We start from the raw sequence: 230686 nt of genomic DNA, 5'->3' as shown, positions 1-230686 counted from the left end.
CGTTATGACCGAGTTCCATGTTTTCCATAATTTTAGAGAAGCCTAATAGGCCTGTTCCTAAAATCCACGCTGGTGGGAACCAACCTGCAAACAAACATGCTCGGCCTAAAAAGCTACTATAACGAATCGCAGCATAAACACGGCGGATATATTTAGCGTCTTTCTCACCCAAATCATCCAATACCTCTTGCTTGATCTGATCGAGCTCTTTTGCAAATGCATCAAGTTCTGCTGGAGTCAAATCTCGATTTTTAGGATTTTTAAAATATTCGACTTTCACTGGCATATTCATAAGAGTTCTCTCTTAAAGATCAATAACTAGATCGGATTTTGCTGAGTTCACACAAATTTTGAGTAATTGGCTTGGTTCAGTATTTTCACTACCGTTGAGTAAATTACGTGTTGAACCTTGTGATTTATTACAAACACATTTATTACAAATTCCCATACGGCAACCATGAGTTGGTTTAAGACCTTCATGTTCAAGGCTAACCAGAATTGACTGGCCTTTAGGAATTGCAATCACCTTATTAGACTGGGTTAATGTGACATTCACATAACCAATATCATCAGCAGAGCTTTCATTTGTTAAGCTAAATGCTTCTGTTAAAACGGCTGGAGCTTTTTCAAAAAGTTGCTCAACAGTCGCCACAAAACCAGAAGGTCCACACGCATAAATTGTGCTGTTTTCTACATCATCAACTAATGCTAAATGCTCTGCATTTAAACGCTCATCATTTGGGGTTTCTTGTGTATAGAAAACCTGATAATTAAAGTTCGGATATTGCTGTGCAACTTTTTCAAAGTATTCAACAAAAGCTGCATCTGAACGTTGTTTCACCCAATATAAAAGTTGTACCTGAACTTTATCTAACTGCTGGCTTTGTTTAATCGCAGTAATTAGGCTCAACATTGGGGTAATACCACTACCCGCAGCCAACATAATTAAATTCGGTGTTTTGATGTTTTGTTGCATATCACCATAAGGTTGACCCAGCTCAAAAACATCACCAATTTTGCTTTCAGAAATAAACCAGTTACTAACAATACCGTCTGCAACTTTTTTTACGGTTAAACGTAAGTGCTGCGCATCTATTTGCGTCAAACTATAAGTACGTTCATAGCGACGACCAGCAATTTCTACAATTACAGGATGATGCTGGCCTGCAACGCCCATTTTCACTAAGCGGTTACATTTTAGCGTCAGGCTCACCATGTCGTGAGCGACAAATTCTTTTTTTACAATTTGAACAAGGCCATGTTTTACAGACCATAAAGGATTAACTTTTTGTAGCCAGAAATTAGCCATTTCTTTATCAAAGATGGCTTGTGTCAATGAATTGAATAGAGAATTTCTCTTTTCGATTGCTTGCATAACTGAAGGCTCTGTCGCTCTTTTTTAATTATTATACACATGTATATATATTTGTATATACACCCGTACTTTTAATTACAATTTCACAAGTTCAGCTTCTAAGGCTATAATCCTGAGAGTTTACAAATATATTGAACAGCATGACCCAATCTTCACTTTCTCAGAACCTGAATGACACACCTCAACAACAAGATGTCATTGAAATTAAAACAGCTACGCGTTCTGTTGGAAGAAAAGCGACAATTACTAAAGAAGAACTTTTTCAGGCCGCTTTAAACCTCATTGGTCCGCAAAAAAGTATTGCTTCATTGAGTTTACGTGAAGTAGCTCGAGAAGCAGGAATTGCCCCAAATAGTTTCTATCGACATTTTAAAGATATTGATGAATTAGCAATTTCTCTAATTGACCGCGCAGGTATCGTTTTACGTAAAATTATCCGTCAGGCTCGCCTACGTGCTTCTTTACAAGAAAGTATTATTCGTAGTTCCGTCGATATTTTCCTTCAACAACTCGATGCCGATGAAGGTAATTTAAGTTTATTACTACGTGAAAGTTTTACAGGTTCTGCTTCTTATAAGGCTGCCGTAGACCGCCAGCTCAACTTTTTTCAGCAAGAGCTACAAGAAGATTTAATTCGTCTTGAACGGTTAAATAACAATCACCTGTATCACCCAGACCTTGTTGCAAAAGCAATTACTCAACTTGTGTTTCACATGGGCGCCAAAGTGATTGATTTGCCGATCAATCAACGTGCAGAAGTTGCTGAACAAACCATGATTATGATTCGGATGATTTTAGAAGGCGCACGTCATCTAGATGAAGCAAAAATTCGCTAAAATGATCTAATGAATGGCTTGTTGATGAACAGGCCATTTTTACATCTAACTCCTCTATTTTCCAATAAAAATATAATTCACTGATTGAAGCGAATAGCTTGCCAGAGTATAAATAATCATTCCGTTTGCTCTTTCTCCTATATTCCCAACGATCTCAGGGATCCACATGCAAAATTTGAATAATCGTCAAAGTCTGATTGCAAGCTACATTCTTATGGGCATCTTTTTGCTTTCGGTTATCCCCTTACATTTATTAGCAAGTTTTTTTGCAGGCTTTCTCATTTATGAAATTATTATTAGTTTAAGTTCGGTTGTAGAACGTTATATTGATGGCCAAAGAGCCCGTATTTTTATTAGTATTTTACTCAGTATCGTCACCATCTCACTTATTGGTTTTTTCATAACGAGTCTGATTAGTTTCGTTGTATACGATCTAAAAGGCGTCGGATTACATAGTATTAATAGCAAAGTTGATCAAACCTTACTTCATTTGCAAGCAGAGATCACAAAATATCTTCCAGGTTATATTCCTGATAGCGTGACAGATCTAAAAGACGAGATCTTTGCATTTATGAAAGATAACGTGACTACTCTAAAAAACACCAGTTCCGATATTTTGCATAACTTCGTGACTATGGTCATGGGATTAATTATTGGTATTTTGGTGGCAATACATGGTTTTCATCGCCGTACGCCTCAGCCTGTTTTTAAGTCACTGCTTATCCAGCGTATTCAAAAATTATCAATTTCATTTAAAAATGTTGTTTTTGCCCAAATAAAAATTTCAGCGATTAACACCCTGCTCTTTATTTTATTCGCCTTTATTTTGTTGCCGCTTTGGGGAGTTCACCTTCCTTTTGCCAAAACCTTAACTATTTTGACCTTTATGTTTGGTCTCATTCCAATTTTGGGGAATCTACTTTCAAACACTTTAACGTTTATTGCAGCTCTTACCATTTCCCTAGGACTAGCAGGAGCAGCATTACTTTATCTCGTTTTGGTTCATAAACTTGAATATTTTATTAATGCTAAAATTATTGGGCATAAAATCAATGCAAATGCATGGGAGATTTTATTAGCAATGCTAGTATTTGAGTCAATTTTTGGCTTAGGTGGTTTAATCGCAGCTCCAATTTTTTATGCTTATTTAAAGCTAGAATTAAAAGACGCTGGTCTTATCTAACTCAAAATCGATGTATAAAAAAAGCGCCCTCTCGGCGCTTTTTTTATTTTGGGTAAGTTACGGCTTAACCACAACTAACACTTGAATTGCTTCTGGTGTAACAGTTAAACCATCAAGTAAGCTCAAGCCTTCTTTTTGCAGCTTTTGTAAACGTTCAATTTCGTCTTGACGAATACTTGGGTTGAACTGTTTGAGATAAGTTAAACGGTCAATTTCATATTGCCATTTATTGCCATAATGCTCTTTTGCTTGTTGCTGAAGCTGCGGTAAATCAACTTTCGCAATCTCTAACGCTTGTTTATAGCGCTGCTCAATGATATCACGGCGAGCTTTAACTACTTGGCGGCAGCTATTGCCATCTAAATGGTGCAAATAAGGTTTTAAAATTGTTGGATCAATCTTTTCAGATAAATCCTGACCATTTTCACTTAACAACACGCGAATGAGCTGTTTCGGCAAGCTTGATGGCAAGTTCAAAGATTTAGGTGCAACAACATCTACTTTAAACCAGACTTCAATTAATACTGAACCCTGTTTTAAAGCATTAGATTTAAGTACAGCAACATTGGTACTACCAAATGATTGTGTACGGATCATTTCCATAACACTTTCAATGAATGGATGCTCTAAAGTTAAATATTGAGCATCTTCACGAAGCTGAGCTTGATCGCGATAGAACGTTGCGGTCATCCCTTCTTCGTCTAATGCCAAACCTTGCACTTGCATTTGGTCGGTTGGTTTAATAATCACCGTACCATTACTTTGCTCATCAAAATCAATATTGGTTGATGACATGAAACGCTTCACAAACATTGGTAGCGTAGTATTGTCGTCATAGTCTTCAAGAGCTTGAACAATTTCTTGTGCCACAATAGGACGACATGAATTATATTCAAGTAAACGATCTCGGCCAGCTTGAAGTTCAGCTTCTAAGGCTTGACGTTGAACATTCACCTCTTCAAGCAAATCTTCAAATGTTTGACCTTGGTCTGTAAGTAAGCAGTCTTTTAATTCAACAATAAAATTCTCTTGCAGCGTTTGTGCTGTTGGAGAAATATTGCTGAAAATATTCAGTGCTTCGTTATACCAACGGAACATACGCTCCTGAGCTGTTCCCACAAGGTATGGCACATGAATTTGGATACGGTTTTCTTGCCCAATACGGTCTAGACGGCCGATACGTTGCTCTAAAACATCTGGGTTAGCTGGTAGATCAAATAAAATTAGATCACTGGCGAATTGGAAATTACGGCCTTCCGAACCAATTTCCGAACACAATAGAATCTGAGCGCCATAGCTTTCTTCAGCAAAATAAGCAGCAGCTTGGTCACGTTCTAGTAAGCTCATGCCTTCATGGAACATTGCAGTACGAATACCTGCATGCAAACGCAATACATTTTCTAAAGACTCAACCACTGGTCCGCTACGCGCAATTAAAAGCACTTTTTTATGCTTAAGATCTTTGCGTAAAATTTCCATTAACCATGGCACACGCGGATCATTTTGCATCCATGAACCATCAATTTGTGCTTCTTCAGGCCACATCTGCTCACGCAGTTTGCCATCTTTTGACCAATCTTCTGGTGCTGGTAATGGTGCTGGCTGACAATCACGCCCCGGGAAGCCCTGAATGGCTTCACGTGTATTACGGAATAAAATACGTCCAGTACCGTGACGGTCTAATAATTCGTGAATTGCTCTAAAGCGTTGGTCAGGCTGGTCTTCAATACTGTGGCCTAATAAGCCTTCTAAAGCAGATAAATGCTCTGGGGTTAAAGCTTGATCCGACATCAACACTTCAGCAATTTTTGCAGTTTGCTGATATTGGGTCTCTTCATCTAAAAAGCGTTCTAAACTACTAAAACGCTGTGGATCAAGTAAACGTAAGCGAGCGAAATGGCTTTCTACGCCTAATTGTTCAGGTGTTGCAGTGAGTAATAGTACCCCTGCTGTATTTTCAGCGAGCTCTTCAATTAAATCGTAACGATCATTACCGCCTTCTTCTTCGCTCCACATCAAATGATGTGCTTCATCGACTACGAGCAAATCAAAACCAGCTTCTATGGCTTGCTCACGCAAATCATCATGGTCAACCATTAAGTCAACGCTGGCAATAATGCATTGCTCAGTCAAGAACGGGTTAAGCTCTGGATCATGTTCTTTAATAGATGCGGTACGCGTTAAATCAAACAGAGAGAATTGCAAGTTAAAACGGCGACGCATTTCAATCATCCACTGATACTGAAGAGAATCAGGGACTAAAATCAGAATACGTTCTGAACGACCAGTTTTAAGCTGTTGGTGGATAATTAAACCAGCTTCAATTGTTTTACCTAAACCAACTTCATCGGCAAGTAAAACACGAGGTGCAAAACGTTTACCAACTTCATGTGCGATATAAAGCTGATGAGGGATCAGGCCAACACGTGCACCGACCATACCACGGAGAGGACTGGTCTGCATTTGTGCTTGCATGAGCATTGCTTCAATACGCAGGTCATACCACTCTTTATAGTCAACTTGACTTGCAAGCAAACGATCTAAAGGTTTAGATAATTGAATTTGCGCACCAATACGTGTTTCATTGAGTGCTTTACGCTCTTGCTCGCCATTTTCTAAAGTACGAACAACGTTGTAACGCAAAACGCCATGACGGTCTTCAACAGACTCAACGATCCATTTCTGGCCTTCTTGATCTTGAACTTCATCATTTGTATTGAAGATGATACGAGATAGTGGAGCATTATTACGTGCATAGACACGTGTCTCATCACTTTTGGGGAATAAAATGCTGACAGATCTTTCATCTACATCAATAAGAACACCTAAACCGAGCTCAGTTTCTGTGTCTGATAGCCAACGTTGACCAATAGCATACTGCTGCAATTTTTCCACCTTTCTCTCAAGTTCGCACTACATATTGTACGATGCAAATTAGCTTATTTTTGCATCTTTTTATGTAGTCTTTAAAGCAAAATTTTGAAGCAAAAACCAATTAAATTGCTTTGCCACAAAAAATCACGCATTAAAATTTTTACATTAAAACGGTACAGGACAGTCAAAAGTTAATGTTTCTGCTGTGACAGGATGATTAAAACTTAACTGTTTGGCATGCAAACATAAACGCGGAACAAGTTGCTGCTCCGGTGTTGCATACAGCGTGTCACCTACAATTGGATGCCCAAGATATTGCATGTGTACACGGAGTTGATGAGATCGGCCCGTAATTGGTGTTAATTTGACACGAGTTACAGGCTGTCCCTGAATCTGAAAATGTTCTATGGCCTGCCAATGTGTTAAAGCAGGCTTGTTGTGAGAAGCGTCGACAATATGTAAAGGTGGTCGGCTTGGGTCATAGATGACAGGAATATCTACAGTCCCCTCACCCTCTAAATGACCTGCGACAAGCGCTTCATATATTTTTGAAGTCTGACGATCTTGAAATTGACGTGCAATCGCACTTTGACCGCGCTTCGATAAACCAAATACTAAAATACCTGAAGTATCTCGGTCTAGTCGATGAATGAGCAAAGTTTTAGGTTCAATCGCAACCAACCTTGTCAAAACGCTATCATGTAAATCACCTTTACCAGGAACACTCAAGATGTCCGAAGGTTTATGAATCACCATAAAATCATCATCACGATAGATCAGATGTTCACTTAGAAAATCACTCAAAGTTGTATTCCCAAGGTAAGATGAAAAACAAGCGGGCAATAATAAAAAGCTTACGTCCGAATTACAATGCCGTTCGGGTAAATTAACAGCAGAATTTGCAAATATTATGGATCACTTGAGGTCTATAGTCAGTTAAGGCTTCAATAACTGCATAATATGTTGCAATGTCGGTGTTTGCATTATCTCTTCAACGCTTAAGCTCGCACCATTTGCACGCCATAGATCGACTAGATAATTCACAGCAGGCTGATCTAGACCGTAATTTCTTAAATCAATTTCAGGATGGATCTCCATAGGATGTCGCCCCACCTGTTCAGCAATTGCCAATAAAATTCCTTTATCTGACAAGATATAGGAGGAAGATGCACTTAAAGACCATAAACGTATTAAGCTGTACGTATTTAAATGTTTTATATGGTCAAAACTGATCTTTTCAATCCATTGGATATGCTGCTCTAGATTAGCCGCCAAGATCGCATCATTTACAACACTGACCTGATCTGTAATCGATAAAACAAGCTGCATGACTTGTTTAAACAGAGGAGATAAATCACCTGCCATCATAACTTGAGCTTTAGTATTTGATGACAAACGCTGACCAAGCTCCAACATCGTTTGTTGAAGCTGAGATGTATCAATAAAAATAATTGGAATTTCGAGTGATTGAGCGCGCTTACTCAACAATTCCAAATGGTTCGCCAATGGTTGCTCAGCCCAATCTGGTCGTAGTTTAAGCTCATTGAGCCCAACCATGAGCAAAATACTTTGCGCTGACTCAATTGACCAATTTGAAGTACTTGCGGCTAACTGGATTTTTCGAGGTAAGGGATAAAACATTGTTCTCTATAAATATAAAAATAGCTCAAATTAAAAAGCCCGTTTAATACGGGCTTTTTTGCTTACTTCATTTCGGCGAATGTTACTTTTGCAGCCTGAATCGTAAATTCTATATCTTCATCAGAGTGTGCAGATGAAATAAAGCCTGCTTCAAATGCTGAAGGTGCCAAGTTTACGCCACGTTTTAACATACCATGGAAGAACTTTTTGAAAGCTTCAATATCACATGCCAACATAGAGTCAAAGCTTGTAATGTCTTCTTGGTCGGTAAAGTAAAGTCCGAACATTGCGCCAGCTTGCTGAGTCTTAAATGGAATACCCGCTTCATCAGCTGCAGCTTGTAAGCCTGCAAGTAACTTTTCAAGTTGAGCAGATAATTTGCTGTAAAAGTCAGGTTGGCGTAAATGTTTAAACATTTCAATACCAGCACGCATAGCAAGTGGATTACCAGATAATGTACCTGCTTGGTATACACCGCCTAAAGGTGCGATGCATTCCATGATTTCACGCTTACCACCAAATGCACCAACAGGCAGACCTGCACCAATAATTTTACCTAAAGTCGTTAAATCAGGTTTAACGTTATAAACTGATTGCGCACCGCCTAAAGCAACACGGAAGCCTGTCATCACTTCATCAATAATGAATACAGATTTATATTCATCACAAATATCACGAATGGCTTGTAAGAAACCGTCGATTGGTTTCACCATATTCATGTTACCCGCGACTGGTTCAATAATAACACCCGCAATTTCATGGCCGAACTTAGCAAAGCATTCTTTTAATGCAGCAATATCATTATACGGCAGCGTTAAAGTATGTTTAGCAAAATCAACAGGAACACCTTTCGAAGTCGGTTCACCTTCACCTAAAGTCAGTAAACCTGAACCTGCTTTTACTAAAAGTGAGTCTGAGTGGCCGTGGTAACAACCTTCAAACTTCACGATTTTGTCACGGCCAGTATAACCACGCGCTAAACGAATAGCGGTCATGGTCGCTTCTGTACCCGAGTTAGTCATACGCACCAATTCAATTGATGGCATGATTTCACAGATAATATCTGCCAGTGTTGTTTCGTGTACGGTTGGTGCACCAAAACTTAAGCCATCTTCTGCTGCTGTTTGTACAGCCTTAATAATCTCTGGATGAGCATGACCTAAAATCATTGGTCCCCAAGAACCAACATAGTCAACATAACGCTTACCATCGACATCCCATAAATAAGCACCTTTTGCTTTCTCGATGAAAACAGGTGTTCCTCCAACGCCATTAAAGGCACGTACCGGAGAGTTCACACCACCTGGAATGTGTTTGCTGGCTTGTTTAAATAACTGTTCTTGCTTTGGAGATAAACTCATGGGAATGCTCGTCTTAAATATCTAAAAAATAATTTTGAAAGCTTAAGAAAATAATTGTGCCCACGCCTGTACACGGGCAGGAATTTCAGCAGTTGATCGGCCTAATATATCACTAATGACTGCACACAGGTCAGCCCCAGCCTCAATCACAGGTTGTGAGTTTTCAACCGTTAAACCACCAATCGCACAAATTGGTAAATCATATTGGGCTGCTGCTTGCTTAATCACTTCGATCCCCACATTACCTGCTTCAGGTTTTGTAGAAGTCGCATAGACCGCACCAAATGCAATATAAGTCGCGCCATCTGTAATTGCTTTTTGTGCAAGCTCTAAAGAATTCAGACAAGTACGACCAATAATGATGCCTTCTGGTAATTGCGATTTTGCATCGGTAATTTCACCGTCACTTTGACCTAAATGCACACCTAACCCAAACTGAGCGGCCAGTTTTAGGTCATCATTAATCACAAAAGGAACTTGATATTTTTCACATAAAAGTTTGATCTGTTCAACTTCAGTAGGCTGGTCGACTTTTTCTACTTTCTTACGACGGTACTGTAAAATTGCGACCTGATGAGTTGCGAGCGCGGCATCTAGTTTTTCTAATAATAGTTGGATTGGGTCATCGTTGGTAATGAGATATAAACCGCGCATACTCTACTCTCGCTTTAAAAAACTTCGCTAGTATAACGGATTTATAGGACATCATAAGTACCGATTGATATAGGCTTACCAGTACCAATCGGTATATTAAGAATAGAAAGTAAAATTAACTTGGTATTTTATCGTGCTTGCGATCAACCAAACTCAAACGGCCACGTGCAACATCAGACAACATTCGCCAATCAGAAATAAAGCTATAGAAAGGCTGTTTAAAACTGGCAGGCTTATTTTTTTCAAACACAAAATGTCCAACCCAAGCATTTGCGTAGCCTGCTACCAAACCATAGAGTACATATTTGGCTTGCTTCTTACGGACTGCTTTTGAAAAAAAGTATAGACCAATGCTACTGCCCACCACGTGTAAGCGTCTGCTCATAATGTTACGGTGTTCAGTTAAATAAAAACGATAAAATTCCTGATAGTTTTTAATCGGCAATTCAAACTCTGGCTGAGCTTCATGGCTAAAGTTTACTGGTGCATTCACGATCATCTTCCTGATTTTTATTTGATCAAAACGTCACCTGATTGTACACCTAAATAAAAGTGTAGCGTCATATGTTTGATTGTAACTTTCTCTATCAAAACCATTATTTTTAGAGCTAAGCTATTATACTTATTCAAGATAGTCTAAATGCCTGATTCAGGGAGATATATTATGGTCGAAGTCGAACTAAAGTTTCAGTTACCTGAATCGAAGAAAAAAACTGTCCAGCAATACGTAAAAAAACACAAAGCAAAGAACATCCACTTACAGGCAAAGTATTACGACACTCCTGATCGATTACTTGCAAAAAACGGTATGGCCTTACGTTTACGTAAAGAAGATGATCAATGGGTACAAACATTTAAAGCCGCAGGTCAAAGCCATCTCCACCGTGTTGAAGAAGAAATTCATTTAGGTGTATGTGACCAAGAACCTGACTTAAACCTTGAGTTATATAAAGACAATAAAGCCGTTACAGATTTGATTACTCAAGCTTTAGGCTCTGAAGTCGAAAAGCTAAGCTTACAGTTTGAGACTGATGTACAGCGCACCTATCATGTGTTTGAAGCAGATAATACAGCGATTGAAGTTTGCTTAGATGATGGGGTGGTAAAAACAGCGGATGCAGAAAGCAAAATTTGTGAGGTCGAATTTGAACTCAAGCAGGGTGCAGTGAAAACGCTTATTCAATTTGCGCAGCAATGGATTAATCGTTATTCACTTTGGCTTGATGTAAGAAGTAAAGCCGAACGTGGCAACTTATTAGCACTAGGGCAAGCTGCCTCACCTGCTGTTCATGCTAAAACTCTGACATTAAATAAAGATATTACTGCTGAACAGGCTCTAAAAAAGATTGTCGAAAACTGTTTAGGGCAATTCTTACCAAATATGGCTGTCATTGCCGATGGAGTTGCCGAAGCTGAGCATATCCATCAGGCACGTGTAAGCTTACGTCGTTTACGTAGTGCCCTTAGGCATTTTGCAGGTTGGTCAGGCGAGCTAAATCCTCTTTGGGAAGAACAAATTGCTGAGCTTTTCCGTAAACTTGGAGACACTCGTGATGAAGATGCGATTCGTACCGAAGTGTTACCTATTATTCAACAACATGGATCACCTGAACTATTACTACCAGTTTCAGCCCAGCCCTCAAAAGAACTCTCAACAATCTTTACCTCTGCAGACACGATTAAGCTATTACTCAATTTATTAGCATTTGCTTATTCAGAAGAAGATTCTAAGTCCCAAAAAGGCAGCTTAAAAAAACATATTAAAAAGAGCTTAGATAAGTTACATCATAAAGTGATTAGTAATGCTGAACACTTCTCTGAACTTGAAGTGACTGAACAACACAAAATAAGAAAGCAAGCTAAGCAGTTACGTTATTGTGTTGAGTTTATTTCGAGTCTTTATCCAAATAAAAAAGTACAGCAATATTTAAAACAGCTACAACCTGTACAAAATACTCTAGGTCAATATAACGATTTGTTTATTGCAGAAGGTATTTTTAACAATGTGGTTGAACAAGATCCGTCTTTTTGGTTTGCTCTAGGCTGGGTCAAAGCCAAACAGCCACAATTACAAAAGCGCTCAGCAAAAGCTTTACAAACTTTTAGTCAGGCTGAAACTTTCTGGTAATTTATAAAAAGTCGCTGTAAACAAGCAGCGACTTTTTATCGGTATTTACCAAATACTTTCCATACGCCGTTATCTGCTAAGGGATCACTATAGCTATCGCTGCGTTGCTTTCTTGGCTTATCACGAGCATCGACCAGTTTAAAATGCGGCTCAACCCCTAGCACAATCCCATTGGTGTAAAACCGTGAACGTGTATATTCGCTTTGCCCATGTTGAAACACATAGGTTCTTAAATCGATGAATTCACGGTGAGCAACCAGAGCCGCGGTATCATCGCTTTGCAACCATTCTTGCATCGTAAATATCTGGTCTGTTTCAAACTGGCCGCATTTTTCAATAAGACTCGCTACACCGCGGAAAGTTTTAGATTCTTTTGCACGTGTTTTATTGATCCGAATTCGGTCTACGTGAAAAAAGAATAGCGGTAAATTTAAATGGCTTGGCAAATGAATCGCATCTGGTAATTCATCTTCCATAAATGGCTGGAAAAGTTCTTGTGCCCTTTCAATTAGACCTTGCCATTGGCGATAATAATTTTCGATTTCTTCTTGCAAGCCATAATAAATCGGCAGTCCTTCAACATGCTCTAAATATTGAGGTGGGAAAACATGCTGGCGTAATAAAGCAATATCTGTTTTTAAACTTTGAATAGCAATTGCATCTTGCATATTAGTCTCTCCTACCAATACTTAGGCTATTTACAGACTAAGTCAAAGGTTTTGTTTCCGCAAGCGTTTGCCTATAATAAGCAGCTCTATTTTTGCGGGAATAAGTCATGTCTCAAAAGATTAATGCAACAGATATTACTGAAGAAGAAGCGTTAAATGCGGTTTTCTTTGAGCGTGCGGATGAATTTATTAAACAGGCTAATGATTTTTGTCGCCCGCCAAAAGATAAAAAAGTTGATCCGGCTGAGCTACGTGGTCAAGTGAGTGCTGCAATGTTATTTGCTACTGCCCGCTTCAATACATGGGTAGCAGCAAATAACTTTAAAGATGGTAATGAAATGCGTGATGCAAAAGATCAGGTTATGTCTTACCTTCTTCAGCAGTTTCAGATGATGCTTGAAGATAACTTCGATGAATATTGTGAACAATTCGAAAATTATTTACGTTTCCGTAAAAATGAAGATTTTCACGCACATAAACATGATCATTAATATGATTTAAAGACCCAAATAAAAAGCCACAATTCAGTGGCTTTTTATTTACGAGAAGACTTTATTTTTTTAGTGCCTGACCATATTGATCAGCCATTACTTCGACCAAATGTTCAGGTTTAATATACTTCTTAATTACTCTATTAACGTCAGCAACTGTCAATTTAGTTAACTCTTGATCATGACGAATTCGGTCTTGCAATGTTTTGTTTGTTTCAAGCTGTAGATTTAACATGCCGTGAATATTACGCTCATCTTCTAATGCCGTAACGCGTTTCTTCATGATATCTGCTTTAGCAGCTTCAAGCTCTTGCTCAGTTACCCCATTTTTAACCAAGTCATTTAACACTTTGTGTATTGAGGCAGACACTTGTGCTGAGCGACCCGAAGTATAATTTGCACTAATACTCAAAGCCCCTACATTCGTGTCACGATCAAGTTGCAGCCCACTTCCAAAACCATAGACTAGCGCATTTTTCTCACGAAGCTCTTGAGCCAAACGTGATGAAATTTGAGACTCACCTAAAATATAGTTCATTAAAATGAGAGCAGATGCATCTGGATGGTTTTTACCAACTGGAATTGAAAGCACACTTTGGTAGCTACCAAATTCGCGCTGTTCAGATAAAACATGAACTTGCTGTGCTGGAAAATCAACGTGATCAATCAAGATTTTTTGATATGGCTGCTTACCGTTCCAACGACCAAATTCCTGATTCAGTAATTTCTGCATCTTTTTCGCATCAAATTCGCCTGTAATGGCAATTTGAGCATGGTTCATTGCAAAGAAACGCTCATATAACTCTTTCACTTGCTCTTGAGTTGCATTTTTCAACTGCTGTTTTGCCAGTTCAGGTTCGAAGTGATAACGCAAATCACCTGGTTGATATTCTTCAAGTAAACGTGAAAGTGTTAAACCCGCCACCACATCTGGCTCGGTATAAGGACGATCTAGGCTTGATAAGCTTTGTGATTTAATTAAATCAAATTGAGATTGTTCAAATTTTGGATTTTTCATCACATCAAGAACAAACTTGAAAAACTCATCAAATTTTTCTGATTTAGACTGAATATTAATGGTCATGCCATTGCCGTCAGCGCTTGCATAAGCCGCACCGCCTGCATCAATTGATTTATCGGCAATATCTTGCAAACTATATTTATCAGAACCACGAAGCAATAAGTATGAGGTTAGATCAACTACTGTGCCTTTATTAAATAAAGATTTTTCTGTTCCGAAGTCCATCGTAATCGTTGCATAAGTACGATCATCGCGTGTTTCAACTGGGAATAAAGCATACTTCATTCCATTTTTCAGTTTTCCACGGATAATCTTTTTCTCATTACTTTCAACATATTGCTTTGAATTTTTTAAAAACTCAGCAACTTCTTGTTGATATACCTTCGGATCTTTTAAAGGTTCGGCCTTTGCTTCGACCTGATCTAGAGTTTTAGGTGTCTCTTTTGAATTTTGCTGTTGCGCTTTTTTCTGGTCTTCAGGTGTTGGCAAAATATCGCCATCAATACGATGATCAGCCACAAGGAACTGTTTTAAAGTTTGATTCACATCATCTAGCTTAACTTTTTCTACAGAATCTAAATCTTTAAAATATTGATCCCATTGCCCGCCAGCGACGGTGTAATCACTTAAACGTGACCCCAGTGCTACCGCATCTTTCGTGATTAGATCACCTTGAGTTTTCATTAAACTTTTAACACGATTTAATTCAACTTCAGTAAAAGGCTTCCCTTTTTCAATGCCTGCTAACAAAGAACTTTCAACTTTTTTAGGGTCATTACTTGGTGAATAAATAGCACCTAGAAACACCACATTAAAATCTTGGTCTAACCAAGTACTAGCTTCTACATTTGTGGTAATACCTGTTTCCACCATATTTTGGTATAGGTGACCACTTGGTTGCATGGTATATAACAAAGGAGCTAAAGCGAGTGTCGGCTGAATTTTGGTATTTTTACCATTAATATAGATATGGAATTTAGCCAGATCACTGCCCTTTTTCACCATGAATTGACGATTTTTTATTTTTGTAGAGTCAAGCACAGGAATCTGTACAGTTTTAGGAACCGCTCTTGCCGCAATTGGACTAAAATATTGATCTATTGTTTTTAAGACATCAGTCTTATCAAATTTACCTGAAATGACCATAACAGCATTATTAGGTGCATACCAGCTACGATAGAACTGGTTCAATTCAGTCATCTTAATAGATTTAAGCTCAGGCAAATCGCCAATCGGTAAACGTCCTAAATATTGGTTACCGTAAGCTGACTTCCACATTTGATCCATCAGCACAGCAAAAGGCTGATCCATACGGACTTCACGTTCACGCTTTACAATTTCAATCTCGGAAGGAACAAACTTTTCTTGAAGAACTAATTTATCCATACGCTCAGATTCAAGATACAGTACCTGATCAAGCGCAGTTTTTTCTGGACGAACGATATTAGTATATTTTGTTGAATAATAATCAGTGCTGGCGTTTGTCATCAATGTATATTGATCTAAACGACGCTGGAATTCTTCCCCTTTAACATTTTGTGTCCCCTTAAAAGCCAAGTGCTCAAGCAAATGAGCTAAGCCACTTTTACCTTGCGGGTCATTTAATGAGCCTGTTAAATAAATGGTATTAATAAAGATTTTATTTTCTTTGTCATTCGGTGCAAGCACAATCCGAAAACCATTATCTAATTTATATTCCTCAATATTTTGCTTACTTTTTACTAGTGTAGTTTGTGCCCAAGACGCAGCACTTAAACCAAGAATACATAGGGAGAGTGTCAGTTGTTTAAACTGCATAAACATATAAATACCAATTAATTTGAATAATAAAAAATCAATAGTTGTGGGACTATAGTAGGAAATTTGAACTAATTTTCATAGTAAAGTTTTGAAAAAAAAGCCGTTTATTTAAACGGCCTTATATTTTAAGGAAAAATTTCAGCTTGCATATAAAGCTTCCCATACCCTGAAACTTCAATACGTTCCTGATTCAGGACATTGCAATACAAAACGCCTCCACGGCTAGAAGCCTGATAAGCAATAATATTATTTTTATCGAGTTTCTCTGCCCATAATGGCGCTATTGCCGTATGAATTGAACCCGTAACCGGATCTTCCTCAATGCCCGCGACAGGTGCAAAATAACGCGATACACAATCATATTGTTGATCGGCTTTTGAGGTGATTGCAACATCCATCCCTGCAGTAGTAATCGCAGTCCGTTTACCTAAGGCTTTAAGTAAGTTCATGTCAGGTTGCTCATCTAATACGTCCTGCACTGATTCATACTCAACAATGTAGGCTTGAACATTTTGATAAACCGCTTTAAAAGGCTTTGTTAATGCTTGACGTAAAATAGCTGGATAATCTTCAACTTGATGAGCTTTGCGAATTGGAAAATCCATTCTGATTTTGCCATCTTCATCTTGGTGAACCACAAAAAGGCCCAAATTTCGTACATGGAAATTAATTGTCTTTTTCTCGGTAAAATCTTTAAATAATACAAAAGCACTGGCAAGTGTTGCATGCCCACAGAAATCAACTTCAACTGTTGGAGTGAACCAACGGATTTCATAGTTTTCAGAGTCTATAATTTTTACAAAAGCAGTTTCAGACAAATTATTCTCAAGTGCTATCTTCTGCATTAAATCTACATCTAACCACTCTTTTTCAACAACGACAGCGGCCGGATTTCCACGAAATAACTGTTTTGTAAAAGCATCAACTTGATACATTTTCATGATAGTGCTCTCTTTTGTAATAGGCCTATTTTCGAAAATTATTTAAAAGAAAAACAGATACAGTTTTTTAAAATTAACATCACAGTGGCAATTTATGCCTATAAAAAAACGACTCATCCAGAGTGGATGAGCCGTTTAGTATCAATTGTTAATGATGTTGAGTTAACTCAATTTCATCTTCACTGTTTAATATTTCTTTATCAGTTTGACCCATCAATTGGCTCGTAACAACACCAGCAGTCATCGAACCATTTACGTTTAACGCAGTACGTCCCATATCAATGAGTGGCTCGATTGAAATAAGAAGTGCAACCAACGTTACAGGTAAACCCATTGCAGGAAGAACAATCAGTGCAGCAAAAGTCGCACCACCACCTACTCCGGCAACTCCAATTGAACTTAAGGTCACAATACCGACTAACGATGCAATCCACATTGGGTCTAAGGTGTTAATACCCATAGTTGGTGCAACCATCACTGCCAACATTGCAGGATACAAACCCGCACAGCCATTTTGACCAATGGTGGCACCAAAAGAAGCAGAGAAACTTGCAATTGATTCAGGCACACCCAAACGACGAGTTTGCGTCTCAATGCTCAGTGGAATACTTGCTGCACTTGAACGACTAGTAAATGCGAACGTTAAAACTGGAGCAACTTTCTTAAAGAATTTAAGAGGAGAAACACCTGTAAGCGTCAAAATAATGGCATGTACGATAAACATAATCGCCAAGCCTAAATAAGACGCCACCAAGAAACCGCCTAGATTTAAGATATCTGCGACATTTGAACTAGCCACAACTTTGGTCATAAGTGCAAATACACCATACGGCGTAAGTGTCATCACGAGACGAACGAGCTTCATTACCCATGACTGCAACGTCTGAATCGCCGTAAGAATACGTTGACCTTTTTCTGCGTCGTCCTTCATTAGGTTAAGCGCTGCTATACCTAAAAAGACGGCGAAAATAACCACGCTAATAATTGAAGTTGGGTTTGCACCAGTTAATTCAGCAAATGGGTTACTTGGAATAAAGGAGAGAATAAACTGCGGTACACTTAAATCGGTAACTTTACCTACATAATCTGTATTAATCGCAGTTAAACGTGCAGTTTCAGCAGCACCTTGCACCAAACCTTTTGCCGTTAAGCCAAACAGATTGGTAACAAATACCCCTACCAGTGCAGCAATCAGCGTTGTAAAGAGTAAAGTACCGATCGTATAAAAACTGATTTTGCCTAAAGAAGATGCTTGGTGTAATTTTGCCACCGCTCCCAAAATAGACACAAATACCAAAGGCATCACGACCATTTGTAAAAGTTTTACATAGCCGTTTCCAACGATATTAAACCAGCTAATAGATTCAGCAAGAATCGGATGGCCACCGCCATAAATCAAATGTAGTCCTAAACCAAACACCACACCTAGAACTAAGCCAGCCAGAACTTTTTTAGATAAGCTCCAGTCCGTTTTACGTGTTTGGGCGAGTAAAAATATTAACCCGACAAAAACCACAATATTGATGATTAAGGGTATATTCATTCCCAAACTCCAAATTATTGCTTGTGTCATCTTTCAAGGGGGGATATTTGACCATAGCCAGCCTATATAAACTACCCTTTTCCACAATTTTATAGCATCAAGATGATTACAAACCTCTGTGAGAATATAAAATGACTTTTTCATACATATATATCACTTTTAATTTATAAATTAAGTTGGATATTTACGTATGAAAATCAATCACAACCTAAGCAACCTTTAATTCAAATTGTTGCTCAATAAAATGAATAAACTGCTTTAAATTGGTTCCCCATGTTTCAGGAGACTGGGCAATCAAGTAGGTAGTAAAATGAGCCGATTCAGTATTAAGTTCAAAACAACTTAATGACACTTTCTCGACTACTTTGTTTAGATATGACTTTGGCAATAAAGCAAAACCAACGCCTAATTCCACACAGCTTACAATCCCGTCCAGACTGCCCATTTCCATAATTTGTGAAGGCGGAACACTGTGATCATTTAAAAATAACTCGATTGCATGACGATAAGAACAACCTTGTCGAAACGCAATAAATCGGGTCTTTGCAAGCTTGGCAACATCTGGAAAGTGAGTTTGCTGTTTCGGACAAACCAAAACCAATTGTTCTTTCCAAACAGGTAAACTATACAACTCTGGAATTAAATATTTAGAAGCAACAAAAGCACAATCGACCTCTCCTTGCTGCACAGCGCTTAACAAATATCGTGTCGGGTGAGTTTGCAGCTCAATCGGCAAATTCGGATATTGCTGCATACATTGATTGAGTAATTGAGGTAACCGTATGGCTGCTGTCGTTTCCATACTACCCAAACGAATGGTTTCGTTCGGGTCAATATCACCCTCTTGAAAGATTTTTTTCGCTTTATTATGTAGAGCAATCATTTGAACAGCGTAACTATGCAGCTGTTGTCCGGCATTCGTTAAGGTCACTGGGTTATTACGATTGAATAAAATAACCCCTAACTCTTCTTCAAGCTTTTTCACATGGCTCGTGATATTCGATTGAACCGTATACATTTTTTGTGCAGCCAAGGAAAAACTTCCACTCTCTGCAACAGTTAAAAAAAACTCTAGAGACTTAAGCAACATAGCGCTATCTCAAAATAAGATAATCATCATCATATTAAATCATTTTTAAAGATTTAAAAACTTGCTTTTAATAATAAAAAAAATTGAGCGTCCTCTCATGTCTACGTTTTATCGAATGAGCTTAATTGTCTTTTTGGCAACTTGTTTGGGAATTGGTGTTTTTAGATTTTCCTATACTGCGCTTATGCCCATCATCATCGAGCAATACCACTGGACTCACGATTTTGCCAGTTACTTAGGCAGCGCAAATTTATTGGGATATCTCATTGGCGCCTTATTGGCGCTATTGAGTATTAAAGAAAAGTACATCCCACCCATGATTGTCTTGTCGGCTATAGCTGGTAGCCTCAGCCTACTAGGCTGCTCATTCCTGGATATGCCTTTGGTGTGGTTCATTTTTTGGCGTACGATTTCAGGTATTGCTGGCGGCTTACTAATGATTTTGGCACCTAGCTTTGCAATGAAATACACTCCCAACACGCAAAGATTAAAAGTTAACTTTTTAGGATTTAGCGGAATTGGTGTGGGCGTTTTATCTGCCACCATTATTATTCCCCTACTTCAAAATATGCCTATTTATTATGTTTGGAATATTTTCGCGGGTCTTTCGCTATTAGGAAGCTTAACTCTTTATCGATTATTAAGTCCTAATACTGCCCAGATTATTAAACCACAATCGACCTCTTTACAAGCCTCACAAAAATCACGTTTAGGCCTTGTCATTATTATTGCCTATATGTGTAGTGCCTTTGCATATATTCCACACTCTTTGTTTTGGATGGATTATTTATCTGGAACTCTGCATTTTCCCTTACAGCAAAGAAATCTATTTTGGGTTCTCTATGGATTAGGAAGCTGTATTGGTGCACTTGTCGCTTATTGCTTAAGCAGACTAATCGGATATCTACAGGCCATTAAATGGTTATATACCATTTACAGCTTAGCCGTTGTTTTGCCGTTCCTTTCACATACCGCATCTTTACTGGCCTTATCTTCGCTTCTGACAGGCTTACTGACTCCCGCAACCGTATTTATTAGTTCTTATAGTCTGCTACAGATTTATGAGCACCGTTATCAAAAGCTTTGGAGCCTTGCCACCATTGGCTTTGCCAGTACTCAACTTTTGGGTGGTGTTGTCATTAGTACTTTGCATCATTTGCATTGGTCTTATGCCCATCTCTTTCTTTTGGGTGGAACCGTTCTTCTCTTTGCGGTTTGCCTTTTAATTTCCCAACGCCCTTCTTTCACCTCAACTTTCGGAGAAACCAAATCGTGAAAACTCTGCTCTTTCCTTTATTTCTAGTTACTTTCGTTCTTGTTATTCAAGCCCTAGACCAGAGTTATCAAAAGAAAACTGGTTTTATTAAATCTCCGAAACATCCCGAATTTATGCAATAAAAAAAGCCCTCAACCGAGGGCTTTTTAATAGAAGATTACTCACCCATATGTTTGATAATCGCATCACCAAATTCAGAACAACGTAATAAGGTTGCACCTGGCATTAGGCGCTCAAAATCGTAAGTTACGGTTTTAGCAGCAATCGCCCCAGAAATTCCTTTAATGATCAGATCAGCAGCCTCTGTCCACCCCATATCACGCAGCATCATTTCCGCAGAAAGAATAATAGAACCAGGGTTTACTTTATCCTGTCCCGCATATTTAGGTGCGGTACCATGAGTTGCTTCATATACTGCAATAGCACCACCAATATTTGCACCAGGTGCAATACCAATGCCACCTACTTCTGCTGCCAAAGCATCAGAAATATAATCACCGTTTAAATTTAGCGTGGCAATAACAGAGTAATCGGCTGGGCGCATGAGAATTTGTTGTAAAAACGCGTCTGCAATGACATCTTTGATAATGATATCTTTACCAGTTCTAGGGTTTTTAATTTTAACCCATGGACCTCCATCAATTAGCTCTCCACCGAAACGATCAAGAGCCAATTCATAGCCCCATTCTTTAAATGCGCCTTCGGTATACTTCATGATATTACCCTTGTGAACCAGCGTCACAGAAGGCTTATCATTTTCGATTGCAAACTGAATGGCTTTACGGACTAAACGCTGTGTTCCTTCTTTTGAAACAGGTTTAATTCCAATACCACATCCTTCAGGGAAACGGATTTTTGTGACACCCATTTCTTCTTGAAGGAACTTAATGACTTTTTTGGCTTCTTCAGAATCGGCTTTCCACTCAATACCTGCATAGATATCTTCCGAGTTCTCACGAAAGATCACCATATCAGTTAATTCGGGGTGTTGAACCGGTGAAGGAACGCCTTCAAACCAACGTACTGGTCGTACGCAAACATATAGATCTAATTCTTGGCGCAAAGCAACGTTGAGTGAACGAATGCCTCCACCTACTGGTGTGGTTAAAGGACCTTTGATGGATACAACAAACTCGCGGAGTGCTTCGAAAGTTTCTTCGGGCATATAGTTGCCATAAATTTTATTGGCTTTTTCGCCGCAATACACTTCCATCCATTCGATTGAGCGTTTGCCACCGTATGCTTTTAAAATAGCTGCGTCTACGACTGCTTTCATTGTTGGTGTAATATCCACACCAATACCATCACCCTCAATGAAAGGAATAATTGGATGATTTGGTACGTTCAGTGATAGGTCTGCATTTACTTTGATTTTGTCGCCATCGGCAGGAACCACGATCTTCTGATAACCCATTGTGTAGATTCTCCCTTTTATAATACTTAATTAACTAAAAATAATTATCGATAAACAATACTTTCAACTTTTATTAACGCATAATAGCTTAATCGAATTTAATTCTTTTTGAGATTTATGTGGGAAATAAGCAAATTTCGCACTTAAATATAGCTCAATGTTTTCTCTAGTTATTTGAAAGAAGAAGCCATTTTTTATGAAAATTGTGATTCTCAACAAGCCATATGACGTTCTCTCCCAGTTTCGTAAAGACGAAGCGCACATGACCGTCTCTGACTTTGTTGATGACCCGACTTTGCGCTTGGCAGGCCGTCTTGATATGGACTCTGAGGGTTTAGTTTTTTTAACCGATCATGGTGGTCTGAATCAGTTCATTACCAACCCTGCAAATAAAAAATACAAAACGTATTTAGTTCAAGTTGATGGCGATGTAACCGAAGAAGCGCTTGAGCAACTTCGTAAAGGTGTAGAACTGAATGATGGTATGACGCTTCCTGCAAAAGCCATTAAAGTAAGTGAACCTGAATGGTTATGGGAACGCAATCCACCCGTACGTTACCGTGCAAATATTCCAACATCTTGGATTGAGATTTCAATTTGTGAAGGCCGTAACCGCCAAGTTCGTCGTATGACTTCTGCGGTAGGTTTTCCAACTTTACGTTTAATTCGTACTAAAATTGGCTCAATTGACTTAGTTCAACTTGGCTTAAGACCGGGTGATGTAAAAGAAATTGAACCATTACTCTACCCTGACTTTAAAGATGTACCAGCTGAACAGCCTTATCGCTCGCGTTCATACGTGAAAAAGCCAGGCGGTACGGGTGGCAAACCAATGGTTCGCAAGAACAAAGATGGTTCTGCGAAAAAGTCTGGTACAAAACGTATTTGGCAAATGGATGAAAGCGAGAAACCACGTCGTAAGACCAATGGTACAACTCGCCCAAATACCAAAGCACCACGTGGTCGTGGCCGCAATGGTCGATAAGATTTAATCTTTTAAAAGCTCACATCAGTGGGCTTTTTTAATATCTTTTTTTAAGAAATAAAAAACCGGTGCATATGCACCGGCTCTTAAGCTATTTACTAACGAGTGAGTAATTAAGCCTTAACTGTTGCAAGAGCTGCATTAAATGTAGCACTTGGACGCATTACAGCATTTACTTTAGTTGGGTCAATTGCGTAGTAACCACCGATGTCCGCTGGTTTACCTTGTACTTGAGCAAGTTCAGCAACAATCTTCTCTTCATTTTCAGCTAAAGCTTTAGCAAGAGGAGCAAATTTAGCTTTCAACTCAGCATCTTCGTTCTGAGCAGCAAGTGCTTCAGCCCAGTAAAGTGACAAGTAGAAGTGGCTGCCACGGTTGTCGATTTCACCAGTACGACGTGATGGAGACTTGTCATTGTCAAGCAATTTACCAGTCGCTTCATCAAGTGTCTTCGCAAGTAACTTAGCACGAGCATTATTTTCTTTAATGCCCATCTCTTCTAAAGATACTGCAAGCGCAAGGAACTCACCAAGTGAATCCCAACGTAAGTGGTTTTCTTCAACAAGTTGTTGTACGTGTTTTGGCGCTGAACCACCTGCACCAGTTTCGTACATACCACCACCCGCCATTAGCGGAACGATAGACAACATTTTTGCAGAAGTACCAAGTTCCATAATTGGGAACAAGTCAGTTAAGTAGTCACGTAAGATGTTACCAGTCACAGAAATCGTGTCTAGGCCACGTACTACGCGCTCAAGTGTGTAACGCATTGCACGTACTTGAGACATGATTTGGATATCAAGACCAGTCGTATCATGATCTTTTAAGTACTTTTGTACTTTCTTGATCAATTCGTTTTCGTGTGGACGGTACGGGTCAAGCCAGAAGATTGCAGGCATGCCTGAGTTACGTGCACGAGTTACTGCAAGTTTAACCCAGTCACGAATCGGAGCATCTTTAACCTGACACATACGCCAGATATCGCCTTCTTCCACATTTTGAGTCAATAACACTTCACCAGTGTCAAGATCGGTAATGTTTGCAATACCAGCTTCTGAAATCTCAAAAGTCTTATCGTGAGAACCGTATTCTTCAGCTTTTTGAGCCATCAAACCAACGTTTGGTACTGTACCCATAGTCTTTGGATCGAAGTTACCATGCCACTTACAGAAGTTGATCATTTCTTGGTAAATACGGGCAAATGTTGATTCTGGCATAACAGCTTTAGCATCATACTGCTTACCATCAGCACCCCACATTTTACCACCAGCACGGATCATTGCTGGCATAGAAGCATCAACGATGATGTCGTTTGGAGAGTGGAAGTTTGTGATGCCTTTTGCCGAGTCAACCATTGCAAGTGCAGGACGGTGTTCTTGACAAGCATGTAAGTCTTCAATGATTTCTTCACGCAACGAAGTTGGAAGAGTTTCGATTTTCTCGTATAACCCAGCCATACCGTTATTTACGTTAATACCTAACTCGTCAAATAACTTACCGTGTTTTTCGAAAGCTTCTTTGTAATAGATTTTCACACAGTGACCGAAAACGATCGGGTGTGAAACTTTCATCATTGTCGCTTTTACGTGTAAAGAGAATAAAATTCCCGCTTCTTTACAATCGTCAAGTTCTTTTTCATAGAAATCACAAAGTGCTTTCTTGCTCATGAACATTGAATCAATGATTTCACCTTCTTGAAGCGCAACTTTTGGCTTAAGAACAATGCTCTTACCACTATTCGTGATAAGTTCCATTTTCACATTACGTGCGCGATCAAGTGTCATTGATTTTTCACCATGGTAGAAGTCACCTTCTTCCATATGTGAAACGTGAGTTTGTGACCACTGTTTCCACTCGCTCATTGAATGAGGGTGTTTTTTCGCATAGTTTTTAACTGCTGCTGGAGCACGGCGGTCAGAGTTACCTTCACGAAGGACAGGGTTTACTGCTGAACCAAGGCACTTACCATAACGAGCTTTGATTGATTTTTCTTCTTCAGTCGTTGGATTTTCCGGATAATCAGGAATTGCGTAACCTTTTGATTGAAGCTCTTTGATACATGCAGTTAATTGCGCAACAGACGCACTAATGTTCGGGAGTTTGATAATGTTTGTATCTGGATCTTGTGTAAGACGACCTAGCTCTGCAAGGTTGTCGGATACCTTTTGCTCTTCACTTAGGTAATCAGCGAATTCTGCGAGCACACGTGCAGCTACAGAGATGTCACTTTTAATAATCTCGATGCCAGCTGGCTTGGTAAAGGTCTCAATGATCGGCAGTAGCGAATAGGTCGCCAATAATGGCGCCTCATCAGTCAGTGTGTAAATAATAGTTGACTTTTCACCAGCCATATATAGCCCCTTCCGTTTGATTGAGTGTTGAGGACCGAGCTTGTGGCCCAGTGCCTACGAACCGATATGCTTAAATAAAACCCTGAGAGTATCGGCTCTCATTGTCTTCCAGTCAACGAAATATCCAGTGATAACGACATTTCGCAGCGAAATAATACATAATTTAAATCTATTGATAATATTCCTATACCCAACTTTAAGTAATACATCATTCATCATTACTTTTTTATGGACTGAATATGATTAAATTACATGAGATATCTTTCAGAGTTCTGACAATTATTATACTTTTCATTCAAAACAAACTCAAAGATAAAACGAATCTCATCGTTTAGTAGCACTTAAAAATAAAAAACCGATGTAGAAAACATCGGTTTTTTATAAACTATTTAACTGTTATTTAAGCTTTTAACCATTTTTCAGTTTTAGCCTGATCTTCAATAATAAGTTCAACTTCAGTTAAATCAGATGTAGCACACTCAACTTCAAAAGATAGTAACTCATCGCGACGGAAAGCAAACAAGGTATAAATACCGCCCTGCTTTGCATACTTCTCAACAAGTTTAGTGGTCGCTTTTAAACCATCAATTGCAATAATTACATCATTGGCAGAAATACCTGCTTTCGCTGCTGCGCTATCACGGCGAGCACTTTGCACGAGTACGCCTTCTGGCTTATCAACAAGTTTCAAACCAAGTGGCAAAGATTTGTCAGTTTTAACTCTATAACTTAAGCCAAACTCAGGGAACAGTTGATCAAGTGGCAATTCATCAGTGGTATTAATCAAATGATTAATTTGTTCAATCCAGCTATCACCCGTCAGTTCTTTACATAAATCAAAAATGGTTCTTTCGTTTACTTGCACACCATTTTGAGTGTTTTCATATAACCGACGCATTAAAGCATCGAGACTAGAACCACGTAGGCGTAAACCTAAATCTAGACATAACGCAACTAACGAACCTTTATTGTAGTAACTGGTGCCTGCATTATTCGAGTTTTCATCTTGACGATAAAATTTAATCCATGCGTCAAAACTTGATTCAGCAACTGTTTGAACAAAACGGCCCGGGTTTTGCAAATAACGGTCAATTTGTGCTTTGAGTAAATCAAGATAAGACTTCTGAGAAATTACGCCACTACGTAATAAAATCAGGTCATCGTAATATGAAGTAAAGCCTTCAAATATCCAAAGTAAAGAAGTATAGCCTTCTTGATGCAAATTATAGTTTGCAAAGTTTTCTGGGCGGATAAACTTGACTAACCATGAATGAAAATATTCATGACTACATAAGCCTAAAAAGCGTTGATAATCTTTAGAAGGTTCAGTTGGTTCATTCGATTTTGGCAAATCATCACGCGGTGTAATCAAGCTTGTGCTATTGCAATGCTCTAATCCGCCATAACTATTACCTGTTGCCATGGTCATAAAGGTATAGTTTTTAAATGGTGCCGAACCGAACATATTTATTTCAGCTGCACAAATCTTTTCAATATCGGCTTTTAGGCGATCAATATTGGTATTGTGCGAGCCAGAAATTACGAACTCATGTTCAATGCCGTTCGTCTCAAAACTAAAGCGTGTTTGATCAGCCAATTCAAATGGACTATCAATAAGTTGATCGTAATGATCTGCTTTTAAAGTAAATCGACCTTTAACTAAGCTTTTTGAAGCTAAGCCTGTTGCTAACTGAAAATGCTTTAATTCATCTGGCAAGAAAACTTCGACTTCACAAGCGGACTGCTCCTGCCCCTCTAAAGCCAAACATACACACGCAGGATTAATATATAGACGAGTCTGGTCTACATACGCACCACGGACAGACAAATCATATGCATATACATCATATTCAATCGTCATTAATTCATGATCTGTATTAAATAAACGCCAGCGATTCTTGCTCGTTTTTTTAATGTCCAGCAGACGTCCAGCTTCATCATAAGCTTTAACGGATTCAATATGTTTTGAGAACTCTCGAATTAGATAACTACCCGGAATCCACGTTGGTAGCCAAAGTTCCTGATTCGGGTTGGCTAAAAAACGAATTGTCACGTGAACAAGGTGCTGTTTGTAATCATCGAACTCAATTTGATAATGCAACATAAATTCTTCAATTTAAAATAAGAACGGCTTCACATTAGATTATCACTTTTTTGTATCGTCTTGCGTAGATGTATTTTTTGGCAACAATTCCCACTAGCCTTCCATGAAAAAAAGGCATAGCATGCTGTGCATCTGTGTCCCGTATTTGCCAGTGAAGTTAAGGTCATCCGTGAAATTTTTTCTATCTCTTTTTACCCTCTTTAGTATTTTTTGTACTACCGTAACCAATGCTGCATTACTCAATATTGCACCTGAAAGTGTTGAAGCTGCTGCATGGACTATTGTAGATACTCAATCGGGTCAAATCATTGCTGAGCATAATAGCCATGTTCAACGTGCACCAGCATCTTTAACCAAAATGATGGTTGCATACATTGCCCTAAAAGAGATTAAAGCTGGAAAACTGAAAAAAGAAGAAATCATTACTGCAACTCCAGTGGTTAGTGTTGTGCAGTGGGATGAATCACAAATGTATCTTAAAGCTGGTGAACAAATTTCAGTTGATCAGTTATTGGCAGGTCTAATCGTGATGTCTGCTAATGATGCAGCCGTGACTTTAGCTGAAAAAATCTCTGGTGATGTTCCGCGTTTCGTGCAACGTATGAATCAGGAAGCTCAAGCTTTGGGTATGAAAGATACTCATTTTAGTAATCCTGCCGGAATTACGATGCCTGACCATTTCACTACAGCACACGACCTTAGCTTATTAAGTCAGGCATTAATTAAACAAACCCCTGAATATTTACATTATTCAAAAATGCCAAGCTTTAGCTATAACCAACGCTTCCATCATGCGACAAACCTTGCTTTAAAATATGACCCATATGTAGATGGCCTAAAAACGGGATATACCAAAGCAGCGGGTTATAATTTGGCACTCACAGCTTCACGTCCTTCATTCTCATCTGACTTAACTCAAAGACGTTTATTAGTCATTGTTTTAGGTACGCCGAGTGCTGTAAAACGCGCTGAGATCGCAGATAAATTAATGAATCTTGCTTATACCTATACACGTGATGAAGTGATTATTCCTGAGCAGAAATTAATTGCTGAACTACCTGTTGTAAAGTCGACTTTAAAAATGTTTAAGGTTGAAACAAAGCAACCAACAATTGTAACGACATCTTTATATGCAGACCCAGCACCAATTGACTTAAATACTTTTGATAATGCAACTCAACGCGTTCAAGTACTTGATAGTAATCAACAACTCAAGGTGATTGCTCCACTTGAAACGACTCAAACACATGTAAACATTGAGCTCAATGAAAAACAATTAACTGCGCCATTAATGAAAGTCGTAAGTTTGGCAACAGTATCGATTTATCAAAATAATCAACTGATCCGTAGTCTTCAAATCGAAGATAACGTACATATTGAAGAAGCCAATATTTTCCAAAAAATCGCAATGTGGTTTTCTAGCCTCTTCTCTATTTTTTCGTCAAGTGAACATAGTGCTGCTAAACTCTACCCAGTAGATTCGCACTAAAAACATCAAATTGTGCACAGACGCACAATAATTTTTATAAATAAAAGATGGCATAATTTAGCCATCTTTTTTTATAGAAAAATAATTAGGTGAAAAAATGACCCAAAATTTACATCATATTGTAATTGTTGGTGGTGGTGCTGGCGGCTTAGAACTGGCAACACAACTCGGTGAAACTTTTGGGAAAAATCGTAAAGCAAAGATTACATTGGTTGACCAAAATCTTACCCATATTTGGAAACCATTGCTTCATGAAATTGCTGCTGGCTCTTTAAATCCACACGAAGAACAAACTAACTATTTTGCGCACTCAGAAAAACATCATTACGAATTTGTACTCGGAACATTAGTTGGGGTTAATAAAGATAAAAAATTAATTGAACTAATGCCCCCTCAAGTGTCTAAGGATCAACAGAATCATTCGCAAGAGCTAAGTTATGACACACTTATTTTAGCGCTTGGTTCAGTATCAAATGACTTTAATACCACGGGAGTGCGTGAAAACTGCCATTTCCTTGATAGCAGAAAGCAAGCCGATATTTTCCAGCAAGATTTATTACATCTTTATATTGAAGCTCAGAATCAACCTAATCAGCGAACTTTAAATATTGGAATTGTTGGTGCAGGAGCAACAGGTGTGGAACTGGCAGCTGAGTTAATTGAAACAACTAAAAACTTTTATCGATATGGTTTAAAGAAGATTCATCCAAACCAAGTCAAAATTACACTAATTGAAGCTTCTGAGCGTATTTTACCTGCTCTAAGCGATAAAACTGCTGAACACAGTGCAGGACAACTTAAAAAAATGGGTGTTGAAATTTTAACTCAACATCGTGTTGAAAAAATTGATAAGCATTGCATCTACTTTAGTAATGGTAATCAACTCAAAAGTGATATTACCGTGTGGGCCGCAGGTGTAAAAGCACCAAAAGTATTAGAAAGTTTTACCGATTTTAAACGCGATAACATTAACCGCCTAATGGTCTATGCAACCTTGCAAACCTATTCTGATCCAAATGTATTTGCGTTTGGTGACTGTGCTCATTGCCAACTTGATGCAAGACATCCTCCACTTGGCCCCCGTGCTCAAGTTGCAAGCCAACAGGCCAGCTTTTTAGTCGATGCTATGGCTGCTCGACTAAATGGCCGATCACAGCCGATGTTTACATTTAACGACAAAGGTTCTCTCGTGTCTTTAAGTCGTCATAAAGCCGTTGGAGAATTACTTGGAGATGTCAGCGTACAAGGCTATATTGCGAAAACAATGTATGTGTCTTTATATCGTTTACATCAAGCAACGATTCACGGATATACTCAGGCTGGACTACTCACAATGAAAGATTTACTTACAAGACGTGTACGTCCAAAAATTAAGCTGTATTAAGTTGAATTTTTTAAGTTCGTCCCTATTTATATAAAAACGCATCAGAAAAAGTGCCAAAGATTAAGATTTTGTAGTCTACAAAATTTATTTTTCACTTTATGATGTACGCTTCAATTGATTGAATGGATCAAAAACATGACTGCTATTGCAAATAACCACGTGGTTTCATTCCACTACAAATTAACAAACGCTGAGGGTGAAACACTTGATCAATCTCAAGGTGAACCACTTGCCTATTTGCACGGTGCAGGCAATATCATTCCTGGTTTAGAAAATGCATTAACAGGTAAAACTGTTGGTGAAAAATTCACTGTTAACGTTCCAGCTGCTGAAGGTTATGGCGAATACAACCCAGACCTAGTACAAGAAGTTCCAGCTCAAATGTTCCAAGGTGTTGAGAACATTCAACCTGGTATGCAATTCCAAGCTCAAACAGATGACGGCGTACAGATCGTTACTGTTAAAGCGGTTGAAGGCGACAACGTTGTTGTTGATGCTAACTTCCCACTTGCTGGTCAAGATTTAACTTTTGAAGTTGAAATCGTAGAAATCCGTGATGCTTCTCAAGAAGAATTAGATCACGGTCACGTACACGGTGCTGGTGGTCATCACCACTAATTCATCTTTAAAGATGATAAGAGCAAAGCTTCGGCTTTGCTTTTTTTATGTATTTATTTTTATATAATATTTTGATAATAATTCTTTAACTCACTTCACTCTAAAAGGGCCAATTTTCATGTCAAACGTAAATCAGCTAATTTGGTTTCGTCAAGATTTGAGAGTTCGAGACCATGCTGCTTTATGGCATGCCTCTCAACAAGGGCCTTGTATTGGGTTAATTATTTTATCGCCTGAACAATGGAAAATGCATCATGATGCACCTATAAAAATTAATTTCTATCTACGTCAACTTCAACAACTCAAAAAAGAACTAGAACAACTTAATATTCCCCTTATTATCCAAGTCATTCCTTACTGGAAAGATATCGCTGATTATATTGGTGAACTTAGCACTCAACTTAATATTGAAAATGTCTATTCAAATATAGAGATCGGCGTTAATGAATTAAAAAGAGATAAAACTGTACAAGATTTTTTAAATCAACAAGGCAAAGAACTTTTTTTATTTCATGACCGTACGATTTTTCCTTTACGCTCTATTCGCAACCAGTCACAGCAGCCCTATCAGGTTTTCGGTGCATTCAAAAAAGCATGTTATTCAAAATTAGATATCAGTGGGTTACCTCAATGCTATCCGATTCCAGAAAAGCAAAAAGGCTACCCCACTTCTTTTTCAAAAAGAACCAGCTTAACTTTAGAAGATATCAAAGCTTTGTTTGAGCCTTCTGTTTCTAAAGATCAAGAAGATCTATGGCCAGCTGGAGAAACGTTTGCTCTAGAGCAGCTCGACGTATTTATTAAAGATCATTTATCTGCCTATAAATTAGAACGTGACTTTCCCAATGTAAAAGGAACTAGCCAGCTTTCTCCCTATTTAAACCTTGGAATTTTATCTATCCGTCAGTGTTTACAGGCCCTTTTTAGAGCTGAACATGGTAACTTTCATTTGACGAATGAAGGCCAGCAGACTTGGTTAGATGAACTGCTTTGGCGAGAATTTTATCAACATATTTTATTCGATTTCCCGCATGTTTCTAAACACGTTCCATTTAAAAAGGGTACTCAGAAAATCAAGTGGAATCATAATCCAGAGCACCTCACCGCATGGCAAACGGGCCATACAGGTATACCAATTATTGATGCTGGAATGCGTCAACTTCTAAAAACTGGCTGGATGCATAATCGTGTACGCATGATTACAGCCATGTTTTTATGTAAAAACTTGCTCATCGATTGGCGAGTAGGTGAACAATGGTTTATGGAGCATTTAATCGATGGGGATTTAGCAGCAAATAATGGGGGTTGGCAATGGTGTGCTTCTACTGGAACTGATGCTGTACCTTACTTTAGAATTTTTAACCCTATTGCTCAATCAAAGAAATTTGATCCAAATGGAGATTATATTCGTCAATGGGTTGAAGAATTAGCTCATCTAGACAATAAAACCATTCATGAGCCCTACTCGACTAAAACGAATATTCAGTTAAATTATCCAAAACCAATTGTAGATTTAAAGGAAACTCGTCTTAAAGCAATTGAAACTTTCAAGAGTATTTAGATAAGAGTTGCGTCTTATCTGTTTATTTTTAATTAAAAAATAAGAACAATATTTGACTAAATAGTGACTTTGATCTACAAATAAACATAATAGTTACTTAAAAAGGCCATAAACAACAATAACTTCGCAATGTCTCACGTTTAGTAATAAAAGTATAAAAAAATTAACATTACAAGAAGGTAGCCATAGCTCGCATGCAACAGCAACAAAAGAACCCTGGAAGAACACTCGTCTTATGGATTATCGCAGCTCATCTATTTATGGGCATAGTGGCGTATGAGTGGTTGCCTGTAAGTTTTAGAGGAAGCTGGATTTTTATTCTCATTCTTTTAATTTCTGGAGCTTTTTTACAAGTTGGCGCATCTTTAATTGTGGGCTTAGTCGCTTTTATCGGTGTTGCAGTATATTTTCTACTCGACTTAGGAGCTCAGACACATATTGAACGTCAGCTTCTTTTACTTTTTATTATTCCCCTCATTCCTCTTTTTCTGAGTGCTGTTCGCCATAATATTGAAATTAACGTTCAAAAATACCGCGATATTCAAAGTTATGACCGTAATTATCGCCGTGATATTTTCCCGCTTAGTGCACTCAAGTATTTCCAACGTAGTTTCTTTAAGCTTCTTGATCATCATAACATACAAGACTATGAAGTCTTTGAAATTAGAATTCTCAACCGAAGCTTAATTAAAGAAATGTTAGGCGACGATGTGTGGAAAACCACTCAAAATGAGATGATCAAAATTTTGAGTCAGCATCATCCACAAGAAATCGTTTTCCAGTTTGCTGATGATGATCTTGAAACTATATACAGTATTGTAATTCGCAAGCAAAAAACGGATGAAGAGCCTGAATTTATTAAAAAGCTAAAAGAAATTATGACTTTGCGGCTTGAAGTCGAATATAAAGTTATTCAGATTCCACCTGAAGAGGAGATTACTTAATGTCTAATCTTCTTAATATTTGTGGAATTATTATTGCATCTAGTCAGTATCCGGATGCCACTTTACAGCAGTTCTATCGACAATATTATCATTGTGAGATTAAAACTGAACACACCAAAACAGAAGTTCAAAGCACAGACGATCTTTCCATGTTTTTTCCATATCAGGATACATGGTGGCCTATTTTTACAATTGACCAGATCAGCTCCGATAGCTTTCAACGACTTATTCATAAAGGGATTAAGCCCGGCATTATATTGCCAGATGAAGTTTTTAGCTTTTCTCATTATTTCTTGCTCAAAGAAGCAGTCAGTCAAGGTGCGATTCCGATTGCACTTTATAAATCAGAACAGCCACAATATTTTGCGGCTAAAGCCACATTTTCAACTGCAATTGGGTTGCGCCCAATGGCTGCTTTTGTCTCAACGGGATGGGATGAAAATTTAATTTCACAGAACGCTGGTAGTTATATTATTCAATTTAACTCTTCGCAGCTCCCGTTACCCTCTAGAGAAATTAAGCAAAAACAGCATTTATTTTATTCGGCTAAACGTTTTAACGGTCATATTTCTGGGTATGAAATTATTATTAATCCTCCTGCTGATCTACCCACAACAAATATTCGATATCCTCAACTGGGAATATCATGGAAATTTAATAAGATTAATTACATAAGTACGCCTGAAGAAGTAGAGACTAGTCTTATTGGCTATATTTTCATTGGGTTAAGTACCGTTGTAGTTCCACTCGATCTAATTCTCACGAGTACCTACCCAGACCTCCTTGGTACGTTTGGTAGCTATATTTCATGGATCTCCTTAGTAGTGGGGTTGATTTTATTGGTATTGCTCATCTCGTCTATTATTAGGAGGGTTAAATCAAATGGCTCCCATTGATATTCTCTTCTTATTTGGCTTTTTAGGGATTTGGATTCCACAAGCATTTTGGGCGTGGTTAAGTTATCAAGCTTGGAAATATTCAAAAACAGCTGAAAAAGAGCTACAAAACCTTCCTATACCAGAAAGATGGCCTGTTTTGAGTGTCTTGATCCCTGCCTATAATGAAGGGGTTGTGATTGAAGATACTTTGCATGCAATTGCTCAACAAGATTACCCAGCCGAAGCATATGAAGTTTTACTTATTAATGATGGTTCAAAGGATAACACCTTAGAAATCGCCGAAAATTTGGCAAAAATTTATCCTTGCATAAAGATTGTTAATGTTCCTAAAGGAATGGGTGGTAAAGGTAAATCTAGAACGCTTAATAATGGCCTCCCCCATGCTAGAGGCGAATTGATTGTTGTTTATGATGCAGATAGTACGCCTGAACCCGACTGTGTCCGCTTGCTAGCTCAAACCCTGCTTGCCGATAAAAAATTAGTAGCCGTTAATGGAAAAGTAAGAACACGTAATTGGCAAGATAGTATTTTGACCCGATTTATCGCAATTGAGTTCATCTTTTTCCAATGGATTTTCCAAGGCGGTCGTTGGCAACGTTTTGAATTATCTACATTGATGGGTACTAACTATGTGATTTGGCGTGATGCTTTAGAAACCTTAGGTGGTTTCGATGAAAAGTCATTGGTCGATGACACTGAAATGAGTTTTAGGATTTTTATCGGCCAAAAACGAATTAAATGGGTGCCCTATGCGATTGGTTGGCAGCAAGACCCCCCATCTCTGAGTGTATTTGTGAAACAGCGCTCACGTTGGACACAAGGTAATTTTTATGTAACTCGTAAATATTTGCCCGTAGCATTAAGAACACCTTTTCCTATAGGAATTGAAATTCTAAATAACATTATGTGCTACATACTTTTTGTACCCGCTTTATTCTGGAGTCATATCACGTTAACCCTTGGGTTGCTTGATATAGCAGGTATTTCAGTTCCGGGTCCATTTACCACGTTATGGGGACTCTCATTTTGCTTATATGTTGCACAAATGTGGTTTACCCTTTCACTCGAAAAAGTAAAACCAGAACTCTATTTTTATTCGGTTCTATCGTATGTAAGTTACTCACAAGTTTTTCTATTCATTGTATTTAAAGCCGCATATGACATGCTTAAAAATAAAATACAGGGTAATTCCCTTCAATGGTACAAAACGGAACGTAGCAAGGAGAAAAAATAAATGAAAAAGACTTTTGATCTCTACAACACAGCTCAAGTGCTCCTTGCCAGCACCAGTCTTATGCTCGCCATGTCTGCTCATGCTTACACATGGAAATTGGACGACATTAGTACTTCTACTAAATACACAGTCGAGCCTCATTTTTTCTATATTGGCAAAGGTGCCCAGTGGCAAAACATTCAATTTTCAAGTGATTATTCCACTGAAAGTGATACAACTTTACTTGTAAAATATGATGACAAACTCATTTATAACACTACGCTAAGTGGGGATGGTCAAGTCAAATTTGATATTCCAGTAAGTCAAAGTGGCTTTCATCGTTTAGATTTTATTATTCAACAGTATGCTAAACCAACTACACGGAATCAAACCAAAGAAACATTCTGTACAGAAGATATTGATCACCTAACGTATTTAAGCAATTCCCAACTCGACTTTACGCCTGTTCGTAATGAGTATCGCTTAAAAGATTTGCCAGATGCTTTATATAACCCTCAAGCGAGACGACCTACTCCATTTGTTGGCATTTTAAAATATAACCGTAAAGAGATTATAGAAGCGTCTATGCTCGCTAGATTAGCAAGTTCATGGACTTCAATAACACCCGTTGAATGGGTTGATTCAGGACAAACCAATTTAAATCCTGAAACAAACTTTATTATTGAAGTTATTCACTCACCAACACCATTAAAAGGCGGAGCATTAGTACAAATCGCGAAACCTGTAGAAAGTGTGCCGACTCTAACAATTACCTATCACACTCAACAAGATTTAACGAGCGCAGTAAATGGGCTAATTAATCCTTCTTATGTGCAACAACTTAGTACAGGAAGCGCAATTTTTCCAAATGCGATATCTAACCCAACCTGGGCTCAATTTAAAAAAATAGATACTCTCGCCGATTTAGGAATTGAAGACTTCAGATTAAATCATGCTGAAAAAAACTTATTCCTTGACTTCCCTTCAGTATGGCAACCAACAGATATCTTGCAAGGGCAAATTGCACTTCGTATTCAAAGTGGTTTATTACAAGGTTCCAATATTACAGCTTGGATTGATGGTGGGCTCGCAGGAAGTATGAAAACGGCGGATCTTGCTTCAGACCCAGTAAACCGTCAATTCAATATTTTTGCAAAAGCCATTTCTAATACGACAAATTTTAGTCTAAAGCTTGAAAACTCAGTAATTGCCAATTCCCAATGTTTACCTAACGCGCATGGTTCACTCTGGATTGATACAGCCAAGTCTACTGTAAAGCTTCCCCACAAACTTAAAAATGGTGTAGCTGCAATTTCAATGACTTTAGCAACGACGCCTACAATTGCGATTGATGATCAATCTGGTGCATTAAATATTGCTATTATCTTAGGACAAACCGCGAAAAAAATGCTTTTAACACCAGCACCAATGCCTCTCAACCTAGTCCGTTATTCACCGAGTGCGCCTCAATCCATAAATGTCCGTGTGAATAAAGATATTTATCAACAACAGGTGTTAATGCATCAGGATATTATCTATGCACCTGCTGCGCAGAATGGTTTCATTGTTAGTTATAACAATAATCGCTTTGATGTAATTACCGACTCAGAAGGTGGCGCACAAACTTTTATGCATCTTTGGGAAAAGATCCAACATAAGATTCCAAACAACGTAACAAAAATGCTGGTTTCAGAAAATGGGAATATTTATGTTTTACAAAAACTCATTGTCGGAAATCAAAAGGCTCCTTTAATCCAGCAGTCTTCTTTCTTCTTACTAGTTGTGATTATCTCTGCAATTATGATAATAATTATCTTCTTGTGGTACTGGTTAAGACGAAATAATGAGAAAACAGATACCAATTAAAATAGTTGCATTTATTATTTTAATTATATGTAGTGTCGTCGTATATGCGGGGCTTTTCAAACACCAAGGTCAAGCCCCCAATATTGAAGGCATTTTCTGGCAGCCCGACAATAATACAACTCCTCCAGAGGGAAATTGGCACTATTTAGGGGTTAATACATTTGTTCCTCAATGGTCTGTGGTTGAATCTAAATCATGGTGGAAAGAATCAAATTTTCCTCAATGGGAAAAAGCCATTAATTTAGAAAAAATTAAACAAGAACCTTGGGCTAAAAATCTCATATTAGGCTTAGCAGGCGAATATAATGAACCTAAAGCTCGGGCAAATGTCATTGAGTTAGGTGAAAAATCTGCTCAAATTATAAAAGAACAAAAAACGATACCTAAAGGTTATTATTTTCCAGTAGAGGCAGATCCAACTTGGCTACGAGTCAGTGCTTTAGGCCATGTATTGTCAGAGCTCCCCTCACCAGTCTGGGTGAGCATTTATAGTGGCGAAACTGAGCCTGCAAATTATGATTTATGGGTTAAAAGCTGGCTGCCTGACCATACGGGAGTTTTTTTCCAAGATGGTGTTGGCGTAGGAGTTCGATCACCTAAACAGGCCAAACATATTTTAGACCAGCTTGAACATAAACTTGGAAAAGACAAAGTAATTATAGTGTTAGAAGCTTTTAGATTGAAAAAGAATGGGCAATTTAGAGCCGCGTATCCTTGGGAAATTATTTCTCAGCTAAAAGCGTATGAAGGCAAAACTGTTTATATTTTTGATGGGCCACATTACATGAGCCGCTGGTGCGTTAATATTGTGAGCTTATGGTACCGTCTCACTTATGGTGGTGTTAATAAAGCCATAAGTGAGAAGAAATTCTTAACTCATAAGTATGCCAATTCATAAGATTTAGCAATTTGATCGAGAATACGTTGAGCTGCTTGCCCATCGCCAAATGGGTTTTCTACGTGCGCCATTTTCTCATAGTGCTGTTGGTCGGTGAGTAACTTTTCAGCTTCTTCAATAATTTTTTGTTGATTCGTACCCACTAAAACACCTGCTCCCACTTCAACCACCTCTGGTCGCTCGGTAGTGTCCCGCAGGATTAAAACTGGCTTATTAAATGATGGACTTTCTTCTTGTAAGCCACCCGAATCTGTCAAAATAAAAGTAGATCGGTCTATGACTGCCAATAGACTTGGGTAATCTAATGGTTTAACAAGATGGATTTGGGAATGATCTTTAAACTTATCATGCACCACATCATGTACTGCTGGGTTTAAATGGACTGGCCAAATAAAATGTAAATCAGGATGGGCTTGGGCTAAGTACTCAACCGCGTTGCAAATATTTTGAATTCCACCGCCAAAGTTCTCACGGCGATGGGCAGTAATAAGTACAACTTTGTCATCCTGCTTTAATTGAATTCCATAAGGTTCAAGCTGGTTTTTCAAATCAGATTTTTCAGCAATTAATTTACGTCCTAGATATACCGCATCAACAACGGTATTACCTGTAACTGTAATGAGGTCTGGCTGAATTTGTTCATTAAGTAAATTTCTTTTTGATTGTTCTGTCGGAGCAAAATGCCATCTGGTAATACGTGAAACTAACTGACGATTTCCCTCTTCTGGAAAAGGATGATCTAAATCATAAGAACGTAAACCAGCTTCAACATGCGCAACAGGAACTTTCATTGAAAACGCGACTAAGCCAGCTGCTAAAACAGTTGTTGTATCACCCTGAATAACAATTGCATCTCTTTTTTGTCCATCAGTGTACACATTCTCGATTTGGCTCAAACCATGAATTAAGAGCTGATTTAAACTTTGTCCAGCATTCATAATTTTAAGACGATGGTCAATTTCAACCCCAAAGAAATCTATCGCATCTCTGACCAATTCGTCATGCTGTCCAGTAAAAATCACTTCAACTTGAAAGCGAGGGTCTTGTTTTGCCAATAAAATCACAGGAGCAAGTTTGATTAATTCAGGACGGGTTCCAAATACAATAGATATAAAAATTTTCTTCATTTTAGAAATCCTTATAAAAAACGAGTTCTACTCGAGTATTGTTGTAATGATCTTTCGTATTTACTGGCACATCTTTAAAGTAATTGCCATATAGTCGTTCTACACGTAATTTTATAGGTTGATAATTAAACGGCTGCCATGAAATGCCGGGGCCATATTCAAATAAATTATTGTAATACTCATCTTTACTGTCAGCTAAGGCATGCAATTTCATATAAGCCTGTACAGTGCCCGTTTCCCCCTTATAGACATTCAAACCCGTACGTAATCGCAAGTCACCAATAACGTTATAATCTTCTCTAGAATAAGTTGCTGCGTTGCCATATAAATCAGTGAAGTAATCATTAAAGCAAAGTGAATGATTACAATTATTTTGAGAATACCACTCTTGATAACCCGTCACCCCACCGACAACACTTTCACGAAATTTATCTCTATTTCGATCAATCAGATCATAGCTTCCACCTACTTCTAAATACATGCGCACAGGTATAGAAGTCCAAGGTTGATAATTAGCGCCTACACCTAGAGTTACTGCATTTTCATCAATAATTTCAGGTCGTACACCACCTTGAGATTGAGTATCGCGGTTTAGATTTAAAAAGCCATACACCTGCGCTCGACCATTATCGAGGTTCTTACCATAGCGAGCTTTAAGTGGGAAAATTACATCGTCGTAACGTGATTCATATGAAGGCGCAAAATACACATCACGGAAATAAGTTTTGACCTCTCCTCCACTCAGATTTTTTACAGCCTGTGTCGCTTTAGTCGCAATATCAGCATCTTTAGATTGGGTAAGTTCCTTAAAAACCACCAAAGCCTCTTTGTTATTTTTTTGAGAATTCAGTAGATAAGCTTCTTGGAGTTTTAAATTATCATCTGCTGGATCTAATGCCTCTGCTTTTCTTAGACTTTGCAAAGCTGCATCTTGTTTCCCTAATCGAATTTGTAAATAAGTTAAGCTTTTCCATACTTTAATATCTTGTGGTGTCATCTCTCCAAGTTCTAATAATAACTTCTCGGCATTTTCAGGTTGAGTCTTTTCAATTTTATAAAATTGATCCCATTTATCATAAATTGGATTACCTGGTTTATATTCTTGATTAACAATCTCTTGCGCAAAACTAGTCTCAATACTTAAGAGGCCTAAAGTTGGACAGATCGAACCAACAACGATAAAGGAACGGGTTATAGATTTTATTGTTTTGCTATTCATTGGGACCTCTAGAGTAAAATAGGTAGAATGCTTGCGTAGCAATCAAATTAAAATTTAATCAATAAGTATTATAATTAAACCCATAAATGACATTGTTTATATAAGTAGATGAGTTCTTTAAATTGTTCATTTTATCTCCTTTAACATTATGTTTTAAAAAAGTTCTTATCTGTTTGTTTTTCCTATAATGACACATTTTTTAATCGTATTATTGTAAATAATCTTATAGGATAAGATAAAAATTTATAACTACAAATAGGGGAAAATATGTCCTTTTCTCAGCATCCAGAACATCATTTTATTCACCGCTCAGGTTGGTTAAGGGCGGCCGTTTTAGGGGCAAATGATGGAATTATTTCTGTTACTAGTCTAATCATGGGAATGGCTGCAAGTGGGGCCTCTGCTCATACACTTCTTATTGCATGTATTGCTGGTTTAATTTCCGGTGCAACCTCTATGGCTGCAGGAGAATATATTTCAGTAAAATCACAAGAAGATATTGAAAAAGCCGACTTAAAATTTGAAGAACAAGAACTCAAAAAGCATCCGCAGCGTGAATTGGACGAACTCACCCAAATTTATATATCCAGAGGCTTAGCACCTGACTTAGCTCTACAAGTTGCTACTGAACTTACAAATCATGATGCATTAGGGGCTCACGCGCGTGATGAAATTGGTATTCATGAAAATACCGCAGCAAATCCTATTCAAGCCGCATTAGCTTCAGCTGGCTCATTTTCATTTGGGGCATTGTTTCCTATGTTGGCTATTTTACTCAGTCCAGATATATGGATCGAAAAAACAGTCTTAATATTTGGTATTATTTCATTAGCTTTTTTAGGAGCGCTATCAAGTCATTTCGCAGGTACTTCCAAGCTTAAAGGGAGTCTACGCATTACCTTGTGGGGAATTTTAGCGATGGGTTTTTCAAGCTGGATCGGCTCTTTATTTCATATTACTCCGCTTTAAAAATCAGAACTTATCAATGTTTAAGAACTCAATATTTAAAAATTAAATGCCCAATATTATTTGCTCTTGGTTCTGCTTTCACGTTATGGTGAATAGAAAGAAATGAGGTGAATAAAATGGACCTATTACAACAACTTGAAATTAAACATCCAATTTTTCTTGCCCCTATGGCAGGTGTATCTACACCTGAACTTGCAGCAGAAGTTTCTAATCAGGGTGGTCTTGGGTCCTTAGGTCTAGGTGCAAATACGGCGCAAAGTGCACGTGAACAGATTTTAAAAACGCAAACACTTACAGAAAAATCATTTCAGGTTAATTTTTTCTGTCATCAACCCGAACAACTTAACCTTCAAACTTCTGCTCAGTGGATTGAATATTTACGCCCACAATTTGAAAAGTTCGGAGAACAGCCTCCTCAAAACTTAAACTGTATTTATCCAAGTTTTCTTGATAACGATGATTTTCTAAATGTCGTATTAGAAACCAAACCTAAAGCGGTAAGTTTTCATTTTGGAATTCCCCATCCCCATCAAATTCAGGCATTAAAAGATGCCGGAATTATTACGATGGTGTCTGCTACCAATTTAGTTGAAGCACAAGCCATTGAAGCGGCTGGTATAGATATTATTATTGCTCAAGGGATTGAAGCAGGCGGACATCGTGGAATCTTTAATAAAACCTTTGATGCAGCAATTAAAACGAGCGATTTAGTACACCTTATTGTCAAGCATTGCAAACCACCTGTGGTAGCCGCAGGCGGTATTATGAATGGAGCTCAGGCACGATATATGTTGAGCTTAGGAGCTACTGCGGTTCAACTCGGAACAGCATTTGTGCAATGCCATACATCAAATGCATCTACCGAGTATCGTAAGGCTTTATTTAATGAGCCTGTGACACAAATCAGCGCCAGTCTTTCTGGGCGTCCAGCCCGTGGCTTGCTCAACCATTGGCACACACAAATTGATTTACCTAATCGCCCTGCTCAACCCGAATATCCATATGCATACGATTTAGCGAAGCAATTAAATGCCATTGCAAGCAAGAATAAAGACTATGGCTTCGGTGCTTTTTGGGCGGGTAGTAATGTCTCTCAAATACGAGAGCTAGATGCTGCTGATCTGGTTAACCAGTTAGTTGTAGAAATGCTAGAAGATGAGTAAATCTTAAAAAGCCAGTAATCATATACTGGCTTTTTATTTAATGGGTTTCTAGTAAGTTAACCTGCTCAACTTGAACATCACTCATCAAATTGCCTTCAGCCAATAGCTGATTAAAATAATTTTCGACTACTATTGCCTGTTCAGCAGTACTTTCAACTTTATACATATTTTGGCGGAATTCATTACTCGAACGTAATCCTTTGGTGTACCAAGCAATGTGTTTACGGGCAATACGGCAGCCAGAGTATTCACCATAAAATTGATAAAGTTCTGATAAATGTCCTAGTAACACCTGCTTCACCTCTTCAATATTAGGTGCAGCCAAATGTTCACCAGTTTTTAAATAATGAGCAATTTCACGAAAAATCCATGGTCGACCTTGAGCAGCTCGACCAATCATAATTGCATCTGCCCCAGTATAGTCGAGTACATATTTTGCTTTTTCAGGACTATCAATATCACCGTTCGCAATAAGTGGAATATTGATTAATTCTTTGACATGTTTGATCAAATCATAACGTGCTGTATTTAAATACATGTCTTCGCGAGTACGGCCATGTAAAGCCAGCGCAGCAATCCCCGCTTCTTCTGCCCTTTTTGCGACTCTTAAAATATTTTCCTGACCATTTAAAAAGCCCAAACGGGTTTTCAAAGTCACGGGAACATCAACAGCAGCGACCACTGCATCAAGAATTCGAGCCACTAAGTCTTCATCTTGTAATAACGCTGAACCAGCGAGCTTATTACATACTTTTTTGGCAGGACATCCCATATTAATATCAACAATTTGTGCGCCATTTGCTACTTGATAACGTGCAGCCTCTGCCAATTGCTCAGGATCAGAACCTGCAATTTGAGCAGAGATTGGAGCGAGTTCACCATCAAAGTTCGCACGGTAGAGGCTCTTTTTGCTCATCCGCAAAGTTTTATCAGCAGTCATCATTTCACTGACTGCATGGCCTGCGCCAAAATACTTGCAGAGTGTTCTAAATGGACGGTCAGTTACTCCGGCCATAGGAGCAACAATTAAATTATTTGACAGTTGATAGGGACCAATATACATATATATTCATACAATTGATGATCAACATAGTATACTTCATCCGCTTAATCGGCTCATCTTTTTATGCAGGTGCTTTCCTCGCCATGAACAAACCGTTGTCTTCCCGTTTTTTATTAAAATCATTCGGCATGGCTGCCGTATGCATGAGTTTAGCTGCTTGTGGTGATAAAGCTTGGTGGTCAAACAATGATGAGCCTGAACTAGAAAGCCAACAGATTAAACGTCTAATTCCATCACGTGTGCATGACCGTGAATCATGGGCTAAAGATATTGATGACATTATGAAAGACTTGGATATTCCTAAAACCAAGAAAAATGTCTGTAGTATTGTGGCTGTAGTGGATCAGGAATCCAACTTTGTTGCCAACCCTCAGGTGCCTGGGTTAGGACAAAAGGCAGTTGAAGAAGTTAGTACACGTTTAAATGAAAAATTTGAAGATAAGCTTGGCAAAACCGTTGGTGGAACAATTGCTGGTTATTTTGAAGAAGTTCTAAGAACTCAGCCCTCTCCTGATAATAACTATATGAGTCAAATGCGTAAGGTTAAAACCGAGAAAGAACTCGACTTACTTTACCGAGAAATTTTTGACTTCATGGCTAAACACTATCATGTGAGTGCCTTAACTGGTGCAGCCAAATTGGTTGGTCAAGATATTGGCGAGAAAATGAACCCTATTACGACTTTAGGTTCAATGCAAGTTCATATTAATTATGCGAAAGCCAATAAGCGTTCGAGTATGAGTACTGCTGCGCTTCGCGATGACCTATATACTGAATACGGTGGTTTATATTACGGCATACATCGTTTAATGGTTTATCCGGCAGACTACGATAAAGCCATTTATCGTTTTGCGGATTATAACTCTGGTATGTACTCTAGCCGTAATGCAGCTTTTCAAAAAATGCTAAAAGAACTTACCGATAAAGATATAAGTCTTGATGGCGATCTACTTCTTTATACAAAAGATGGTGATCCACGCGCAGCTCAAAGCGAGTCAGAAAAAGAACTGATCACGGTATTTGCAAAAAATAATGTATTGGTTACCCCACGACAAATCCGTGATGATCTTAAATTAGAAAAAGAGAAAAAGTTTGAAAGTACTCAAACTTATATTGCGCTGACTAAACTTTATAAATCAAAAACTGGCAAAGAACCACTCTATGCAATTATGCCTCAAGTGGTAATTTCTGGGCCTAAATTAAGTCGTGATTATAATACCAATTGGTATGCAACCCGCGTAAACGGACGATATGAAACATGTATGCAACGAGCGAAACGAATAAGACTATAAAAAGTCTCGCCCTGTTCGATTTTGATGGAACCTTGTGTAGTAAAGATAGTTTTACAGGGTTCATCTTTTATGCTTTATCTAAGCGTCACATTGTTAAGCAAGGCTTGAAAATTCTGCCATGGATTCAAGCCTACTATCTTAACTTTTATCCTGCCCATGCTATGCGTGCTAAGTTATTCCGTAGCATGTTTAAAAATACGCCTGCAATTGAATTACAAAAATTAGGTGAAGAATACGCACAAGAGTTAGTCTCTGCGCTTTCGCCTGAAATTTTTACTCAGTTACAACATCATCAATTGCGTGGTGATCAAGTCGTATTAGTTTCAGCTTCAATTGATGTCTATCTTGCTCCACTTTGCAAGTTACTAGATATCGAGTTGATTTGTACCGAAACTCAAATTAAAAACGGCAGGATGACGGGTTACTATTCCACTCCAGACTGTAGTAGTGAACAAAAGAAGTTAAGAATACATCAGCAATATACACTACAGCATTACCACCAGATTTATGCGTATGGTAATAGCTCGGAAGACTTAGACATGCTCAGTCTCGCCACACATCCATATATGGTAGGTGAAGACCGTGTTTTACCTCGTTTAACACCAGAAAAAAAGCTCGCTTAAAGCGAGCTTTTTTATTTGAGTAAAACTTAATAAATTGCCATATGATCACGGTGAATCATTTCAAGTGAACGAGCTTCACCAAGCACTTGATAAACCTTATCTGAGGCTAAGCCTTTAATAATTTCGGCTGATCGTGAGCTAAAGTTCACTCGACCTACCGCAATACGTTTACCTTGTTTATCGACACATTCAACCACATCACCACGATCAAAATGTCCTTCAACATTTTTAACTCCAACAGGGAGCAAACTGCGATGCTTCAATTTAATCGCTTCAACAGCACCATCATCAATCACAAGACGACCTGCTGTTTGTAAATGAGCAGCGAGCCACTGTTGATGAGCAGTCATGCGGTCTTTATCTGTAGTAAACAAAGTGCCTAGCATCTCACCTGCCATCGCACGTGATAAGACATTATCACTTTCGCCACTCGCGATGAGGGTTGGGCAGCCCGATTTAGCAGCTAAACGTGCAGCACGAACTTTAGTGACCATCCCACCTCTGCCAAGCACACCACCACCGCCGGCCATATCGAATAAATCATCATCCATAGCACGAACAGTAGAGAGTAATTTAGCATCAGGATTATGACGCGGATCTGAGTCAAACATACCTTGCTGATCGGTTAAAATGATCAGCAATTCTGCATGAACCTGACCTGCCACCATAGCAGCTAAGGTATCATTATCACCAAAACGGATCTCATCGGTAGACACCGTGTCATTTTCATTAATGACAGGAATCACACGCCAATCAATCAAGTTTTGCAGAGCATCACACGAGTTCAGATAACGACGGCGATCTGCCAAATCATCATGAGTCAATAAAACCTGAGCAGTACGAATACCGTGGTTTTCAAGCACACTAGACCAAGTATGAATTAAGCCCATCTGCCCAATTGCAGCACAGGCTTGTAGACTGGGTAGATCGGTGGGTCGACTCGCAAGCTTCATACGAACCATACCTTCTGCTACAGCTCCTGATGACACTAAAATAATCTCGTGCCCGGCATTGTGCAGATCTGCAATCTGTTTCGCCCAATGCGAAATAGCATCTAGATCTAAACCTTGCCCATTAGCTGTAAGTAAAGATGATCCGATTTTAACAACGATTCGTTTACACTCACTGAGCTGACGTTGCCCATCGACCACTTCTATCATGTTTCCCTCGGTTTTCTAGTCACGAACGTAGATGACTTCTACATCATTGTCGTCTTCATCATCGTCAAAATCATCATCATCGTCCATCATGCTTTCGAGACGTTGTGCTCGACGCATTGCACGATATGCTTCTTTTGCCGCAATGGTTTGTTCACGTGTTTCAACTTCTAGTTGTTCACGGAAAGCTCTTACTTCTGCTGCGTATTCAGGATCTTCAACTTCACGTTCACGTTGTTGTTCAATCTGATCCATCAAGTAATACACAACTTCTTTTGTACCTTCGCTTAATAAGCCCGATGTCTTAAAGACAGGTCCTGTCCACTCTAGTTCATCTAGAATGTGCTGACACCACTCTTCGCGGCTTTCTTCAGCAATCTGATCAAGTTTGTTGAGTACTAAAACAACTGGTAATTTAGCCAAAGTTGGTGAGAACTTAGCCAACTCATTCATAATCGCTTTTGCATTATGTGCAGGATCTGAACCATCAATTGGTTGTACATCAATAATGTGTAAAAGAATACGAGTACGTGCCAAATGTTTAAGGAAACGAATTCCTAAACCTGCACCTTCTGCTGCACCCTCGATTAACCCTGGAATATCGGCCATTACAAATGAACGATGGCGGTCAGCATCGACTACACCCAAGTTTGGAACCATGGTTGTAAATGGATAATCTGCCACTTTTGGTTTTGCAGCGCTTACAGCACGAATGAAAGTAGATTTACCGGCATTTGGCATACCTAGCAAACCAACATCTGCCAATACTTTTAATTCAAGACGAATTTCGCGGAACTCACCTTTTGTACCAGTCGTACATTTACGCGGTGCTCGGTTAGTTGATGATTTAAAGTGAGTGTTACCTAAACCACCTTCACCACCACCAGCAACTAGAATTCTTTGGCCGTCTTCAACCAAATCGCCAATAATATCGCCTGAATCTGTATCAACAATTGTTGTACCAACGGGTACTTTTAAAACCACATCTTCACCACCACGTCCAGTACAGTTAGCACCTGCACCGTTTTTTCCACGCTCAGCACGGAATTTACGTGTGTAACGGTAATCGACTAGCGTACTTGTATCGTCATCAGCTTGAATATGGATACTTCCACCACGTCCGCCATCACCACCATCTGGGCCACCAAATGGTACAAATTTTTCACGGCGAAAACTGGCTACGCCATTGCCACCGTCGCCAGCCTCTACGGTAATGACTGCTTCATCAACAAAGCGCATCTGCCAATCCTCTAAAAACTCTAAAACCGCCTATTCTGCCATATTTTCATAAAATTCTCGAATAGAAAATGGAACAATTCCATTTATAACGATCTGTTTTATCTTTAATCCAGCAGATGCTTTTAGTTTTGCAAATAGGTTCCTTATAAAAAATAAAATTTAGCCAATTTATTTAATTATCAAGGATGCACATTACGCAGAGGTAAGGTCATTTGCATATCAAGATTTGCTTTTGTTTTTGGCACAGAATTATACATGATGGCATTAAATGAAGAGACATTCCCCATTTCCATAGGATCATTTACGTTTAGACTTGGTTTAAACTGATGTTTCACCGATAAATTTACAGGTTCATCGAATTCAAAATAAACTGGACCATCAAAAACAATTTTAACGGGAACGGTATAACTACGTTTTAAATTAAAAGGCACATCTAATTTAATAGGGATATCTAATTTAAGGGGAAATTTTGGTAAAAACTTACTTTGATAAACCAAGTCTGTGGTGGTTTCTAAAGGCATAACCTGATCAATTTTTAGAGTCGTTGAATAATCGACACTTACCGTAATAGGTGTTTCTACAGCAAAATTTAAATCTGCCAAATATTTCCCTTTTAAGGGTAAAGTTAATTGGCGGTCTATATCTAAGGTTGTATCAAGTTTACCAATAGACTGAACCTGCAAAGTATTACCAACTTGAATTTTTGTTTCTAAAGAGTCAGGTAAACTAATATCGGCATTATGAGCAGAAACGACTAAATTTGCCTGAATGTTGAGATACACCCAAAACATAATAGCGGCAAGTATCATCATTAAAAAGAAACTGATTAACATACTCTTGAGTGAACGGAACATTAGCATCCACCCTATTGATCAGCTGTCTTTTGTGAAGTTTCTGAACCTAATACTCGATTTAATCGCATAGTGGACAGAGGAATCTTTAACTCACCATTTGCAATCTTAACAGGCAAAGTATTTTTCACATCAACCGAAGCATTTAATGCAGTTTTAACAGGTACATTTAAATTACCCTCAATTGGGATATTCGTATCTAATCTTGCTTTTAGAGGAATATGTAAATTTTCTTTTAATACCGTGCGTACTGGCGCATCAAATTTTAAATGAACTTTTTGCTCAAGCGGGACATTAATATCAATTGGCACATCAAGTTTTAATGGAATTGTTCCTTTCAATGGCAACGTAATATCACGTCCTAAAACTCGCACCTGAACCTTAGTATCAATTGGTAGATTTTGCTCAACTTTTAATGTTTCTTTGACAGGAATAGTAGTGCTAATCGGCACCATATTATCGAAATAAACACGCGGAGTTAATGTTTGTGTTAAAGGAATATTCAGTTTCTCATCAATTGGAATACTGGCATTTACGCGCCCCTTTACATCCACATTTAAAGCATCTTGTACTTTAACCTTAACCTGTAGAGGCTCTTGTAAATCAATAGCAACTGCCTGATTTTTCAGTGGAATATAAATATTAAAGTGCTTAAATACCCATATTGCAATGAGTACACCACATAAATTGGCAATAATGATGAATACAAAAACGACCAACAAACGTTTAAACTGCGACAATTCCTATCCCTTACTATTTTCTTTTTTTCCTTAATTTGTATTCTCATTTATTTACAAAAAATAGTCAGCATATATTTTGTACGGTTGTAAAAAAACCCAGTCTAAACTGGGTCTTTTTGTGAAAATATTTTATAGATCGTTAAATGATCTTAAGCATTCAATTCTGCTGGAATTTTTTTGTAGCTTACGCCGCACATTTGTTCAGCGATACGTAATACCTGACAGCTATAACCAACTTCGTTATCGTACCAAACGTAAGCAGTTAAACGGTTACCAGAAGTAATCGTTGCTTGAGCATCGTATACACCTGCTGTACGAGAACCGATAAAGTCACTCGATACAACTTCAGTCGAGTTGGTATAACCAATTTGACCTTGAAGGTTAGAGTTAATCGAAATTTGACGAATGTATTCGTTCACTTCTTCACGATCAACTTCTTTATCAAGTGTTAAGTTCAAGATTGCAAGAGATACGTTTGGTGTAGGAACACGTACAGAGTTACCAGTTAATTTACCTTTCAATGCAGGTAATGCTTTAGCAACTGCTTTAGCTGCGCCAGTCTCTGTAATTACCATGTTCAAAGTAGCAGCACGGCCACGACGATCTGCTTTATGGTAGTTATCGATTAAGTTCTGGTCATTTGTAAATGAGTGAACAGTTTCAACATGACCGTTAAGAACTTTATATTTGTCATCCAATACTTTAAGAATTGGAGTGATTGCATTTGTTGTACAACTTGCAGCAGAGATGATTTTGTCTTCATCTAAGATATCTGTGTTGTTTACACCAAATACAACGTTTTTCATTTCGCCTTTACTTGGTGCAGTCAATACAACACGTGCAACGCCTGGGCATTTCAAGTGTTGGCTTAGACCTTCAGCATCACGCCATTTACCAGTGTTGTCGATTAAAAGTGCGTTTTCAATACCGTATTCAGTATAGTCAACTTCACTTGGGCTAGACGCATAAATCACTTTAATGAAGTTACCGTTAGCAATGATTGCTTCGTTTTCTTCATCAACAGAAATTGTACCAGCGAAAGTACCGTGAATAGAGTCACGACGAAGTAAAGAAGCACGTTTTGCCAAGTCACCATCAGAAGACTTACGTACAACGATTGCTTTAAGGCTCAAACCACGACCTAAACCTGATTGGCTAATGATTAAACGAGCCAAGATACGACCAATACGACCAAAACCGTAAAGAACTACATCTTTAGGTTGTTCAGAAGTTGCGCTACCTTTGATTGACTCAACTGATTGAGCAACAAAAGCATCAACATCACCGCCTTTTTCTTTGTATTCGACAGCAAGTTTACCGATATCAACTTCTGCAGAACCAATATTTTCAACTTTTGCTAAAGCTTCTAAAATTGGGAATGTGTTTACAACAGAAAGTTCAACGTCTACAACACGTGTACGACGGTGAGTTTTCAAAATTTGGATAACAGAACGGTTAATTAAAGAGCGACCGTAAACAGATACGACAATATTTTTTTCACGGTATAATTGACCGATTAATGCAATCATACGTTCCGCGATTTCTTCACGGTTTTTCCAACGGCCTTGGTGTTCAGCGTGCAGGGCGATGATAGTGTCTTTGCTCACAGATACGTCCTCTAATTAATTATATCTAGGCGTGATTTTTAAAACCCCGTAATTGTAATGGAATTATTGGCAAGAATGAATCAAAAGCTGACGTTAGTGACTAGATTTTCCTAAAATTCATCATAAATTCATAAAATACCTATAATTATTTTTTATTATCTTATTGTTTAAAGCAGCTAAATTTTTGCTTTTTCTTACTTTTTAGGTTCTGGCGACCTAATTGAACTCATCATTTTTTAATCTTTTTTGATATTTCGTGATATTAAGTTGCAGATTTTGGGCTTTTTGCCGTTGTTGATAAAGATGAATTGCCCCTTCTAAAACGAGTACAAAAACAGCACACCAAATCGGAATATAAGTGAACCATTCTTCTTGGCCAATGCTCTCCCCTAAAACTAAAGAAGCTAAAGCAAGTAATACAGGTTCCAAATATCCTAAGAGTCCAAACACAACTAAAGGTAGAAAGCGACTTGCCAGAATATAACTTCCCAGACCAATAGCACTTAAAATTCCAAGCCCAATAATGATCAAAGAAAGACTTGGTTGGTCTATAAATTTACTGTATGGCAGCAAACCTGTATGAGTTAAATAAATTGCAATGGGCATAATAATGACTAAATCCCACCAAAAGCCCCCTAAATTATCTGTTTTAATTTTTTTACGTAATAAAAAGTAGGCAGAATATCCAACTGCTACCAATGCAGTTTCCCACGCAATACTTCCTAAACGCCATATCTCATGGCTAACGCCAATAACTGCAAGAATAATTGCTACCCATTGAAATTTTGATATTTTTTCGCCATACAACACACTTCCAGCTAAGACAAGAACCAGCGGCAACAGGAAATATCCCAAAGAGACTTGTAACCCACGCCCATGCATCGGCCCCCACAAAAAAAGCCAAAGTTGTACTGAGGTTAAAATAGAGGTTGTGATTAATAATAATAGTAAAGAAGGCTTAGCCAAAATACGTTGGTAGATATTCTTGATATAGGCTAAATCACCACTCCACCACATAAATAAAGTAAGGAACGGTAGTGTTGCAATAATCCGCCATCCAAAAGTTTGTTCACTATCGAGTTGGCTTAATAATTGAGTATAAAAATAAAGTACACCAAAAGTGAATGATGCCATGACAGACAAGATCACGCCCTTAAACATCATCAACCTCTTAGACTTTAGTAAAAATAACTCACTACAATACTTGATTTATCCACTATAAAAAAGAAAAAACCATGTAAAAACATGGTTTTTTCTTAAACAGACATAAAACACTATTCTTTATGTTCTGTACGAATAACATCTCGAATATCAAAACCTAATGTTTTTGCATAATTTAAATATTCATCTACCACTTCTTGCTCTGGATGAGGGTTTCTTGATAGCACCCAAAGGTATTTACGTGAAGGTTCCCCAACCAAAACAGTCTGATAGTCTTCATCTAGCTTTAAAATCCAGTAATCCCCACGAATTACCGGAATCCATCTTACAGCTTCTGGTAAAAAACTTACCTTCAATTTGGTGTTATATGGCGGGTTAACCACAAAGGCCTCCCCGATAGATTGCTGTAATTGTTTTCTATTATCATAGCAGCGATTATCTACTACTACATTTCCATTTTCGTTTAAGGTGTAGGTCGCAGATACGTTATAAGCACATTTTTTTTGAAAAAATGCAGGCTTACGCGCGACTTCATACCAAACACCTAAATATCGGTCTAGTTCAACTTTATAGACAGTTTGCAAAGGTTTCGGCTGGGCATAGACATAGGTTCCAACAGCCAAACCAGCCAAAACGACACCGCCCAACGCAATTTTAGCCAAACGCCAACTGGCTTGCGGAACATTATTTCGAAATGCCATTGTTGCCCTCAACGATTAGTTGTGAATACAAAAGAACTCAAATATCTACAGTAGCTTGTTTTTTAAACACATTATGTAGCGTTATGTATTCGTTTATTGCAACATTTGCGCTTTTAGTCGAATGATTTCATCACGTATCCGAGCTGCCTGTTCAAACTGCAAATCTTTCGAAGCTTTTAACATCTCTTTTTCAAGCTTAGTAATATGCTTACTAAACAATTTTGGATCAGAGAGAATATGTCTTTCGTCAGCACTTAAAGCTTGTGCTTGTTCAAGCACCTTCTCATCAATTTCGTCGTCTGAAAGCACTTCGCCTGAATCAATTTCTTTGATGACCTGACGAACAGCACTACGTGGCGTAATACCATGCAACTCGTTGAACTCGATTTGTTTAGCTCTACGGCGTTCAGTCTCATCTATTGCTTTTTGCATAGAATCAGTAATTCGGTCAGCATATAAAATTGCTTTACCTTTCACGTTACGCGCGGCACGACCAATTGTCTGAATGAGTGAACGTTCTGAACGTAAAAAACCTTCTTTATCTGCATCTAAAATAGCAACTAAAGAAACTTCTGGCATGTCGAGACCTTCACGCAACAAGTTAATACCGACTAAAACGTCGAATACACCTGTACGTAACTCATGAATAATTTTGACACGTTCAACCGTATCAATATCAGAGTGTAAATAAGCGACTTTAACCCCATATTCTTTTAAATAAGAAGTCAGATCTTCCGCCATACGCTTTGTTAAAGTGGTCACCAACACACGTTCATTTAGGTTCTTACGAATATTAATTTCAGAAAGAACATCATCAACCTGAGTTAATACAGGACGAACTTCAATTTCAGGATCAATTAGCCCTGTTGGACGTACCACCTGTTCAACCACTTGGTCAGACTTTTCTAACTCATATTTAGCTGGTGTCGCACTGACAAAAATGGTCGTCGGCACAATGCGTTCCCACTCTTCAAATTTCATTGGTCGATTATCAAGTGCACTTGGTAAACGGAACCCGTAATTCACTAAATTTTCTTTACGTGATCGGTCGCCTTTATACATCGCTCCAATTTGCGGAACTGTAACGTGTGACTCATCAATTATCAGCAATGCATCTTCTGGTACATAATCAAATAAAGTTGGAGGCGCTTCACCAGCTGGACGACCAGACAAATGTCTTGAATAGTTTTCAATACCATTGGTATAGCCCAACTGTTGCATCATCTCTAAATCATAACGGGTACGCTGCTCAATACGCTGGGCTTCCAGCAATTTGTCATGTTCACGGAAGAATTTAAGTTGATCTTGTAATTCATCTTTAATTGTATCAATTGCACGAGTCAGATGATCTTTCGGGGTTACATAGTGGCTTTTTGGATAAATCGTAACACGTGGAACTTTACGAACCATTTTACCCGTTAACGGATCAAACCAACGGATCGAATCGACCTCGTCATCAAATAGTTCAATACGAATCGCATGTTGATCAGATTCGGCAGGGAAAATATCAATAATTTCGCCGCGAATTCGATATGTACCACGTAAGAACTCAAGTTCATTACGAGTATATTGCATTTCAACTAAACGGCGGATAATTTCATCACGACTTACGCGATCGCCTTCAACCACATGCAGTAACATTTGCATATAAGCATTCGGGTCACCCAAACCATAAATTGCAGAAACCGATGCCACAATAATTGCATCACGACGCTCTAATAAAGCGCGTGTTGCCGATAGTCGCATCTGATCAATGTGATCGTTAATGGCAGCATCTTTTTCAATAAAAGTATCTGAGGATGGAACGTAAGCCTCGGGTTGATAATAATCATAGTAACTTACGAAATACTCAACCGCATTATTAGGGAAGAACGCTTTAAACTCTCCATAAAGCTGGGCAGCCAAAGTTTTGTTATGAGCCATCACAATTGTAGGTCGCTGTGTTTGAGCAATCACATTCGCCATGGTATAGGTTTTACCCGAGCCAGTTACACCCAGCAATAACTGATTACGAAAACCATGCTCGATACCATTTACCAGCTTTTCAATGGCCTGTGGCTGATCACCTGCTGGCTGATAATGAGTGACCAAATCAAAAGGTTGATTTTCGTTCAAAGTTATCTCTCTTTATGAAAAATTGAATTTAACGTCTCCCATTTTAATGGGGATTTTTATCTTAATTTAAAGTCTAAATTGAGCTGGAAATTCAATGTAAAAGATTAAGCATCTTAACACTTGACCAATACCCTAATCGGTTGCAACATGAAGCTATCCATTAAACAAAAAGTATAACCATGACCTATCAATATCATGATGAAAGTATTGTAACCGAACTTCCCGAAGATACAGTTTTTGTATTTGGAAGTAATCTTGCTGGACAACACGGTAGTGGTGCAGCGCGTGTTGCAAGTCAGCACTTCGGAGCAGTTGAAGGTGTAGGTCGTGGCTGGGCAGGTCAAAGCTTTGCAATTCCAACTTTAAATGAACACATTCAACAAATGCCACTTTCACAAATTCAGCATTATGTTGAAGACTTTAAGATATACACAAAAAATCATCCTAAAATGAAATATTTCGTTACTGCATTAGGTTGTGGCATTGCGGGTTATAAAGTTTCCGAAATCGCTCCTCTTTTTAAAGGGATTTATCATAACGTTATCTTTCCGGAATCTTTTAAACCCTATGTAGAAGATAATGCAGTATCTCAATTTCCGACTTTAACTCAAAAGATGGTACAAAGTTTCATTAATGATGAAGTTATTTTTTACTTTAATCATGGCAGTGAATCATTTGAAGAAGCTTTAGATAAAACTGATTTATCAGATGCTGAAAAAGCCATAGCTCTTATTGTCTTAAATGAAGAGTTGTACCCACGAGATCGTTATGGACGAGGCCGTGATCATGAGCTTAGTGATATTTTAGGGAAGTTAAACGGTAAAATTTTCAATCTTCATGGAAATTCTGAGGGTGCCATGATTTTTGTAAGTGCAGTTGTTGCACTGATGGAACTTTACGATTTTGATGAGCAAGATTTTATTAAGTTATGGCGTGGTGAAAAAAACATTGATCACCCTATTAATCGTTAATTTTTCTTATGAATTTATGAGTTAAGCAGATAATCTCTGCTTTCTCATTATTTTATTTTTAATTACATTTAATCCTTTTATTTTTAATTATTCTAATATATTTAAACTCTTTATCCTCCCAAATCTTAATTTTTCTCATTATACTTTAAGGCAAACTGAATACTTAAAGAAACATATGGAAACTTTAGATTCTTCGATTTTTGACCTTAGCCCAATTCCAATGTGGATTGAGGATTTCAGTGAAGTTAAACAACAATTTGATTTATGGAGAAAGCAAGGAATTGAAAATCTCCATGAATTTTTAAATCAAAATAAACACTTAGTTATCGAATGCGCTCATAAAATTAAAATTATTCGTGTTAACCAAAAAACTTTAGAACTTTTTGAAGCAACAACATACGAAGAACTATATTCAAATTTGAATCTTATTTTTAAAAAGGAAATGTTCGAATCACATATTTATGAACTTGAAGCGTTATGGAATGGCAAAACCCATTTTTCAAGCACCACTGTGAATTACACTTTATCAGGCAAACGTATTGATGTTCAGCTAAGAGGTTCCATTTTACCTGGTTCTGAATCTACCTTTGAGCGGGTATTAATTACTACAGAAGATATTACCCCTTATCAAAATGCACTCCGTCAGGAAGAAAAAAATCGTCGACTGGCTGAATCTATGTTTATCTACTCGCCTACTTCGCTGTGGGTCGAGGATTTTAGCCGTATAAAAAATAGAATTGATCAACTTAGGCTATTGGGAATTGAAGATTTTAGAACTTTTCTAGATGTTCATCCTGAGTTTGTCCGCCAGTGTGTAGAGGATATTTTAATTTTAGATGTTAATCAGGCTACGATAGATTTATTTAAAGCTCCTGATAAGTCGACACTTTTAAGAAATACACACAAGATTTTTGCTGAAGAAATGGTTGAAACCTTTCGAGAACAACTCATCGAGTTATGGCAAGGTAATATCCATCATAAACGTGAAGCCGTTAACTACGCTTTAGATGGCCAAATAAGAAATGTCTTGCTTCAATTTACCGTTTTTCCGGGATATGAAGAGACTTGGGGATTAGTGCAAGTTGCGCTGACAGATATTACTGCCCGGAAAAAAGCGGAAAACTATCTCGAATATTTAGGGCAACACGATGTTCTTACTAAACTATATAACCGTGCTTTTTTTACAGAGGAACTTAATCGCTTAAACCGAAGTATTATTCGACCAGTTTCTTCAATTTTTTTAGATATGAATGGATTAAAAGAAACAAATGACCAGTTTGGGCATGATATTGGAGATGGTTTATTACGCCGTGTTGGAAATATTTTAAGTCAGGCTATTTCAAATACAGCATATACTGCATCCAGAATCGGTGGTGATGAATTCGTGATCTTAATGCCGGGCGCAGATGAAGCGAACGTTCAAATTATGCTTCAAACGATTCAGGAGCTTTTTAATATCGACAATCAATACTATTCAAGCCATCCAGTAAGTATTGCAATTGGACATGCAACCACTCAAATAAATGAACAAATTGAGGACATGTTAAAACGAGCAGACCATCACATGTACCAAAAGAAAAAAAGTTATTATCAAGAAATTTTATTCAATCAATAAAAAACAGGCATATTGCCTGTTTTTCAAAATTAGCGTTTTCCCATAGAACGACGCGTACCACGTGGAGGCATCCATGTTCTATCCGCGTATTGCTCTGGTTTTGGACGCACTTGGTTGTGTACCGCATCATCTGCTTGATTGCTTTCATTCGGCATTGGGAATGGCAATTTCACCAAAGCCTTTTTCTGTTTTGGCTGTTGCTCAGTCATAATTCATTCTCGAAATTTCGATTGCGACCTATTATAAATGATTTTTATCATTTCTTTTCAAAAAAGCTTCAATTGAGTAAAACAGCAACAAGAACCTTCTTAAATTAAACTTTTTTACATCTAAAAATACCCGTATCCGCAAATTGCTTAATTTTTGCGATAAGATAGTATGCTTTTTATTTTTTAATCCCATAAGAGGAATATTGCCGTGGACGTACGTCTTTCTGATCGTGTCAATGCTATCAAACCGTCCCCTACACTTGCTGTAACAAATAAAGCTGCTGAACTTAAAGCTGCTGGCAAGAACGTGATTGGTTTAGGTGCTGGCGAGCCAGATTTTGATACCCCTCAACACATCAAAGATGCTGCAATTGAAGCGATTAATAATGGTTTCACCAAATATACGGCTGTAGATGGTACTCCTGGGTTAAAAAAAGCAATTATTGCTAAGTTCAAGCGTGATAATAATCTTGATTATCAAGCGAACCAGATTTTGGTTTCTTGTGGTGGTAAGCAAAGCTTCTTTAACTTGGCACTTGCTCTATTAAACAAAGGCGATGAAGTTATCATTCCAGCACCTTTCTGGGTAAGCTATCCAGATATGGTCATTATTGCTGAAGGTACTCCAGTCATTGTGAAATGTGGCGAAGACCAACGCTTCAAAATCACTCCTGAACAATTAGAAGCTGCTATTACACCTAACACTCGTTTAGTTGTATTAAACAGCCCATCTAACCCAACAGGCATGATTTATAGCAAAGCTGAATTAGAAGCTTTAGCTGAAGTTTTACGTCGTCATCCACAAGTATTTGTTGCATCTGACGATATGTATGAACCGATTCGTTGGGAAGATGAGTTCTACAACATCGCAACTGTTGCTCCTGATTTATATGACCGCACGATTGTTTTAAACGGTGTTTCTAAAGCATACGCAATGACAGGTTGGCGTATTGGCTATGCAGGCGGTCCAGCAAAAATCATTGGTGCAATGAAAAAGATCCAATCACAGTCAACTTCTAACCCGACTTCTATTTCTCAAGTTGCTGCTGAAGCTGCATTGAATGGTCCACAAGACGTTTTACAACCTATGATTGAAGCGTTTAAACGCCGTCATGACTTAGTTGTAAATGGCTTAAATGATATTAAAGGTATCTCTTGCTTACCTGCTGATGGCGCTTTCTATGCCTATGCAAACATTCGTCCTCTTATTCGTGCAAAAGGCTTAAAATCTTGCACAGAGTTCTCTGAATGGTTACTAGAAGAAACTGGCGTAGCAGTTGTTCCTGGTGATGCATTTGGTTTAGGCGGTTTTATGCGTATTTCATATGCAACAGCTGACGAAGTACTCGTTGATGCGTTAGCACGTATCAAAAAAGCTGCTGACTCAATTGAAGGTGTAGACGCTGCTATTGCTTCAATTGAAGCTGAAAAAGCTGCGAAATAATCTGCATTTTGCATAAAAAGGGTTCTCTTGAGAGAACCCTTTTTTAATTCACTTATGCATTTTTGGCTTTTTGAGGTCTTATATAAATGACTAATAAAATTCCAAATAAAACCATAAAACTTGATAAAATCACTCGCCCTGTCACAGTCTCATTTACAAATAGGCTTCCACCTATAATCGCCAAACATGGCACACTTAGCTGTACTGTACTCGCTGTCACCCGATCAATATGCTTCAAAATTGCATACCAGAGTACATAAGCCCCGCTTGAAGTGACACCGCCCGACAAAATCGCTAAGACCCATCCTTGCATGTCAATGTAGCGATCTTGGGCAAGTAATACATTCGCCAACAAAACCATTGGCACAGCTAGCGTAAAATTTGCCAACGTACTACCAATCGGTTGTGTCATATTGCGACCAGCAATGCTGTATCCAGCCCATGCTAAACCAGATATCACCATAATTAGAGCATATCCCCAATCAGACGCATGAGTATCGGGTAATAACAAAACACTGATTCCAGCTAAAGCAATACATAGACCTATACCACGGTACATGCCAATCTGCTCACCCTGCCAATAGCCATAAAGCACCATAGTCAGCTGTACAACCCCAAACAATAAAAGAGCACCAATCCCAGCGTCGATTTGAAGATAAGCATACGAAAATGCCAAAATATAAACCGCTAGAAAAAATGCGTTTTTTAAACTCCATTGGACTTTGGTTTGAGACGATTTTGAATATAAAAACAGTCCTAATAAAACAACTGCACCACTTGCTACTCGTATTAGACTAAAAGTCATTGGGTCAATATGTCGGCCAACCAAAGCCAAACGACACAATACAGAATTTGCTGCAAAAGCCGCCATTATGAGTGCAATTTTAAAAAGCATTGTCCTTATGCTCCTGTTATTTCTTATAGTGTAAAAGAAGTCTTTCTTATCTATCTAATTCATTATGCAACTCATTTAATTCAATTTTTATAATAAAGGAATTTTATATTAAATGAACAAAATTTTAAAATTCAACTTATCAGTTCAATCTTTAACTATAGAATTGACTTATCGATGACTTAATAATAGGCTAATATCAAGTTCTATTTTGGAACTTAAAAAATTAAAGGACCCAAAAAATGAAAAATCCGATGGAAATGACTGGCCTTGAATTTTTACAAGCAATGATAGAAGGCCATATTCCACCTGCCAGCATTAGTAAAACAATACCTATGCAACCTACTGAAATTTCAGAAGGATCTGTTACCTTTAAAGCCCAAGCAGATCATAACCATTTAAATCCACTCGGTGGCGTACATGGTGGTTTTGCTGCCACCGTTCTAGATTCAGTGACTGGCTGTGCAGTACATACGATGTTACCTGCGGGTGTAGGTTACGGCACAATCGACCTTAACGTAAAAATGTGCCGCCCTATTCCCCAAAATCAGGCTTTAATTGCAACAGGCAAAGTTATTAATTTAAGTAAAAATTTAGGTATTTCTGAAGGAAAGATTATTGATGAGGAAGGTAAACTGTATGCCTATGCAACAGCAACCTGCATGATTATTCGTCCATAATCATTAAAGGCAGCCTTAAACCGCTGCCTTTTTTATTAAGTCATCTGAATTATCTGGACGTTCACAAGTTTGTGCAATCACATACGGCGCCCAAATATTTTTAAGTTGAAGTTCTATAATTTCTTGATGCTCTACAGACCAAGCTAAAACTTTATTTTTACCCAACAATAACTCCCCTTCTAATTGAAAAATATATAAAGATTCAGAAGAGTTTAGTAGTTTCGAGCTTTTTAAAATCTTAAGTGAATTATGCACATTCCATTTAGCGCTAAACCAAAGCTGCAATAAATCGCCTAAATATAAATCCTGCTTTTTGAAAGGATAAGCATTAATCCATGCACCTTCTACAAGTGTGTAATAAGATTCTGATTGATTTAAGATATTGAGATAATTGTGTTGATAGAAATCAAAATTAGAAAAAATAGAAGCGATCGTAAGCGTTTTCATACTTATCTCCGATTTAGCCATTTTAGTGCTGGCAAGTTGGTTTAAATCCACACTGTTTGGATTTCTCCAAACGCTTGTTCTTTTTTGAATCTAGCAATTGATTTTTTAAAGTGCAAGTAATTTCTTAACTCATCACTCAACTGATCAAATAAAAAGCATACGACACAAAAATGAAGTAAACATGACAATTTAGACTTGACCCTTCTCAAAATCTCCTTATAATCGCATGCAGATTCTCCCATAGCTCAGTCGGTAGAGCGACGGACTGTTAATCCGCAGGTCCCTGGTTCGAGCCCAGGTGGGAGAGCCAAATACTAAAAAGCCCGCAGCATTAAAGCGGGCTTTTTTTTGCCATAAATTTATCAATAACTATAAAAAATCCTCTATCAGCAGATAGAGGATTTAATTTTTTCTTAGAGTCTTTATTAGGTTTAACGCTCTAACCTAACTCGAAAGAATATATTTTCTTCTTAAATTATTATTCCACTTCAACCACTTTTAAAGGATTAAAAGATTGAGTGGTCGGCATCATTTCAATACGATTAATATTAATGTGTGGAGGTTGTGAAGCAATCCAAGCTACTGTATTTGCAATATCTTCAGGCAAAAGTGGATTCTTTTTATCATATAGACTGTTTACTTTATCCTCATCACCTTTAAAACGCACAAGAGAAAATTCAGTACCTCCACACAACCCTGGTTCAATGTTAGTTACGCGTACACCAGTACCAGCCAAATCAGCACGAAGATTTAGACTAAATTGCTCCACAAATGCTTTGGTTGCCCCATACACGTTACCCCCCGGATATGGATATGTACCTGCAATTGAGCCCATATTAATAATCAAACCTGATTTTTTCTTTACCATACTTGGCAAAATTAATCGGGTAATCGTAACAAGCCCCTTAACATTGGTATCAATCATCGTGTACCAATCATCTAATTCTGCTTTATCTGCGGGTTCCAATCCTAATGCCAATCCAGCATTATTCACCAATAAATCAATTTGATTGATTTGAAATTCAGCTGGTAAATCAACCAATGCCTTATTTATATTTTCTGCCGTATCCGTCATGTCAAATACTAATGGGTAGAATTTTTCACCAAGTTCTTGTTTTAGTTCTTCTAGTTTTTCTGCTCGTCTTCCGCAACCAATAACGTTATATCCTAACTCAATCAGCTTTTTTGAAATACTATAACCAAAACCTGCCGATGCACCTGTAACTAATGCTAACATTCTTATATCCTTAGAAATGATCAACTATTTCAGTTGAACTCATGATGAACATATCAGCCTTTATATTTACACAATATTTATTATTAGCCTAAAAAAATAAAAGTTTTTTTAAAAATTTTAAGAGAAATTAAAATCTAGAAAAAATATATTTATTAAATAATTATATGCATTAAAAAACTAAAAGCAGAACATGCTTACTGCCGAAGAGATAATGTGCACCTAATAAAAAAGTTTACCGTGAAAGGTAAACTTTTTTATTTGAGAAATCCAAGACTAAGCAGGAATACCACTATGAAAACGGAAAGTATCATCTGGTGTTAAAATCAGATTCTTTTCAACTTCACGGATATGATTTATTCGCTGTTGAATATCCTCTTTAGGATCTTTCATTTTTGCAGTTTTTGCCACATCAAGCGCAAGTGCGAGATAGTCTTCAAAATGACGAGACTCTGACTTAAGCAAGTATCGATAATAACGTCCTAACTCATCATCTACACGCGGTGCAAGTGCATAAAAACGCTCACATGAACGAGCCTCTACGAATGCACCAATCACCAGCACATCAATTAAAGCTTCAGGCTCATACGTACGAATCTCTTTACGCAACCCACCTGCATAACGCCCAGCACTTAAACCAGTCCACTCTTGACCGCGCTTAGCCATAAGCTCAAGTACTTGTTCATAGTGAAGCATTTCTTCTCGTACAAGTTGAGCAAGTTTTACTTGTAAGTCAGGAAAGAAGCTATAGCGGAACATTAAGTTCATTGCTGTACTAGCAGCTTTCTTTTCACAATTAGCATGATCTTGCATCAAGATATCTAAATTATTGATTGCCTCATCCAACCATGCATTTGGTGTTTGACATCCTAAAAAGGCCACCACAGGTTGCATTAATTCATCGTAATTGATACTCGACATAACCAACTATCCTGCTGCCTGAATCGCTGTTTTCATATCTTTAACAGCTTGAACCAGACCTACAAAAACACTTTCAGCAATAATTGAATGACCAATGTTTAATTCATGAATTTGTGGAATAGCTGCAATTGGCGCAATATTTTTAAGGTTAAGGCCATGACCTGCATTTACAACCAAACCTTTTGAAGCTGCATACTCAACACCTTTGATAATGCGCTCTAACTCGGCTTGTTGATCTTGCTCCGTTTCCGCATCCGCATATGCACCCGTGTGCAACTCAATCGTAGGTGCGCCACATGCAACTGCTGCATCAATTTGAGCTAAATCAGCATCAATAAATAATGATACGTCACAACCAATAGCCGCTAAAGTTTGAGTTGCTGCTTTAACTTTTTCAAAGTTACCTACTACATCTAAACCGCCTTCAGTTGTTACTTCTTGGCGTCTTTCTGGCACAAAACACACGTGCTGCGGCTGAATTTCTTTCGCAAACTCGACCATTTCATCAGTAACAGCCAACTCTAGGTTCATACGCGTTTTTAATAATGGACGCATGCGACGTACATCATCATCTTGAATATGGCGACGGTCTTCACGCAAATGCAAAGTAATCCCCTCTGCACCAGCTTGTTCACAAATAAGAGCAGCTTCTACAGGGTCTGGATAAGTAGTACCGCGCGCCTGTCTCAAAGTAGCAACATGGTCTATGTTTACACCAAGCAATGCAGCCATAAATAAATCCTAATTACGATTGAGTTTGAGTATTTTGAATCCACAATTGTCGACTTTTTAGGGGACGATCTCCTAAAAGCGATGTAATCATTTGACGGTATAGTTTACCTAATAATTGCAATTGTTCGTGAGAAAAATCCTGGCCTTGCTCATAATCCAACATAGATAAAATTGCTTTACCTGACAATGAAGAACGACTTGCCTGAACAACGGGCGCAAAACCTTCAGTCACCTGAAATTGATAAAACTGGTGAGCCTGTATTGGCTGTTGTTGAGTATCAATTGAAAAATCAATCGCGTAACCCAGCTCAGGAAGCAAAACATGTTCGAACTGGCGCAAAATCTGTCTCAGAAAAAGATCAGGATTTTCGTGGGAAGATAATTGCTGTAATTGAAGCAAAGTTAATTGATATTGCTCAAAAGATTGCGGCATTGCCTCTTCTAATGGGCAAAGTCTAAGAACAATTTCATTTAGATAAAAACCAGCAAAAAAAGCATCACCAAAAAAGAAAACAGGCTGATTTAATATTTCCAGCTTAGTAAAATTTTTGAGTTCACTTTTACCTGTGGCTTGCAGTCGAATAGGTTGATATTGAGGGGGCGGAGTCTGTCTTAAAATACCATCAACTCGCCCATATTCCTGAGTAAAAAGATGCACAATATGACTTTTTTCACGGTACTTACGGTGATGAATCATATATCCATGGAGGACTTCATTGCGCATCATAAAAAGAATCTATTCCTCAGATTCTTTTTCTTTTTTATCATCCTCATCATCACCGTCAGGAATAACAGCACCTACAACAGCTGCCGTACCTTTAACTACACCTTTGGTAGTTTTATAGGCGATACCTACTGGTACGGTTACAAGCTTATATACACAACCTTGTAACATCAATATACATCCAACTATAGCGATTAATGATGTAATTGTTTTCATACCAGCATCCTTATCCTTTAGATATCACTGTATCCTAAGCTTTTTAGAGCACGCTCATCATCAGACCAGCCACCCTTCACTTTTACCCAAAGTGTGAGCATAATTTTTTGCTCAAACATTTTTTCCATGTCTTTACGAGCATCCATACCAATCGTTTTAAGCTTGGCACCTTTTTCACCAATCACAATGGCTTTTTGACCAGCGCGGTCTACAAAAATCGTTGCATCGATATAGGTACAAGCCGGCTTTAAACGACCAGTTTTTTCATTAACAGTTGCTTCTTCTGTTTTGAAAGATTCAATTTGTACTGTTAAATCATAAGGAAGCTCTTCACCCAACTGACGCATGATTTTTTCGCGAATAATTTCACTTGCCAAGAAGCGTTCAGAGCGGTCAGTAATCTGATCAAATGAATACAATGGTGGTTGGTAAGGAAGGTATTTCTCAATCGTTTCACTCAAGTGTTCTAAGTTTGCACCACGCAAAGCAGAAACAGGAACAATCTCAGCAAAATTCATAAGTTTGGCACGTTCTTGAATCAGAGGAAGAATCTCTCTTTTATCTTCAAAAGTGTCAGCCTTATTAATGACTAAAATAACCGGCATTTCAGCGTTCTTGAGTTTTTCAAGCACTAAATCGTCGTTTTGAGTCCACTTATAAGCATCAATAACGAATAAAACTAAGTTAACGTCACGTAATGCAGAATGAGCAGCACGGTTCATCATTTTATTAATAGCACGCACTTCTTTTTTATGCATACCTGGGGTATCTACATATACCGCCTGCATTTTTTCACGTGAATCAATACCAATAATTTTATGACGTGTTGTTTGAGGTTTACGCGAAGTAATAGAGAGCTTTTGACCCAATAAATGGTTCATGAGGGTAGATTTACCCACATTTGGACGTCCCACAATCGCCACAAATCCGCTCTTAAAATCCGAAGGGATTGTTACGCCTTTGGAACTAAAAAATTGATCAATCAGATTATTAGGATCTTGGTTTTCATTTGAATCTGGATTGATTTGATCAGAATGCATCGACATGCAGGTTATTGCTCCAATAACTTTAAAATTTCCGCCGCTGCTGCCTGCTCGGCAAAACGACGACTTGAACCCTCACCATAAATCTTCGGTAAACCATCTACCACGCATTCCACTTTAAAGTGCTGATGAGGTGCATCACCCTGAATATCTACAACCTCGTAAACAGGGAGAGGTTTTTTACGTGCTTGTAGATACTCTTGTAAACGTGATTTCGGATCTTTGAGTTGATCCGTAGGTTCTATATGGTCTAAATAGGGTATGTACCATTTTAGCACAATATCTTTAAGTAAGTTGAGATCACCACTATCAAGATAGATTGCACCAATAATCGCTTCTACCGTATCTGCTAATATTGACTCGCGATGATGACCGCCAGACTTCAATTCGCCTGTACTTAATATTAAACACCGACTAAGTTGCAAATCTGTTGCAATCTTACCTAAAGCTTCCTGACGAACTAAAGTCGCTCGCATACGCGTGAGACGACCTTCGTTTTCATTTGGATAGGCATGATATAGATAATTAGCGATTATCATGCCTAATAATGAATCACCGAGAAACTCTAAGCGCTCGTAATTGTATTTGTGACTCACCGAACGATGAGTCAATGCTAACTGTAACAATTCAAGCTGCTTAAATTGATATCCGATTCGACTCAGTAAGCGAGGATCACTTAGTTTGAACTGATGTTTTATCAAAACTCTTCTCAAATGTTAAAACTAAATCAATATTGAATAAGAAAGGTTTTCTTACTTCATATTTCTTTTTGACCGTTAGACCTGACTGATTAAACACTTGAGCGATCTCTTTAAAGTGGAGATCACGAATATTGTTCATTTCGAGTCGCTGATCCATTTGTGTTACAAACTTTTGTGGTGTGATCTCAGAAGAGCTTTCTTGTAAAAGCTCTTCTATCTGATTATTAATCAGCCGATCATCCCAATATGCTGGCCAAACTGCAAGTACAGCTTTTACTGCAACTGCAAATATAACCACCCCAAATAAAATTGCTAAATACGAAGTACCCTGTTGTGCCTTACGCATTTCTTTTTTTCCTAATGGTTGTTTTTAATCTATTTTTCCATTTCGGCTAAAGTTAGGAAGGTGTAAACCCGGTTCTTTATGCATCCACACGTAGAATGCTCGTCCTGTTAAGTTTTCTTCAGGAACGAATCCCCAGAAACGACTGTCTGCACTTTGATCGCGGTTATCCCCCATTGCAAAGTAATGTCCTTTTGGTACAGTCACTTCCCAATATAAACCGTCTTGGTTCGCATATTTACCATTTTCAACATAGTTGATAAACGGTGCTTGGCGCGCCACATTTACGCCTTCAAGCTCACGCATCGTAAAGGTATGCTCACCAATCGTCTCTTTATGATAAATAGACGTTGGCGTATCCATCACATCTTTTTCACGACTGAACTGTGTTAATACTTTCGGTACTTTTTTCCCGTTAATAATCAATTGCCCATGGTCATAAACAATATGATCACCAGGTAAACCGATTACACGTTTAATATAGCTAATAGTCGGTTGAGGTGGATAACGGAATACAATTACATCACCACGCTTCGGCTCACCTACATCAATAATTTTTTTATTAACGATAGGTAAACGTACACCATAATCAAATTTATTCACCAGAATAAAATCACCAGTTTCTAAAGTTGGTACCATAGAGTCCGATGGAATATTAAATGGTTCATAAAGAAATGAACGAAGCACAAGTACTACAGCTAAAACTGGCCAAAAGTCATAGGCCCATGTAATGACAAAATTTTCGTTCCCGCGTCCTTTATTTGCACGCTGTTTTAATACAAGTTTATCTAACAACCACACTGCAAATAGAATCAGCGTAACTGGAACAAGAATTAAATTAAAATCAAAATCCACATGACCTCACTCGCAGCCTTGCTGCTTGTATTACAGTGGGGAAAAGAAATTGTTCACTTCCCCCACCCTCATTTCTTATCTTTCTACTTTCAATACAGCCAAGAACGCTTCTTGTGGAATTTCAACACTTCCCACTTGTTTCATACGTTTCTTACCTTCTTTTTGTTTAGAAAGTAGTTTTTTCTTACGCGAAACGTCACCACCATAACATTTTGCCAAAACGTTTTTACGCATCGCTTTTACGGTAGAACGGGCAATAATTTGTGCACCGATTGCTGCCTGAATAGCAACATCGAACATTTGGCGAGGAATTAAATCTTTCATTTTCTCAACCAATGCAATACCACGATGACGTGCATCATTACGGTGACAAATCATAGCCAAGGCATCAACCTTTTCGCTATTAATTAACACATCAACCTTAACTAAAGCTGAACTTTCAAAACGTACAAAGTTATAGTCTAAAGATGCAAAGCCACGAGAGCATGACTTTAATCTATCAAAGAAATCCATAACGACTTCAGCCATCGGGATTTCAAAAGTAATAGAAACTTGGTTACCCAAGAATTTCATATCTTTTTGTACACCACGACGTTCGATACAGAGCGTCATTACGTTCCCTAAGTATTCTTGAGGAACAAGGATATGACATTCAGCAATTGGTTCACGCAAATCTTCTACAGTCGATCCATCCGGCATTTTTGATGGACTATCGATGTAAATCGTTTCGCCTTTCTTGGTTAATGCTTCATAAATTACGGTAGGTGCAGAACTGATGAGATCAAGATCGTATTCACGCTCTAAACGCTCTTGTACAATTTCCATGTGCAGCATACCTAAGAAGCCACAACGGAAACCAAAGCCTAAAGCATCTGAACTTTCTGGTTCAAAGAATAAAGCCGAGTCATTGATCTGTAATTTTTGCAATGCTTCACGGAACGGTTCAAAGTCACTCGCGTCAATCGGGAAAAGACCAGCATATACTTGCGGTTTAACCTTTTTGAAACCTGGTAAAGTTGCAACATCTGGTGTAGAAGCAAGAGTAATCGTGTCACCTACTGGTGCACCAAAAATATCTTTAATACCCGCAATAACAAAACCTACTTCACCAGCTTCAAGAATATCTGTTTCAGTATGCTTAGGATTAAACACGCCTACAGAAGTGACCGGATGAGTTTGTCCTGTCGATTTAACCAACATTTTGTCGCCCTTGCGGATACGACCTTGTTTAATACGAACAAGAGAAACTACGCCTAAGTAGTTATCAAACCATGAGTCGATAATTAATGCCTGTAATGGTGCTTCACGATCACCTTCTGGCGCCGGAATAACATCGACTAAACGCTCGAGTACACCTTCAACACCTAAACCAGTTTTTGCTGAACAGGTTGGTGCATCTGTCGCTTCAATCCCGATAATTTCTTCAATTTCATGAATTACACGTTCAGGTTCAGCCTGTGGTAAATCAATTTTATTTAGAATAGGAAGAACTTCTAGACCTTGTTCAATTGCTGTATAACAGTTTGCAACTGATTGAGCTTCAACGCCTTGTGCAGCATCTACAACCAGTAGCGCACCTTCACATGCAGCTAATGAACGAGAAACTTCATAGGAGAAGTCAACGTGCCCTGGCGTATCAATAAAGTTAAGTTGGTATTCCTGACCATTTGGATGGGTGTAATACAGCGTGACAGAAGCGGCTTTAATGGTAATCCCACGTTCACGCTCAAGCTCCATTGAGTCTAAGACTTGAGCTTGCATTTCACGATCTTGTAGACCGCCACACATCTGAATAAAACGGTCAGCCAATGTAGACTTACCATGGTCAATGTGGGCAATAATCGAGAAATTTCGTATATTTTTGATATCGACGGATTTTTTAGCTTGCGCCATGGGTTACCTTGAGAAAATATAGAGTGCTATGTAGCTTGTTTTAATACACAGCCAAAGCGGTTAAATAAATTGCGTGAGATTATAACAGATGCATATTTTAAAGTATCCAAAATAATCATGAGCTTTGTACTTATGTTTTAAAAAAGGACAGTCAAAGTAAGCGTATTACGTCCAACTATTGAGCATATGAAACGGTAAAATCATAAGGATTTATGCTTGAATCAAGCGGCGTATATGCATGAGTAAAAGTTGGCGACATTCGTTTTGGACGTCCTGTAGCAATTTCAATACATGCCCATTTGGTATTTCCAACAAATAATACGGCCTGATCTGATGGACGAAAAAACACATACTGGCGGAATGAATAAAGTGCATTAATGTCATCTAACCATGTACGTAACACAATTTGTTCGCCTTCAAATGCAGCTTTACGATATTGCACATGATGCTCAACCGCGACCATGGCGTGTTTTAACTCAAGATACTTAGTTACTCCTACTCCCAAAGTTTCAACATGGGCAGCCGCTACATCCTGCATCCACTGAACATACATTACGTTATTTACATGTCCCAACGCATCAATGTGATGTGGCTGCACCTGAATATGTAAATCAAAAATACTACTCACAAATGAACACTCTTATTTATTAACCTTAAAACTGAAATAAGTGTAGGTAGATATCGCTAAACGCTCAAGATAAATAACAAAAACCACCCATTTTCAGGGTGGCTTATTGATTGGGTTAAGGATTATTGAATACGTAAACCAAGCATTGCGCGCTGTCCCTGACGAATAATAGCAACACGTGCTACGGTATTTTTCGGTAAGTTAGAAACAACTTTTGCAAAATCCTGACTATTTAAAATTTGATTATTATTGACTTGAGTAATCACATCGCCCGGAATGATATTCGACAATGATGCTAAACCACCACGGCGAACATCTTGTACATAAATACCACCTTTTACGCTCAACGCATTTTTTTCCGGTTCAGCTAGATCACGAATACTCATGCCTAAAACTGGCCCTTTAGATGCAGCACCTTGTGCACCAGTAGCAGGTGTTTCATCTGGTGCAGTCGTTAAAGTCGCTGAAATATTGCGTGTTTTATCATCACGTAACACTTCAAACTGAACAGTTTGATTTGGCTGTACTTTGTTTAATGCATACAGTAAATCACTCGTACGAAGTACAGGCGCACCATTTAATTTTAAAATCACGTCGCCCGCTCTTAGCCCTGCTTTTTGTGCAGGTGAGTTCGGAGAAATTTGAGTAATTAAAGCACCTTCAGGTTTTGGTAATTTGTAGGCATCAGCAAGGTTTCGATCAATATCTTGCATCATCACACCAAGGTAAGAGCGTGTTACTTTACCTTTTGTTTTGAGCTGGTCTGCAACATCCATAGCTACGTCAATCGGAATAGAGAAAGACAAGCCCATATAGCCGCCAGTACCACTAAATATTCGAGAGTTTACCCCGACCACTTCACCATTTTGATTAAATAATGGACCACCTGAGTTACCCGGGTTTAAAGCCACATCTGTTTGAATAAATGGCACCGAAGTTTCACCGCTCATGTTTCGTGATTTTGCACTGACAATACCTGCCGAAGCGGAGTAGTCAAAACCAAACGGTGAACCAATTGCTAAAACTGGCTCTCCGACACGTAAACGGTCAACATTTCCTACTCGTAAAGCTGGATAGTTAGTTCCATTGACCTTTAACAATGCAACATCTGTGCGCTCATCACTACCGACCACGGTTGCATCAATTTCACGTCGATCATTTAGAGTGATGCTGATACGAGAGGCATTTTCAATCACATGGTGGTTAGTAAGTAAGTAACCATCTTTACTAATAAAGAATGCACTACCATATGCTGTCTTTTCTTGTGGACCTTGTTGCTGTGGAATGATGACCTGATTGCCAAAGAAACGTTTTAAAATTTCAGGAACTTGCTGCTGCAACAGTTCATCCTGAGTCATTTTTTTTACGACATTTACACTCACGACTGCTGGACTAACTTGTTCAACAAGATTTGAAAAATCAACAGCAGCATTTGCTTGAACAGCAGCAACTGTAAATACCGCTGCATACATTCCTTGTTGTAAATAGCGAGATTTCATTCGGTGCTCACCCACAATTGGTCTACGAGAATAAGAATAAAACTGTTGTATCACAACGCTTTGAGGTTGTGCGTAACAATATGTTTATTTGTAATACGTCATCACAAGGATTATTTTACGCATTGCAACTTTTTAAGCCAATTGCAATTTTTCTCTGAGTTAGAGCGCTTAAGCTCTTGCCTTTTTAGGTAAAAAGGGGTGTCATTAGCGGACGTTTTAAATTGATGCGAATGGACATGCCTAATTTACAGACAATTCACCACTTTGACGTGATTATTGTGGGCAGCGGCGGCGCTGGTTTAAGTCTGGCTTTATCGTTACCAAATCATTTTAATATTGCAGTTTTAGCAAAAGCTGCTCTAACCGAAGCAAGTACCTTTTATGCTCAAGGTGGCGTTGCTGCTGTTCTCGATGAGACTGACTCTATTCAACAGCATATTAATGACACTATGATTGCAGGCGCTCATTTATGTGAAATGGACGCGGTACAACATACCGTAGAAGGCGGTCGCCCTTCTGTTGATTTTCTTTTAAAACAAGGCGTGCAATTTACCTTAGATGAAGATGAACAGCTTCATTTGACTCGTGAGGGTGGCCATTCGCAGCGTCGCATTATCCATTCTGCTGATGCAACAGGTAAAGCCATTTCAACCACTTTGGTTGAGCGTGCCAAAGAACGTAAAAATATTACTATTTTTGAAAATTATATTGCGATTGATTTAATCACCTCGCATAAATTAGGCCATACCGACCAAGCGAATCGTGCTATTGGTTTATATGCATTAGATGAAAATACTGAAAAGGTTCATACCTTCCTTGCCCCATTCACCGCGCTGGCTTGCGGCGGTGCGATGAAGGCTTATCTGTATACATCTAATCCAGATATTGCCACAGGTGACGGTATTGCAATGGCTTATCGTGCAGGTTGCCGTGTAGCGAATATGGAATTTAATCAGTTCCATCCAACTTGCCTGTACCATCCACAAGCCCGCTCTTTCTTAATTACTGAAGCTATGCGTGGTGAAGGCGCTTATTTGCGCCTACCTGATGGCGAACGTTTTATGCTGCGTTTTGATGATCGTGCAGAACTGGCTCCTCGCGATATTGTGGCTCGTACCATTGACCATGAAATCAAGCGTCTCGGTATTCGTCACGTGTGGTTAGACATTACCCATAAATCACCTGAGTTTATTAAAGAGCACTTCCCTACACTTTATGCAAGATTGCTTGAGTTAGGTATCGACATTACGAAAGACATGATTCCAGTGGTACCAGCAGCTCACTATACATGTGGTGGTGTTGTGGTTGACTCAAATAGCCAGACGGATATTGAAGGTCTCTATGCGATTGGTGAAACGTCATATACGGGCTTACATGGTGCAAACCGTATGGCAAGTAACTCATTACTTGAGTGCTTCGTTTATGGCATGAGTGCAGCAAAAGATATCGAAAATAAATTTGATGAAAACTTCAAATTACCTGAAGTACCAACTTGGGATGACTCACAAGTAACCAACCCTGATGAAGATGTTGTGATTTTACAAAACTGGGATGAGTTACGTTCGACCATGTGGAACTACGTTGGCATTGTAAGAACCACAAAACGTTTAGAACGTGCTTTACACCGTATTGAAATGTTAAAGCGTGAAATCACTGAGTATTATCAAGACTACCGTGTTAGCAAAAACCTAATTGAGCTGCGTAACCTTGTTTTAGTATCGGAAATGATTGTTCGCTGTGCCATGCAACGTAAAGAATCACGTGGTTTACATTACACGCTTGATTATCCGGAAACTTCGAACGAGATTCGTAAAACCGTTTTAACTCCTCCAAATTTTGCAGTAGAACAGCCATTGGTTAATACTGACATTTAAGTTGTTCTACTACAAAAAAGCACAGCTCTGACTGTGCTTTTTATTTGGTTTGATATTTATGTTCTAGGTGGGATTGAATAAGTCGCAGTCACATGCGCCACAGGTTCATCCAGACCGACCGAATAAATCCAGACCTCTCCGACAACCAAGCTCTTTCCGACTTTCATGAGTTTACATTCACTACGTAAGTCTTGATCACCTGCAGGTTTTCTTAAAAAATTAATATTAAAGTTGGTCGTCACAGCTAAACCAACAATACCGATCTCACCTAATATCGCAATATATAAAGCAAAATCAGCCAAAGTCATCATGGTTGGGCCAGATATGGTGCCACCAGGACGTTGATGCCTTTGATCGACATGATAGTAAACAACTGCAGCTTTGGGAGTGACTGATTCAATTGTGCAATGTTCAAGACTTGGTGGAAATTCCTTTTCAAGAAATGCCACGATTTCTTCTTTTGAACTTTTCATCCTTGTTATTCTTCAATCTATAAATCATATGTAAGATAGCATAAGAAAATAACAGATATTTTCTATGACGATTTAAATCAGAATTAACATCATTTTTCACCACTCCCATATTTTTATAAGAGTGGTTCATCCAATTGCTTACCGTAAATATTGCAAAGCCTGCTTAAACACCTGATCAGGACTTTGGGTTGCATCTATTCGCTTAATCCGTTCCGGTTCAGCTTTCCATAAGGTTTCATAACCTTCACGGACCTTAGTAAAGAAGCTTAACTTTTCTTGTTCAAAACGGTCTAAAGCTCCGCGTTCACGTGCACGGTTCATACCAAGTTCAATCGGTGCATCTAACCAGAAAGTCACCTCCGGCATGCGTGAAACGAAGTTCTGATTTAAAAGCTGTAATTTATCTTGGCTTAAACCGCGACCAGAACATTGATAAGCAAAACTCGCATCGGTAAAGCGATCACTTAATACAATTTTGTTAGCTTCTAAAGCAGGCAAAATAACCTGTTGTAAGTGTTGAGCACGTGCTGCATAAATGAGTAATAACTCAGTATCATGACTCATATTTTCATCATGATTCACAGCCAAAAGCATCGAACGAATTTGTTCAGCTAACGGTGTACCCCCGGGCTCTCGAGTTAAAACAACTTGTTTGCCTTGCTCTTCAAAATGCTGATGAATTTTTCGAATGAGTGTAGTTTTACCTACCCCTTCCGTGCCTTCAAAGCTGATAAACATCTCTTTTCCTTATTTCTTCGATCTCAACACGGATAAATAATCCTGCACAGCTTGATTATGTGCTTGCAAGCTTGCCGTAAATTTATGTCCACCATTACCAGTCGCAACAAAATAGATGTTATTTGAATCATCTGGATGTAATGCTGCTTCAATTGCCTTTTGGCTTGGTAAAGCAATTGGAGTTGGCGGTAAACCATTAATGGTATAAGTATTATATGGTGTTGGAGTACGGAGGTCTTCTCGGGTAATGTTGCCTTTATAGTTATTACCCATTCCGTAAATAACAGTTGGATCCGTTTGTAAACGCATACCGAGTTTTAAACGGCGGACAAAAACTCCAGAAACTTGTGTAAGTTCACTGTCTAAACTCGTTTCTTTCTCAACAATAGAAGCCATAATTAATGCTTCATATTTATCTTTATAAGGTAAATTCGGCGCGCGATTTGCCCAAGCTGTATCTAGAGCTTTTATTTGACGATGATATAAATCGGTAAGAATTTTCTTGTCAGTCTCGCCTTTGGCAAAGAAATAAGTATTCGGCGCGAATAAGCCTTCTGGATGATCGTAAGGAATCCCAAGCGCTTTCATAAGCTGATCATTAGGTAAATCCAATATTGTATTTTTTACATTTTTATCATTTTTGAGTGCAGTAATAAGCTGCTTAAAAGTTGTACCTTCAATCACCAAAACACGATTCATCTGAGCATTATCAGCGTCAGATAACATCTCTAACACTTGTCTTACGCTCATCCCTTGTTCAATTTCATACACACCAGCTTTCATGCTGTCATGAATCATAAACTTTTGATAAAGCTTCAATATGATAGGAAAGCTAACTTTATCTTCTTTTGCCAAACGATCAATAAAACCAGAATAAGTTTCCCCAGATGTAATAGATAACATCTGTTTTTTGCCTTCGATAGGATAAGCCTTAAACAAACTTGACCATAAAATGGCAAACGTAAAGATTAAAACAATAAAAAGGCCAATTAGAACCAATCGCTTAGAAAATTTTGGAGCTTGTTTTTTGTTATTTTTCTTGGCGTTTTTTGCTTTCGCATTCACAGGTGGCTTCGGCATATTAATGAATCTGATTTAAGTTAAGGATATGAAATAAATCTATGCATGCCTGTGTATCTAGCGTTTTCTCGCCTAAATGAGTAACCACTCGCATAGGGTTTAAAGCATTACAAAAGAATAGACTTTGTATTTCAGATACTTCATCTAATTCAATCACACGTACTTCACAGGCAATACCATGGTGCTGCATACGCGCCAGAATTTCTGCCCGCATTACACCGTGGACGCCATTATAGCGAAGTTCAGGAGTAATCCATCTATCATTTAAACGAATAAAACAATTACTACTGACCCCTTCAACAATATAACCTTGTACATCAGTAACTAATGCTTCAGCCCACCCGAGTTGATCTGCTTCTTTTTTTAGCAATACTTGTTCAAGGCGGTTTAAAGATTTAAGCCCCACTAAGCTCGGCATGGTTAAACCTAGGGCCTGATTTAAAACACCACACTGGATAAAATCAGGCATACACGGCTCTAAAGCTTTTGGATAAAACCAGATATAAATATCAGCTTCATGTTTCGGCAAAGTATAACCGCGATCGCCTTCCCCACGACTAATCACAATTTTTAAAGTGCCGTTGAGTACGAGGTTTTGCTTTTGGAGTTGCTGTACACTCAGTTCAATTAATTCAAAATTTACAGTTAAAGACAGTTTTTGACATGCAAGTTTTAGACGTTGCCAGTGTCTTTCTTTAAGCTCAATTTGATTTTGAAAAACACGAATTGTGGTAAAGCACCCATCTCCATAATGAAAGGCTCGATCCAATAAAGGAATAGTCTCAACGGGTTGCCCATTTTTAAAACACCACATGTTTGTTCCATCCTTTACTAAAAGCCGCACAACAATACAACACCTTTCATTTAAATAATAAATGATTGATTTTAAAAAATTATACCGATTTCGTATCTGCTTTTGAAACTTGTTATATATCAAGATTTAAGAATAGTTTATCTCTTTTTATTATTTCTATTTTTTTCATATTAAATTCGTTTTTTATTATTTTTTTAGAATAAAGACTAGCGCTATTCTGCGTTCATGTTTTGAACATTTCATATTTTTTGAGGACTTATCTCATGCGTTTTTCTCAATTAAAAGTCGGGGTTATCGCTGCACTTCTTTCTGTTTCGTCATTTGCAGCCCAAGAATTTTTAAACGTTTCTTACGATCCTACTCGTGAGCTATATACAGATTTCAACAAACAGTTCGGTACTTACTGGAAACAACGTACTGGTCAAGATATTGAGTTTAAGCAATCACACGGCGGCTCTGGTAAGCAGGCTCGTGCGGTTATCGATGGCTTAAATGCAGATGTAGTGACATTAGCACTTGCCGCAGATATTGATGAAATTGCTGAAAAAGCAAAATTACTTCCAGCTAACTGGCAGAAAAAACTGCCACAAAACTCAACGCCATATACATCAACCATTGTATTTTTGGTGCGTAAAGGTAACCCAAAGCAAATTAAAGACTGGGCTGATTTAATCAAACCAGGTGTAGAAATCATTACACCAAACCCGAAAACCTCTGGTGGTGCTCGTTGGAACTATCTCGCAGCTTGGGCTTGGGCAAAACATCAACCAGGCGGCAATGATGCAAAAGCACAAGAATACGTTCGCCAAATTTATAAACATACTAAAGTTTTAGATTCTGGTGCTCGCGGTGCGACGACTACTTTCGCTGAGCGTGGCATTGGTGATGTATTACTGGCTTGGGAAAATGAAGCTCATTTAGCTATTCGTGAACAGCCGGGCAAATTTGAAATTATTACTCCGTCTCTTTCGATCTTAGCTGAGCCTCCAGTTGCAATTGTGGAGAAGAATGCAGCTAAAAAAGGCAACTTAACTATTGCTAAAGGTTATCTCAACTATTTGTACTCACCTGCTGGTCAAGAAATTGCAGCACGTAACTTCTACCGTCCGCGTAACGCAGCTGTTCTTAAAAAATACAGCAATGTATTTAAGCCATTGAAGCTTGTAACAATCGACAAAGAGTTTGGTGGTTGGACAAAAGTACAAAAACAACACTTCGATAATGGTGGTGTTTTCGATCAAATCGTGAAAATCAATAGTGCAGAGAAGTAATTCTTTGCACTAAAGGTAAGGAGAACAGACATGATTCACACTGTAATTGTTCCGGGTGTAGGTGGCAGTGAACATCAGCATTGGCAATCTTGGTTGCAGCGTCAACTCGTGTCTAGTTCTCGTGTTGAGCAAAAAAACTGGGATAGACCTGTATTAAGCGAATGGGTTGAGCAATTCGTTAAAACAGTTCAAGCAGCTCAAGCTCCTGTTCAAATTGTTGCACATAGTTTTGGATGCTTAACGAGTGTAGCTGCTTTAGCTGAGCATCCCGAATTAAGAAGCCAAGTTAAGAAACTAATTTTAGTCGCTCCAGCGAATCCGGCACGCTTTGGGGAAGCAGGGTTTGCTCGCCATAGCTTGACCGACTACAAAGATTATTTTCATCAATTAAAAATTGATGTGCCTGCAACGCTACTCATTAGTGAAAATGATCCATGGCTCGGCTTTTTTGATGCGTTACAACTTGCAAAATCATGGAAGTTAAATCCCGTTAATCTTGGTGAAGTGGGCCATATTAACGTTGCCTCAGGTTTTGGGCCATTTCCGGATTTGCTGAACTATTTGATCCCAGAAGATTCGATGTGTAGTCACTCATCTATCGACCCGGTAAAAACACATTTCTCTTTGAAATTTGCTTAATACCAATCTTTATACCTCACTGTTTATCTTTATTTATTCGCTTACTGGTTTCAGCAGGCTTTTCTCTTTGAGGAAATATCATGTCGCAGCGATCCCGAGTGCTGCCTGGGTTTGGTCTATCTTTGGGCTTCACCCTCGCCTATGTGTCTTTTATTGTGCTTATTCCATTAGCCGCAGTCTTTATCAAATCATTTGGAATCGGATGGGACGGATTATGGGAAATTTTAACGTCTGAGCGTATTTTGAAATCGCTTCAACTCAGCTTTAGTTCAGCTTTAATCGCAGCATTTATTAATGTTGTGTTTGGTCTGCTTTTGGCTTGGTGTCTTGTTCGCTATAACTTTCCCGGAAAACGTCTAGTTGATGCATTGGTCGATTTACCTTTTGCTCTTCCGACCGCAGTTGCAGGTATTGCACTGACTTCACTCTATGCACCTACTGGTTGGTTAGGTCAATATCTGGAACCACTTGGTATACAGGTTGCCTATACACCTATCGGGATTACGTTAGCATTGGTCTTTATTGGTATTCCTTTTATTGTTCGGACCGTTCAACCAGTACTCAGCGATATTGAAACCGAACTTGAGGAAGCAGCTTCAGCACTTGGTGCAAATCGTTGGCAGACCATTACTAAAATTATTTTACCCATCTTACTACCTGCTCTATTTACAGGCTTTGCTTTAGCGTTTGCTCGCGGCGTGGGTGAGTATGGTTCTGTTATTTTTATTGCAGGTAACCAGCCATTTAAAACAGAAATTGCACCGCTGATGATCATTTCTCGTCTTGAAGAATATGATTATGCAGGTGCAACGACCATTGCAGCGGTCATGTTAGTTCTCTCTTTTATCATTCTATTTGTCATTAACTTACTTCAAGCATGGGCAAACCGTCGTACAGGGAGAAACATCACATGAATTTACATACCGACAGCAACGCACTTGCTTTGAAGTTACAGTCTCGTGATGCGACACGTGAGCCAACTTGGGTACGTTATACCCTTATTACAATTGCACTGATTTTTTTCCTCAGTTGCCTCATGCTGCCACTCATTTTGGTTTTCGTAGAAGCATTTAAACAGGGACTTGAAGTCTATGTTCAGGCTTTGATTGATCCAGATACCTTATCAGCAGTGAAATTAACATTACTCACCGCAGCAATTGCAGTTCCAATTAATGTGATATTTGGTGTTGCTGCAGCTTGGGCTGTCTCTAAGTTCCAGTTTAAAGGTAAGGCAATTTTAACAACTATCATTGATATGCCTTTTTCGGTTTCACCTGTTATTGCAGGTTTAATGATTGTTCTAATTTTTGGTGCGCAAGGTTGGTTCGGCGGCTGGTTAATGGACCATGACATTAAGATCTTGTATGCAGTACCTGGAATTGTTTTAGCCACCATTTTTATTACAGTCCCTTTTGTAGCACGTGAGTTAATTCCACTGATGGAAGCGCAAGGAACAGAGGAAGAAGAAGCAGCGATTGTACTCGGTGCTTCAGGCTGGCAAACCTTTTGGAAAGTGACATTACCTAACATTAAATGGGGTTTGATTTACGGCGTGATTCTGTGTAATGCCCGTGCAATGGGTGAGTTTGGTGCAGTATCGGTAGTTTCCGGCCATATCCGTGGTGAAACCAATACCCTGCCACTTCATGTCGAAATTTTATATAACGAGTACACCTTTAGCGCAGCGTTTGCCGTGTCCTCACTGCTTGCCTTCTTAGCTCTTTTAACACTGATTTTAAAAACTTGGTTAGAGCTACATCAAGATAAACCAGAACCGCATTCAACTGATTCGTAAGGAATGAAATCATGAGTATTCAAGTTAAAAATATTGAAAAACACTTTGGTGCATTCCATGCGCTTAAAAATATTTCCCTAGACTTTCCAGAGGGTGAACTGGTTGCGCTACTCGGACCATCTGGTTGTGGTAAGACGACTCTGCTTCGTATCATTGCAGGTCTAGAGTCAGCCGATGGCGGTCAGGTTTTACTTGAAGGTGAAGATGCGACTAATGTACATGTGCGTGAGCGACAGGTCGGCTTTGTATTTCAGCACTATGCTTTATTCCGTCACATGACTGTATTTGACAATATTGCCTTTGGTTTACGCGTTCGCCCTCGTGCAACCCGTCCTTCAGAAGCTGAAATTAAAAAACGTGTCACTCGTTTACTTGATCTAGTTCAACTAGGCTTTTTAGCAGACCGCTACCCTGCTCAGCTTTCTGGCGGACAACGTCAGCGTATTGCTTTAGCCCGTGCTTTGGCAGTAGAACCTCGCGTGTTATTACTCGATGAACCATTTGGCGCTCTAGATGCCAAAGTACGCAAAGAATTACGTCGCTGGTTACGCAACTTACATGATGAATTGCATATCACTTCAATTTTCGTGACTCACGATCAAGAAGAAGCACTTGAGGTTGCAGACCAGATTATTGTCATGAATAAAGGTAATGTTGAGCAAATCGGTTCACCTCGTGAAGTTTATGAAAAACCTGCAACGCCATTTGTGTTTGATTTCTTGGGTCAGGCAAATCGATTTGAAGGTGAACATACGGAAGGTATTATCCGTATCGGTAATGACCGTATTCAATTACCAACAGCAGTTGAGGCACCTCAAGGAAAAGTGATTGCTTTTGCCCGTCCAGATGAGTTACATATTCACTCGCAACCGCAAGCAAATACCATTGAAGCGACTTTTGTACGTGAAATCTGGATTGCTGGAAAAGTAGTGGCCGAATTACAAGACCGTAATGGACGTTTAATTGAAATTGCTCTGAGCAGTGAAGCTGCAAAATTACATGCATTTAAACCTAACCAAACTGTTTGGGTGAGCGCATCTCAATTGCACTTATTTGCAGACCAAGTTGCTTAAGAAATATATTTGGTGAGGAAATATCTTGCGGATCTTTAGACGCTCCTCACCTCTTTTGAGGAAAAGTGTAAATGAACTTTCAACAATTAAGAATTATCCGAGAAACAGTACGCCAAAACTTTAACTTGACGGAAGCATCGGCTGCACTCTACACATCTCAATCGGGTGTAAGTAAACACATCAAAGATTTAGAAGATGAATTAGGTGTTCAACTTTTCGTTCGTAAAGGTAAACGCCTTTTAGGTTTAACTGAACCAGGACAGTCACTTCTTAGCATTGTTGAACGCATGTTAGTGGATGCTGAAAATATTAAACGACTTGCTGAAGATTTTAATAAGGTTGATGAAGGAACACTAACGATCGCAACTACGCATACTCAAGCGCGTTATGTATTGCCTCCAATCGTTAATCAATTTAAGAAATTATTTCCAAAAGTTCATTTGATTTTACAACAAGCTAGCCCTGTCGAAATTTCAGAAATGCTTTTACAAGGCGAAGCGGATATTGGAATTGCAACTGAGTCTTTAACGACTGAAGAAAATCTGGCTAGCATTCCTTACTATCAATGGCAGCACAGTATTATTACCCCGCAAAATCATCCTTTAGTGCAGGCGGATAAGATCACTCTAGAACTTTTAGCAGAATATCCACTCATTACTTATCATGGTGGTTTTACAGGTCGATCTAAAATTGATAAAGCGTTTGAAGAGGCTCATCTAGATGCAGATATCGTAATGTCAGCTCTTGATGCCGATGTTATCAAAACCTATGTGGAACTTGGCATGGGTGTCGGGATTGTCAATGACGTGGCTTATGATACAGAACGTGATTATCGTTTAAAGCAAACCAAAACTGATATTTTTGGTGTTAATACGACATGGATTGCGGTTCGCAAAGGCCATCTATTACGCGGTTATGGTTACGAATTTATTTCTTTATGCTCACCTGATGCGGATATTAAAGCGCTTAAGAAAATTGCTTACCCAGACGAATAAAAATTAAAAATAAATAAAAGAGCTTTTTAGCTCTTTTATTTATTTTATTAAGTACAAAAAAACGAGCCGTAGCTCGTTTTTTCTTTGTGATCTTACCAGTAGAAGTTCACACCAACTTTACCAACTGGTAACCATTGGTATTTATCATCGTTGGCAATTTTACGAGCTTCCGCATTTACTGCTTCTTCAAGTGATTGATCACCAGTTGTAACTGCTGAACCTGTCGAAGCAAGTTTAACTGTTGGATTACCAGTGTAGTAAGCACCTACCTCACCAAATACTCCCCAGTTTTTATTGATTTTAGGTGCAAAACCAAAACCTAAGTATGGAGCGATGTCATTTTTGTAAGACATTTGGCCATTAATTTTCACACCGTCTGCACCCGCAATAAAATCTTGGTTATTTACACGGAATGAACGAGTTGCATCAACGTTACGAGTTAAATCATAATCGTTATCAAGATATGCTGCACCAGCTGCTACATATAAGCCTTGAGCCCAACGGTTAGTACTTGCACCCCATGGACGAATCTCAGCATTTAAATAGATATTGTTGTTTTCCATATCAAGGTCATAAGTTGAACCGTTTACTTTTACGTCATCAGACCAAGAAATGTCACCACCATTATAACCCAAAGCCAAACCTACATATGGGTTTGCTTGCCATAATAAAGCACCACCGTAACCAGTTGTACCTACCTCAGCACGTGCCCCCACAGGAATTAATTGGTTTTTGTCAAATGCGTAGCTGTCATGAACAACGGCTTCATCTGCCATAGCAGCGCCAGCAGCGAATAAAGCTGTTGTAGTGACTAATACACGTAATGCTTTCATAGTTTTCTCCTCAAAAAGGCTCTGTTTTTAATTTATTCATCTTGTGACTGAAATCATAATAATGACAGCTTAGATTCTTTTTTATACAAAAAATGCTAGATTTCTGTTATTTTTTGATACAAATTGAGTTAAATTTTTATTTTCAAATCATTTTTGTGTAAAACACACTTGATTATCTAATAAGCTTATTTCGATTTACCTCATTTATATCATCAATTAAACGTAACACGTTTTTTGAAAGATTCTTGTCACAAATTAGTGTAAAATCTTTAAAATTTTTTATGGAAGGAAGATCATGTCTCAGCTTTCTACGATCATTGAGCAAGCATTTGAAGACCGCGCAAATTTTACTGCAGCAGATTGTTCAAGCGAAATTCGCCAAGCTGTTGAAGAAGCAATTGCTGGTTTAGATAACGGTACACTTCGAGTTGCTGAAAAAATCAATGGTGAATGGGTTGTTCATCAATGGTTAAAAAAAGCTGTTTTATTATCATTTAAACTGAATGACAATAAACCAATCGAGTCATGTGATCTTCGTTTCTATGACAAAGTTGAAACTAAATTCTCTGGTTGGACTGAAGAGCAATTTAAAGCTGCAGGTGTTCGTGTTGTTCCTCCTGCTGTAGCACGTCGTGGTAGCTTCCAAGCTAAAAACGTGGTGTTAATGCCATCTTATGTCAACATTGGCGCTTATGTAGATGAAGGCACAATGGTTGATACATGGGCAACTGTAGGTTCATGTGCTCAAATCGGTAAAAATGTTCACTTATCTGGTGGTGTAGGTATTGGTGGTGTTTTAGAACCATTACAAGCTAACCCAACCATTATTGAAGACAACTGCTTTATCGGTGCGCGTTCAGAAATCGTTGAAGGCGTTATCGTTGAAGAAGGCTCAGTCATTTCAATGGGCGTTTTCATTGGTCAATCAACTAAAATTTATGACCGTGAAACAGGCGAAATCCATTATGGTCGTGTACCAGCAGGTTCAGTTGTAGTTTCAGGCAGCTTGCCATCTAAATGTGGTACTTACAGCTTATATGCTGCAATTATCGTGAAAAAAGTTGATGCGCAAACACGTTCAAAAACAAGCTTGAACGATTTGTTACGCGCTGACTAATTTGTTATAACTCTCTTGCGGAGCTTTAATCGCTCCTCATCTCTACGATCAAACTGATCGTAGAGATTTTATTTTTTATATAGTGTGGTATTTCTAGAATGGCTTCCTTACGTTCCTCTGCAATTCCTGTCTCAGACCCTGCGTCCGGTTTACGCATTACCGAGATTTTTTACTCGTTGCAGGGTGAAGCAAATGCCTCTGGCCTACCGACTGTATTTATTCGTCTAACAGGCTGTCCATTACGTTGTAGCTATTGCGATACCACCTATTCCTTTGAAGGTGGCGAACGTTTTTCACTTGAACATATCATTGAAACAGCTACACAATTTCAAACACCTTATATTTGTGTAACAGGTGGTGAACCTCTTGCTCAGCCAAACTGTTTGATTTTATTACAACGTTTATGTGAGGCAGGTTTTGACGTTTCTCTAGAAACCAGTGGCGCTCTTGATGTATCAAGAGTAGATCCCCGTGTTTCAAAAGTCCTCGATTTAAAGACTCCAACTTCTGGTGAAGAACATCGCAATCTCATCAGTAATCTTGACCATTTAACACCACGTGACCAAATCAAATTTGTGATTTGTAATCGTGAAGACTATGAATGGTCAAAGCAACAAGTTGAAAAATATCAACTGCAAACCAAAGTCAGTACCGTTTGGTTCTCCCCTGCCTTTGCGGTTGAAAAAGGTGCTGTAGGCCTGCCACGTCTAGCACGTGATCTGGCACAGTGGATACTTGATGATAAATTACCTGTTCGTTTCCAGCTTCAGTTACATAAACTGCTTTGGAACGATGAATCAGGTCGTTAATCACTCAATAAAGTAAATCATTCCGAATATGGAGAAAAATATGCGCTCTCGTGCCATTGTTTTACTTTCAGGCGGCTTAGACTCAACCACTTGCCTAGCTTGGGCACAAGCGCGCTATGAATGTATTGCTATTAGTTTTATGTATGGTCAACGCTCAACCACTGAACTTGATGCTGCAAAAGCATTAGCTCAGCGTTCAGGTGTTGAACATCGTGTAATTAATATTGATCTAGCAAATTTAGGTGGATCAGCACTTACAGATCACAACATTGCAGTACCAGAACAGTTACAAGAAGGTATTCCTGTAACTTATGTACCAGCGCGTAACACTATTTTCCTCTCGTATGCTCTAGCAGCAGCTGAAGTATTTAATGCTGAAGCTATTGTTATTGGTATCAATGCTGTTGATTATTCAGGATATCCTGATTGTCGCCCTGAATTTATTGATGCTTTTGCGAATATGGCCCGTTTAGCAACTAAAGCTGGCGTAGAAGGAAAACCACTTAAATTTGAAACACCCCTGTTACATTTATCCAAAGCGAATATCATACGTTTAGGGATTGAACATGGCGTAGACTATAGTCAAACGGTATCTTGCTATCAAGCAGATGCTCAAGGACGTGCGTGTGGTAAATGTGACAGTTGCCGTTTGCGTAAAGAAGGCTTTATCGATGCTGGTGTTACTGATCCAACACGCTATATACCGTAATAAGTAGGTAAAATTTATGAAGTTGTTAAAATCAAATCTTATTCTTTCATCTTTATTCTCAGCAGCTGCACTTATGGCTGGTTCAGTTCAAGCAGCTGAAAACCCAGTTCAAGCGGCATATAAAAGCACTAACGTTAAAGGTGCATTAGTTAACGTTTGTAAAGAACAAACTGCTAAAGGCGGTAAGTTAAGTTCATCTGAAGTTAGCAAATTCTGTAGCTGCCAAGTTGAAGCACAAGGTAAAGTGACTGAAGCACAAAAATGGGAAATCCAAAGCGCAATCAATGCGAAGAAAAGCCCAAGTTCTCTAGGATTTGTACAACAACAAAACCGTGATCTTAAAGCATGTTTTGGTCCTCAGTTAACAACTAAGCTTGAAAAGTTAACTGAAGATGCAATGAAGGCAGCTCAACAACAAGCTCCTAAAAAATAAGATTTTAATGTTCTAAATTAAGCCTGCATTTATGCAGGCTTTTTTATAGCTCTGTTAAAATAACAGCACTTTTGACCAATTCATTTGATGTAAGCCATGCAAGAACAATGGAAAACTAATGCTAACCATAAAAGGTCTATTGTCTCGTTTAGTGGAGGCAAAGATAGTTCTCTAGCACTCTACCATGCAATGCAGACAGGCGAAGTGATTGGATTGATCGTAATGCTAGAAGAACAAGGCCAACGTTCTCGCTCACATGCCATGCCTCTTGATATTATTCAAGCGCAAGCTAAAGCAATCGGCTTGTCCGTGTTTATGGCTTCATCAAGTTGGAATGACTATGAAGTAAAGTTTATTGAATTACTCAATCAAGCAAAGCAACAAGGAGCTGAGGTACTGGTTACAGGTGACCTTGATATGCCTGAACACGGCTGTTGGCATGATCGAGTAACGCAACAAGTAGGTCTTCAATTAGGAATGCCTCTTTGGCTACGTCCGCACCGTGAAGTTGTTGAAGAATTTATTCAACTTGGATTCCAGAGTGTAGTGGTGACCGTAAACCTTAAACTCGGGATGAATATAGAAGATTTAGGTAAAACCTTAACTTTAGAATACATCCAAGAGCTTGAGAACCGTGGCATTGATCCATGTGGTGAGGGCGGTGAATTTCATACGACTGTGATTGATGGACCAATCTTTAACAAAGCAATCCCTGTAAGAAAACTCAATATTGTTTATCATGAGGAATACGCTTTTTTACCACTTGAATTAGATCAAATTTAACTTTTAAAGGATAAGAAATGTCTGAGAATATTCAACTGCCAAATCAGGTGTTCCCTACTACACACGGCGAAGTGAACTTGACCGAAGTCGAAAATGAATGGCTAATCATTTACTTCTATCCTAAAGATTCAACACCAGGGTGTACAACACAAGCAGTGGGTTTTTCTTGTTTGAAAGATCAGTTTGATGCTTTAGGTGCCCGTATTTTCGGTATTTCACGTGACTCGGTAAAAGCCCATCAAAATTTTACAGAGAAGCAGGCACTTACTATTGATCTGATCAGTGATAAAGAAGAAATTCTTTGTAATCACTTTGATGTGATTAAAGAAAAGAATATGTATGGAAAGAAAGTCATGGGTATTGAACGTTCTACTTTTATTTTCCATAACAAAACTTTAGTTAAAAGCTATCGCAAAGTTAAAGCAGCTGGGCATGCAGAGCAAGTTCTAGAAGACTTAAAAGCTCTACAAACAGCTTAATAAATTCAACCAACAAAAAGCGAGTTTATACTCGCTTTTTTTAGTGCAAAGCATTACCCAATAATTTGAGTTTAACGTATCATAAAAATATTAGAATAATTAGTTTAAGGCATTGATATGAGTTCACTCAAAAATTGCTCTTTACTGCCAGCCATTCTCTTTATTGGTGCATGTAGTACAAATTCATTAGCTATACCAACTGACACCAGCACATCACTTGCTCAAATTCAGAAAACTTCAAAAGAAATAAGCTGCCAAGATTTACAAAATCCAGCCTATCAACAAGCTGTACTTAAAAAAATTAACCAAATCCGTCAGCAATCACGCCAATGTGGACAACAACATTTCTCTGCAACCAGACCACTAAGTTGGAGTAATAATTTATATAAAGGTGCACTTTCTCATAGTGAAGATATGGCAACACACAACTTTCTCGGACATGTTGGCTCCACAGGGCTAGATTTAAAATCACGTTTGAAAATTTATAATACACTCGGTAAAGCCAATGGTGAAAATGTCGCGAGTGGACAGAAAACATTAGATGAAGTGATGTCTAGATGGCTATCAAGTCCCTTACATTGTAGTAACCTAATGAACCCTAAATTTACAACCTATGCAATTGCTTGTGCTTCTGATCAATCTGTAAAACAAAAGAGCTATTGGACTCAACAATTTGGTACACGTTAAAAGGAAAAAAGATGCAATCAGGTTCGATCACCCTATTTTAAGAATTTTTGATGTCGAGTTAGCTCAATCATTTTATCTTGAGTTCTTAGGTTTTCAGCTTGATTGGCAACACCAATTTGAAGACAACTTTCCGTTATATTTACAAATTTCTAAAGATGATTGCGTTATTCATTTATCCGAGCATTTTGGAGATGCGAGTCCTCATAGCGCGATCCGTATTTATTGGGAACATATTTATGAGTTGCACAGTGAACTAAGCAAAAAAGATTATAAATGTTCTAAGCCTCAGGTTGAAAAAACAGATTGGGAGACACTTGAACTCAGCATCACTGATCCTTTTTCAAACCGAATTATCTTTTGGGCAGATGCTTAATTTATATGCACTTACTCAAAATCATCTAAATTAGAGCGATCATCTTCTTCAAAGCGTTGTTGCAACTGTTGATAAGTGCGTGTTTTTTTAAATTCATCCAAAAATTGAATAGTTCCTATAGGGAAAAATTCGGTCTGGATTTCACCACGATAATAAGCTTCACGCATTGGTGTTGCCGAGATAGAGTCTTTTAAACTATCAAGTTCAACCATAATCCACTCAGGAAATAGTCGTAAATAATATGAAGACTCATCCTTAAAGTGTCCAATCAAACCAACTTTTGAGTTCGGTTCAATTACGCCATTCACTAAAGATTTGACTTGTTTTACCCATTTTTCGTCATTATAAACATCTACTACATGTACAAAACGAATGCGTTTTTGCTCTTCTAACGAGAAATTTGACAAGATCATTTGCTCACGCTCTACTGCTAAGAACGGATTTTTAATATTACGTTCCATTTGAGCAGAACCTAATGCCAAAACGACATAGTGGCTTTGTTGTAAGGCAATTTCAATTGTCTGCATATGAGCTAAATGAAATGGTTGAAAACGCCCTATAAAAACGAGATAGTCAAATTTATACATAATTAGATTTTCACTTTTTATGAACTCACCAGTTAACCGCATTACAAAAAATATGCGCCATAATGAGAACCTAAAAATTAACAACGTGGTTTAAAGCAAGGATAGTACGATGACACTTAGCTGTATTCAACAACCTCATCAACATTTACACGCAAATTTAGAAGGTGGCGTACTCACCTTAGCCATAAATCGCCCAGAAGCAAAAAATGCACTGTATGGCGAACTTTACTTATGGATTGCCAAAGCACTTGATGAAGCTGACCAAGACAAAGATGTACGAGTAATCATTCTACGTGGTGTAGAGCAAGACTTTACCGCTGGTAATGACATGAAAGATTTTATGGGTTTTGTACAAAATCCTAATCTAGGTCCAGCAGGTCGAGTTCCTCCGTTTGTACTCCTTAAATCTGCTGCTAGATTATCAAAGCCGCTTATTATTGCAGTAAAAGGTGTGGCAATTGGTATTGGTGTTACGATTTTATTACACGCAGATTTAGTTTTTGCTGACAACACTGCCCTTTTCCAAATTCCATTTGTAAGTCTTGGCCTTTCTCCAGAAGGCGGTGCAAGCCAACTATTGGTTAAACAAGCGGGTTATCACAAAGCAGCTGAACTTCTATTTACTGCGAAAAAATTTAATGCAGAAACCGCAGTACAAACAAGCTTAGTTAATGAAGTTGTTGAAGATGCTTATGCATCTGCTCAGGCAACCGCTCAACATTTAGCAGCTTTGCCACTTGCCTCATTAAAACAAACCAAAGCATTGATGAAACATGATTTAGATCAAATTATTGAATGTATTGATCATGAAGCTGAAATCTTTATGCAACGCGTTCAATCTCCAGAAATGCTAGAAGCTGTACAAGCATTTATGCAGAAACGTAAACCAGATTTCTCGCGGTTTAATTAAAAATCAATTTCTATGATTTGAATAAACTCAAAGGCAGGCTCTTCATAAGGATGGCTTGCCTTTAATGCTTTTGCTACAGCCTTTGCATTTTCTTCAATTACAATTGTTTCAACTCGCCACTCATCAACTTGCTCAAGTTCACCCAGCTCTCCGATATAAGGATCTGCACCTTTGACTGGTTTAAATTGCCCTATTCCTTTCACTTGCCATGCGCAGTGTTCGTAATTACCGATACCCCCCGCACCAGCAGAAAAAATAGCTTGTTTAGTCGACTCAAGATGTGAATCAGGCACGTAATAAATCAGCTTTAACATAAGTAGAATGACTCAAAACTAGTAAACTTGCTTTAAATCATACCGTTAAAAAAGCTTCTAAATCAAAGTCAGCTCATCATTACCAAATAATTTGCTCCAATAAAGAGGATTTGAATGGCAAGCGCCAAGCCAAACAAGCGCCAGCCCTTATCTTTGGTATACATTGTTCTTATGTGATACTTATTTTTCATCATTTTGATCTCCGATTTTTATCGTTGTTACAGAGAAAGCAAAAATTGATCCAATTTTGAACTAAGCATAAAGTGTTAAATAGCCGAATGTCTATAGGCTTATAATTTTTCTAAAATGCTTAAAAGAGCTACACTCATTTTTATGTAGCTCTTATTCTGAACAAAATTTTAAATTTCAGTGTGCTAGCTGCGTCTTTATAATTTTAAGCATTCGATTTCTTTAAATATCTGTTCTCATATATTGTCATCATAAATGCTAAACCACATAAAATGACGAAGCCGCCAGTCATTGGTATTAATGTACCGTCATATAATTGCCCAATAATAGATGCAAGAATAAGTGACAAAACAGAGGACGCTGCACCAATAATGGCCGATGCCATACCAGCAACATGTCCCATCGGTTCCATTGCAATTGCGTTTAAATTTCCAAATAAAGTTCCAAATAATAAAAATAAAATGCAGGCATAAAGCATAAACATCCAGAATGAAACAGCCACACCCAAAAGTTGAATTCCTAAGAAAACTAAAGAAATTAAGCACAAACCTAGAAAGCCATAAATACAGATTGGACGCATACCAAACTTCATAACAATTTTAGAATTTGTAAATGAAGCGATTCCCATCACACCAGCAAGCACAGCAAAATATGCACTAAACTCTTGCCCTGTTTTACCAAACTGCTGCATAAAAATTTGCTGAGAAGTACCCAAATAACCAATGAATCCACCAAAACAGAAACCTGCACATAGCAAATAGCTCATGGTGGTTTTGTTACTTACGACTTCTTTAAAGCCTTCCTGAAATGCTTGTAGGCGCATAGGTAAACGATTTTCGGGAAGTAACGTCTCTTCCAAACGTAAAGCAACCCATGCCCCCACAACTGTGGCATAGGCCATATATAAAACAAAGATCTCACGCCAACCAAAGAAATGGATAATGAGCTGTCCCAAACTTGGTGCAATTGCTGGGGCAACCATAAACACCATCATAATTAAAGACATGATGCGGGCCATTTGAGCCCCACTGTATTTATCTCTAACAATTGAAATAGAAGCCACGTAAGGACCTGATACGCCAACCCCTTGAATGAAACGTCCAACTAAAAACCATTCAAAACTTTGTGTGGTAAAGCACAATAAACTTCCCAGAAAGTAAATAACAATTCCTGTGAATAAAATGCGTTTACGGCCAATTGCATCGGATAGAGGGCCAGCAATCAATTGGCCAATCGTCATACCAGAAAAAATACCAATAATGACCCACTGTGTCTGATTATTATTTTTTAAGTCAAAAACTCGTCCGATTTCGCCCAAAGCAGGTAGGACTGCATCTATTGAAAAAGAAACAATAGACATGAGCAATGCCATTAGTAATGCAAATTCATGGAAATGGATTTTTGATTTCATTTTTCTTCTCTGCTATTTATTAATATCGTACTGCATACAAATAAGCCACCTTACGGTGGCTTATTTCAACTTTTATATTACCCGATAAACTTACGTGCATTACGGAACATACGTAACCATGCACCATCTTCAGTCCATTCTTCTGGACTCCAAGAGTGTTGAATTGCACGGAAAGTACGCTCTGGGTGTGGCATCATGATCGTTGCACGACCATCTTTAGATGTTACACCAGTAATCGCTTCTGGCGAACCATTCGGATTCAATGGATAATGTTGAGTCGGGTTACCATGGCTGTCAACATAACGCAAAGCAACTTGGTTAGCTGCATTCAAGCCTGCAATATCAGCTTCACTCGCAACTGCACGACCTTCACCGTGTGCTACAGCAATCGGTAAAATCGAACCTTCCATTCCATTAAGCAATACAGAAACAGATTTTTCAACACGAACGTTTACGCTACGTGCTTCAAAGACTTCTGACATATTGCGGTGGAAACGTGGCCAGTGTTCAGCACCTGGAATAAGTGGCGCTAATTGTGACAACATTTGGCAACCATTACAGATACCTAAGCTAAACGTGTCTTCACGATGGAAGAACTGTTCAAACTGATCACGTAATTTCGCATTGAACAATACAGATTTTGCCCAGCCTCCGCCAGCACCCATTACGTCACCGTAAGAGAAACCGCCACAAGTCACTAAACCTTCAAAATCACTTAGGCTAACGCGACCAGCAAGTAAATCACTCATGTGCACGTCAACGGTATTGAAACCAACCTTATCAAAGGCTGCTGCCATCTCAATATGACCGTTTACACCTTGCTCACGCAAGATCGCCATATTAGGACGACGTGTGTTAATGAACGGTGCTTCAATAGGTTCATTCAAGTCAAATGTTGGTTTAGCAATTAAGCCTTGATGTGATTTATCTGCAATTAAAGCAAATTCTTGGTCAGCAGTTTCTACGTTATCACGTAAACGTTGGATCTGATGAGATACCTCAGACCAAGCTTGTTGCAATTCTGCACGCTCTAAAGTCAAACCGTTTACAGATAATTGATCGGTGTTGTTTACACAACCAACTACAGCAATTGCATCTTTCAAGCTAGATGCAGCAACTTCTGCTTGTAAAGCGTCCCAATCAGTTGCCTTAATTTGAAGAACTGCACCAATTTCTTCAGCAAATAAACTTGCTGGAGTTTGGTCTTCTAATGCAACACCTAAACGTGCAGCGAACATCATTTCAGCAACAGTTGCGAGTAAACCACCATCACCGATGTCATGGTAAGCTTGAATCAAGCCACGGTTGTTCCAATCTTGAATTAAAGCAAAGAACGCTTTGAAATCATCAAAACTATCAACGTCTGGAGTGATTGAACCGATTGCTTTATATACTTGCGCAAGAATCGAACCACCTAAACGGAACTGGCCTTTAGATAAATCAATACGTACAAGTACTGAATCTTCTAAATTCTTAAGTTCAGGTGTTAAAGTTTTACGAACATCTGTTACTGGAGCAAATGCAGTAATTACACCTGTCATTGGAGATGTTACAGCTTTGTCTTCACCGTTTTCGTTCCAAGTAGTACGCATTGAAAGCGAGTCTTTACCTACAGGAATCGCAATTCCTAAAGCAGGACACATTTCCATACCAATCGCTTTCACACCTTCAAACAATGCTTGGTCTTCACCTTTTTGACCAGCAGCAGCCATCCAGTTTGCAGAAAGTTTGATATCGCTAATCTGTTCAATGTTTGCACATGCAATATTAGTAATTGCTTCAGCAACTGCCAAACGAGCAGATGCTGCTGGATTTAACAATGCTACTGGCGGACGTTCACCCATCGCCATTGCTTCACCAGTGAAGCCTTGTAAGCTTGTCGTCGTTACTGCTGCATCCGCAACAGGAATCTGCCAACGACCAACCATTTGATCACGTGCAACCATACCTGTAATTGAGCGGTCACCAATGGTGATCAAGAATGATTTAGAAGCAACTGTAGGATTTTTCAATACACGGAAAATCGCATCTTTCAAATCAACTTTTGAAGCGTCAAACTCGTTACCTTTACGCTCAATTGTTTCATAAGAACGTTGCATACGCGGTGTACCACCAAGCATTACTTGCATTGGGATATCAACTGCATTGTTCTGGAACAATGGATCTTCAACAGTTAAATGACGAGCTTCAGTTGCTTCACCTAACACGGCAAATGGACAACGTTCACGAGCACAGATTGATTCGAACTGTTCTAAAGACTCTGGACGAATTGCAAGAACATAACGCTCTTGTGCTTCGTTTGACCAGATTTCCATTGGGCTCATGCCCGGTTCTAATGAAGGAATCTTACGAAGGTTAAGAACTGCACCTAACTCATGGTCATTCACAAGTTCAGGCATAGCATTTGATAGACCACCCGCACCAACGTCGTGTACAGAAACGATTGGGTTGAAGTCTTCTAAGCGCCAGCACGTATCAATTACTTCTTGACAACGGCGCTCCATTTCTGGGTTTTCACGTTGTACAGATGCGAAATCAAGGCTTTCACCCATTGTACCGCTGTCTACAGAAGATGCTGCACCGCCGCCAAGACCGATTAACATTGCAGGGCCACCCAATACAATGAGCAAGTCACCTGGTTGAATCGCATCTTTTTCTACATGGTCAGGACGAATGTTACCGTAACCACCAGCGATCATGATTGGCTTATGGAAGCCCTTCACTTCACCATTTACATTTTGTTCGAAAGTACGGAAATAACCATTTAATGCAGGACGACCGAATTCGTTGTTAAATGCCGCGCCACCTAATGGACCTTCAATCATGATTTGTAATGGCGATGCCATACGTGAAGGTTTACCGTAGTTTTCTTCCCAAGGTTGTTCAAAACCAGGAATATTTAAGTTAGAAACTGTAAAGCCTGTTAAACCAGCTTTTGGTTTACCACCACGACCAGTTGCACCTTCATCACGGATTTCACCGCCTGAACCAGTTGCAGCACCAGCAAATGGAGAAATTGCTGTTGGGTGGTTATGAGTTTCAACCTTCATTAAAATATGAGCTGCTTGGCTCTTATATTTATAAACAAAGTGACCATTTTCATCCGCTTTTGGATAAAAACGCATCGTGTCATAACCCACAATTACAGAAGCATTATCTTTGTATGCAGATAAAACGTCAGTTGGTGATTCTTTGTAAGTGTTTTTAATCATCTGGAACAATGATAATGGTTGTTTTTCACCATCAATTGTCCATTCAGAACCAAAGATTTTATGACGACAGTGTTCAGAGTTCGCCTGTGCAAACATCATCAATTCGATATCATTTGGATTACGACCAAGCTTACCGAATGCTTCTGTTAAATAATCAATTTCTTGTTCAGAAAGCGCAAAACCGAACTCATTGTTCGCTTTAACCAAAGCTTCTTTGCCTTGGCCCAAGATATCAATTGAATTTAATGGTTTTGGAGCTGTTTCTGAGAATAATGCTTTTGCATCTTCAATTTGAGCAAAAACTGTTTCTGTCATACGGTCATGAAGTACTTGTTTAACTTCATTTGTAATTTCAGTAACGCCTTTTAACGTGAATAAAAGACCACGTTCTAAACGGTGTACTGGTGTATTACAGTTTTTGAAAATATCAGTTGCTTTAGAAGACCAAGGTGAAATAGTACCCACACGTGGTGTAACTAAAATCTGAATCTCATCACTTGCAGATTGACGAAGTTCAAAAGACTCACCGTCATTCAATAATTGCAAAGCAGATTGATGTTGCTGCTCGTTGAGCGCTTGATCAAACAAATAGACCCATTGGCTGTCAAAAGATTGAACAGAACTAATTGACGATAAACGTGTTAATAGTTGAGCTTTCTTAAAAGAAGAATGTGCTGCTGCACCGGCCACGATAAACATGTTGATTTTGGCTCCACGGGCAGGTCTTGTGAACCTTACCGCAATGTGACTTTAGAGAGAGCGCATATTCTACTGCTTCTTGCTAAAATCAGCTAGATGTAGAATCAGTATTCTGTAACCTAATTCTGCAAGAAGTGATTTGTTTTTTGTTCAAAATCATTTTTTTAGTCATTCTTGCTAAAAATAAATTGTTGCATGTTTATTCAATAACATAATAAAACCCGAACTAAGACAAACTATGTCGCACCAAGCTAGTGCTTTTAAGTTTTTTTTGGCATGATCAGCTTTTATAGTTTTGAATAATGATAAATGGAACAAATGCGTTGGTTAGAGCTGCTTTCCGCAGTTCGTTTAGGTAGCAAAAAAAGTAGTACAGAACTGGCTCGTAGCCCATTCCATAAAGATTATGACCGCATTATATTTTCTCAAAGTTTTCGTCAGTTAAACCGTAAGACGCAAGTTCACCCTTTAGCACAGCATGATGGCATTCATACCCGCTTAACACACTCCCTTGAAGTTTCCTGCATTGGTCGCTCAATGGGTATGCTTGCCGCAGAAAAAATAAAAGATGAATTACCCGTTTGGATTTCACCTGCCGATGTCGGAGCAATTATTCAAGCAGCTTGTCTGGCCCACGATATAGGTAATCCTCCTTTCGGGCATGCGGGTGAATACGCAATTCGCGAATGGTTCGATGATGCCTCGCATGATGATTTTTTGAAAAAACTAAGCCCCGAAGAAGAAGCTGATGTTCGTCAGTTTGAAGGTAATGCTCAAGGATTACGTTTATTAAGTCGCATTGACTATCATCCAAATGATGGCGGTATGCGCTTAACTTATGCAACTTTAGGTGCTTATCTAAAATATCCATGGCTTTCAAAAACAATTGCTTCGCAGGGTGACCGCCCTTCCCATCAAAGAGCAAAGTTTGGTTGTTATCAGTCTGAAAAAGAAATTTTAAAACAGATTGCGGAACAGCTCGGGCTGATTCAACTCGGGGAATATCATTATTGCCGTCATCCACTCACCTACCTGTTAGAAGCTGCTGATGACATTTGCTATGCCCTCATTGATTTAGAAGATGGCATTGTCTTAAATATGCTGAGTTACCAAGAAGTTGAACCGATATTCTTAAATCTTATTGCCGACTATGGTCAACCTGAAGAGTTGTCTCATCCAAACAGTACGTGGCAACAAAAGATCTCAGCATTACGTGGTCGAGTGATGAAACGTCTTGTTGATGAAGTCACTACGGCTTTTGCCAAGAATCATTATGAAATCATTACAGGTCAGCTTAAAGGCAACCTTTTGCAATATTGTTCACCCGATATTGCAAAAGGTATCGAAACTGCCAAGAATCTGGCACGTGACAAAATTTTTGAGCACCCACAAAAATCTGGTTTAGAAATTATTGCACATCAAAGCTTACAAACGATTCTGGATGCATTTGTACCACTCACAACACCACATAAGTCTTTAAGCTTTAAAGAACAACGTTTAATGTCTATCCTTAATCTATATGGTGCTAGCTTTAGCAATAATCACTACAGCAATATCATGCAAGTCCTCGATATTATCAGTAAGTTCTCAGATCATCAGGCTTATAGCTTGGCGCAAGAGTTGCAAGGTAATAAAATTGGCTTGTTTTAAATTGGCTTAATATAGAAAGAAATAAAACCAGTGTCGTTTTCAATTAATGTTAAAACGACCAGATTTACAGTTATGAATAAGTGAAACTAATCTATGATCGGATGTTTAATTGGCGAAGTGTTTGCCCTAGAAGCCCCTACTGTCTTACTGAATGTAAATGGTGTGGGTTATGAAATTGATACGCCACTTTCAACATTTTGCCAATTACAAAAAGGCCAGAAAGTTACGTTATGGACGCATTTAGTTGTTCGTGAAGATGCTCAACAACTCTACGGTTTTAGCGATGCTCAAGAGAAAACAATTTTCCGCACCTTATTAAAAGTAAATGGTGTCGGCCCGAAAATGGCATTGGGTATTTTATCGACACTAAGCGTTGAGTTATTGGTTCACACCATTGAACATGATGATATAAATACGCTGGTCAAAGTTCCAGGGGTTGGCAAAAAAACAGCTGAACGTTTAATGATTGAACTCCGTGACCGTTTCAAAACATTGGCTCAAGGCACTTCAACTGTGGCGACCATGCCTCAAATTCAATTTGCTGCAAACTCTCCTGTCGCAGAAGCAGAAGCTGCGTTGCAATCTTTAGGTTATAAGCCACTTGAAGCACAAAAAGCTGTTGCAGCGGTTAAAGCCGATTACACAGAATCAGCCGATATTATTCGCGCTGCTCTCAAATCCATGATGAAGTAAAACACTTATGCAAGACCGTCTAATCAGTGGAACAGAAAAACCTGAAGATCATTTTGATCGGGCTATTCGACCAACTTCTCTTGCCGACTATATTGGGCAACCAGTCGTACGCGAGCAAATGGAAATTTTCATTGGCGCTGCTCGTGGTCGTGGTGAAGCTCTCGACCACACACTGATTTTTGGTCCGCCCGGCTTAGGTAAAACCACACTAGCTAATATTATTGCACGGGAAATGGGTGGCAACCTCAAATCGACTTCGGGGCCTGTCTTGGAACGTGCAGGTGATTTAGCAGCAATGCTGACTAACCTTGAAGAAGGCGATGTTTTATTTATTGATGAAATTCATCGTCTTTCACCGGTGATTGAAGAAATTCTGTATCCAGCGATGGAAGATTACCAACTCGACATCATGATTGGTGAAGGCCCTGCTGCTCGTTCAATTAAACTCGATTTACCCCCTTTTACACTCGTCGCTGCGACCACACGTGCGGGCTTACTGACCTCACCATTACGTGACCGCTTCGGTATTGTGCAACGTCTTGAGTTTTACTCTGTAGAAGACTTGACTCACATTGTGTCACGCTCTGCAAACTTAATGGATGTACCCATTACAGTTGAAGGCGCAGAAGAAGTAGCACGCCGATCACGCGGAACACCTCGTATCGCCAACCGTTTATTACGACGTGTTCGTGACTATGCCCAAGTGAAAGGCACAGGCGAAGTGACCCATGAAATGGCACAGCGTGCGCTTGATATGCTCAATGTTGATAAAGCTGGCCTAGATACCCTAGACCGACGTTATTTGAGCATGCTACTCGAGCGTTTTGATGGTGGCCCTGCTGGAGTTGAAGCGCTTGCAGCAGCGATGGCTGAAGACAGCGGTACGCTTGAAGACGTGATTGAACCTTATTTAATTCAACAAGGTTATGTCATGCGTACTGCACGAGGTCGGATTGCAACCAACCAATCTTATTTACAGTTTGGAATGACACCGCCTGAGCCTAAAAACTAATCAAAGGAAGAGAATTTTCTCTTCCTTTTTTAATTTAATCTCTCTATCCAATTAAAATAATAATTGTCTTATCAATAAATTAGCCACTCTATACCTTTTAAGTCTTTCTTTATACCTTATTGATTTTTTAATATTTCTAAAAACTACATTATAAGAAATCTAGATAGCAAATCTTATGAACAATAATATTTTTAGGATAAGGACATGTACAAAAAAGCCGCTTTGATTTTTCCACTCGCTCTAATAAGCCAGCTGAGCCTAGCAGATTGGGTAAAAGATGCTGCACAACAAAATGAAAATCAGGTTATTCAATTAAGACAACATATTCACGAGCATCCTGAACTCGGCAACATGGAATTTAAAACATCAGCACTGGTTCAAAAAGAATTGAAGTCTTATGGCATTCAAGTCAAAACAGGTTATGCAAAAACAGGGGTTATTGGCATTTTAAAAGGTAATAAACCCGGTCCTATTATCGCGCTTAGAGCAGATATGGATGCGCTACCTATGGAAGAAAAAAGCGGAGTTCCCTTTTCTAGTAAACAAAAAGCAATTTATCAAGGTAAAGAAAGTTATGTGATGCATGCCTGTGGACATGATGCACACACAGCAATGCTATTAGGTGCAGCAAAAATACTAGCTGCCAATAAAGATAAAATATCGGGTACCGTTGTCTTTGTTTTTCAACCCGCTGAAGAAGGTGGAGCAGATATAGACAACTTTAAGCAGGGTGATCAAATCGGCTCAAGAAAAATGATCACAGACGGTGCATTTAAAGATTATAAACCCGAAGCTATTTTTGGAATACATGTCATATCTGGTATGCAAAGTGGGCACCTTTATTATAAAGATGGTGCCATTTTAAATAGCGCAGATCATTTGCGTATTCAGGTTAACGGTAAGCAGGTTCACGGCTCGACCCCATGGTTAGGTAGAGATCCAATTTATGCATCTGCACAAATGATTAATAATTTACAGAGTCTTATTAGCCGAAGAACCGACCTCACCCAAGGCATGGGCGTAGTCACTATCGGTAATATTCAAGGTGGTACGGCAGGAAATGTAATTCCGGAACAAGTCAATATGATTGGGACTATTCGCTCTAACAACGAACAGATACGAGCAAATATCTTAAAAAGTTTACCAACCCTGATAGAGCATAACGCTCAAGCTAATGACGTCACCGCCAAAGTTGAAATTGCTCCTTACGCTCCAGTGACCATGAATGATAAAGCGCTTACTCAGTTTATTCAGCCAACCCTAGCCAAAGTTGTTGGCGATTCAAAACTCCATGTTTTAGATCATAATGCAAGCGCAAGTGAAGATTTTGCCTATTATGGCAAGTTAATGCCGTCATTCTTTGTTTTCTTGGGTGCAACACCAGAAAATCAGGACTTAACTCAGGCGGCACCAAATCATAGCCCTTATTTTATTGTAGATAACAAGGCTTTAAAAACTGGGACCGAGCTACATGTAAGATTCGTATTAGATTATCCGAATATATCAAAACAAGTTCAAACTTCATGGAAGCCCTCTTAACTTAAAAAGCTTGCTAGCCATAAGATATAGCGTTTTTAGATTAGAAATACAGCAACCGCAATTGAAAGGTTGTGCCATAGGACTTAGTATGCAATCTGCTAAACTGCCCCGTATTTAAAAGCAGATGTATGGCTGTTGAATAGAGCTGATGTTTTATTCAAAGCCATATTTTAAATATAAAGCTCTATAGTGAACTAAAACGGAATACTCTCATGGCGAATCATTTTGAATTCAACATTCGTGTTTATATTGAAGATACGGACGCAGGTGGTATTGTTTACCATGCCAACCATATTCGCTATATGGAACGTACCCGTACTGAATGGCTCCGTGCTTCTGGCGTTGATCATTACTGGCATCAAAAAGACTACAACTTTGTCGTACACAAAATTGACGTAAAATACATGCGTCCTATTTTAATGGATGATTTAATTACTGTTACAGCACGTGTAGTTTCATGTAAAGCTGCGTCATTTGTGTTGCAACAAAATATTTATCGTGGTGAAATCTTGCTTGCTTCTGGCGAGGTTGAGTTGGCATGTTTAAGTAAAGAACTTGTAGCTCGTCGTCTTCCAGAAGAAATACGTGATCTTATTCGTAAAGAATTGGAACAAGACTAAAAAAACAACCGGCATATGTAACCTATGGCAACAAACATTGAATCAACCCTGCATATTTCTGACCTTATTTTACAAGCAAGTCCAGTCGTTCAGTTGGTCATGCTAATTTTATTGTTAGCATCGATCTTTAGTTGGTATCTGATTGCCAAGTTACATATGAGTTATAAAAAAGCACATCAAGACGATGAACATTTCCAAAAAATGTTCTGGTCTGGTGCTGAACTCAATACGCTTTATAACAATGCCCAACTCAACTCAAAGCGCTCTGGGCTTGAAGATATTTTTTATCAAGGGTTGAGCGAATTTTTTAAACTCAAAAAGCGTCAGGCTCCTGTTTCACAAACAATTGAAGGCACTGAACGGATTTTGCGCGTAGGTTTGAGTCGTGATCAGAGCCATTTAGAATATGGTTTAGGGACTTTAGCAAGTATCGGTTCTGTAGCACCGTACATCGGTCTATTCGGTACTGTTTGGGGTATTATGAATGCCTTTATCGGTTTGGCTGCGGTCGATCAGGTAACTCTAGCAACTGTTGCACCAGGTATTGCCGAAGCACTTATTGCAACTGCAATTGGTTTGTTTGCCGCAATTCCTGCTGTATTAGCTTTTAACCATTTCACTGCTAAAAGTGAAAGTGTTTATTCTGATCGCGCTTTATTTGCTGAAGAGATGATTGCTTTATTGCAACGTCAATCTGTGGGTTCATCACAGGAAGATGCATAATGGCAATTCAGCGTTCAGGGCGCTTTGAGCGCATAAAAAAACCATTAAAAAGTGATATGAACGTCGTACCTTATATTGACGTTATGCTCGTGCTTTTGGTTATTTTTATGGTAACTGCCCCTATGATTACCAGTGGTATCAAGGTCGATTTACCTCAAGCAAATAACCATCCAATCGAATCAAAAGATATGCCAGCCATGGTAACAATTGGCAAAGATGGCAATATTTATCTTCAGTATGAAGATTACAAAGATAATGAACCATTATCTCGTGAAAAACTTGAAGAAGTTTTAAGCGATGCTCAAAAACAAGCTGAACAAGAAAACAAACAACTCACAGTTTTAGTCAATGGTGATAAGTCTCGTCCTTATGGAGAAGTCGTATCATTGATGGCGAGTTTACAAGAAGCAGGTTTAACTCAAGTTGGCCTTCTGACAGAGCCTTTAAAATAAGCTATGAACAAAAATCAAAAGCCGCCCTTTAAACAAAATGCGATTGCATTGAGCTTTACACTCGGAGTTCATGCAATTGCCATTGTTGGCTTGCTTTTTTTAGGCTTGAGTAAACCACCTGAACAGCCAAAAAAGCTAACAACTATTTTAGTTAAGCCAGAAGATTTGCCTCCTCCTTTAGCAAAAGAAGTTGAACAAGAGACTACAGCTACCAATGAAGCAAAAGAGGTATTAGCCCCTATTGTGGATGAAACGCTTCCTCAAAATCTTCCGACTACGCCTCCTCCTCCAACAGCTCAACAACTTGCCGCCCAACAGCAAAAGGCTGAACAGGCACAACAAGCTAAGTTAGCTGAGCAAAAACGTAAAGCTGAAGAAGCTGCAAAAGCTAAACAAGCAGCAGCGGAACAGCAACGTAAAGAGGAAATACAAAAACAGCAGGCTGAAGCTAAAGCAAAATCAGAAGCTGAACAAAAGCGTAAGGCCGAACAAACGGCGAAAGCTCAAGCAGATGCCAAAGCTAAACAAGAGCAAAATGAAGCTCGTAAAGCTGCTGAAGACGCTAAACGTAAAGTTGAGGCTGATGCAAAATTAAAACGTGAAGCTCAAAAGGCCGAAAACGCTAAGCTTCAAGCACAACAAGAAGCTAAGCGAAAAGCTGAGGCCGATGCGAAAGCCAAGCAGCAAAAAGCTGCCGATGACGCTAAACGAAAAGCTGAAGCTGCTGCTAAAGCTAAACAGCAAAAAGCTAATGACGATGCTAAACGTAAAGCTGAAGCAGATGCTAAAGCTAAGCAACAAAAAGCCAATGACGAGGCTAAACGTAAAGCTGAGGCCGATGCGAAAGCCAAACAGCAAAAGGCTGCTGACGATGCTAAACGTAAAGCTGAGGCCGATGCGAAAGCCAAACAGCAAAAGGCTGCTGACGATGCTAAACGCAAAGCTGATGCTAAAGCCAAGCAAAAAGCTGCTGACGATGCTAAGCGTAAAGCTGAAGCAGAGGCCGAAGCCAAAGCTGCATCTGCTCAAAAAGCACAAGAAGAAGCAGCTCAAAAGAAAGCTGAAGCTAAAAAAGTTGCTTCTTCAGCTAGACGCGATTTTGAACAAAAAATTCGACGCTCTTGGGACGTTCCAACTGGCAGTAGTGGTAAAACAGTTGGTGTTCGCTTCACTCTCTCCGATTCGGGAAGCGTTAACTCTATTGTGATCACGCGTTCAAGTGGTGATGATGCCTTAGACGCAAGTATTAAAGCTGCAATTCAAGCCGCAGCGCCCTATCCTATGCCATCAGATCCAGATGCAAGACGTGAAGCAAGAAGTGTTAGCTCTACATTTAGAGCGCAATAATTTTGAAAGAGTTACATGCTTTAAATAGTTTAAGGCATGTAACTATGCTACAAAATCAACAGTCACAAAAATACCTGCTATGACTTTAAACTTATGAATACGAGCCGCAAACACCTGCTATCTTTAGCACTGATCACTGCCTTAAGCCCTATTGCTTCTACCACTGCTTTTGCCCAGTTATATCTGGAAATTGCCAAAGCACCAGATCAGGCACCCAAAATTGCTATTGTCCCGTTTACCAACGACAATGGGCTCTATCCTATTGTTGAAACAGACTTAAACCGTTCTGGACGCTTTACAAGCTCATCTAAAAACTTACCTGCCAATGCTGCAATTAATCAGATTCAAGCTTCTGACTGGCAAGCCGTGGGTATTCCATATGTAGTTACGGGTCAAATTAAACAAACAGCGACAGGTTTTGAAGTTCACTACCAACTTTATGATGTACAAAAGCAACAATACATTTTAAATGAACTTTTAAATGTACCAGCTGCTCGCATACGTCAGGCTGGTCATATGGTAAGTGATGCTATTTATCAAGCGCTTACTGGTATTCCAGGTGACTTTAGCGGCCGTATTGCATATGTACTAAGAAACCCTGCAACCCCTGCCGAGCGTTATACCCTACAAATTGCAGATACGGATGGTGAACAACCAAAGACCGTTTTATCATCTCGTGATCCAATTCTTTCTCCGGCATGGACACCGGATGCTAAAAAAATTGCTTATGTTTCTTTTGAAACTAAACGTCCAGCAATTTATTTACAGGATTTATCAACTGGAACACGTGAAGTTCTTACTAGTTTCAGAGGCCTAAACGGCGCACCAAGTTTCTCACCAGATGGCCAATCAATGCTGTTTACAGCATCTATGAATGGCAACCCTGAAATTTATCAAATGGATTTATCAACTCGCCAAGTCAAACGCATGACAAATGACTCGGCAATTGATACCGAAGCACGTTACACACCAGATGGAAAATCCTTTATTTTCACTTCTGACCGTGGTGGCTCTGCCCAAATTTATCGTTATACCTTTGCTGATGGCTCAGTAAAGCGTTTAACATTTAAAGGGTCATTTAATGCACGTGGAACTCTGAGTGCAGATGGCAAAAAGATTGCACTTGTTCATCGCCCAAGTGGCAGCAGTTATAAAGTTGCAATTCAAGACATTAATACTGGCATCACCAATATTCTTACCCCAACTAGTTTAGATGAATCACCAAGTTTCTCACCAAATGGGCAAATGGTGGTCTACGCAACTCGTGAAGGCAACCGTGGCTTGTTGTCTATTATGTCTACTGATGGACGTTTCCGTATGAATTTACCAAGCGAACAAGGTGAAGTACGTGAACCAGCCTGGGCACCAAAATAACTTTTAATTCCATTGACGGAGATGATCATGAAATCAATCAAATACTTAGCTCTACCCTTTCTTAGCGTAGCACTCGTAATGACAGGCTGTGCTAGCCGTAAACCTGCAGCGACTACCACTACTGGTACAAATCCAAGCACGGTAAACACTTCTGGCTTAAGTGAAGATGCTGCATTAAATGCTCAAAATTTGGCTGGTGCTTCATCTAAAGGTGTAACTGAAGCAAATAAAGCGGCTTTGGCTAAACGCGTTGTTCACTTTGATTATGACAGCAGCGATTTATCTACTGAAGACTACCAAACACTTCAAGCTCATGCTCAGTTCCTTATCGCAAATGCAAATTCAAAAGTTGCATTAACAGGGCATACAGATGAACGTGGTACACGTGAATACAACATGGCTTTAGGTGAGCGTCGTGCTAAAGCTGTACAAAGCTATTTAATTACCAATGGTGTAAACCCACAGCAACTTGAAGCTGTAAGTTATGGTAAAGAAGCTCCTGTTAATGCGGGACATGATGAATCAGCGTGGAAAGAAAATCGCCGCGTTGAGATTAATTACGAAGCAGTCCCTCCTTTATTAAAATAAGGGATATGCGTAAAAAAACGCTCATAATAATATGAGCGTTTTTTTATTACTTAAGAAGATTTCTTGTCTTCTTCATGATGTTGCATGGACTCAATCAAATCATGCTTATTAAAATCTTTATATTCAGGTTTTGCCTCATAATCTTTCCAAGCTTCCTGAACATTTTCTTTCGAAATTTCATCTAGATTGATTGGTTCACCTGCCGTGGGGGTCGCATCAAACTTCTTTGTTGTCATTTCGATTCTCCTAAAAATATACAATCCTTTGTAATGCAATCAACATACCATTTTAATTGGGGCTTGTAAGCATAAATCCAACACAAATAAAGTAAGATAATTTTTATTTTGTGACATTCTCATCTAGAATATGCCACGTATTTATCTGACTCATTTTGATGCTTGAAGCACAGGAGCGTTTTTTTATGTCCAACCTCACTTTGTCCCAATTTTTACAACAACAAAAAGGGAATCTAACACCTGAGTTGGCTCAAGTCATCGATACTATTGCCACGACCTGTAAAATAATCGACCAAGCCTTACAAAAAGGTGCTCTGGCTGGTATTTTAGGTAGTGCTGGCAATGAAAATGTTCAGGGTGAAACACAGAAAAAACTGGATGTGATTTCAAATGACTACTTAATTGATGCTTTAAAAGTACACCCGCACGTAGGCGGTCTCGCTTCTGAAGAGCTTGATGAATTCACACCTGCACAAGAAAATGGTAAATACCTCGTTTTATTTGATCCATTAGATGGCTCAAGCAATATCGATATCAATATGTGTGTAGGTACGATTTTCTCTATTTTGCCTGCAAAAAATGCAGTAACACAAGCAAACGATTTCATGCAAGCTGGCACACAGCAAGTTGCTGCTGGTTATGTACTTTATGGCCCATCAACTATGATGGCTTTAACTGTAGGAAATGGCGTAGCATTCTTTACTTTAGATCCAGAAACTCAAACATTCTTGCTGACGAATGAGAACGTACAGGTTGCAGCAGATACTCAAGAATTCGCTATTAATGCATCTAACCAACGTCATTGGGAACAACCCGTAAAACAATATATTGATGAATTACTCGCGGGCAAGACATCTGTTCGTGAAAAAGATTTCAATATGCGCTGGGTAGCATGTATGGTGGGTGATATTCACCGTATTTTATGTCGTAGTGGTATTTTCCTTTACCCATACGACTTAAAAGATCCGAAAAAAGCTGGTCGTTTACGTTTAATGTATGAAGCGAACCCAATGAGTATGCTCATTGAACAAGCAGGCGGTGCATCAACTACTGGCCGTGTACGCATTCTAGAGATTGAACCTACAGAACTTCACCAACGTGTACCTGTGATTATCGGTTCTAAAAATGAAGTTGAACGCGTAACAAGCTACCACTAATAATTTTAATTACTTAGGGCATCATAGTATGATGGTGCCCTTTTGTTGGATATTTTCTTATGGCGGTTATTTTTTTAGAATCAAAAGACAATGCAAAAATTAAACATTTGCGTGGATTAATCGAACTCAGTAACGCCCGAAAAAAGCACCAACAAACCGTTCTTGAAGGCACCCATCTTTGTTTGGCTTGGTTACAACAGCAAAAGAAGATTTTTTCTTTATTTACGACAGAACAGGCCTTAGAACACGAAGATTTAAAGAAAATAACAGAGCTACATCAAGGCCATATCTTTGTTATTAGTGAAGTTTTATATAGAGATTTGAGCACATTAGGTACAAGCTTACCTTGCTTAGCGATTATTGATCTACCTAAAACTGCATCAACTATCGACTACAATGTAGACACCTTAATTCTAGAAAATATTCAAGATCCGGGTAATGTAGGTACTTTGCTACGTTCAGCAGCAGCAGCAAATATTAAACAAATCATTTGCACACAAGGCTCTGCATCACTTTGGTCACCGCGAGTTTTAAGAGCAGGTATGGGCGCTCATTTTAGCTTACATTGTTTTGAAAACTTCCAGCTGACAGATATCCTTCCAAAATTCCAAATCCCGGTTTTTGTTACTAGCTCTCATCGCTCAACCAGTCTTTACTCAAAAGACCTTTCTAAACCGTGTGTGTGGATTTTAGGAAATGAAGGTCAAGGTGCAAGCGATTACGCGTTAGATCACGCACAATCAGTGACTATTCCTCAACCGGGTGGACAAGAGTCATTAAACGTGGCAATTGCAGGATCTATTTGTTTTTTTGAGATGGTTCGCCAACGCCAATAAAACGTTAATTTATTTTACATCGCACATATTTGTGAAAAAAATCAATTACACTAGTAAAAAATAACCGATTGTTGTCAACCTCCCACCTCTTTTCAACGTTATATAAGAGATATATTGAAGATAAGGTGGGCATGTCCAATGACAGGATTTTCCATCTCCATGGATTTAGCACCGAAAAAGTCTCGATCGGAAACATCTAGTGTTCATGTCAGCACGGCTGAGCAACGCCTGAAAGTTTTCATGCAAGATGTCACTGGTCGTGCTTTGGTGATGATGGAGAGTGCTACCCAAGGTCAACAAGGTATTGCAATGGATTTGGTTCAAGAAGCATTTATTGCTTTACACAAATCTTACGCCGATAAAAGTACTGAAGAATGGTATCCCCTCTTTTACACTATTTTGAATAACAAACTTCAGGATTGGCGCCGCAAAGAGTCTCGTAGAGCAAACCCATTTTCATTCTTCAAAAAAGTTAGTCTGGATAATGACGACGACGAAGTTATCGATGTAGTTGATGAAAAAGCCATTAATCCTGCAGATTTTCTCGATCAAGCGGTAACCATAGAGGAAATTCGGGAAGCGATTGAAAAACTACCTGTTCGTCAACAACAGGCATTTATGTTACGTGCGTGGGAAGGGTTTGACACCCATACAACAGCTCAGATCATGAACTGTACCGAAGGTAGTGTGAAAACCCATTATCACCGAGCAATTCAGGGACTTAGAGAATACTTGGCACATTTAAATCCCTTGGGAGGTTCTGATGAATCATGATGATTTCACTAAAAAGGTGACCTCCAAACTTGATAGTTTGGCAGATCACCATAAAAATAAAACAGTGGTCATGAATCATGTGCTTGACCATATTCAACAAAAACCAGCCTCTTATTATAGTGTCTGGAAAATGACTGGTTTCGCACTTGCCGCAGCAATTACAGGTTTTGTGATTCTGCCTAACTCAGTCGAAATTGTGGATAAGCCACAAAATCAAGTGATCGTAAATCCTAAATTATCTCCACAAATGGTGGAAGATTTAGAGATGTTAATGGTGTTGGGTGAGGATAAAGTACAACATGGCAGCTAAAAAATTAGCGCTTATCCTGTGTTCATTAAGTTTCTTGCAGACAAGTTTTGCAGGTTTTGAACGCTTTTGGATTTTTTCTAAAGATGCCAATGCACAAGTCGATGACACATGGGATGCCCTTTCCGAAGAAGAGCAACGTGCAGTCATTAAACGTTACCAGAGTTTAAAAGAGCTACCAGCGAATCAAAGTACCAACTTACAGCAACGTATGGACTGGTTTACTCAACTTCCTGAAGCTGAAAAACAAAAAATGCGTGAAGCATGGCAAAAAATGAGTACGCAAGAGCGAAAAGACTTACGTGAGCGGATGCTTAAAGCGAATGGTGAAGAAAGAACAGCAATTCGTGAAGAATACATGAATAAGTATTTGGAACACTAACTTGTTATTTAGCTATCAAAGATAAGATACTAATCGCTCAATTATTTTGATTTCATTACTTATCAAAAGCCTCCGATTGGAGGCTTTTTTATATTCTTTAAGTTTATTTACGGTAGCGTCTATAAACTGCTAAACTCAGTAAAGATGCTAAAGACAAAATTCCGAAGCTACCACCACCTCCGCTACGTGTATCATCTATAGTAGTAGCAGTACTTACCAAATTAATAGTACCCTCATTTGATTTTTCACCATCAGCATCATATACGTAGTAAGTTAATCTATCGTTAAAAGTATTAAAAACATTTTTTGCTTGGATATAAACGTTACCACCATAGCATGTATTCTTACTATCATTTCCAGGGCATGGACCTTCACGATCTGCTTTCACTACTGTGAAAATACCATCTTCTGATACTTTGCTTGGTAAATAAATAGGTAAGTCTGCAAATTGAGGTTTAGTAGGCTTTGTAATAAGTGTATTAGTAGGCCCATCTCCATCATCATTCGCATATTTAAGTAAATTTAAAGGAATTATTTCATTCGCCAAATACTTAAATGTTATTGTGCCGTTCCCTGAAACAGGGGCTATATTAATGAGTGAAGCTTTAATTATACCTGTTGCAGTAATACTTCTATTTGCTTTTAGAGTGAGTGTATATTGACAAAACTCGAAATCATCTCCGGAAGGAGCATCATCTGTACGATATAAAAGAATTTGCTGAAGAGATGAATTCCACTCACATTTTAAGCTTTTAATATTATCTTCTTTCGCTGTCTCAGGTGTTTGGCCCTTGCCGATAACTTTAACATCAATATCATAATCATCAGGTTTAAACGGAACAAATACATGATTACTATTTTCATAAGGAATGATATTAATCTCTCTAGGATTACCATTTTTAAACGTAGAATAATAGTTTTTAAGATTTATATAAATTCCTCTGTACTTTAAATTAGCTTTAGTCTGATTAACTAAGTTTTCAAAATTTGCTAAATTCATCTTTAAAGCAGGTTCTTGAAGTGAAAAAGCAGGGTTAGCTAAATTTGCTTTTGTTTGGTCCACACCAGATTGATAAGTATTTAATAAATCAGTAAGTGAACTATTAATATAACCCGTGTCAACTGCTGTAGTTTTTACTGCTAATCTAGCTTGCTCAACAGAACCAATATCACATTTATTATCAGAATTAAGAACCGTTTGTTCACCAGTACTTGTACTAGTAAGTCTTTCTAATCCTCTTTGATCTAATGAAAGACAGCCTCCTTCATTTTTTAAATCTACGTCAACTAAATCATCAGATTGCTGATTATTTTTTGGATAATAAATGGGTAAGAAATCTGTAGTTTCATCACTAGGTTCTTTGGACGGCTCTAATAACTGGCTTAATATTTTTGAGGACACATCTATATTAGTATGACCAGCTGGTAAAGTTTCAGTTGGCATGTCACATTTTTCATTACTACCACTTAACTTTAACGCATTAAATTTTAATAAAATTCTAGCATCTTTTTGATCAGTAGCAGAACCTAATAAATAGCGACATGCAAAAGAACCTGAATTAAAAGCCAGTACATTAAAACTTAAATCTTTTTTTCCTAACTTGTCATATAAAAAAATGGTATGAGCAGAGTTCTCCACAATTGTATTATTTATTAATGACAGGCTACTTGTCGAACTGAGGTTTGTTGTTTGATTTTGAGTTGGAACTGCATCGCCAGAAAATTTAAGAACGGTACCATTAGTAGGGCTAGCAATATTTTGAGTAACTGTGTTATTACCAAATTTGATTGTTGGTGTACCACAAAACTCAAAGGTACTTAAAGAAGCAGTAGATCCATTTTTAATGATAGTATTTGAGTCAAATGAAATAGTACGTATTGCATATGAACCATTAAACATACAGCTCATTGCAACCACACTTCCTCTACTAGCGTTTGTTCCATTACCTTGAATCAATGAGTGAAATATTGATAAGCCAGCAACTCCCCCCCCTAAATAAATTGCACCGCCCTGAGCTGCTTGTGAGTTTAAAATCTGTGTATTTTGTAAAGTTACATCTGCACCAGCGTAAATTGCTCCTCCCACATCAGAAGCTTTACCATTCTCTAAAATAATATTATTTAATGCCAAAGGCTGTTTACTAACAGCTGTATTAAAAATACGAGATTTTCCTCCAGCATTTATACGAGTTTGTATAGCTGTGGGTGCTGGATAACTACCACTTAATAAACCTTTCTTGCTCCAATCAACTGGCTCAGGCCCTTGAATAGTCAGATTATTTTTAGGTACCAACTCTTCATCTAAATTATAAGTCCCCTTTTCAAGCTGAATCACATATTTCGTATTAATTGCAGGTAAGATACAACCATGATATGAGGTACTTCTTTCAGCGGCAATAATAGCTTCTTTTAATGAACACAAATTATTATCTAGGTCTTCATCTACAAATGTATTAACTTTAATAATTGTATCGTTTTCTGCTGCCATTAAAGGAATCGCAGCACTAATAGTAATTATGCCTAATGCTTTTTGATATTTTTTCATAGTCGTCATCCTTGATTATGACTTGAAACGGCGTAATGCAATTAATCCTAATAAACCCAACAAAATCCCACCTCCCACACTACCTCCACCACCTGCACTGACAGATTTATCTTCAATACCTGATAAAGGAGCTTGGGAAATTGTCGTTGGAATAGAAATATATTGAAAATCTACGCCTTCGTTAAAACGAGTTACACTCGTCACAACCTGAATACTAAAAATATCTGAACCATGCCAATTTCCATTTGGCGTGTAAATCACATTACCATTCTGATCCAGAGTTAAAGTACCTTTTGAAACTGGGGTATCTTTATTTTGCACAATTTTCAAGCACCCGGGTTGCCACTCTTTTCCATCTGGACGCTCACCAAACAAACGCTTACACGTAGCTGGAGTCACTAAATCGGCTTCACTGAGAGAACCCAAAATACTGAATTTTGCAACTTGACCATATCTAATATCCTGACCAACAGGTGCAATTTCACTATTTAAGATGTATTCAATTGCACCTAGATCACACAGCTCATCATAACCAGTACGTCTTTTTCCTCTTTGATCTAATCTCTCACAACTTGCTAAACCAATTGAGGAAGCATCACTGTATAAGCGGCCTTTATTAATAATAAGGGAATCTGCTAAAGTAGTGTAGCTCTCAAGCAATCGAGGCTTAAAAAAACCTAAGAAACTATCTTTAGGCGTGCTAAACGGACAAAACAATCCATCTTTTGATGTCACATCACATATTCCTTCATCAGTATTACCTGCTATTAATCTTTCATTATTAGGGTAAAGAATATTAGGAAGTTTTGATGAGGCATTTCGATTACATTCTGCTGTCACCAAATTACTTTGTATAATTGTTTTATCAGTTGCACTAGCTTGACAATTGACTACATTACCAACTAAAACACTATTTGAAATAGACGCATTACCTTGCGGAGCATCAAGAAATAGGCCTTTATCATTTTTTATCATGGTGATGTTATTAACAAACATACCATCGTAAATATTGGCAATAAAACCGACTTTATTGTGAAAAATCGTACTATTACTTAATCCAATAGCTCGACGACTTAAATATTGCCCAGTACTTTCGTCATTAAATTTATTTGCACTGAAGAAAAGTGATGCGCTTGCTAAACTAGCCTCATTATCGCGTATTACTGATTGAGTAATGAAATACAAAGGCTGTTCACTATAAATCACCCCACCCTGATTTGCTTTATTATTTTGAATAAGACTATTTATAATACGAACTGATCCAGCAGTTTGTTCTGTTTGAGTCAATAATCCCTGATTATAAATAGCTCCGCCTTCATTAGCATATCCATCAGTTAATCGAGAGTTTTGAATAGTTAAGCTTTCGTGATTTAGAATTAAACCGCCGATAGTAACATTTGATTTCGCCCCAGCACCCTGTAAGTTAAGATCATTGAAATAAACGGAAAATGATGGCTTTTCTATACTACCATCATCTATGTGAAATAGCCTGTCAGTGCTTGCTATTTTAATAGTAGCGTTATGGGAGCCTGGTTGATCAGTGTCTTCAAAAGGGGAATCATTTTCAGTTATTGAGATAGTAAGAGGCGCTGCAATCGTTATACTTGTATTTAATAAATATTCTTTATCACGTTGCAAAATAATATTTGATGAAGCGTCTTTATTACCACAACCATTGTAACCATTTGCATATTTTTCAACATCAGCAGCATTGGAAGAGGCTCGATAATTTAGAAATTTTACAGCCTCGCGTAATGAACAGACCGTGTTATCGACGTCTTCATCAGTTGTAGTTGTGACTTGAATATCGGCAGAATAAGCGTGTCCAGCAGCAGCCAATAAAGCAAAAGCAATGCTCCGTTTGAGCATACCCATCTCCTTACATCTTTTTTCATTTTTCTTTGTCAATATTGCAAAATTTCCGCTTTTGCAATCGCATCCTTTGTGCGTACTTTGTCACAGGAAGTAGAATTTCTCAAGACATTTTGGTCGGTCTGTAGAGTCATTTTTGAGCTAGATTACAAAAAGCTTCGTAGATCTAGAAAAGTTTTTTAAATACAAAAAAGTGGCGTATTAAAAAATTAAAAGAGAATTTAGAAGATATAAATATAACTATTCTGAAATGAAAAAATTTATGTAAGGAAAGCCATTTTTTTAATTGTATGAGTTTAATTTAAGCAAAACAGCAAACTTAAGTTAGAAAGTCTACTGTTGATATTCATCAATCAAAGCGTAAATTTGTCTTAAAGTCGCATTAGAAAGTTTTGTTTTTTCGCCTTTGAGCAGTTTTTCTAACTGAGCAACAGTTTGCAGTAAAAGAGATGCTTGATGAGGACCATGTAATAATAAGTAGTCAACAATTTGTTGATCAAAGTGGATACCACGTCTAGCCATTACAGATGTCACCAAGGCATAGCGGTCTGCATATAAACTTCCACTTGGCACTTTTACACTAACGGCTTGTGTAAGCCGTGATTGTAGATCTGGTAATTCCAGCTTTAATTCAATCGGTGCTACACGCGAAGAAAATACCAGTTGTCCTTCATGATTATTCATTAAATGAAAAACAGCTTTTTGCCAGTGAGGCACACCACTAATCGATTCAATATCATCCAAAGCAACAAGATCATAATGTTCTAAAGACGTAATTGCCTCAATAGGTGCATCAAGCAGTTCAAGCAAAGATACTTTAATAGCAGATTTGCCTATTTCTAAATAAGAATCACAAATTGCAGAAAGTAAATGACTCTTCCCCGTCCCCGCTCCACCGTAAATATAGAACCTACTCACCAGACCAGCATGTAGTTGACGCACGGCATCGACTACATGCCCCCAACCCGGTCCCGAAAAATCACTGATTCGGGCATCAAGTTGAGGTTCTATATCCAGTTGGAGTTGACGCATATATTGAATTAACCTTGAAATTATTTCTGGTTAGGAGATTTTAGTTCATCTGTATCTTGCTGTGTTTTAACTTCAAGATCAAGCTTAGTACTTTCAGTTTGTACATGAATTTGCTCAATATCGCCATGTTGGATCACTAATGTAGATGGTGGAGCATAAAGTGAGCTTCTTTCGTAATTCTCTCTTAAATGCTTCAACAACACTACAATAACCGCAGCAACAGGCAATGCAATTAACATTCCCAAGAAGCCTGCAAGCTGTGCACCTGCCAATACTGCAAAAACAACTGCTACAGGAGATAAGCCAATTTTATCACCTAGTAGGAATGGCTGTAGGATATAGCCTTCTACCGCTTGACCAATCATAAAGACGATACCAACCAGTAATAGATGCATCCAATCCAAGCCAAACTGGAACAGGCTGGCAATAACAGCGGCAATAATACCTACGGCAAATCCTAAATAAGGAATAATACTAGCAAGCCCTGCCACCATACCAATAATAAGGCCAACTTCCAAACCGATGAGTTGTAAACCAACTGCATATACTACGCCAAGCAATAGCATGACCAGAAACTGACCTTTAACAAATGCCCCTAAAACGCTATGACATTCACCAACGATCTGTAAAGTAGTTGCTTCATATGGACGCGGAATGAGACGGCGTAAGTTTTGTAACATACGTTCCCAATCAAGCAAGAAATAGAAAGCAATAATTGGTATTAAAACAACCGTTCCACCAATCTGAATAAAATTCAAACCAGATTGAGCCAGTTTTAATAACACTGCCTGGATGCTGTCTGCGCTATAGTTTGTTTGGACATATTCCATGACAGCTTTAGACAACTGCTCTGTGTCAATTTCCATTTGCTGGACATTAAATGTGGAAGACACCCAAGGTAAAAAGGTAGCGTTAATCCAGTGAATACCTGCTGGAATACTATCTCGGGCATAAACTAATTGTTTCCAAATCAGTGGAACTAAATACCAGAGTGCAATAGTTAAGGTTACACCTATTCCAACAAATACCACGCTAATCGCTAACCAGCGAGGCAATTTCATTTTTACCAGCACATCAACAAGTGGACTGAATAAATAAGCCAGGAAAAAAGCACCGATAAAAGGAATGACTACAGGCTTGAGTAAGTACAACACCCATACCAGCAATACAATACCTGCGAGTAAAAAAATACGGCGCAGTATACGATCTTGCATAAAATCTAGCCTTTTTTGATTTAATCGTTATAAATGAAAAAATATTTTTATTAAAGATAGCATTTTCGAGCATAAATAACATAAGAGTTTCGTATATTCAGGTTATAATCTGCCGCCAATGCGGAGACTTCATTTATGAGCAACTCAACTTCTACCCCAAATACCGGTTTAAGCTACAAAGATGCGGGTGTCGACATTGAAGCGGGCGACGCACTGGTCGATCGTATCAAGTCAGTCGCTAAACGTACAAGTCGTCCTGAAGTAATGGGCGGGCTTGGTGGCTTTGGTGCACTATGCAAAATTCCTAAAGGTTATGAAGAGCCTGTTTTAGTTTCTGGAACCGATGGTGTAGGAACTAAATTACGTTTGGCCCTTAATCTCAATCGTCATGACACAATCGGCCAAGACCTTGTGGCTATGTGTGTAAATGATCTTTTAGTTTGTGGTGCAGAACCATTATTCTTCCTTGATTATTACGCGACTGGTCACTTAAATGTTGACGTTGCTGCAAATGTTGTTACTGGTATTGGTAAAGGTTGTGAGCTTGCAGGTTGCGCACTTGTAGGTGGTGAAACCGCAGAAATGCCAGGCATGTACGAAGGCGAAGATTACGACCTTGCTGGTTTTGCCGTTGGTGTTGTTGAGCAAAGCAAAATTATTGATGGCTCTAAAGTAAAGTCTGGTGACGTACTTATCGGTGTTGCATCAAGCGGTGCTCACTCGAATGGTTACTCATTACTACGTAAAATTTTAGACGTTAAAAACGTTGATTTAACTCAAACAATTGATGGTCGTCCTCTTGCTGATGTAGCAATGGAACCAACTCGTATTTATGTAAAACCGGTTCTTGAACTCTGCAAACAAGTTGATGTTCATGCTATGGCACACATTACTGGTGGTGGTTTACCAGGTAACTTACCTCGTGTATTACCAAATGGTGCACAAGCAGTTATTGATGAATCTTCTTGGGAATGGCCTGAATTGTTCCAACTTCTACAACGCGAAGGCAATGTAGAACGCTTTGAAATGTACCGTACGTTTAACTGTGGCGTAGGTATGGTTATTGCTGTTGATGCAAATGATGCTGAAAAAACAATTGAAGTACTTAATGCTCAAGGTGAAAAAGCTTGGAAAATTGGACATATCCAAGAAAATTCTGAGTCAGTGGAAGGTGCAGACGAAAAAATTCGTGTGATCTTTGCATGATAAAAATTGCTGTTCTAGTCTCTGGGAATGGCAGTAATTTACAGGCCTTGATAGATGCAAATCTATCAGGGCAAATTGTAGGTGTACTGTCTAATAAAGCAGATGCTTATGCTCTAGAGCGTGCTCAAAAAGCCAATATTGCTACCGCTGTTATCTCCCATAAAGACTTTCCAACGCGCGAAGTTTTTGATGAGGCAATGCATCAGCAACTCTTAGCTTGGGAAGTAGATGTAGTTATTTTAGCTGGCTTCATGCGTATCTTAACACCAACCTTTGTCAACAAATGGCAAGGGAAAATGCTGAATATACATCCCTCGCTTCTTCCAGCTTACAAAGGTGTGAATACTCATCAACGTGTTTTAAACACAGGTGATCGTTTGCATGGTTGTACCGTACACTTTGTAACTGCTGAACTGGATTCTGGTCAATCTATTGCCCAATCAGCTATATCAGTTAAAGAACATGATACTGCCGCTTCATTAGCAGATCGAGTGCACACACTTGAGCACTTTATCTACCCACAAGTTGCAGAGTGGCTGTGTAACGGTCAACTTACATGGAAAGATGGGCAAGCCTATTTCCGTAATCAAGTTCTAAAAGACCCTATTCGTTTTGCAAGTTGGTAAAGTATTTTACTAACAAACAAAAATAAAAAAGGACATGCTGGCATGTCCTTTTTTTATAAGCTTTAAAAAATTAATTTAATTAATGATGAATCAGTTTCTTTATAGAGTTTACTGTATCAATAGGATGCTCTAGAGGGAACATATGGCCTCCTTCAACCACAGTAAATGGGATTCCCATTTTTCGCTTTGCCATTTGAGGAAAGCCTCTTTTTAAGAAATCACTTCCTTTACCCACAACTAAATGCACAGGCATCTTAGGTTTTGGCATAGGCAGCCACCACCAAGAAGGATTTTTACGGAAAATTGCAACTTCATCTTCACGAGAAATCGTTAAAGTTACTCCACCGCGAATCGAATCTTCTTTCAAAGCATAATCAATATAAGCCTGAAAACAATCTTCATCAAAATCTTTATAAAATCCTTTAGGACGAAGTAACTCAGCCGCCTGCTCTCTGGATTCCCAATGTTCACGGCGACGTGCAGATAAGCCCGCCGGTGTCATCGCATCAACCAATTTAGGGCGAAATAACTTTGCCATATGAAAAGCAAACGAATATCGCCCTAAAATAAGAGGCGGATCTAACATAATGACTTGAGAAAACAGTTCAGGACGTCGAAAAGATGCCATCAATGTTAAAACCGAACCAAGAGAATGGCCTAATCCGATGACTTTACGTCCTTTCGCCTGACGCACAATACTATCAATAACTTGATCAACCAAAGCAGGCCAATGGTTAGTCACAGGATAACGTTTGTCAGGACCAATGAGTGGAACATAAATTACGTCATACTCATCTTTTAATTGATCAAACAATTTTTGATACACCATAGATGGCACACCATTAGCATGCGCAAAGTGTATAACCGGTTTTACTGACATACCGTTATCCTAAAAATACAGATTTATTGTAATTTTGCGCTTTGACTAGTCTGCACCTCTTGAGCAATAGATTCACTTACTCCTTGCCCGATTTGTGCCCCCATACGGCCCAAAATGGATTGTAGTGGGTTACGCTCAATTGTGTAGTCAACTTTATTATCAAGGTTTAGTTCACGCATCAAGCTCGTAATATTACCTGAACGGTCAGCAACACCTAATTGAATTGCTTGTTCACCCGTCCAGAATAAGCCAGAAAAAATAGCTGGATCATTCGATTTTAAACGCTTACCACGGCCTTCTTTCACTGCGGTAATAAAGTGAGTATGAACATTATCAAGAACAGATTGAATATGTTGCTTTTGAGCAGGATCAATCGGTTTTGTCATACTTAAAATGTCTTTATTCGTTCCGGCAGTTAAAGTGCGGTCTTCAATACCAAGCTTCTGAGCTAAACCAGTAATACCATAGTTAGGCATGATCACACCAATTGAGCCCACTAGACTTGATGGGTTGACAATAATCTCATCCGCAGCAGAAGCGATATAGTACGCACCCGATGCCCCCATATCACCAATAACGGCATAAACTTTCTTATCAGGGTGCTGTTTTTTCAAATAACGAATTTCCTGCCAGATTTCATCAGACTGAACTGGAGAACCGCCAGGTGAGTTAATGTTAAGTGCAACAGCCTTACTATTTGAGGCTTCAAAAGCACGTTTAAGCGCTTTATTCGTATCTTCACTATTTACCGCTTGATTACTCGAAGCATCAATCGTTCCAATAATATCCACCACTGCCAAATGAGCACTACTACTACTTACAGCAGAGCCTTCTTTGCTGGTTGAACAGCCTTTGCCCATGAGTACAATAATGAATAGTAAATAAATAAAAGTTAATGTTTTAAAGAAGATACCCCAACGACGACTACGGCGTTGCTCTTCTACTGAAGCGAGTACAGCCTTCTCAAGAATTTGCCATTCTGGTCCATTTTGTTTAGGGATTATAGGTTCATTTTGTGGTTTTGGTGGCCAATCGGACATAAAATTCCAATCCAAATCAATCTAAAATGATGTCATTATATACGTTGATTTGATAAAAACTGTCTAAATTATATGATTTCATTTATAATATTTTTATCTTTTTTTACTTGTTGCCTCCTTTTTACCGCGATAGATGACCAAACTAGATGTAAAAAGCATGAACTATTACTTACTCAAAACTTTTAGCCGTCAACCCATTCAATTTGGACGTTTTATTGCCCGTATGTTGGCAGGGTTAGTCAATACTTTAAAAATTACTAGAACATCAAAAAGTATAGAACTTAACTTACAAATTGCACTCCCACACTTAACACCACAGCAACGAATAGATATTACACAACAAGCTATTCGTAATGAGTTAACCTCATACTTCGAGTTTTTAAGTATTTGGGGCTCATCAAATAGTAAGAATATTTCAAGAATTCACCATATTGAGGGTGAACATTACTTTCATGAAGCACTGGCAGCAAAAAAAGGTGTGGTTTTGATTGTTCCACATTTTGGTACATGGGAAATCATGAATGCGTGGTGTGCTCAGTTCACTTCCATGACTATTTTATACAAGCCTGTAAAAAATGAAGATGCGGACCGTTTTGTTCGAGAAGCACGTAGTCGTGAACAAGCCAACTTGGTACCTACCGATGAGACTGGTGTTCGACAAATTTTTAAAGCACTCAAACAAGGCGAAACCACTGTAATTTTACCTGACCATACACCTAATGTTGGTGGGGATATGATCAATTATTTTGGTGTACCACTTGCCTCAAGTAATTTAAGTGCCAAGCTCATCCAAAAAACAAAAGCCAAAGCATTATTTCTTTATGCGATTCGTAATGAACACGACGGTTTTACGATGCATATTGAACCTATGGATGAGAAGATTTACGAAGGTAGTGCCGATGACGGAACCTTTGTTATTCATCAAGCCATTGAACAACTGATCCAGCACTACCCAGAACACTATCACTGGAGTTATAAACGTTTTAAAGCAAATCCAGCTTTAGATAATATTTACAATATTGATCCAAATGAAGCACTTCAAATTGTAGATAGACTTAAAGCAGAAGCTTCACAAATTCCGGTGAAGCCAAGTACGCTCGAAACGACGAGTGTATAAAACCATCTGATGATTGCGAGATACAAAGCTTAATGTTCCTTGTTCAACTGTGCTTTTAAACGGAAGATTAAGTGCTTGTACTCTCGCTAAAACCTCTTTGCTTGGATGACCATAACGATTATTAAAGCCAGCAGAAGCAACAACAAGCTTGGGGTTTAACGTCGCTAAGAAGTCGTAAGCTGAACTATGTTTACTTCCATGATGACCTAATACCAGAACATCTACCTTGAAATCAGGATATTCTTTCATGAGTTGATATTCTGCTTCCCACCCTGCATCACCCATAATTAAATAATTTTGATAGCCATTTATCTGTTTTAAATGAATATAAACCACACAAGAATATTGATTTTGATTTGAAGAAACTAAGTTTAAATCTTTTTCTTTAGGCCAAAGGATTTCAATATCTAATTGTGGATATTGCCATTTTTGACCTTGATGACAATAGGTAAATGGTTCTTTAATTTGCTCTGTCCATCGTTCATTTGATATGACTTGTTTAATAGGAAAAGCCTGAGCGATTGAAGGAAATGCTCCGCTATGATCTTGATCAAGATGAGACAGTACGACGTGATCCAGTTGTTTAATTCCCTTTTGACGTAAATATGGAATCACCACATTTTGACCAATACTAAAAGCTTTCTCATCATAAGACCCACCCGTATCGATGAGCCATGTCTGCTGCGGGTGCTGCAAGAAAATAGCTTGCCCCTGTCCTACGTCTATAATATTTAATTGAACTTGCTGGGACGACTTATCTGGAATGATCAAGGGTAAACAGCATATTAGCCCCCAAGATTTTGGTAAAACCCCACGCGGTAAAAATAAGATAATAATAACGAAGCTAAGGCAAACTAAAGCAAGTGGTGTCAGGCTAAAACCTTGTAATGGTAGAGATAACTTTTCTAAAAGATTAAAACATGACAGTACTATACTAATCAGGACGTCATTAATTTGAAAAAGTAAATTTCCGAATGATTTAAAAATAAGCCATACACAAGCTGCAAAAATATTTAAAGGAACAATCACTCCTCCGAGTAAAGGAACTGCAATAATATTTGTAAAAGGAGCAACCCATGAAATCTGTTGAAAGAAAATCAGCATTAAGGGACATAAGGCAATAAATATTTTGCCTTGAGATTCAATTAAAATTTTACTGAAAAGAATGATTCTAGATAACAGACTAGTTGAAACAACATTTGGAGCCTGCTCTATAGTTTGATAAATCCGTAATAAAATAAAGCAAGAACCATAAGACAGCCAAAAACCTGCGGATAAAACACTGAAGGGATCGAAAAGTAAAAGTAGACTTGCACTATAAACCAAGAGTGAAAATGGTTTAACAGGCACTTTAATCAATACCAAAGAAGCAAATAAAAATACTGAGAGTAAAGTTCTTAAGGCAGGAATTTCAAAACCAACAAATGCCGTATAAATCAAAACACCAAAACATAATGGAATCATGGTCCAAATTTGTTTAGGTTGACGCAAATAAAGCTGCGGATAATAACGTCTTATTAATTGATGTAATACCCAAGACAACATGATGGCAAAAATAAGTACATGAGGCCCTGAAATGGCTAACAGATGAGAGATTCCTAATTCCTTAAATTGATTTTTAAGCTCATCATTTAAGAGACTTTCATCCCCTGTTAATAAAGCTAATAACAGTCCTTTATTTTGCAAAGTAGATTGTTTTAACATTAATCTAAACGTTAGGCGCAACTTTTCTACATTTAATTTTTGTCTGTTAAAGAATTTCTGTTGCTCTTTTAAATGATGTTGATAACCCAACTGATAAATTTCATCAGAGCTTAAAGGCTCAATATGCTGAACACTAAAACCAGACATTATATTTCGTTGAATGAACCACTGTTCTTGGTCAAAAACACCAGCCACTGCATAACTATGAGCAGGTTTGGTTTTGCCAGAAATTCGATAATAATGACCTAATTGTAATTTTGGCTCATCTACGGCTGAGATTACTTTTTGATTTTTTAAATATAATAGCCAATTAACGGGGTGTAAGGACTGTCCTAGTACCTGAACGGGTTGTTGTGTCTTATCTTCTTTTTCTTCACTTATACGGTCGACATACACAACAATATCTAAAGATTTAGGCTGCATTTGTCGCAGTTCTAATCTTTGATTTAAGGCATGCTGAGCATATTGATGTCCTATAGTAAAGAGACTAATAGCACAGACTAGACAGTAAATGGTTTTTAATATGGGGCGATTTAAGAAAATATTTCTCTTAAAAATATAAAAAATAAAGCCGATAACAAGCAAGACTTTACCTAACCACCCATATTGCATTATTAAAGGGATATCTATCCCCATAAATGCAATACCCCCAATCCACCCCATTAATATAAGTTTTAACATTCAAATGTCATATCATTATCTTTTTAGGGGCAAAATTAAAGCCCAACTAAGTGGGCTTTAACAATGTGAATTAATGACAATTTTTTAAGAACCACTCACCCAGAGTCCATCTTGCATATGCAAAATAGAATCAGCAGCCTGAGCTAAATGTTCATCATGGGTCACAATTAACATTGCCATGTTGAGTTCTTTCTTCAGATCGGTCAGTAATTCAAAAATACCTAGAGCTGTTTTACGGTCTAAATTACCTGTAGGTTCATCAGCCAGAACAACCGCAGGTTTAGTGACTAAAGCACGCGCTAAAGCCACACGTTGGCGCTCACCACCCGAAAGCTCACCAGGCTTATGATCCATACGATGAGATAATCCAACTCGATCAAGTAAATATTCAGCTTGCGCTTTTACCGATTTAAATTGGCTATCTGCACGAAGCATTAAAGGCATCGCGACATTTTCAAGCGCAGAAAACTCAGGTAATAAATGATGAAATTGATAAACAAAACCTAGGTATTGGTTACGCTGAAAACCACGTTCAGCTTCACCTAAATTATCAAAACGTTGACCATTTAAAAATACTTGCCCTTGAGTTGGCTGCTCTAAACCACCTAGCACATGAAGCAAAGTACTTTTACCTGAACCACTCGCACCGACAATAGAAACAAACTGCCCTGCTTCAACTTGTAAAGAAAGACCTTTAATGACTTCAACTTTAGATTTTCCGTCATCAAAATGTTTATATATTTCTTTCGCTTCTAAAACAATTTTACTCATAGCGCAGTGCCTCAGCAGGTTGAACTTTGGCAGCACGAAGTGCCGGATAAATAGTCGCCAAGAAGCTTAAAAGTAAAGAAACAATCACGATAATCGTCACATCTTGCCATCTTAAATAAGAAGGAAGGTAATGTACAAAGTAAGCATCAAATAGATTTAAACCCAACACATTGTTAAACCATGAAATGATATCACTAATGGTTAAAGCTAAAATTATACCTAAAACCGTACCTGCAACTGTACCAATCACCCCAATCACGGTACCTTGAACCATAAATATTTTAGTGATCATCGATGGCGAAGCGCCTAATGTACGCAAAATTGCGATATCAGATTTTTTATCAGTCACCACCATGACCAATGATGAAACAATATTAAATGCTGCAACCACAATAATAAGGACAAGCAATAAACCGACTAGAGTTTTTTCCATTTGAATGGCATTAAATAAATTACCATGCGTATAGGTCCAGTTCGTCGCGTAGAAATTGCTTGGTAAACTTTTTACTAAGTCGTCAGCAACTTGCGGCGCTGCAAAAATATCATCTAGTTTTAAACGGACACCTTGGGCACCATCTGGTAAGCGTAATAAGGTTGAAGCATCGTATAGGGCGATATAACCCACCATAGAGTCGACTTCAGCGCCTACACTAAAAATGCCAACCACTTTAAAACGCTTGAAACGAGGTACAACACCTGCTGGAGATGGCGTTGCTTCTGGTAAAACCAATGTCACACTATCATTTAGACGTAAGCCCAATGAATCAGCCATATCTTTACCAAGTACAATACCAAATTCACCTTTTTTAAGTGAATCTAAACTCCCGGCAACAATATGATTTTGAATAATAGAGACATTCTTTTCATATTTTGGGTCAATACCTGTCACCATAATACCAGCGACTTGTCCTTGCGCAGTTAACATACCTTGCAATTGCGTAAAAGGTGCAACCCCTGTTACATGTGGATGATGTTCAACTCGCTTCACGAGTTCAGGCCAATCCGTGAGGATTTGTGTAGATGAAACTGTTGCTTGCGGCACCATTCCTAACACACGGTTTTTCAATTCGCGATCGAAACCGTTCATGACAGAAAGTACTGTAATCAGCACAGCGACACCTAGTGTCAAACCGACCATCGAAACCAATGCAATAAAAGAAATAAAATGATTACTGCGTCTTGCGCGAGTATATCTCAACCCTATATACAGTGAGATTGGTTTAAACATACCTTCTAAATCCAAGGTCATTGATGGAAAATATAAGATGTTGATGTCAAATTGCACCCACATCTACTATTTGGCCATACCGTTAGATGCTGTATTAAGGTTTAAAAATCAGTAAGTTCTGACTTATCCTTAATAATCCTAATATTATATTGCTGCGCTATTTTCTACTAGTTGAGTTGGGAGATCAATTTGATCGTGCATTTCGCTACGAATTAGAACAATTTAATGAATAAGCTCAACAAATTACCCAAATCTTCTCCTATTTAGACTTCATATGTTGAGCAAAGTTCCGGTTTGCCTGAATGTCTTTATAGAAATATAAAAAGAGTCCAGACAAGATAATGAAAGCGCCTACAAAAACCATAATTGAAAGTTGTTCATGGTTTAAAGCAGCTCCAATGATCATCGCTAACATAGGGGTAATAACTGTCGTTAAAGATAAAGTCGTTGCCTGAATATTTTGTATAAGTTTGAAATAACAGAACATGGCAACGAGTGAAGCCATAAGTACCGTATAAATTAAGGCAAATAAAGATTTGGCTTCTGGCAAATGTGTCGGTGCATATTGCCAAATAAATGGAATAAAACAACTAGCAAAAATAGAAGACACTAAAATAGAGCCTGTTGCCTGAGCCATCGGCTGGATCTGTGCATTAACTTTTTTGACCCAGAAAATTGAAAATGAATAAACAAATACACTGATCAGCATAAGAACAATACCAAACGGATGCACATGCTGATTTGCACCGCTCAAACAAATAATAGCTAACCCACTGACCGCAATTGCCATACCCAACCATTGCAGCTTATAAAGTTGTTGGCCAAAAGCAAACCGACCAATAAGCCCCGCCATAATCGGTGCTAAGCCAAACATAAGCGCAATCATGCCTGAACTTAAATATTGGGTCGCGGCATAAGTGAAAATTTGAGAACCAATTAAGCTAAAAGATCCGGCAATGTAGCTATGAACTGCTTGTCGATGCGTTGGAAAAGGTGTTCTCAAAATTACTAATATGATGACAGCCAAAGGCAATGCAATAAAAAAGCGTAATAACAATGCCCACATCAGATGTAGATCAGACACACTCCAGACAATTGCCAACGGAGTTGTTGCCCAGATAAACACTAACAAGGCATAAGTTAGAGCCAAATTGGTTTGCGATGGCATGCGATGCTCACTTAGCTGTTTTACGTTTTTGCTTTAAAATCGTTTGATCTAATGAACTTGAAAATTCACGTTTATCACGCTCGGAAATAGGAGGCGGTCCACCAGTTTGCACACCTGCACCACGGAGCGTATCCATGAAATCACGTAGATGTAAACGCGCCTTAACATTCGCCGTTGTATAAACTTCACCACGGGGATGAATAGCAACTCCACCTTTCTCGATCACCTGAGCTGCTAGTGGAATATCCTGCGTAATGACAATGTCATTTTCAACCATACGATCAACTATTTCTTTATCTGCCTGATCGGCACCACTTAAAACCTGTATTGATTTAATTCGTACTGAAGGGGTGATACCAACATTCTGATTAGCAACAAAAATGACTTCTAATTGATAACGATCTGATGCACGTAAAATCACTTCACGTAAAATTTTCGGTAAGGCGTCTGCGTCTACCCATAGCTTAAATGGCAGCACGTTATTCTCTATTTCCACTAAAAATATTAGTCTAACAGATGCTTTTCGAAGGTGAGTAAAAATAACGATTAAACTGATTTTTAATTTCAACATTTAAATTTTTTATAAATTAAACTTACTTTTAACTTATAAATAGAAACGCCGCTTCTCTTTAAATGACTAAATACGCGCTTTTACAAGAGAATTTACATATGGTGACTTGAAAAATAGCAAACACCCTCGATTTAATATAACAAGTAATGTGAACCCAACAGCATCGTGCTTATGAAAAATCAAAACAGTCCAGAAGTTATTAAAGTAAATGACCAAAATTTTGGTAGTCATGGAGAACATTGGAATCTATTGACGTCCCATCCCGAAACAGATGTACCAAAATGGTTAGGACTAGCACTTGATGCACCTGTAATGCCAATGGGTTTGTGTGAACATGAAGAAGACATGGACCAATCTTTTTGGCTCATTCAAGGTCCACAAGACCAAAAAGTTACCATCAATCAAATTATTGCTGTTGAAAACCAAAAACCTCGTGCGCTTAAAACAGCCTTCCCAAGTTTTGAAAGTCCGTACCAATATAATGCAAAAATTGAACGCATCATTACTTGTGACTCTGCAACACAAGCCGTGTTAAGTTTAAGACTAAATAAAAATACAACCGTTTATGCATTTGATAATTTATTTAGTGTTAACTACTGTCAATATGACAAAAATCAAAACTATCAAGTCCAATTTAATGCATGGGCTTATGAATTAGAACCTGTTCCAGCAGGCGAAAAAATTATTGTTGATGACCCAGCTTCGATTAAACATCACCGTGCATTAAATGCAATTTTAACTGAACATAATGGTATCGCTCCTGAAAACTTACAGGAACTCATTAATGAATGGCAACCAAAAACTCCAGAAGATCAAGAACCTGTAACCGTTGATTTTTCTAAAATGGTCGCCTATTTATATGGTGAAAATCTTGGTCAAGAAGACGAAGCATGGTTCCAAGGTAATATTGTTGGTAAAACTTCTATGACATTTATGGGGGCAGAATATACCCTTTATGATGTCACTTTGGTTTTAGAAGATGATCTTCCTGCCATATTAGTGCGCATTGCGACCAGAAACGATTTGTATAAAAACTTTAATATTGGCGAATATATTCGCGGTAATATCTGGATTCAGGCGACTATTTGTGCTAAAAAGGGTGAAACTAATTGAATTTCACTAATATTTTAATAATTAGGTTATTGAATGAAGATTATACCCGAACAAACTACCAGCCTCATTCAATCCAGTAGCCTGCGCGTAAAGGTCGATACTGGTGCGTTTTGCTTTTTTGTCTTGGGTATGTTCTTAGCTGCCATATTCATGCACCAGTTTGGTTTAGTGCCTTTTTAATTTATAACTTATTCAATAAATAAAGCCCTCAAATGAGGGCTTTATTTATTTGATTTGCTTAACCATTACGCTTTGCAAAATCATCCATAAAGTTGATTAAAGCCTGTACGCCTTCTAATGGTACGGCATTATAAATACTTGCACGCATACCGCCGACAGAACGGTGGCCAGCTAAATTCAACAAGTGATTAGCTTCCGCTTCTTTTAAGAATTGCTTTTCTAAAGCTTCATCTGCCAAGGTAAACGGTACATTCATAATTGAACGGTTTGGAATTGCGATCGGGTTATTGTAGAAATCGCTTGAGTCGATATAACCATATAACAACTGAGCTTTTTCAAGGTTCACTTTATGAATAGCCTCTACCCCACCCTGCTCTAGCAACCATTCAAATACCAAACCAGACAAGTACCAAGCGTAAGTCGATGGTGTGTTTACCATAGAACCATTTTTGGCTTGGTCGCCATATTTTAAAATACTTGGAATTTCTGGTTTAGCCTGATCAAGTAAGTCATCACGAATAATGACAATTGTTAAACCAGCAGGACCAATATTTTTCTGTGCGCCAGCATAGATTAAACCAAACTTGGTCACATCTAATGGAGCAGATAAAATACTTGATGAATAGTCACAAACAAGTGGCGCTTTTACATCAGGAATTCCTGCGAACTGTAAGCCGCCAATCGTTTCATTATCCGCATAATGTACGTATGCTGCATTGTCAGATAAATTCCATTCGCTTTGTTCAGAAATTGCGAACTTGCCATCTACTTTAATGCCAGCTTCTACAACATTAATATCGCCATAACGTTTTGCTTCTTTTAACGCTTTTTCAGACCAGATGCCGGTGTGAATATAATCGGCTTTACTGTTCTTACCTAAAAGGTTTAAAGGAATAGCAGAAAATTGTAATGACGCACCGCCTTGTAAAAACAGTACTTTATAGTTTTCTGGAATATTCATTAACTTGCGTAAATCTGCTTCAGCTTTTTCAGCCACAGCAACATAGTCAGCACTACGGTGACTCATTTCCATGATGGATAGACCTTTACCTTGCCAATCCAACAATTCTTGTTGAGCTTTTTCTAAAACGGCAGTAGGTAATGCAGCAGGACCAGCACAGAAATTGTACGCGCGCATGATTTTTCCCTTGTATAAAGTCAAACACAATAAAAATGGCATTTAACCACAGATTGCTTAAGCTTGCAGCAGCTTCTCAAGTAAATATTTCAATGCTGGACTGTATTTAGCTTTATTTTTTCAATTATTGTTGTCGTTATTTCTTTAGTTTTAATAATCAGCTTCCCCATTTAAAAAAATTTTTAAGCAAAAAGATCAACTTGACTTGTGATTATAATTTCACATACCTTGATAGCTATTACAAAAATATTGGCTTAGTAAATTCAATAATTAAAGGAGCTAAAAACCACCATGTTTTTATACAAATGTATAATAAACAAGATGATAATTGAATTTAATAACAAGAAATTTAAACTATAAGGGATGCCAAAAATTGTTATTTAAAATGCCAACACATCGATATAGACATTCTATTTTTCCCTTTTCATTTAAACCAAAACATCTTGCTTTGGCTTTAGGCTTTTTTTTCACTAATCATTTATATGCCGGAAGCTTAAGTTATGCTGAAGCAGAACAACAAGCTTTGAAAAGTTCATATAGTACTCAAGCCAACCAAGCATTACAGCAAGCATCTCAATTAGAAGCTGAAGCAGTAAAGGGCCTCGGTTTACCTAGAGTTGATTTGAATGTCAGAGCCTACGCTTTTCATAGTGAAACAGACGTACCTCTTGGCTCTTTTAAACAAAAACTTGAGAATGATTTGAGCCAAGGACTCAACGATAAACTTTCACAGTGGAACAATGTCATTCCATCAGATGTGCTGGGACAAGTTCAAGAAGGCGCAAACCAAACCATACATGATGGTATAAATCGCTTTCCCGATTATGCGAATCTGACCATAGAAGATCAGGTCGTACGCCCTTCCATTTCAGTCGTAATGCCACTCTATACAGGAGGCTTAACCAGCAGCGCAAAAAAAATAGCTAATATACAAGCACAGCGCTCTGAGCTTTCAAGCCAACAACAACAAGATATACAGCGATTTGAAGTGGTACAAAGTTACTTTAATGTGCAATTACAGCAGCAACTGGTCGCAAGTAGCTTATTTAACTTTAATGCAATGCAAAAACATTACAGCAATGCCCTAAAGCTGGAACAACAAGGATTTATTAGTAAAGGGCAACGCATGCAGTTTGAAGTCGCGCGTAATAATGCGGAACGTACTTTACAAAATACTCAAGCCAACTTAAACGCTAGCCGCTTTAGCCTTAATAATCTTTTACATCAACAAAATAATGTCGATTTAAGTACACCATTATTTGTAAATAATACCCCAAGCCAGTCTCTAGAATCGCTTTTAACCAGTTATTCACAAAAATCTAGCCTTGTACAAAAAATGCAGATGGATACTCAACTGGCTAACGTCAATATTCAAGCTCAACAAGCAGCAAAAAAACCAAGTCTATTTGCATTTGGTGAATATGCGCTTGATGAAAATGAAAACTGGATTGTCGGTGTAATGGCAAAATACAACCTATTCTCTGGGGTAGATAAAAATAAGAATATTCATGCCGCTGAATTAAAGCGTTACGCTTCTGAACTCATGACTGAACGAACTAAACAAGAGATCGAAGCTCTTTTGAATAAATCATATAACGAGCTCAACTCTGCTCAGCAAAGTCATCAGCTTTTACAAAGAAACGTAAATGCCGCTCAAGAGAACCTACGTATTCAAGAACTTTCTTTCCGCGAAGGAATGGGTACAGCAACCCAAGTGATTGATGCGCAAAATGCATTAAGTGCGTTAAAAACTGAAATGGCTTTAAATGCTTATAAATATGTCATATCACTTGCAACTTTACTGCAAAGTCATGGCTCAATTGACCAGTTTAAAGCTTACGTTAATCAACCACATACCGACTATATTCGTTAAGGGGAGTATAAAATGAATCAAGACTCAGCTCATTCAGAACAAGATGCTCCAGTTGCGGATACAGCAGAAACCAACCAAGTTCATAAAGATGATCAAGTTAGTGACCATCAAGAATCAAACACAAATAAAAATGACGCCAATCCACCTAAAAATTCCAAAATTAAACTGATTATTGGCCTGATCATCATTGCCTTATTAGGTTTAATTATTTTTGGTTTGTGGAAAAGCTATCAACCGAAACCTATTGAACTACAAGGCCGTGTTGAAGCTGAAACTATTCACGTAAGTACAAAAGTCCCAAGTCGTATTGAAGAAATTTATGTACAAGAAGGCCAGAAAATTTCCAAAGGCCAGCCACTTGTTCGTTTGGTTAGCCCTGAAATAGAAGCTAAAAAGCAACAAGCTTTAGCTACTTTACAATCGGCTTTAGCATTTCAATCTACGGTCGATCGCGGTTCGCAACAAGAAAATATTGATACTCTTTATGCCAACTGGCAAAGCACCAAAGCACAAGCAAACCTTGCAAAAACCACTTACCAACGTGGGGAAAATTTATATAGACAAGGGGTAATTTCGCGTCAAAGACGAGATGAAATGCTCGCAGCACAGACCTCTGCTCAAGAGCTAAGTGAAGCCTCTTATCAACAATATGCTCGTGCAAAACGTGGAAGCACTAGCCAGCAAAAATCTACAGCAGATGCACAGGTTGAAATTGCAAAAGCTGCGGTAGCTGAAGCAAAAGCTTTAGAGGAAGAGACACGCTTACTCTCTCCAATTTCAGGTACCGTTTCAAAAACTTATGGTAAACCTTCTGAATTAGTCGCTATGGGTGTCCCTGTTGTCAGCATTTTAGAAGATGATGATTTATGGGTGAGTTTAAACGTCGGTGAAAATCAATATGCCTCTGTTTATAAAAATAAAACCCTTGAAGGATTCATTCCCGCTCTTAATCAGAACGTGAATTTTAAAATTAAGAATATTGATGCGGAAGGTGAATTTGCCACTATAAAAACGACTCGCCAAACTGGGGGCTATGATATACGTAGCTTTAAATTACATCTGGTACCTGAACGTCCTGTCAAAGATTTAAAGGTTGGCATGAGCGTTCTATTTAAAATTAAAGAAGAAAAATAAAGCATGTTTGCCAGTATATTACGGGAACTAAACTATCTAAAAAGCAATAAATGGGATTTGTGTATGGTGACACTTATCCCTGCTTTTATCATTTTCATGTTTAGCAGCATGTTTTACGCAGGTAAAGCTGAACACTTACCAATTGCCATTATTGATCAGGATCAAAGTGAACTCAGCCATAATATTGAAAAGTATCTTTCGTTGAATCATACAGTAGACATTAAAACTATTACGGCAAGCTCTGCTGAGGCTGAACAACTACTCAATGAAACCAAAATATGGGGCTATGTTTTCATTCCAGACGGCGCTGAAAAACGCTTTGTGAAAGCACAAGATGCTCAAATCAGCATTGCATTTAACCAGTCTTTTTTTAGTGTCGGAAATACGATTTCTTCAGCAATGCTGATCAGTACCCTCAATGCTTTAGCAGACTATGCTGGTCAAAGTTATCTTGTAAATAGTATTCCCTATTTAGATGTTCCTACAGCTCATGTCAAAATCTCAACGCTTTATAATCCAAGCATGAGCTATGAGTTTTATTTAGAACCCTTCATGGTTCCTGCTGTATTGCACTTATTGCTGTGTTGCTGTGTTGCCTTTGCTATTGGACAAGAACTTAAACGTGGCACATTAACAGCATGGGTAAACCGAGAAAGTTTTATTCAAGGCTTATTGGCCAAAAATCTGCTTTATAGCCTTATATTTTGTGCATGGACATGGGTATGGATGTTTTGGCTAGTCGAAATCCGGGGCTGGTTCGTAGCAGGTTCTCTTAGTTTATTGCTATGCGCACAGTTTCTACTTTATTTTGCCTACGCTTTGATTAGCAGCACCGTCATTCTTGCAACCAAAAATTTAAGTAAAACTTTTGGCTTTATCGCGGTATATGGTGGGTCTTCTTTAAGTTTCGCAGGCGTTACGCTACCTTTAAATAATGCCCCTATTTTTACCAAATTTTGGTCACTCATTATTCCTTATACCCCTTATGCCAAGCTTCAAACCGAACAATGGGTGATCGGCAGTCCAGTTTTCATTTCAATGATTCCTTTTTTAATACTCATTGGTTATTGCCTGATTTACTTCTTTTTAAGTTGTCTATTGCTTAAAAAATTAGTTCGAGGGGCAACAGAATGAAAGAGTTCTTTAAGGCTTATGGGCAAACATTTAAAGACATTGTAAGTAATAGCTCAGTTTTCACAACGCTAATTTTATCGGTCATTCTTTATAGTTTTTTTTACCCTACCGCCTATAAAGCTGAGCGGGCAGAATCTATTCCTATTGTCATTGTTGATGAAGAACAAAGTCTCTTAACTTCTCAATTAATCGGTCAAAGTGCAAATAGTCCCCATGTTCATATCGTTACAGTTACCAGCAATTTTTTACAAGCAGAACAAATGGTTCGTGAACAAAAAGCAGATGGTATTTTGCTTTTACCCAATAACTTAACACAGAGCCTACGCCGCGGAGAAACAGGCGGAATTGGCTTATATTTAAGTACTACCAACTTTTTAAAAACTAAAGAAATTGGTTTAGGCTTAGCTACATCCATCGAAGCCACATTAAAAGAATATATTGAAAAATTCGGACAACGCACGCATTTCCAGCCAGCGCTTTCTATTCATCAAGTGCCTTTATTTAACCCCCTTTCAGGCTATGGAAGTTATATTTTTCCGGCTGTTGCCTCTTTAATTATCCATCAAACTATTGTCTTAGGTTTAGCGATGCTGATTGCAAGCTACCGTGAGCAACACCAAAAAATTACAGCTGTTCGTTTTGCTGGAATTTTTGCAAGTATATTTACTATTGGTTGTTTGGGCTGTTTTTATCTTTTTGGTTTTACCTTGTGGTTTAATGACTACCCCCACGGTGGAAACTTCACTGGTTTACTAGTTGCTGTTCCTATTTTTATTAGTTGTGTGATTGGACTAGGCATGTTGATCGGTTCACTTTTAGATATGCCAGAACGTGCTGGACATATTATTGTATTTAGCTCAGTACCTTTATTCTTACTAACTGGAGCCGCTTGGCCTCATCAAGCCATGCCTGAATGGTTACAATGGTTTGCATGGTGTTTACCCTCAACACATGCGGTACAAATGTTTGTGCAACTTAATCAGATGGGTGTTTCATTAGCCACGGTTGTACCAAAGCTGATTTTTCTTGGGACCCTTGGATTAATATTGGTGAGTTTATCTTATTATCGGCTTGTTAAAAAATCTTCTTTATAAAATAAAAAAGGAAGCTTATGCTCCCTTTTTTATTAAAGTTTTACTTAGTCTTCAGAAGCATCTTCATTATTTGATACAGCTTCTTCGTTATCAGTCTCGGTAGTATCTACTTCGCCTTCGAGAAACTCTTCTTCATCTTCAACAGCTTCAATAGACACAACGCCCACTAGAGTTTCTTCTTCGCTTAAACGAATCAGACGTACACCTTGTGCATTACGACCAGTCATTGCAACCTCTGCTGCACGGGTACGAACTAACGTACCGCCATCAGAAATAAGTAACAATTCTTTGGTTTCGTCAATAGACACTGCACCAACAAGCTCACCGTTACGTTCGCTCGTCTTAATCGCAATTACACCTTTACCGCCACGTTTCTTGGTCGGGAAGTCATTTACTGGAGTACGCTTACCATAACCATTGGCACTTGCACACAGTACTTCACCTGTTTCAGGTACAACTACAAGCGATACGATACGGCTTACTAAATTTGAATCTGCTGAATCGTCATTGTCATCTGATTCATCATTTTCAACATCTGCATCTTCTTCACTTAAAGTACTGCTTGCAAAGCTCACGCGCATACCACGAACACCTTTCGCAGTACGGCCCATTGCACGTACGTCAGTCTCAGCAAAACGGATTGCCTTACCTTCGTTCGAGAACAACATGATTTGCTGATTACCATCAGTAATCGCAACACCAATTAAGGTATCTTCTTCATTGAGCTCAATTGCGCGTAAACCATTTGAACGGATATTAGCGAATTGCTCTAAATCAACACGTTTAACCGTACCTGACGCTGTCGCCATAAATACGTAATGGTTTTCTGGGAACTCAGTTAACGGCAAGATAGCTGTTACTGTTTCATTCGCATCTAAAGGTAACAAGTTCACAATCGGACGGCCTTTTGCACCACGTGATGCTTGAGGCACTTCAAACACACGAAGACGATATACTTTACCTACGTTGGTAAAGCACAGCACAGTCGCATGGTTTGAAGCTACAATGAGATGTTGAATAAAGTCATCATCTTTCATTGAAGTTGCCGACTTACCACGACCACCACGGCGCTGAGCCTGATAATCTGAAAGTGGTTGAGTTTTTGCATAACCTGTTTGTGAAACCGTTAATACAACTTGCTCTTCAGGAATTAAATCTTCACGGCTAAAATCAATACGTGATTCAATAATTTCAGTGCGACGTCCATCACCATACTGTTGTAGTACCAGTGCCAACTCTTCGCGAATTACAGCCATCAATAAATTGAAATCATTCAAAATCGCAGTAAGTTCAGCGATTTGACCTAAAATTTCAGTATATTCTGCATGTAATTTGTCTTGTTCAAGACCTGTTAAACGGTGTAAACGTAATTCTAAAATTGCGCCTACTTGTGTTGGTGATAAACGGTAAATCGATTCAGTTAAACCAAACGGACGATTTGGATCTTCACCTTCGATTTCATCTGGACGAACAGAAATTGCGCCAGCTTTTTCAAGTAATGAAACGACACCACCACCTGCCCACTCACCTGCAAGTAAACGCTCACGCGCTTCAGCAGGGTTAGCAGAAGTTTTAATCGTCTCGATAATTTCATCGATATTGGCTAAAGCAACGGTTAAGCCTTCTAAGATATGACCACGTTCACGTGCTTTACGCAGTTCGAACATGGTACGGCGTGTCACAACTTCTTGGCGGTGACGGATAAATGCCGCAATAATATCTTTCAGATTCATCAATTTTGGTTGTCCGTTATCAAGACAAACCATATTGATGCTGAATGAATTCTCAAGTTGGGTATTTAAGAATAAGTTATTTACAACGACTTCAGCGTTTTCACCGCGCTTTAAGTCAATTGCAATACGCATACCTTCTTTGTCAGACTCATCACGAAGTTCTGAAATACCTTCAAGTTTTTTCTCTTTCACTAACTCAGCAATACGTTCAATAACTCTTGCTTTGTTTACTTGATATGGAATTTCAGTAAAGACGATCGTTGTACGGCCTGTCTTTTCGTCTTCTTCGAAATGGTACTTACCACGAATGTGTAAGCGGCCTTTACCTGTACGGTAGGCATCAACAATACCTGATTTACCGTAAATAATACCGCCTGTAGGAAAGTCAGGACCCGTAATGTATTCCATCAATCCTTCAATCGAGATATTCGGATTGTCAGCATAGGCTAAGCACGCATTCACAACTTCTGTCATGTTATGCGGTGCCATGTTGGTTGCCATACCTACGGCAATACCAGCAGCGCCATTAATTAACAAGTTAGGAACACGTGTCGGAAGTACTTCTGGAATACGCTCAGATCCGTCGTAGTTATCTTCCCAGTCAACCGTGTCTTTTTCTAGATCTGCAAGAAGCTCGTGTGCAAGCTTGGTCATACGGACTTCGGTATAACGCATCGCAGCTGCGCTATCACCATCAATCGAACCGAAGTTACCCTGACCATCTACCAATAAATAACGTAAGCTAAAGTCCTGAGCCATACGTACAATGGTTTCATAAACAGCTGAGTCACCATGAGGGTGATATTTACCGATTACGTCCCCAACAACACGCGCAGATTTCTTGTAGGCTTTGTTATAGTCATTGCCCAATTCGTGCATGGCATAAAGCACACGACGGTGAACAGGTTTCAGACCGTCTCTCACATCCGGCAATGCACGAGATACGATTACACTCATCGCGTAATCTAAATATGAATGCTTGAGTTCGTCCTCAATGGCAATCGGTCGGATTTCCGATACGCTCATGCATACTCCTTCTTACAGATAGAAATTTCCATCTGCTTATATGTCTTGATCTTGCAAAAAATTTAGTTCCGGAAACTGAACTAAAATCGAAAAAAATATAGCTGTATACTATAGCATAAAAGCACTTTGTAATGTGCGGAATCTACACTGCTAATCTGGTGATATTTGTATAATTTAATTGCATATTATTCTTATCATATCGCTATAACGAGCATGTTCTATTCTTAATAAAACTATGTGATTTTTATTCTATAAAAATCAAACCTCAAATGAAATAAAAGTCTCAGTTATACATTTCAGGACACTATCCATAATAAAAAAACCCCTAGTAAAAACTAAGGGTTTTTTAGCTTTAATCAGTAAAGATTAAAGTTTAGATACCAATTCTGGTACTACAGTGTTCAAATCACCAACTAACCAGTAGTCAGCAACACTGTTGATTGGCGCTTCTTCGTCTTTGTTGATTGCAACAATAACTTTAGAATCTTTCATACCAGCTAAATGCTGGATCGCACCAGAAATACCTACAGCAACATAAAGCTCAGGCGCAACGATTTTACCAGTTTGACCAACTTGGAAATCGTTAGGTACAAAGCCCGCATCAACTGCTGCACGTGAAGCACCTTGTGCTGCACCAAGCTTGTCAGCTAATGGATCAAGTACTTTATGGTAGTTCTCACCAGAACCTACACCACGACCACCAGAAACTACGATGCGAGCCGCAGTTAATTCTGGACGATCAAGCTTAACGATTTCTTCAGATACGAAGTGAGAAATACCCGCATCTTTTACTTCGCCAACTGTTTCAACAGCAGCTGAACCGCCTTCCGCAGCTACTGGATCAAATGCTGTACCACGAACAGTACCCACAATGATTGCTTCGTCAGATTGAACAGTTGCAATCGCGTTACCAGCGTAGATAGGACGCTTGAATGTGTTCGCAGATTCAACAGAAATGATATCTGTGATCATGCTTACATCAAGAAGAGCAGCAACACGTGGAAGAATGTTCTTACCAGTCGTTGTAGAAGCAGCTAAAACATATTTGTAACCTTTAGCCAAGTCAGCAACTAAGCCAGCTACGTTTTCAGCTAATTGGTTTGCATAAGCAGCGTTGTCAGCAAGTAAAACTTTGCTTACACCAGCAACTTTAGCAGCAGCATCAGCAACTGCTTGAGCACCAGAACCAGCAACTAATACAGTAATATCACCACCGATTTTTTGTGCTGCAGCAACAACGTTTAAAGTAGCACCGTTAAGTACTTGGTTGTTGTGGTCAGCGATAACTAAAATACTCATGATTTTATCCTTCCGTATTAGATCACTTTCGCTTCATTTTTCAATTTTTCAACAAGCTCATCTACAGATTTCACTTGTACGCCAGCTTTACGTTCTGCTGGAGCTTCAACTTTAACAGTTTTAAGCTTAGTACCAGCTGTAACGCCATAATCCGCAGGAGATTTTGTATCAAGTGGCTTCTTACGAGCTTTCATGATGTTAGGCAATGCTGCATAACGTGGCTCGTTCAAACGCAAGTCAGTCGTGATGATTGCAGGAAGTGTAAGTTCAACAGTTTGTAAACCACCGTCAACTTCACGAGTCACTTGTACTTTACCGCCATCAACTTTCACTTCAGAAGCGAATGTACCTTGACCAGCACCTAATAATGCACCAAGCATTTGACCTACTTGGTTAGAGTCATCATCAATTGCCTGTTTACCAAGAAGGATAAGTTCTGGTTTTTCAGCTTCAACAACACCTTTTAAAATTTTAGCAACTTCTAAAGCGCCAATTTCATCAGTAGTTTCAACCAAAATACCACGGTCTGCGCCTAGAGCCATTGCAGAACGGATTTGTTCTTGAGCTTCTTTAGGACCAACAGAAACAACAACGATTTCTGATACTGTTCCTTTTTCTTTTAAGCGAACCGCTTCTTCCACTGCGATTTCACAAAATGGGTTAATTGACATTTTTACGTTGGTAAGGTCAACCCCACTATTGTCCGGCTTAACACGAACTTTAACGTTGGCATCAACCACGCGTTTTACAGCAACAAGAGCCTTCATGTAATCCTCGGCTGTTCTAGCAAAAGTAAATGTTGAGAAAAGTATATTAACTCTTCAATTAAAATTTTTTAGGTACCCTATCTTGCAATGTGTTTGGCATTTCGGTCAAGTCACAATTTCCGCTACTGCTATAAAAAAGATGAAATGCTCAGTTCATAAAAAATTTTTAAACTGCTATTAGGATCTATTTTATTCTTTTTACACTCTATTTTATATATTGATTTTTATTATCTTTTTATCTTATTTAGCATATTAGCTAGAAACATAAGATTACTTTTTAAAGCCTTCAATTCAAGGTTTTTTAGACCCAGTCGTCCACAAAATACTCAAAGATCAAAATTGTCAATTGGGTAGTTTCCCTTATTTCTCTTAAACAAATTTGTAAAAAAATACAAATGATCTCTACATTCACCTAAAACATCTCAATTTAATTATCTTTGATTGAGTCTATTTTTTAACTTTTAGCTTTTAGCTTTTATGTGCCCTTGGATGGGCTTGATCATACACTTGAGCCAAATGATCGAAATCAATATGGGTATAAATTTGTGTTGTAGATAAATTACTATGGCCTAGCATTTCTTGTACTGAACGCAAGTCACCGCTACTCGATAGCATATGGCTAGCAAAACAATGTCTGAGTAAATGTGGGTGTAAATCAACATTTACACCTGCTCTTTGTGCCTGAAGCTTCACTCGTTTTTCAATTTGCCTTGGAGTGAGCGCCCCTCCTCGTAAGGAAATAAAGACAGAATCATTTTGATCAAAATGTCCTTTCCAAATTGTATAAACTTTCAACCAGTTCAATAGGCTTTCTTTTGCTTTTTTCCCAAATGGTACTATACGTGTTTTATTTCCTTTACCTGTAATACGAACAAGTTGGCGATTAAAATCTACATCCTTAACTGTTAAACCCTGCAATTCAGCTAAACGTAAACCACTTGAGTAAAGTAACTCGAGCATCGCTTTATCTCTTAACCACAATTGCTGATCAATTGGTTTTTCCGGCATAGGTTGATCTAAAATTTGATTAACCGTTTCTATGTCGATCATGCCGGGCAAAGGTCTAGGTTGGCGTTTTAACTTAAAATCGTCGGTAGGATTAATTTCTAGATATTTACCTTGTTCAGCCCACTTCATAAATTGACGAATTGAGGTGAGATGACGTTGCATGCTACTTGAACTTAACTGGTCCTGTTCGACACGCTGCGCTAAATACTCTCTTAAATCTGAAGCTTCAATATTTCTCAAATCTAGTTGTTTGTGCTCGCAGAACTCAAGAAAGCTTTTAACATCTCGTTCATAAGCAGTAATCGTGTGCTCAGATTGATTCTGTATTTTTCTTTCTTTTAACCACATTGAGAGCAGTTGTAATGCAAAATCCAAATTGCTCTCCATTTATTTGTTCATTTTTTTGAGTGTACCAAAAACTATGTGATCATGAAAATTTGATATCGCACAACCTAATGCTGATCTAATTTATATATTACAATTTAAACCAAGTATTCATTGGACCATGCCGCCATGACCACCATACTCATTCCTTATTTAATTGCGATTACCTTACTTACACTGACCCCGGGTCTGGATACGACTTTAATTATTCGTACAGCAACACTTGAAGGTAAATCGAAAGCGTTTCAAGCAGCGGTCGGCATTAGCCTTGGCTGTATTGTATGGGGAATTATGGTTGCCTGTGGTCTAGGTGCTTTGCTCATGGCATCTGATCTCGCTTTTAATATTCTAAAATGGATGGGAGCAGCTTATCTAGCATGGTTAGGTTTAAATATGATTTTAAAACCACGTAGCCAACTTGCAGATATTCAAGAGAATAGTTCAAATACCTCTCCTTCACAAAATTGGTTTATTAAAGGCTTTTTGGGTAATTTACTTAATCCCAAAGTTGGTATTTTTTATATTTCATTTCTTCCACAGTTTATTCCACCACAAGCATCAGCAGTTACTTGGGTGATGGGACTGGTAATGATTCATGTGGTGATTGGAATGTTATGGTCAACTTTATTAATTTTGGCTATGCAACCACTGTCACGTTATCTTAAGCAACCTAAATTTGTGAAATATATGGACCGAATTACTGGCAGTATTTTTGTGTTGTTTGCTTTGAAATTAGCTTTGAGTAAAAGATAAAATTAAAAAAAGCGTGCTAACACATAGCACGCTTTTTAAAAGACTTACATCATCTTTTTTAAATAATCTTTAATTTGTGCGGCCACTTCATAGGCATGTTTTTCTGCCAACTGATGATCTCCACCTTTAACAATATGCAGCCTTGAATTTTTAAATATCTGATTTAAGTATGTTCCCACTTCAACTGGGCTTACTGGATCTTGGTCGCCCCAGATTAATAAGATTTCGACATTTATATCTGTCAGAAATTCTTCATAGTTGGCATTCGTCGTAATAAACCAATCAGGATATTTTAAAAATGCTTGGCGGTATGCTTCACGCCAGTCTTGAACATTAAATCGTTTAAGGTTGATTCCACCTGAAGTTGCGATCAAGACCACCCCTTTCACCAAATGAGGTTTTTTTAGCGCTGCGGCAACGGCAAAAATCCCACCCATTGATTGAGCAAGAATTACAGACTCATCATAAATTTGATCAAGAACATAGTTGGTTAATTCTTCAAAATTTTTAACCCGAGGAGATTCTGGTATATCTCCAAAACCGGGGTAACCAATAATTTTTGTCTGGTAATGCTGAGGTAATTTTCCAATTAAGGGATGCCAAAATGTCGTACTGCCTGATGCACCGGGTAAGAAAATTAAATTCATATCATGCTTCTTCTAATTGGGTTAATAATGGTTTTAGTATTTCTTTCCCTCTTAACTGCTGTAACCATATTTGTGGTATCCCTTCATATCCAAACACGATTCCTGCCAATCCTCCTGCAACACAAGCGGTTGTATCAGTATCTTGTCCTAAAGCAATAGCTGTTTTAATGACATCTTCATAATTATCTTGTTGCAGAGCGAAACGAGCTGAATGTAAACAATCCACTACGTAACCGCTGCCCGATATTTTTTTCTCATGTGTTGAATCAATAATATGATTGAGTTCTTGTTGTTCATTAACACTATTTTCATAAAGTTGCATCAATATGGAAATACTAGATTTCCAAGCATCATTAACTGTTTGTCCTTTCAATAAATACTTTGCCCATAAGCAATATAAAGCACAGCAAATTTTTGATCGAAGATGAGCATGGGTCAAATGAGACTGCTGATAGGCTAACTCAACTAATTGCTGATCAGATCCCCTATACCATAATGCCAAAGGTAATGTGCGCATCAACGCTCCATTACCATTCGAATGTTCATCTGTATTAGCCATCTCTTCTACAGACACCCCAGCTTCATAACGTTGTAACGCCTGAGCAGTTTGCACTCCAATATCAAACACTTGATAATCAACCGCCATATAACCATAACGGTACCAATTGCGAAGACGGTTAGCAAAATCGATGCTATCGAGTTTTTGACAATGTAATAGTGATGCCAATAAGCATAGAGCCTGAGCTCCATCATCTGACCATGTTCCAATTGGAATATCTGGATAAGTTCGCCTAAAATCTTTAGGTGGAATCATATCAATATGTGAGTAAAGTGGAAGCTGCAAAGCTGAATGAAATTCATATGGTACACCGACTGCATCACCAATCAGCAGACCATAAATTGCTCCTCTAATTTTATTTAGCATTTTTCTCTCAATATTTATTCTTGTAAAAATAAAGGGGAAAGACCTTATTTTAAGATCTTTCCCCTGAGACAAATCTTACTTAGCCTTGGAAATAACGTAAATCCAAACGCCCATCATATACATGAGTTGTTGGACCAGTCATCCAGACCACATCGCCTTCTTGCCATTCAATTTGTAGCTTACCGCCAGCAAGTTCAACTTCTACAGAGTTCGCAAGTAGACCACGGCGCATGCCACTTACCGCAGCAGCACAAGCTCCTGTACCACACGCAAGTGTTTCACCCACACCACGTTCAAATACACGTAAGCGAACATGCTTGTCATCAATCACTTGCATGAAACCAGCATTAACGCGTTCAGGGAAACGTTTATGTGATTCAACTTGCGGGCCAATACCTGCTACATCAGCAGTAAGCACATCTGGAACAATAGTGACCGCGTGTGGGTTACCCATGTTCACAACATCAATACTAATGTTTTGGTCATTTGCCAACTCAAGGGTATATAAAGCTTCAGGTTCATCAGCCACAAATGGAATTTCATTTGGCAGAAACTTTGGGTAACCCATATTTACGCGCACCCAACCATTTTGCCCAAGCTCTGGCTTTACAATACCCGCTTTGGTTTGTACGGTAATGTTGGTTTTATTGGTTAAATGACGTTCGTGGACAAAACGGGCAAAACAACGCACACCATTACCACATTGCTCAACCTCAGAACCATCTGCATTGAAAATACGGTATTTAAAATCAGCTTCGGGTACATCTGGTGGTTCAACAATTAAAAGCTGATCAAACCCCACACCAAAGTGTCGGTCTGCCAAACGTTGAATTGTTGCTGTATCTAAATAAGCTCTTTGGCTAATTAAATCAACTACCATGAAATCATTGCCTAAACCATGCATTTTGGTAAATTCTAATAACATCTCATTTACTCCTCAGGCAATAAACGTTCTTTTTCCCAAAGCGACTCAACCGTTTCACGTTCACGAATTAAATAGCTTTTTTCACCTGATACCATGACTTCTGCTGCACGGCCACGTGTGTTGTAATTTGAGCTCATGACAAAACCATAAGCCCCGGCACCAAGTACAGTCAACAAGTCATTTTCTTGTAATGCAAGTGAGCGGTCTTTACCAATGAAATCACCTGTCTCACAAATTGCACCAACCAAATCCCAAGTTTTTTCTTCGGTATCTGTACGTGGTACAACAGGTTGAATATCCATCCAAGCTTCATATAAAGCAGGACGAATTAAATCATTCATTGCTGCATCAATAATCGCGAAGTTACGATGCGTCGTTGGTTTAAGCAAATCAACTTTGGTTAAAAGTACACCTGCATTTGCACTGATGCTACGACCCGGCTCCATATAAACTTTCAAGCCTAATTTTTCTAAAGCCGGCTTCATAGAGTTTGCATATTCTTCAACAGTTGGCGGTGTTTCATCTTTATAACAAACCCCTAAACCACCACCGATATCGATATGTTTCAGATTAATGCCTAGTTTTTTCAACTCATCAATCATCACAATGACACGGTCTAAAGCATCAACAAATGGTTTAGTTTCAGTGAGCTGTGAACCAATGTGGCAATCAATACCTACGATTTCAAGGTTAGGTAAAGATGCAGCATATTGATAAGTTTCATAAACTGCATCACTTGGAATACCAAATTTATTTTCTTTTAATCCTGTTGAAATATAAGGATGCGTTTTTGCATCGACATCAGGATTTACACGTAAAGAAATAGGCGCTTTTTTGCCTAGGCGAGCTGCTACTTTTTGAATACGGTCCAACTCTGCATAAGACTCGACATTAAAACAGGCAATACCTACATTTAATGACGTTTCAATATCAGCTTCAGTTTTACCTAAACCTGAAAAAACAATTTTAGAAGCATCGCCACCTGCTTTTAAAACACGTGCTAGCTCACCACCAGACACAATGTCAAAACCCGCACCAAGTTTTGCCAAGACATTAAGAACAGCTATATTTGAGTTAGATTTCACCGCAAAACAAATTTGATGATCAATAAAGTCAAAGGCACGATCCATATCTAAATAATGTTTTTCAAAAGCTGCTTTTGAATAAACATATAACGGTGTGCCAAATTGCTGCGCAAGCTGCTCTAGAGAACATTGCTCTGCATGCAATACTCCATTAATGCGGGTGAAACTCATGAAGGTGTCCTTATTTCAAAGCTTAAGGTGATGTAGTTTGTGGTTGAGCGGCTGATGATTCGACTGACTGTTCAGCCTGTTCATCTTGTTGCACAACTTGTTTCTGTTCTTTATTACGATAGAGCAAGTATTTTGCACGTTTGTCATAATTTGGATCAGAAGGTAGCTGCAATGCTCCTGACTGACCGCAAGCGCTAAGCAAAATACTGCTGCTCAATAAACTGATGAGGCAAATGACACGACGCATCTGAGCACCTGATTTAAACAATTCGATGCAGTATACCGTGATCAGGCAAGCGGCTAAAGAGTAAACTTGAATAGAAAAACAATATGCATAAAAAACGCCAGCTTTTCAGCCAGCGTTTCATCATAACCAAATAAATTTAATTATTTTTTATGACGTGGTTTATAGAAGAAGAAATAACCAATGATCAAGATAACAAACCAAATTGGGCTGACTTTAAGCGCTTTAAAAGTATCTGGCTCTAAAGACAATACGTAAATCATACCAATAAAGAAAATAATCGTGATCCAACATGTAAATAAGCCACCAGGCAATTTAAATGTTGATTTGGCATGCAGTTCAGGACGCGTGGTGTAATAACGGATGTAACTCCAAATAATAAGCAACCACACGCAGATGAAGAGAATCGTTGAAAGTGTTGTTGCAAGCGTAAATGCTTCAACTGTATTTGGTACAAAATACTGTAATGCTGCACCTAACAATAAACACGCAGCAGAGAAATACAATGCATTTGCCGGTACCGCACGTCTGTTCAGCTTACCAAAAGCTTTTGGACCCTGATCTTCACGAGATAAACCAAATAACATACGGCTTGTTGAGAAGACACCACTGTTCATTGATGACATCACTGATGATAACACCACCAAGTTCATCAGGATGGCTGCTGCTGCCACACCTGCTTGACTAAACAAGTTCACAAATGGACTGATGGCTGGATCAATTTTATTCCAAGGTGTTACAGACATCACAATCAATAATGCCAATACGTAGAAAATAATGATACGGATTGGAATTGAGTTAATTGCTTTTGGTAAGTTACGTGCAGGGTCTTTCGTTTCCGCAGCGGTTGTTCCCACAAGTTCTACACCAACAAAAGCAAAGATTGCAATCTGGAAGCCTGCCAAGAAACCATGTACACCTGTTGGGAAGAAGCCACCGTTAGCCCAGAGATGAGTAAATGATGCAACTTCACCTGTACTTGAGGTAAAGCCTGTAAAGATCATCCATAGACCCACAGCGATTAAAATAATAATCGCAAGAATCTTAATGAGCGCAAACCAGAACTCTAACTCACCAAACAAGCGAACTGTTAACAGGTTTAAACCCATAATAAATACAATCGCGGCAACACTGATCATCGCCCCTTCGACAGGCGAGAAAGGTAGACCATTATTGAAGAATTGTAAGTAGTAGATAATTGCAGAGAGGTCAGCGATACCAATCGTGATCCAACATAACCAGTATGTCCACCCTACAAAATAACCTGCCCATGGACCGATTAAATCTGTTGTGAAGTCAATAAATGATTTATAGGCAAGGTTTGAAAGAAGTAATTCGCCAAGCGCACGCATGACAAAAAACACCATCACACCAATAATCAAATAAATGAATAAGATCGACGGACCAGCAAGGCTAATTGTTTTGCCTGATCCCATAAATAATCCGGTACCAATTGCACCACCAATCGCGATCAGCTGTAAATGCCGATTTGAGAGGCTTCGATGGAGCTCACCTTGTTCATGAGGCTCGCTCAGATTTTGATTCGACATTTTATAAATACACTCCAGTAATTTTTTTAGTCCGTTAGCTAAATTCAAATCAAAAAGACGATATCGCACCATTTGCAGGTATCTTTTAAATGTATATTTTTTGACAACTTTTCAGCTAACCAATTTTGTCTGTATTGCTGATGATTCCAAGCTACATACAATTAAATCCGATAATACGCACAAGCCCCTAGCAATACAACGCACTTTTTGGAACATCCAGTTTCTCATTTAATGATCAATCTCATATAAAAAAAGGTGGTCAATATGACCACCTTTTTAGCTATTTGGCTGTTAAACTCTAGCTTCCTGTTTTCTTAACTTGCACATTCAATTCTTGTTTTTTCTTCAAGCGCTCTTCCCAGAATGTCGCATTTTTAATTCCTAATTTAATAGGGTCAAATGTGTACTCTTTTACTCCCGCTTTTTGTTGTTCTTCGTAATCTTTTAACACCTTAATCGTTGGTTTATAAATAAAGTACGTTACAACAATACCAATAATATTAATCCATGCCATTAAGCCGACACCAATATCACCTATACCCCAGATATAGCCTGTGGCACTCAGTAGACCATAACCTACAGCAAGAATGATTGAACATTTCACAATGAACAATAATGACGGTGATTTTGTAATGTAGCTCAAATAAGCAAGGTTTGTTTCTGCAATATAGTAATAAGCTACGATAGTGGTGAAAGCAAAGAAGAATACGGCTAAAGCAACAAAGATCTGACCAAAATTACCAAAAATAGTGCTCACCGCCATTTGTGTAAATGCAGGAGAACCAATTTCAGTCGAGGCAGGAACATTTTGAACAATGAATTGACCTGCTTCTAAAGCCCCCTGAACATTATATTGGCTTGTCATTAAAATCATAAATGCAGTAGCAGAACAAACAATTATACTATCAAAGTGAATTGAAAAAGATTGTACTAAACCTTGTTGAGCTGGATGTTGAACTTCAGCTGCCGCTGCTGCGTGTGGTCCTGTTCCTTGGCCTGCCTCATTGGCATAAACACCACGTTTGACCCCCCAACCGATTGCAGCACCAAGACCTGCCATTGGAGTAAATGCATCTGTAAAAATCAGGCTTAATACTTTTGGAAGATCTGAGATGTTAACCACAACAATGATAACAGCCATGAGGAAATAACCAATTGCCATGAAAGGTACAACCAGTTCAGCAAACTGAGCAATTCGTTTAATCCCACCGAAGATGAGGATAGCCAGCAAACCAATCACGACGACCAAAGCAACGAGTTTATAGACACCAACATCACCAAAAACAATTGCGCCTTCACCTGTAATCTGTGTAAATGCCTTACCTACTGCATTGGCTTGAATACCCGGTAAAAACAAACCACAAGCGACAATTGCTGCAATAGCAAATACAATTCCTAACCAACGCTGACCTAAACCTCTATCAAAATAAAATGCTGGGCCACCGCGATATTGTCCCTGATACTCAACTTTATAAAGCTGACCAAGTGTCGATTCTACATAAGCTGTACCAGCACCAAAGAATGCAACCATCCACATCCAAAAAACTGCACCGGGTCCACCAAAGCCAATTGCTGCTGCAACACCCGCAATGTTACCTACACCAATACGACCTGCTAAAGATACTGATAATGCCTGAAAAGATGAAACGCCCTGCTCTGAAGAAGTACCTTTTATTAAAAGTCTAGCCATTTCTTTAATTTGGCGGACCTGAACAAATCTTGTCAAAATAGAAAAGAATAAACCAACGCCTAAACATAAATAGATAAGCGCCTTACTCCATATAATACTATTTACCCAATCAACAATTTCTGCTGCACTCATAGATATCAACCTTTTGTATTTCTAAAAATACAATACTCATATTATTTTGTTCGTTTTCACTTCAGCAATATCCATGCCATATCTATAATAAACAGCTAGATACATACTCCAGTAAAAACACCTTCCTTGGGGAATAGATTAGATTTTTTATAACCATTGAAAACAAACTTTATCTGACTTGTAAAAATCCAATATCGTGTTATTTTTGATGTCTTTCCCTTATTAGTTCCTTAGAAGATCCCTTCAAATTTCCTCATTATCTTTTATGAAAATTTTAGGAAACAAGAATGAAGAACTTCCTAAGAACTATATTTATATAATATCGAGCAAAATTTCAATTTTTTATGAGTAAAGTCAAAACTGTTTACCGTTGCGAGCAATGTGGTGCCGATCATCTTAAATGGGCTGGTCAATGCTCAGAGTGTGGTGAATGGAATTCTCTGACTGAAGTTAAACTTGAGCCAACCACTGCTCACCGTGCGCGTCCTAAAATTGGGGGCTATGCGGGTCAAGTTGCTAACATTACAACGCTAAATAAAGTTTCAGTTTCGCATGAAACCCGTTTACCTACAGGTATTAGCGAATTTGACCGAGTGCTTGGCGGCGGTTTGGTGACCGGTTCTGTGGTGCTGATTGGTGGTGACCCTGGTATTGGTAAATCAACCATTCTTTTGCAAACTGCAACGCACATGGCAAGCGCAAAAAGCTCTGCACTTTATATTACGGGTGAAGAGTCTTTATCTCAGGTGGCGCTTCGTGCGCAACGTCTTGACCTGCCAACTGACCAATTAAAAGTCATGGCAGAAACCTGTGTAGAACGCATTTGTGAAGTTTTAGAACAAGAAAAACCTGTAGTCGCTATTCTAGATTCGATTCAAACCCTTTATACAGAAACCCTCCAATCTGCTCCGGGTGGTGTTTCACAAATTCGTGAATCTGCTGCTTTATTAACCCGTTATGCAAAAAATAGTGGCACAGCGCTATTCATTGTTGGTCATGTGACCAAAGAAGGTGCACTGGCAGGTCCGCGTGTTTTAGAGCATATGGTGGACTGCGTACTTTACTTTGAAGGTCAATCGGATTCTCGCTATCGCATGATTCGTGCTGTTAAAAACCGTTTTGGTGCAGTGAATGAGCTTGGCGTATTTGGCATGACTGATAAAGGCTTACGTGAAGTGGCCAATCCTTCCGCTATTTTCCTAAGTCGTTATGATGAAGCGATTCCCGGTTCAATTGTGATGATTAGCCGTGAAGGAACTCGCCCTCTTTTGGTCGAAGTACAAGCTTTAGTTGATGATGCTCAAGGACAACCTCGACGTGTTGCACTTGGTCTTGAACAAAACCGTTTAAATATGCTGCTTGCTGTAATGCATCGTCATGGCGGCGTGCAAACCACTGGACAAGATGTATACGTCAACATTGTAGGTGGCTTAAAAATTACTGAAACAGGTTCTGATTTGGCTGTTTTACTTGCATGTGCTTCAAGTTTACGTACCAAAGCCTTGCCCCAACAGCTTGCAGTTTTTGGTGAAGTTGGTCTTTCTGGTGAAATTCGCCCTGTTCCTAACGGTCAGGAACGCTTAAAAGAAGCAGCAAAACATGGCTTTAAATATGTCATTTTACCAAGAGGAAACGCCCCACAAAAGGCAATTCCGGGCGTACAAGTTATTGCTGTTGCGCGCTTGCATGAAGCATTGACAGAAGCTATGCAACTCAGTGATGAATTGACATAAAAAAACATACTTTTATAGTTGAAATTTAGAGTAAAAGCCTGCATAAATACTATTACAAATTAACTTTAAACAGGAATTTCCTATGGAAGTACACCAGCGTGGCTTGATTACCGGTATTTTAATGGCTGCTTTAGCAATTTCTCCTCTTGCTGAAGCTAAACGTGCAGGTGGTGGTAAAAGCCACGGTATGGCACGTTCGACTACTTCAAGCCAGTCTTATCAACAACCTCGTCAAGTGACTCCAGTTCAACAAACCACTACCGCGCCTCAGAAATCTGGTCCAGGCGTTGGTTCAATGGTTGCAGCTGGTGTGGCTGGTGCTGCCGTAGGTGCTGTTGCAGCAAATGCTTTAGCTGATGACAAACCGACATCAACTGAACAGCAAGCCACTCAGGCTCAAGCTCAAGAAGAGAAAAAAGGTGGAATCCCAGGTTGGATTTGGGTATTGCTTGCCGCAGCTCTTGCTTTCTTTGTATTCCGTAAATTGGGATCAAAAAAAAAATTAGCAGGTAACAACCCTTACGCACCAAATAGTAACGGTCAAAACCCATTTGGCCGTTCTGCTGCACCACAAGCAGCTCCACGTAATGCCGGCGATAATACAAATATCTTTGGTCAATCTGTGGGTGGCGGTGCATCAACACAAGCGCCTTTTGGCGGTGTAACAACGAGCAATGGCAATCAACTTCCAGATGGTAGTGAACCTGCTGCGTTCTTACGTATTGCACGTCAACGTTTTAATCACATCCAATCGATGAATACTGCAAGTAACATTGAAGAAATTCGCCGTTACTTAACACCAGAACTTTATAGTTCAATGTATAACGACATCATGGAAAACCAAGATCAAGACGTTGCTGAATTTAGTAACTTGAATGCGATGGTTGTAGACAGTGCGACTGAAAATGGTCAATACGTAGTAAGCGTACGTTTCACTGGCACAGTAAGTGAAGATCTAAACAGCTTGCCACAACCGTTTACCGAAATCTGGCACTTTGTTAAGCCTGCTGGCTCTCAGCAAGACTGGGTTGTTGCAGGTATTCAACAAGCTTAAGCTAAATAAATCCTAAATAAAAAAGCCACAATATTGTGGCTTTTTTATTTGTCAGCGTTTAAGCAATTTCCGCTGGAAAGGTAACTACTTTTTCGATTTTGACCTGATCCATTGCAACCATGAGTAAACGGTCTACACCTAAAGCAATTCCTGAGCATTCCGGCATATGAGGCAATGCTGCTAACAAATGCTCATCTAAAGGCATAACATGAAGCCCTTGCTTAGCCCGCTCTGCATTATCTGCTTCAAAGCGTGAACGTAACACGTCTGCATCAAGCAATTCATCGTAGGCATTGGCTAGCTCTAAGCCTTCAATATAAACCTCGAAACGCGCCGCGACCTCTTCCCCATCTTCATCTACTTTCACTTTTGCCAAAGAGGCCATTTCTGGTGGAAAGTCAGTTAAAAAAACTGGAGCATCAAAACCTAAACTTGGTTCAACAAAATGAGAAAATAACAAATCCATGTAAGCTAGGCGATCATCGCCCAAGTCGAGATTTAACCCCACACGATTTGCGGTATCTTTGAGTTGCTTCAAAGTCGCTTGCAACGGGTTGATATCAAGTCGATCTTGAAAGGCATGTTTATAACTTAAAATAAACGGACGAACTTCACCAAAACGATGCTGCAAACAGGTTTGCAATAAATCGGCTGTTTCATGCATTAACGCTTTTAAGTCTAGACCGGGGCGATACCATTCAAGCATGGTAAATTCACTGTTGTGTTTACGCCCGTGTTCATCATCACGGAACACCTTACAAATCTGGTAAATCGGCCCACTACCGCTCGCCAATAAACGCTTCATGGCAAACTCTGGTGAAGTCTGTAAATATTGAGTTTGCAATTTGCCGTTAATATGACGCAAAGCCTGAACCGAAGCTAAATGTACATCGGTGACACCTGCCTGTGAAACGATTGGTGTCTCGACTTCCATAACACCACGTTCAGCAAAAAACTGACGAATTTGGGTGTAGAGCTTGGCACGTGCTTTTAAGGCATCAATTGAACAAGTAGGTTGATAACTTAAACTCATGCCTGTGGTCCCCCATGTGCTGCCCATTCACGGCGCAGCGGATAATTCTTACGTAATAAATCAAATGCTTTTTGCTCTACTTTGCCGTCTTTAACACAGGCACGGATGTTGGCATCATCTTGAGCAATATCATAAATTTGAGATAGTTTTTGCTTTAACACCACTTTTAAATCATGTCCTGAAAAATAGTCTTCGCATGCAGGTAGTTGAGTTTCAAACCGCTTATTAATGTCGTATCCAAATTTTTGGCAAAACGCTTCATAAATCATTTGTGTACCGCGGGCTTTTCCTTCAAGGCTATAACCAGCAATATGCGGTGTTGCTAAAGCCAACATGTCTATGAGTTCTTCTGATATGACTGGTTCATGCTCAAATACATCAAGCACCACTTTACGCTGGGTACGTTGAATGTCTTCCATTAAAGCGGCTTCTTTCACGACTGGACCACGTGCACTATTAATTAAAATTGTGTCAGGTTGAAGCGCTGCGAAAGCTTTTTCATCAAACAAATGATATGTAGGATGTTCACCGTTTTTGGTCAGCGGCACATGAATTGAAATTGCGTTGGCTTGTTGCAACAAAGTTTCTAAGCTTACATTTTCAATTGTGTCTAGTTTCACATATGGGTCAAAGCCAATTACATTCCAACCAAGTAACTGAGCCATATAGACCAAACGCTTACCGACGTTGCCAAGGCCAACAATACCTAGGGTAAATTTTTCTTGTTGTTCTAAAAGGTTTGCATCTAAATGAACTAAAGCAGTAATGACATATTCAGCAACCGCTTGGGCATTACAACCAGCCGCATTTGCCCATGTAATTCCTTGTTTTTCTAACGCCGCAATATCTAAATGATCGGTCCCGATTGTGGCACTGCCCACATATTTTAATACTGTGTTTTCAATTAAACTTGCGTTAACTGCAGTAACCGAACGAACCAATAAAGCTTCAGCATCTTTTACATCTGCATGGGTTAAAGTACGCCCTGCTTTGTGTTGAATATCGCCAAATTCTGAAAAAAAGTAATCGGTAAATGCCAAGTTTTCATCTGCGACGATTTTCATTGTCTGCAACTCATAGCTTATAAAAACGTTATTATCCTTTGAGTTGTAGCAAAGCACAATGTTAATGCCTTTAAATTCACGATTCTAAACTTTGACGGTTTGCAAATTACAAGCCAACACCAAAGTAGAAATAGGCCATCAAGGCCAGTGTGATCCAAACTAGAATAATCAACACAGCAACCAAATAATTTTGAGGCCGACGCTCCTGTTGATCTAGCCATTCTTCAGCTTGTTGTTCCGCATCTAAAATGACTTGTTGAGGTGTAAAACGAACAGCTAACCAAATGAGCATCGGTAGAATGATGGCCTCATCTAAAAGGCCTAAAATAGGAATAAAATCTGGAATTAAATCGATTGGACTAAAGGCATAAGCCACAGCCACCACAGCAATAACTTTTGGGAACCATGGCATTTGAGGATGCTTTGATGCAAACCAAAGCATAATAATCTGTTTTTTTAGACGTTTTGCCCATTCTTTTAGTGATTGTAACCAAGACATTTGGACAGACTCTGAACCTTTAGAGTTTTATAATAATCCATAAAACCTATCCTTAGCTTAAAAGCCAAAGAAATGTTAGATGAGCTTCATTTTAGGTCCATCATCTTGAACAATATATTTTAAATTTCTGTATATAAAACAAATCTGTCTCCCCTACAAAAACTTGCCAAAGTCAGGCCAGATTGCTTGGCTAATTGAATGGCCATGCTGGTAGGTGCTGAAATTGACGCCAATAGGCTGATGTTCAGCTGAGCACATTTTCGTATAAGTTCATAACTTGCCCGACTGGTCATCACCACAAAACCTAAACTGGTGTCGTAGTTTTCTTGCGCTAAATAACCGAGTAATTTGTCTAGGGCATTATGGCGGCCAACATCTTCAAATAAAGCGACGATGTGCCCATCAACCACCCATGCTGCCGCATGTGCGCCACCCGTTAAAGCGGTAATTTCTTGTTGGGCTTTTAAATGGGAAATAGCACTCGGAATTTGCTCAAGCCATATTTTTGATGCATGCGTTGTAATTTTAGGAACGTCTAACTGAAACTGCTCTAAACTCTCAATTCCACACAAACCACACCCTGTACGACCGACCATCATACGGCGATGTTCCTTTAAGGCAGCAAATGCTCTCGATGAAATAGTCATTTCTACCGTAATGCCCAGTTCATTTTGATGTACATCAAGTGCATATAGCTCTTTTAAGCTGGTTAAAATGCCTTCTGAGAGACTAAAACCTTTGGCAAATAATTCGACATCTGTTGGTGTCGCCATCATCACCGCATGCGAAATGTCGTTATACACCAAGGCAATTGGGTACTCTTGCACAATATGATCTAAAACATTTTCAGAGTCGTTTTTGTTAAACCGCTGTACTGGTAATGTTTCAACCCCATAGGAATGTGGTGTCAAAATTATTTCCTTTATTTCAAAACGGCGCTTGTTTAGAGCGCCATTTGTTTGGATGACATTTTTTAATATTGCCTTTGATTAAAGGTTGCTTACTTTCTTATCAGCGTCTTCAGGCGCAACTGCTGTTGCCAAGTTAAAATGCTCTGGCGCATTTCCGGGATGCAAAATCACAGGAACACTTTTTGAAGCAGGAATCTTGGCATATTTATCATGACTGCTTAACGCCACCAAAGGATTAGTTTCCGGATAGTAAGCGGCCAAGCTGCCTCGCGGAATGTTGTACGGCACAATACGGAAACTATGCACGATACGTTTTACACCGTCCGAGAAAACACTTTCGATATCAACCCATTGGTTTGCTTCAAAACCAGCTTCATCAATATCAGCTTGGTTCATAAATAACACACGGCGTTGCCCAAAGACCCCACGATAGCGGTCATCTAGACCATATAGAGTAGTGTTGTATTGATCATGAGAACGCGTGGTCATTAAGGTATAAACTTTACTGTCGGTATATGCGGCAGCGTACTGATTTTCCTTATCGGCATACACCTCACTCAGCGGTGTAATCATAAACTGCGCTTTACCACTTTTTGTATTCCAGATGTGCTGATTGGCTGGATGCTCTAGATGAAAACCGCCCGGTTTATAGACGCGTAAATTAAAGTCATGGAACTCATCAAAGACATCGGCAATAGAGTCACGGATACGGTCATAACTTTCGATATACCACTTCCACTTAATTTGGCTGTCTGGAAGCACTGCTTCGGCCATTCGGGCGACGATATCTGGTTCAGACAAAATATTGTCAGAAATTGGAGCGTTACGCCCTGCTGACAAATGAATATTACTCATTGAATCTTCAACTGAAATTGCTTGTGGGCCATGAAGCTGCTCATCAATTTCGGTACGCCCTAAACATGGCAAAATAAGTGCATCTTTACCACACACCAAATGGCTACGATTTAACTTAGTGGCTACATGAACGGTTAAATTACATTTTCTAAGCGCTTCTTGAGTATATGGTGTATCAGGCGTTGCAACCGCAAAGTTTCCGCCCAAACCAATAAAGACTTTGACCTCGCCTTCAGCCATGGCTTTAATGGTTTCAACAACACCATGCCCATTTTTTCTCGGTGATTTAATACCGAACACACGGTCAATGTTGTCGAGTAATTTAGGGCTAGGCAGTTCATTAATACCCATGGTTCGGTCGCCTTGCACGTTACTGTGTCCACGAACTGGACATAGCCCTGCACCAGGTCTACCAATTTGACCACGCGCCAACAATAAATTTGCCAGCATATGTACGTTAGCTGTGCCGTGGCGGTGTTGCGTGATACCCATACCCCAACAGAAAATGGAGCGCTCTGAATCTAAAAAGAGCTTGGCAAGTTTTTCTAAATGGTCAGGCGATAACCCTGAGTGTTTATAAATATCTGCCCATTCAGTTCTTTCAACCTCAGCAATCATCTCATCAAAACCAACGGTATTCACCGCGATAAAGTTTCGGTCAAAAACACTTGGTTTACCTGAGGCAAGTGTTTTTTTATCCCACTCATTTAAGTGCTTTAACATCCCTAACATGAGTGCATAGTCACCGCCAATTTTCGGCTGGAAATAATAACGACTAATTGGCGTACTGCCGTTGGTCATCATTTCAAGCGGTGCTTGTGGGTCTTGGAAACGCTCAAGACCTCGCTCTTTAATTGGGTTAATCGCAATAATGTTGCCGCCGCGTTTAGACACTTCACGTAAAGTACCTAACATACGTGGATGGTTGGTGCCGGGGTTATGACCAAAACTAAAAATAGCATCAGCTACGTCAAAGTCTTCTAGGGTGACTGTGCCTTTTCCTAAACCAATCGAGTCAAGTAAGCCAACACTTGTGGTTTCATGACACATGTTCGAGCAGTCTGGAAAGTTATTTGTACCAAAGCTTCTCACAAACAATTGATATAAAAATGCTGCTTCGTTACTGGCACGGCCAGAGGTATAAAATGCCGCTTGGTCTGGGTTGTCTAGCGCGTGTAAATGTTGAGCAATGAGTTTAAATGCATCGTCCCATGAAATAGGCACATATTTATCGGTTGCAGCATCATAGCGAACAGGGTCGGTTAAACGGCCCAAGTCTTCTAGAAAAAAGTCACTTTGCTCTGACAGCCAACTGACGGTATGTCCTGCGAAATATTCAGGAGTCACTGTTTTACTGGTTGCTTCAAAGGCAACTGCTTTTGCACCATTTTCACAGAAGTTAAATGCATGAGCATCTTTCTTTTCTGGCCATGCACAACCGGGACAGTCAAAACCTGTAGGTTGGTTAATGTTGAGTAAGGTAATTGAACCTTTACCTAAAATATCTTGTCGCTTTAAGTTTCGAGCAACACTTAGCAGTGCGCCCCACCCGCCAGCAGGATGAGTATATGGCTCAATTCGCGCAAAACCGTTATTTTCCTGTATGTGCTTTTGTTCTTCTGAATTATCCACTTTGTCATCCTCTTGATTCTTCTTAGGCATTCAACAGATCTAATAGAACCACAATTTAATTATGCTTATATTAAGAATCACTGCTGTCTAGCTTGGGGGTAGAGTCCGCTTGGTATGTTATTCACCATATTTTAAAAAGCTGGCTCAACTGTTCTTATAATATGTGCCATATTTTTTACAATTACAATCATTCAAGCCAACCACGCTATTTATAGAAAAATATATAAAACAATAAGTTAAAAAGATAGAAACTCCGCCTTTTACAGATCAAAACATTATTAGTTTTCATTCTTAACAGAAGAGAAACTCTTTGAAATTGATGCTTACATGTCTTTATGTATGGTTTTTTTGGATTAAGCAGTATAAAACAATTAAAAATCTATCCACATTAGAGCACTTATGAAGGTTGTGATCGCTCCTGACTCATTTAAAGACAGCTTAACTGCTTTAAACGTAGCTCAGGCCATTGCCAAAGGATGGCAAGAAATTTTTCCTCATGCGGAAACTGTTTTATGTCCAATGGCAGATGGCGGTGAAGGAACCATTGAAGCTGTTTTAGAAGTCTGCGATGGTCAATGGCGTGAAAAAACGGTGGTTGGGCCATTAGGTCAGCCTGTTCAAGCAAAATGGGGCTGGTTAGAAAAACAAAAAATCGCCATCATTGAAATGGCTCAAGCCAGCGGCATACAGTTAGTTCCACCCTCAGAACGTGATGCCTGCCACAGCACAACGTTTGGAACAGGCCAACTCATTTTGGATGCTTTAGACGCAGGTACAAAAGACATTATTTTAACTGTGGGCGGTAGTGCGACTAATGATGGCGGCACAGGATTACTGAGTGCTTTGGGTGCTGTTTTGCTCGATGCCAACCAAAAGGTTTTACCCGCAGGTGGCCTCGCTCTAGGCAACCTATCAAAAATTGATTTAACACATTTCGACTCTCGTATTCAGCACACGCGGTTTTTACTAGCTGCCGATGTGACCAATCCACTTTGCGGTCCAAACGGCGCATCTCATATTTTTGGCCCACAAAAAGGGGCTTCCCCTACTCAAGTAAAGTTACTTGATCAAGCGCTTGCCCATTTTGCCGATGTCTCGGCACAACTTTTAGGTTTCGACAAACGAGATGAAGCGGGTTCTGGTGCTGCTGGTGGTTTGGGCTTTGCAGCCAAAAGTTATTTAAATGCAGATTTTAAAGCTGGAGTTAAAGTCGTAGGTGAACTGAATCAACTTGAACATAAAATTGCTCATGCAGATTGGGTTATTACAGGTGAAGGTAAATTTGACCAGCAAACCTTAAGCGGTAAAACCGTTTTTGGGGTAAGCCAAATTGCAAAAGCTCATGGCATCCCTGTCATTGTGATTGCAGGAACTTTAGGCCAAGGCTATCAAGCACTTTATGAGCACGGCGTTACGGCTGCATTTTCACTAGCAAATGGCCCCATCACATTAGAACAAGCCTGTGAACATGCAGCAGAACTCATTTATGAGCGCACAGTGGATATTGGGAGGTTAATTCAGCTTAGCCAAACCAGTTTGAGAGATAAAAAAGTTTAATCGGCTAACTTTAAAAGACTCTCTTTACAACTTTCCAATATTTCATCGCTAAGCAAGGATTGGTCTGGGCATGCGCGAGACAAGGCAATTGCCCCTACGGATTGAGCAAGAATATTAATAGCTTGCTTTCTCAACTCTGGCGCTTCCAAAGAAACTTGTTTTGCACGTTCATTCATAATGAACTGAATAAGTTGCTCAATGCCCTCTTCAAACTCGACTTTTACTTCGTCCGGCTGTCTTGCAGCATCACAAGATAGCGCTGTTAAGGTACATCCCAAATCTCGATTGTCTCGATGGGTACGGGACACATAAAGCTGAATAAATTGAGCTAAATTTAAACCTTCTATTCTTTTTAAAACCTGCTCAAGCCCATGTTTAACAGTAATTGAGACAAGGTCTGTTTTCGAACTGAAATGTTTATAAAACCCACCATGAGTAAAGCCTGCGCTAGACATTAATTCAGCAATGCCGACACCGTCGTAGCCTTTGTTACGAAACAGTTGAGTCGCCTTTTCAACAATTTTTTCTCGGTTTTCTTTTACCTGAGTTTTACTGACTTTCATGTTGGCCTACCCACTTTTACTCACTCTACTCGTCACAATTATACATTGATTATGATTGACATCAAAAATTATATATTTTAGATTATGATCATCATCTAAAAAATTAAAGCGTGGAGACATCACATGTCAGCTCAATCAAAAGTACTTATTACAGGAGCTTCGTCAGGAATTGGTTCTGTCTATGCAGACCGATTTGCTCAACGTGGCCATAACTTAATCTTGGTGGCACGAGACACAAACCGCCTAGATAAAATCTCAAAAGATCTTCAAGAAAAATACGGCGTACAAGTCGAGTTCATTCAAGCCGATCTATCAAACGATCAAGACATCAGTAAAATTGAAGATGTACTCAAAAATGATGCTGATATTGAAATTTTGGTAAATAACGCTGGCATTGCACTAAACGGAACCTTTTTAACTCAAGATATTAAAGATATTGAAAAACTCATTACTTTAAATATGACTGCAGTTGTTCGTTTGTCTCATGCAATTTCGCAAACACTTATACATAAAGGTAAAGGTGCCATTATTAATTTAGGCTCTGTGCTTGGATTAGCCCCTGAATTAGGTTCTACCATTTATGGTGCAAGTAAATCTTTCATCCAATTTTTTAGCCAAGGCTTATATTTAGAATTAAAAGATCATGGCGTGCATGTTCAAGCCGTATTGCCTTCTGCTACTAAAACCGAAATTTGGGAACGTTCTGGCATCGACTTAAGCCAAGTCCCACCATTAATGGATGTCAATGATTTGGTCGATGCGGCTCTGATTGGTTTTGACCGTAAAGAAACGATTACAATTCCTGTGCTGAAAGACGAAAATCAATGGAATAATTTTGAAAAATCACGTATCACATTACTACCAAACTTTTCTTCGGCTGATCTAGCCCAACGTTATAAAAACTAACGAGTACCGCTACCCAACTCTTAAGTAGGAAAATCTTATGAATGTTATTGATGCCATCCGTAACCGCCGCGCAGTTAAACGCTTCGACCCTGCTTTTCAACTTTCTGAAGATAACAAAAAGCAGTTATTACAAGAAGTTTTAGCCAATGCGCCAAGCGCTTTTAACTTACAACATTGGCGTCCAGTCATCATTGAAGATACTGAGTTAAGACAAAAAATTCGCACCATTGCTTGGGATCAACCACAAGTTACAGAGTCATCATTACTGATTGTGTTGTGTGCAAAAGTAAATACATGGGAAGTTGATGCTAAGCGTGTATGGGATGGGGCTTCTCCGGAAGTTCAAAATATTATGGTTGGCGCAATTGACCAATATTACCGTGACCGTCCACAAACCCAACGTGACGAAGTTATGCGTAGTGCTGGTATTTTTGCTCAAACTTTAATGTTACTTGCTCAAGAGCATGATTTAGACAGTTGCCCTATGGATGGTTTTGACTTTGACGCAATGGCAAAGCTCATTAACTTACCTGAAGATCATGTGGTGTGTTTAATGATTGCTGTTGGTAAGTCGGCTTCCGAGCCTTACCCACGCGTGGGCAAACTTCCTTACGACGATGTAATTATTCAAAATACATTCTAAGTTTTTAGTCAGATTTTAGGCTTTCATCCCATTTGTTCATTTTTTTATAAATAGATGGAAGCCTTTAATTTGGCAAACGTTTTAAAGCGGACTTTGAATCCTATTTAAACTGCTTCAAAAAACAGTCTAATATCATCTCTCTATCCCCTACTTGACACGAGCTTAAAAGCTGAATAATGGTTCCCTCAATCATATATAAAAATAATTTGGCGTCCTGAAAGGAAACATCTTTTTTTAGTTTTATTAACTGACTATAGATTTCATTAAGCAACCATGTTCTATATCTCATTGCGGTGATATAGGCTTTTGGATAGGTCAGTTTGATCTCAAAAATTGCTTTAAATAATAGATAGTAAAGTCCCTCCAAATCGGTGTGTAAAACATAAAGTTTCTTAAGTTTATCCATCACACTTGTTTGACTGGTGTACTCAACCATTGAAACTACTTTTTCTTTTAAACGTTCTTTTTGCACGATCATGCAGATTTCAATAAATCGCTCTTTAGAGTGAAAGTAATGATAAAAAGTCGCTTTTGGAATTTGAGACTCTTTCACAATTCTGTCGACTCCAACCGTATGAAATCCGTGGTTGTGAAACAGATCAATTGATTTATTTACGACTTGGATGGCACGTGGGGAGATCACTAAATGTGGCATAGTTTTACCATTATAAAATTATTGTTGTAGATAAATGAGATACTTTTTTGGGAGAAAAAAAGGCATAGCAAAGCCGTTAAGACTGTGTTTTGCACATCTCAAGTTTTATTGTTGATTAAGTTTTTGGTCGCGACGAATTAAAGCCTGAAAGCGCTAATCGCTATCAAGCTGCTTATAGATTTAAGTCGTGTCGATATAGACTTTGGCAAAGGCTGCCAAGAAATTAAGAATGTGCAAAGCCAACTCCTTTTTATTGGGAGTTCTGCCAGACATTTATAGAATTATGGTGGCAGAACGAAAGGGGGTTAGCAGACTGGCTCAAGACCCAGCACACCCGAAGGTGTCCCCCTTCCGTCCTACCGCTACAAAAAGGGAGACGAACGGGTCTACATCAAAAAATGAATTTTTTCAATGTTCTTGAGCACGGTCTGCTAAAACCGGCTGGCAATGTGGCCAGCAGGCAAAGAATAGTGCTCCGCCCTTTTGCAGTCAAGCACACAAAATGACATTTGTTTTAATTTAGATCATTAAAAAGTAAGGATAAATAATGCGTGAGTTATTGTTTAAGTGAGGTTTATAAAGGGAAAATAAAACAGCCTTAAGAGGCTGTTTTATTTGAGCTAGAAAGACTTCGTATAAGCTCCATTAGGTTAATTTTAAATAGTTTTCATAACTCGTTGTCTCTAAAACGTGTAATTTACTTATTTCTAGTTTTTTCATAATATCTGGGATCAAAGATCTATTAGCTAAAAAGAGCTGATCAGTCCTATCAAATCCACCTTGTAGCCTTATTCTTCCATTTTGAACATACATATCCATTAATCGATGTTCTCTTAGACTTTGTATAACAGTGGTTTTATATTCATCAAAATCTATTTTTTTATTATCTTTAAAAGAATACTCATCAAAAAGTTGATAGTAAAAGTTTAAGAATTTTTCTTCGCCATTTAAATATTCATCCAAGCTATTATTTTTCAATGAGATGTCGTAGCAAATGATATTCGATTGATCAGCTTCTACTTCTGAAAGCCAATGATCAAAAATAGAAATAGAAATGACCGTGTCCCACATAAATTTACTCAAATTACTAGAATTTTATAAGGATACATTAAGAGCTTTTCATCGTATAAAATATTTAATTCAACACTAAATAATTTATAAACCTCTCTTTGCTGCAACCACAACACCAACTGTTTTTTTAAACTTAGAACTTTCTTTATTAATTACTCCAACAATGCATAAGACTGCCGACTTAATCTCTGAAGAGGTCGAATAGAGCTTTTCAGTAAGGTCGAAACCAAGGTTTTTTGGGCTTAGTTCCCGTATATGCTGGACTAACTTTAATTGGCCCTTGACCTTTTTCACATTCTTGAACACCCCACTCACTCGGACGAAAACGTGCATTAGCTCCATCGGGTTCAGGTTTACCAAATTCTTTTGCAATATCATAATGAATGGATGGAATTTCAAACAGTACGATGTCCCCACGAGAACAAGCGATGGTGGGACGCTTCGTATCGTAAACCCATTTACCATAACCATTTTCTTCATTAGGATCAAAGCGCATAACTGGACCCACATGCTGATCCCATGCCAATTCCATTCGAGGAGGTTCCATCGCAGTTACCCACATTCCAGCGACTTGTACAGGATGAGGAAAACGTACAGCTTGTAATCCCCGTAAACTCAAGGGTAATTGAGGCTCACCATTATCAAAAGCATCATAACGACTGATTAAGCTCCCTTTGGGAATCAACAGTTCACCATATTGGGCATCTTGAGATAAAACGAAATGACTGCGACTTTCTTTATAATGCTCTTTAAGCGCAAAATCATACCCTACCGATGCAATCATATAAAATAAATAACCAGCCCACAGATCACATATCAATGCCAACAGCGTAATGAATAATATTTTTCGAGAAAAAAACCTAACAGGCTTTTGCGCCTTCTTTCGCCAAAAGAATATTAATTTCACCAACAAGCCTAGTGTTAGTACAACACCAATTAATGGAACAAAAAACAACAGAAAAATTGCGAAAAAAGAGAATGGCTGTACCGGTATCATAATTTTTAAATCTTTAACTTCATATTTTTCAAAGGTGGGCCGCCAAGAAAATTGTATATACGTGTATTAAAACAAGCCTTATAATTCACAGACACTATTTTATAGCCTTAGCATTTTCACACACTAAATTAAGCATAGCTAAATCATTATCACCCGTGGCTTTCATTACTTCACTCTTTTTATCGCTCTTATACTTAAGTTCACCATTATTTTTATCACCAATCATAAAGTCTAAAATCTTTATCGTCTTATGTGAACAGTCAAAAGCCATGTGGTATTGTGCAATATTATCTTTATCAAAATCACCTGTATAAAACTTTGTTTCGGGTACGCCAACTAGTTTTCTGGTAGCAGTAATTTTAAATTTACTTTTACTTGGTAAATAAAATTCGATTGAATCTAGTTCAAAAGCATAAGCGATATCTTCTTGTTGATAATAAACTTCTTCTGCTTGAATACTATTTGAAAAAGCTGCACAGGTAGCAAAAATTAAGCTAAAAATTGTTTTATTCATTTACTAAAACTCATACATAATTTTTTGTTGCCTGATTTTATATAATTATATTATTTGTTCATACCTGAATTAAAAAAATTTCTTTAAAATAAAAATACTTATTGAAAATTTACTATGTATATCTCAAAAAAGGTTATATAGAGATTTCCTATAGAAAAATATACTCCTATTTCTATGCCTTAGATTTTTTATCCAGCTATCAGTTATATATTCCACTACTGATACAAGATAAAATATACCGATATCTAGGAGAGTGTTTTCGCCTACACACTATAAACAATAAAATTTAATGAGAAGTTATGGATAATTTGAAGCATATAATTATCGCCTTTGTTGTGACTATTATTACGACAATATTAATCCCCTTTATTTTCAAGGTTTAACCCTCTAAAACTTACTTTAGCTTGTTTCTTGTCTTCCACTTTAGGTTTTGGATTAGCAGCTACCTATGACCGTAAATCTAATAATCGAGGAATAGATGGTGATTGGGGAGCACATGGCTTATGGAAAGAGATATTTAATTTAGAACTAGTAACTATCAGCGTAGGTATGGAAGTTTTAATTACTCTTATACTTATGTTAGCAATTTATTTTTCTAGTGAATAATATTCTTAAACTAATAAATAAAAAAGCCAAGCCCCATCACTGTGGCTTAGCTTTTAAACATAATTTTAAATTAAAAAAATTACTTATTTGACATCTTCAAATTCAGAAACAGGTTTGTTCACTTCAACTTTTGTTCCACCGAATTTTTCGCTTACAAACTTTTGAACTTTAGGTAAGTGGTAAAGTTCACCAAGTTTGGTATAGATCGGATCATTCTTCTTCGCTTCAGCCACACCTAACAAATTCACATAAAGCTTTGTAGACTGGTCAATAGGTTCACGGAAGATAGAATCTTTCATTACATTTAAGCCACCCTCAAGTGCCAATGTATTACCCAATACAATTGCATCTACATCGTCTTTAACACGGACTGCTGTAGTCATTTGAATTGGTTTTAATTGCAAATTTTTAGGGTTCTCAGCAATATCATTAGTCGTCCCTTTTACAGGATCAAAGTTCGGCTTAAGTTTAATCAGATTTGCAGATTGCAATAAAGTTAATGCACGTGCTTCATTAGCAGTATCGTTTGGAATCGCGATGGTCGCACCTTGTGGGAACTCTTCAACAGATTTAACTTTATTTGCATAAATACCCATTGGCTCTAGATAGGTTGTCGCAACAGCAGCAACTTTGGCCTTATTTGAAGCATTATAAGCTGCCAAATAGTTAAAGGACTGGAACGCATTTACATCTTGTTCACCATTTGCGACTGATGTATTAAGCACAACATAGTCAGTCAGATTGGTCACTTCGAGTTTAATACCAGCTTCTTTAGTTTCAGGAAGCGTCGCAACATATTTCCACACGTCAGTATCCGAACCTGTTGAAACCAGTTTAATTGTTCGAACTGACTCAGTTTTGTTCTCAGCTGTATTTTCAGTTTGCGCAGGTTGTTTACTACATGCAGACAGTGTGAGAACAGATGCGCCGAACAGGACACTAAATAATTTTTTCATAAATACATCCTAAAATAGGAAATGCTTACTCTACAAAAGAAAGACATTCCCAACCATTGGGTCAAAATGCAATATTTGGCTGGAAATAATTTCCAGATATATAAGGGTTTAGAAACCTGAATTCAGCCTTATTTCTTCCTTGATCTTGCTCGCTGAACAATAGAATCACGTTTTGAATCAGTCTCTAAATATTGGCTCATCATATATCAATAAATGAATATTCTACAAATAACTTGTTCAATTCTGATATATAGAAGCTTAATTGGTAAGATATTGAAAATAAAAAATATATTATATAAATATAGTAATTTTGATTAAAATATATACTTGTTTGATTTATATGAAATTTTCAGGATTTATTAGCAGTATTTAAGCTAAATCTTACTGTAATGTAGACACTAGGTATAAAAAAAAGCCCTTGTCATTAACAAGGGCTTTTTAAGAATCTGGCGGAAGCGGTGAGATTCGAACTCACGGAGGACTCACACCCTCGTCGGTTTTCAAGACCGGTGCATTAAACCGCTCTGCCACGCTTCCAACGAGCGCTATAATATAAATAAAAATTGAAGTTGGCAAATCTTTTATTTAATTTTTAATTCAACCGCTCAAAATAAACACAAATCTATTTAAATTTCTGGGTTTTCCGTCTTTTCATAGCGAATTGTATTGATATACCACAGCTTTTTTCCAGATGGCGTGTGTACTTCAATCTCATCATCAACTTCTTTGCCGAGCAATGCGAGAGCCATAGGTGACTCAATCGAGATATGTTGAGGGTGATGATCATAAATTTCATCAATTCCAACAATACGTAAAGTTTTTTGCTCACCTTCTTCGTTTTCAATCTCAACCCAAGCGCCAAAGTAAACTTTGCCGTCTTGCTCAGGAGAGTAATCAACAATTTTTAATTCTTCTAAGCGTTTTCCTAAATAACGTACACGTCGATCAATTTTTCTAAGGAGCTGCTTATTATATTGATAATCCGCATTTTCACTGCGGTCACCTAAGCTTGCAGCCCAGTTTACTTTTTTAGTGATTTCCGGTCGTTCTTCATGCCAAAGTTGTTTTAATTCAGCAACTAATTTGTCATGCCCTGACCGAGTGATTAAGTTAGATTTCATGATAAAAAACCACTGTTCAACAACATATCGCTTACAAGATGTAGCATTTTATACCCTATTTTCTCACATCAGAAGTGTATAAATTTTCTTCCTTAAGAAATTCATGTGTTTATGATGATATATCGAAGTTTTAATTGTACAAAATTTGACATTACTTTTTTTCAATATTATGATGCGCGCAGTTTAAATGTTGAGCGTTTTTTAACCCATTCGAAAACTATGTAGATTTTCTACACAGTTTGTTTTTTTCATTTCATGTCATTTTGAATGACGTCATGACTGCCCACCCCTTATTGAATTTATCAACTTTTAGAAGTTATGGCAGCTTTTTGTCTGACTTTTAGGGCATAAATTATCTGTAGCGGAGACAACATGCACAGTAATTCAAGTTCTGGGTCGAGGCTTTGCCTTAACTCTTTATTTTCTTCTCTCCCGTTAAAAGCTCTTGCACTCAGTACTATATTTCTCCCATTTCATAGTCTTAATGCAGGAAAAACCCTACAGTACAATACTGTAGTTAACACAAATACTTTAACTGTTGTTGCGGTAGAAAGCCCGACAACCGTTTTCAAAGAAGATCAGTTTTTACACGGTTTTGGTTACGACTTAGCACGTAACTATGCACAGAACCTAAATGTAAAGCTGGACTTTAAAATCGTGGCAGACAATGCCACTGCACTTAGATGGGTTCAGCAAGGTAAAGCAAACTTTGCGATGACTACAGCAGGTTTAAGCACAATCGAAAACAAAGGTTTAATGTCGTTTTCTGCAACTTGTGGTGACACAGCGAATTTGCAAAAAAATGGCTTAAATCCTGAGTTGAGTTGGGTATTTAAACAGGCTGATGACCCACTCACACAGACCGCCAGCGGCTTTGTATGCCAGAGTAAGCAAAATGGTGTGACGCAACAACTTGCCTCTTTTTATAACCGCAATGTGGTGAAACCAGAAGCATGGTCAACCATTCAACGTGACTTAAGCACACGTTTACCGATTTACAAAGCGAGCTTTAAGCAAAGCGCAGCGAAGTATGATCTAGATTGGCATTTACTTGCCGCAATTGGTTATCAAGAGTCATATTTAAAGCCAGAATCTGTTTCTCCCACAGGTGTTCGCGGCTTAATGATGTTAACCAATAGCACTGCTCGAGCAATGGGTGTAAGCAATCGTAGCGATCCTGCTCAGAGTATTCAGGGCGGGGCGAAGTATTACGATTTGATGCTTACCGAATTTGATAATATTCCGTTCCCTGATCGGAACTGGTATGCACTTGTGGCTTATAACATGGGACCGGGTGCGGTAAGTCAGATTCAAAAGCGCTTGCAGTCTCAAGGGAAAGATCCGAACAAATGGGTCAATCTCTATGACTATTTGCAAAGTAATAAAACGCGTAATGGTCGATATAAGCAAGCGGTTCAATATGTCACTCGTATCCGTGCTTATCTTGAACATATCAAAACGGCGCAAACACGAATCAATATCTAATTTTTATTTTTAAAAGTTGATAAATTCATTGTTTGTACAAATAAAAAGCTTACCTCTTTGGGTAAGCTTTTTATATGAATTCTTTTAGATTTAAGCTGTATGCTCTAATACTTTCTTAAACAAATCTTTTTGTTCTTGGCTTGGCTTAGCTGTTTGTAAAGCCATTAATTGAGACATGTCGCCTTGAACTTTAATTTTACCAGTCATGAATGCCTGCATAGCAGCAGCCATATCAAACTCTAAGAATACTTTACGTAAAGTTTCAGCATCCATATTTAAAGTTGTTTTGGCATTTGAAGACAAACCTTTTTGGATTTTACCCCCATCTAAAGCTAATTCGGTATTTCCAGAAGCATCTGTAACTACTAAATTAATTGCCAAGTTCGCAAGAGCGGGCGGCAAATTAAGATCACCTGCTTCAGCAGTTAATTTTTCGACAGTCGCAAACCAATCTTCAGTTAAAAATGCAGGCATGATTCTTCCTCAAATTTATTTGTTCAATTTCTCTGGTTGTCTATCCAGACAACATCATGTGAAGCAATTCTGCTTGTGGCTTGTTATAGCATGTAATTTAAATTTTGGGCTATGACTTTTTGTACGGAACATTCATTTTTTAGTATTTTGATACATTAAAGGCACTTGTTTATAAAGTGCCTTTAACATTCTTTATGCTAGCGTTTATTCAGCAGCGAAGCTTAAGTTCACTACATCTAAACGGTTCTTAAGTTCTTCTGGATCTTTAATATCCAACTCGCGCTGAGAATCTAGGGCTTCGAAATCAAACAATTCGCGGTCAGCTAACTGAGACGGAGATACGTTTTGTAATGCTCCGAAAATGCTGTGTAAGCGCTTCGGATATTGTTTATCCCATTCACGTAGCATTTCATTAAGCATGGCACGCTGTAGGTTTTCCTGCGAACCACAAAGGTTACATGGAATGATTGGGAACTGACGAATCTCGGCATATTTAATAATGTCTTTTTCTTCAACATATGCCAAAGGACGAATCAAAATGTTCTTTTTATCTGACGATAAAAGCTTTGGAGGCATCGCCTTTAAGCTACCGCCATGGAACAAATTCAAGAAGAATGTTGCAATGATATCATCACGGTGATGACCTAAAGCAACTTTAGTGGCACCAATCTCTTGTGCAAAGCCATATAAAGAACCACGGCGTAAACGTGAACATACTGCACAGTAGGTTTTACCTTCCGGCGTTAAGCGTTTAGTAATGGTATAGGTGTCTTTTTCTAAAATGTAATATGGAATGTTGTTCTCTTCCATATAACGAGGCAAAACATCTTCAGGAAAGCCTGGTTGTTTTTGGTCAAGGTTAACCGCAACCACCTCAAAATTGATTGGTGCAATACGCTTAAACTGCAACAAAATATCGAGCAAGGTATAACTGTCTTTACCACCAGACACACACACCATGACCTTATCGCCATCTTCAATCATATTGAAGTCACGAATAGCATGCCCAACTTGACGGCGAAGCTTCTTGAGCAAACGGTAATAGGCCGAGCTTGTTGGAAGTTCAGGCTTAAAATTAAATCCCTGATTGGACTCAACTGGCGCGTACATAGACGAGATATACCCATAAATAAAAATACCGCGCAATTTTATATGATTCAGAAGAGAATCGCATCAAAAGAATAGTTTCAATTCTTGAAGTCGTCACATTGCTCGTGCATGATGCAAAACACATGCTCTATTTTGACTGAAGCGTTCAAAATTTGTGCAAAATGCTTACTTTTTGGACTTTTCCACAGTTTTCCACAAAACCTGTGGATAAAATTGTGGATTTCTTCCTACTTGACAAACTGTTTTGGCCTTCTGTTAAGGGTTTTATTTAAATTGATCATTTTTTAACCAATGTTTTTTATTATTAATAATCAACATGTTAACCATGTCAATAGAATCATTTTAAAAAAATTTTTTAATTTTTTTTGATGAGCATTCGAACAAATCAGCTTGATTTTTTGAAAGAGTCGAAATAAAAAAAATTACACAAATCTTCTTTAAGTAATATTTTTTGATAAACTCTTTTGCAAGTTTTGAGTACCTAAAAATTGTGAATAACATAAAATGAAAAATTCGGTTCAATTTCTTGTTTCTTGTTTGCTGGGGATGACCTCTTTTACGGTCGGCATAACTTCGAGTTCAGCAGGTCAAATGTATATTTACCAAGATAAAAACGGTAGTACATTACTCACCAACCGAAAAAGCTATGACCACTCTCTTAAAAAAGTAAAAGTGACCTATTACCCTGATAGTAATATTCATAGTTATACAAACTGGGGAGCATCAGAAGCTTCTGTTCTGCCAAGCTACAATAAGAATAAAAATGCTTTCGACCACATTATTAGACAAGCTGCACAACAACATGGTGTCTCGGAAGGTTTAATTAAAGCCGTTATGCACACCGAGTCAGGATTTAACGTAAGAGCTCGTTCGCCAGTAGGTGCTCAAGGCTTAATGCAGCTCATGCCTGCGACTGCCCGTCGTTTTAATGTCTCTAACGCCTATGACCCGCAACAAAATATTTTTGCAGGCGCTAAATATTTAAGCTGGTTGCTCAAGCGTTTTAATGGTAATACGCAAATGGCGCTTGCGGCTTACAATGCCGGTGAAGGTAATGTCGACAAATATGGCGGTATTCCCCCTTTCCGTGAAACACAAGATTATGTGCGCCGTGTAACAAGTCGATACCAAAACCTATATGCATCAGGTTCAGGTTTTTCATCTTTTACCAATGCTTCAGTACAAACTGTTTCACATCCGTCTAATTTGGCAGAAAACACAACAGCTCAAATCACGACTCAATCACCTAAATATTCATCTTCTCGTCAAATCGTGACTTTACCTGACGGTACCTATACCGACGCACCAACAGGCACTTATGTCACCAATAATGCCACCGCAATTGCCCATATACGAATTGAATAAACAGTAAAGAAGAACGGCGGCTCGCAGTTCTATTTAGGTAAGTTTAGATGTTTTAAATTGTAATGATCTATTACCTGATCTTTACCATTTTGACGAACTTAGCCAATTATTCTTTAAATTTAGGCACATTCTGCTAAATGAAAGAATGTATCAATTCCTTATTTTTTTCTTGAATTTTTCCCCCAAGCCCCGCATATTAGCTTCATGATTTCGAATTTGTAAATCAGATAACATTTTATTTATAAGAGGATTTTCTCAATGATGCGGATTGGTTTGTTTTTGCTTACCAACCTCGCGGTACTGGTTGTAGCTGGCATTATTTTGTCACTCTTCGGTGTCGGTAGTTACCATGGCGCGGGTGGCTTGAATCTAGGCAACCTTTTAGTGATCTGTTTTGTGTTTGGTATGGTGGGATCTTTAATCTCGTTATTCATGTCAAAATGGATGGCTAAGAAAACGACCGGTACAGAACTGATCGACCCGAATGCTCCTCGTAACCAAGCTGAAAGCTGGTTATTGCAAACAGTCGCTGAACTTTCTCAACGTGCTGGTATCAACATGCCAGAGGTTGGTATTTTTCCATCATATCAATCCAATGCCTTTGCAACAGGCTGGAACAAAAATGATGCCTTAGTTGCCGTTTCATCTGGTCTACTTGAACGTATGAACAAAGATGAGCTACGTGCAGTGCTTGCGCACGAGATTGGTCACGTTGCGAATGGTGACATGGTTACCCTAGCGCTCATCCAAGGTGTTGTGAACGCCTTTGTTATGTTCTTTGCTCGTGTCGTTGGTGACTTTATCGACCGTAATGTCTTTGGTCGTCAAGACGATGAAGCCCCTGGTATGGGTTACTTCATTATTACCATGGTATTGGATATCGTCTTTGGTATTCTCGCTTCTGCCATTGTGATGTGGTTCTCTCGTTATCGTGAATACCGTGCTGATGAAGCAGGTGCACGTTTAGCAGGTAAACAAGCAATGATTTCTGCATTATTACGTCTCCAAGCTGAGACGGAAATGCCAGATCAAATGCCAAAAGAAATGAAAGCCTTCGCAATTGCGGAAGGTAAAGAACAAGGTTTCAGCTTAGCTGCTTTGTTCCAAACCCACCCAACAATTGAACAGCGTGTGGCAGCTTTACATCAATTAGATTGCCCATAAAACGTTTAATGTAAAAATAAAGCCTCCAAATGGAGGCTTTATTTTTTATTACATGGTTTGATAGAAACTCCAAAGATAGCTTGCGCCCCACCAAACAGCTAATCCAATTAAAAGCAGTACAAGCGCACCTACTAAATCGGGAATATGCAACCATAACCAACTGACAATAGGATTTCGCCAGAAAGCTGAGTTCTGCTGCTTCTTTTCGAGTTTTTCATGTAAGTACGGATGAACGACATGAATATCACTCTGAATCGCATATTCTTCGCGTATATGCGTATGAACCACATCTAATGCTTTTCGACTCGGTCTTATAAAAATATCGAAAATAGTCCCTGCAACTGGAACAAAGCCTACTACAGCATCTACAACAGCGAGTTTGATGACTGGCGTTAGCTTATGTTGAGGCACACCAATTTGTTTGGCTTTATAGATGGCATAACACGTCAATGCAAAACCAGCGACATCACCGGCAATCGGAATAGTACTCAGTGCAGCATCGGCACCAATACCTTGCTTTGTAAAAGGTATGCGAACTGCACTGTCCATCATGGTTGCAAACTTGCCCAGATCTCGTTCTAGTGCGATGACCTGTTGCTCTGTTAATTTTTTTTCTTGAGGCATTTAAATCAAATATATGAAGAGTAGTTAATCTTAATATACTTGATTTAATACCTCTTTTTAAATTGTTTACTTTTAACTAGTAGTTTTCGATCTAAACAATGAACGCAATAACACGTACATGACTGGAATAAAGAAAAGAACCAGTACTGTACCAAACATAACACCGCCTAAAATACTAATACCAATTTCTTGACGGCTTACAGCTCCAGCGCCTTGTGCAAACACAAGAGGAATCACACCAGCACCAAAAGCCAAAGATGTCATTAAAATCGGTCTTAAACGTAAGCTCGCCCCTTCTAAAGCTGCTTGAATGGCATTCTTACCTTTTTCTTGCGCCAAGGCAGCAAACTCAACAATTAAAATTGCGTTTTTACAAGACAATCCAATTGTAGTTAACAGTGCAATTTGGAAATACACATCATTTGGGAGACCAAAAATATAAGAGAAAATGACACTTCCTCCCACACCAAGCGGAATAGAGGTCATCACCGCAGCGGGAATGCTTAGACTCTCATAAAGTGCAGCTAAACATAAGAAAATAAAGCCTGCCGAGATTAAATATAACCAAACGGCCTGATTTGTCGACTTCTGCTCTTCAAAAGATAGACCGGTCCACGCCAAACCAACATCCTTTTGCTGATTTACAAGTTGTTCAACATCTTTCATTGCCTGACCTGAACTGCTGCCACTTGCAACATCTGCTTGTAACTGCAAGGCACTATAACCCATATAGCGTTTTACGATTTCAGGAGCACCACCCCAACTGAAATTAGCAAATGAGCTAAAAGGTACCATTTCATTTTGGTTATTACGTACAGACCAATTATATAAATCTTCCGGTTTTGATCTGAACTGGGCATCACCTTGGATCATAACGCGCTTGATACGACCACGGTCAATAAAGTCATTTACATAGGTTCCACCCCACGCACTCGACAAAGTGTTGTTAATCGCAGGAAGCTCTAATCCATTTGCTAATGCTTGTTTCTGGTCAATTTTGATATTGAGGTTTGCTTTACTGTTAGTAGATTGCTTATCAAAGTTTTCAAAACTTGAATAGCTTTTACTCTGCGTTTGCAACTGGCGGAAGGTGTTATCTAGAAAATCTTGCCCTTGCCCATTCAAATCTTGAATCCATAAATCCAGACCATCGGTTTGGCCCAAACCATTGACTGAAGCAGGTAATGTCACATTAATTTGTGCATTATTGAATTGACTGAAATATTTCATCGCACGCTTTTGTATAGCGTCAGCCGAATTTTCTTTACCTGTACGCACATCCCAAGGTTTTAAGGCAATAAATCCTTGAGCCAAGTTCTGGCCTGTACCAGAATAATTTCGGCCATAGCGAATCAAAACCAGATCCACATTCTTATCTTCTTGAGTTAAGAAATATTGACGGACTTGTTCTCCAATTTTTTGACTTTGCGAGATTGGAGCGCTATCAACAAGTTTAATTTGAACACTTAAAATGCCTTGGTCTTCTTTAGGAATAAATCCACTTTTCAAACCACTATAGAACAGTGCAAAAACAGCAATCAAAGCCACAAAAATCACGATAACCGATTTACTGTAACGGATGCTTGTTTGAACAATCTTGATATATTGATTTTTAAGTTGATCAATTTTTTTGTTAAACCAAACTGCCCAGCGCATAGGCTCTGGATTCGGTTTTAAAATTAAGGCACATAAAGCGGGTGTTAAGACTAATGCTACCACGAGTGATAACCCCATAGCGGCAACTAAAGTAATGGAAAACTGACGGTAAATCACGCCAATTGAACCACCTAAAAACGACATTGGAATAAAAACAGCAGTTAAAACCAATGTAATTCCGACTAAGGCACTACTAATTTCTCCCATCGACTCAATGGCTGCTTCTTTCGGCGTTAAATGCTGTTCATGCATGAGCCGTTCAACATTCTCAACGACCACAATCGCATCATCTACTAGCAAACCAATGGCGAGCACCAATGCAAACAGCGTCAAGGTGTTAATACTGAAACCGAGCACATATAAAACAGCAAAAGTTCCTAAAATAACAACAGGAACGGTAATACTCGGAATGAGTGTAGCGCGCCAGCTTTGCAAGAACAGGAACATCACCAAAATAACTAAAATAATGGCTTCAATAAGCGTCTTTACAACTTCTTTAATAGACTCTTGAACAAACGGCGTATTATCTCGTGGATAAACAATTTTATAACCAGCAGGTAGCTTAGTTGTAAGCTGATCTAGAGTTTGATGGATGAGTTTAGAGGTCTGAATCGCATTCGCACCCGAAGATAACGAAATACCTAAACCAGCAGCCGGATAACCATTAATAGTGTTAAAAGACTGATAATTTTCTGCACCTAACTCGACTCTAGCAATATCTTTTAAGTAGACATAGCTCGCTGTTTGATTTGCTTTCACTACAATATTTTTAAAATCTTCGACTGTTTTTAGTCGAGATCCTGCGGTGACTTTCGTATTTAAATATTGTCCATCAATGACGGGTAAATCACCGATTGCACCTGCGGCAACTTGTGTATTTTGAGCAGTGATTGCATTTGCTACATCACTTGGCATTAAATTATATTGTTTTAATTTCTCTGGATTTAGCCAGATTCGCATAGCATATTGCGAACCGAAAACATCAGACTCACCCACCCCTTCAATACGGTTCAGGTCATCTACCACATGCGTAGTTAGATAGTCCGATAGCTCAATATTGCCCGATTTACCAGTTGAGTCATATAAGCCTACCACCATAAAAGTATCGCCGAGTGACTTACTCACGGTCACCCCTTGGCGTTGTACTTCATCGGGTAAACGTCTTATGACACCACTAATACTATTTTGTACTTGGACCTGTGCTGTATCTGGATTTGTTCCATTATCAAAACTAATGGTAATTCGGCTACGTCCTGATGAATCACTGGTAGAGCTGAAATAAAGTAAATTATCAATACCTTGTATTTGTTGTTCTAAAATCTGAGTAACACTTTGCTCAACCGTTTGTGCATCCGCACCACTATAACTTGCCGAGACTGTAATTTTAGGAGGGGCAATATCAGGATAGCGCTCTACGGGTAAATTCAGCACCGAGAAAATACCAAATGCCATAACAATAATTGCGAGTACACTGGCAAAAATGGGACGCTGAATAAAAAATTTAGATAGCATGGCTGCTCAGAATTAGGTCGTCAATTAACAGATGGCAATACCAAATTTGCCCTCTTGATCATCAACGAGCGATATAAAAAAGACAAGTAGAATTAACACAATAAATGCAATTAGAACAAAAACAAAGCAAGAACTGGCATTTCCTACAAACCCATAAACAAGGTTTTAACAAGTGTCACTGAAAATTCATGAATTCTTCATGATCACGTCAAGTTCAATCATCAGACTAAATACGTTTCGACTAAAACAATATGAGTAGAATTATGTTTAAAAGAGCACTTTTATGCTTAAGTTTAATTAGCTTGGTTGGTTGTAATGATGACGATAAAACTGAAAACTCACCAACCACACCAGAATATCAACTTCCTAAAATTTTAGTGGTAGGACACCGCGGCGCGAGCGCTTTACGTCCTGAACACACATTAGCTTCATATCAAAAAGCGATTGATGATGGCGCAGATTTCATTGAACCTGATCTAGTCTCTACAAAAGATGGCGTATTGGTTACTCGCCATGAAAATGAGATTGGTGGAACAACCAATGTAAGCACTTTAAGTCAGTTTGCAGATCGTAAAACAACAAAAAATATTGATGGTAAAGACTTAACAGGCTGGTTTACAGAAGACTTCACGTTAAGTGAATTACAGCAGCTTAAAGCGCGTGAACGCATTCCAGAGTTCCGTCCAGCAAACACAGCCTATAATGACCTCTACCCTGTCCCGACTCTAGAGCAAGTGATTGAACTGGCTGAAGCAAATTATAAGAAAACGGGAAAAATTATTGGTTTATATATTGAAACCAAACATCCGACTTACTTTAAAAATCAGAAACTGGCAATGGAAGATACCCTTCTTAAAACCTTAGCCAAATACGAATATACACGTGATATTGCACCTGTCTATTTACAGTCTTTTGAAGTGAGTAATCTAAAATATTTAAAAGATCAGCTCGACCTTCATAAAACGATTAAACATGCACAAATCATTCAATTATATGACGCTAAAACCTCTCAACCAGCCGACTTCGTTGAATCTGGCGAAACTAAAACTTATGCCGATTTAGCCACAGCACAAGGTTTAAAAGACGTGGCTAAATATGCAAACGGTGTAGGACCAAGTAAAGGCTATATTCTGAACTTTAATGACGATGGCTCAGTTCAAACGACTTCGTTTATTTCTGATGCGCATAAAGCTGGCTTAAAAGTACATCCTTATACTTTCCGCCCAGAAAATAATTATTTACCAACACCTTTAAAATGTAGTCAAGATAAACCAGCGGAGCGCTGTCCATCTGGTGCTTTAAAAGAGTTTGAAGCCTATTTTAAAGCTGGTGTTGATGGAGTCTTTACAGATGACCCGGCACTTGGCCGTGAAGCCGTTATTAATTATGAAAAACCCGCAAAATAAATAAAGTTTTTAATAAAAAAACAGGGCAATAAATGCCCTGTTTTTTTATTTCTCTACAACATTATCAAAATAGAGCGGGATCCACTGATATTGCTCGGCATTTACTTTATAAACATGACCAATGCCTGGAAATGGTAAATGTGGTGCGGCAACCCATTGTTGCTTATTTGAAATTTCAGCAAACATTTTTAGACGGGTATTAATTGCCTGCTCAGAATTCACATCAAAATCTACCCCAGTTTTTGGAGCATCAAATTGCAATGAATGTGAGTGGACAATGTCTCCAACAAAAATGATTTGCTGATCATTACTTTTTAAGCGGAAGCTATGGTGGCCTGGTGTATGACCACGCGTATCGATCACTTCAAAACCTTGAATAACATCACCGTCTTTAAATGTCTTGAATGCTTTTTTTGCTTGGTATGGAGCAAGAGCAGTTTTTACGTTTTTAACAGTGCCCAAATAATTTTCTTTTTTGTCTGCAGGTATTGTTTTTTCAGAAGCTGGATTTAACCAGTAATCAGCTTCACGCTCATGTGCATATACAGTTGCATTAGGAAATACAGCTTTTCCATTTTGAGCAATACCACACACATGGTCTGGGTGTAGATGAGTAAGTAAAACAGTTTTTACATCAGCAAGCTTATAACCTGCTAATTCAATATTTTTTGCAATCGAGCCAAGTTGCGGGCCAAAACAACTTGCTGCCCCACTGTCTACAAGCGTTAAACTTTTTCCATCATCAACTAAAAATGCATTTACCGAGGTTTGAATCCCTTTCTCATTAACAGCAGCATATTTGGTTAAGATTTTAGTTTTCTGGGCCTGATTTAAATTTTTGAATAAATCAGGATTTAAATAAATCGTACCATCAAGTAAAGAGGTTACGCGGTAGTTTCCAAATTGATGGTGATAATATCCTGGTACTTGCGGGGTTGCTGTTGGCTCAGCATAACTTGCATGGATGCTTCCAATTGCAAGGCCCAACGCTACACATAATTTTTTCATCTTTTCTTCTCTATTGAGTTATAAAGTCGAAATCTTTAAAAAAGATTTAATAATTTTTTAAGACCCAAATTATATAATGCATGAAAAGTGTCAGAAATATAAGTATATGAATAGCTATTCTCCCTATAAGGGTAAAAGCGGTCTTAAGCGCATATTAAATGCAACGGGCTACTCTATTTCAGGATTTAAAGCAGCTTATAAAAATGAGGCAGCTTTTCGCCAAATTGTTTTGATTAATATTATTTTGATTCCGGTTAGTTTTTTTCTTGATGTGAGCCGTAGTGAACATGTATTACTGATTATTGTATGTCTTTTTGCAATGATCGTTGAGCTATTCAACTCGGCTATTGAGGCAGTGGTTGATCGAGTTTCTCTTGAAAAACATCAGCTTTCTAAAAATGCAAAAGATATGGGAAGTGCTGCCCAATTTGTTGCACTCTCTATCATTGCTATTACTTGGTTAATTATTTTATTAGGCTAAAAAAAACCATGCCTACAAGTAAATAAGCATGGTTGTAACAAAAGAGGAACTTCTAGCTGCTGTTCCTGTTTTTAATATAAATAATGGAACTTAATTATTTCTTAAAATTACGTGAAAAATAAAAAAATCCCTGCATAAGCAGGGATTTTTTGGTTAAAGCGTTGATGCGTTATTACATCATGCCGCCCATACCACCCATACCGCCCATATCTGGAACAGCTGGTTTATCTTCAGGAATGTCAGTAATCATACATTCTGTAGTTAACATTAAGCCAGCAACAGAAGCTGCATGCTCAAGTGCAGAGCGAGTTACTTTAGCTGGGTCAAGGATACCCATTTCTAACATATCGCCATATTCACCAGTTGCAGCGTTGTAACCAAAGTTACCTTCACCACCTTTAACTGCATTGATCACTACAGATGGCTCATCACCAGCGTTTGCAACGATTTGACGAAGTGGAGCTTCGATCGCACGACGTAAAATGTTGATACCTGCTGTTTGGTCTTCATTAGCGCCTTTTAAGCCATCTAATGCATTAACCGCACGTACTAGAGCAACACCACCACCAGCAACAACACCTTCTTCAACTGCTGCACGAGTTGCATGAAGCGCGTCATCTACACGGTCTTTCTTCTCTTTCATTTCAACTTCAGTTGCTGCACCGATTTTAATTACAGCAACACCGCCTGCTAATTTAGCAACGCGTTCTTGTAATTTTTCACGGTCATATTCTGAAGTAGATTCTTCAATTTGAGCACGGATTTGTTGAACACGCTCAGCAATACCAGCAGCATCACCAGCACCATCAACAATAACAGTGTTTTCTTTAGAAACAGTGATTTTGTGCGCAGTACCTAAATCTTGAAGAGTTGCTTGCTCTAAAGACATACCAACTTCTTCAGAAATAACAGTTGCACCAGTCAAGATTGCGATGTCTTGAAGCATTGCTTTACGACGGTCACCGAAACCAGGAGCTTTAACAGCACATACTTTGATAATACCGCGCATGTTGTTTACAACAAGTGTAGCAAGCGCTTCACCTTCAACATCTTCAGCGATGATAAGAAGTGGTTTACCAGTTTTTGCAACTGCTTCTAAAACAGAAATCAATTCACGGATGTTGCTGATTTTCTTGTCTACAAGAAGAATGAACGGGTTTTCAAGTTCAGCAGTTAAAGTATCTTGTTTGTTTGCGAAGTATGGAGAGATATAACCACGGTCAAACTGCATACCTTCTACAACGTCTAACGCGTCTTCGAAGCCAGAACCTTCTTCTACAGTAATTACGCCTTCTTTACCTACTTTTTCCATCGCTTGAGCGATAAGTTTACCAACAGTAGTATCAGAGTTAGCAGAGATGGAACCTACTTGTTCGATCGCTTTAAAATCATCAGCAGGTTTTGCATTTGAACGGATATTTTCAACTACAGTTTTTACTGCGATATCGATACCACGTTTTAAATCCATTGGGTTCATGCCTGCAGTTACAGATTTGATCCCTTCATTTAAAATTGCTTGAGCAAGTACAGTTGCAGTTGTCGTACCGTCACCAGCGATATCGTTAGTTTTGCTAGAAACTTCACGAACAAGTTGAGCACCCATGTTTTCAAACTTGTCTTTTAATGAAATTTCTTTAGCAACAGTTACACCGTCTTTAGTGATGTGCGGAGCACCGAAAGAACGGTCAATCACTACGTTACGACCTTTAGGGCCTAAAGTTACTTTAACCGCATCTGCAAGTACGTTTACGCCTGCAATCATTTTTGAACGAGCTGAATCACCAAATTTTACGTCTTTAGCTGACATATTAAACTCCGAATCTTTTTAAATACTGAATCTGATAATGAATTGAGTTATGGATTGATTAGCCTTCCAACACAGCTAAAATGTCTGACTCTTTCATGATTAAGAGTTCTTCACCACTTACTTTCACTGTTGTACCTGCATAAGTACCAAACAATACTTTGTCACCAACTTTAACATCCAAAGCACGTACGCCATTCTCAGTGATTTGACCATTACCTACTGCAATTACTTCACCTTGAGATGGTTTTTCAGCAGCAGAACCTGGAAGTAAAATACCGCCAGCAGTTTTGGTTTCTTCTTCTACACGACGAATTACAACGCGATCATGTAATGGACGAATGTTGCTCATAATTAACTCCATCAGACTAAGTCTTTTTGATTAATCGTTATTGCTTTAATCCAGAGCAATAACAAAATATTTAGATGTCACTTTTGTGGGGATGAAAAAAAAGGCTTCAAGGGGAAAATGAAAAAAAACTTATCTTTTTTGGTCATTTTTTAACAGGTTGTGAAGAGTTTTTCTTAAATTTAAAGCACAAAATAAAAGAGGCTATTTTCATAGCCTCTTTTATAAAGATAAATTTCAATGTTAAACAAAGAGTTGCTGATTATTTAACAATTCATCTAATGTTGTATTTACTTGATTTAAAGTTATCAATGACACACTACTAAACATTGCACCTTCACCATCTCGGTCAAGACTAATAGTCGTGTTTCCAGCATCTTGCTCTACAGTAATAAATTTCGCTAATGTGCTAACATCTTTAGAATAGTCAATTAATAGTTCACTTAAATCAATTTTGTCAGCTTGCAGATCAGTTCTTACATCACCTAGGGTAAAATCTAACACCGTGTCATGTCCATTTCCGCCAGTTGCATCTTGGCTATTTAGCAATTGGAACAGAATAGTATCTGTACCTTCATTGGTGATATAGGTATCGTTACCTTCACGCCCATTCAAAACGTTATTACCAGAGTTACCTGTTAAAAGATTATCTAAAGTATTACCTGTTGCATTTAGATGAGCAGAACCAACCAGCTCCAAATCTTCAACATAACGCCCGCTTTCTAGACCTGTCGACCAATCAGAATATCCAACCAGACTATAACTCACAGAGCTAACTATTTTATCGTGTCCACCAAAATCCGTATCTTTAAGTTCAGACCCAACTATTTGTGTTTCTGAATAACCACTTTGAATCCACACGTTTTCGTAATGGCTCGTATCTACCCAAGTCTCTTCATTATGACCATCAAACACATATTGTTGCTCATAATAACCCTGTTCAATCCATTGAGATTCATAGTGCCCATCTTGAACGAGTTGTTGTTCAAGATGCCCAACCTCTACAGTATTAGGACCCGATAGTTCATATCCTGCCTGCCACTGATTTAAATTATAATCATAGTAGGTATTCACATATTGATTATACGAACCATCATCTGAATAGTAATTTATGCCATTTGAGTCCATGTAAACATCTATTACGCCATCAACGACCCATGTATCTTGGTAATAGCTTGTATCAATCCAAATATCTTGGGAATAGCTTGTGTCAATCCAAACATTCTCAAAATGGCTTGTATCTACCCATATGTTATCAGTATAACCAGAAGCTACCCATTGCTCCTCATAATGACTTGTATCTATCCAGACATCTTGAAATACATTAACAGTAGCAACGCCATACTCTTGAACAAAATCACTTATATGATCAACTACATACGTATTATCCGTAGCATCACCTTTAAACTGATCAACAGTGATTGTAGTTAAATCATTAATTGCTTTACTGATAGTTTCACTACGATTTCCAGCACGATCAATAACGGTAAGGTCAAATGACGTTGCAGTCCCATACACATAAGTAGAGAAAGTTCCATCTGCCATGACCGTAGTACTCGTTACAGAAGGTTCTTGATCAGCAAAATAATAAGTGACTTCAACAGTAGCATTACTTTCGGCATGCCCTACCAGCCAATTACCCCATTCATTTATGGCAAGCTGGGTGACCACTTTCGGTGCTGTTGTATCATTTATAGCAACAACCGTTGTACCTATACTCACATTTTGATTGGCATCAACTATTTTTACCGTCAATGTTTCGCCATGCCAATATTGTGACCATAATTGAGTTAAGAAACTACCTTCACTTCCGACAGTAGTCTGACCAACTAAATTATTATTAGCATCAAAAATATTAACTGTTGAATATGCTTCCGCTTGTCCTGAAAGTACATTTCCATCTGCTAAAACAAGCTGAGTTGCTGCATTTGGCGCGACGATGTCTATGGGTGCGGTAATTTCGGTGTAAGCGCTTTGATAGCCATTTTGCTCCACAACAATGCGTAAAGTTTGCCCATTCGCCTGAGGTGAGTATAACTGGATATTAAAATGCCCTGTTTCATCTACAGAACCACCACCAATATAATTACTATACACATCATAAATACGCACCTCACTATTGAGCGAAGCAGTTCCCTCAATAAAAAAACCATTTTCAGATACCACAATATGCTCTGCTGATGGCGGTGCATTAGTATCTGCATTAAAAGTAATATTAAATGGCTTACTTATATTTTTGGCTAAATCTATCGCAGTGATGAATAACTGCTCTCCACGTAATATAGGTGGATAAATACTAGCGTTAAAATATCCAGTCTCATCCGTTTGAAATTCTGCTCGTAAATCTCCATCCGCATCCATTACCTGAATGATTGCTTTTGAATCAGTTTGTCCGGTAATACCATAACCGTCATTACTAATCACCACATCATTAATTACTGGAGCAATATTGTCTAAAGGCGCAATAATTTCAGAGATTAGGCTGTATTGATTCGTATTCTGGTCATAAACTCGAACTTGTAATGTCTGTCCCTGTAGATAGTAATCAATTAACTGAATAGCAAAACTACCATCTTCATTCACAACATTATTCCACCCTCCATTAATGATCTGACTATCAGTAGATGTAACAACAATCGACATTCCTGCTGTTGCCTTTCCTGTTAGAATATGACCATCTACATCCAGTTTTAGCTCTGTTGCAGTAATTGGTGAGTTGGTAAATACTGGTACTAATTCATGAGCAACTTCGCTTCGGTTGCCAGCAATATCTTTGACAACAATACTCAAGTTTTGTGTCTGGTATTGACTCAGATTAATCCATTGATTAAATGTGCCATCGTACCAAACATAAGTTGTTGCGATAACTGCACCATATTGATCAATAATTTCAATCGTTGCATTTGGCTCAGCCTCACCAAAAAGCAATCCGTCTGAGGTTAATGTAATATTTGAAGCAGCTGATGGTGCAACATCATCAATTAAAGCATTATGTTTAACCTCAATACTTCGGTTACTTGCTTGATCAATTACAACAAATATAAGCTCTTCTCCATGTAAATAGACTTGATTAAAATAACCTGACACGTTACCAGTACTATCTACATAACCATAGCCTACAACCTCACCCGTAGCATTTTTGACTTCAATCCGAGTATTTACTTCTGCTTGCGCAGTAAAGTTTTGACCGTTTGAGTCGAGCACAATATTTTCAATCGGATTTGGCGAGATATCATCAATCAAAGCATTCTGCTTGACCTCTGTACTGCGGTTACCTGCTCGGTCAACTACAACAAAAGTAAGCTCTTCTCCATGTAAATAGACTTGATTAAAAGAACCTGACACATTACCAATACTATCTACATAACCAGAACCTACGACCTCACCCGCAGTATTTTTAACTTCGATTCGGCTATCGGCTTCTGCTTGCGCTGTAAAGTTTTGACCATTTTCATTTAAGACGATGTTTTCAATCGGATTTGGTGCAATATCATCAGTTAAAGCATTTTGCTTAAATTCAATACTTTGATTACCTGCTTTATCTATAACGATAAAAGTGAGTTCCTCACCTTTTAAATAAACCTGATTGAAGTGACCTGACACATTACCAGTACTATCGACATAACCATAGCCAACAAACTCACCCGCAGCATTTTTGACACTAATAAAACTATTTGCTTCTGCTTGTGCTGTAAAATTTTGCCCATTTTCATTAAAGATGATGTTTTCAATCGGCTTTGGTGCAATGGTATCCATCAAAGCATTTAACTTCATTTCATCACTACGGTTACCTACTCGGTCTATAACAACGAACGTTAATTCTTCTCCATGTAAATACACTTGATAGAAGTAACCCGTCACATTACCAGTGCTATCGGTAGAACCCCAACCTATCTGACTACCAAATGAGTCAAAAATTTCAATCTGACTATTTGCTTCTGCTTGTGCCGTAAAACTTTGGCCATTCGCATCAAGTACAATATTTTTAATCGGATTTGGCACAATATCATCAAATGGAGCCTTAACTGAAACAGCTTCACTCACATTTCCAGCTCGGTCTTTAACAATGACTGTAAACTCTTCACCATGTAAATTGTAAGTACCGAAAGAAAAAGTGAATGTACCATCAGCATTTACGCTATGACTCCACGTATTCATCTGCTGACCATTTTGATCAAAAATCTGGATGAAGGTATTTGGTTCAGCTACACCAGAAAGGGATGAACCATCTTCACTAAAGACCAGATTACTTGCAGCTACAGGAGCAATATCATCAAGCGGTGCTTTTACAGTAGCCCCGTCACTCAAATTACCAGCCTGATCAACTACAACTACTTTAAATACTTCTCCATGCATGTAGTTACTATTTAAATAGAGGTTAAATGTTCCATCCCAATTAACATTATTATTCCAAAGATTTAATAATTGACCATTCTGATCAAATATTTGAATCGTAGAATTGGGCTCAGCCATACCAGTTAGATATGAACCATCTTCGCTAAATACTAAATTAGTCGCATTTTCTGGTGCCGTATTATCAAGAAAGGCTGTTTGTTTTACTTCAACGCTACGATTACCAGCTTGATCAATCACAACAAAAGCGAGCTCCTCACCTTTTAAATAAACTTGATTCAAGTAACCCGAGACATTACCAGCACCATCCACATAACCAAAACCTACAACCTCACCTGCAGCATTTTTAACTTCAACTTTGCTATTTGCTTCTGCTTGCGCTGTAAAGTTTTGACCATTTTCATTAAAGATAATGTTTTCAATCACATTCGGAGCAATATCATCAATCAAGGCATTCTGCTTGACCTCTGTACCGCGGTTCCCCGCTTTGTCAACTACAACAAAAGTGAGTTCCTCTCCATGTAAATAGACTTGATATAAGTAACCTGAAACATTCCCCATGCTATCGGTTGAACCAGATCCTATGACCTCACCAGCAGCATTTTTGACTTCAATTTGAGTGTTTGCTTCTGCCTGAGCTGTAAAGTTCTGTCCGTTCGCATCAAGTACAATATTTTCAATTGAATTTGGTGCAATATCATCAGTTAAAGCGTTTTGCTTGATCTCTGCACTACGGTTACCCGCTCGGTCAACGACAACAAAAGTGAGTTCTTCTCCATGTAAATAGACTTGATTAAAATAACCTGACACGTTACCAGCGCCATCCACATAACCTGAACCAACAATCTCACCAACAGCATTTTTAACTTCAATTTGAGTATTTGCTTCTGCTTGCGCTGTAAAGTTTTGACCATTGATATCTAATATAATATTTTCAATCGGATTTGGCGCAGTATCATCAATCAAGGCATTCTGCTTGACCTCTGTACTGCGGTTACCCGCTCGGTCAACGACAACAAAAGTAAGCTCTTCGCCATGTAAATGCACTTGATACAAATATCCTGAAACATTACCTGCGCTATCTGCTGATCCATAACCTACGACGTCACCGTTATTATTTTTGATTTCAATTTGGCTATTTGCTTCTGCCTGAGCTGTAAAGTTCTGACCATTGAGATCTAATACAATATTTTCAATCGGTTTTGGTGCGACATCATCATTCAAAGCACTCTGCGTGACCTCTGCACTACGGTTACCTGCTCGATCGATTACGACAAAAGTAAGTTCCTCACCGTGTAAGTAAACTTGTTGAAAATAACCAGATACATTACCTGAGCTATCGGTGTAACCAAAACCAATCTTATTTCCATCCTGATCGAATACATCAATAGAGCTTCCAGCTTCTGCCTGAGCTGTAAAACTTTGGCCATCTTCGTTGAAGATGATATTTTCAATCGGATTTGGTGCAATGGTATCAATTAAAGCATTTTGCTTAAATTCGATACTGCGGTTACCTGCTCGATCTATAACAACAAAAGTGAGTTCCTCACCGTGTAAATAAGTTTGATTGAAAGAACCAGAAGCATTACCAGCACTATCTGTAGAGCCCCAACCCGTCTGATTACCTAATGAATCAAAAACTTCGATCTGACTATTTGCTTCTGCTTGCGCTGTAAAGTTTTGACCGTTTGCATCAAGTAAAATATTTTTAATTGGATCTGGTGCAATATCATCAAGTGGAGCATTTATTGAAACAGCTTCACTCACATTTCCGGCTTGGTCTTTAACTGTGACCGTGAATGCTTCTCCATGTAAATTGTTGCTACCTAAGTAAATAGTAAATGTACCGTCAGAGTTAATGGTGTTATTCCATATATTCACTAGCTGACCATTATGATCAAAAACCTGAATCGTAGTATTCAGTTCTGCTACACCCGTAAGATATGAACCATCTTCTGAGAAAACCAAATTGCTGGCTGGTGTAGGAGCAACCGTATCAGCGGTAATTACAGTATCGGTGCTTACTTGCCCACGAGCATCCTTAATTGATAAGAAAAACTGCTCACCATCAACAAGAGGGCGGTCAAGCTGGAGTTTAAAATAACTTGATCCACTCCAACCGTTATCTTCACCGACTTTAATTTCAGCTACGACTTCACCTTTGGCATCTTTAACAATAAGAGTACTATTATTTTCAGCTTGTCCACTTATCACTCCATCCGAAGTAAAGCTATCTACATGAGGGGCAAAAGCATAATTAGGCGCCTGTATCTGCGCTGCTAAACTTACATTTCCATTCACATCGGTAGCCGTGACATAAACCGTCTCAGCATTAGTTAAAAACATACCTAGTTCTATCGAAAAACTTCCACTCTCATCGGTCCAGTTATTCCAGAACCATTTATTAAGAATGTTTCCTTGCCCATCTTTAACTAAAATTTCAGAGAAAGGTTCTGCATGGCCATAAACTAAATCACCAGCATCATTGAAATTTAAATCTGTTGGAACAGGTGGAGGAGTCAGATCTACAATGATATTCTGCTCAGGACTCATCAACCCTTTATTATCAATAATTTGAACGGAAATTTGCTCTCCATCAATTAAAGGTCGGTTTACACTCAAGCTAAAATGACTAAATTCATTCCAACTATTGTCATCACCTAATGTAACCTTTCCTAATTCATTACCGTCAGCATCACACACGATTACTGTACTATTATCTTCAGCAAACCCAGAAATTAAGCCTTCTTGTGTAATACGTTCAACATGTGGAATATAAGCAAAGTTTGGAACCTCGATTAGGGTTTCACTCGTATTTTGATTTTTATCTACTACTTGTACAGTAACCGTTTCACCTTCTTTTAAAAATTGGAACACTTGTAAACTTGCAAAGCCTTGCTCATCGGTAAAACCTGTAGCAATTAAATTGCCCTCTCCAGAAAATGCACGAATAAAACTGTTCGGCTCATTAACATGTACTGATAAAATTTCACCACTGATATCAAATTGTGGAGTTTCTAAAAATACTGCGGGCGTATAGTCTGCGGTAATATATTGTGGATGGCCTGAAATATTATCTTTATCTGTAGAGATAATAATTTGAGTACCTTCCTCTAAAGGTTGGTTGAGGGTCAAAGTAAATGGTCTGACCTCACCTAATGCCATTACATTAAAAGGCGTAATACCAGAGCCCTCAAATGCAATAGAGTTAAACTCTTGTAAAATATTTCCATTCTGATCTTTTACAATAAAATGACTACCTTCAGTCGCATAACCAGTGATCACACCTTCTGGACTAATTCTTGTAATACTAATAGCAGGAACTTCAGTTACTAGGCCAATTGACGAATTTTCGCTGCTGTAGCCATTATAAGTGGCGACAGCATAAACTTCTTGATTAGTACTAATAGAAAGGTCTTGTAAAGTAAATTTACCTTCGTCATTAGTTGTGGTACTTGCAAGCCAATCACCACTTTTATTGTAAATATCAACTTTACTTCCTTTATATGCGCTACCTGAAATGATAGCTCCATCTATATTATTGAAAGTTAGTGAATCTAGAGTTGGCGAATTCGGAGTATGATCTACATTATAATTTTGGGTCTGTTTAATAATGGCTGTATTGCCAGCTTGATCAGTAAGACTAATATCAATTGATATATTGGTTTGCGATTCTTCTGACCACAGAAACTCTGCTGGAATTTCGCTAACCCATTCTTGGGTAACTTCATCAAAATGAAAGTTATAAACAACATTGTTTAATGTCGTATTTACTGATGTCAGTGAGCTATTTAAATCTGTTGGTAGATTATCTACGTCCAGTCTTATAGAAATAACTTGATCTTTTTCAGCTAGGCTTATTGTATTGTCTTTAGTAATCGTCTTTACAGTTACTGTAGTTGATTCAATATTTAAAGAATTATCTATAATTAATTTTTCCACACCAGTTTCTGATGTGTTTCCTGCAAGATCTGTCACTATAGCTTTATAGAGGTAACTTCCATCAGCTAAATTTTTTTGATCAGCTGTTGTCTCCTGCCAAGTTTTTCCTTCATCGGTAGAGACTTCATAGTGGTCTAATAAAGCAGCTTGCTCTCCGATTACAATCGGTTGAGCTAGCTTCAAAGTAAAATTATTATCTTGCGTAATTTGATCGGTTGCTGAAACACCTGTATCAGTCAAATCAGATAAAGTTAGTTCACCTGCTTGTGGTGCGGTAGTATCTACAACGACTTTTTGTATAGCGGTTTCTGATGTATTGCCTGCAATATCTGTAACTATAGCTTTATATTGGTAAACACCGTCGGTTAAATCTTTTTGAGCTACTGTTGTTTCCTGCCATGTCTTTCCTTCATCTTTCGATATCCAGTAAGTAATTTGGCTATTTACTTCTTGTCCGTTAATCTTTAAATCAAAAGTTTTATCTTGTGTAATTTGATCAGTTGCCGAAACACCTGTATCACTTAAATCAGATAAACTCAGTTCACCTGCTTGCGGCGCTGTGGTATCCACAACGACTTTTTGCATAGCGGTTTCTGATGCATTTCCCGCTCGGTCCGTTACTACAGCTTTGTAGAGATAAACACCATCGGTTAAATCTTTTTGAGCTACTGTTGTTTCCTGCCAAGTCTTTCCTTCATCTTTAGATATCCAGTAAGTGATTTGGCTATTTACTTCTTGTCCGCTAATCTTTAAATCAAAAGTTTTATCTTGCGTAATTTGATCAGTTGCTGAAATGCCCGTATCTGTCAAAGCAGCTAAAGTCAGTTCACCTGCTTGCGGCGCTGTTGTATCCACAACGACTTTTTGCACACTGGTTTCAGATATGTTGCCTGCAACGTCGGTTACTACAGCTTTAAATTGATAAATACCATCAGCCAAATCTTTTTGAGTAACAGTTGTTTCCTGCCAAGTTTTACCATCATCGATAGAAACTAAATACGTTACTTGGCTGCCACTTTCTTGTCCTTCAAGCTTTAAATTGAAGTTTTTATCTTGCGTAATCTGATCGGTTGCCGAAATACCCGTATCAGCCAAAGCAGATAAAGTCAGTTCGCCTGCTTGCGGTGCTGTTGTATCGACAACAACTTTTTGTATAGCAGTTTCCGATGCATTTCCCGCTCGGTCCGTTACTACAGCTTTGTAGAGATAAACACCATCGGTTAAATCTTTTTGAGCGACCGTTGTCTCTTGCCAAGTTTTTCCTTCATCGGTAGAGACCAAATATGTTACTCGGCTTCCACTTTCCTGTCCTTCAAGCTTTAAATTAAAGTTTTTATCTTGAGTAATCTGGTCGGTTGTCGCCCCCCCAGAATCTAAAAAATTATTGAAATTCAAAGTACCTGGCTCAGGAGGCGTCGTATCTTTAGAATCGTTCCGAGACAATAAAGCAATTGTTCCGGCTCCTGCTAAAGCGCTGACTGCCCACGACCAGAGGGGTACAGAAGATGAACTATCAATAAGCTTTGGCGTATCTTTTAATTCTAAATAATTAACAGTGGTCTGTCCGCTAGCATCTTCTCCCAGATTAGCAGCCCAATAATTCTGCCCTTCATTTAAAAGAATTTGCGGGTTTTCGCTAATAAAATAGTTTTCTAAAACAATTTCAGTTCCATCTTTTAGATGAACAATTGCACTGTTTCCTTCTCTTGTTATTGAAGAAATTTTTTCTGGATTTATATCGATTTTTGCGACTTCTTTAGGATTTACTACAATATTTTTTGTCTGGCCTACATTAATATCAACTGTATTATTTTTTGAAGCATTATTTGCCATTAATGATACTTGTACCATTTTTCCACCATGAAATTTTAAATATTATTAAGTTATTCTAAAATATTAAGATAAATAGATACTCATTTTAATTAAATATTATTAACTATCATAAAACACTAAACCCTTATTGTAGCTACTTTAAATCGCGGCTTTTTATATAGTTAAAAATTTTTTATGTATCCATTAATATTATTTTTAAAATGATAAAACATTTAGAATGTTTTCCTATTCCCCATATATAGAATTTAAAGCTTAGGCATTGTAATGGATAAAATTTTATCAATCTACTCTTAAGTTAAATGTCTTATAGAATTTTTATAAATTAAATTAATTGAAAAATCTTTAAATCGTAATTAAACCAATAATGATTAATTTTTCCTTCATTTGAAATGACATTAAAACTATTCGGAACATGATAATGCAAACGGCTAGAAGTCGCTGTTCCTGCATGAATATCATAAATAGGATGATCTATCTTTAACTGATAAATTTGCGTTAAATCATATACAGCGGTTTTATGTAAATGCCCATGTAACATTCCAAATAGTCCCGTTGTACTCCATTTTTCGAGTGCCATTTTTCCTAATACAGGACAATCTTTAATACCATGTGCATCATCAGGTGGAGTATAAAAAGGTTGATGGAAAACAACTAATTTGATTTTATCCGCTGGCGCTTGCTGTAATCGCTCATATGTAGTTTGAATTTGCTCAATCGAAATATGTCCACGAGTATGATAACGACGACGAATACTATTCACCCCAACAATATAAAAATGTTCAGTTTCTAAAGTTGGTTCAAGCTGACCAAAAAAATATTGGTAGCGAGTAAATGGTGAGAAAAAACGGTTCCAGACATGGTACAACGGAATATCGTGATTACCAGGCACAACAAGATAAGGAATATTAAGGCTATCTAAAAACTGACGGCATTTATAAAACTGTTGATATCGGGCACGTTGAGTAATATCACCACTCACCACAATGACTTCAGGCCTATGTTGAGTGCAAAAAAGTCGGATTGCATCTAAACATGCCTCAACTTCTGTTCCAAAATGCAGATCAGACAGATGTAACAACATTTGGCACCATAATATTTAAAGCATTCTTTTCTACAGAGAAATTTAAAGGTGCTTTCATCTCTAATATTTCACCATCTAAAGCTACTGTAAGTTTTGATCTTTTTGCACAATCTACGACCACATGATCTGCACAAAAACTATAAACATCTTGTGTCTCTTCTACTTTACCTTGAATCCACTGCCACAACATGTTTAATAAACTAAGCCTATCACTTTTCGTAATGACTACTCCAGCGACCCGACCTTGTGCTGCACATTCGGCAATTCTTAATTTCATATCACACAACTGCAACTGGTTATTACCAAAGAAAATTAGAGGGGTTTTGACTGGATATTTCTTCCCATCAACTGTGACGGAAAGTTTCATGGATTTATTTTCTCTTAATAAAACATCCAGAGCTGAGGTATAGGCATGTAAAGGTAAGCGTCCTAAATATTTATTATAAAGCTCACGTTTCTTTATAAATAATGGATAAAGTCCTAGACTCGCATTATTTAAATAAACATGGTCATTAATTGTCGCAATATGTACAGAGCGTGGTGTACCTGTAGCGATAACTTCAGCAGCTTCTAACAAATCTAAGGGAATATCTAAAACTTTAGCGACATAATTAAAAGTTCCCAAAGGTAAAATTCCCATAGGGATATGAGTATGTCTAAGCTTTGACGCTACTGCATTTAAGGTTCCATCCCCGCCCGCTGCAACAACAACACCTAAGTTTGCATTTTGGCTATGCCGATGAATCACTTGACTCATTAAATTATCAAAGGAAACATCTTCTGCTAATTCAAAAACTTGTATCTCGAAACCAAATTCGGTGAATACAGTCATTAGTTGTTCATACATATCTTCATGTTTTGACGCATGAAAACCGGATTTTTGGTTATAGACGATAGAAAGAGGTTTTAAAGTCCGCATTTTTATTATCTTAGAGGGATTCATCACAAATATTGTATATAAAAACGCCTAATAAAAGTCTCTTTATGTAAATTTCGAATGAACATCATCTGTATAATCAATAATAATTCTCAAGAAAAAAAATAAGAATCAAGCTATTGATTTTTAAAGAAATAAATAATATAAATAACACACATACAACATAAAAATATTGAGAATAAGATATTGCAAAAAACTACAAGTTAATGATTTAAATAAGAAAAATTCAAAAAAGTAAAATATCTATTTCTTAGTCTTTAGTCTTATTTTTTTTATGATTTTGTGCTTTAATACAGCCACTTTTTTATTTGATCTTTCATTGTACCTCTCAATGAATGACTTGTACGTTGTACATATTTTGAATAGGCCTCACCATGACCACAGTGAACGCACCAGAATTCGTTCGTCATCCTAAGCTTATCGCATGGGTTGAAGAAATTGCAAACTTAACCAAACCAGCAAAAATCGAATGGTGTGACGGAAGCGAAGAAGAGTATCAACGTCTAATCGACTTGATGATCGCTAACGGCACCATGCAGAAATTAAACCAAGAAAAACATCCTGGTTCTTATCTTGCAAATTCTGACCCATCTGACGTTGCACGTGTTGAAGACCGTACTTACATCTGCTCTCAAAATAAAGAAGATGCTGGTGCGACAAACAACTGGGAAAACCCAGCTGTTATGCGTGAAAAATTAAATGGTTTATTTGAAGGCTCAATGGAAGGCCGTACAATGTACGTTGTTCCTTTCTCAATGGGTCCTTTAGGTAGCCATATTGCTCATATCGGTATTGAGTTAACTGACTCTCCTTACGTTGCTGTTAGCATGCGTAAAATGGCACGTATGGGTAAAGCAGTTTATGACGTATTAGGTACAGACGGCGAGTTTGTTCCTTGTGTACATACAGTAGGTGCTCCACTTGCTGAAGGTCAACAAGATGTTGCTTGGCCATGTAACCCTGAAAAATATATCGTTCATTACCCAGAAACTCGTGAAATCTGGTCTTTCGGTTCTGGTTACGGCGGTAACGCATTACTTGGCAAAAAATGTTTAGCTCTTCGTATCGCTTCTGTCATGGGACGCGAACAAGGTTGGTTAGCTGAACACATGCTTATTCTTGGTGTGACTAACCCTCAAGGTGAAAAACACTACATCGCTGCAGCATTCCCGTCTGCATGTGGTAAAACAAACTTTGCAATGTTAATTCCACCAGCAGGTTATGAAGGTTGGAAAATCGAAACTGTAGGTGACGATATTGCTTGGATCAAACCAGGTGAAGATGGTCGTTTATATGCGATTAACCCTGAAGCTGGTTTCTTCGGTGTAGCTCCTGGTACAAACACCAAGACTAACCCGAACTGTATGGCAACTCTTCATAAAGATGTTATCTATACAAACGTAGCGGTAACTGAAGATGGTCAAGTATGGTGGGAAGGTCTTTCTAAAGAAGTTCCAACAAACTTAACTAACTGGAAAGGTCAACCTCACGTAAATGGTGAAAAAGCAGCGCATCCAAATGCTCGCTTCACTGTTGCAGCTGGTCAATGCCCTTCTATCGATGCTGACTGGGAAAATCCAGCAGGCGTTCCAATTTCTGCATTTATCTTCGGCGGTCGCCGCGCAGATACAGTTCCTTTAGTTTCTGAAGCTTTCGACTGGGTTGACGGTGTATATAAAGCGGCAACTATGGGTTCTGAAACTACTGCTGCTGCTGTTGGTCAACAAGGTATCGTTCGTCGTGACCCATTCGCGATGCTTCCATTTGCTGGCTATAACATGGCTGACTACTTTGATCACTGGTTAAGCCTTGGTCAACAAGTAAGCACAAAAGCTGAAGCAGCTGGTAATAAATTACCAAAAATCTTCAATGTAAACTGGTTCCGTCGTGATGCTGAAGGCAACTTCGTATGGCCTGGTTTCGGTCAAAACATGCGTGTTCTTGAGTGGATCATTGATCGTTGTGAAGGTCGTGCAAACGCTGTTGAAACACCAATTGGTCTTGTTCCAACATATGACGACTTGAACTGGGAAGGTACTGAATTCTCTAAAGAAGAATTTGACCTAATCACAGCTCAAGATAAAGATCAGTGGATTACTGAAATTGAAAGCCACACTGATTTATTTAATAAACTCGGTGATCGCTTACCGAAAGCATTAAAAGAACGTCAAGCGGCTTTACTTGAAGCTGTAAAAACTGGCTTCTAATTGCTATATATAAAAAAGGTCGCTATATGCGACCTTTTTTATTATGCAGCATCATCTTTTTGTCGACGCTCAGATAAATAAGCTTCTAATACTTTTACTTGTTTTTCATCAAATGCCAGACCTAGTTTTGTTCTACGCCACAATATATCCTCAGCAGTAGTTGCCCATTCATATTCACATAAGTATTTGACTTCGCATTCAAATAAATCATGTCCAAAATTCTGGCCTAATTGCTCTATTGCATTTCTCTCTTGGAGCATATTCCAGACTCTTGTGCCGTATGCATGCGCCCAACGGTTAGCAAGTGATTCAGACACTCCACTTACACGTGAATAAATCTGATGCGTTAAATCATCTAATGTTGTCCAGTTTTCAGCGCCAGGTAATGGCTCATCTGCAGTCCACTCCTCTGCCATATTACTAAAAAACGGGGATAGATCTTCTAAAGCAGCCTCTGCCAGTTTCCGATAAGTCGTGATCTTGCCGCCAAATATAGATAACAAAGGTGCTTTTTTATGTTCAGCCTGTAATGCCAAGGTATAGTCACGTGTAATCGCTGAAGGATTATCAGATTCATCATCACATAAAGCACGTACACCCGAGTACTGGCTTACAATATCAGCTCGAGTTAACTGCTTTTTAAAATGTGAATTGGTCACTGTTAAGAGGTAATCAATTTCTACCTCTGTGATCTCTACCTTTTGTGGATCACCTATATATTCCTGATCTGTCGTACCAATCAGTGTATATTTTTCTAAATATGGAATTGCAAACACGATGCGTCGATCTTCGTTTTGCATAATGAAGGCTTTATGGCAGTCATATAATTTTGGCACAACAATATGACTTCCTTGGATCAATCGGATTTGATAAGGCGATTCTAAATTTAGGTTTTCTCTAATAATTTCTTCAACCCAAGGACCAGCTGCATTCACCAAAGCTCTTGCACGTACCTGATAAAACTCTGCTCCGCTTTGTAACTCCAGATGCCACAGCTCTTGTTCCCTATAAGCTTTAATACAACGCGTACGTGTTACGACTTTGGCACCTTTCTCTTTGGCCTGTAATGCATTTAACACTACAAGACGTGCATCATCTACAGTACAGTCAGAATATTCAAAGCCACGTGTGATAGCTGGTTTTAAAGGACTATCTTCTTTGAAGTAAATAAGATTTGATCCTAATAGTTTTTCTCGTTTTCCCAAATGATCATAAAAAAACAAGCCCGCCCGAATTAACCATGCAGGGCGTAAATGTGGTCGATGAGGCATAATAAAGCGCATGGGTTTAATAATATGTGGAGCTTTAGCCAACAACACTTCACGCTCTGCTAAGGCTTCTCTAACCAATCTAAATTCTTTATGCTCTAAATAGCGTAGACCACCATGAATTAATTTACTGCTAGCAGATGAGGTGTGACTAGCTAAATCATCTTTTTCACATAAAAATACCGATAGTCCACGGCCTGCAGCATCATTAGCAATACCAACACCATTAATACCGCCACCGATCACGGCAATGTCATATATTTTTAAATAATCATTAGGGTGTATTTTCATTTCTCATTTTCTTTTTATTGTTGATCTTATAAAAATTAAAACATCAAATGGAAGAAACAACAATCAAAAAAGTAGAATAATCAATTTTAAATAACCAAGTATTTAACCCTTAATTGATCATCCTACTATCGAATTCAACCAGTTAAAGAACGAATTAATCCTCAGCCCAACTTTGACTACGCTTAACTGCCTTGAGCCAACCTTTATAAATAATTTCTGATTGTTCAGAAGACATTTTTGGCTCAAATACCTTTTCTATGGCGGATTTATTTCTTAACTCATGTAGATCTTGCCAGAAACCCGTCGCCAGTCCAGCAAGAAAAGCTGCCCCCAAAGCTGTGGTTTCTTTCATTATTGGACGTTCTACTGGTGTCGCTAAAATATCGGCTTGAAATTGCATCAAGAAATTATTTTCCGTCACTCCCCCATCAACACGGAGTGTACGGAGCTTTTCTTCTGCATCTTGCTGCATTGCATCCAAAACATCTCGGGTTTGAAAAGCAATAGACTCTAAAGTTGCACGAATAATATGTTCAATACTGGCTCCACGTGTGAGACCAAAAATTGCTCCTCGCGCAGTTGGATCCCAATACGGTGCGCCCAACCCTGTAAAAGCAGGTACAACATATACACCGTTACTGTCTTTCACACGTGTTGCATAAAGCTCAGAGTCTTTAGCATTCTTAATGACCTTTAATTCATCGCGTAACCACTGAACGCAAGAACCACCATTGAACACGGCACCCTCTAAGGCATAGTTCACCTCACCACTCGCACCACATGCAATAGTAGTTAGTAATCCATGTTCTGAACGTACAATCTTCTTACCTGTGTTCATTAATAGAAAACAGCCTGTGCCATAGGTATTTTTTGCCTGACCAGATTCAACACACATTTGACCAAACAGTGCGGCTTGTTGATCACCTGCGATTCCTGCGATGGGGATACCAACTTCTTGCCCACTAATGGTATGTGTATATCCATAAACCTCAGATGAGCTACGCACTTCGGGTAACATTGCTCGAGGAATATCTAAAGCTTGTAAAAGTTTTTCATCCCATTCAAGCTTTTCAATATCAAAAAGCATGGTTCGCGAAGCATTGGTAAAATCAGTGACATGGACTGCGCCATTGGTTAGTTTCCAGATTAACCAAGTGTCCACCGTACCGAACAATAATTCACCTCGCTCAGCACGTTCACGACTTCCTTCAACATGGTCTAATATCCATTTAATTTTTGTGGCCGAAAAATACGGATCAATCACCAAACCCGTTGTTTTACTTATGTATTCTTGCAATCCTGCTTTATGTAGTTGATTGCATATCTCAGTCGTTTGTCGACTTTGCCAAACAATCGCATTGTAAATCGGCTTGCCCGTTTTTTTATCCCAAACAACTGTGGTTTCCCGCTGATTGGTAATCCCAATTGCTGCAACTTGTTCACTCTTAATGCCTGCTTGAGCTAATGCTTCTACCCAAACAGCACTTTGCGTAGCCCAAATTTCCATAGGGTCATGCTCAACCCAGCCAGGCTGAGGATAAATCTGAGTAAATTCTTTTTGAGCAATACTTACAACGTTAGCATCATGGTCTAAAACAATTGCTCTTGAGCTTGTTGTTCCCTGATCAAAAGCAACAATATATTTTTTCGGGCAATTTGACATCTGAATGTCCCTTTCATTATTCACACACATCTAGTCCACAATGCCAAGACATCATGCCTAACTATATTTACTTAAAATTTTCTTTGGAATATATCATTATTTTTAAGGGGTATAGGTTTTCTTCGCCCAAACTCTACTCATTCTTTATCAATTTTTACTACTTGGAAAAAAATAATATGCCAAAGATCCCAACAATATTATAAACGTGAGCTGATCGGCTAATTTGAAATCACATAAATATTCAACTTATTCCTTTGCTTAAATAATAAACATTGTTTTACAGACATAAAAAAAATAAAGTGAAATACTCCTCTAGAAAATATGTAAAAACGGAATAAATCTTCTCTCTTTTAGCATTCAACCCAAGCGAAACATGGAGCGACTCATGGTTGATCAACCTTCTACCGCAACAACTCCACATTCTAATTTAGATACAAAAACTCGTCTAAAATCAATTTTGGGCGGTTCTGCCGGTAACCTTGTCGAATGGTACGACTGGTATGTATATGCAGCATTCACGCTCTATTTTGCTCATGCTTTTTTTCCAAAAGGTAGCCAGACGGCTCAACTCCTTCAAGCGGCCGCAATTTTTGCTGTAGGCTTTTTAATGCGCCCGATCGGTGCATGGATTATGGGAATCTATTCCGACCGTAAAGGACGCAAGGCGGGTCTTACGCTTTCAGTCACTTTAATGTGTATAGGTTCGCTGCTTATTGCCGTGACGCCAAGTTATGAAAGTATTGGTGTATTTGCCCCTCTTCTTTTAGTTGTCGCCCGTTTAATTCAAGGCTTAAGTGTAGGCGGTGAATATGGTGCTAGTGCTACCTATTTAAGTGAAATGGCTGAAAGAAATCGACGTGGTTTTTTCTCTAGCTTCCAATATGTAACATTGATTGCTGGTCAGCTCACAGCCCTATGTGTTCTATTAATATTACAAATGGTATTAACTGAAGAACAACTACATGATTGGGGATGGCGTATCCCATTCTTTATAGGTGCTTTACTCGCGATTGTAGTTTTCCGCATTCGACGTGGCCTATTAGAAACTCAATCTTTTAAAAATGCTCAGGCAGAAACAGACCAACCAAAATCAGGCATGTTTGCTTTATTTAAACATTATCCGAAAGAAGCGTTCACAGTATTGTTTTTAACCGCTGGCGGGACTTTAGCTTTTTATACTTACACGACTTATCTGCAAAAATATTTGGTCAACACATCTGGATTCACCAAACCTGAAGCCACTCAAATTACAACTTTAGCGCTATTTATTTTTATGTGTCTACAGCCTGTAGCGGGTGCTTTATCGGATCGCATTGGTCGAAAACCCCTTATGATTTTCTTCGGAATAACAGGTGTTTTATTCACATACGTTCTATTCGATGCACTCGCAAATACACATAACTACTGGACAGCTTTCTGGTTATGTTTTGGGGGTCTCGTAATGGTGACTGGTTACACTTCAATTAATGCCGTAGTTAAAGCTGAGCTCTTCCCTGCACACATTCGCGCTTTAGGAGTTGCATTACCTTACGCGATTGCCAATACGTTATTTGGCGGAACAGCAGAGTTCTTTGCTTTAAGTTTTAAAGAAGCTGGGCATGAATCTTGGTACTTTATTTATGTAAGTATCATGATCTTCATTTCTCTCATTATTTATATTTTTATGAAAGATACCAAGCATCATTCAAAAATCAAAGAACATTAATACTTTACTAATAAGGGCTAATATCGTTCGCCGATGTTAGCTCAAATCATGAGATTAAGCCCCAACAACCTTTGTATTTTATGAGATACTAGCTATAAGAAAATAAGGACGATACTGATGAATAGAAGTATTTTATGCTTGGCATTAAGTAGTATGTTTGTTTTAACTGCTTGTCAGACTACCCCTCGACAATATAATGGTTCAACTGGATACCAGATTGAAAACCAAACAAAAACTTCGGCGACTTTAGCTTACACTTTAGCGGGTCGTAATAACCAGCAACTCGATGAACGTAAATTACAACGCGCTTGTCAGAATGTGCTAGGTGCTCAGAAAGTTTATAAATTATCAATTTTGAGTATCAATGAAATTCCTAATCCAGCGAAAGATGAGCATTATGGAATTCAACTCGGCGAAACTCGTGCTTCTTTTGGCTTATCAAATACACCTAGCTTAAATAATGGTGAAGACTATGCGACTCGCCAAGCGCTTGAAGCACGTCCAAGCACACTAAAAGTTGTTCGTTATACTTGTTCATAAAATAAAAAAAAGACGCTGTTCTTTTACAGCGTCTTATAAAAACTTACATTTCTAAACTCTTTAGCTTCATCTAGATCTGGCCATGTAGAAGCACTTCTTTCTTCAATTTTTTCATATTTGGGATGACTAAAGTTTTTAACACGGCTATCAGCCACCCAGACTTCTGGCGCAAACTTTAAAAATTCATCTAAGAAAAAGCGGTTACATTGATCGTATAAAACATCAGCTGCCAATAAAATATCAACATGCTCAGCCTTATATAAATCATCTAAATATTCTAGCTCAACATTATTAAGTAAAGCGTTTTCACGGCAAGCAGCAAGACTAACTTGATCAATATCACAACAAATTACTCTTTTAGCACCAGCCATTTTAGCTGCAATTGCGACTACACCAGAACCAGCTCCGAAATCCAAAACAACTTTATCTTTAACATGTTGCGGCTCTGCAAGTAACCACTGTGCCATTGCTAAACCAGATGCCCAACAAAAAATCCAATACGGCGTATCATTCCAAATACGGCGAATAACTTCATCATCCAATCGATCAGTTGGAAAAACTGGTGGAATCAACCATAAAGAAATAGGCGTTTCAGGCAACTGTTGTACCATCAACTCACAATTGGGAATAACTTCATTTAGTGCTTGCAGTAAATGTTCAGGGGCTTTAGACAGTTGAAAGGTGCAGCTCATAAATAAGCTCAACAATTTATAATTACTATTTGATCATCTACATCGCGAGCAAGACTAAAACAGCGGCTTATAACATGATAGCGTTTAGTTACTAAAAAATACGTTAGTTCAATTCCAATGTATTAATTACAGCAACCGTTTTGGTCTTGCGTAGCTTCGCTACTCATCCCGAAAGAAAAGTAACATACGAGCTCCTAACATTTGCGTTAAACGGTAGGACGCCGTCGTGAATAAATTAAATTAACCTAAAGCTTTTTCAGCAGCTTCTACAGTTTGACGGATCAAAGTTGTAATGGTCATTGGACCAACACCACCTGGTACTGGTGTGTAAGCAGAAGCAATTTCTTCAATACCTTGTAGTTGAATATCGCCTACGCCACCGCCATCACGAGGATGGAAACCAGCATCTACAACTACTGCACCTTGTTTAATCCAATCTTTTTGGATAAGTTCAGCTTTACCAACTGCACCCACAATAATGTCAGCCTGCTTCACAAGCTCAGGTAAGTTTTGTGTGCGTGAATGGCAAATCGTTACTGTTGCATTCGCTTGCAAAAGCATCATTGCCATTGGTTTACCTAAAATTGCAGAACGACCAACTACAACCGCATGTTTACCAGCAATTTCGATATTATTTTCTTTTAAAATGGTCATGATGCCCGCAGGAGTTGCTGAACCATATGCAGCTTCACCCATAGCCATACGGCCAAAACCAAGACAGGTTACACCATCAACATCTTTAGCTAATGAGATTGCATCAAAACATGTGCGCTCATCAATTTGCTCTGGAACTGGATGTTGTAAAAGAATGCCATGTACATCTGGGTTAGCATTAAGTTTTTCAATTTCAGCTAATAATTGTTCTGTTGTCGTTTCTTGTGGCAATTCAATTTTTAAAGAGTCCATGCCTACTCGACGGCAAGCATTTCCTTTCATGCGTACATAAGTTGCAGATGCGCCATCATCCCCAACTAAAATAGTCGCCAAAATTGGGGTACGACCTGTTTTAGCTTTTAAAGCTTCAACACGTACTGACAAATTTTCTTCAATTTGCTTTGCTAATGCGCGACCGTCTAAAACCAATGCCACAGCACATCTCCAAGGTAGACATGAATTTAATGTGCCAATAATACATGATTATTTGGACAAATTTATTCTAGATGTTGCTTTTATGTTCATCTTATCTCAAAACAGTATTGTTTTTTTTGTAAAGGTTGCTAATATGTGCATCACCAAATGTAGGCGGGGTGGCAGAGTGGTCATGCAGCGGACTGCAACTCCGTGGACGCCGGTTCGATTCCGACCTCCGCCTCCAAATTTGGTAAAGCCCGGGTGGTGAAATAGGTAGACACAGGGGATTTAAAATCCCCCGCCCACAAAGCGTGCCGGTTCGAGTCCGGCCCCGGGCACCATTTTCTAGTACAGAAATTGGTGTCATAAAGAATCCAGCGAAAGCTGGTTTTTTTATGTCTAAAAAAAGGATGCTTATTAGCATCCTTTCTCGCCCCATATATTTAAGCAGTTTTTTGCTTGTCTTTTTCAGGTGTTAAACTCGCATCCAACACCAATTGATAGCTTCGACTAGAATCTACTTTATATTCTGGATTTTTAATTGAATCTACAAAAATCCAATCCGACTGCGCCTGCTTATCATCAAGTGTAACCATCAAATAACCACGCTGATTTAAATTACAATATGCCAATTCATCGATAAGCGTAGTAAAGGCAAATTCAAACTGTTGTAGCTGAGCTAGTGGAATACTTAAATATTTTTCAAGACCCGGGGAAGAAACCGAACTTGTCGCCAGTTCAACACCAACATATTCGCCCTTTTGGCTATATAAGTAAGATGTCCACGCATTATGAGTATCACCCGCCAAAACAATAATTTTCTTATTAAACTCTGCCAATTTGCCATACAAAAACTCTCGCTCAGCATAGTAACCATCCCAAGCATCGAGGTTATAGGGAACTAAAGTTGTGACTCGCGCTTTTTCTTGAACGGTTAAAGTTGGATCACCTTGCTCTAATCGTAATTTTAATGTGACTAATTCTGTAATTTGCGCATTCATTTTAGCTAACGTATCCGGCGAAGTTCCACCTGAAGTAATTTGCCCCAACGATGCCAACAACTCAGCTGGAATCCACATTTTACTCATTAAGACTTGCTGACCAATCACATTCCATTTTGCTGTAGATTGCTTTAATTTATCGACCAGCCAATCCCTTTGCGTATATCCCATTAAAGTACGCTTTGGATCTGTTAAATCAGCCTGAAACTTTTGAGCATCTAAACCTGAAGCTGTAATGTAATCTTTATATTCAAGCTGTTTATCTCGCGCAATAATACGTGTATCTAACATGGTTAATTGAACCAGCGAACCGAAGTTAAACTGACGATAAATATTTAAATGATCGGTACTAGAAACTGGGCGAATCGGCATCCATTCAAAATAAGCTTGTAGAGCAGCTAATTTACGCTCCAAGAAAGGACCCTCATTACTTTGATGATTCTCTGCACCTTCGCGCCAAGTATCATTCGCTAACTCATGGTCATCCCAAACTACAATAAAAGGATGACGCTGATGAACCGCCTGCAAGTCTTTATCTTGACGATAAAGCGCATAACGTTTGCGATAATCATCTAATTTAATAATTTCTTTATTATTATCGGACGGTAAAGTACGACCCAGCTTTGCGGCATCTTCTGTCGCATAGCCATCAGCCCCATATTCATAAATATAATCGCCCAAATGAATGACTACATCCACATTCTGTTTTGCCATTTCACGATAAACGTAAAAATAACCCGCAGGATAATTAGAACAAGAACATACTGCGAAGCTGACCTTATTGGTAGTTACAGGTAATGTTTTTGTTTGCCCTACTGGCGAGACTTTGCTACCAAATCGAAAGCGATAATAATAAGTCATACCCGCTTGTAGACCTGTTGCATCCACCTTCACGGTAAAATCGTCAGTTTTAGTCGTTTGAACCGTACCAGTCTTTAAATTCTGCTTGAACTGATCATCCGCAGCAATTTCCCAAGTAACTCTAAGACGCGCATTAAGGTCTACTGGTGTTAACCGCGTCCATAAAATTACTTTATCTTGCAATGGGTCGCCGCTCGCAACTCCATGTAAAAAATCTGCTTGTGTTTCTAAACCCTCCTCATCGGAACCATCATTACACCCCGTAAAAGCTACAGGCAAAGATAGCGCCCCAAAACCGAACAGACTTTTTTGAATTAATTCTCGGCGTGAAATTTTCTCTGACATAAAATTACCTAAGTTTTAAGCAATGAGTGTCTTAAATTTAGGTAGATAAGATGAACAACTGATCTCAGTTTAATGAACAAATCATGACACAAATTGGTTAATTTATATAAATACCAACAAGAACTGATTGAAAATAAAGCAAACTCTCTGATTTTCTCTTGCCAATCGCGCACTTGTCCTCTATTATTGCGCACATGCCCGGGTGGTGAAATAGGTAGACACAGGGGATTTAAAATCCCCCGCCCACAAAGCGTGCCGGTTCGAGTCCGGCCCCGGGCACCATTTTCAAATATTGAATTTGGTGCTACAAAGAATCCAGCGTATGCTGGTTTTTTTATGCCTAATCAAAATGAATTTTATGATAAGAATATTATTACTCGTTTGCACTACCCTTTTTATAACAAAGGTTTACGCCACTGATCTTTTCTCTGGCACCCTTTCTTTCAAAGACAACCATTGGTATTTTTCACGTTGCTCTATCACCAAAGATGATTATTTAGTTAAAGCACCCGAACAGATAATAGATAAATTTAAAACGCTGGAACAAAAACGAGAAACTTATTGGGTCAGTTTGTTAGCGGACGTAGATTATCAAGAGATATGGTGTTTTAATTTTAAAAGTTAAAGAAATAGACGAAATACATTTAAAGGCATCTTGCCACTTATTAGATGTATTTGAAGATATTGAAAATCGAGAGTAATCACCACTCTCGATTCATCACCAGCTCTTCCATTTCAAGGTCTAAATATCCAGCTTCCTGTGCTACCATCATCATTGCTTCAGCAATATAGTCAGCAGCACTATCATCTAACGAAGAATCTAGATCTTCGAACTGAGGTTTCATTTCATTGATTTCAATTACAGTTTGATGAGCATATCGATAAATATCCTGCTCAGCTAAAGCAGGCTTCTGAACTTTTTTAGCAAATTGTTCAATGAGCTGCTTGAGTTCAGCGACCAAAATATCTGGATAATATTCATCATCAAACATCGGGAGAAGTAAGTCTTCGAACATACAAAAGTTTACACAACAGCAAAAACTTGCCGCTTATAACATATTTTCAAAAGAATAACGATATTTTTCCCTGACTCAATCATCTAGCTCATTAAATTAATGAGCTATGACCTGATTTTATAGAGCCTACTTTGCTAAGCTTGTATCATCGCCTTCCAAACTAGAATTGCATCAGTCATTGCTTTCACGTCATGTGCTCTGACAATGGATGCTCCTTGCTGAATACTAAGTAAATGCCCCGCAACGCTTCCTACCGCACGCTGATCTGCAGTTACACCTTTTAATGCTTCACCAATAAAACGTTTACGAGAAAGGCCAGATAAAATTGGATAACCCATTTCACCGAGCTTCCAAAATTCTTTGAGTAGTCTTAAATTTTGCTGCGCATTTTTTGCAAAACCAAACCCAGGATCAATAATAATATTATGTTTTTTCACACCTGCATTTAAAGCTTCTTTCACGCGCTGCTGAAGCTCTGCTATAACATCTAAGGTTACATCTGTATATTGGTCCAACTGATTCATTGTAGTAGGCTCACCACGCATATGCATGATCACTACAGGTATATCCAGATCTGCTGCCGTTTTTAGAGCATTGGGACGAGTAAGCGCACGTACATCATTCCAAATATGTGCTCCTGCTTCTTTCGCTGCACGAATAACATCAGGCTGACTCGTATCAATTGATAGAACAATATTATGTTTAGCTAAAGCTTCAACTACGGGCACAACTCTTCGTATTTCTTCTTCTATGCTTACTTCAGATGCCCCTGGACGGGTAGACTCTCCACCAATATCAATAATGGTAGCACCTTGCTCTATCATGGCTAGCGCATGAGCAATCGCTTGATCTATTTGATTATGCTTTCCACCATCACTAAAAGAATCTGGTGTGACATTTAATATACCCATAACGTGAGGCTGTGATAGATCTAACTGAAGCTGTCCACACTGTAAAATTTGTTGAGGCAAAGGCATTAGTTGCATAAAAAGCTCCAGTTTAAAATCAGGCTGTATTTTAGCAATTATCATCTATGTATGGTGTTGATTTGTTTTCAGCTTTTAACAAAATCAAACCCATAAAAAAAGCCACATGACTGTGGCTTTTTTATTAACTAATTAGTTCATTGCTGGCAATGGTGGCGGTGTAGATGGACCATCTTTTGGTGGTTCAAATGCAGCCACTGGGTTTTCAGCAACATATACTTTAGGCGGTTGTGGCTCACGACCTTCCATAATGTCACGGATTTGATCACGATCAATTGTTTCCCATTCCATCAAAGCTTTTACCATCGCGTGTGCAATATCTTTATTACTTTCCAAGATATTACGGGCAACTTTGTATTGCTCATCAAGAATACGACGTACTTCTTCATCAACTAACTGTTGAGTTGCTTCAGAAATCGTACGACTTCCTACATTACCAAAGAAACCATTTTGGTTTTCATCTTCGTAAACCATTACACCCATTTTGTCAGACATACCGTACTTCGTAACCATTGCACGTGCCATTTTAGTAGCTCGCTCAAAGTCATTTGAAGCACCAGTAGATTGCTGTTGGATAAATACTTCTTCAGCAATACGACCACCAAACAAAATTGCAATTTCGTTTAGCATCTTGTCTTTATAGTGGCTAATTTGGTCTTGTTCAGGTAACTGCCAAGTTACACCTAAAGCCCAACCACGCGGCATAATCGTTACTTTATGAACAGGATCTGTACCCGGTAAAATCTCGGCAACAATCGCATGACCCGCTTCATGATAAGCAGTTGCACGACGCTCTTCTTCACGTAGAACCATCGATTTACGCTCTGGTCCCATGTAGATTTTGTCTTTTGCATCTTCAAAGTCATGCATGTCGACAGTGTTCTTATTACGACGTGCAGCAAATAATGCAGCTTCGTTAACAAGGTTTGCCAACTGTGCACCAGAGAAACCTGGAGTACCACGAGATAGAACTTTAACATCCACACCCGTAACTGAAGGTAATTTTTTCAAATGTACATTCAGAATCTGCTCACGACCACGAATGTCAGGTAAACCTACCATTACTTGACGGTCAAAACGACCTGGACGCAATAATGCTTTATCCAAGACATCAACACGGTTCGTCGCAGCAATTACGATCACACCTTCATTACCTTCAAAACCATCCATCTCTACAAGCATTTGGTTTAAGGTTTGTTCACGCTCATCATGACCACCACCTGTACCTGAACCACGATGACGTCCTACTGCATCAATCTCGTCAATAAAGATAATACACGGCGCATGACGTTTAGCTTGCTCGAACATATCACGGACACGGGACGCACCCACACCCACGAACATTTCGACAAAGTCAGAACCTGAAATGCTGAAGAAAGGAACTTTAGCTTCACCAGCAATTGCTTTGGCTAATAACGTTTTACCAGTACCCGGAGGACCAACCATAAGTACGCCACGAGGAATAGTCGCGCCCAAACGTTTGAATTTTGCAGGGTCTTTTAAGAAATCTACAATTTCAACAACTTCTTGTTTTGCTTCATCACAACCAGCGACGTCAGAAAAATTGACTTTGATTTGATCTTCAGAAAGCATTTTTGCTTTCGACTTACCAAAACTCATCGGTCCATTTTTTCCGCCTGCACCACCACCCATGTTACGCATAAAGAACATGAATAACAGAATGATTAACAGTACAGGGAAACTAGCAATGAGAAGTTGCATCAAAATGCCTTGACGTTGAGGAGCAGTTCCCTCTACAACAACATTTTGCTTATTTAAGCTCGGCATAAGCTCAGTGTCTTCAACTTGTGGACGAACAGTTTCAAACTGTGATCCGTTAGTTTTTTCACCATTAATATTTAAACCGTCAATTGTGACTTGCTTAATTTGGCCAGCATTCACCGCTGCAACGAAATCTGAATATTTCATCGCAGTAGGCTTATTGCGGTCACTGATATTACTGAAAATTAAAATCAGAACACCAAGTATTATTAGCCACAATACGGCATTCTTGAAGTAATCGCTCAAAGCTTTATTCCCATATCGATCTAATTTGATCATGCCCAATCTTGGCTGATCGTCATAAAAACAGCAACTGTATTGCTTGCGGATAACCTAAAAGTACAAAATGCACAATTTTTAGGAGCTTGGCAAGTAAACTTTATTGCAATGCTTTCTTACGCCCTTGTCCAACCAAAAAAACTTCTTTAGAGCGCGCCCGAGAAGCTGCTGGTTTTGCTGTCTTTAACACATCAAAACTATCAACCACTTGTTTACGAAACTCATCAAATCCTGCGCCTTGGAACACTTTAACCACAAACTGTCCATTAGGACCAAGAACCTTTTGAGCAAAATCTAAAGCCAGTTCACATAAGTAAATCTGTCTAGGTTGATCAACAGCCCTATTACCTGATGTATTGGGGGCCATATCAGAAATTACAATGTCTACTTGTCGCCCATTTAAAATATTTAACAATTTTTCAAATACAGCTTCTTCTCTAAAGTCGCCTTGTAAGAAAGTGACATCAGGCAAAGCATCCATAGGCAAAATATCGGAAGCAATCACTAAACCTTTGCTACCCACAAGTTTTCCAGCAATTTGAGACCAGCTACCAGGAGCTGCACCCAAATCGACTACCGTCATGCCTGGCTTGATCAACTTATATTTTTCTTGGATTTCAAGAAGTTTATATGCTGCTCGCGCACGATACCCTTCCTTTTGTGCTTTTTTTACAAAAGGATCGTCTAGATGTTCCCTCATCCACGCACGACTACTTTTCGACAATTTCTGGTTTGTAATGCGTGTTGCCATAACTCACTAAATATCAAAAAAACTTCTGATCGTTCATTGTACGTGAAAATTACTCTCATTACAGTACGGATGTAGCGTAATCTCACCAAGTTTTACAGTTTTTTTCCAATAATGTTGATCGATTATTTATACAGTTTTTCGTACATCTGAATTTAAGTTTTTTGCTATACTAAGTCGTTTTTAAAATCAGGTATTTTTAATGGCCGCTTTATCTATCCATGAACGTAAACGTTTACGTCAAATTGGTCATGTGCTTAATCCGGTTGTCATGATTGGTGGACAAGGCTTAACAGATGCTGTTATCGAAGAAACTCTTCGTGCTTTAAACGACCACGAACTTATCAAAGTTAAAGTTGCTGGTGAAGACCGTGAAGCACGTACTGCTGTAATTGATGCAATTGTAGAAGCGACTGGCGCAGAAGCTGTGCAAAAGATTGGTAAAATTGTTTTACTTTACAAAAAAGCAGCTAAACAAAACCAGCATTTGTCTAATCTTGTTCGCCACGCTCATTTAGCAAACTAAGTTGATTTGACAAACTATGGCAAGTTACGAACTTTCAGCTTTTGATCGTTTTCATGCTGTTTCTGTTGTTGGCGCAATTGAACAGCAAGCACCGCACACCTTAAATGTCGGTTTTTGGATTCGTGATCCAAATCAACTCATTGTCTGGCCCCAAGAAGTCGCGGCTCATCCTCGTCAGGATTTTTTGTGGGAAGAAACTTGTTTCGAAATTTTTGTTGGCGTGCATGATGAAGATTATTATCGGGAAATTAACCTTTCCCCTTCTCAAGCATGGCAGTCTTATCAGTTTGAAGAATATCGCTACCCAGAAAGTATGCCTCCCCTTGCTGCTTACGATATCGAACTGAACCATCTCAAGCGTACTCATTATGGCTTAAATGTTAGTCTTGATTTGGGACAATTTATGCAAAAGCATCGCTTGAAATGGGCAAACCTCTATTTAGGTTTAACTGCAGTTTTAAAAACCAAAGAAGGTATGCAGTACTATGCAATGCAGCATAGTGGAAAAAGTGCAGATTTCCATAATAAGCGTGACTGGTTACATCAGTTTTAAAAGTAAAAAAGCGAGAAATTAATTCTCGCTTTTTTATAGCTGGGTAAAAGCTAAGATCATTAGTTATCTCGTGCTTTATTCCAAGCTTCAACTGCATTATTTTTAGTACGCTTAATACTTTCACTTAAAGAATCTTTGTGCTTCAAAGAAATCTGGCTAATATCACCTTTAAGTTCTTTACTGACTTTAGTCAAATCTTCGATAAGCGCGTTAATTTCTGCTTTCAAAGCATTTTTAAGTTCAGATAGTCCTTCTTGTGAAGTGCTAAACTGAGCTTTAATCACATCAAGACGTTGTAAAATATCTTGTTTAATTTGAATAAATTGATTTTGAATATTCTTGTTTAACTCATGAGTTTCAGCTTCAATTTTTTCTTGAGTTTCACTTAAAACCTCTTTGACCTGCTCTTGAGTTTCAGTGATAGCTTCTTTCACCTGAGTTTTCGCTTCTGTAGCAACTTCTTTAATCTGCTCAGTTTTCTCTGCAACACTTTCTTTTACTTGCGCAGTTTTAGCAGTGACTGTTCTTTTTGCTTTAGTTGTAGTAGCAGCTACGGTTTCTTTCACTTCATTCACCTCAGCTTTTACTGAATCAACTACAGCTTGAGCTTTCTCGCTCACATCTTTTGAAACTTGATCATTACTCATGCTATTTCCTCATATTGTTTATTTTTTAACTAGCAATACAATAAATCCAGTTCTAAAAATTCAGCCAGCAAATTGTTAGACAATTTATTAAAAGTAAATGATTCGGATGAGCACATAATTTTTTTGTAAAAATCAAGCAATGAATTATGTTTTTTAGCAGAAAATAAATAGACTTTTTAAGGTTCCATGCGTATAATGCGCTGTTAAGTTACAAGCGAGCAGACCGATAGGGAGGGGCATGTTTTATCACAACATCGCCTATCTTTTTTGGGTCTACTCGCTTTTTTACAGCCGAAATTCAGGAGCTTTGGTTTGAGCACCCCCGCCATTTTAGCCCTCGCAGATGGAACGATCTTTAAAGGAACGTCAATCGGCGCAACGGGAAGTACGACTGGAGAAGTCGTTTTTAACACAGCCATGACAGGCTATCAAGAAATTTTGACTGACCCAAGTTATGCACAACAAATTGTGACATTAACTTACCCACATATTGGAAACACTGGCTGCAACGCGGAAGACGTTGAATCTGGTCGTATCCATAAAGTATGGGCGAATGGTTTAATTATTCGTGACCTTCCACTACTACACAGCAACTTCCGTGCTGAACAGTCATTGAGTGAATATCTGCAAGCGCACAATGTTGTTGCAATCGCGGATATTGATACACGTAAATTAACACGTATTTTGCGTGACAAAGGTGCACAAAATGGTTGCATCCTTGCTGGCGAAAATATTACTGAAGAAGAAGCTATAGCCAAAGCTCGTGCTTTTGGTGGCTTAAACGGTTTAGACCTTGCAAAAGAATGTTGCGATCCAACTGGTTTTGAATGGTCTGAAGGTTCATGGACTCTAGGCCAAGGCTTCTCTCAACCTGAATTAAAATATCATGTAGTTGCATACGATTACGGTGTCAAAACCAACATCTTGCGTATGCTTGCAGACCGCGGTTGCAAGTTAACCGTTGTACCTGCAGAAACTCCGGCTGAAAAAGTATTGGCACTTAATCCGGATGGCGTATTCCTTTCAAATGGCCCTGGCGATCCAGCTGCTTGTGATTATGCAATCGAAGCTGTAAAAACTATTGTTGAAACCACAACATTACCTGTATTTGGTATCTGCTTAGGCCACCAAATCTTGGCACTCGCTTCTGGTGCAAAAACTGTAAAAATGAACCATGGTCACCACGGTGCTAACCACCCTGTACAAAATCTTGAAGATGGTACAGTGATGATTACTTCACAAAACCATGGTTTCGCTGTAGATGCTGAAACTTTACCGGCTAACTTAAAAGCAACGCATAAATCATTGTTCGATGGCACCTTACAAGGGATTCACCGTACAGACAAACCAGCTTTCAGCTTCCAAGGTCACCCTGAAGCAAGCCCAGGTCCACATGATTGTGCCCCATTGTTCGATCATTTCATCGAACTTATCGAAGCATCTAAACAGTAATTAAGGAGCGAATAATGCCTAAACGTACGGATATTAAAAGCATCTTAATTATTGGTGCTGGCCCGATTGTGATTGGTCAGGCATGTGAGTTTGACTACTCAGGTGCTCAAGCGTGTAAAGCGCTTCGTGAAGAAGGCTACCGTGTTATTTTGGTTAACTCTAACCCAGCAACCATTATGACAGACCCTTCAATGGCTGATGCAACTTATATTGAACCAATTACTTGGCAAACAGTTGCACAGATTATTGAAAAAGAACGTCCAGATGCAGTATTACCAACTATGGGTGGCCAGACTGCGTTGAACTGTGCACTTGCACTTGATGAGCACGGCGTTCTTGAAAAATATAATGTTGAATTAATTGGTGCAACTAAAGACGCAATTGAGAAAGCCGAAGATCGTAAACTCTTCGATATCGCTATGCGTAAAATTGGCTTGGAATGTCCAAAAGCTGCCATTGCTGAAACAATGGAAGAAGCTTTAGAAATTCAGTCACGCTTTGGTTTCCCGGTAATTATCCGTCCATCATTCACAATGGGTGGTTCGGGTGGTGGTATCGCATATAACCGCGAAGAATTCCTTGAGATTTGTGAACGTGGTTTTGACCTCTCTCCTACTCACCAGTTATTGATTGATGAATCTTTAATTGGTTGGAAAGAATACGAAATGGAAGTTGTTCGTGACAAAAACGACAACTGTATTATCGTATGTGCGATCGAAAACTTTGACCCAATGGGCGTACACACTGGTGACTCAATCACTGTAGCACCAGCTCAGACATTAACTGACAAAGAATACCAATTGATGCGTAACGCTTCGGTTGCGGTTCTTCGTGAAATTGGTGTTGAGACAGGCGGTTCTAACGTTCAGTTCGGTATTAACCCGAAAGACGGCCGTATGGTTGTTATCGAGATGAACCCTCGTGTATCTCGTTCATCTGCGCTTGCTTCTAAGGCAACAGGTTTCCCGATTGCTAAAATCGCAGCAAAACTTGCTGTTGGTTATACCCTTGATGAATTGAAAAATGACATCACTGGTGGCGTAACTCCTGCAAGCTTCGAACCATCAATTGACTATGTTGTAACGAAGATTCCTCGTTTTAACTTCGAGAAATTCCCGCAAGCTGAACCAGTTCTTACTACTCAGATGAAATCTGTTGGTGAAGTGATGGCTATTGGCCGTAACTTCCAAGAATCTGTACAAAAAGCATTACGTGGTCTTGAAGTTGGTGTAAGCGGTTTTGATGAAAAAATCGAAGCTGGTGCAACAAATGCAAAAGAAATTATTCTAAAAGAACTTAAAGTTCCAGGTCCTGAGCGTATCTGGTACGTAGCTGACGCTTTCCGTCATGGTTTCTCTTTAGATGAAGTTTTTGAAGCGACTAAGATTGACCGCTGGTTCCTTATCCAAATTCAAGATATCGTTAAAACTGAAGCTCAAGTGAAAACTTTAGGTTTTGGTGACTTAAACGCTGACAACATCCGTTCGTTCAAGCGTAAAGGTTTATCTGACCTTCGTATTGCTCACCTTATGGGCATTTCACAAAAGCAATTCCGTAAGCAACGTTGGAACTTGGGTGTTTATCCAGTTTACAAACGCGTTGATACATGTGCAGCAGAGTTTGAATCTGGTACTGCATACATGTATTCAACTTACGATGAAGAATGTGAAGCAAATCCATCAAACCGTGACAAGATCATGGTGATTGGTGGTGGTCCAAACCGTATTGGTCAAGGTATCGAATTTGACTACTGCTGTGTACACGCTGCATTAGCTATGCGTGAAGACGGTTACGAAACAATCATGGTGAACTGTAACCCTGAAACTGTTTCTACCGACTATGACACATCTGACCGTCTATACTTCGAACCTGTAACACTTGAAGATGTACTTGAAATCGTACGTACAGAGAAGCCTAAAGGCGTAATCGTACAGTATGGTGGCCAAACTCCGCTTAAATTGGCACGTGCTTTAGAAGAAGCAGGTACTCCAATTATCGGTACATCACCAGATGCGATTGACCGTGCTGAAGACCGTGAACGTTTCCAACAAATGATCCAACGTTTACAGCTTCGTCAACCAAACAACAGCATTGTAAAATCTGCTGAAGAAGGTATCTCTGAAGCTGCAAAAGTAGGTTATCCGCTTGTTGTTCGCCCATCTTATGTATTAGGTGGTCGTGCAATGGAAATCGTATATAACGAAGAAGAACTTAAACGTTACCTTCGTGAAGCAGTTCAGGCATCTAATGAAGCCCCTGTTCTTCTTGACCGTTTCCTAGATGACGCAACTGAAGTTGATGTTGACTGTGTATCTGACGGTAAAGACGTTGTGATCGGCGGTATTATGCAGCATATTGAACAAGCTGGTATTCACTCAGGTGACTCTGCATGTTCGATTCCTCCTTATTCTTTATCTAAAGAAATTCAGGATGAAATGCGTCGTCAAACGATTGCGATGGCAAAAGAACTTGGCGTTGTTGGCTTGATGAACGTTCAGTTCGCTGTAAAAGGTGACGATATTTACGTTCTAGAAGTTAACCCACGTGCTTCACGTACAGTTCCATTCGTATCTAAGTGTATTGGTGATTCTTTAGCGAAAGTTGCTGCGCGTTGTATGGCAGGTCAATCTCTTGAGTCTCAAGGATTTACTAAAGAAATCATTCCAACTCACTTTGCTGTGAAGGAAGCCGTTTTCCCATTCGCTAAATTCCAAGGCGTAGACCCTATGCTTGGACCTGAGATGAAATCTACAGGTGAAGTGATGGGCGTAGGTAAAACATTTGGTGAAGCATTCTATAAAGCTGTTTTAGGCTCAAATGAACGCTTACCTGGTTTACCAACTGAAGGCGAAGTAAAACATGCTTTCTTATCAGTACGTGAATCTGACAAGAAATATATCGCTGATATCGCTAAGAAATTAGTTGAATATGGCTTCAAGCTTGTTGCAACAGGTGGTACTTACCAAGTGCTTAAAGAAGCAGGTTTAGAATGCGAATCTGTAAATAAAGTTACTGAAGGTCGTCCACATATTGTTGACCGCTTGAAAAATGGTGAAATACACCTTATTGTCAATACCACTGAAGGTAAACAGGCTCAATATGACTCTGCAATGATTCGTCGTGCTGCCCTACAAGGCAAAGTGTATTACACAACGACTATCAATGGCGCAGAAGCTGTTTGCCAAGCCTTTGCTGTGAAATTGCCAATGGATGTATACCGCTTGCAAGATTTAACTGTAGGTTAATTTTTTTACCGATAAGTCCCGTCACCTTATCGGTGGCGGGATTTTTTCATTTTTTTAACTGTGTTTTCTCAACTTAAGAGGGACCGAAATGCAACGTTATCCAATGACCCCTGAAGGTAAAATCGCCTTAGAGAAAGAATTACAACATCTGAAATCTGTTGAACGTCCACGTATTACTCAAGCAATTGCTGAGGCACGTGAACATGGGGACTTAAAAGAAAATGCAGAATACCATGCTGCTCGTGAACAGCAAGGTTTCTGTGAAGGACGCATCCAAGATATCGAAGGAAAATTGGGTGCTTCACAAGTCATCGATGTTAAGGACTTAGAACAAAACGGTCGTGTTGTATTCGGTGTTACGGTAACGATTGAAAACCTTGATACTGAAGAACGCAAGACTTATAAAATTGTTGGTGATGATGAGGCAGATTTTAAAATCAATAAAATCTCAGTGAACTCACCAATCGCACGTGGCCTTTTGAGCAAGAGTGAAGGTGATGAAGTAAAAATCGTTACTCCTCAAGGTGAAGTGGAATATGAAATCGTAAGTGTAGAATATCTTTAATTTTAAATAGATATGCTTTGTCTATAAGACCCCTCAATTGAGGGGTTTTTTATATTTCATACAATTACTAAAAATAATTTAATATAGTTTTTTTAAAAAACCTGATGCAAAGATTTGAAAAGCATTTAATGCTTCAGGGAGTACCTGTTCAGGATATTCACTAGACGCTACCCATAATGCGGCATTCATGGCGGCGCCATTTAAAAGCACTGCCGCCGCTTCTGGGTCTACAATTTTAATTCGATCCGTTGCTAATAGTTGTTCAACGCACCTACGGGTAGACTGCAAGCATCTGTTTTGACTAGGCCAATGCGCTGGATCACCTAGCACTGCAGGTCCGTCACGCAACACAATACGCTGAAACTCAGGATTCAAAGCATTTTGAATATAGGTCTGCGCTTCAAGTAACAATCCTTCCCAAAGATCATCAGGCTGCTCTAAATGCTGCTGGGCATATTCTGCCATTTGTGAATCAATTTGATCGACCACTGCAGCAAATAAACCACGCTTATCACCAAAATGATGGTAAAGCGCCCCACGAGTCAACCCTGCTTCTGCCGTGAGTTTATCCATTGAAGTATCTGCATAACCATATTCAGCAAATGCACGACGTGCTACTTCAATCAGTTTCTTACGGGTTTCCGCCATCTTTTGTTCACGAACAGACATGTCTTTTACCAGCTAATCATCACAAAAAATTTTAATTGACATACGGCTCGTATGTCAATTATGTTTACATACGAAGCGTATGTGAAATCTGAGCGACATTTACTGATTGGTATTTAAATACTGATGGAGAACAAAACTGATGAGAACTGCAATATTTCCTAAAGACCGCCATGCCTTATATGAACAGCATGGTTATTCAGCCGCAATTCAATCGAAAGATTTACTCTTTGTTTCAGGGCAGGTTGGTAGCCTTGAAGATGGCTCACCTGTACCTGATTTTGAAAAACAGGTAATACAAGCTTTTAAAAACTTAGCAGAGACACTGAAAGCAGCTGGTTGCACTTTCGATGATATTATTGATGTCACCACCTTTCATACTGATCCTGAACGGCAGTTTGAAAGCATTATGAAAGTTAAAAATCAAATCTTTACACAAAATCCTTATCCCAACTGGACCGCTGTGGGTGTAACTTGGTTAGCTGGTTTTGATTTTGAGATTAAAGTTATTGCACGTATTCCTCATAATAATTAATTCAAATTAGCACGTACTTTAGATTCATTGGCTGAGCTAAGATTATTGGTTCAGCTTGAATCGCAATTCGGTATAATGGTGTATTCCCTTTTTTATATCTCCCTTATGGCTGAAAAGTTAATTAACTCCCCTGTTCGTCATTGGTGCGAATTTGAGTTTATTTCCAAAACTGTGAAAAATCCAAATATCCATGTTAAAGGAAATTATTCTTATTATTCAGCTTATTGGGATCAAGGCTTTGAACGTTGTGTAGTACGTTATTTACATGACAAAGCTTCAACGCCAGAGAAACCGATTGACCAACTTTATATTGGCAATTTTGTTTGTTTTGGCGCTGAGTGTGTGATCATGATGGGTGGCAATCAACTTCATAGGCCAGATTGGATTTCGACTTTCCCTTTTGATACCCGAAGTTTTTTAGCGGCTGGTGACACTATAATTGCAGATGGTTGCTGGATTGGAAGCCGTGCAATGATTATGCAAGGTGTAAAACTTGGTGAAGGCGCAGTAGTCGCAACCGGAGCTGTAGTCACTAAAGAGGTGCCCCCCTATGCAATTGTAGGTGGAGTACCTGCGAAAATTATTAAATATCGCTTTCCTCAAGAACAAATCGACAAACTACTTGCTTTAAAACTTTATGATTTAGATGAGAAGCAAATTTTGAAAATACGTGAATATCTTCAAACTGATGATATATCTAGTCTATATGAATATATGGAAATTCAAGAATTATAGCCCTTCTTTAATATATGATTTCCAATCTTCCTCAAAACGATTTGAGTGATCAATGTTATAAATAGCTAAATCTTTAAGGAAATTTCTTAAAGTATATTCTCTTGAAGAACTATCACTACTACGTCTAGCTTGATCATATGCTTGCATTAATTTATCAATAATAGTTCCCTTTACTTGATAATCATATTCGAGAATAATTCTATACCACTCCGCATCTGAAATATTTTCCATACCATGCATACCTGCACTCAAATGATGCTTGCTTAGAAATTCTCGCTTATTTTTACATAGATAAGAAATTAATTTGTTAATAACTTTCTCTATATAAATTTGATGATTTGCAAATGGCTCTCCCCCCATGATATAGCTTAGTAAAATCAAATTTTTATTAGGATTATCAGTTCGTAACAATGCAAATTGATTAATTTTTCTTATAAATGCACGCGCATTGAGTTTTTTTTCAAGCTGTAAGGCCAAAGTAAAAAAATATAGTTCATTCACTTCATCTAAACTTGTTAATTCTCCGACTCTAAACAATTGTTCTTTAATTATATTTTCATAATGATAATCTGCAATATTAGATGGAAACTGAATTGTAAAATCTACAAACTTTTCTAAATAGTCACCTTGTATTTCCGAATCATATCCATAAAAAGTTTTTATTGATTGAAGTAATTGCGTTTTATTCATTACTAGAACAAAAACAATTTTTGGAGTATCAAAAAAATGCTTAATTCGTTCAATCAAACGGATAGCAAAATCAGGACGGCAGCGATCTAATTCATCTATTATAAAAACTAATGGCTTGTCCAACTTACTAACTGTCTCAGTTAAATATTTTTTGAAATCATTTAGTGTTTTCTTTTCAGCCTCATGCCTTGCAATTTTTTCTTGAATGCTTTCCTTAATACGATCACTTGCTTCCTCAGTTAGACTTTCTACTTCATCTTTTGCATTTTCGTAACCTTGCTGTAAAAGTCCACCTAAAAAACCAGCTCCAATTAAATGTAAGCCCATAGTAAGTGCTACTTTAGGCAAAGATGGTAATAGAGCTGTTCCAATAGATGCCGACAATTCGATTAGATTTTCCACATTTTTCTTAGTTTTTTTGTCTTTACTTAAGATATTTGTAATTTCTGAAGTTATTAATAAAAAAGGGTCATCTAAGTAATCATTAGCAAAAGCATCTAAATAAATTACATTATGGTCAGTATGCTCAAGGTGCTTTTGCCAATGTTTAACAAACCATGTTTTTCCCTCTCCCCAACGTGCATCTAAAGTAAGAACAGCTCCACACTGTAACCGATCAACATAGTTAGTTAATCTTTCTCCCAAATATTTTCGCCCCCAAAGGTCTCCCTCCCAAGCATTCTCAATATTATCTAAGTTTGTATTATTCCAATTAAGTTGGTGTAATTCGCTCATTGTATTAATTAGATAAAAGTAAAATTTATTACTCCAATATAGCATTTAGAATGATTGAACTAAAAACAAATAATTTAGATTGTTCTACTAGGTTTTTTTAAGTATTTAATGGGTTTAATATAGGGAAATAGCTATTATTTAAAGAAAGATTTAAGTCTAACTGAAATAAAATGATAAGGAAAATACTCATGTTATATCAACATATTCTAGTACCAATTGACGGTTCTGAAACTTCTATGGTCGCCATGAAAGAGGCCATTAAGCTGGGAAAAGCGTTAAATAGTAAAATTACAGTTGTACAAGTGATGGCACTTGACCCATTTATTGCTGATGTCTACGTAAAAACTGGCCAAACTAATGAGTTGATTGAACGTACAAGAACTTATTTGCTCGACATTTTAGAAAAAGCAAAACAAGAATTTGCCAACGAAGGCATTACTGTTGAAGCCAAACTGTTAGAAGGGTTTGTTGTACATGAGGAAATCATTCAAGCTGCTCAAGACTTAAATGCAGATCTGATTGTCATGGGTTCTCATGGCCGCACGGGAGTCCGAAAACTCGTGTTGGGAAGTGTTGCACAAAAAGTTTTAGGGGAAAGCCATATTCCCGTGTTAATTGTTCGCTAAAGTGAGACGCCTGTCTGGCTAAAGTGAGCAAGATAGGCTTCTATTTCTTAAAAGGCATAACCTCTTCACGCGATTGCTCAACCGTTATTGTTTTTTTACTTTTGAAAGCTTCCCAAGAATAATTTTTATAATTTAATTGCCATAAATAATATGGTTGTCCCACATCTTTAAATTGAATGTTTAGTATCATCCATGCCTCATCATGACAATGGGGCGATTTTTTATAATCTTGTTCTGAAAAACATGCTCGAATCATTTCTCGTGAAGAAAAAGCAATATCTTTTAGTGCAACTTGATACTCCCCATGAGGTTTGAGCTTAATGAAGTCAGCATTTTCTTCAAAACGCCCTCCTCCTGAGTAACCCGTAAACCATCTATTAACTACTGCGATTACAAACTCATTTTTATTTAAGGGATATAAAGCTGGAAAGATTTGTAATCCATCTGGTCCCAAATCATCGGTATGAGGCTCTTTATTATGATGTTGATAATCTTTAAAGTCCCATTGATCAACTACTTTATATTGATTATTTTGCTTCTTAACCTGAACAATTTGTGGACTTTCATCTATTAGGTAATAAATCGAATCTTGCATATTTTTTCCCTTCCACAGGATAGCTTCACCACTGCATTTCTGTCTCAGTTGCTTGCATATCAAATCTATGTCTTGCTGAGAAGCCTTTATATTTGCAAAAGGTTGAGTTGAAATATCCTTTTCAGCATAACTCACCTGCGCCATCAAACTTAAAAGTAATACTGCTCCACTACACCATTTATTATTCTTTTGCATGTGTATTTACTCTCTAACATAAATATTAAGGCTGCCAAGCAAACTGCTTTAAGTCAACTTTACCATTTAACAAATAAACACCTTCAGCTTCCAGTTTTAATTGCTGAATGTTTTCACCTTTTTCATTAAACTTACTTAGGCTAATTTTGCCTTGAGAATTAATTACACGATACCAAGGAACTTGATGATCAGCTTCAAGATGTTTCAAAACATAGCCGACTAATCTTGCATGTTTTGGTAATCCTGCCATACGAGCCACTTGTCCATAGGTTGCAACTTTTCCATAAGGAATCAAAGCAATGACTTCTAAAATTTGCCGATGTAGTTCATACTGAGTTGTCAAAATGGACTCCATAAAAATTGACATCATTCATATCATATAAAAAATTTTGAACAAAACTAAATGCAATCCAAGGTGGGCTTGAGGGAAATCTGCATGAAAAAAACATTACTGGTGATTACTGGCACTTTACTATGCGTTTCTTGTACTACACGCCCTCCTCTTCCTTTAGGAGAAACACCTAAAGTCTCTACAGATGGCCGCCCTATTATTCCAGTCACTTTTGTTTTTACAACCAACTCTCCAGAAGCTACAAAGTTTGATAATTATCAACAGATGCGTAAGGAAATTAAAATATTAAATAAATACTATGTAGATGATAAAAATAATAAAATTTTTAAATTTAAGTTACATCGTTATATTCCTTATGAAGAATTTTCAAAATTACATTGTGATTTAAAACAACAGATTAATCAGCCCTACCCAATTACGATTGAAACCATTCCTGCCAGTGTAAATACGTGTTTTCCGAAACGAACTGCAAGTAAAGAAGTGATTGTTTTTATTTATGATGCCTATTCAACAAAATGGAAATTTGAAGATGTAACGAGTAGAGCCTTTCGTAATAATGGCAAACCCTTTATTTTATTAGACTGGAATCGCCTCAATTATAATATTCAGGCTGGTAGCGTGCATGAAATGGGACATGTGTTTGGTCTAAAACATGTTTGTGCGCCAAAAGCTACAAAACGTACTCCAACCAACATCATGGCAAGCGCCGAATGTAAATTAGGCAGTGGTGGCTTAAGAAATTTAGGATTTACGCCGGTACAACTTCAAACGATTTTATCAACGTACAAACAATATCCCTAAAATTTAATTTCAATATAAGTCCCTAAGTTATCTTGGGTAGCGATGTAATTTTCAGGGGTCAGTAAAGATGTCATGTAGGTACTAGCTTTTAAGAAATCTTCAGCATCGACTGGATACGGCTGCCAAAATGTTTTCAAATTATTGGTGTAAATTGGATAAAGGTGAAGTAAGTCTTTTGATAAATCTAACCTTGCTATACAGCCAAATGGTAAAGCATTGTGTTTTGCATATTCGCCATTGCTATTAAACACAGCATTGCCAATACCAAATACGACTGGCTTTTGGTTGATGATCTGGACAGGTTGAATAGTATGGGCACCATGGCCAATGATCAGGTCAGCGCCAGCTTGGATTAGAATCGTAGCAAGCTTACTCTGTTCTTTCGTAATTGGCTTAAAGTCGACACCCCAATGGCAAATAACAATAATTTTATGTTCAGGATGAATCAGCCTATAGCGACCTATTTGTTCAAGCAAAACACCATTTAAACACGCGACCCCACTCTTATGACCTAAAGCATAAAAATCATAATCGAGATAGGCAGTGTCTCTGTGCCAGTATCCGTTAAAAATAGCATAACGCTTATTTTCAAAAGAGAGCTCAAAGTAGTTATGAGCATCTTTTTGGTTTACACCTGCCCCGATATAAGAAATGTTAGCCTGATCCAACTGTTGTAATGTATAGGTCAGTCCACGATCCCCATAGTCTTTTAGATGGTTGTTTGCCAACACCACATGATTAAGGTGAATATTTTTGAATGCTGCTAATGTTTGTTCAACATCAGCTTTAAGAATAAATGGCTTTTTATGACCTAAAGGAGATTGGTTTTCTAAAGAAAATACCGCTTCAAAGTTAGTAATATTTAAGTCATGTTCACCTAAAAAAGCTTTTATTTTCTCAAAAGAATAGTCATATCCATATTGTTGTAGAGCATCTTTTTGACCCTTTGACTTGCGCTTTTCTGTATAGATCTCCCCAAAATAAGTATCTCCCAAAATGTTGATAATGCCACTTGGGGCTGAGCAAACTCTAGGTTGTACCTTCTGTGCTTGAAAACAATGATAATAAGGAATCAAGTGCTCAGCACGATGAATATCATCTAAAAATGAAAAGAAACCAATCGTTTGGTTTTCTTCAAAGAACGTGAGATAAATTTTTCTAAAAGAATTTGTAAGATATAAGACCTCTACTACATTCTGTGCCATTAATGGTGTCTGAGGGAGATAAGACTTACCTTTAAAATTCAGCTCTTTTATAAAGAATTGTTTTCTGATTTCAGCTGGATAGCTATAAATTTTTCTGAGCAATAAAAATAAATGCTTTAGCTGATTTCGTAAACCTTCTTTTTTTAATGTTAAGTGATAGACATCAGCCCTTTCGGACAAAATTAAATGTGCTTTTTCACTTTTACCGAAGAGCATATTACTTAAAGCTTCTTTTACATCTACTGCTTGAGTAAAAATTAAGAACTGCAATAACTCGGTAAAAGTGTAATTTTCAGATGCTTTTAAACCTAAATTTTGCTGTCCAATTTGCTTACTCATATTTTGTGGCACAACATAGACATCTTGAGCTTGTACTTTTTTTTGCTGAAATTGCTCTAGTGCATAGTCGATTAGCAATAACGTGGAGATATCATCGTCAAATTCAAATTGCCATACAGCTTCATCAAAATTTGTAGTGTCGATATGTGCTAATAACTTGATTTCAACGGGTTGATACTTCATAGCTCATCACCTTTGTAATCTTTAACGTAAGCGATGTAACCCGATAAGTTATGCTCTTGGTCATCAATCCTTACTCGAAAACGATCATGGCGAATATAAAATGCATGTAAAATTTTATCTGGTCGTGCCATATACATCGCCATTTCCGGATAAAAAAAGCCTGTCGTTTGAAAATCAGCTCTAAATTCAATTAATTTTTGAAGCTCAGGCATATACGCCTGCTCAAAAAGTGCTGTACGTCCCTGCTCTTTTAAGCGGCTTACCATTTTATAAGCAGCCATTAACATTTCTAGTAAAGTCGCATAAGTCGTTTTTCGATTACGAATAAAAATAAAATGTTTTAAATAATTATTTAAACCAAAAATAAAATATTTATCTTCAGGGCATATTTTAGTGAGCTCATTGGTACAATAACTTAACCAATGGTCATGATATTTTTCATATCTCTTTTCAATAAAACATTCAAACATTAATTTAACAGTTTCTAATAATCTAGAATCTTGGTTAATTTGATATAACCTTAATAAAGCTAGAGCAGCTTCACCATCATAATAAATAATTCTGAATTTTTCTTTTAAATCATAATCTGGATAATTTAATACATGAGTTGTTGAGCCATTTGAATCGACTAATTTTAAAATACCATTTGCAAGTTTCTCTGCATATTTTTGATAATCAGTTTTTTGGGTAATTTCTTGATATTTAGTGAACATTAAAATAGCAGCCGCATTGGCACCTAATTTGATTTCAAACTCCCCTTCTTTACCATCAATCATAAAGCTGATTTCAGAGTCTTTTTCTTTATAAAAGTTGGTCAGCGCATATTGGATGGCAGCATGTATCTTGGGCCAATATTCTGGTTTGCTCTGCACTTCAAATGTTTCCAGCAACGCATACACAGAGGTACAGTGGCGTACCGTATTGTAGTTACGAATATCTCGATCATAGGCAGAAAAATAGCCATAGATAAATTTGCCATTTTCTTGAATTTGATCATGCAAAAATGCCGAATTTTTTTCAATTAACGACTGAAAATGCTGTTTCTTATTGCTCGAAATCGCCCTAATACCATTCGCATCATAACCGCTCGCTAAATTAATGAATTGCCCATTTTCATAAAATGCTGCGTAGGTATCAAAAGTCCAAATGTCTTGTAGCTCTTGTAGTTTAATCTGTGGTTTAGTCGCGTTATATTTTTGCTTAATTGCATAATTTAGGTTTGTTTCATCAAAAAAGTTGGGTTTGTCATAGCTCAAACCTCGTATAATTGCCTTTCCATAAATCTCTTGCTCAAGAAAAACCACTGAACAGTGTTCATCAAACCCAATACCTTTACGGTAGTGGTTATTGTGAAATTGCTGATGGACCTGCTGCTCTACTACTTGCCAAGCTTGCTTCGTTAAATTATATGCAATATCAATTTTTATATAATCAGTAAGTATTTCCTGTGCAAACTGGTCATTAACGAAAGCTAATAATTGTATTTTTGCTTGTGAAAAGCTTGTTTTTTCACTATGCCATACGTTACATCTTTGGTCTTTAGGCCCATAAGATATAAATAAAATTGTTTCATCCTGAAAAGCGGAAGCATGTGGAGCGATATGTTCTAACCAAAGGTTCAGCTGTCTTTGGAAGTTTAAAAATGCTGTCACTCGAAATCAGTCCCTATCCGTTATTTGTTGTTCTATAAAGTTTTCAATCCATCATAGCATGAACATATAAAAAGCTAAGTTAACGTATTGTTTAAACATAAAAAAAGAGCCCTAAGGCTCTTTTTTTATTTGGTTAATTATCTATTAATAGATAATTTGACCATTAGCAAGTAACTCTGCCTCACTAGTAGTAACACCTTGTAAAACCAACAGATTCGTAAAGTTATTAGCCGGAATAAATCCTGTTAAACCATCACGGTCAATCTGAATAGTTGTATTACCACCACTTACAGTGACATTTAGATATTGTCCAATATTGGCGTCTGTTTGATCTCCATCGAGTAATGCTCTGATATCAATTAAATCAGCTTGCTGATCTGTAGCAACATTACCCACATGGAAGTTAGCCCAAGTATCTACACCATTACCGCCAGTAGTTGCACCATTACTAGCTGTTGCTGCACTTCCATTCAACACATGGTAGATCAAAGTATCTGAACCAAAACCAATCGTGCCAGTATCTGTATTGAACGTATCATTCGCTGCTGTGCTAATTACATGAGTATTGTAATCAGAAGTAGTCAGGTTAACCGTCAATGATGATAAAGACTCGGAACCATTCGCTGCCACTAACTTGTAGTTAATGGTATCGGTTGGGTTCGTTAATGTTAACGACGAAGTATTGGCACGATAATCATAGTCACCATTCGAATTGATCACAAATGTACCATTCGCAGTAGTGATAGATTGACCAGTAGCCTCAACATACACACCAGGACTTGTTTCAACATAGAGTTTGACACCATCAGCAGTAAAGGTACCACTGTCTGCAACCCCACCTATTGTGTCACCATCTATAATGTTGCCATGGATCCAATCAGATGAGTAATTGTTCAAGTGCGTTGTAGTAGTCGTTACTTGTGTATCCAACGTTGTTGTACCAAGTGTAATCGCTGTCAACGTATACTCAATACGGTATGTACCAGCTCCTAAGTGCAGAACAGCATCTTGGAAAGCCACTGTTCCGAGACTAATACCACCCACACTGGCAAGCGCTGCCGCCGAACCAGTATAAGTTGTATCAACCCATACTCCACCAACAAATTGTTGAACAACATAACTCACTGTTGGTAATGCACTTAATAATGGTTGATTAGCATAAGTTGCTGCTACCTGTACATCTACCAGATCTCCTGCCGCAACAGTGAAGCTATTAGAAACTACAGAAGTCGAACCAATCAAGTTGATTGTTATGTTCGGACTTGGAACATCTACAGGTGTATCAGTTGAGTTACTAAAATCAACTGTTGCAACAGCTTGGTCTGCATTGGCAACGATTTGAGTCGTACCATCCGTTCCAGGACTAGCAGTATTCCAAGTAATGCTGACATCAGGTGATCCAATCTGTATGTGCAATACCGCTGTACTAGTACCACCTGATACAGGATCAGTAATGGTGTAAGTGAAGCTGTCTACTTTACCAATGTTTGCAGCATTGGCAATTGGTGTATAGCTATATGAACCATTTGCAGAGATAGTAAGTGTTCCATAAGCTCCTGTTACTGGGGTTGAAGAACCAATAGGTGTTAATATCGCGCCTACTTGCTCACCAATCACTGTAGATACCACTGTAGTTCCAGTGATTGTATCTTGGACATATGAAGGACCATATATAGTCGAATCATCATCCGTAAGCACATTACCGCTCACTGTTGCTGCACTATATGTAGGTACTACTGTGTGATTATAATCATCGCGAACCACACTCATTGTGCCTAACAATCCTGCACCCACACCGGTATAGACCATAAACGCTCTATAAGAACCACTTGCCAAGTCTGTGATAGTCGCACCGAATCCATTACCACCAAGTATTCCGACGTTAATTAGCCCAGTACTAGCATCACCTGCAACATTCTGCCAAGAACCATCTGGTGCTTGTTTTTGTAAAACAATTTTATAGTCGTTAAGCAAAGACAAACTTAATAAAGCGCTATAGCTAATCGTTGCATCTGAAGTATGTCCAGCTGCAATACTGAAGCTGACACTCGGAGTACCAAGAAGCGATACGTTGAGATTTTCAGTTACACCTATCAATGCTAGATAGGTTGCAGAACCAGCATTAATACCCGTTGTAGTTAATGGAACAATATCAATTGCCACACTATCTACATTGTCATGTGCAGTAATTGTTGGCACAAGAACAAGGCCAGCAAGATTAGCGCCTGTACCCAAATTACCTGCAAGGTCAGTATAGGTGTTATCCGCAACACTGATGCTTGGTGCTGTCGCAGTACCATCTTGTGTGAAGGTCGCTGTCCAGGTCAATCCGCCATCTGCTGTGCTCAAGCCTGCTAACGTACCGCCTGCCAAAGTCACATCCGATGCATCAAAGCCAGTCACTGCTTCACTGAACGTGAAGGTTACTGTCGTGCTTTCACCTAAAGATAAGTTGAGGTCAGTGGCACTGATCGCAAGGGTCGGTGGGGTAATGTCAGCCACTAAACCAGCCAATGCTGCACCAGTACCCAAGTTACCTGCAAGGTCAGTATAGGTGTTATCCGCAACACTGATGCTTGGTGCTGTCGCAGTGCCATCTTGTGTGAAGGTCGCTGTCCAGGTCAATCCGCCATCTGCTGTGCTCAAGCCTG

201 protein-coding genes, 5 tRNA genes and 4 pseudogenes (1 of these 210 cut by a window edge) are annotated in these 230686 nt (G+C 38.4%); 92 read left to right on the top strand and 118 right to left on the bottom strand.

Annotated features, from left to right (window positions below; translation table 11 throughout):
- Together JGE69_RS06345 and JGE69_RS06340 are read right to left on the bottom strand one after the other, a co-directional pair.
- On the bottom strand, positions 1 to 292 hold the 5' end (the start) of the coding sequence (locus JGE69_RS06345; RefSeq protein ID WP_002118415.1) for a fatty acid desaturase family protein. It extends 803 nt beyond the left edge of the window; only the first 292 of its 1095 coding nucleotides appear in the window; the start codon lies at positions 290 to 292; its stop codon lies off the left edge, out of view.
- Positions 293 to 304: 12 nt separating this feature from the next.
- A complete protein-coding gene (locus JGE69_RS06340) occupies positions 305 to 1375 on the bottom strand; it encodes a ferredoxin reductase (RefSeq protein ID WP_017480609.1) in 1071 nt (356 codons plus the stop codon).
- Between the two features lie 140 nt (positions 1376 to 1515).
- Here JGE69_RS06340 and fabR point away from each other — a divergent pair, with 140 nt between their 5' ends.
- Together fabR and JGE69_RS06330 are read left to right on the top strand one after the other, a co-directional pair.
- Positions 1516 to 2211 (top strand): HTH-type transcriptional repressor FabR, encoded by a 696-nt coding sequence (gene fabR / locus JGE69_RS06335; RefSeq protein WP_002118668.1) that lies wholly within the window; start codon positions 1516 to 1518, stop codon positions 2209 to 2211.
- 166 nt (positions 2212 to 2377) lie between these two features.
- Complete coding sequence (locus JGE69_RS06330) at positions 2378 to 3394, top strand: AI-2E family transporter (RefSeq protein ID WP_005067939.1); 1017 nt, start codon at positions 2378 to 2380, stop codon at positions 3392 to 3394.
- 57 nt (positions 3395 to 3451) lie between these two features.
- Here the strand turns inward: JGE69_RS06330 and rapA are convergent, their stop codons facing one another.
- From rapA to JGE69_RS06300, 6 genes are all read right to left on the bottom strand, one after another.
- Complete coding sequence (rapA, locus tag JGE69_RS06325; RefSeq protein ID WP_068565431.1) at positions 3452 to 6289, bottom strand: RNA polymerase-associated protein RapA; 2838 nt, start codon at positions 6287 to 6289, stop codon at positions 3452 to 3454.
- Positions 6290 to 6433: 144 nt separating this feature from the next.
- On the bottom strand, positions 6434 to 7072 hold the full coding sequence (locus JGE69_RS06320; protein ID WP_005307342.1) for an RluA family pseudouridine synthase: 639 nt from the start codon (positions 7070 to 7072) through the stop codon (positions 6434 to 6436).
- A 132-nt stretch (positions 7073 to 7204) separates the two neighbouring features.
- Positions 7205 to 7909 carry an acyl carrier protein gene (locus JGE69_RS06315; protein WP_199113076.1) on the bottom strand — a complete coding sequence of 235 codons (705 nt, stop codon included), beginning with the start codon at positions 7907 to 7909 and terminating at the stop codon, positions 7205 to 7207.
- A 62-nt stretch (positions 7910 to 7971) separates the two neighbouring features.
- The gene (gene hemL / locus JGE69_RS06310; protein ID WP_199113077.1) at positions 7972 to 9270 is read right to left on the bottom strand and encodes a glutamate-1-semialdehyde 2,1-aminomutase; all 1299 of its coding nucleotides are present in this window, start codon (positions 9268 to 9270) and stop codon (positions 7972 to 7974) included.
- A gap of 42 nt (positions 9271 to 9312) precedes the next feature.
- Positions 9313 to 9924 (bottom strand): thiamine phosphate synthase, encoded by a 612-nt coding sequence (gene thiE, locus JGE69_RS06305; protein WP_057070282.1) that lies wholly within the window; start codon positions 9922 to 9924, stop codon positions 9313 to 9315.
- 115 nt (positions 9925 to 10039) lie between these two features.
- Complete coding sequence (locus JGE69_RS06300; protein ID WP_081038678.1) at positions 10040 to 10423, bottom strand: DUF962 domain-containing protein; 384 nt, start codon at positions 10421 to 10423, stop codon at positions 10040 to 10042.
- A 165-nt stretch (positions 10424 to 10588) separates the two neighbouring features.
- Between JGE69_RS06300 and JGE69_RS18035 the strand changes: the two genes are divergently transcribed.
- Positions 10589 to 12052: a CYTH and CHAD domain-containing protein gene (locus JGE69_RS18035; RefSeq protein ID WP_199113078.1), complete on the top strand. Its 1464-nt coding sequence runs from the start codon at positions 10589 to 10591 to the stop codon at positions 12050 to 12052.
- A gap of 35 nt (positions 12053 to 12087) precedes the next feature.
- Here the strand turns inward: JGE69_RS18035 and JGE69_RS06290 are convergent, their stop codons facing one another.
- Positions 12088 to 12720: a hypothetical protein gene (locus JGE69_RS06290; protein ID WP_199113079.1), complete on the bottom strand. Its 633-nt coding sequence runs from the start codon at positions 12718 to 12720 to the stop codon at positions 12088 to 12090.
- Between the two features lie 107 nt (positions 12721 to 12827).
- Here JGE69_RS06290 and JGE69_RS06285 point away from each other — a divergent pair, with 107 nt between their 5' ends.
- Positions 12828 to 13211: a DUF3144 domain-containing protein gene (locus JGE69_RS06285; protein WP_002118682.1), complete on the top strand. Its 384-nt coding sequence runs from the start codon at positions 12828 to 12830 to the stop codon at positions 13209 to 13211.
- Positions 13212 to 13272: 61 nt separating this feature from the next.
- Here the strand turns inward: JGE69_RS06285 and JGE69_RS06280 are convergent, their stop codons facing one another.
- From JGE69_RS06280 to JGE69_RS06265, 4 genes are all read right to left on the bottom strand, one after another.
- On the bottom strand, positions 13273 to 16035 hold the full coding sequence (locus JGE69_RS06280; RefSeq protein WP_199113081.1) for a M16 family metallopeptidase: 2763 nt from the start codon (positions 16033 to 16035) through the stop codon (positions 13273 to 13275).
- 122 nt (positions 16036 to 16157) lie between these two features.
- A complete protein-coding gene (locus JGE69_RS06275) occupies positions 16158 to 16973 on the bottom strand; it encodes a PhzF family phenazine biosynthesis protein (protein WP_057070287.1) in 816 nt (271 codons plus the stop codon).
- Positions 16974 to 17121: 148 nt separating this feature from the next.
- Positions 17122 to 18516, bottom strand: coding sequence for an L-cystine transporter (locus JGE69_RS06270; protein ID WP_057070288.1), 1395 nt, complete (start codon positions 18514 to 18516; stop codon positions 17122 to 17124).
- Positions 18517 to 18724: 208 nt separating this feature from the next.
- Positions 18725 to 19606: a LysR family transcriptional regulator gene (locus tag JGE69_RS06265; RefSeq protein WP_199113083.1), complete on the bottom strand. Its 882-nt coding sequence runs from the start codon at positions 19604 to 19606 to the stop codon at positions 18725 to 18727.
- 97 nt (positions 19607 to 19703) lie between these two features.
- On the opposite strand from JGE69_RS06265, the gene JGE69_RS06260 reads away from it, so the two are divergent.
- Positions 19704 to 20882, top strand: a complete 1179-nt coding sequence (locus tag JGE69_RS06260) for a YbfB/YjiJ family MFS transporter (protein ID WP_199113085.1) — start codon at positions 19704 to 19706, stop codon at positions 20880 to 20882.
- Positions 20879 to 21004 carry a hypothetical protein gene (locus JGE69_RS06255; RefSeq protein WP_199113087.1) on the top strand — a complete coding sequence of 42 codons (126 nt, stop codon included), beginning with the start codon at positions 20879 to 20881 and terminating at the stop codon, positions 21002 to 21004. Before JGE69_RS06260 ends, JGE69_RS06255 begins: the two co-directional genes overlap by 4 nt.
- Positions 21005 to 21039: 35 nt before the next feature.
- On the opposite strand, the gene icd is transcribed toward JGE69_RS06255, so the two are convergent.
- Positions 21040 to 22296 (bottom strand): NADP-dependent isocitrate dehydrogenase, encoded by a 1257-nt coding sequence (gene icd / locus JGE69_RS06250; protein ID WP_005067916.1) that lies wholly within the window; start codon positions 22294 to 22296, stop codon positions 21040 to 21042.
- A gap of 196 nt (positions 22297 to 22492) precedes the next feature.
- On the opposite strand from icd, the gene JGE69_RS06245 reads away from it, so the two are divergent.
- Positions 22493 to 23281 carry an rRNA large subunit pseudouridine synthase E gene (locus tag JGE69_RS06245; protein ID WP_005067912.1) on the top strand — a complete coding sequence of 263 codons (789 nt, stop codon included), beginning with the start codon at positions 22493 to 22495 and terminating at the stop codon, positions 23279 to 23281.
- 113 nt (positions 23282 to 23394) lie between these two features.
- Here the strand turns inward: JGE69_RS06245 and JGE69_RS06240 are convergent, their stop codons facing one another.
- Together JGE69_RS06240 and JGE69_RS06235 are read right to left on the bottom strand one after the other, a co-directional pair.
- A complete protein-coding gene (locus JGE69_RS06240; RefSeq protein ID WP_199113089.1) occupies positions 23395 to 25632 on the bottom strand; it encodes an NADP-dependent isocitrate dehydrogenase in 2238 nt (745 codons plus the stop codon).
- A 400-nt stretch (positions 25633 to 26032) separates the two neighbouring features.
- Entirely contained in the window at positions 26033 to 27736 is a 1704-nt protein-coding gene (locus JGE69_RS06235; RefSeq protein ID WP_199113091.1) for a M61 family metallopeptidase, read from the bottom strand.
- A gap of 169 nt (positions 27737 to 27905) precedes the next feature.
- Between JGE69_RS06235 and JGE69_RS06230 the strand changes: the two genes are divergently transcribed.
- The 9 genes from JGE69_RS06230 (at position 27906) to JGE69_RS06190 (ending at position 38608) form a co-directional block, all read left to right on the top strand.
- On the top strand, positions 27906 to 29225 hold the full coding sequence (locus JGE69_RS06230) for a D-alanyl-D-alanine carboxypeptidase PBP6B (RefSeq protein WP_068528297.1): 1320 nt from the start codon (positions 27906 to 27908) through the stop codon (positions 29223 to 29225).
- A gap of 97 nt (positions 29226 to 29322) precedes the next feature.
- The gene (locus tag JGE69_RS06225) at positions 29323 to 30609 is read left to right on the top strand and encodes an NAD(P)/FAD-dependent oxidoreductase (protein ID WP_199113093.1); all 1287 of its coding nucleotides are present in this window, start codon (positions 29323 to 29325) and stop codon (positions 30607 to 30609) included.
- Positions 30610 to 30744: 135 nt separating this feature from the next.
- The gene (locus tag JGE69_RS06220) at positions 30745 to 31227 is read left to right on the top strand and encodes an FKBP-type peptidyl-prolyl cis-trans isomerase (protein ID WP_002118581.1); all 483 of its coding nucleotides are present in this window, start codon (positions 30745 to 30747) and stop codon (positions 31225 to 31227) included.
- 118 nt (positions 31228 to 31345) lie between these two features.
- Positions 31346 to 32788: a cryptochrome/photolyase family protein gene (locus JGE69_RS06215; RefSeq protein ID WP_199113095.1), complete on the top strand. Its 1443-nt coding sequence runs from the start codon at positions 31346 to 31348 to the stop codon at positions 32786 to 32788.
- A 194-nt stretch (positions 32789 to 32982) separates the two neighbouring features.
- Positions 32983 to 33732 carry a hypothetical protein gene (locus JGE69_RS06210; protein WP_119685133.1) on the top strand — a complete coding sequence of 250 codons (750 nt, stop codon included), beginning with the start codon at positions 32983 to 32985 and terminating at the stop codon, positions 33730 to 33732.
- The gene (locus tag JGE69_RS06205; RefSeq protein WP_199113097.1) at positions 33732 to 34628 is read left to right on the top strand and encodes a hypothetical protein; all 897 of its coding nucleotides are present in this window, start codon (positions 33732 to 33734) and stop codon (positions 34626 to 34628) included. Before JGE69_RS06210 ends, JGE69_RS06205 begins: the two co-directional genes overlap by 1 nt.
- Entirely contained in the window at positions 34615 to 35865 is a 1251-nt protein-coding gene (locus JGE69_RS06200; RefSeq protein WP_005067892.1) for a glycosyltransferase family 2 protein, read from the top strand. Before JGE69_RS06205 ends, JGE69_RS06200 begins: the two co-directional genes overlap by 14 nt.
- Complete coding sequence (locus tag JGE69_RS06195; protein WP_199113099.1) at positions 35866 to 37710, top strand: hypothetical protein; 1845 nt, start codon at positions 35866 to 35868, stop codon at positions 37708 to 37710. It begins immediately after the preceding gene.
- Positions 37688 to 38608: a hypothetical protein gene (locus JGE69_RS06190; RefSeq protein WP_199113101.1), complete on the top strand. Its 921-nt coding sequence runs from the start codon at positions 37688 to 37690 to the stop codon at positions 38606 to 38608. Before JGE69_RS06195 ends, JGE69_RS06190 begins: the two co-directional genes overlap by 23 nt.
- Here JGE69_RS06190 and wecB read toward each other — a convergent pair.
- Positions 38587 to 39735, bottom strand: a complete 1149-nt coding sequence (wecB, locus tag JGE69_RS06185; protein WP_068930148.1) for a non-hydrolyzing UDP-N-acetylglucosamine 2-epimerase — start codon at positions 39733 to 39735, stop codon at positions 38587 to 38589. The genes JGE69_RS06190 and wecB overlap by 22 nt on opposite strands.
- 1 nt (position 39736) lies before the next feature.
- Positions 39737 to 40954 carry a tetratricopeptide repeat protein gene (locus tag JGE69_RS06180; RefSeq protein ID WP_199113103.1) on the bottom strand — a complete coding sequence of 406 codons (1218 nt, stop codon included), beginning with the start codon at positions 40952 to 40954 and terminating at the stop codon, positions 39737 to 39739.
- 267 nt (positions 40955 to 41221) lie between these two features.
- On the opposite strand from JGE69_RS06180, the gene JGE69_RS06175 reads away from it, so the two are divergent.
- Together JGE69_RS06175 and JGE69_RS06170 are read left to right on the top strand one after the other, a co-directional pair.
- A complete protein-coding gene (locus JGE69_RS06175) occupies positions 41222 to 41923 on the top strand; it encodes a VIT family protein (RefSeq protein WP_199113105.1) in 702 nt (233 codons plus the stop codon).
- Between the two features lie 116 nt (positions 41924 to 42039).
- Positions 42040 to 43086, top strand: coding sequence for an NAD(P)H-dependent flavin oxidoreductase (locus tag JGE69_RS06170; protein ID WP_199113107.1), 1047 nt, complete (start codon positions 42040 to 42042; stop codon positions 43084 to 43086).
- Positions 43087 to 43123: 37 nt separating this feature from the next.
- Here the strand turns inward: JGE69_RS06170 and dusB are convergent, their stop codons facing one another.
- Positions 43124 to 44149, bottom strand: a complete 1026-nt coding sequence (dusB, locus tag JGE69_RS06165) for a tRNA dihydrouridine synthase DusB (protein WP_005067871.1) — start codon at positions 44147 to 44149, stop codon at positions 43124 to 43126.
- 83 nt (positions 44150 to 44232) lie between these two features.
- Between dusB and JGE69_RS06160 the strand changes: the two genes are divergently transcribed.
- Positions 44233 to 45441: a DUF1615 domain-containing protein gene (locus JGE69_RS06160; protein ID WP_045126687.1), complete on the top strand. Its 1209-nt coding sequence runs from the start codon at positions 44233 to 44235 to the stop codon at positions 45439 to 45441.
- Positions 45408 to 46064: an HAD-IB family hydrolase gene (locus JGE69_RS06155; protein WP_017386255.1), complete on the top strand. Its 657-nt coding sequence runs from the start codon at positions 45408 to 45410 to the stop codon at positions 46062 to 46064. The genes JGE69_RS06160 and JGE69_RS06155 overlap by 34 nt, the downstream gene beginning before the upstream one ends.
- A gap of 26 nt (positions 46065 to 46090) precedes the next feature.
- Here the strand turns inward: JGE69_RS06155 and proB are convergent, their stop codons facing one another.
- From proB to uvrB, 8 genes are all read right to left on the bottom strand, one after another.
- Positions 46091 to 47224, bottom strand: a complete 1134-nt coding sequence (proB, locus tag JGE69_RS06150; RefSeq protein ID WP_002118789.1) for a glutamate 5-kinase — start codon at positions 47222 to 47224, stop codon at positions 46091 to 46093.
- A gap of 15 nt (positions 47225 to 47239) precedes the next feature.
- Complete coding sequence (gene cgtA, locus JGE69_RS06145) at positions 47240 to 48460, bottom strand: Obg family GTPase CgtA (RefSeq protein ID WP_199113109.1); 1221 nt, start codon at positions 48458 to 48460, stop codon at positions 47240 to 47242.
- A gap of 179 nt (positions 48461 to 48639) precedes the next feature.
- Positions 48640 to 49314 carry a hypothetical protein gene (locus tag JGE69_RS06140; RefSeq protein WP_005073191.1) on the bottom strand — a complete coding sequence of 225 codons (675 nt, stop codon included), beginning with the start codon at positions 49312 to 49314 and terminating at the stop codon, positions 48640 to 48642.
- An 11-nt stretch (positions 49315 to 49325) separates the two neighbouring features.
- Positions 49326 to 50051, bottom strand: coding sequence for a hypothetical protein (locus tag JGE69_RS06135; protein WP_017399267.1), 726 nt, complete (start codon positions 50049 to 50051; stop codon positions 49326 to 49328).
- A 149-nt stretch (positions 50052 to 50200) separates the two neighbouring features.
- Positions 50201 to 51658, bottom strand: a complete 1458-nt coding sequence (locus JGE69_RS06130) for a glyceraldehyde-3-phosphate dehydrogenase (protein ID WP_002118702.1) — start codon at positions 51656 to 51658, stop codon at positions 50201 to 50203.
- 216 nt (positions 51659 to 51874) lie between these two features.
- Positions 51875 to 52822, bottom strand: a complete 948-nt coding sequence (gene rarD / locus JGE69_RS06125) for an EamA family transporter RarD (protein WP_075383496.1) — start codon at positions 52820 to 52822, stop codon at positions 51875 to 51877.
- A gap of 110 nt (positions 52823 to 52932) precedes the next feature.
- The gene (locus JGE69_RS06120; protein WP_032055225.1) at positions 52933 to 53520 is read right to left on the bottom strand and encodes a lipocalin family protein; all 588 of its coding nucleotides are present in this window, start codon (positions 53518 to 53520) and stop codon (positions 52933 to 52935) included.
- Between the two features lie 93 nt (positions 53521 to 53613).
- Entirely contained in the window at positions 53614 to 55635 is a 2022-nt protein-coding gene (gene uvrB, locus JGE69_RS06115; RefSeq protein WP_002118463.1) for an excinuclease ABC subunit UvrB, read from the bottom strand.
- Positions 55636 to 55814: 179 nt separating this feature from the next.
- On the opposite strand from uvrB, the gene JGE69_RS06110 reads away from it, so the two are divergent.
- Both JGE69_RS06110 and JGE69_RS06105 read left to right on the top strand, forming a co-directional pair.
- Positions 55815 to 56606 carry a hypothetical protein gene (locus JGE69_RS06110; RefSeq protein WP_017480583.1) on the top strand — a complete coding sequence of 264 codons (792 nt, stop codon included), beginning with the start codon at positions 55815 to 55817 and terminating at the stop codon, positions 56604 to 56606.
- Between the two features lie 175 nt (positions 56607 to 56781).
- Positions 56782 to 58221 carry a sensor domain-containing diguanylate cyclase gene (locus JGE69_RS06105; RefSeq protein ID WP_199113111.1) on the top strand — a complete coding sequence of 480 codons (1440 nt, stop codon included), beginning with the start codon at positions 56782 to 56784 and terminating at the stop codon, positions 58219 to 58221.
- Positions 58222 to 58250: 29 nt separating this feature from the next.
- Here the strand turns inward: JGE69_RS06105 and JGE69_RS06100 are convergent, their stop codons facing one another.
- A complete protein-coding gene (locus JGE69_RS06100) occupies positions 58251 to 58430 on the bottom strand; it encodes a hypothetical protein (protein WP_002118942.1) in 180 nt (59 codons plus the stop codon).
- Positions 58431 to 58638: 208 nt separating this feature from the next.
- Here JGE69_RS06100 and JGE69_RS06095 point away from each other — a divergent pair, with 208 nt between their 5' ends.
- A complete protein-coding gene (locus JGE69_RS06095; protein ID WP_199113113.1) occupies positions 58639 to 59874 on the top strand; it encodes a pyridoxal phosphate-dependent aminotransferase in 1236 nt (411 codons plus the stop codon).
- A 52-nt stretch (positions 59875 to 59926) separates the two neighbouring features.
- Here the strand turns inward: JGE69_RS06095 and JGE69_RS06090 are convergent, their stop codons facing one another.
- A complete protein-coding gene (locus JGE69_RS06090) occupies positions 59927 to 60769 on the bottom strand; it encodes a DMT family transporter (RefSeq protein ID WP_199113115.1) in 843 nt (280 codons plus the stop codon).
- A 239-nt stretch (positions 60770 to 61008) separates the two neighbouring features.
- On the opposite strand from JGE69_RS06090, the gene JGE69_RS06085 reads away from it, so the two are divergent.
- Complete coding sequence (locus tag JGE69_RS06085; protein ID WP_002119022.1) at positions 61009 to 61446, top strand: PaaI family thioesterase; 438 nt, start codon at positions 61009 to 61011, stop codon at positions 61444 to 61446.
- A 15-nt stretch (positions 61447 to 61461) separates the two neighbouring features.
- On the opposite strand, the gene JGE69_RS06080 is transcribed toward JGE69_RS06085, so the two are convergent.
- Both JGE69_RS06080 and JGE69_RS06075 read right to left on the bottom strand, forming a co-directional pair.
- Positions 61462 to 61893, bottom strand: a complete 432-nt coding sequence (locus JGE69_RS06080) for a hypothetical protein (protein ID WP_017386246.1) — start codon at positions 61891 to 61893, stop codon at positions 61462 to 61464.
- Between the two features lie 41 nt (positions 61894 to 61934).
- Positions 61935 to 62081 (bottom strand): hypothetical protein, encoded by a 147-nt coding sequence (locus tag JGE69_RS06075; protein WP_079381033.1) that lies wholly within the window; start codon positions 62079 to 62081, stop codon positions 61935 to 61937.
- Between the two features lie 46 nt (positions 62082 to 62127).
- Here JGE69_RS06075 and JGE69_RS06070 point away from each other — a divergent pair.
- Positions 62128 to 62203, top strand: a tRNA-Asn gene (locus JGE69_RS06070).
- Between the two features lie 168 nt (positions 62204 to 62371).
- Here the strand turns inward: JGE69_RS06070 and JGE69_RS06065 are convergent.
- The 12 genes from JGE69_RS06065 to JGE69_RS06010 all read right to left on the bottom strand — a co-directional run bounded on the left by JGE69_RS06065 (position 62372) and on the right by JGE69_RS06010 (position 72682).
- Positions 62372 to 63130 carry an SDR family oxidoreductase gene (locus JGE69_RS06065; RefSeq protein ID WP_069035776.1) on the bottom strand — a complete coding sequence of 253 codons (759 nt, stop codon included), beginning with the start codon at positions 63128 to 63130 and terminating at the stop codon, positions 62372 to 62374.
- Between the two features lie 273 nt (positions 63131 to 63403).
- Positions 63404 to 64048 carry a tRNA-(ms[2]io[6]A)-hydroxylase gene (locus JGE69_RS06060; protein ID WP_002118428.1) on the bottom strand — a complete coding sequence of 215 codons (645 nt, stop codon included), beginning with the start codon at positions 64046 to 64048 and terminating at the stop codon, positions 63404 to 63406.
- Between the two features lie 6 nt (positions 64049 to 64054).
- Complete coding sequence (pdxJ, locus tag JGE69_RS06055) at positions 64055 to 64780, bottom strand: pyridoxine 5'-phosphate synthase (protein WP_017386244.1); 726 nt, start codon at positions 64778 to 64780, stop codon at positions 64055 to 64057.
- 13 nt (positions 64781 to 64793) lie between these two features.
- Positions 64794 to 65507: a DNA repair protein RecO gene (gene recO, locus JGE69_RS06050; RefSeq protein WP_016146115.1), complete on the bottom strand. Its 714-nt coding sequence runs from the start codon at positions 65505 to 65507 to the stop codon at positions 64794 to 64796.
- Positions 65508 to 65516: 9 nt separating this feature from the next.
- On the bottom strand, positions 65517 to 65720 hold the full coding sequence (locus JGE69_RS06045; RefSeq protein WP_032035932.1) for an NF038104 family lipoprotein: 204 nt from the start codon (positions 65718 to 65720) through the stop codon (positions 65517 to 65519).
- Between the two features lie 17 nt (positions 65721 to 65737).
- Entirely contained in the window at positions 65738 to 66760 is a 1023-nt protein-coding gene (era, locus tag JGE69_RS06040) for a GTPase Era (RefSeq protein ID WP_079381034.1), read from the bottom strand.
- A gap of 11 nt (positions 66761 to 66771) precedes the next feature.
- Complete coding sequence (gene rnc, locus JGE69_RS06035) at positions 66772 to 67464, bottom strand: ribonuclease III (protein WP_005067830.1); 693 nt, start codon at positions 67462 to 67464, stop codon at positions 66772 to 66774.
- Positions 67436 to 67810: a DUF4845 domain-containing protein gene (locus tag JGE69_RS06030; RefSeq protein ID WP_032055219.1), complete on the bottom strand. Its 375-nt coding sequence runs from the start codon at positions 67808 to 67810 to the stop codon at positions 67436 to 67438. The genes rnc and JGE69_RS06030 overlap by 29 nt, the downstream gene beginning before the upstream one ends.
- Positions 67811 to 67834: 24 nt before the next feature.
- Positions 67835 to 68662 (bottom strand): signal peptidase I, encoded by an 828-nt coding sequence (gene lepB / locus JGE69_RS06025; RefSeq protein WP_002118456.1) that lies wholly within the window; start codon positions 68660 to 68662, stop codon positions 67835 to 67837.
- Positions 68663 to 68737: 75 nt separating this feature from the next.
- Positions 68738 to 70555, bottom strand: a complete 1818-nt coding sequence (lepA, locus tag JGE69_RS06020; RefSeq protein ID WP_002118606.1) for a translation elongation factor 4 — start codon at positions 70553 to 70555, stop codon at positions 68738 to 68740.
- 175 nt (positions 70556 to 70730) lie between these two features.
- Positions 70731 to 71183, bottom strand: coding sequence for an acyl-CoA thioesterase (locus JGE69_RS06015; RefSeq protein ID WP_060464842.1), 453 nt, complete (start codon positions 71181 to 71183; stop codon positions 70731 to 70733).
- A gap of 122 nt (positions 71184 to 71305) precedes the next feature.
- Positions 71306 to 72682, bottom strand: a complete 1377-nt coding sequence (locus tag JGE69_RS06010; RefSeq protein ID WP_005067820.1) for a Do family serine endopeptidase — start codon at positions 72680 to 72682, stop codon at positions 71306 to 71308.
- A 230-nt stretch (positions 72683 to 72912) separates the two neighbouring features.
- Between JGE69_RS06010 and nadB the strand changes: the two genes are divergently transcribed.
- Entirely contained in the window at positions 72913 to 74556 is a 1644-nt protein-coding gene (nadB, locus tag JGE69_RS06005; RefSeq protein ID WP_031945281.1) for an L-aspartate oxidase, read from the top strand.
- A gap of 56 nt (positions 74557 to 74612) precedes the next feature.
- On the opposite strand, the gene JGE69_RS06000 is transcribed toward nadB, so the two are convergent.
- The 4 genes from JGE69_RS06000 to pabC form a co-directional block, all read right to left on the bottom strand.
- The gene (locus JGE69_RS06000; RefSeq protein ID WP_199113117.1) at positions 74613 to 75029 is read right to left on the bottom strand and encodes a PaaI family thioesterase; all 417 of its coding nucleotides are present in this window, start codon (positions 75027 to 75029) and stop codon (positions 74613 to 74615) included.
- Between the two features lie 138 nt (positions 75030 to 75167).
- Entirely contained in the window at positions 75168 to 75767 is a 600-nt protein-coding gene (gene tmk, locus JGE69_RS05995) for a dTMP kinase (RefSeq protein ID WP_182917855.1), read from the bottom strand.
- Between the two features lie 9 nt (positions 75768 to 75776).
- Complete coding sequence (mltG, locus tag JGE69_RS05990; RefSeq protein WP_199113119.1) at positions 75777 to 76847, bottom strand: endolytic transglycosylase MltG; 1071 nt, start codon at positions 76845 to 76847, stop codon at positions 75777 to 75779.
- A 1-nt stretch (position 76848) separates the two neighbouring features.
- Positions 76849 to 77661, bottom strand: a complete 813-nt coding sequence (pabC, locus tag JGE69_RS05985) for an aminodeoxychorismate lyase (RefSeq protein ID WP_032035945.1) — start codon at positions 77659 to 77661, stop codon at positions 76849 to 76851.
- Between the two features lie 263 nt (positions 77662 to 77924).
- On the opposite strand from pabC, the gene JGE69_RS05980 reads away from it, so the two are divergent.
- From JGE69_RS05980 to JGE69_RS05955, 6 genes are all read left to right on the top strand, one after another.
- Positions 77925 to 78932, top strand: a complete 1008-nt coding sequence (locus tag JGE69_RS05980) for a sulfate ABC transporter substrate-binding protein (RefSeq protein WP_014207376.1) — start codon at positions 77925 to 77927, stop codon at positions 78930 to 78932.
- 30 nt (positions 78933 to 78962) lie between these two features.
- Positions 78963 to 79571, top strand: coding sequence for an RBBP9/YdeN family alpha/beta hydrolase (locus JGE69_RS05975; protein ID WP_005073133.1), 609 nt, complete (start codon positions 78963 to 78965; stop codon positions 79569 to 79571).
- Between the two features lie 80 nt (positions 79572 to 79651).
- Complete coding sequence (gene cysT / locus JGE69_RS05970) at positions 79652 to 80485, top strand: sulfate ABC transporter permease subunit CysT (protein WP_005073131.1); 834 nt, start codon at positions 79652 to 79654, stop codon at positions 80483 to 80485.
- Positions 80482 to 81366 (top strand): sulfate ABC transporter permease subunit CysW, encoded by an 885-nt coding sequence (cysW, locus tag JGE69_RS05965; protein WP_002118746.1) that lies wholly within the window; start codon positions 80482 to 80484, stop codon positions 81364 to 81366. The genes cysT and cysW overlap by 4 nt, the downstream gene beginning before the upstream one ends.
- Positions 81367 to 81377: 11 nt before the next feature.
- A complete protein-coding gene (locus JGE69_RS05960) occupies positions 81378 to 82439 on the top strand; it encodes a sulfate/molybdate ABC transporter ATP-binding protein (RefSeq protein WP_002118816.1) in 1062 nt (353 codons plus the stop codon).
- Between the two features lie 71 nt (positions 82440 to 82510).
- Positions 82511 to 83434, top strand: a complete 924-nt coding sequence (locus JGE69_RS05955; protein ID WP_002118601.1) for a CysB family HTH-type transcriptional regulator — start codon at positions 82511 to 82513, stop codon at positions 83432 to 83434.
- Positions 83435 to 83526: 92 nt separating this feature from the next.
- On the opposite strand, the gene carO is transcribed toward JGE69_RS05955, so the two are convergent.
- The gene (gene carO / locus JGE69_RS05950) at positions 83527 to 84267 is read right to left on the bottom strand and encodes an ornithine uptake porin CarO type 3 (RefSeq protein ID WP_057070314.1); all 741 of its coding nucleotides are present in this window, start codon (positions 84265 to 84267) and stop codon (positions 83527 to 83529) included.
- 295 nt (positions 84268 to 84562) lie between these two features.
- On the opposite strand from carO, the gene dapD reads away from it, so the two are divergent.
- The 8 genes and pseudogenes from dapD (at position 84563) to JGE69_RS05910 (ending at position 89657) form a co-directional block, all read left to right on the top strand.
- Complete coding sequence (gene dapD / locus JGE69_RS05945) at positions 84563 to 85384, top strand: 2,3,4,5-tetrahydropyridine-2,6-dicarboxylate N-succinyltransferase (RefSeq protein ID WP_002118664.1); 822 nt, start codon at positions 84563 to 84565, stop codon at positions 85382 to 85384.
- 98 nt (positions 85385 to 85482) lie between these two features.
- Entirely contained in the window at positions 85483 to 86193 is a 711-nt protein-coding gene (queE, locus tag JGE69_RS05940) for a 7-carboxy-7-deazaguanine synthase QueE (protein WP_002118723.1), read from the top strand.
- A 40-nt stretch (positions 86194 to 86233) separates the two neighbouring features.
- Positions 86234 to 86902: a 7-cyano-7-deazaguanine synthase QueC gene (queC, locus tag JGE69_RS05935; protein WP_002118843.1), complete on the top strand. Its 669-nt coding sequence runs from the start codon at positions 86234 to 86236 to the stop codon at positions 86900 to 86902.
- Positions 86903 to 86918: 16 nt separating this feature from the next.
- Positions 86919 to 87335 carry a hypothetical protein gene (locus tag JGE69_RS05930; protein WP_002118993.1) on the top strand — a complete coding sequence of 139 codons (417 nt, stop codon included), beginning with the start codon at positions 86919 to 86921 and terminating at the stop codon, positions 87333 to 87335.
- A gap of 96 nt (positions 87336 to 87431) precedes the next feature.
- Positions 87432 to 88118 (top strand): diphthine--ammonia ligase, encoded by a 687-nt coding sequence (locus JGE69_RS05925; protein ID WP_199113121.1) that lies wholly within the window; start codon positions 87432 to 87434, stop codon positions 88116 to 88118.
- Between the two features lie 17 nt (positions 88119 to 88135).
- Positions 88136 to 88597 (top strand): peroxiredoxin, encoded by a 462-nt coding sequence (locus JGE69_RS05920; protein WP_002118936.1) that lies wholly within the window; start codon positions 88136 to 88138, stop codon positions 88595 to 88597.
- 117 nt (positions 88598 to 88714) lie between these two features.
- On the top strand, positions 88715 to 89284 hold the full coding sequence (locus JGE69_RS05915) for a CAP domain-containing protein (protein ID WP_199113123.1): 570 nt from the start codon (positions 88715 to 88717) through the stop codon (positions 89282 to 89284).
- 11 nt (positions 89285 to 89295) lie between these two features.
- A pseudogene (locus JGE69_RS05910) lies at positions 89296 to 89657 on the top strand (glyoxalase superfamily protein).
- A gap of 11 nt (positions 89658 to 89668) precedes the next feature.
- Here the strand turns inward: JGE69_RS05910 and JGE69_RS05905 are convergent.
- On the bottom strand, positions 89669 to 90244 hold the full coding sequence (locus JGE69_RS05905) for a nicotinate-nicotinamide nucleotide adenylyltransferase (RefSeq protein ID WP_199113124.1): 576 nt from the start codon (positions 90242 to 90244) through the stop codon (positions 89669 to 89671).
- 109 nt (positions 90245 to 90353) lie between these two features.
- On the opposite strand from JGE69_RS05905, the gene JGE69_RS05900 reads away from it, so the two are divergent.
- On the top strand, positions 90354 to 91154 hold the full coding sequence (locus tag JGE69_RS05900) for an enoyl-CoA hydratase-related protein (protein ID WP_199113125.1): 801 nt from the start codon (positions 90354 to 90356) through the stop codon (positions 91152 to 91154).
- On the opposite strand, the gene JGE69_RS05895 is transcribed toward JGE69_RS05900, so the two are convergent.
- From JGE69_RS05895 to purL, 4 genes are all read right to left on the bottom strand, one after another.
- On the bottom strand, positions 91151 to 91468 hold the full coding sequence (locus JGE69_RS05895; RefSeq protein ID WP_005067788.1) for a hypothetical protein: 318 nt from the start codon (positions 91466 to 91468) through the stop codon (positions 91151 to 91153). The genes JGE69_RS05900 and JGE69_RS05895 overlap by 4 nt on opposite strands.
- A 68-nt stretch (positions 91469 to 91536) precedes the next feature.
- Positions 91537 to 91662, bottom strand: a complete 126-nt coding sequence (locus JGE69_RS18125; RefSeq protein ID WP_002118600.1) for a KGW motif small protein — start codon at positions 91660 to 91662, stop codon at positions 91537 to 91539.
- 200 nt (positions 91663 to 91862) lie between these two features.
- Positions 91863 to 93068, bottom strand: a complete 1206-nt coding sequence (locus tag JGE69_RS05890) for a multidrug effflux MFS transporter (protein WP_032004424.1) — start codon at positions 93066 to 93068, stop codon at positions 91863 to 91865.
- A gap of 77 nt (positions 93069 to 93145) precedes the next feature.
- Complete coding sequence (purL, locus tag JGE69_RS05885) at positions 93146 to 96979, bottom strand: phosphoribosylformylglycinamidine synthase (RefSeq protein ID WP_199113126.1); 3834 nt, start codon at positions 96977 to 96979, stop codon at positions 93146 to 93148.
- A gap of 309 nt (positions 96980 to 97288) precedes the next feature.
- Here purL and JGE69_RS05880 point away from each other — a divergent pair, with 309 nt between their 5' ends.
- From JGE69_RS05880 to pal, 10 genes are all read left to right on the top strand, one after another.
- Positions 97289 to 98629, top strand: coding sequence for a deoxyguanosinetriphosphate triphosphohydrolase (locus JGE69_RS05880; RefSeq protein ID WP_031949070.1), 1341 nt, complete (start codon positions 97289 to 97291; stop codon positions 98627 to 98629).
- A gap of 93 nt (positions 98630 to 98722) precedes the next feature.
- Positions 98723 to 99322: a Holliday junction branch migration protein RuvA gene (gene ruvA, locus JGE69_RS05875; RefSeq protein WP_002118762.1), complete on the top strand. Its 600-nt coding sequence runs from the start codon at positions 98723 to 98725 to the stop codon at positions 99320 to 99322.
- 7 nt (positions 99323 to 99329) lie between these two features.
- Entirely contained in the window at positions 99330 to 100334 is a 1005-nt protein-coding gene (gene ruvB / locus JGE69_RS05870; protein WP_002052424.1) for a Holliday junction branch migration DNA helicase RuvB, read from the top strand.
- A 204-nt stretch (positions 100335 to 100538) separates the two neighbouring features.
- Complete coding sequence (locus tag JGE69_RS05865; protein WP_199113127.1) at positions 100539 to 101873, top strand: M20 family metallopeptidase; 1335 nt, start codon at positions 100539 to 100541, stop codon at positions 101871 to 101873.
- 212 nt (positions 101874 to 102085) lie between these two features.
- Positions 102086 to 102493, top strand: a complete 408-nt coding sequence (ybgC, locus tag JGE69_RS05860) for a tol-pal system-associated acyl-CoA thioesterase (RefSeq protein WP_004699892.1) — start codon at positions 102086 to 102088, stop codon at positions 102491 to 102493.
- 24 nt (positions 102494 to 102517) lie between these two features.
- Entirely contained in the window at positions 102518 to 103216 is a 699-nt protein-coding gene (tolQ, locus tag JGE69_RS05855) for a protein TolQ (protein ID WP_016140259.1), read from the top strand.
- Positions 103216 to 103668 carry a protein TolR gene (gene tolR / locus JGE69_RS05850; protein WP_005067772.1) on the top strand — a complete coding sequence of 151 codons (453 nt, stop codon included), beginning with the start codon at positions 103216 to 103218 and terminating at the stop codon, positions 103666 to 103668. Before tolQ ends, tolR begins: the two co-directional genes overlap by 1 nt.
- 3 nt (positions 103669 to 103671) lie before the next feature.
- Positions 103672 to 105015 (top strand): cell envelope integrity protein TolA, encoded by a 1344-nt coding sequence (gene tolA / locus JGE69_RS05845; protein ID WP_199113128.1) that lies wholly within the window; start codon positions 103672 to 103674, stop codon positions 105013 to 105015.
- A 93-nt stretch (positions 105016 to 105108) separates the two neighbouring features.
- On the top strand, positions 105109 to 106389 hold the full coding sequence (gene tolB, locus JGE69_RS05840) for a Tol-Pal system beta propeller repeat protein TolB (RefSeq protein ID WP_199113130.1): 1281 nt from the start codon (positions 105109 to 105111) through the stop codon (positions 106387 to 106389).
- A gap of 27 nt (positions 106390 to 106416) precedes the next feature.
- On the top strand, positions 106417 to 106977 hold the full coding sequence (gene pal, locus JGE69_RS05835) for a peptidoglycan-associated lipoprotein Pal (protein ID WP_002118513.1): 561 nt from the start codon (positions 106417 to 106419) through the stop codon (positions 106975 to 106977).
- 50 nt (positions 106978 to 107027) lie between these two features.
- Here the strand turns inward: pal and JGE69_RS05830 are convergent, their stop codons facing one another.
- The gene (locus tag JGE69_RS05830; RefSeq protein WP_017399239.1) at positions 107028 to 107213 is read right to left on the bottom strand and encodes an NF038105 family protein; all 186 of its coding nucleotides are present in this window, start codon (positions 107211 to 107213) and stop codon (positions 107028 to 107030) included.
- Positions 107214 to 107398: 185 nt separating this feature from the next.
- Here JGE69_RS05830 and JGE69_RS05825 point away from each other — a divergent pair, with 185 nt between their 5' ends.
- The 5 genes from JGE69_RS05825 (at position 107399) to JGE69_RS05805 (ending at position 110669) form a co-directional block, all read left to right on the top strand.
- Entirely contained in the window at positions 107399 to 108370 is a 972-nt protein-coding gene (locus tag JGE69_RS05825) for a class 1 fructose-bisphosphatase (RefSeq protein WP_199113131.1), read from the top strand.
- Between the two features lie 59 nt (positions 108371 to 108429).
- A complete protein-coding gene (locus JGE69_RS05820) occupies positions 108430 to 109206 on the top strand; it encodes a TrmH family RNA methyltransferase (protein ID WP_002118372.1) in 777 nt (258 codons plus the stop codon).
- 159 nt (positions 109207 to 109365) lie between these two features.
- Positions 109366 to 109980 carry an RNA polymerase sigma factor gene (locus JGE69_RS05815; protein ID WP_032035980.1) on the top strand — a complete coding sequence of 205 codons (615 nt, stop codon included), beginning with the start codon at positions 109366 to 109368 and terminating at the stop codon, positions 109978 to 109980.
- A complete protein-coding gene (locus JGE69_RS05810) occupies positions 109970 to 110290 on the top strand; it encodes a hypothetical protein (protein ID WP_002118556.1) in 321 nt (106 codons plus the stop codon). Before JGE69_RS05815 ends, JGE69_RS05810 begins: the two co-directional genes overlap by 11 nt.
- Positions 110280 to 110669 carry a DUF3106 domain-containing protein gene (locus JGE69_RS05805; protein ID WP_002118619.1) on the top strand — a complete coding sequence of 130 codons (390 nt, stop codon included), beginning with the start codon at positions 110280 to 110282 and terminating at the stop codon, positions 110667 to 110669. Before JGE69_RS05810 ends, JGE69_RS05805 begins: the two co-directional genes overlap by 11 nt.
- Before the next feature lie 103 nt (positions 110670 to 110772).
- On the opposite strand, the gene JGE69_RS05800 is transcribed toward JGE69_RS05805, so the two are convergent.
- From JGE69_RS05800 to cxpE, 4 genes are all read right to left on the bottom strand, one after another.
- The gene (locus JGE69_RS05800; RefSeq protein ID WP_199113132.1) at positions 110773 to 113214 is read right to left on the bottom strand and encodes a CSLREA domain-containing protein; all 2442 of its coding nucleotides are present in this window, start codon (positions 113212 to 113214) and stop codon (positions 110773 to 110775) included.
- A gap of 15 nt (positions 113215 to 113229) precedes the next feature.
- Entirely contained in the window at positions 113230 to 115083 is a 1854-nt protein-coding gene (gene rbtA, locus JGE69_RS05795; protein ID WP_199113133.1) for a rhombotarget A, read from the bottom strand.
- Positions 115084 to 115419: 336 nt separating this feature from the next.
- Positions 115420 to 116118 carry a DnaA regulatory inactivator Hda gene (gene hda / locus JGE69_RS05790; protein ID WP_002118656.1) on the bottom strand — a complete coding sequence of 233 codons (699 nt, stop codon included), beginning with the start codon at positions 116116 to 116118 and terminating at the stop codon, positions 115420 to 115422.
- A 20-nt stretch (positions 116119 to 116138) separates the two neighbouring features.
- Positions 116139 to 117332, bottom strand: a complete 1194-nt coding sequence (gene cxpE / locus JGE69_RS05785; RefSeq protein WP_002118385.1) for a chloramphenicol efflux transporter CxpE — start codon at positions 117330 to 117332, stop codon at positions 116139 to 116141.
- A gap of 135 nt (positions 117333 to 117467) precedes the next feature.
- Here cxpE and purM point away from each other — a divergent pair, with 135 nt between their 5' ends.
- Both purM and purN read left to right on the top strand, forming a co-directional pair.
- On the top strand, positions 117468 to 118538 hold the full coding sequence (purM, locus tag JGE69_RS05780; RefSeq protein WP_032035990.1) for a phosphoribosylformylglycinamidine cyclo-ligase: 1071 nt from the start codon (positions 117468 to 117470) through the stop codon (positions 118536 to 118538).
- Positions 118535 to 119164, top strand: a complete 630-nt coding sequence (gene purN / locus JGE69_RS05775; RefSeq protein ID WP_016140245.1) for a phosphoribosylglycinamide formyltransferase — start codon at positions 118535 to 118537, stop codon at positions 119162 to 119164. The genes purM and purN overlap by 4 nt, the downstream gene beginning before the upstream one ends.
- A gap of 79 nt (positions 119165 to 119243) precedes the next feature.
- Here purN and JGE69_RS05770 read toward each other — a convergent pair whose 3' ends face one another.
- Positions 119244 to 120044: an alpha/beta fold hydrolase gene (locus tag JGE69_RS05770; protein WP_017385815.1), complete on the bottom strand. Its 801-nt coding sequence runs from the start codon at positions 120042 to 120044 to the stop codon at positions 119244 to 119246.
- Between the two features lie 23 nt (positions 120045 to 120067).
- The gene (sppA, locus tag JGE69_RS05765; protein ID WP_005067744.1) at positions 120068 to 121084 is read right to left on the bottom strand and encodes a signal peptide peptidase SppA; all 1017 of its coding nucleotides are present in this window, start codon (positions 121082 to 121084) and stop codon (positions 120068 to 120070) included.
- Positions 121085 to 121217: 133 nt separating this feature from the next.
- On the opposite strand from sppA, the gene JGE69_RS05760 reads away from it, so the two are divergent.
- Complete coding sequence (locus tag JGE69_RS05760; RefSeq protein WP_080759612.1) at positions 121218 to 122201, top strand: lysophospholipid acyltransferase family protein; 984 nt, start codon at positions 121218 to 121220, stop codon at positions 122199 to 122201.
- Here the strand turns inward: JGE69_RS05760 and JGE69_RS05755 are convergent.
- The 3 genes from JGE69_RS05755 to JGE69_RS05745 form a co-directional block, all read right to left on the bottom strand.
- Positions 122154 to 124586: a DNA internalization-related competence protein ComEC/Rec2 gene (locus JGE69_RS05755; RefSeq protein ID WP_199113134.1), complete on the bottom strand. Its 2433-nt coding sequence runs from the start codon at positions 124584 to 124586 to the stop codon at positions 122154 to 122156. The genes JGE69_RS05760 and JGE69_RS05755 overlap by 48 nt on opposite strands.
- A gap of 84 nt (positions 124587 to 124670) precedes the next feature.
- Positions 124671 to 125357 carry a lipoprotein-releasing ABC transporter ATP-binding protein LolD gene (lolD, locus tag JGE69_RS05750; protein ID WP_002118798.1) on the bottom strand — a complete coding sequence of 229 codons (687 nt, stop codon included), beginning with the start codon at positions 125355 to 125357 and terminating at the stop codon, positions 124671 to 124673.
- Positions 125350 to 126585 carry a lipoprotein-releasing ABC transporter permease subunit gene (locus JGE69_RS05745; protein ID WP_161282540.1) on the bottom strand — a complete coding sequence of 412 codons (1236 nt, stop codon included), beginning with the start codon at positions 126583 to 126585 and terminating at the stop codon, positions 125350 to 125352. Before JGE69_RS05745 ends, lolD begins: the two co-directional genes overlap by 8 nt.
- Before the next feature lie 128 nt (positions 126586 to 126713).
- Here JGE69_RS05745 and JGE69_RS18185 point away from each other — a divergent pair.
- Positions 126714 to 126815, top strand: a pseudogene (locus JGE69_RS18185) (PilZ domain-containing protein); the annotation flags it as partial.
- A 29-nt stretch (positions 126816 to 126844) separates the two neighbouring features.
- Here JGE69_RS18185 and JGE69_RS05740 read toward each other — a convergent pair.
- Both JGE69_RS05740 and JGE69_RS05735 read right to left on the bottom strand, forming a co-directional pair.
- Positions 126845 to 127753 (bottom strand): DMT family transporter, encoded by a 909-nt coding sequence (locus JGE69_RS05740; RefSeq protein ID WP_199113135.1) that lies wholly within the window; start codon positions 127751 to 127753, stop codon positions 126845 to 126847.
- A gap of 7 nt (positions 127754 to 127760) precedes the next feature.
- Positions 127761 to 128249, bottom strand: coding sequence for a YaiI/YqxD family protein (locus tag JGE69_RS05735; RefSeq protein ID WP_078210287.1), 489 nt, complete (start codon positions 128247 to 128249; stop codon positions 127761 to 127763).
- Between the two features lie 246 nt (positions 128250 to 128495).
- On the opposite strand from JGE69_RS05735, the gene JGE69_RS05730 reads away from it, so the two are divergent.
- Complete coding sequence (locus JGE69_RS05730) at positions 128496 to 129437, top strand: hypothetical protein (protein WP_199113136.1); 942 nt, start codon at positions 128496 to 128498, stop codon at positions 129435 to 129437.
- Positions 129438 to 129675: 238 nt separating this feature from the next.
- Here the strand turns inward: JGE69_RS05730 and serC are convergent, their stop codons facing one another.
- Entirely contained in the window at positions 129676 to 130755 is a 1080-nt protein-coding gene (gene serC, locus JGE69_RS05725; protein WP_017385810.1) for a 3-phosphoserine/phosphohydroxythreonine transaminase, read from the bottom strand.
- A 385-nt stretch (positions 130756 to 131140) separates the two neighbouring features.
- On the opposite strand from serC, the gene JGE69_RS05720 reads away from it, so the two are divergent.
- From JGE69_RS05720 to JGE69_RS05705, 4 genes are read left to right on the top strand one after another with little or no spacing between them, the layout of a single operon-like run.
- Positions 131141 to 132628, top strand: coding sequence for a TolC family protein (locus JGE69_RS05720; RefSeq protein ID WP_104079181.1), 1488 nt, complete (start codon positions 131141 to 131143; stop codon positions 132626 to 132628).
- 12 nt (positions 132629 to 132640) lie between these two features.
- Positions 132641 to 133762 carry an HlyD family secretion protein gene (locus JGE69_RS05715; RefSeq protein WP_199113137.1) on the top strand — a complete coding sequence of 374 codons (1122 nt, stop codon included), beginning with the start codon at positions 132641 to 132643 and terminating at the stop codon, positions 133760 to 133762.
- A 3-nt stretch (positions 133763 to 133765) separates the two neighbouring features.
- Positions 133766 to 134896, top strand: coding sequence for an ABC transporter permease (locus tag JGE69_RS05710; RefSeq protein ID WP_199113139.1), 1131 nt, complete (start codon positions 133766 to 133768; stop codon positions 134894 to 134896).
- A complete protein-coding gene (locus JGE69_RS05705) occupies positions 134893 to 135990 on the top strand; it encodes an ABC transporter permease (RefSeq protein ID WP_199113141.1) in 1098 nt (365 codons plus the stop codon). The genes JGE69_RS05710 and JGE69_RS05705 overlap by 4 nt, the downstream gene beginning before the upstream one ends.
- A gap of 44 nt (positions 135991 to 136034) precedes the next feature.
- On the opposite strand, the gene gyrA is transcribed toward JGE69_RS05705, so the two are convergent.
- The 4 genes from gyrA to xerA form a co-directional block, all read right to left on the bottom strand.
- The gene (gyrA, locus tag JGE69_RS05700; protein WP_069140866.1) at positions 136035 to 138749 is read right to left on the bottom strand and encodes a DNA gyrase subunit A; all 2715 of its coding nucleotides are present in this window, start codon (positions 138747 to 138749) and stop codon (positions 136035 to 136037) included.
- A gap of 366 nt (positions 138750 to 139115) precedes the next feature.
- Positions 139116 to 140048, bottom strand: coding sequence for an electron transfer flavoprotein subunit alpha/FixB family protein (locus JGE69_RS05695; protein WP_002118921.1), 933 nt, complete (start codon positions 140046 to 140048; stop codon positions 139116 to 139118).
- Between the two features lie 17 nt (positions 140049 to 140065).
- Entirely contained in the window at positions 140066 to 140815 is a 750-nt protein-coding gene (locus JGE69_RS05690) for an electron transfer flavoprotein subunit beta/FixA family protein (RefSeq protein WP_002118903.1), read from the bottom strand.
- Positions 140816 to 141283: 468 nt separating this feature from the next.
- Complete coding sequence (xerA, locus tag JGE69_RS05685; RefSeq protein ID WP_199113258.1) at positions 141284 to 142171, bottom strand: site-specific tyrosine recombinase/integron integrase; 888 nt, start codon at positions 142169 to 142171, stop codon at positions 141284 to 141286.
- A 165-nt stretch (positions 142172 to 142336) separates the two neighbouring features.
- Here xerA and JGE69_RS05680 point away from each other — a divergent pair, with 165 nt between their 5' ends.
- Positions 142337 to 142960 (top strand): LysE family translocator, encoded by a 624-nt coding sequence (locus JGE69_RS05680; RefSeq protein WP_039759701.1) that lies wholly within the window; start codon positions 142337 to 142339, stop codon positions 142958 to 142960.
- A 44-nt stretch (positions 142961 to 143004) separates the two neighbouring features.
- On the opposite strand, the gene JGE69_RS05675 is transcribed toward JGE69_RS05680, so the two are convergent.
- From JGE69_RS05675 to JGE69_RS05645, 7 genes are all read right to left on the bottom strand, one after another.
- Complete coding sequence (locus JGE69_RS05675; RefSeq protein ID WP_199113143.1) at positions 143005 to 143607, bottom strand: alpha/beta fold hydrolase; 603 nt, start codon at positions 143605 to 143607, stop codon at positions 143005 to 143007.
- 1 nt (position 143608) lies between these two features.
- Positions 143609 to 144532 carry an ADP-ribosylglycohydrolase family protein gene (locus JGE69_RS05670; protein ID WP_199113145.1) on the bottom strand — a complete coding sequence of 308 codons (924 nt, stop codon included), beginning with the start codon at positions 144530 to 144532 and terminating at the stop codon, positions 143609 to 143611.
- A 79-nt stretch (positions 144533 to 144611) separates the two neighbouring features.
- Positions 144612 to 145457, bottom strand: coding sequence for a diaminopimelate epimerase (dapF, locus tag JGE69_RS05665; protein WP_000923480.1), 846 nt, complete (start codon positions 145455 to 145457; stop codon positions 144612 to 144614).
- A 5-nt stretch (positions 145458 to 145462) separates the two neighbouring features.
- Positions 145463 to 146713, bottom strand: coding sequence for a diaminopimelate decarboxylase (gene lysA, locus JGE69_RS05660; RefSeq protein WP_031987390.1), 1251 nt, complete (start codon positions 146711 to 146713; stop codon positions 145463 to 145465).
- 22 nt (positions 146714 to 146735) lie between these two features.
- On the bottom strand, positions 146736 to 146960 hold the full coding sequence (gene lptM / locus JGE69_RS05655; RefSeq protein ID WP_001255198.1) for an LPS translocon maturation chaperone LptM: 225 nt from the start codon (positions 146958 to 146960) through the stop codon (positions 146736 to 146738).
- A gap of 140 nt (positions 146961 to 147100) precedes the next feature.
- Positions 147101 to 148507 (bottom strand): amino acid permease, encoded by a 1407-nt coding sequence (locus JGE69_RS05650; protein WP_014207418.1) that lies wholly within the window; start codon positions 148505 to 148507, stop codon positions 147101 to 147103.
- A gap of 298 nt (positions 148508 to 148805) precedes the next feature.
- Positions 148806 to 150329: an alanine/glycine:cation symporter family protein gene (locus JGE69_RS05645; RefSeq protein ID WP_199113147.1), complete on the bottom strand. Its 1524-nt coding sequence runs from the start codon at positions 150327 to 150329 to the stop codon at positions 148806 to 148808.
- 344 nt (positions 150330 to 150673) lie between these two features.
- On the opposite strand from JGE69_RS05645, the gene radA reads away from it, so the two are divergent.
- Both radA and JGE69_RS05635 read left to right on the top strand, forming a co-directional pair.
- On the top strand, positions 150674 to 152062 hold the full coding sequence (radA, locus tag JGE69_RS05640) for a DNA repair protein RadA (RefSeq protein ID WP_005073053.1): 1389 nt from the start codon (positions 150674 to 150676) through the stop codon (positions 152060 to 152062).
- 82 nt (positions 152063 to 152144) lie between these two features.
- Positions 152145 to 153116: a Tim44 domain-containing protein gene (locus tag JGE69_RS05635; protein ID WP_199113149.1), complete on the top strand. Its 972-nt coding sequence runs from the start codon at positions 152145 to 152147 to the stop codon at positions 153114 to 153116.
- 58 nt (positions 153117 to 153174) lie between these two features.
- Here JGE69_RS05635 and epmA read toward each other — a convergent pair whose 3' ends face one another.
- The 5 genes from epmA to JGE69_RS05610 all read right to left on the bottom strand — a co-directional run bounded on the left by epmA (position 153175) and on the right by JGE69_RS05610 (position 159110).
- Positions 153175 to 154149, bottom strand: coding sequence for an EF-P lysine aminoacylase EpmA (epmA, locus tag JGE69_RS05630; RefSeq protein WP_039759715.1), 975 nt, complete (start codon positions 154147 to 154149; stop codon positions 153175 to 153177).
- Positions 154146 to 155213, bottom strand: a complete 1068-nt coding sequence (locus JGE69_RS05625) for a 4-phosphoerythronate dehydrogenase (RefSeq protein ID WP_199113151.1) — start codon at positions 155211 to 155213, stop codon at positions 154146 to 154148. The genes epmA and JGE69_RS05625 overlap by 4 nt, the downstream gene beginning before the upstream one ends.
- Before the next feature lie 106 nt (positions 155214 to 155319).
- Positions 155320 to 155712, bottom strand: coding sequence for a YkvA family protein (locus JGE69_RS05620; RefSeq protein ID WP_199113153.1), 393 nt, complete (start codon positions 155710 to 155712; stop codon positions 155320 to 155322).
- A gap of 119 nt (positions 155713 to 155831) precedes the next feature.
- The gene (gene fdhD / locus JGE69_RS05615) at positions 155832 to 156623 is read right to left on the bottom strand and encodes a formate dehydrogenase accessory sulfurtransferase FdhD (RefSeq protein ID WP_033847932.1); all 792 of its coding nucleotides are present in this window, start codon (positions 156621 to 156623) and stop codon (positions 155832 to 155834) included.
- A 78-nt stretch (positions 156624 to 156701) separates the two neighbouring features.
- Complete coding sequence (locus tag JGE69_RS05610) at positions 156702 to 159110, bottom strand: FdhF/YdeP family oxidoreductase (protein WP_199113155.1); 2409 nt, start codon at positions 159108 to 159110, stop codon at positions 156702 to 156704.
- Between the two features lie 399 nt (positions 159111 to 159509).
- On the opposite strand from JGE69_RS05610, the gene JGE69_RS05605 reads away from it, so the two are divergent.
- Positions 159510 to 160667, top strand: coding sequence for a glycerate kinase (locus JGE69_RS05605; protein ID WP_199113157.1), 1158 nt, complete (start codon positions 159510 to 159512; stop codon positions 160665 to 160667).
- Here the strand turns inward: JGE69_RS05605 and JGE69_RS05600 are convergent.
- Entirely contained in the window at positions 160664 to 161230 is a 567-nt protein-coding gene (locus tag JGE69_RS05600) for a TetR/AcrR family transcriptional regulator (protein ID WP_199113159.1), read from the bottom strand. The genes JGE69_RS05605 and JGE69_RS05600 overlap by 4 nt on opposite strands.
- 123 nt (positions 161231 to 161353) lie before the next feature.
- On the opposite strand from JGE69_RS05600, the gene JGE69_RS05595 reads away from it, so the two are divergent.
- Together JGE69_RS05595 and JGE69_RS05590 are read left to right on the top strand one after the other, a co-directional pair.
- The gene (locus JGE69_RS05595) at positions 161354 to 162136 is read left to right on the top strand and encodes an SDR family NAD(P)-dependent oxidoreductase (RefSeq protein ID WP_199113161.1); all 783 of its coding nucleotides are present in this window, start codon (positions 161354 to 161356) and stop codon (positions 162134 to 162136) included.
- 37 nt (positions 162137 to 162173) lie between these two features.
- A complete protein-coding gene (locus JGE69_RS05590; protein WP_199113163.1) occupies positions 162174 to 162779 on the top strand; it encodes a nitroreductase family protein in 606 nt (201 codons plus the stop codon).
- 100 nt (positions 162780 to 162879) lie between these two features.
- Here JGE69_RS05590 and JGE69_RS05585 read toward each other — a convergent pair whose 3' ends face one another.
- From JGE69_RS05585 to JGE69_RS05570, 4 genes are all read right to left on the bottom strand, one after another.
- The gene (locus JGE69_RS05585) at positions 162880 to 163434 is read right to left on the bottom strand and encodes a TetR/AcrR family transcriptional regulator (RefSeq protein WP_199113165.1); all 555 of its coding nucleotides are present in this window, start codon (positions 163432 to 163434) and stop codon (positions 162880 to 162882) included.
- Positions 163435 to 164079: 645 nt separating this feature from the next.
- The gene (locus JGE69_RS05580) at positions 164080 to 164505 is read right to left on the bottom strand and encodes a hypothetical protein (protein WP_060464887.1); all 426 of its coding nucleotides are present in this window, start codon (positions 164503 to 164505) and stop codon (positions 164080 to 164082) included.
- A 211-nt stretch (positions 164506 to 164716) separates the two neighbouring features.
- Positions 164717 to 165460 carry a hypothetical protein gene (locus JGE69_RS05575; RefSeq protein ID WP_199113260.1) on the bottom strand — a complete coding sequence of 248 codons (744 nt, stop codon included), beginning with the start codon at positions 165458 to 165460 and terminating at the stop codon, positions 164717 to 164719.
- Between the two features lie 136 nt (positions 165461 to 165596).
- Positions 165597 to 166016 carry a hypothetical protein gene (locus JGE69_RS05570; RefSeq protein WP_069123910.1) on the bottom strand — a complete coding sequence of 140 codons (420 nt, stop codon included), beginning with the start codon at positions 166014 to 166016 and terminating at the stop codon, positions 165597 to 165599.
- Between the two features lie 411 nt (positions 166017 to 166427).
- On the opposite strand from JGE69_RS05570, the gene JGE69_RS18030 reads away from it, so the two are divergent.
- On the top strand, positions 166428 to 166622 hold the full coding sequence (locus tag JGE69_RS18030; protein ID WP_081325781.1) for a hypothetical protein: 195 nt from the start codon (positions 166428 to 166430) through the stop codon (positions 166620 to 166622).
- Between the two features lie 83 nt (positions 166623 to 166705).
- Here JGE69_RS18030 and JGE69_RS05560 read toward each other — a convergent pair whose 3' ends face one another.
- The 3 genes from JGE69_RS05560 to greB form a co-directional block, all read right to left on the bottom strand.
- On the bottom strand, positions 166706 to 167578 hold the full coding sequence (locus JGE69_RS05560; protein ID WP_060464890.1) for a MetQ/NlpA family ABC transporter substrate-binding protein: 873 nt from the start codon (positions 167576 to 167578) through the stop codon (positions 166706 to 166708).
- Between the two features lie 447 nt (positions 167579 to 168025).
- Positions 168026 to 168115, bottom strand: a tRNA-Ser gene (locus tag JGE69_RS05555).
- A gap of 89 nt (positions 168116 to 168204) precedes the next feature.
- Positions 168205 to 168699, bottom strand: a complete 495-nt coding sequence (gene greB, locus JGE69_RS05550) for a transcription elongation factor GreB (protein WP_199113167.1) — start codon at positions 168697 to 168699, stop codon at positions 168205 to 168207.
- Positions 168700 to 169071: 372 nt separating this feature from the next.
- Here greB and JGE69_RS05545 point away from each other — a divergent pair, with 372 nt between their 5' ends.
- A complete protein-coding gene (locus JGE69_RS05545) occupies positions 169072 to 170184 on the top strand; it encodes a transglycosylase SLT domain-containing protein (RefSeq protein WP_039759744.1) in 1113 nt (370 codons plus the stop codon).
- Between the two features lie 90 nt (positions 170185 to 170274).
- Here the strand turns inward: JGE69_RS05545 and JGE69_RS05540 are convergent, their stop codons facing one another.
- Entirely contained in the window at positions 170275 to 170658 is a 384-nt protein-coding gene (locus JGE69_RS05540) for an SCP2 sterol-binding domain-containing protein (protein WP_002118641.1), read from the bottom strand.
- Positions 170659 to 170862: 204 nt separating this feature from the next.
- Positions 170863 to 171768, bottom strand: coding sequence for a tRNA 2-thiocytidine(32) synthetase TtcA (gene ttcA / locus JGE69_RS05535; RefSeq protein WP_002118895.1), 906 nt, complete (start codon positions 171766 to 171768; stop codon positions 170863 to 170865).
- A 573-nt stretch (positions 171769 to 172341) separates the two neighbouring features.
- Here ttcA and JGE69_RS05530 point away from each other — a divergent pair.
- Together JGE69_RS05530 and htpX are read left to right on the top strand one after the other, a co-directional pair.
- Positions 172342 to 173133: pseudogene (locus tag JGE69_RS05530) on the top strand (lytic transglycosylase domain-containing protein); the annotation flags it as partial.
- Between the two features lie 258 nt (positions 173134 to 173391).
- Entirely contained in the window at positions 173392 to 174297 is a 906-nt protein-coding gene (htpX, locus tag JGE69_RS05525) for a protease HtpX (protein WP_002118851.1), read from the top strand.
- Positions 174298 to 174345: 48 nt separating this feature from the next.
- Here htpX and JGE69_RS05520 read toward each other — a convergent pair whose 3' ends face one another.
- Both JGE69_RS05520 and JGE69_RS05515 read right to left on the bottom strand, forming a co-directional pair.
- On the bottom strand, positions 174346 to 174921 hold the full coding sequence (locus JGE69_RS05520) for a DUF4112 domain-containing protein (RefSeq protein WP_199113169.1): 576 nt from the start codon (positions 174919 to 174921) through the stop codon (positions 174346 to 174348).
- 72 nt (positions 174922 to 174993) lie between these two features.
- Positions 174994 to 178089, bottom strand: a complete 3096-nt coding sequence (locus JGE69_RS05515) for a multidrug efflux RND transporter permease subunit (RefSeq protein WP_199113170.1) — start codon at positions 178087 to 178089, stop codon at positions 174994 to 174996.
- A gap of 263 nt (positions 178090 to 178352) precedes the next feature.
- Between JGE69_RS05515 and JGE69_RS05510 the strand changes: the two genes are divergently transcribed.
- Positions 178353 to 179495 carry a glycerophosphodiester phosphodiesterase gene (locus JGE69_RS05510; RefSeq protein WP_199113171.1) on the top strand — a complete coding sequence of 381 codons (1143 nt, stop codon included), beginning with the start codon at positions 178353 to 178355 and terminating at the stop codon, positions 179493 to 179495.
- 45 nt (positions 179496 to 179540) lie between these two features.
- Here the strand turns inward: JGE69_RS05510 and JGE69_RS05505 are convergent, their stop codons facing one another.
- Entirely contained in the window at positions 179541 to 180503 is a 963-nt protein-coding gene (locus JGE69_RS05505; protein WP_199113172.1) for an MBL fold metallo-hydrolase, read from the bottom strand.
- Positions 180504 to 180609: 106 nt separating this feature from the next.
- Here JGE69_RS05505 and JGE69_RS05500 point away from each other — a divergent pair, with 106 nt between their 5' ends.
- Positions 180610 to 180984, top strand: coding sequence for a diacylglycerol kinase (locus tag JGE69_RS05500; protein WP_002118962.1), 375 nt, complete (start codon positions 180610 to 180612; stop codon positions 180982 to 180984).
- 172 nt (positions 180985 to 181156) lie between these two features.
- Here the strand turns inward: JGE69_RS05500 and groL are convergent, their stop codons facing one another.
- The 5 genes from groL to JGE69_RS05475 form a co-directional block, all read right to left on the bottom strand.
- Positions 181157 to 182791, bottom strand: a complete 1635-nt coding sequence (gene groL, locus JGE69_RS05495; protein WP_002120607.1) for a chaperonin GroEL — start codon at positions 182789 to 182791, stop codon at positions 181157 to 181159.
- Between the two features lie 58 nt (positions 182792 to 182849).
- On the bottom strand, positions 182850 to 183140 hold the full coding sequence (gene groES / locus JGE69_RS05490) for a co-chaperone GroES (protein WP_002120604.1): 291 nt from the start codon (positions 183138 to 183140) through the stop codon (positions 182850 to 182852).
- A 240-nt stretch (positions 183141 to 183380) separates the two neighbouring features.
- Entirely contained in the window at positions 183381 to 193283 is a 9903-nt protein-coding gene (blp1, locus tag JGE69_RS05485; protein WP_199113173.1) for a biofilm-associated Ig-like repeat protein Blp1, read from the bottom strand.
- A 304-nt stretch (positions 193284 to 193587) separates the two neighbouring features.
- Positions 193588 to 194346: a metallophosphoesterase family protein gene (locus JGE69_RS05480; protein WP_199113175.1), complete on the bottom strand. Its 759-nt coding sequence runs from the start codon at positions 194344 to 194346 to the stop codon at positions 193588 to 193590.
- Positions 194327 to 195265: a diacylglycerol/lipid kinase family protein gene (locus JGE69_RS05475; RefSeq protein WP_078221303.1), complete on the bottom strand. Its 939-nt coding sequence runs from the start codon at positions 195263 to 195265 to the stop codon at positions 194327 to 194329. The genes JGE69_RS05480 and JGE69_RS05475 overlap by 20 nt, the downstream gene beginning before the upstream one ends.
- 392 nt (positions 195266 to 195657) lie before the next feature.
- Here JGE69_RS05475 and JGE69_RS05470 point away from each other — a divergent pair, with 392 nt between their 5' ends.
- Positions 195658 to 197490, top strand: coding sequence for a phosphoenolpyruvate carboxykinase (GTP) (locus tag JGE69_RS05470; protein WP_002115528.1), 1833 nt, complete (start codon positions 195658 to 195660; stop codon positions 197488 to 197490).
- A 41-nt stretch (positions 197491 to 197531) separates the two neighbouring features.
- On the opposite strand, the gene glpD is transcribed toward JGE69_RS05470, so the two are convergent.
- Both glpD and glpK read right to left on the bottom strand, forming a co-directional pair.
- Complete coding sequence (glpD, locus tag JGE69_RS05465) at positions 197532 to 199049, bottom strand: glycerol-3-phosphate dehydrogenase (RefSeq protein WP_199113177.1); 1518 nt, start codon at positions 199047 to 199049, stop codon at positions 197532 to 197534.
- Between the two features lie 154 nt (positions 199050 to 199203).
- A complete protein-coding gene (glpK, locus tag JGE69_RS05460; protein ID WP_032007022.1) occupies positions 199204 to 200712 on the bottom strand; it encodes a glycerol kinase GlpK in 1509 nt (502 codons plus the stop codon).
- A 373-nt stretch (positions 200713 to 201085) separates the two neighbouring features.
- On the opposite strand from glpK, the gene JGE69_RS05455 reads away from it, so the two are divergent.
- Both JGE69_RS05455 and JGE69_RS05450 read left to right on the top strand, forming a co-directional pair.
- Complete coding sequence (locus tag JGE69_RS05455; protein ID WP_005803945.1) at positions 201086 to 202417, top strand: MFS transporter; 1332 nt, start codon at positions 201086 to 201088, stop codon at positions 202415 to 202417.
- Positions 202418 to 202534: 117 nt separating this feature from the next.
- Positions 202535 to 202957, top strand: a complete 423-nt coding sequence (locus tag JGE69_RS05450) for a hypothetical protein (RefSeq protein ID WP_002115580.1) — start codon at positions 202535 to 202537, stop codon at positions 202955 to 202957.
- 23 nt (positions 202958 to 202980) lie between these two features.
- On the opposite strand, the gene JGE69_RS05445 is transcribed toward JGE69_RS05450, so the two are convergent.
- On the bottom strand, positions 202981 to 203649 hold the full coding sequence (locus tag JGE69_RS05445) for a class I SAM-dependent methyltransferase (protein WP_199113178.1): 669 nt from the start codon (positions 203647 to 203649) through the stop codon (positions 202981 to 202983).
- A gap of 240 nt (positions 203650 to 203889) precedes the next feature.
- Positions 203890 to 204738 (bottom strand): bifunctional methylenetetrahydrofolate dehydrogenase/methenyltetrahydrofolate cyclohydrolase FolD, encoded by an 849-nt coding sequence (folD, locus tag JGE69_RS05440; protein WP_170249240.1) that lies wholly within the window; start codon positions 204736 to 204738, stop codon positions 203890 to 203892.
- A gap of 152 nt (positions 204739 to 204890) precedes the next feature.
- Between folD and JGE69_RS05435 the strand changes: the two genes are divergently transcribed.
- Both JGE69_RS05435 and JGE69_RS05430 read left to right on the top strand, forming a co-directional pair.
- A tRNA-Cys gene (locus JGE69_RS05435) sits at positions 204891 to 204964 on the top strand.
- Positions 204965 to 204975: 11 nt separating this feature from the next.
- Positions 204976 to 205061 (top strand) — tRNA-Leu (locus tag JGE69_RS05430).
- Positions 205062 to 205163: 102 nt separating this feature from the next.
- On the opposite strand, the gene JGE69_RS05425 is transcribed toward JGE69_RS05430, so the two are convergent.
- On the bottom strand, positions 205164 to 206927 hold the full coding sequence (locus JGE69_RS05425; RefSeq protein WP_199113179.1) for an alkaline phosphatase D family protein: 1764 nt from the start codon (positions 206925 to 206927) through the stop codon (positions 205164 to 205166).
- Between the two features lie 196 nt (positions 206928 to 207123).
- Here JGE69_RS05425 and JGE69_RS05420 point away from each other — a divergent pair.
- Positions 207124 to 207209, top strand: a tRNA-Leu gene (locus JGE69_RS05420).
- Between the two features lie 419 nt (positions 207210 to 207628).
- Here JGE69_RS05420 and JGE69_RS05415 read toward each other — a convergent pair.
- The 4 genes from JGE69_RS05415 to rlmE all read right to left on the bottom strand — a co-directional run bounded on the left by JGE69_RS05415 (position 207629) and on the right by rlmE (position 211741).
- Positions 207629 to 207943, bottom strand: a complete 315-nt coding sequence (locus tag JGE69_RS05415; RefSeq protein ID WP_005067609.1) for a DUF5713 family protein — start codon at positions 207941 to 207943, stop codon at positions 207629 to 207631.
- 134 nt (positions 207944 to 208077) lie between these two features.
- On the bottom strand, positions 208078 to 208929 hold the full coding sequence (gene folP / locus JGE69_RS05410; RefSeq protein ID WP_199113180.1) for a dihydropteroate synthase: 852 nt from the start codon (positions 208927 to 208929) through the stop codon (positions 208078 to 208080).
- Between the two features lie 132 nt (positions 208930 to 209061).
- Positions 209062 to 210957, bottom strand: coding sequence for an ATP-dependent zinc metalloprotease FtsH (gene ftsH / locus JGE69_RS05405; RefSeq protein ID WP_033848050.1), 1896 nt, complete (start codon positions 210955 to 210957; stop codon positions 209062 to 209064).
- 133 nt (positions 210958 to 211090) lie between these two features.
- Entirely contained in the window at positions 211091 to 211741 is a 651-nt protein-coding gene (gene rlmE / locus JGE69_RS05400; protein WP_000235573.1) for a 23S rRNA (uridine(2552)-2'-O)-methyltransferase RlmE, read from the bottom strand.
- Between the two features lie 199 nt (positions 211742 to 211940).
- Between rlmE and yhbY the strand changes: the two genes are divergently transcribed.
- Positions 211941 to 212264 (top strand): ribosome assembly RNA-binding protein YhbY, encoded by a 324-nt coding sequence (yhbY, locus tag JGE69_RS05395; protein ID WP_002115576.1) that lies wholly within the window; start codon positions 211941 to 211943, stop codon positions 212262 to 212264.
- Between the two features lie 16 nt (positions 212265 to 212280).
- Complete coding sequence (locus tag JGE69_RS05390) at positions 212281 to 212817, top strand: DOMON-like domain-containing protein (RefSeq protein WP_199113181.1); 537 nt, start codon at positions 212281 to 212283, stop codon at positions 212815 to 212817.
- 59 nt (positions 212818 to 212876) lie between these two features.
- Here JGE69_RS05390 and JGE69_RS05385 read toward each other — a convergent pair whose 3' ends face one another.
- Positions 212877 to 213464, bottom strand: a complete 588-nt coding sequence (locus JGE69_RS05385) for a hypothetical protein (RefSeq protein ID WP_033847991.1) — start codon at positions 213462 to 213464, stop codon at positions 212877 to 212879.
- Between the two features lie 29 nt (positions 213465 to 213493).
- Positions 213494 to 213640: pseudogene (locus JGE69_RS05380) on the bottom strand (hypothetical protein); the annotation flags it as partial.
- Positions 213641 to 213776: 136 nt separating this feature from the next.
- Here JGE69_RS05380 and carA point away from each other — a divergent pair.
- From carA to greA, 3 genes are all read left to right on the top strand, one after another.
- Positions 213777 to 214916, top strand: a complete 1140-nt coding sequence (gene carA / locus JGE69_RS05375) for a glutamine-hydrolyzing carbamoyl-phosphate synthase small subunit (RefSeq protein ID WP_016146221.1) — start codon at positions 213777 to 213779, stop codon at positions 214914 to 214916.
- Positions 214917 to 214930: 14 nt separating this feature from the next.
- Positions 214931 to 218161, top strand: coding sequence for a carbamoyl-phosphate synthase large subunit (gene carB, locus JGE69_RS05370; RefSeq protein ID WP_005067595.1), 3231 nt, complete (start codon positions 214931 to 214933; stop codon positions 218159 to 218161).
- Between the two features lie 88 nt (positions 218162 to 218249).
- Positions 218250 to 218726, top strand: coding sequence for a transcription elongation factor GreA (gene greA, locus JGE69_RS05365; RefSeq protein WP_002115570.1), 477 nt, complete (start codon positions 218250 to 218252; stop codon positions 218724 to 218726).
- A gap of 78 nt (positions 218727 to 218804) precedes the next feature.
- Here greA and JGE69_RS05360 read toward each other — a convergent pair whose 3' ends face one another.
- Positions 218805 to 219395, bottom strand: coding sequence for a TetR/AcrR family transcriptional regulator (locus JGE69_RS05360; protein ID WP_199113182.1), 591 nt, complete (start codon positions 219393 to 219395; stop codon positions 218805 to 218807).
- A 139-nt stretch (positions 219396 to 219534) separates the two neighbouring features.
- Here JGE69_RS05360 and JGE69_RS05355 point away from each other — a divergent pair, with 139 nt between their 5' ends.
- Positions 219535 to 219927: a RidA family protein gene (locus JGE69_RS05355; RefSeq protein WP_081309553.1), complete on the top strand. Its 393-nt coding sequence runs from the start codon at positions 219535 to 219537 to the stop codon at positions 219925 to 219927.
- A gap of 105 nt (positions 219928 to 220032) precedes the next feature.
- Positions 220033 to 220662, top strand: a complete 630-nt coding sequence (locus JGE69_RS05350; RefSeq protein WP_199113183.1) for a CatB-related O-acetyltransferase — start codon at positions 220033 to 220035, stop codon at positions 220660 to 220662.
- Here JGE69_RS05350 and JGE69_RS05345 read toward each other — a convergent pair.
- Complete coding sequence (locus tag JGE69_RS05345; protein ID WP_068531187.1) at positions 220657 to 222087, bottom strand: P-loop NTPase fold protein; 1431 nt, start codon at positions 222085 to 222087, stop codon at positions 220657 to 220659. The genes JGE69_RS05350 and JGE69_RS05345 overlap by 6 nt on opposite strands.
- A 188-nt stretch (positions 222088 to 222275) precedes the next feature.
- Between JGE69_RS05345 and JGE69_RS05340 the strand changes: the two genes are divergently transcribed.
- The gene (locus JGE69_RS05340) at positions 222276 to 222713 is read left to right on the top strand and encodes a universal stress protein (RefSeq protein WP_017385767.1); all 438 of its coding nucleotides are present in this window, start codon (positions 222276 to 222278) and stop codon (positions 222711 to 222713) included.
- A 40-nt stretch (positions 222714 to 222753) separates the two neighbouring features.
- Here JGE69_RS05340 and JGE69_RS05335 read toward each other — a convergent pair whose 3' ends face one another.
- Together JGE69_RS05335 and JGE69_RS05330 are read right to left on the bottom strand one after the other, a co-directional pair.
- On the bottom strand, positions 222754 to 223503 hold the full coding sequence (locus tag JGE69_RS05335) for a hypothetical protein (protein WP_161283130.1): 750 nt from the start codon (positions 223501 to 223503) through the stop codon (positions 222754 to 222756).
- Between the two features lie 25 nt (positions 223504 to 223528).
- Complete coding sequence (locus JGE69_RS05330; protein WP_002115572.1) at positions 223529 to 223858, bottom strand: MGMT family protein; 330 nt, start codon at positions 223856 to 223858, stop codon at positions 223529 to 223531.
- Positions 223859 to 223939: 81 nt separating this feature from the next.
- Here JGE69_RS05330 and JGE69_RS05325 point away from each other — a divergent pair, with 81 nt between their 5' ends.
- A complete protein-coding gene (locus JGE69_RS05325; RefSeq protein WP_002115569.1) occupies positions 223940 to 224656 on the top strand; it encodes a hypothetical protein in 717 nt (238 codons plus the stop codon).
- Here the strand turns inward: JGE69_RS05325 and JGE69_RS05320 are convergent.
- The 3 genes from JGE69_RS05320 to JGE69_RS05310 form a co-directional block, all read right to left on the bottom strand.
- Positions 224653 to 226383 carry a CapA family protein gene (locus tag JGE69_RS05320; protein WP_199113185.1) on the bottom strand — a complete coding sequence of 577 codons (1731 nt, stop codon included), beginning with the start codon at positions 226381 to 226383 and terminating at the stop codon, positions 224653 to 224655. The two genes, JGE69_RS05325 and JGE69_RS05320, sit on opposite strands and share 4 nt — an antisense overlap.
- Positions 226380 to 228035, bottom strand: coding sequence for a poly alpha-glucosyltransferase (locus tag JGE69_RS05315; RefSeq protein WP_199113187.1), 1656 nt, complete (start codon positions 228033 to 228035; stop codon positions 226380 to 226382). Before JGE69_RS05315 ends, JGE69_RS05320 begins: the two co-directional genes overlap by 4 nt.
- 144 nt (positions 228036 to 228179) lie before the next feature.
- On the bottom strand, positions 228180 to 230686 hold a 2507-nt coding region (locus JGE69_RS05310), incomplete at its 5' end, for a BapA/Bap/LapF family large adhesin (RefSeq protein WP_199113189.1).

Source organism: Acinetobacter sp. C13 (assembly GCF_016809775.1).
Taxonomy (GTDB): domain Bacteria; phylum Pseudomonadota; class Gammaproteobacteria; order Pseudomonadales; family Moraxellaceae; genus Acinetobacter; species Acinetobacter pittii.
This window is presented reverse-complemented; position numbering and strand designations above follow the sequence as displayed.

Excerpts from the sequence above, each read along its gene's own strand:
- JGE69_RS06340 (WP_017480609.1), bottom strand. The coding sequence starts at position 1,375 with ATGCAAGCAATCGAAAAGAGAAATTCTCTATTCAATTCATTGACACAA.
- fabR (WP_002118668.1), top strand. The coding sequence starts at position 1,516 with ATGACCCAATCTTCACTTTCTCAGAACCTGAATGACACACCTCAACAA.
- JGE69_RS06330 (WP_005067939.1), top strand. The coding sequence starts at position 2,378 with ATGCAAAATTTGAATAATCGTCAAAGTCTGATTGCAAGCTACATTCTT.
- JGE69_RS06315 (WP_199113076.1), bottom strand. The coding sequence starts at position 7,909 with ATGTTTTATCCCTTACCTCGAAAAATCCAGTTAGCCGCAAGTACTTCA.
- hemL (WP_199113077.1), bottom strand. The coding sequence starts at position 9,270 with ATGAGTTTATCTCCAAAGCAAGAACAGTTATTTAAACAAGCCAGCAAA.
- thiE (WP_057070282.1), bottom strand. The coding sequence starts at position 9,924 with ATGCGCGGTTTATATCTCATTACCAACGATGACCCAATCCAACTATTA.
- JGE69_RS06300 (WP_081038678.1), bottom strand. The coding sequence starts at position 10,423 with ATGATCGTGAATGCACCAGTAAACTTTAGCCATGAAGCTCAGCCAGAG.
- JGE69_RS18035 (WP_199113078.1), top strand. The coding sequence starts at position 10,589 with ATGGTCGAAGTCGAACTAAAGTTTCAGTTACCTGAATCGAAGAAAAAA.
- JGE69_RS06290 (WP_199113079.1), bottom strand. The coding sequence starts at position 12,720 with ATGCAAGATGCAATTGCTATTCAAAGTTTAAAAACAGATATTGCTTTA.
- JGE69_RS06285 (WP_002118682.1), top strand. The coding sequence starts at position 12,828 with ATGTCTCAAAAGATTAATGCAACAGATATTACTGAAGAAGAAGCGTTA.
- JGE69_RS06280 (WP_199113081.1), bottom strand. The coding sequence starts at position 16,035 with ATGTTTATGCAGTTTAAACAACTGACACTCTCCCTATGTATTCTTGGT.
- JGE69_RS06275 (WP_057070287.1), bottom strand. The coding sequence starts at position 16,973 with ATGAAAATGTATCAAGTTGATGCTTTTACAAAACAGTTATTTCGTGGA.
- JGE69_RS06270 (WP_057070288.1), bottom strand. The coding sequence starts at position 18,516 with ATGAATATACCCTTAATCATCAATATTGTGGTTTTTGTCGGGTTAATA.
- JGE69_RS06265 (WP_199113083.1), bottom strand. The coding sequence starts at position 19,606 with ATGTTGCTTAAGTCTCTAGAGTTTTTTTTAACTGTTGCAGAGAGTGGA.
- JGE69_RS06260 (WP_199113085.1), top strand. The coding sequence starts at position 19,704 with ATGTCTACGTTTTATCGAATGAGCTTAATTGTCTTTTTGGCAACTTGT.
- icd (WP_005067916.1), bottom strand. The coding sequence starts at position 22,296 with ATGGGTTATCAGAAGATCGTGGTTCCTGCCGATGGCGACAAAATCAAA.
- JGE69_RS06245 (WP_005067912.1), top strand. The coding sequence starts at position 22,493 with ATGAAAATTGTGATTCTCAACAAGCCATATGACGTTCTCTCCCAGTTT.
- JGE69_RS06240 (WP_199113089.1), bottom strand. The coding sequence starts at position 25,632 with ATGGCTGGTGAAAAGTCAACTATTATTTACACACTGACTGATGAGGCG.
- JGE69_RS06235 (WP_199113091.1), bottom strand. The coding sequence starts at position 27,736 with ATGTTGCATTATCAAATTGAGTTCGATGATTACAAACAGCACCTTGTT.
- JGE69_RS06225 (WP_199113093.1), top strand. The coding sequence starts at position 29,323 with ATGACCCAAAATTTACATCATATTGTAATTGTTGGTGGTGGTGCTGGC.
- JGE69_RS06220 (WP_002118581.1), top strand. The coding sequence starts at position 30,745 with ATGACTGCTATTGCAAATAACCACGTGGTTTCATTCCACTACAAATTA.
- JGE69_RS06215 (WP_199113095.1), top strand. The coding sequence starts at position 31,346 with ATGTCAAACGTAAATCAGCTAATTTGGTTTCGTCAAGATTTGAGAGTT.
- JGE69_RS06210 (WP_119685133.1), top strand. The coding sequence starts at position 32,983 with ATGCAACAGCAACAAAAGAACCCTGGAAGAACACTCGTCTTATGGATT.
- JGE69_RS06205 (WP_199113097.1), top strand. The coding sequence starts at position 33,732 with ATGTCTAATCTTCTTAATATTTGTGGAATTATTATTGCATCTAGTCAG.
- JGE69_RS06200 (WP_005067892.1), top strand. The coding sequence starts at position 34,615 with ATGGCTCCCATTGATATTCTCTTCTTATTTGGCTTTTTAGGGATTTGG.
- JGE69_RS06195 (WP_199113099.1), top strand. The coding sequence starts at position 35,866 with ATGAAAAAGACTTTTGATCTCTACAACACAGCTCAAGTGCTCCTTGCC.
- JGE69_RS06190 (WP_199113101.1), top strand. The coding sequence starts at position 37,688 with ATGAGAAAACAGATACCAATTAAAATAGTTGCATTTATTATTTTAATT.
- wecB (WP_068930148.1), bottom strand. The coding sequence starts at position 39,735 with ATGAAGAAAATTTTTATATCTATTGTATTTGGAACCCGTCCTGAATTA.
- JGE69_RS06180 (WP_199113103.1), bottom strand. The coding sequence starts at position 40,954 with ATGAATAGCAAAACAATAAAATCTATAACCCGTTCCTTTATCGTTGTT.
- JGE69_RS06175 (WP_199113105.1), top strand. The coding sequence starts at position 41,222 with ATGTCCTTTTCTCAGCATCCAGAACATCATTTTATTCACCGCTCAGGT.
- JGE69_RS06170 (WP_199113107.1), top strand. The coding sequence starts at position 42,040 with ATGGACCTATTACAACAACTTGAAATTAAACATCCAATTTTTCTTGCC.
- dusB (WP_005067871.1), bottom strand. The coding sequence starts at position 44,149 with ATGTATATTGGTCCCTATCAACTGTCAAATAATTTAATTGTTGCTCCT.
- JGE69_RS06160 (WP_045126687.1), top strand. The coding sequence starts at position 44,233 with ATGAACAAACCGTTGTCTTCCCGTTTTTTATTAAAATCATTCGGCATG.
- JGE69_RS06155 (WP_017386255.1), top strand. The coding sequence starts at position 45,408 with ATGTATGCAACGAGCGAAACGAATAAGACTATAAAAAGTCTCGCCCTG.
- proB (WP_002118789.1), bottom strand. The coding sequence starts at position 47,224 with ATGATAGAAGTGGTCGATGGGCAACGTCAGCTCAGTGAGTGTAAACGA.
- cgtA (WP_199113109.1), bottom strand. The coding sequence starts at position 48,460 with ATGCGCTTTGTTGATGAAGCAGTCATTACCGTAGAGGCTGGCGACGGT.
- JGE69_RS06140 (WP_005073191.1), bottom strand. The coding sequence starts at position 49,314 with ATGTTCCGTTCACTCAAGAGTATGTTAATCAGTTTCTTTTTAATGATG.
- rarD (WP_075383496.1), bottom strand. The coding sequence starts at position 52,822 with ATGATGTTTAAGGGCGTGATCTTGTCTGTCATGGCATCATTCACTTTT.
- JGE69_RS06120 (WP_032055225.1), bottom strand. The coding sequence starts at position 53,520 with ATGGCATTTCGAAATAATGTTCCGCAAGCCAGTTGGCGTTTGGCTAAA.
- JGE69_RS06110 (WP_017480583.1), top strand. The coding sequence starts at position 55,815 with ATGACCTATCAATATCATGATGAAAGTATTGTAACCGAACTTCCCGAA.
- JGE69_RS06105 (WP_199113111.1), top strand. The coding sequence starts at position 56,782 with ATGGAAACTTTAGATTCTTCGATTTTTGACCTTAGCCCAATTCCAATG.
- JGE69_RS06100 (WP_002118942.1), bottom strand. The coding sequence starts at position 58,430 with ATGACTGAGCAACAGCCAAAACAGAAAAAGGCTTTGGTGAAATTGCCA.
- JGE69_RS06090 (WP_199113115.1), bottom strand. The coding sequence starts at position 60,769 with ATGCTTTTTAAAATTGCACTCATAATGGCGGCTTTTGCAGCAAATTCT.
- JGE69_RS06085 (WP_002119022.1), top strand. The coding sequence starts at position 61,009 with ATGAAAAATCCGATGGAAATGACTGGCCTTGAATTTTTACAAGCAATG.
- JGE69_RS06080 (WP_017386246.1), bottom strand. The coding sequence starts at position 61,893 with ATGAAAACGCTTACGATCGCTTCTATTTTTTCTAATTTTGATTTCTAT.
- JGE69_RS06065 (WP_069035776.1), bottom strand. The coding sequence starts at position 63,130 with ATGTTAGCATTAGTTACAGGTGCATCGGCAGGTTTTGGTTATAGTATT.
- JGE69_RS06060 (WP_002118428.1), bottom strand. The coding sequence starts at position 64,048 with ATGTCGAGTATCAATTACGATGAATTAATGCAACCTGTGGTGGCCTTT.
- pdxJ (WP_017386244.1), bottom strand. The coding sequence starts at position 64,780 with ATGGCTGCATTGCTTGGTGTAAACATAGACCATGTTGCTACTTTGAGA.
- recO (WP_016146115.1), bottom strand. The coding sequence starts at position 65,507 with ATGATGCGCAATGAAGTCCTCCATGGATATATGATTCATCACCGTAAG.
- JGE69_RS06045 (WP_032035932.1), bottom strand. The coding sequence starts at position 65,720 with ATGAAAACAATTACATCATTAATCGCTATAGTTGGATGTATATTGATG.
- era (WP_079381034.1), bottom strand. The coding sequence starts at position 66,760 with ATGCATTCTGATCAAATCAATCCAGATTCAAATGAAAACCAAGATCCT.
- JGE69_RS06030 (WP_032055219.1), bottom strand. The coding sequence starts at position 67,810 with ATGCGTAAGGCACAACAGGGTACTTCGTATTTAGCAATTTTATTTGGG.
- lepA (WP_002118606.1), bottom strand. The coding sequence starts at position 70,555 with ATGGCGCAAGCTAAAAAATCCGTCGATATCAAAAATATACGAAATTTC.
- JGE69_RS06010 (WP_005067820.1), bottom strand. The coding sequence starts at position 72,682 with ATGAAATCTCGCTATTTACAACAAGGAATGTATGCAGCGGTATTTACA.
- nadB (WP_031945281.1), top strand. The coding sequence starts at position 72,913 with ATGGACATGCCTAATTTACAGACAATTCACCACTTTGACGTGATTATT.
- JGE69_RS06000 (WP_199113117.1), bottom strand. The coding sequence starts at position 75,029 with ATGAAAAGTTCAAAAGAAGAAATCGTGGCATTTCTTGAAAAGGAATTT.
- tmk (WP_182917855.1), bottom strand. The coding sequence starts at position 75,767 with ATGTTTATCAGCTTTGAAGGCACGGAAGGGGTAGGTAAAACTACACTC.
- mltG (WP_199113119.1), bottom strand. The coding sequence starts at position 76,847 with ATGCCGAAGCCACCTGTGAATGCGAAAGCAAAAAACGCCAAGAAAAAT.
- pabC (WP_032035945.1), bottom strand. The coding sequence starts at position 77,661 with ATGTGGTGTTTTAAAAATGGGCAACCCGTTGAGACTATTCCTTTATTG.
- JGE69_RS05980 (WP_014207376.1), top strand. The coding sequence starts at position 77,925 with ATGCGTTTTTCTCAATTAAAAGTCGGGGTTATCGCTGCACTTCTTTCT.
- JGE69_RS05975 (WP_005073133.1), top strand. The coding sequence starts at position 78,963 with ATGATTCACACTGTAATTGTTCCGGGTGTAGGTGGCAGTGAACATCAG.
- cysT (WP_005073131.1), top strand. The coding sequence starts at position 79,652 with ATGTCGCAGCGATCCCGAGTGCTGCCTGGGTTTGGTCTATCTTTGGGC.
- cysW (WP_002118746.1), top strand. The coding sequence starts at position 80,482 with ATGAATTTACATACCGACAGCAACGCACTTGCTTTGAAGTTACAGTCT.
- JGE69_RS05960 (WP_002118816.1), top strand. The coding sequence starts at position 81,378 with ATGAGTATTCAAGTTAAAAATATTGAAAAACACTTTGGTGCATTCCAT.
- JGE69_RS05955 (WP_002118601.1), top strand. The coding sequence starts at position 82,511 with ATGAACTTTCAACAATTAAGAATTATCCGAGAAACAGTACGCCAAAAC.
- carO (WP_057070314.1), bottom strand. The coding sequence starts at position 84,267 with ATGAAAGCATTACGTGTATTAGTCACTACAACAGCTTTATTCGCTGCT.
- dapD (WP_002118664.1), top strand. The coding sequence starts at position 84,563 with ATGTCTCAGCTTTCTACGATCATTGAGCAAGCATTTGAAGACCGCGCA.
- queE (WP_002118723.1), top strand. The coding sequence starts at position 85,483 with ATGGCTTCCTTACGTTCCTCTGCAATTCCTGTCTCAGACCCTGCGTCC.
- queC (WP_002118843.1), top strand. The coding sequence starts at position 86,234 with ATGCGCTCTCGTGCCATTGTTTTACTTTCAGGCGGCTTAGACTCAACC.
- JGE69_RS05930 (WP_002118993.1), top strand. The coding sequence starts at position 86,919 with ATGAAGTTGTTAAAATCAAATCTTATTCTTTCATCTTTATTCTCAGCA.
- JGE69_RS05925 (WP_199113121.1), top strand. The coding sequence starts at position 87,432 with ATGCAAGAACAATGGAAAACTAATGCTAACCATAAAAGGTCTATTGTC.
- JGE69_RS05920 (WP_002118936.1), top strand. The coding sequence starts at position 88,136 with ATGTCTGAGAATATTCAACTGCCAAATCAGGTGTTCCCTACTACACAC.
- JGE69_RS05915 (WP_199113123.1), top strand. The coding sequence starts at position 88,715 with ATGAGTTCACTCAAAAATTGCTCTTTACTGCCAGCCATTCTCTTTATT.
- JGE69_RS05905 (WP_199113124.1), bottom strand. The coding sequence starts at position 90,244 with ATGTATAAATTTGACTATCTCGTTTTTATAGGGCGTTTTCAACCATTT.
- JGE69_RS05900 (WP_199113125.1), top strand. The coding sequence starts at position 90,354 with ATGACACTTAGCTGTATTCAACAACCTCATCAACATTTACACGCAAAT.
- JGE69_RS05895 (WP_005067788.1), bottom strand. The coding sequence starts at position 91,468 with ATGTTAAAGCTGATTTATTACGTGCCTGATTCACATCTTGAGTCGACT.
- JGE69_RS18125 (WP_002118600.1), bottom strand. The coding sequence starts at position 91,662 with ATGATGAAAAATAAGTATCACATAAGAACAATGTATACCAAAGATAAG.
- JGE69_RS05890 (WP_032004424.1), bottom strand. The coding sequence starts at position 93,068 with ATGAAATCAAAAATCCATTTCCATGAATTTGCATTACTAATGGCATTG.
- purL (WP_199113126.1), bottom strand. The coding sequence starts at position 96,979 with ATGTTTATCGTGGCCGGTGCAGCAGCACATTCTTCTTTTAAGAAAGCT.
- JGE69_RS05880 (WP_031949070.1), top strand. The coding sequence starts at position 97,289 with ATGGAACAAATGCGTTGGTTAGAGCTGCTTTCCGCAGTTCGTTTAGGT.
- ruvA (WP_002118762.1), top strand. The coding sequence starts at position 98,723 with ATGATCGGATGTTTAATTGGCGAAGTGTTTGCCCTAGAAGCCCCTACT.
- ruvB (WP_002052424.1), top strand. The coding sequence starts at position 99,330 with ATGCAAGACCGTCTAATCAGTGGAACAGAAAAACCTGAAGATCATTTT.
- JGE69_RS05865 (WP_199113127.1), top strand. The coding sequence starts at position 100,539 with ATGTACAAAAAAGCCGCTTTGATTTTTCCACTCGCTCTAATAAGCCAG.
- ybgC (WP_004699892.1), top strand. The coding sequence starts at position 102,086 with ATGGCGAATCATTTTGAATTCAACATTCGTGTTTATATTGAAGATACG.
- tolQ (WP_016140259.1), top strand. The coding sequence starts at position 102,518 with ATGGCAACAAACATTGAATCAACCCTGCATATTTCTGACCTTATTTTA.
- tolR (WP_005067772.1), top strand. The coding sequence starts at position 103,216 with ATGGCAATTCAGCGTTCAGGGCGCTTTGAGCGCATAAAAAAACCATTA.
- tolA (WP_199113128.1), top strand. The coding sequence starts at position 103,672 with ATGAACAAAAATCAAAAGCCGCCCTTTAAACAAAATGCGATTGCATTG.
- tolB (WP_199113130.1), top strand. The coding sequence starts at position 105,109 with ATGAATACGAGCCGCAAACACCTGCTATCTTTAGCACTGATCACTGCC.
- pal (WP_002118513.1), top strand. The coding sequence starts at position 106,417 with ATGAAATCAATCAAATACTTAGCTCTACCCTTTCTTAGCGTAGCACTC.
- JGE69_RS05830 (WP_017399239.1), bottom strand. The coding sequence starts at position 107,213 with ATGACAACAAAGAAGTTTGATGCGACCCCCACGGCAGGTGAACCAATC.
- JGE69_RS05825 (WP_199113131.1), top strand. The coding sequence starts at position 107,399 with ATGTCCAACCTCACTTTGTCCCAATTTTTACAACAACAAAAAGGGAAT.
- JGE69_RS05820 (WP_002118372.1), top strand. The coding sequence starts at position 108,430 with ATGGCGGTTATTTTTTTAGAATCAAAAGACAATGCAAAAATTAAACAT.
- JGE69_RS05815 (WP_032035980.1), top strand. The coding sequence starts at position 109,366 with ATGGATTTAGCACCGAAAAAGTCTCGATCGGAAACATCTAGTGTTCAT.
- JGE69_RS05810 (WP_002118556.1), top strand. The coding sequence starts at position 109,970 with ATGAATCATGATGATTTCACTAAAAAGGTGACCTCCAAACTTGATAGT.
- JGE69_RS05805 (WP_002118619.1), top strand. The coding sequence starts at position 110,280 with ATGGCAGCTAAAAAATTAGCGCTTATCCTGTGTTCATTAAGTTTCTTG.
- JGE69_RS05800 (WP_199113132.1), bottom strand. The coding sequence starts at position 113,214 with ATGAAAAAATATCAAAAAGCATTAGGCATAATTACTATTAGTGCTGCG.
- rbtA (WP_199113133.1), bottom strand. The coding sequence starts at position 115,083 with ATGCTCAAACGGAGCATTGCTTTTGCTTTATTGGCTGCTGCTGGACAC.
- hda (WP_002118656.1), bottom strand. The coding sequence starts at position 116,118 with ATGCGTCAACTCCAACTGGATATAGAACCTCAACTTGATGCCCGAATC.
- cxpE (WP_002118385.1), bottom strand. The coding sequence starts at position 117,332 with ATGCAAGATCGTATACTGCGCCGTATTTTTTTACTCGCAGGTATTGTA.
- purM (WP_032035990.1), top strand. The coding sequence starts at position 117,468 with ATGAGCAACTCAACTTCTACCCCAAATACCGGTTTAAGCTACAAAGAT.
- purN (WP_016140245.1), top strand. The coding sequence starts at position 118,535 with ATGATAAAAATTGCTGTTCTAGTCTCTGGGAATGGCAGTAATTTACAG.
- JGE69_RS05770 (WP_017385815.1), bottom strand. The coding sequence starts at position 120,044 with ATGTCAGTAAAACCGGTTATACACTTTGCGCATGCTAATGGTGTGCCA.
- sppA (WP_005067744.1), bottom strand. The coding sequence starts at position 121,084 with ATGTCCGATTGGCCACCAAAACCACAAAATGAACCTATAATCCCTAAA.
- JGE69_RS05760 (WP_080759612.1), top strand. The coding sequence starts at position 121,218 with ATGACCAAACTAGATGTAAAAAGCATGAACTATTACTTACTCAAAACT.
- JGE69_RS05755 (WP_199113134.1), bottom strand. The coding sequence starts at position 124,586 with ATGTTAAAACTTATATTAATGGGGTGGATTGGGGGTATTGCATTTATG.
- lolD (WP_002118798.1), bottom strand. The coding sequence starts at position 125,357 with ATGAGTAAAATTGTTTTAGAAGCGAAAGAAATATATAAACATTTTGAT.
- JGE69_RS05745 (WP_161282540.1), bottom strand. The coding sequence starts at position 126,585 with ATGTTTAAACCAATCTCACTGTATATAGGGTTGAGATATACTCGCGCA.
- JGE69_RS05740 (WP_199113135.1), bottom strand. The coding sequence starts at position 127,753 with ATGCCATCGCAAACCAATTTGGCTCTAACTTATGCCTTGTTAGTGTTT.
- JGE69_RS05730 (WP_199113136.1), top strand. The coding sequence starts at position 128,496 with ATGAAAAATCAAAACAGTCCAGAAGTTATTAAAGTAAATGACCAAAAT.
- serC (WP_017385810.1), bottom strand. The coding sequence starts at position 130,755 with ATGCGCGCGTACAATTTCTGTGCTGGTCCTGCTGCATTACCTACTGCC.
- JGE69_RS05720 (WP_104079181.1), top strand. The coding sequence starts at position 131,141 with ATGCCAACACATCGATATAGACATTCTATTTTTCCCTTTTCATTTAAA.
- JGE69_RS05715 (WP_199113137.1), top strand. The coding sequence starts at position 132,641 with ATGAATCAAGACTCAGCTCATTCAGAACAAGATGCTCCAGTTGCGGAT.
- JGE69_RS05710 (WP_199113139.1), top strand. The coding sequence starts at position 133,766 with ATGTTTGCCAGTATATTACGGGAACTAAACTATCTAAAAAGCAATAAA.
- JGE69_RS05705 (WP_199113141.1), top strand. The coding sequence starts at position 134,893 with ATGAAAGAGTTCTTTAAGGCTTATGGGCAAACATTTAAAGACATTGTA.
- gyrA (WP_069140866.1), bottom strand. The coding sequence starts at position 138,749 with ATGAGCGTATCGGAAATCCGACCGATTGCCATTGAGGACGAACTCAAG.
- JGE69_RS05695 (WP_002118921.1), bottom strand. The coding sequence starts at position 140,048 with ATGAGTATTTTAGTTATCGCTGACCACAACAACCAAGTACTTAACGGT.
- JGE69_RS05690 (WP_002118903.1), bottom strand. The coding sequence starts at position 140,815 with ATGAAGGCTCTTGTTGCTGTAAAACGCGTGGTTGATGCCAACGTTAAA.
- xerA (WP_199113258.1), bottom strand. The coding sequence starts at position 142,171 with ATGTGGTTAAAAGAAAGAAAAATACAGAATCAATCTGAGCACACGATT.
- JGE69_RS05680 (WP_039759701.1), top strand. The coding sequence starts at position 142,337 with ATGACCACCATACTCATTCCTTATTTAATTGCGATTACCTTACTTACA.
- JGE69_RS05675 (WP_199113143.1), bottom strand. The coding sequence starts at position 143,607 with ATGAATTTAATTTTCTTACCCGGTGCATCAGGCAGTACGACATTTTGG.
- JGE69_RS05670 (WP_199113145.1), bottom strand. The coding sequence starts at position 144,532 with ATGCTAAATAAAATTAGAGGAGCAATTTATGGTCTGCTGATTGGTGAT.
- dapF (WP_000923480.1), bottom strand. The coding sequence starts at position 145,457 with ATGTTATTAGAATTTACCAAAATGCATGGTTTAGGCAATGATTTCATG.
- lysA (WP_031987390.1), bottom strand. The coding sequence starts at position 146,713 with ATGAGTTTCACCCGCATTAATGGAGTATTGCATGCAGAGCAATGTTCT.
- lptM (WP_001255198.1), bottom strand. The coding sequence starts at position 146,960 with ATGCGTCGTGTCATTTGCCTCATCAGTTTATTGAGCAGCAGTATTTTG.
- JGE69_RS05650 (WP_014207418.1), bottom strand. The coding sequence starts at position 148,507 with ATGTCGAATCAAAATCTGAGCGAGCCTCATGAACAAGGTGAGCTCCAT.
- JGE69_RS05645 (WP_199113147.1), bottom strand. The coding sequence starts at position 150,329 with ATGAGTGCAGCAGAAATTGTTGATTGGGTAAATAGTATTATATGGAGT.
- radA (WP_005073053.1), top strand. The coding sequence starts at position 150,674 with ATGAGTAAAGTCAAAACTGTTTACCGTTGCGAGCAATGTGGTGCCGAT.
- JGE69_RS05635 (WP_199113149.1), top strand. The coding sequence starts at position 152,145 with ATGGAAGTACACCAGCGTGGCTTGATTACCGGTATTTTAATGGCTGCT.
- epmA (WP_039759715.1), bottom strand. The coding sequence starts at position 154,149 with ATGAGTTTAAGTTATCAACCTACTTGTTCAATTGATGCCTTAAAAGCA.
- JGE69_RS05625 (WP_199113151.1), bottom strand. The coding sequence starts at position 155,213 with ATGAAAATCGTCGCAGATGAAAACTTGGCATTTACCGATTACTTTTTT.
- JGE69_RS05620 (WP_199113153.1), bottom strand. The coding sequence starts at position 155,712 with ATGTCTTGGTTACAATCACTAAAAGAATGGGCAAAACGTCTAAAAAAA.
- JGE69_RS05605 (WP_199113157.1), top strand. The coding sequence starts at position 159,510 with ATGAAGGTTGTGATCGCTCCTGACTCATTTAAAGACAGCTTAACTGCT.
- JGE69_RS05600 (WP_199113159.1), bottom strand. The coding sequence starts at position 161,230 with ATGAAAGTCAGTAAAACTCAGGTAAAAGAAAACCGAGAAAAAATTGTT.
- JGE69_RS05595 (WP_199113161.1), top strand. The coding sequence starts at position 161,354 with ATGTCAGCTCAATCAAAAGTACTTATTACAGGAGCTTCGTCAGGAATT.
- JGE69_RS05590 (WP_199113163.1), top strand. The coding sequence starts at position 162,174 with ATGAATGTTATTGATGCCATCCGTAACCGCCGCGCAGTTAAACGCTTC.
- JGE69_RS05585 (WP_199113165.1), bottom strand. The coding sequence starts at position 163,434 with ATGCCACATTTAGTGATCTCCCCACGTGCCATCCAAGTCGTAAATAAA.
- JGE69_RS05580 (WP_060464887.1), bottom strand. The coding sequence starts at position 164,505 with ATGTGGGACACGGTCATTTCTATTTCTATTTTTGATCATTGGCTTTCA.
- JGE69_RS05570 (WP_069123910.1), bottom strand. The coding sequence starts at position 166,016 with ATGAATAAAACAATTTTTAGCTTAATTTTTGCTACCTGTGCAGCTTTT.
- JGE69_RS05560 (WP_060464890.1), bottom strand. The coding sequence starts at position 167,578 with ATGAAAAAATTATTTAGTGTCCTGTTCGGCGCATCTGTTCTCACACTG.
- greB (WP_199113167.1), bottom strand. The coding sequence starts at position 168,699 with ATGAAATCTAACTTAATCACTCGGTCAGGGCATGACAAATTAGTTGCT.
- JGE69_RS05545 (WP_039759744.1), top strand. The coding sequence starts at position 169,072 with ATGCACAGTAATTCAAGTTCTGGGTCGAGGCTTTGCCTTAACTCTTTA.
- JGE69_RS05540 (WP_002118641.1), bottom strand. The coding sequence starts at position 170,658 with ATGCCTGCATTTTTAACTGAAGATTGGTTTGCGACTGTCGAAAAATTA.
- ttcA (WP_002118895.1), bottom strand. The coding sequence starts at position 171,768 with ATGTACGCGCCAGTTGAGTCCAATCAGGGATTTAATTTTAAGCCTGAA.
- htpX (WP_002118851.1), top strand. The coding sequence starts at position 173,392 with ATGATGCGGATTGGTTTGTTTTTGCTTACCAACCTCGCGGTACTGGTT.
- JGE69_RS05520 (WP_199113169.1), bottom strand. The coding sequence starts at position 174,921 with ATGCCTCAAGAAAAAAAATTAACAGAGCAACAGGTCATCGCACTAGAA.
- JGE69_RS05515 (WP_199113170.1), bottom strand. The coding sequence starts at position 178,089 with ATGCTATCTAAATTTTTTATTCAGCGTCCCATTTTTGCCAGTGTACTC.
- JGE69_RS05510 (WP_199113171.1), top strand. The coding sequence starts at position 178,353 with ATGTTTAAAAGAGCACTTTTATGCTTAAGTTTAATTAGCTTGGTTGGT.
- JGE69_RS05505 (WP_199113172.1), bottom strand. The coding sequence starts at position 180,503 with ATGAAAAAATTATGTGTAGCGTTGGGCCTTGCAATTGGAAGCATCCAT.
- JGE69_RS05500 (WP_002118962.1), top strand. The coding sequence starts at position 180,610 with ATGAATAGCTATTCTCCCTATAAGGGTAAAAGCGGTCTTAAGCGCATA.
- groL (WP_002120607.1), bottom strand. The coding sequence starts at position 182,791 with ATGTCAGCTAAAGACGTAAAATTTGGTGATTCAGCTCGTTCAAAAATG.
- groES (WP_002120604.1), bottom strand. The coding sequence starts at position 183,140 with ATGAGCAACATTCGTCCATTACATGATCGCGTTGTAATTCGTCGTGTA.
- blp1 (WP_199113173.1), bottom strand. The coding sequence starts at position 193,283 with ATGGTACAAGTATCATTAATGGCAAATAATGCTTCAAAAAATAATACA.
- JGE69_RS05480 (WP_199113175.1), bottom strand. The coding sequence starts at position 194,346 with ATGTTGTTACATCTGTCTGATCTGCATTTTGGAACAGAAGTTGAGGCA.
- JGE69_RS05475 (WP_078221303.1), bottom strand. The coding sequence starts at position 195,265 with ATGCGGACTTTAAAACCTCTTTCTATCGTCTATAACCAAAAATCCGGT.
- JGE69_RS05470 (WP_002115528.1), top strand. The coding sequence starts at position 195,658 with ATGACCACAGTGAACGCACCAGAATTCGTTCGTCATCCTAAGCTTATC.
- glpD (WP_199113177.1), bottom strand. The coding sequence starts at position 199,049 with ATGAAAATACACCCTAATGATTATTTAAAAATATATGACATTGCCGTG.
- glpK (WP_032007022.1), bottom strand. The coding sequence starts at position 200,712 with ATGTCAAATTGCCCGAAAAAATATATTGTTGCTTTTGATCAGGGAACA.
- JGE69_RS05455 (WP_005803945.1), top strand. The coding sequence starts at position 201,086 with ATGGAGCGACTCATGGTTGATCAACCTTCTACCGCAACAACTCCACAT.
- JGE69_RS05450 (WP_002115580.1), top strand. The coding sequence starts at position 202,535 with ATGAATAGAAGTATTTTATGCTTGGCATTAAGTAGTATGTTTGTTTTA.
- JGE69_RS05445 (WP_199113178.1), bottom strand. The coding sequence starts at position 203,649 with ATGAGCTGCACCTTTCAACTGTCTAAAGCCCCTGAACATTTACTGCAA.
- JGE69_RS05425 (WP_199113179.1), bottom strand. The coding sequence starts at position 206,927 with ATGTCAGAGAAAATTTCACGCCGAGAATTAATTCAAAAAAGTCTGTTC.
- JGE69_RS05415 (WP_005067609.1), bottom strand. The coding sequence starts at position 207,943 with ATGTTCGAAGACTTACTTCTCCCGATGTTTGATGATGAATATTATCCA.
- folP (WP_199113180.1), bottom strand. The coding sequence starts at position 208,929 with ATGCAACTAATGCCTTTGCCTCAACAAATTTTACAGTGTGGACAGCTT.
- rlmE (WP_000235573.1), bottom strand. The coding sequence starts at position 211,741 with ATGGCAACACGCATTACAAACCAGAAATTGTCGAAAAGTAGTCGTGCG.
- yhbY (WP_002115576.1), top strand. The coding sequence starts at position 211,941 with ATGGCCGCTTTATCTATCCATGAACGTAAACGTTTACGTCAAATTGGT.
- JGE69_RS05390 (WP_199113181.1), top strand. The coding sequence starts at position 212,281 with ATGGCAAGTTACGAACTTTCAGCTTTTGATCGTTTTCATGCTGTTTCT.
- JGE69_RS05385 (WP_033847991.1), bottom strand. The coding sequence starts at position 213,464 with ATGAGTAATGATCAAGTTTCAAAAGATGTGAGCGAGAAAGCTCAAGCT.
- carB (WP_005067595.1), top strand. The coding sequence starts at position 214,931 with ATGCCTAAACGTACGGATATTAAAAGCATCTTAATTATTGGTGCTGGC.
- greA (WP_002115570.1), top strand. The coding sequence starts at position 218,250 with ATGCAACGTTATCCAATGACCCCTGAAGGTAAAATCGCCTTAGAGAAA.
- JGE69_RS05360 (WP_199113182.1), bottom strand. The coding sequence starts at position 219,395 with ATGTCTGTTCGTGAACAAAAGATGGCGGAAACCCGTAAGAAACTGATT.
- JGE69_RS05355 (WP_081309553.1), top strand. The coding sequence starts at position 219,535 with ATGAGAACTGCAATATTTCCTAAAGACCGCCATGCCTTATATGAACAG.
- JGE69_RS05350 (WP_199113183.1), top strand. The coding sequence starts at position 220,033 with ATGGCTGAAAAGTTAATTAACTCCCCTGTTCGTCATTGGTGCGAATTT.
- JGE69_RS05345 (WP_068531187.1), bottom strand. The coding sequence starts at position 222,087 with ATGAGCGAATTACACCAACTTAATTGGAATAATACAAACTTAGATAAT.
- JGE69_RS05340 (WP_017385767.1), top strand. The coding sequence starts at position 222,276 with ATGTTATATCAACATATTCTAGTACCAATTGACGGTTCTGAAACTTCT.
- JGE69_RS05335 (WP_161283130.1), bottom strand. The coding sequence starts at position 223,503 with ATGCAAAAGAATAATAAATGGTGTAGTGGAGCAGTATTACTTTTAAGT.
- JGE69_RS05330 (WP_002115572.1), bottom strand. The coding sequence starts at position 223,858 with ATGGAGTCCATTTTGACAACTCAGTATGAACTACATCGGCAAATTTTA.
- JGE69_RS05325 (WP_002115569.1), top strand. The coding sequence starts at position 223,940 with ATGAAAAAAACATTACTGGTGATTACTGGCACTTTACTATGCGTTTCT.
- JGE69_RS05320 (WP_199113185.1), bottom strand. The coding sequence starts at position 226,383 with ATGAAGTATCAACCCGTTGAAATCAAGTTATTAGCACATATCGACACT.